This is a genomic window from Corynebacterium ammoniagenes DSM 20306, assembly GCF_001941425.1.
Lineage (GTDB): Bacteria > Actinomycetota > Actinomycetes > Mycobacteriales > Mycobacteriaceae > Corynebacterium > Corynebacterium ammoniagenes.
Map to the genome: position 1 here is coordinate 857013 of NZ_CP009244.1, position 230686 is coordinate 1087698.

The following is a 230686-nucleotide window of genomic DNA, read 5'->3' on the forward strand; positions in this document are numbered from 1 at the left end:
CATTAATTGTTAGGGTAAACGCCACCAGCAGCATGACCAAGGATTGGACGGTGGTGACATCGCGGACGGAGACGGCATCGAGAAGCATGGTGCCGAGGCCAGGAATGACAAAGACTGCTTCGATGACCACGGCGCCGACAATGAGCGTGGTAAATTGCACGCCCGCTACCGTCAACACCGGCAGGGCAGCGTTGCGCAGTCCGTGCCGCCACAGCGCCTGGCCGGGAGATTGGCCCAGGGCACGGGCGGTGCGCATGAAGTCTTGGTTAAGAACATCCAAAATCGCCGAGCGCACATAGCGGCTTAAAATTGCACCTTGAACCAAGGCTAGAGCAATCACGGGCAGGATCAAGTGCGAGAGGAAAGCGCCGAACCCCTGATTCGGCGGCGACCAGCCATTGGCCGGCAACCAGCCCAAACTAAGCGCGAAGAACGCGGTTAAACCAATGCCGACGAGGAAGCTGGGAATAGCAATGCCCAGCTGGGTGATAGCGGCAACGATGGAAGCATCGATATGCCGCGAGCGACGCGCGGTCCACATGCCAATGGGAATGGCGATGACCAACGCCAAAAGCAACGCCGCCACCACGAGGATGAGCGAGACCTGCGCGCGGTCGAGCACCTGCGCCGTGATGTCTTGTTGCGAAGACAGCGAGGTCCCGAAATCACCGGTGAGCAACCCTCCCATCCAATCGCCGTATTGCACCAGCAGCGGGCGGTCGAGTCCCATCGCGGTGGTTAGCTCCGCCACGGACTCATCGGTGGCGTTGACACCCAAAGCCACGCGCGCCGGGTTGCCGGGCACTGCGCGCATGAGCAAAAAGATCAGAATAGATGCGGTAAAAAGCGTAAGCACATAGCGAAGAAGTACCTTTAGGATTGTCATGAGGCATCCTCCGCGTTGAGACTGCGCAATACCACGGCGTCAGTAACCGCATTGACCTGTAGGCCAGAAATGCCAGGGTCAGAGATGACGATATTGGGCATGTTCATCAAGGTCAGCGCCGCAGCATCATCCATGATGACGTCCACGGCCTCTTTCATCAGCTCGTGGTAACGCTCCGGGGAATCCGCGGCATCCGCAGCGGCTAATAGCTCTTGGGTCTGCGCGGAATCATAGCCCAAGTAATACTCGGGGTTTCCAAAAAGCACCGGGATATCGTGTGGTTCCACGTGCGAGATCAAAGACATCTGATAATCCTGCGCGCCCATGACCTGGCCCAGCCACACCGCGGGGAATTCTGCCGATTCCAAGGTGACATCAAAGCCAATCTCCGTCAGCTGGGAATACAAAAGCTCCGAAGCAATTTGGGCATAGGGCACCGTGGGCAGCGTCAAGGTCAGGTCAGTTCCGACAGCACCCGCTTCTTCCATCAGCTGCTGTGCCTTGGCGGGATCGAACTCGTAGAAGTTCTTCTCACTAAACCACGGGTCAGTCGGCGGCACAGGTTGCCCCCCGGTATCTTCGGAGAGGCCTTCCCAGACCACGTCATTAATCGCCTCGCGGTCAACGCCATAAGAGACTGCTTGGCGGACCTTAGGGTCATCGAAAGGCGCTGCGTTATTGTTCATCGACAGCAAAATTTCGCCGTTGGTGGTGCCCACCTCGACGTCGAAATCTTCCGGCAGGGTGTTCAGCAGCTCCGGAGTTTGCATGCCCCAGACCACATCAACTTGGCCGGCCTGCAAGGCATTAATCGAGCTTAAAGCATCCGGATAATAAGAAATGGTCACGGGCGAGTCGGCATGCTCGCCCCAGTAATTGGTATTGGGCTCGAGCGCGATAAATTCACCCGTGGCAAATCGCCCAAGTTCATAGGGACCCGTGCCTACGGGTTCTGTTGCTAGCTTGTCGATGCCCCCAGGCGTCATCATCGCCCCAATCGCCGTAGACATATTCCACAACCAAGACTGCGATGGTTGGCTAAGCGTTACTTCTAAGGTGTAGTCATCGATGACTTCGGCCGATTCGACCGGTTCCATCTGTGCAGCGATGCCATTCGACCACTCATTTTGGACGTAGTCGATGGAAAATTTCGCGGTCTCGGCGGTGAATTTATCTCCGTTGGAAAATTCCACATCATCGCGCAGGTGGAAAGTATAGGTCGTGGCATCCTCGGAGGTATCCCACGAACTAGCTAAGCGGGGGATGATATCGCCGGACTCTGGGTCGATGGTCACCAGCGTTTCATAGACATTGTCCATGAGTGCCGCCGGAATTGCGGCACCACCGGTGGTTGTGAAATCCAACGAGGTGGCAGCCGAGGTCATCGCAATGGTAATTGCTGCGGCATCTGAGTCTTGTGGATTGACAACAGCAGTATGCCCCGCTGCGCATCCAGTCAAAACAGTGGCTGTTATCAGCGCGCAGGCGGGGAGATGTAGAAGCCGTCGCAGACTTCTAGTGGGCGATCTCATATAGGCAGAGTAACGAATGCCTGAGAAAAAGTGGAATCTACCTAGCTCGTAAAGCGCTGGGAATGACGCATGGAAAGATTCAGCGGTGATGGCGTGCCCGCGATGTAGTTATAAGTAATGGTCAAGCCTTCAAAAATGTGCAGCATTTCCGTGTACTCAATCGGGGTGCCATTATGATCTGAAAGCAACAACTTGGACATCATCGCCAAGGCGCCTGGCTCAATGTCTAAAAGCTGAGCCTCTTCTTCGCTGACTGCTTGACCGAACATTTCGCGGCGGCCGTGATCTAGGCCGATCCCGACATCGCGAAGCTTCGCGTGCAAGGAGCCCTGATCGGGATCCATATACAACACGTGCTTGCCCACTGGGAGAGTGAAGTAGCTGCGCTCAATAGCAATCGGGCTGCCATTGGCGTAACGAACACGGTGTAGGTAGACAACCGGGTCTTCTTCGTTAATAGTCAGCATTTTGGCGACTTCCGCCGGAGCGGGGCAGCGCGCCATCCACAAGGTCTTGGAACTAGGTTCCCAACCGTTGGATTCAATCCAATCGTGGTTGGAAATAAAAGTTTCAAAAGTTTCGGTCTTCTCGTGCGGCAGGACTACCGAACGCCGTCCGCGACCCGAGGAAATGACGCCTTCTGTGCGCAAGGACGCTAATGCTTGCCGGACGGGTCCGCGCGAGGTATCGAACTCCTCGCAGAGTTCGGCTTCCGATGGCAACAGGCTACCCGCTGGTATCTCACCCGACAGAATTTTATTTCGTAGGTGTTCGGCAATTTTGATGTGCTGCTGAGGCGCACGGCGGGCGGACATCGAAAGTGGCTCCTCTAATAGTTTTCGGGGCCTGACCTAATTAGGCAGGGTTTAGGATTTCGCAAATAGGTAAATCGACTTTCCGCAGAAAGTCGTCACCAATAGCTTATGTGGCAGTGTGTAATAAAAAATGCGTTTGCTATAGAAACAGTGCAAAGCTACTCCCGTGACACGGCAGTTATCACGAGAAAACTGTTTAGCTAAAAACGCTGATAAGTAAGTTTTTCGGCTGTATAGATAGTACTTCTCCAGATGGCAGTTTAGAGTTGTGAAGATATATACATAGAAGTCGACGATGCTGAGATCGTCACCTCACTACCTTATCGGAACTCCAACACAACTTTGGAAGCAGGGTGTAGATTCCCACAGCCTTTGACAACTGGGTACACCCACCGGCGCTGACTACAATCTATTTTATTTATTTCAATGTCTGGAACATGCCTGTTCGCTGGCAATTTCTTAACGATTGAAATTCCTGCTGGGTAGAAAACTTACGCCCCATCCCACTTCGTTTTCCTTGCCCCCATTAAACGAAGTGGGGTGGGGCGATAAGTGTTGACTTTTCGCGTGGAAAGTTTCTAGTTGCTGCCTGGACGGCCAGCAGTACGAGCTGGATCCAGCTCCCATGCGCGCGCCAAAATATCGAGACCCTCCAAGGTGGTCTCACGGGATGTGGCCTGAACAGAAATCATGAGCTCGTCGGCGCTGGCGAGCTCCTGGAAGTGCGTGAGGTATTCACGGATGTGCTCTTCGGTACCAATAGCGGAGTAGCTGAGCATATCCAGAATCTGCTGTCCCTGTGGGGATGCGACGATTTGTTCTACCTGCTCATCGGTGAGGTAGCGGCCGCGGCCGACCATGCTGCGCACGCGGTTGAAGCAGACCTGTTCAAAGAGCTCATCGGCTGCTTCCTTTGTCTTGGCGCCGGTGACGTTGACGCCAGCGATGACATAAGGCTCGGCGAGTACCTCAGAGGGCTGGAAATTCTCGCGGTAGTAGCGGGTTGCCTGCTCCAAGTGCGTCGGCGCGAAGTGGGAGGCAAAGGCATAAGGCAGGCCGTACTTTGCGGCTAAGGAGGCGCCAAACATCGAGGAGCCTAGAATGTACAGCGGGACATTGGTGCCAGCACCTGGAACCGCCTGCACGCCAGGGATAGGAGACTTATCCGCCAAATACGCCTGCAACTCACGAACATCGTCGGGGAATTGCTCCGCGGCGTTGAAGTCGCGCCGCAGTGCACGACCGAGGGTTTGTGCGTCTGTACCTGGCGCGCGGCCTAGGCCCAGATCAATGCGGTCTGGGTACATCTCTTCCAAGGTGCCGAACTGTTCAGCGATGACATATGGCGCGTGGTTGGGCAGCATGACTCCGCCGGCACCCAAGCGAATGGAGTTGGTCTTAGCGCCGATGTGCGCAATCAGCACGGCAGGGCTAGAGGAGCTGATCGATGGCATATTGTGGTGCTCGGTGTACCAGATGCGGGAATAACCTAATTCCTCTGCGCGTTGCGCGAGATCCACCGAGTGCTCGATGGATGCTTGTGGAGTTTCACCCTCGTAGATGGTGCAAAAATCCAGGACAGATAGGTGTGCGCGCGACGTGCTAGTCGGTTCGGTCATTTAAAATCTTCTCCAACAAATATTTTCGAGGGGACAAAAACAAATTCTCCTGCCCACGCTATCTGGAAATACCTTTCCAGGCTGCGGGGCAGGAGAATAAAGCCTTGTAAGCGTTTAAGTTCTAGTCAGAATACGGGGCCTTGTGCTCCTCGCGTCGTGAGCTTTTCGTGACGATGTCAATGATGACACCGATAAGCAGCACGATAAACGTGGGAGCAATCCAGCCTAGGTCCAAATCCTGACCCGGCGATAGGTTCAACACTGGCTCGAGGATATTTGTTCCCCAGCCCTGGGCTGCAATGGTTGTCAGGGCGGACCAGACAACGGATGCCCACAGAGCGAGACGGTAAGTCCAGTAGAATCCGACGACTTTGCGCACCAGAGGTTGTACCAAGGTGAGCACAATCAAGGTGATTGCGGGTGGGTACAAGAAGGTAATGAACGGTACTGCCACGGCCATAACCGCATCGAGGCCACGGAATGCGATCGCGATGGACAAGACCGTGAAGATGATCGCCCAGGTGTGGTAGTTCAGTTTCGGAACCAAAGTGTTGAAAAACGCCGAGGTGGCAGAAATCAGACCGACCGCGGTGGTCAAGCACGCCAAGATGACGATCAAGGAAAAGATGGTCTGACCTGGGGTGCCCATGGTGAGGTTGGCGGAGTCCGCCAGCAGCTGCGCGCCGGAGTCATATGACTGACCATTCGGAACGGTCTGCGCCATGTAGCCCAGGCCTAGGTAGATGGCAGCCAGCAGGATGCCGGCGATAATCCCGGTGATAATGGTCGAGCGGATCAAGGTACCGCCGCTGCCAAAACCTTTGGCACGCAGGGAACCAATGATGACGATACCGAAGGCCAAACCGGCGATGGCGTCCATGGTGTTGTAGCCCTCAAAGAGGCCAGTGACCGTGGGGCTAGAGGCGTATTCTTCCGTCGGTACGCCAGGGATGCGCTCATAGTTGAAGATTGCCAGTGAGATCAACGCGATCAGCAGGATGACCAGCGCTGGGGTTAAAAAGCGTCCCAGGATGTCAATGACGGAGTTTTGCTTCCAGGACAGCAGGAGGGCAATGCCGAAGAAGATGACATTGAAAATGCCATTGGCCGCTGTGCCTTCCCAACCAACTAACGGGGTCACCGCAGTTTCCATGGCAACGGCACCAGTACGCGGTAGCGCGTAGAAAGCACCGATGGACAGGTATGCCATGACGGAAAAAATGACACCGAATAAGGCGCCGCCGCGAGAAGCCAAGTCACGCACGCTATAACCCGAGATGGCAATTGCCACAATGGCTGCTACTGGTAGCAGCACACCGGCGATGAGGAAGCCGATGATTGCAGGCCAGAAGTTGGTACCGGAGCTTACGCCCACCATCGGTGGGAAAATAAGGTTACCGGCACCAAAGAACATCGAAAACAGGGTTAACGAGGCAATGCCGATGGTAAGCAACGGCGAAGGCATCTTAGACTTCGCGGCTGGAGACGCGACGGTATCAGACATTAAAGTGCCCGTCCTTTGGGTTGATAGCGAACAGATGAAATTAAATAAGCGCGAATAAATTCACGCTTAGTCAGTGGGTGGGATATTACATTCCGTAGTATGAGATAGCAATATTTTCTAGGCGTCAGCCTTGGCAATAGCCTGTGCTACGCGGTCAATTGCTTCTTCGAGAATCTCCGGTGAGGTCGCAAAATTCAAGCGTGCTTGGCCAGTAAAGCCTTCGCCGAACGTCACGCCTTCGTTAAATGCCACGCGCGCATGTTGCACGAGCCAGGCTGCGGGGTATTCCTTTTCCCCGATTGCGGTATTGCGGAAATCCAGCCACATTAAATAGGTCGAGTCGGGCTTGGAGGTAATAAGGCCCGGAATGCGCTTTGGCAGTTCTTCGACCAACCAGTCGCGGGTGGTGCGAAGATACTCGACTTCTTCATCCAAGTGGGAGATGCCATCGCGGTAGGCGGCCTCGGCGGCGATGATGCCTAAGGTGCCCACGCCATCTTGTGCCACGTGGGGAAGAGAATTCCAGGTTTCGACATCTTTGTCATTGGAGAAGATGATCTGCGCACACTTGAGTCCGGCGAAGTTCCATGCCTTAGAGGTGGCGGTTATCGTCATGGTCACGCGCGCTGCGGTGTCAGACAAACCGGCAATCGAGATGTGTTGGCCGTTAAGAACTAGCGGTGCGTGAATTTCATCGGAGAGAATGCGCGCATCATATTTATCTGCCAGGGCAACGAGTTCGCGCAGGTGGTCTTCATCAAAGACATAGCCCAGCGGGTTAAAAGGATTGGCCAGCAAAATAGATCCGGCGCCATCGGCAAAGGCGTGCTCAATGGCTTCGAGGTCTAGCCGTGGCTTCTCACCGGGCTGCACATCACCATTCGATGGTGTTACGCCGACATCGATGCGCTCACGGCCTGCGGTCTCCGGCAATTCCAGAAATGGTGGGTAGGCCGGAAGCGGGACAACCACGGGGGAATCCGGGCGCGTGAAGTATTGGATGCCGAGTAAGAGTCCGCGGACGACGTCACCAATCCAGAAAACCTTCTTGGGATCGGGGCGCCAGTCATAGCGGGATTCGTGGAAATCCGCGACGGCATCACCAAGGCCGACTGCGCCTGGGGCAGGGCTGTAGCCAAAGCACTCGCGCTCGGTGTAGTCGAGCAGGACCTTTTTTACAGCTGGCGCGGTGGGAAAGTCGGACTCAGCAATAAACAGGGGCAAAACATCCGGTTCAAACTGAGTCCATTTGCGGGTAAAGCGGGCACGTAATTCATCTTGAGTAGGAAACTTCATAGTTTCCACCCTAGTCCTCAGTAACCTCTTCTTCGGTTCTGGATTCAGTCTCGTGAGAAAAGCCGAATTTCTTCAACCGCTCCCGGTCAGCCTCGGACGTTGACGCAGTCAATTGGAGCAGCTGTGCGTAGATACCACCGGTGGTGGAAAGATGCGCCGGCGAGCCCTTCTCATCCACCGCGCCCTTATCCAGGGTGATAATCGTGTCGACATTCGCGATGGTGGACAGGCGGTGAGCAATGATCAACGTCGTGCGATCTTTCATCAGCTCTTCTAAACCAGCCTGCACAGCGCGCTCCGACTTGGTGTCCAACGCCGAGGTTGCTTCATCGAGTACCAAAATGGGCGCGTCTTTGAGCATGGCGCGAGCGACGGCGACGCGCTGTTTCTGACCACCGGATAGGCGCAGGCCGCGCTCACCGATGATGGTGTCATAGCCCTGCGGGAAGGCCTGGATGAACTCGTGGGCATTAGCGCGTTTGGCGACTTCGAGGATTTCCTCCTCGGTGGCATCGGGTTTGCCGTAAGCAATATTTTCTCGAATCGAGCCGGAGAATAAGAAGGCCTCCTGAAAGACCACGCCGACGGATGCGCGCAACCGCGCGGTGGTTAAGTCATTGGCATTATGTCCTAGGACATTGAGCGTGCCATGGCTGGGCTGATACAGGCCCAACATCAAGTTGACCAGGGTGGACTTGCCGCCGCCGGATTCACCGACGAGTGCGACCTTTTCGCCCCGGTGCGCTGTAAAGCTCACGCTTTGGATGACCGGCTTGTCTTCTTCGTACGCGAAGGTCACATCGTCGAATTCGAAGATGGGCTCGGAAACGTCATCGGGAAGCGGTAGTGGCTGCACCTGCGAGGTATCGAGCTCTGGTTCATTAATCGCGCGGGTGGCATCGATAAGTGTTTGATCGACGGTAGGTTCCACGTCGTGTTCCATGACCTGGAAGTACTCGCGCGAGCCGCCGATAGCGCGCTGGGCGGAATCGACCATCCAGCTCATCATGAACACCGGCTGCTTGGCCATGGTGACCATTTGAATGAGCATGACCATGTCACCGATGGAGAAATGGCCCTCGAGGGTGCGCCAGAAAATAACGGCGTAGATGCCGAAGAAAACCACGGCCATCGCCAAGCTGCGGAAGGTATCCATCGTGTGCCACCAGCGCGACTGCGGGCGTGTGGTGGAGACATATTCGCGGTAATGCTTGGAGAAGACATCAAGCTCACGGACCTCGGCGACGAAAGACTTTGCAACCTTCATCTGGCCGACGACCTCGGCAAAGCGGCCATTGGCTACGTCGATGTGCTCATTTTTCGTCTTTTCATACTTCAACCAGCGCCTGGAAGTCAGCGCCGTCAGCCACATATAGATGGGGAAGAGGATCGCCAACAAGATAGCCAGTGGCCAATAGTAAAAGGCCGTGATGGCCAAAATCGCGATGACCTGGATGAGCATCGTGAAGAAGTTATTGGCAAAAGACTGTAAGAACTGGGTGATGAACATGATTGAGCGATCAAGTCGCGCAATGATGGTGCCCGTGACCTGGTTATCGTAATATCCCTGCGGCAAGCTCAGCAGCTTGGCGTAATAGCGCGTGGACAAAATCTGTCGCAAGCGCGAGATCATCACGTCACCGATATATCCGCCGACGTTTCTAACAACGCCGTTTAAGGCATCGGCAAGCAACAGCAATAACGCAAAGCCCAAGACCGTGGTCAGAGCCGTGCGAATGATCTCATCACCGCGCAAGGCGGAGACGATGGTGTCTGTTGCTTCACGGACGATGAACGGGGAGGCGAGCGCTAAAGCAGCACCAATTGCTGAGGTGATGATGACGCCGATATAAAAGGGCCATAATGCTTGCGCATTTTTTAAAATTTTGGCCAGAGAATTCACGAACTAATACTCCAGAGATTTGATTTCAGACATGGGGATATCCAGACAGGAAAGTATGCCATCTTTGTACAAACGATGCCCTGATTTGTGAGTAGGTAGACTAAGCTGCGGTCTAAGAAGTTTGAGTCATGTCAGAAGGGAACAGATCCTCAAGTGCCATCATCCCGCGCCATTGTATCCGCCATTGCCAGCGTAAGTATCGCGGGCGTAGCCCTCGCCGGCTGCTCATTATTTGATCCCAACCCGAGTGGATTGGGCTCGGATGAGGACTTAGTTGTCAGCACTTCAGAGGTACCTAAATACCAACCAGAAGACACTGATGAGCAGCGGATCACCGGTGATCTGAGTGAACCGGTCAAAGACGAGGGCTATGGCGTGACCTGGTGGAACCAGGGAGCGTACCAGGACAATACTTCGGGTTCGGTTGTGACCATCAGGGTGCGCAATGACACTGACTTACCTTTGCCTGCGGATTCCATTAAAGACCCTACCTTGGAAGTAGCCGATGGCAATGGGGGCTGGACCAGCGTGGATCTGCTGCCTTATGACCCGGATGTCAACACCAATATCGTCGCACCCGGTCTGGATCGACCATTAGGTGCTGGCGCTTCCACCAATTTGCAGTATCGCTTTGATGTCGCGCCGGGTAATTTGTGGAATGCTCGTTTGAAAATCGGCAATGTCGTCTGGGAAGGATCACTGACTCTCTAATGCAAGAACAAATTACTCCAGAAGGTTCCGAAGACGTCGTCGTTCTCGCCGACGAGAATGGCCAGCCCGCCGGAACAGAAAACAAAGTGGTTGTACACACCGCTGATACGCCGTTGCACTTCGCCTTTTCCGCATGGCTCGTCCGTGATGGCCAGCTGCTGCTGACGCGCCGGGCTTTGACCAAGCAGACTTGGCCGGGAGTGTGGACCAACTCGTTTTGTGGCCACCCCGCTCCAGGCGAAAGCAATGTGGATGCGGTGTACCGCCGCGCCACCTTCGAATTGGGCATCAACGCCGATGATCTGTCGGAGCCGGTAGAAGTCCTGCCAGATTTCGCCTACCGCGCTGTGGATTCTTCGGGCATTGTAGAAAATGAAATCTGCCCGGTCTTTATCACCGAGCTTGCTGCCGATGCCGAGTTTGAACCCAACCCGGCCGAAGTAGATTCCATGGTGTGGGTCGATATCGACAAAGTGATCTCTGCCGTTGATGCTGTCCCCGGCGTATTTTCTCCGTGGATGGTGGAAGAACTAGCCTTCGACCGGCTGCGGGCAGCGCTTTTAGAAAGCTAGAACCCCATCTCGTCTAAGTCCATGGGATAAGCCGGGTAGAGATAGTCCAGCGTGCCTGGCTCGAGTGTGCATTCACCCGTTTGCAGGTTGAAGCACATCACCGTGCGCGAGTCATCTTCTGACTGCGCGCGGTACTGAGGAAGGCCCTTGGGCTCACCGGTTTTAATAAATGACTGCACCCAGTCATTGAGAATGCGCGAGGTCTCGGCCTTTTTCTCATCGCGAATATCTACGGTGTGCACGCCGAAGATATAGCGCAGCTCATCACAGTGCAGTGCCGGTTTGGTGGACTTGGTAAATTCCAACATCCAGGTATCACCCGGTGCGCTATCGCCAGCCCACGCGACCCAGCGGCGAATTTGGGTATCACCAATGCTGCGGCCCATGGTGTGCTCTGGATCGATTTTATCGGCGGCATACTTCCACAGGTCATAGGATTCTTTGCGCAGGCCCATCAAGATGGACGTCTTTTTAATAATCCATCGCTTAAACGCGCTATCGCGCAGATTATCTGCCCATTTACCACCAATGTCGTGGTAGAACTCATCGCGCGTGGAGGCTAAGAGCACGGGGACATCGGCAAGCTCATCAGGATCAAACGGTGCTGGGCCTAAAGCCATGTCCAAAATATAGCGGGTGCGAAACATCTTAAAAGTCCGGCGCAAGCGCTTGTCGGAGGCCTTTTCAAAGGACCTGCGCGTAATCGGTTTGCCGAAGAAGGTGCGCAAGGTGCCTTTGCGTTGCTGGAAAGAATGCCGCGGGTAGCACGGTGACATGGCGACTACGCGGCGAAAGCTGCCGCGGTAGTGGTCTTTGCGCATTAACCACAGCGCGGTGGTGGCACCGGCTGATTGGCCCATGATGGTGACATTGGTGGGATCCCCGCCGAAGGCTTCAATGTTTTTCTGCACCCACTCCAGCCCGATTTGGCAATCATCGATACCGCGGTAAGCGTGCGGTTCATCGCCGGGAAACTGAACAAAACCTTCAAATCCCACGCGATAGCCCAGTTGGACTTGGACTACTCCTTGCAAGGCATTGGCGGTGCCTTCGGCGCGTGGATCTTCATGCGTGCCGGATTCAAAGCGGCCGCCGTGGATATAGACCACCACGGGATGATCCGAACCTGGCCGGGAATCTTCCGGCGTGGTGATGCTCAATGCGACTTCGTCTGGGCGCATCACGGTGGCATCGAACTCGCGCTGTGGCTCAAATGCTGCTGGGTGAGCAGGGGCGAAGCGAGATTCTAAATCCAGAAAATCAATGGAATGAAAGTAGTTGACGCCATCGCGACTTAGACCTTGATAGATTCCCGCTGGAGCATGAACGAGCACAGTAGACATGGTCACTCAGTTTAGCGGTTTTGGCGCATATGTCAGCTAAAGTCATCCGGGATGGAATGGTTTAGGAATTTTAGCGACGCGCTCACGCAGCCTTTTGTCGCAGCGGCCGTGTGGCAGCAGATGGGCACGATCATCTTGGTGGGCATTCCCGCGCTGGTGGTGCTGGCCTGGGTGTTGATGCTCGTAATAGACCTGCTGGGCAAAGTGATCCGCCGCGTAGTTTCGTCTGATTCGACGGTCACGGGCTAGAATGAAAGACGTGTCAACGTCAGAACCGAACCCGGATTCCAACCCTGAGAATTCCTCCGCCCGCCCCTCGCGCGAGCAAGCTCACGAACCTGCTGAGGACAAGAATGCGGAACGGGTTGGCTTCGATGATATTTTGCCTTTTAACCTAGACCCTAGCTACGACCCCCGCGAAGGCCTGTGGGATCCAGAACGCGATACGCAGGAAGAACCGGTTAAAGAGGAAACCGCCGTTCCGGAGCCTGCGCCACCTGTTCCCGTGGTCAAGCGCAAGCGCGCGCTGCCAAAATCCTGGGTCAAAGTCACCCTGCGGGCAATGTTCGTGCTCATTATCATCGCCGCGCTGTGGGGGCTTATCTTCTAAACTGTGCGCTTGCTCGTTGCCGTGATGGCTTGAAATAGCGCATTGTTTGCTAGCTGCTCAATGAGCACGGGATGTCCTTCGGAATCACACAGCGGAATGCACCAGTTGGGGTAGAGATCACTGGTGGTTCCGGGCTGGTTTTGTGCGCGGATATCACCGACCATATCCACCAAGTTGGTGCACGTCAGCGCCGACGGGGTACCGGCAATAAACGCGTGCAGGGCACCCATCAGCTGCGTGGGATTGCCGCGTTCCTTGCGCGAGAGATGCGCAAAGTCGCGCTCTGGCAGCAGCCCGGTATCTGACATGCGGTGAAGAACCTGTGCTTGAAATGCCATATCTTCGGCCACTTCATCCTCAACGGGGCGGGTAAATAGTCCCAGGCGATCGCGCAGCGTAATGTGCTCACCGCCGAGATAGGCCAAGGTCGGCGGAAGATCATGGGTGCCCACCGAGGACAGCGCCAAGGGGCGGTATTTATCCTGCGGCAGGGGAGAGCCATCGTGGTCGCGTTCAAACCACACAATCGAGGTGCCCAAAAAGCCCTTCTCGCGCAAGGTGTCTTGAATCCACGGTTCCATGGTTCCTAAGTCTTCGCCGATGACCACAGCACCGGCGCGTTCAGCTTCCAGCGCTAGGATGCCCAACATGGCCTCAAAGTCATAGGCGACATAGGTGCCAGAGGTCGGCGGGGACATGCGCGGAATCCAGTACAGGCGAAATAGCCCTAAGATATGGTCCACGCGAACACCACCGGCGTTGCGCAGCACCGTGGCCAGCATCTCCCGCCATGGTTTATAGCCAGATTCAGCCAGGCGCACCGGATGCCACGGCGGTTGTGACCAGTCTTGGCCTTGCTGGTTGTAATCATCTGGCGGGGCACCAACCGATGCTTGCGGCGCCAAGTATTCGCTTAAGATTTCCGCATCCGCGCCACCGGGGTGCACTCCGACGGCCAAATCGGTGATGATGCCGATTTTCATTCCTGCCTTACGGGCGCGAAGCTGCGCGGTACGCAGTTGCTCATCGCATAAAAACTGCAGCCAAGAATAAAACGCGATGGAATGTTCGTGGTCTTCTTCATCGTCCATCGCATGCCGGCCCGAGACGGCTTCATTGCGCGCGCACCACTGTGCAAAATAGACCAGACCTTCACCTTCAGCGCGAGTGAACTCGTGAAATTGCTCCGTGCGCTCCGGGGCATGTTCCAAGGCGAACAGCTCACGCAAGACGGCAAGCTTGGCTTCAAAAATCGGGTTGCGCTCGATGGGTTCGGCGCTGTGATTGCGTTCGCGAAACTCTTCGGCGATTTCGGCGACGTCGGCGCGCAAGGGGGCATCGAGAAGCTCTAGCTCCGGGATATCTTCAATGCGCAAGTAGATGGGATTGATAAACCGGCGCGTGGAGGGAAGATACGGGGAATCTTCTACCGGTGGCTCCGGCTGTGCCGCATGCAAGGGGTTAATGAGCAGAAAATCTGCCCCGGCCTTCTTCGCCGCGATTTCTGCCAGATCGCCTAAGTCGCCAAAATCTCCCATGCCCCAGGATTTCTCCGAGCGCACGGAATATAGCTGTGCCATCATCCCGGAGACAGGAGAGTCGACGTACTTATCCGCGGTGGTCAACCGCTGCGGGGTGATAATCAGCGGGCAGGAGTAGACGCGCTCAAAGCCATCGGAGCGCAGCTGCAGCTGGTGAAAGCCCAGCGGCAAATCCCCAGGGATGTGGAAGGTGGCCTCGCCCCACAACGTGCCATCGACGTCCACGGGCGCGGTGTCATTGGCGTCTTGAAAAACCTCACGCTGCCCGCCGTGCTCCAGGACGATATGAACTTTCGCGGACGAGCCATCATGCACGTGGACATCAAAGGACTTCTCCGTACCCGCCGGAGCAACCACAGCAGGCGGAAGGGGGCGAGAAGCACGCGCCAAGTAGTCCAAATACAGCCGGGTGGTTAGCTCAGACTCATCAGGTTCGGGAGATAAATCAACATCAAGGGCACGTAGGGTGTACTCCAGCGTGGCATCCGAAACATCAATCCATGGGCCACCTTGGGAAAAGTAGCCAGTGGAGATGCCGTGGTTGCTCGCGAGCTCTTCCAACAATTGGCGGTATGTCACACCACGCTATTCTGCCACACCTTTGGCATTGATAAGCTGGGACGAGTTATTTTCGCCTCGAAGCCATATGGAAGGGCTCAGCTGTGACTTTGCAAGAAACCCATACCCCGGCAGAATTTGAAATCCTGCCCAATGAGACCTGCCTGACCGCTTTGATGGACACCGCCAAGGCACGTCCGCACGGCGTGATGTTTACCCGCCCAGCTAATTATGAGTGGGTTAATGTCACCGCGAAAGAGTTTATCCGCGAAGTATATGACGTGGCCAAAGGCATTATTGCCGCGGGCGTGGAGCAAGGCGATCGCGTCATGATTATCTCAGAGACCCGGTACGAGTGGTCGCTGCTAGATTTCGCGGTCTGGGCTGCCGGTGCGGCGTCCGTGCCGGTATATCCTTCTTCCTCGCTGTCGCAGGTGCGCTGGATGGCAGAAGATTCCGGGGCAGTATTAGCAATTACAGAAAGCACAGACCACACGGAGTTAGTGCAGCATTTGCTTGTCGATGCCTCGGGCAACCCCTCTTTAGCCGGCTCCACTTCCAAGCTGCGCCGCATTTTAGAAATTAACTCCTCGGCTATCGATACCTTGAAATTTGAAGGCCGCACCCTGTCAGACGAAGAAGTAGAAAAGCGCATCGCGGCGACCTCTTCTGATGATTTAGCGTCTTTGGTTTATACCTCCGGCACCACCGGCAAGCCCAAGGGCTGCATTTTGACCCACACCAACTGGTTGGCGGAAGTACGTGGGCTATTGACCAACCCCATTGGTGCCATCGCGGTTCCAGGCTCACGCGTGCTGACATTTTTGCCCATGGCGCACGTCTTCTCCCGCGCGGTGTCGTTGGCAGTGGCCATCGGTGGCGCTACCCAGAACCACTGGTCTGATTTCTCCTCACTGTCGGTAGAGTTCCAGCGTTCCCGCCCGAACCTGATTTTGGGCGTGCCTCGTGTATTTGAAAAGGTCCGCAACTCGGCGGCGCAAAAGGCGGCGGATGGCTCTGCCATTAAGCGCGGCATTTTTGAACAAGCAGAGCAGTCAGCCATTGAATATTCCAAGGCGCTCGATACCGAAGAGGGCCCAACCAAGGTGCAAAAGGCCAAGCAGCGCGTGTTTGACCGTCTGGTCTACTCCAAGATTCGCGAAGGCGTGGGCGGCTCGGTGCGCTATTGCATCACCGGTGGTTCTGCCATGAGCCAGGACCTGCTGCACTGGTTCCGTGGCATCGGCGTGCCGGTTTATGAAGGCTATGGCCTGACCGAGGTCGCCGCCGCTGCCACCGTGGATTTTGACGACCAGCAGATTGGCACCGTCGGCCCACCGATTGGCGGAATGTCACTGCGGACCAATGAGGCCGGTGAAATCCTGGTTAAAGGTCCCACCGTCTTTGCTGGCTACTGGAATAGCGAGGAAGCTACCGCGGAAGCCATGGAAGGCGAGTGGTACAACACCGGCGACCTGGGCGAGATTTTAGATAACGGCAAGCTGATGATCACCGGCCGCAAGAAGGATCTCATCGTGACCGCGGGCGGCAAGAATGTCTCACCCGGACCGATGGAAGATATCTTGCGTGCGCACCCACTGGTTTCCCAAGCCATGGTGGTCGGCGACGGCAAGCCTTTCGTGGGCGTATTGGTGACCTTGGATTCGGATGCTTTAACGCGCTGGAAGCTCACGCACAATATTCCAGAAAATCGCAATATCAAGGACTTAGCGACGGAACCTCAGCTGCGCGCGGAGATTCAAGACGCAGTCAATGATGTCAACGCGACGGTCTCCCATGCCGAGGGAATCAAGAAATTCTATATCTTGGAAGCGGATCTCACCGAGGAAGAAGATGAGCTGACCCCAACGTTGAAGGTCAAGCGCAATGTCGTGGCGCAACGCTATGCCGATGCGATTGATCACCTCTATACTCGTTAGGGCTTTGGCTCCTAGTGCTTTTACCCCCGGAAAATATCGGTTGGTTTATTGGCTGTGAAATTACGGAGTGTCTAACAGATATTTTCCAAGATCTGCAATAAAGTCAGTCGCGTTAACCATTACTCTCAAGTTTAAGTTGAGGGTAAGTCTTTGAGGCTTGACTAATTACTGGGCTAGCAATTGCGGAAAGGAGGGGCCGAGTCTATGCACAAGATTGCCGCCGAGCTCCGGCACCGCGAACTAACCCAGGAGATTTATAATATCGGGGATGAAGTCGCTCAATACATCGAAAACCTCATTGAGGCTATCGAGGACTGGGACAATGACTTAGCCTTTGATTGTTTGGCGGAACTCGGGGACATCATTGAAGATGCCCGCGTGGACTCCGGCCGGTGCGTGGGAGAGCTCATCGGCCTGCGCCAGGCGTTGGTCTCTGGTCTGCGCTCCGGCACCATTTCCGCTGCGGCCTCCGGCAACCACGATGTGGAACCACCACATGCCTTTAATGCGCATACGTTGGAAGCGGACTATCCTATCGACGGCCCACCGGTTGCGGTGCATCAGCTAGCGGAAGCGCTGCAAGACCGCACCGCGGCGACCGTGGATTATCTGCGCGATGTTGTGGAATACGTGCTGGACCAAACCGATGCGGTCGCGCGCAACCTCGATATGGTCTCGCTGCCGCAGTTGTACAACTGCACGGGCAAGCAAGTCGCCGCTGCCTGCCACGGCTGGTATCGCACTGTAGTGGACAATCATCCGGCGTATGTGCGCACCATGCGCGGGTTTAATCCGCCGGCGTTTTTGGAAGAACGCGAGCGTATCGACCGTATCGTGGCCAAAGTTGCTGCTAAGCGCGCCGCTGCGAAACGCGCAGCAACCACCGCCTAATACTTTTTGCGCAAAGGTATCTTTCGACCAGACGCACAAACTAGTGCTACGGTTAGTTTCGTGAGTTACCCACTGGGGACTTGCATTTGGCATCAGCGAGGAAGCTGGTGCCCTTACTCATGTGCAGTGAGTATCTCTCCCTACTACCGAAAGAGTAAAACCATGCGTGCTATTCGTACTTCCCTGGTTGCTGCCGCTACCGCTGTTGCCGTAGCCCTGTCTGCCACCCCAGCTATTGCCGCCGAAAACGACGGCAGCTCCGCTGGTTCTTCCAATGACTCGAAGACCGCTACCACGACCGACAACGGTCTGTCCTCGAACTTCAGCGGTTCGTCCCAGCTCGGTAATCTGCTCGATGCTTCCGATTCTCAGAAAAACGTCTGGGGTATCAAGAAGGATTGGGGCAATGATGGCACCCTTGCATTCGATAAGCTGACCTACGTTTACGTCATTAGCTCCCTGACCGCACTGGTCGGCGGCGCTGCGGCATTTGCGTCCCAGGTGCCAGAGGTACGTGAGATTGCAGAGCAGTTCAATATCGATCTGCCACGCTTTTTCTAGTCTGAAGCCTTTCTAAAGCTCCGGCCCGCGCTATAAAATCTTAGCGCCGGTCGGAGTTTTGAATTTTTTGGGAACTATCCCTGGGGGATAAAAGGGGGCAGGCACCGCCGTCACCAGGGAACTAATAGCTAATCCCGAGCGACTCAATAGGCGTGACCAATTCTGCACCTTCTCAGATTTCTGCGCGACCACGAACTCGGAAAAGTGGTGGCGCCTATGGCGTAATCCACCGTCTGCATTCCGTGGCAGGCGTCTTCGTGGCGCCGTTGCTGGTGATCTCCGCACTGTCGGGATTTCTCTACGCATTTGCTCCGAGCCTGGAAAATATTGTTTACCGCGATGTGATTACGGCCAGCTCTGAGATGCCAGTGCAGCCACTGGCCGATCAAGTAAAGACTGCGCAAGCAGTCCACCCAGACTTAGAACTTTCAGCAGTGCAGAGCTTTGAGGACCCAGCCAAGACCACGCGGGTGCTTTTCGATGACCCCTCGCTCGAAAGCTCCAGCTACCGTCAGGCAGTCTTTGTCGACCCCGGTTCTTTAGAAGTCACCGGTGCTCTGGTTCAGTACGGCTCGTCGCGCGCTTTGCCGCTGCGCACCTGGATTTCTGAAGGCCACCGCCACCTGTGGTTGGGAGAGCCGGGACGTATCTACTCCGAGGTCGCCGCCTCATGGCTGGGTATTTTGGCACTCGCCGGTGCGTGGCTGTGGTTGGTGCGAATTCGCACCAACAAGACCAAAACAGCGGCGCGAAACGCCGCCCCGAGCGCGCACGTACAACGCCAACAGGCACGCAGTATTCACAGCGTGCTGGGACTCTGGCTGCTGCCCGGGTTCTTATTCTTAACCGTCACCGGGCTGACGTGGTCATCTATGGCCGGTGGCAATATCGCTAACCTGCGCGCGGAGCTGGACTGGGTTCAACCCAGCCCCGACACCGCCATCGCCGGAACAACGACCGACCATTCAGAACATGCCGGCCACGACTCACGCGCATCACCACGGTGGCAGCAGCGAATCAGAAACAGGGGAGGTCTCCTCCCAAGGTGACCTGACGCAGACTTATCTCAGCCAGATCGATACCGTCGCCGCCACCTCGCGTGAGGCGGGCATGGACGGAATCATTGAAATTGCCTTCCCAGCAGAAGAAGGCGCGGCCTGGACGGTGACAGAAATGCGCGAGTCCTGGAAACTCGCTAATGATGCCATCTCCGTCAATGACGAGACCGGCGAGGTTGTCGACCGCGTCGACCACGCCGATTGGCCATTGGCAGCCAAGCTTTCGGCCTGGCTTATTCAACTGCACATGGGCACATTGTTCGGGTGGATTAACCAGCTCGTTCTCGGTGCCATCGCGCTCGGCCTGCTTATCATCATCTTGGGCTACCGCATGTGGTGGCTGCGGGGACGCAATGGCCGCCCAGGTCGTCTGCAAGCAGCAGGGCAGTGGCGCCGCACCCGTCCCGGCGTACTCACCGGCATCATCGTGTTCTTGTTGGCCTATATGGTCATGGCGCCAATGTTTGGAATCAGCCTGGTGGCATTCCTCATTATTGATGCGGTGATTCAAGCGCTGCGGCGGCGGTAAAACCACAATGCGGCTACCTGGATTGTTATCCAAGCAGCCACATGTGTGGTTGTCGTTCCTCTAGGCCTCATCACCCGGCGTTTGCGGGCGGCGGAAGGCTGCACGCTCTTCCGGTGGCAAGGTAGGAACCTTGTCCAGCTCTTCGGTAATCTGTGGCCACAATTGGCCCATGATGTTATTCCAGGTCAAAATCAACACGGCTTGGGCGCCAGGTTTGTTGCTGGCCTTGCCCACGATGATCATCTGTTCATTGCGGGCACGCATGTGATCTAAGGTGTGCTGCACGGTGGTGGAACCGGCAACCGTCAATGCGGGGCGGGAGAACTGCAATGCTGGCGCATCCGACTCAGCCATGAGCGTGTCACGCACGTGCACAATCTGTGGCATCCGTGAATTCTTCGGATAGATCAGCGCGCGCATAATGTTTTTGGACAAGCACAGCTGCTGCAATTCGTCGACGGTGGCATCGGAAGGCAACGGCACAATCTCCGAGCCGTGCAGGCGAGCAAATTCGCCAACGGTGGAGGTTTCCAGTTCAATCACGCCAGTGATCTGGGTGGCGGAATCCTTATCAAGTGCACCGGTTTCTTGTGAGTGCTCCACCAAGGAGCGCAACGTATCCACGTCATAGCCGGCAGCGCCTGCGCGATCGACAGGGGTTTCACCAGTCTTGCGCACCAACAGGTTTGCCATGTGGTTAATCCACACCAGCAGCGGGCGAAAGAGCCAGATGAATCCGCGTGCGGGGATAGCAATCATTTGCAGCGCGGTTTCCGGGTGCGTAATTGCCCAAGACTTCGGGGCCATCTCACCAAGCACAAGGTGCAGGAAGGTCACGATGAACAACGCGATGATAAATGCCACCACGTCGGCGATGGAAGTCGGAAGGTTCAAGGCTTCCAACGGGGTCATCAGCAAGTGATGAACCCACGGCTTGGTCACCGCACCAAGAATGAAGGTAGCTGCGGTAATGCCCAATTGGGCACCGGCCAGCATGATGGTCAGCTCGTTAAGCGAGCGCAGACCAGCACGGGAGGCGCGAGAGGTTTCCGCGGTCTCTTCCAAGCGGTTGCGGCGAGCGCTCATGAGTGAGAACTCAATGATGACGAAGAAGGCAGAGGCCACAATGACCAGCAGGGTGGCCACAAGGTTTAATACCCAGTTATCCATTAGCGCACCTGTCCTTCCTCAGTAGCGTCGGCATCTGATGCAGCATCATCCGCCTTATCATCAGCGTCCTTGTTGTCTTCGGCGTCGCTTTCGGTTTCCTCGATCAGCTCGAGGGCCAAAATGGACGGCACGTGGCGGTCGACTTCTTCCACGTGGACTTTCAGGTGGCGCTGTGGTGCGTCATCTTCAACCCAGTCTTCGGGTTCTGCTTCCAAATCAATGGTGTGGGTTTCGCCTTCGACCACCAAAGAACCGGTGTGTGCGATCAGCAGACCGGCGATGGTTTCAAAATCACCTTCGGGCAGATCGTGGCCAATGGCACGTTCGATTTCATCAAGCGGCGTATCGCCATCGACAAGCCAATGCGTCTCGTCTTGTTCGGTGATCTCTTCGGTTTCCTCTACGTCGTGCTCATCGGTGATATCGCCCAAGATTTCCTCAGCGAGGTCTTCCAAGGTGACAATGCCGACGAAGCCGCCGTATTCATCGATCACGCACGCCAGCTTTTCATCGGCGTGGCGCAGCTCATCCACCAAGTTGGGCAGGGGCATAAGCTCCGGGACGACGATGGAATCTTTCATGACCTCGGTTACCGAGGCATTCGGGTCGCCTTTCCACGTGAGAACATCGAAAAGATGCACGACGCCAACTGGGTTGTGGTCATCATCGATCACCGGGTAGCGCGTGTGGTTCGCTGACATCAGCTCACGCACTTCCTGAACTGTGGTGGACGGTTCTACCACATCGGCGCGAGAGCGCGGCACCATCGCGTGGTCGACGTCTTCATGCGGAAATTGCAATAGGCGGTCGAGAACCAGATAGGTGTCATCGTCGAGGTCGCCGGATTCGCGCGAGTTATCCATAATCGACTCCAAATCGCCAGAGGTGGCGGAGGAGTCCACATCTTCCAAGGGCTCAATCTTGAAAGCTTTCAAGATGGCGTTGGAGGAGTATTCAAAGAAGTGAACCAGGGGTCCAAAAATCTTCAAGAAGATAATGGACGGGGTAGCCAACCCAAGTGCAGACTTCATCGGTGCTGCAATGGTGTAGTTTTTCGGGAAAAGCTCCGCGAACAACATCGTGGCAATCGTGGAGACCGCCAGGGCTAAAACGGTGCCGACGGCCACGGAGACTGCGGCTGGGATTCCCACACCGCCGAGTAGCACGCCGAGGCCTTGACCGACGAGTGGCTCTGCGACATAACCAATCAGCAGGCCGGTGACGGTAATGCCCAGCTGTGCGCCGGAGAGCATAAAGTTGGTTTTCTTCGTAATGGACAGCGCTCGCTGTGCGCGGACGTCACCGCCGGCAGCCAGCGTGCGAAGCTGGGCGCGGTCGACGGACATGTAGGCAAATTCTTGCGCTACGAAGAAGGCGTTTGCAACGATGATCAGGCCAATAACTACGATGCCGGCTAAAATCATCAAAATTGCGGTCATCATAGTGCTCCCCACCACCTAATAGTTTGGTAGCGGGGACATCGACTCGGAGGTTCCACCAGCGGGTGCCTTTCTTTGCTTGAGTACAGGTTCATATCATTAAAGAAATGATGGGACAAGATTACACGGAATTCGCGTTAAGCGTTAGTGTAATGGCCATGACAGACTCGTTTGGGCTTTATATCCACGTACCGTTTTGCGCAACGCGCTGCGGCTACTGCGATTTCAACACCTATACCCCGGGTGAGCTGGGAAGCCCGCATGATCTCACCGGCCCATATTTGAACGCTTTAGAACGCGAATTAGAAAAAGCCGCGGAAAAAGTAAATCGTCCGGCAGATACCATTTTCGTCGGCGGCGGTACCCCCTCGCTTTTGGGTGGGGAAGGGCTCACCCGCGTATTAAATGCCGCGCGTAATTCCTTCGGTATTTCTCCTGATGCGGAAATTACAACGGAATCCAACCCGGAATCCACCTCGCCGGAATTTTTTGAGCAAATCAAAGAAGCCGGCTTCACGCGCGTGAGCTTAGGCATGCAGTCGGCAGCCTCACACGTGCTGCAAATCCTTGAGCGCGCCCACACGCCAGGTCGGCCTTTTGCCGCCGCACGCGAAGCCAAGGCCGCAGGCTTCGAGCACGTTAACCTGGACATGATTTATGCAACGCCTACCGAAACTGATGATGATGTGCGCCGCACTCTGGACCTGGCTTTGGAAACGGGAGTGGATCACATCAGTGCCTATTCGCTGATTGTGGAAGATGGCACGCGCATGGCGCGCAAGGTAAAAAAGGGCGAGTTGCCAGCACCTGATCAAGACACCATGGCTAAGCGCTATGAAATCATCGCCAGCAGGCTCGATGACGCAGGCTTTGGTTGGTATGAAGTCTCCAACTGGGCCAAAGAAGGCGGGGAGTGCCGCCACAATATGATCTATTGGCGCGACCAGGAATGGTGGGGTGCAGGCCCTGGCGCGCACTCGCATATCGGCAATGAGCGTTTTTATAACGTGAAATTGCCGGGGCGCTATATCAAGATGCTGGGCGATGATGAATTGCCGATTGCAGATTCGGAAACGTTGACGGAATCTGAGAACCACATGGAAAAAATCATGTTGGGCTTGCGCCTGCGCGAAGGCATCGATCGCAGCTTGTTATTAGATGCCGCACAGCCGATGGTGGATAGCTTTATTGATCGCGGATTGCTTGTCGATGACGGCAGGTTGCGCGTGACCAAGGCCGGCCGTTTGCTTGCCGATGGAATCATCACTGACCTCTTGCTGGCCGAGGAGTCCTAGACTTAACAACCTGCATGGTGCTGGGGTAGGATTTAGCAATCGAAGGAGGCGAGTGCTAAATGTCGAGTATCACTGACGCAAGACGGAAAGAGGTCCTGCGCGCAATCGTTGCAGGCTTTATCTCCTCGCAAGAACCCGTCGGGTCAAAAGCACTTCTAGAGCGTTATCAATTAGGGGTCTCTTCTGCCACCATCCGCAATGATATGACGGTGCTGGAATCAGAAGGGCTCATTACCCAACCCCATGCATCCTCAGGGCGTGTGCCCACGGAAAAGGGCTACCGCGTCTTCGTGGATTCCCTGCATGATCTCAAACCGTTGTCCAAGCCAGAGCGCAAGGCCATGCTGACTTTCCTCGAAGGTGGCGTGGACTTACAAGACGTGTTGCATCGAGCAGCGCGGATGCTCGCGCAAATCACCAACTCGGCAGCGGTGGTGCAGATGCCAAACCTTCAGGTGTCTACCGTCAAACACTGCGAAGTCGTAGCACTCTCACCCGTGCGGCTACTTCTTGTAGTCATTACGGACAATGGGCGCGTGGAACAACGCAATGTGGAACTAGATACCGTCATTGAGCCGGAAGAAGTTCTGCGCCTGCGCGATGTTCTCAACAACGCCTTGGCGGGTAAGACCTTGGCGGAGGCCACCGCACACCTGAACGTGTTAGAAGAGCATGTGCCGCTTGATATTCGCCCGCACCTTCGCAAAGCCGCCACCGTATTAGTAGAAACCCTCGTGGAATATCCCGCCGAGCGTTATCTACTGGCAGGTACCCCGAACCTAACGCGCAATTCCATCACCTCGCGCGGCATTGACCTTTCCGGGCTTCTAGAGGCCCTGGAAGAACAAGTGGTGGTGCTCAACTTGCTCACGCGTGTGCCAGAGGTAGGAAATATCTCCGTGGTCATTGGCGAGGAACATGATGATGATCAACTCCGCCAAGCCTCGGTGGTGACTACCGCCTATGGCACCGACGGTGATGTTCTGGGTGGTCTGGGCGTGGTAGGTCCCACATTCATGGACTATTCCGGAACAATGTCTCGGGTCTCAGCCGTTGCACATTATGTCAGCGATATTCTCGGACATGAATAATTGGCACTCACCTGTAGAGTGTCTTAGGCACAAATTTAAGTTTTAATTAAAAGATAGCAACGAAAAGGAATTACATCTCCCCATGGCTCGTGACTACTACGGCATCTTAGGCGTGGAATCCAACGCTTCCGATCAGGAAATTAAAAAGGCCTACCGCAAGCTGGCGCGTAAATACCACCCCGATGTCAATCCCGGTGATGAAGAAGCCGCGGAGAAGTTCCGCGAAGCTTCCTTAGCGCAGGAGGTCTTGCTGGATCCTCAAAAGCGCCGGGTCGTGGATATGGGCTCTGACCCGATGGAGCAGCAGGGCGGCCAAGGTGGCTTTGGTGGCGGCGGCTTCGGCAGCGGCGGCTTGGGAGATATCTTCGCTGAGTTCTTCGGTGGTGCCGGCGGACAAAGCCGCGGCCCACGCTCGCGTGTCCAACCCGGCAATGATGCGTTGCTGCGCACGGGCATTACTTTGGAAGAAGCCTATGCCGGCATGCGCAAGACCGTCACGGTCGATACTGCAGTCTTGTGTGACCGCTGTGAAGGCTCCGGCTCGGCCACCAAGTCCAAGCCAGTGACCTGTACCGGCTGTGGCGGCGCTGGTGAAATCCAAGAAGTACAGCGTTCTTTCCTAGGCAACGTTATGACTTCTCGTCCGTGTCCACAGTGCCAGGGCTTTGGTGAAGTTATCACCGATCCGTGCAACCACTGTGGTGGCGATGGCCGCGTGAAGAAGCGTCGCGATATCACCGTGAATATCCCCGCGGGCATTGGCGATGGCATGCGCATTCGCATGGCCGATCAAGGCGAAGTCGGCCACGGCGGTGGACCAGCTGGTGACTTGTACGTGGAAGTCCATACCCAAAAGCACCCCATCTTTGAACGCGATGCCGATGACTTGCACGTTTCCGTACGTGTGCCAATGGTCGATGCCGCTCTCGGCACCACCTTCCCGGTCGAGCACCTCGATGGCGAAACCCTCGATATCGATATCGAGCCCGGCACCCAGCCAGGTGAGGCCATCTCGATCGATGACAAGGGCATGCCACGACTGCGCACCGATGGCCACGGCAAGCTTTATGCACACGTCGATGTCGTCGTGCCCACCAACCTGGATAAAAAGACCAAGGAGATGCTGGAGCAAATCCGCGACAAGCGCGAGGAAGCCACGAAGGTGCACTCCGCCGATGACAACGATGGCGAAGGCTTCTTCGACCGTCTCCGCGACCGCTTCCGCCGCTAAAATCTAGCTCACCATGTCTTTACCGACTTTCTTACACCCCGACCTCACCGGCGCGAAACAGGGCGACGTCCTTACGCTCACCGGTGCGGAAGGGCGTCATGCTGTGACCGTCAAAAGGCTCGCGCCGGGCGAGCAGGTGCTTTTAGTACATGCCCCAGATACGCCTTCGCTTGTCGATGACGGCTTGTTCGTCGAGGCCACAGTGCACGAAACCCACGGTAAAGACGAGCTTGTGGTCCGCGTGGATGTCGTCGGCGCAACCCCCGCGCCAAACCCACGCGTGACCGTGGTGCAAGCGATTCCGAAATCCGAACGCTCGGAACTTGCAATTGACCTGGCCACCCAGGCCGGGGCAGATGAATTCATCGCGTGGCAATCAGATCGCTGCATTGCGAAGTGGGATGCGAAAAAAGCTCCGAAGGCACTGCAGAAGTGGCAGGCGCAGGCACAATCTGCGGCAAAACAATCCCGGCGCACCCGCGTGCCTTTCGCCCACGGCCCGTTGACGACTGCCCAGCTCGTGCAGCACTTAGCCGAGCGCGAGGATTGTCTCATTTATGTCTTGCACGAAGATGCCACGGACTCCATCAAGGACGTCCCGCTGACAACAGATGCTGCTACGTCAACGGATCTGATCCTGCTCATTGGCCCCGAAGGCGGGATCGGCCCTGAAGAGCTTGCGACCTTGCAGAAAGCAGGCGCACACCCAATCAAACTCGGCCCCGAAGTCTTGCGCACGGCATCGGCAGCGATGGTGGCATTAGCTGCCATCGGGGTTCGCACAAATAGATGGTAAGGACGCTGGTAGATTGAACAAGGTGGCTATCATTACCAAGAAGTTTAACGTGGACTCCGCTTATACCAGCGCGGTGCTGGGACCGGCGGATGACAACCTGCGGGTGCTTAACAACCTGCTGGATGTAGACCTTTTTGCCCGCGGCAATGTGGTGACCGTAACCGGTCCCGATTATGAAGTAGCGCGCGCTAAAAAGGCCTTGGATGAGCTCGAAGCCATCGCGCGCCGGGGCCATGCGTTGACCCCAGATACGGTCAAGCACACCGTGGACATGATTGCCGTCGATGCCCCCGAGTCGGTCTCGCAGGCACTCTCCGCCGATATTGTCTCCCGTCGTGGCAAGCGCGTGCGCCCAAAGACCGTAGGCCAAAGCCAATACGTACAGGCCATTGATGACAACACCATTGTCTTCGGCATTGGTCCTGCTGGTACCGGTAAGACCTACCTGGCGGTCGCGAAAGCCGTGCAGGCGCTTCAAAATAAGCAGGTCAGCCGGATTATCTTGACGCGTCCCGCCGTGGAGGCAGGGGAGAAGCTGGGCTTTTTGCCCGGTACCTTGAATGACAAGATTGATCCATATCTGCGCCCGCTTTACGATGCCCTGCGCGACATGATGGATGCCGAGATGATTCCCAAGCTCATGGAAGCCGGCATCATTGAAGTAGCCCCCTTGGCGTATATGCGCGGCCGCACGCTCAACGATGCCTTCGTCATCCTCGACGAAGCCCAAAACACCACTGCGGCGCAGATGAAGATGTTTTTGACGCGCCTGGGCTTTGGCTCCAAAATCGTTGTCACCGGCGATATTTCCCAGGTGGACCTGCCCAAGGGTCAGATCTCCGGGCTGCGCTTGGTGCGCAAGATCCTCAATAACATCGACGACGTGCACTTTTCCGATCTTGGCGCAGGCGACGTCGTCCGCCACCAGCTGGTTGGGCGCATCGTCAGCGCGTACGACGAATATGATGCAGCCACCGGCAATCTGGGCTATCCGGTAAAAAAGCAAGATTCGACGACGGATGATTCCACCGCGGAATTATCCGCTGGCCTGGCTGCCGCCAAATACTCCGAGCAAGTTGATGACTCCACAGGGCAGAAGAAATAACAGGTAAAGGACGAGCAATAATGAGCATCGAATTTTTCAATGAGTCCGGCTTCGATGGTGTCAATGAGGAAATGCTCATTGATGTCGCCTCCTTTGCCCTAGGCGCCATGGATGTCAACCCCGATGTGGAGCTGACCATGACATGCGTGGACTTAGAAACCATCGAAGAGCTGCACGTGCGGTGGATGGATTTGGAAGGCCCAACTGATGTGATGAGCTTTCCGATCGATGAGATCACCCCAGGTGCGATGACTCCACGCCCGGATGCCCCGGATATGGGTCCTGCCATGTTGGGCGATATCGTGCTGTGCCCAGCATTTGCTGAGCGCCAAGCCGATGCCGCCGGGCACTCGCTATCGCATGAACTGGCGCTATTGACCACACACGGTTGCCTGCACCTGTTGGGCTATGACCACGGGACCCCGTCAGAAGAACAAGAAATGTTCGCGCTGCAAAATGAGCTCCTGGCGGATTGGTATGATTCGCTGGCCAAGCGCGGGCTGACCTTCCATCCCAAGCCGTCTGGTGCCAAGGCATTTCCTTCGGCGGCGGACCGTGAAACTTTAGATGATGAGATTGACACGGACTTTGAGTAAAACCTGCCGCGAATTATAGTCGCAGCCGGTTAAAGGAATAACTGGTGACGGGAGTAATATGTCGAGCATGAATATCCTGTCAATCCAGTCGCACGTTACATTTGGCCATGTCGGTAACTCTGCAGCTGTGTTTCCACTGCAGCGTATCGGCCATGAAGTGTGGCCCGTGCACACCGTTAATTTCTCCAATCACACCGGTTACGGTGATTGGGGCGGACCGCTGGTATCCGCTGATGATGTCACCAGCATTATTGACGGGATTGGCCGCCGCGGCGTATTCGAAGACATTGATGCGATTGTTTCCGGCTACCAGGGTGGCCCGGACATCGCCGGCGCCATCGTGGATGCCGTCGCGCGCATTAAAGAAGTCAACCCCAACGCGCTGTATGCCTGCGACCCAGTCATGGGCAATGAGAAGTCCGGTTGCTTTGTCTCCGATGAAATCCCACCGTTGCTGCGCGATAAGGTCGTGCCTGTCGCCGATATTATCTCGCCCAACCAATTCGAATTGGGCTACCTCACCGGCAAGAAGGTAGGCACGCTGGAAGAAACCCTCGACGCCATTAAGGCTGCACAAGCCATTGGTCCACGCGTGGTGCTGGTGACTTCCGTGCAGCGTCCAGAAACCGAAGAAGGCAGCATCGAAATGATTGCCGCCGACGGCGACGATGCTTATATCGTCAAAACCCCGCACCTGCCGTTTAAGCGCAACGGCTCTGGCGATGTCACCACCGCGCTATTTGCCGGTCACTACACCGAGACCCGCGATGCTTCCGTAGCACTGGGACGCACCGCGTCCTCAGTCTTCGACCTGCTGCAAAAGACCTTCGAAGCTGGCACCGAAGAGCTACAGCTGGTGCAATCACAGGAGTACTTTGCAAACCCACGCCTGCAGTTTGAGGTCACCAAGCTCTAAGCCCACCGCGGTAATAGTTCAGCGAGGCAAGAGGAACAGGCATGCTGCTTATCCCGATTGCTCTTTCTGTCATTCTGCTGTCGCCGTGCGCAGGCATTGGCTCTGCCATAGTGCTTTTTACCGGCGAGGAGAAACCGCGCTGGGCAGAAGTAGTAGCGCTATTATCGCTGCCCACTGCTCTTTTTGCCGTAGCAGCGTTGCTCTTTTACGTCAATGACCCAGCCGCCTGGTAGCTAAAGCGGCATGACGTCAATGACGTGGTCAATACAAGCCTGGATGCGCGGCTTCAATTACGCCCAAACCGCTGGCTTAGTCGTTACGACTTTTTCGTCCATGGGGGAGAAGCGTGTCCTCCCGCCATCGGTTGTCATCGTTGGATATTGGTTTCCTCTTCCGTTCATTCGGCACAGCCCTCGGCGGGAAAGCGAACCCGTCATCACCAGAAAAACCACACCAGAAAAGACTCCGCTGACGCTTCACGCAAGAGGTGTCAGCGGAGTCTTTGTGCGTCCTGTTGTGACTGGGAGAGATCCTCACTTCTATACAAAGCGGTCTATTTCGGATGATTAATATTCACCGTTAATGGTATTACCATTAATTTTTAGTCGAAGCCGCAGTCGGGCGCATTTTGCCCATTCGTGCTCGGCAAGCGCTATGTATCTCAATTGGTTGGGGTTTACCCACTACCTCCGAAAAGTTTTTGCCACGAGCCAGAGCAAAAACGGGGACAAGATTCTTAGATTGCTGTGCTTGAATATCGATGAGCATCTGAGCAGCACAATCTGTGTTGCCCAGAGCCTTTCTATATTCAGACGCAGGCTAGTAATTGGAGAACCTCATGGCCGCTAATACCCGGGCGAAGGATCGTCGCGTAGCTTTTGCGACGATTGCCGGAACCACAATCGAGTACTACGACTTCTTTATCTACGCTCAGGCAGCGGGCATGGTCTTTTCCACGCTGATGTTTGAGCCACTCGGTTCGGAATTCGGCATGATGTTGTCCCTGGCGACGATTGGTATTAGCTTCCTCTTCCGCCCACTCGGTGCATTCTTGGCCGGGCACTGGGGTGACCGCTTTGGTCGCCGTGCAGTGCTCGTAGCAACCCTAATTGGCATGGGTGTGTGCACCACGTTGATTGGTTTGCTGCCTACCTACGCACAAATTGGCATTGCAGCACCGATCGCGTTGCTGGTGCTTCGTCTTATCCAGGGTCTGTGTGCCGGTGGTGAGTGGGGCGGTGCCGCACTCATGGCTGTTGAGCACGCCGCACCAAACAAGCGTGGTCTGGCCGGGACTTACCCGCAGATGGGCGTTTCCTTAGGCATGCTGCTGGCCACCGGTGTCTTCGCCCTGATGACCGGTGTGATTTCACCTGGTGATGCCTTCTTGGAGTGGGGCTGGCGCGTACCGTTTATCCTAAGCTTCGTTCTTGTTCTGCTCGGTCACTTCATTCGCCGTTCAGTGGATGAAACCCCGATTTACCAGGACATCGCACAACGCAAGCAGCAGACCAAGGCACCAGTGGCAGTCTTGTTTAAGAAGCACTGGGCACTCATTGCGGCCGCAGCAGTCCTTTTTGCCGGCACCAACGCTTCGGGTTACATCGCAACCGGCGGCTTTGTCACCGCGTACACAACGAACCCAGAAGGCCCCATTGCTTTTGACCGCACCACAGCAATGCTGTGCATCAGTTCCGCAGCCAGCGTGTGGTTCCTGACCACGCTCATCAGCGGCATCGTCTCTGACTACTTCGGACGTCGCAGAACCTACCTGTTCGGCTATATCTGGTTGATCGTCTTTGCCTTTCCCATGTTCGCCTTGGTCAATACCGCACAACCGCTATTAGTCAGCGCGGGCCTGAGCCTTTTCGCAGTCGGATTGGGTTTCTCCTTCGGCCCGCAGGCCGCGTGGTACACCGAGCTTTTCCCCGCAAATATTCGCTTCTCTGGCGTTTCCATTTCATATGGCATCGGCACGGTTATCGGTGGCGCATTCGCCCCAACCATCGGACAGGGTCTGCTAGAAGCGACTGGTTCGACCAATGGAATTGCGGTGTACATCATCGTCATGTCGGCATTGTCGTGTATCGCTGCGCTGCTGCTTCAGGATGTTCCACGTCGCGCACTCGGCATCGACCATCAGGAAGAACAAGAGCACTATGCACGCCTGCGCCTAGGCAAAGTTGAGCCATATTCCGGTACGCATCAGCTTAACGATGCATCCCTCAGCCCTGATGACCTACAGTCCATTAAAAGTTAAACCCAAGGCATAAGCCTTAACCTTAAAGCTCCACGTAGACCCACCATAAAAAGGGACTGCGTAGAGTCATTTTTGTATGTGCCAACCCTGGTGAGCATTTCCAGCCACACCTTGATTCCTATGGAAGAATCGACCACAACACAACGGGGGAGAGACACATGAAAATACAACAAACACTGCCTGAAGATACGGACGTGGCTTATATCGAGCTCAATGACAATGAGATTGAGTACCAAGTTGTCATCAATGAAGACGTGATTGCGGATCTCGACGAAGACGACTGCTTAGTTGGCTTAGAACTACTGTCGCTCAAAGAGATCCCCTCACTCGAGGACATTGAGTTACACGTAGATATAAATTGGGGTGACGAGGAAGAACTGGAGTCAGCCCTGTGGGACCTTGGTGCCTACGCCAGAATCCAACGAGCTTTTGGAAATGGCCACAGCGACTAGCATTATGAATTTCTAATGCCCTGACGAATCTGAGATGAGGTGGAGACCATGCCTACAAACAGGGAACAAGCGCGTGAGGAACTCCGCGCGTACCTGAAAGAATTGCAGGTCGATGCTGAGGGGTTAAGCGACCAGGAGCTAGCGTTAGCGGCTTTTCGCTCTGCATCGGGTTCCGTTCGAGCCCGGAATGTTGAAGAAATGGATGATGAATCCATCGTCCAAGAAGCAGCGGCAGAAGTTGCACGCATGCGTGAAGAACGCCGCAATCATACGGATACTCCGCATAATTGCTAGGAAGATTTACCCCAGGGGTGTAAAAATTCGGGAAAGGCTCGTATCATCAAGGAATAGACAATTTAGGGTCTACTTACTTTAGTGCTACTAGTGGCGTTCAGGAAGGTTTACTCATGGCGAAGAACACGATGGAGTACCGGATTGAAGCACGCCTGCGCCTGATGACCGCCAGCGAGTTCCACGCCCGCATTCACGAAGAGGACTTCCGGCACGTATTTTTAGGTGACCGTGAGTGGACCCCGAAGGTGCCGGTGCTGCCAGCGCTGTGGAATACCACGGTAGAAGAACTCAGCGAGCATATCGAATGGCACTGTACGGAAGATCACGAATATCTCGCCGTGCCGGTGCTTATTAAAGACCCGCTCAAGCTGGCCTGCATTTTGGTTACCGAACCTTTTGACGTCTTTGAACCAGAGATGACCATGGATGAGGTCAGCGAGGCATTGGGGCAAACCTCAGACTGGGCTTTTGCCAAAGAAATTGATGTGCGGGTACAAAATGAACCCGAAATCAGACGATTGTTACAGCTGGTCTAAATTTTCCATCAGGCTGATCGCGCCAAAAGTAGGGGATTAGCTCATCGCGGACTAAGATGCAGGTCAATGAATAACTCACCAGAAGATCCATTTGAGGCGGCTATCGGTGGCGCAAACGCCGAGGCCATCGCCGACGTTAGCCACTATACAAATACCCCTGCCGGTTTCCGGTCCGGTTTCGTTAGCTTCGTAGGACGTCCGAATACCGGCAAGTCCACGCTGACTAATGCGCTGGTGGGTGAAAAGATTGCGATTACCGCAGACCAGCCGGAGACCACGCGTCACCCCATTCGTGGCTTGGTCCACCGCGAAGATGCCCAAATCATTGTCGTGGATACCCCGGGTCTGCACCGCCCGCGCACCCTTTTGGGTGAGCGGCTCAATGAGATCGTCAAAGAAACCTACCAAGACGTTGATGTCATTGGGCTGACCATCCCGGCCGATGAAAAAATTGGCCCCGGCGATCGCTGGATCTTGGACAATGTGCGTGAGATTGCGCCGAAGACTCCGATCATTGGCATCGTGACCAAGCTAGATCGCGCATCCAAAGACCAGGTGGGCGCGCAGCTGCTCGCCCTGCATGAGCTGCTCTCAGCTGAAGACCCTGATGCCGTGGTCATTCCGGTCTCCGCCGCGGAGAATGTGCAGATCGATGAACTCATCGGCGTCTTTATTGAAGCCCTGCCGGAAGGGCCGAAATTCTACCCGGATGATCACCTCACCGATGATGACAATAATAAGCGCATCTCCGAGCTGATCCGCGAAGCAGCACTGTCCGGACTCAAGGATGAATTGCCGCACTCTGTGGCAGTCGAGGTCGATGAGATCTTCCCATCGGCAGAGCGTGAGGGAGTACTCGATGTCCATGCGATCATCTATGTAGAGCGCCCCGGACAAAAGAAGATCCTGGAAGGCAAAGACGGGCGTCGTCTACGGCGCATCGTCAGCAATGCCCGCAAGGAAATCATTCAGCTGCTCGGCCAGAACGTCTTTTTGGATCTGCGCATCAAGGTCTTAAAGAACTGGCAATCTGACCCGAAGTCATTGGGGCGCCTTGGCTTCTAGACCCACTTTTCGCGACCGCGCGGTGGTCATCCGCAGCTATGACTTTGGTGAGGCTGACCGCGTCATCGTGCTGCTGACCAAAAACCATGGCTTAGTCCGTGCGGTGGCAAAAGGCGTGCGTCGCGCGAAATCGCGCTTCGGCTCGCGGCTACAGCTGTTCGTCAACCTCGACGTGCAGTTATATTCCGGTCGCAACCTGGCCACCATCACCCAGGCAGATACCGTGGACTACTTCGGTGCGCAGATCATTGATGACTATGACAAATACACCGCCGCTTGCGTGATGTTGGAAGCCGCAGAACGGCTGAGCTTGGACCATGATCCATTCTTGTACGAATTAGTCGTGGCAACCTTGAGCACCTTGCAAGGCAGCGAACAACCCATGCTGGAGCTAGATGCCTTTTTGCTCAAAGCCATGGCGCATGCCGGGTGGGCACCAAGCCTTTTCAATTGCGCACAATGCGGCGCACCTGGACCCCACCATGCTTTCCACCCAGCCATCGGCGGAGCAGCGTGCGGCAAATGCCGCCCGCCAGGCGCAGCGGAAGTAGATACCGAAACCCTGCACATCATGTGGCTGATTGCCCACGGACACAAAGCTGAGGCCACGGTGGCACAAGCCGGCGAAGCACACCAACTAATCCGCGCGCTCTTGCAGTGGCATTTGGAGCGAAAAGTCAACGCCTTGTCCGTGATGGATCAGCAATTGAAGTAAGGTAATAAATCGTGATTACCCCAGATCCCAACCGCGTTCTTACTCCACCACAGATCCCGGCAGAGTTCTTGCCAGGCCATATCGCAGTGGTCATGGATGGCAATGGCCGGTGGGCCAAAGAACGAGGCATGAAGCGCACCGAAGGCCACAAGCGCGGCGAAGCAGTGCTTCTCGATGTCGTCGAGGCCTGCCTAGCACTAGGGGTTCCATACCTATCCGCCTATGCCTTTTCCACGGAAAATTGGCGGCGCTCGCCAGATGAGGTTCGCTTCCTCATGGGCTTTAACCGCGATGTGCTTCGCCGCCAACGCGAATGGCTTAATGAGCGCGGAGTGCGCGTGGTGTGGGCGGGGCGCCGTCCACGCCTGTGGCGCTCGGTAATTAGAGAATTAGAAGCAGCCGAAAAGCTGACGGAAAATAACACCAAGATGACCTTGGTCATGTGTGTCAACTACGGCGGTCGTGCCGAATTAGCTGATGCCTTCCGCAAGATGGGCGAAGACGTCAAGGCCGGCACCTTAAATCCATCGACCGTGACTGAAAAGACAATTGCGAACTATCTCTATGACCCCGGTATGCCTGACGTAGATTTATTCCTGCGTCCCTCGGGGGAAAAGCGCACGTCGAACTTCTTGTTGTGGCAATCGGCCTATGCAGAATTGGTTTATCAAGATAAGCTATTTCCTGATTTCACTCCGGAAGATCTCTTCGCCGCGGTAGAAGAATACGCGCGCCGAGATCGTCGCTTCGGAGGAGCTAAGTAGCTCGTACTCACCAGTACACAAGCCCCCGGGATGCACCTGCCAAGGTTGCGATCGCGGGGGTTGAGTAGACACTTGGCAGCCTAATAATTTCCGGATACTACAGGAAAGCGCGTTATAGATGAACACGATGGAACAGCCCACCCGCCAGCAGATTGCTCGGTGGCGGAAGTATTTGGCGAATGAGCGCGCCGAGGCTGCCGTCTATCGCGAACTGGCCCGTAAGAAGAAGGGCGAAGAGCGCGAGATTTTGCTTAAGCTTGCCGATGCCGAGTCACGCCACGAACAGTACTGGCAAGAAAAGCTCGGTGAGTACGTCGGCATGCCGCAAAAACCCGATCTCAATACGCAATTTTTGGGCTGGATGGCGAAAAGCTTCGGCTCGGTGTTCACGCTCGCATTGATGCAGTCGGCGGAAAGCCGCACGCCGTATATGGATGATGAGGATGCCAGTGAGCAATTAGCTGCCGATGAACGCGTGCACGCCGAAGTCGTTCGCGGGCTTGCAATTCAAGGCCGGGAGAAAATCTCCGGCAACTTCCGCGCTGCCGTATTCGGCGCCAACGATGGCTTGGTCTCTAACCTCGCGCTGGTTATCGGTGTGATGGGCTCTGGTGCTCCGTCATCGACGTTGCTATTAACAGGTGTCTCTGGCCTTTTAGCCGGTGCGCTGTCGATGGCCGCCGGTGAATACGTCTCGGTGAAATCTCAAAATGAGTTGCTGGAAGCATCGCGTCCTGCCGCACCAGCCACGCAGTTAGCGGGGGAGCTGGATGTCGATGCGAATGAGCTCGCGCTGATTTATCGGGCCCGCGGCATGAACCATGAAGAAGCCGAAGACAAAGCCCAGACCGTATTCCAAGCGCTGCAACATCGCGCGGGGCCAGCAGAACCCCAGCCGGTCAACCACAAAGAAATACTGGCCGCGGAAGAAGATAACTCCCACGGAGTCATCGGCGAAGCCTGGTCCGCGGCGCTATCGAGCTTCTGCTTCTTCGCCACCGGCGCGCTGATTCCGATTATTCCGTTCATTTTCGCCATGGATGTAGGACCAGGTGCGGTCGTGGCCATCGTGCTGGTATCGCTCGCGCTGATGGTCACCGGTGGAATCACCGGTTTGATTTCGGGCAAGCCACCACTATTCCGTGCGCTGCGCCAGCTGGCCATCGGCTTAGGCGCTGCCGGTATTACCTACCTGCTCGGGTTGTTATTTGCCTAGCTTTTAGCTTGGCATTTTTCGCACACGCCAAAGATTTCGGCGTCGTGGCCAGTGAGTTGGAAACCATAGGTATCGGCAACTTGCTGGGCCCACTTTTCAATAGGTCCGCCATCGATTTCTTCGGTGCGGCCGCAATTGGTGCACAGCAAGTGGTGGTGGTGAGATTCGGTCTCGCAGTGGCGGTATAGCACCTCGCCGGTCGGGGAGTGCAGGGCATCGACGGCGTCGATATCAACTAGAGATTGCAGGGTGCGGTAGACGGTGGTCAGCCCTACCTTGGCATTGCGTTCTTGAAGTGCAGTATGGATTTCTTTGGCGGAGAGAAAGCGGTCAATTTCCTGCATGACTTCAACAACCGCGGTGCGCTGTTTGGTAGTGCGCATGCCAAGCTTAGGGGTGTGTGAGCTTGTGGAATGAACGGTCATGCTGTGAGTCTATCAATTTTGTTGTTGTGACATACAGGTGCGAGATCCACGGCCGGATCTACCCGATGGCGCAGGAATTTCTTTCGCAAGATAGAATGGCAACGCTAGAACCATTGGCTGTCCCCTACCAGAGGAGTCTTATTTATTATGGCGTCAGTGATCGATTCCGTCGTAAATCTTTGTAAGCGTCGTGGCCTTGTCTACCAAGCCGGCGAAATCTACGGCGGTTCCCGCTCAGCCTGGGACTACGGTCCACTTGGCGTAGAGCTCAAGGAAAACATCAAGCGCCAGTGGTGGCGTCACATGGTCCAGTCCCGTGATGACGTCGTTGGTATTGATACTTCCATCATTCAGCCAACCCAGACCTGGATTTCTTCCGGTCACGTTGAAGTCTTCACCGACCCATTGGTGGAGTCGCTGCACACCCACAAGCGGTACCGCGCAGACCACTTGCTGGAGGCCTATGAAGAAAAGCATGGCCATCCACCAGCAAATGGCCTGGCAGATATTAATGATCCGGAAACCGGCCAGCCAGGTAAGTGGTCGGAGCCTAAGGCGTTTTCTGGTTTGTTGAAGACCTTCTTGGGCCCAGTCGATGATGAAGAAGGTTTGCACTACCTGCGTCCGGAAACGGCACAGGGTATCTTCGTAAACTTCAAAAACGTGATGACCTCGGCGCGCATGAAGCCCCCATTTGGCATTGCCAATATTGGTAAGTCTTTCCGCAATGAGATCACCCCGGGTAACTTCATCTTCCGTACTCGTGAGTTTGAGCAGATGGAGATGGAATTCTTCGTCAAGCCAGGCGAGGATGAGCAGTGGCACCAGTACTGGATTGATAACCGCTTGCAGTGGTACGTCGATCTGGGTGTGAACCCAGACAACCTGCGTCTGTACGAGCACCCACAGGAAAAGCTCTCGCACTACTCCAAGCGCACCGTAGATGTGGAATACGCCTTCGGTTTCGCAGGTTCCAAGTGGGGCGAGCTCGAAGGTGTGGCCAACCGTACGGACTATGACTTGCGCGTGCACTCTGAGCACTCCGGTGAGGATCTGTCCTACTTTGACCAGACCACCGATGAGCGTTGGACTCCGTACACCATTGAGCCAGCTGCCGGCTTGGGCCGTTCGATGATGGCGTTTTTGGTTGATGCCTACACCGAGGAAGAGGTTCCTAACTCCAAGGGTGGAACCGATACCCGCGTAGTGCTCAAGCTGGACCGTCGTCTGTCCCCAGTCAAGGTTGCCGTTCTTCCACTGTCGAAGAAGGAAGAGCTGTCGACTCCGGCGAAGGAAGTAGCAGATAAGCTGCGTGGCCTGTGGAATATCGACTTCGATGTTTCCGGTGCTATTGGCCGTCGCTACCGCCGCCAGGATGAGATTGGTACGCCCTTCTGCGTGACCTATGACTTCGATTCTCTCGAGGACAACGCAGTAACCGTGCGTGAGCGCGATTCCATGGAGCAGGAGCGCGTCAAGATTGATGAGCTCGAAACCTACTTGGCTGCACGCCTCGCAGGCTGCTAAAAATAGCCCCAAGGCTATGACTTAGCTCAATATTGAGCTGGTTTTCATGCGGTGACTACCCATTATGGTAGTCACCGCATTAGACTCTATAACCATGAAATACACCAGCTGGGATAGAAGTGACCGCGACAATCTGAAACTGTTAGAAGAAGATGGTCCGGAAACTCTCGGTACATTTACCTCCGGCTCGGCAGATATCGATGGTGACTTTTGGCGCTTGAGCGTGGATATGAAGCTGGGGGCTTCCGCCACGACCTCCGATGATCGCGTCTTTCGCATCTCCGGTGATCTCAACAAAGATAAAAAGCTCGATGTCTCTTTAGATGGGCGCACGTTTACCATCATCAATGAGCAATCCAATGACTGGATCATCGATGATGTGCATGAGAATTTCATTGCGCAATTTAGCGGTCGCAACAACGGCGTGCGCACCACCAACCTGGAATTTATGCACGGCGAGGACATCGAGCTGTCCACCGAGGAAATCGCAGCTTTGTCCTGGTTCGCGCGGTTAATCTTGGAAAATCGACTCAAGAAATCATCCGTCGCCATGATTGCGACCTTGGTGCTTGCCTCTGCGGTCGCGGTCGTGGCATTCCTGCTTTAAGCTATGCAGTTGTGGCCGATAAAGCAGGAATTTTTAACACTCCCATCGATCTCAGTGGGGAAGTCTGGCGTTGGAAAGACAACATTCTTAAAGACTCCAGTGACCAAGTTTTAGCGCACGTTCGCGCGGATGTAATTTCTGTGGCACGCCACAATCTGCTCATTGAGCACAATATTGGGGCGCCGCGTTTTCGTCTGCGTGCAACCTCGTCCAAGGGCTCGCTGTACACCATGGGGCAGACGTCTTTTACCGTCAATAGCCTCACCGCAGTATGCGATCACGAGGATTATAAATTGCAGCGGGTTAATCCCTTTCGCCGCGAGCGCGTCATTTCTAATAACCGTGGGGCAGTGCTGCGCACCCGCCCGCGCGGTGATGGCAGCGTGACCGTGACGGGAGCGTCAGAAGGCGCCGAAGAAGTACCTTTCTTCGACGCCATCTTCTTATCTTATGGCTGCGTCTTATTAGACGGGCCGGGGCTGCAGGCTAATATCCGCATCTAGCACAGCCGCTAGAAAGAACCACCGCGGAAGCCACCGCCACCGCCGCCACCAAAGCCGCCGCCTCCTCCGAAGCCCCCGCCAAAGCCGCCTCCGCCGCGGTGTCCGCCACCACCGAGGACTTGGCCGATGACCATGCCGGTAATCAGGTTGCCGGCCATGTTGCCGGTTTGTCGGCGCTGTTGCTGACGGCGGTGGTTGTTGTAATCATCGCGCGCACGGTCTGCGGCAATCTTGGCGGCATTGGTGGCTTGGCGGGCATAATCAATCGCCGCGCGGATATTGCGGTCGCGGGAGTTCAGCGCCTGGGCGTGCAGATGCTTGGCATCAGCAAGCGCAGTACGCGCACCAGAGCCGACGATGCGGCCACGGGAAGAGATGACATCCTCGGCTGCTTGAATCTGGGTGGAGGCCGCCTGAATCTGCTTAGCAAACTGCTCCAGCTGACGCGCATGCGTGGAGGTTTGCTCACGCACGGTATCGAGCTGTTCATCTAATTCCGTATCAATGGTAATCAGCGCGGTGTGCTGACCCAGCGGGTCTTGGGAACCTTCAGCCTTGGCGACTTCCACGGCTTGCTGCGCGCGGGTGACCACGGAATCAAGGGCCTGCCAATCGGCATCGGTGCCCTGGGAGCGGCCCTGGTTTTTCAGCTGGCCGGCTTCTTGGATTTCGCCTTCGACCTCATCGATAAGCGCGGGCAGGGTCGCCTGGGCATCGGAGATATTGCTACGCGCATTTTCCACGCCGGTCAGGTTGCGGTCGGAGACTTCAATCGCATGCTCGGCATCGCGGATATAGCCAACCACAGGACCTTGTTCACCGGCGGGACGGGCTGCGACCTCACGCGCGGCCTCGAGGGATTTCTCTGCCTCATCGAGCGCTGCCGCGGCTAAGTCGGCGTTATCGGAGATAGACTGCAGCATCTCCTCATTAAATTCCGCATGCAATTGCTCTAAGGTCTGCTCGGCCTTGGGCAAGCGCGCACGGACGTCAATGGTGCGCTGGGTCAGCTCATCCAGCTTGGTGGAGGCATTGATCAACAAGTTGCGCATCTCGGCAAACTCGGCAGCTTGCGCATCCAAGGCATCATCGGCTTGGCCACAGGAGGAGACAATCTCTACCAGCATCTCGCGGCGCTGCTCTGGAGTCTCGGGAATGGAATCATCCAAACGCTGACGGATATTAAACGCTTTTTGCAACGTGGAGGTGGAATGATTCATCGCGCGGGTAAACGCACGCGTGCGCTCCGGGCCAAATTCCGCGGTGGCAATATCTAATTCTTCCTTGCCGCGGCGAATAGATTCATCGGTGCTGACTAGCTCTTCATTCGCCAGGGAATCCAAGGTATCCAAATCCAAGGAGTTGAGGCGACGAATATCAGTCGGCTCAATCTCGCGGGCATCTTCTAGTACTGCAGCAGACTCCTTCTTGGAACGGCTGCGGGTATAAGCCCAAATGCCGCCGCCGGCAACCACGGCAACACCACCAGCCCCTGCCAACCAAGCGCCGCTGTTGCCACCGGTGCCCAAGGCGGCATCGACAAGCGCATTAGCAGAGCCCGCCCAATCATCTTCGGCCAAGTGTGGATAGGCGGCGTCATACATCTCATCGAGCTTGCCCTGCGGCCATTGCTCACCGGTTTGCACGCCCATCTGCCGGCCTTGGACATCTACAACATAGGCTGCAGAGTTCGGCCCTTTTTCCGCCACGATGGACTGGGCATAACCTTCCGCGTCCATGCCCGCTAAATCATCCGTAAAGACAATGTGCACCATTAGCTGCTCCTCTTGCTGCAGCTGGGCAATCTTGTCATTTAACTCAGATTCTTCCGCTGAGCTCAGCACATCCGCGGTATCGGTCACCCGCTCCGAAATAGCCGTCGGTGCTTGCGCTACCCATGCCGTATCCGCCGCCAAGGCCGGAGCGGCCATGACACCACCTAGGGCCGTGGCAAATAAACCGGTACACAGGACATGGCCAATACGCGCTCGCTTATTCATATCCGCCAATCCTACCGTGCGAAATCTAGATACGCGTGGGCAAATACACGTAGGCTACATACCCATGGACATGGCAATTGTGGTCTTAGGCGCCAGCCAATACGATGGGCGCCCGTCACGCGTGCTCACCGCGCGGCTCAATGAGACCTTGGCCACCGCGAAAAAGCACCCGGGCGCAGACATCCACTTTGTCACTTTAGGCGCCAATATGCCCGGCGATAGGTTTACCGAAGCCGGCGTCGCGCGCACCTACCTTCTAGACCGCGGGGTAGAAAGCCACCAGGTGCATGCCGTGCCAGAAGGCAATGACACCCAAGGCTCCTTAGAGGCAGCAATAAAGACGCATCAAGAGCTTGTCGATGCCCCCTCGACCATCATCACCGACCCCCTGCACACCCTGCGCGTTAAACTCATTGCCCGGCAGTTGGGCTGGAAAGCACAAGTCAAAGGCGCACGTGATTGCCCGTATTCTTTCCCTCAGCGCGAGTGGTGGGGCGGGATGCTGCATGAAGCCGGCGGGCTGGTCATCGTGGTTTTACAAGGCATTTTCGGCAAAGCATTCGCGCAAAAGATCCGCTGGCAGCTGTATAAAGTCGAAGGACTTATCCGGCCCCGGTTTAAAACCCGCCACGGGCTATTGCAAAATAACCCCACGAGCAGGAATAACGGCCTAGAATAAAGACCAATGTATTCCTACGACGCTGCTGATACCGACCGGATGTTTAATGAGTCTGCCAAAGGCTCTACTTTTACCACCTCCGAAGCCGATCAGCGCGGTGCTTTTTCCCGCGACCGCGCCCGCGTGCTGCACTCGGCAGCCCTGCGCCGGCTCGCGGATAAAACCCAGGTGGTGGGCCCACACGACGGTGATACCCCGCGTACACGCCTGACACACTCTTTGGAAGTAGCCCAAATTGCCCGCGGCATTGGCGCCGGCTTAGGCCTTGATGCCGACCTGTGTGAGATGGCCGGACTGACCCACGATATCGGCCACCCTCCCTATGGCCACAACGGTGAAAACGCGCTTAATGAAGTAGCCACCGACTGCGGCGGTTTTGAAGGCAATGCGCAGACCCTGCGCATTCTAACCCGGCTCGAGCCCAAAGTCATCGATAATGAGGGCAACTCCGTTGGCCTGAACCTCACGCGTGCTGCACTCGATGCCGCCTGTAAATACCCGCAGGCCAAAACCAACGCCGATGGCTCCACCAACCGCAAATACGGCGCCTATGACGAAGACGCGCACATTTTATCCTGGCTGCGCGAAGGACACGTGGATGACCGTCCCTCCATGGAAGCCCAAGCCATGGACTGGTCCGATGACATTGCCTATTCCGTCCACGATGTTGAAGACGGCATTGTCTCCGGGCGCATTTCCTTAAACGTGCTGTGGGACCTGGTGGAATTAGCCAACCTGGCAGAAAAAGGCGCGCACGCCTTTGGCGGCACGGCAGAAGAGCTTCTCGATGCCGCCGATTCCCTTCGCCAACTACCCATCGTCCCGCACCACCGCTTTGATTACACACTCGGCAGCTACGTGCACTTAAAGAAGATGACCTCGGAGCTAGTCGGCCGCTACGTGGGCGCAACCATTGCCGCCACCAAAGAAACGGGGGAGACCCTTGGCCGCCAACACGGGCAACTGGTCATTCCACCGGCCGCCGAGGCCGAAGTCCGATTACTTAAGACCATCGCCGTGTTATACGTGATGGATACCCCCGTGCATGTGCGCCGCCAGGACCGCCAGCGCGAACGCGTCTTCCGCGTCTTTGACTATCTCACCGCCGGCGCGCCGGGCACCTTGGACCCGATGTTTCGCATGTGGTGGGAACAAGCCAACACCCCCGCCGAGCGTCAGCGCGTGATCATCGACCAAATCGCGTCCATGACCGAATCCCGCCTCGAGCGCATCGCGCGCGCCTCTGCCGAATTTTCTGGGTTCCTGGGATAAACGATTAACAGTTGAATGCTAGCTATTCGGTTATTGATCTGAGTTTTCTGATTCTTTAAGTCCCCAGGCGACGTTCGTAAAATCTTCGGATCCTCGATAGCGTATTTCTGCGCGCGAATCAATTTTGGAAATAGAATCGTCATGGAGAATATATGATGCACTTCCAGTGACCCACTGATAGTCATGTGGGTAGAAACCATTACGCTCGAATTGATCGTGGCCAACGAGCACAGTCCAAAACAGGCTGTATCCGGTAGCATACAGTTCCTTGACTAGACGCCGATTGAGAAGCAGAGTTTTCGGGCCTCCTTGGTTTACCGAAGGATCGAAGACTGCCACTCCAGAATCGTCATACCAGACAAAATCTTTTCCATGGTTAATGCCAAGTTTCTCGAAAAGAAAATGACTGGGGACAAATCCCCACACCTTACGATTGGATGATTGGTCAGTCTCTGTGCCAAGTCCCGAATACTGTGCCCCGCATTGAATAAGCCCGAGTTCTCTTAGCATTGGTATGTTTCGTTCGTTAGGTTCACTCTTTGGAGGATCTTGGGTGCGGGCAATGTCAAATAGCGGGTACCCGAATTGCTTATTAAGCGATTCAAAATATGCCCTCGGTGGCATCTCAGACTGGTCTGGCAAGCTTGGGTAATCATCATCATCAATTGTTCCGCTTGCTCCGGACCACTCAGGATCATTCGGATGGCTTCCGAGGAGAAGATTGGAGGGCTCGGCAAAACTTGGCATCCATTTTTCAAACCAATCTTGGGACTGTGCCCATTCACGAAGCTTACTCGCTGATTTATTTGGAACGAGGTAAGCATGAATATGCATCCACGCATCTCTCTGTGGTTGTTCAGGTTTGAAAGGTTGCTCTTCCTCATTCCAACTTGGATAGCTAAGCAGCGCTACCCATTCTTGTCCGTCGGGACTTTTCGTAGCCAGCAGTTCCAATGGATCCGGCACACAATCTAGATTGTGTGGCCAACGTGATGCATCGTTGGATGGAAAGTTTGCTGTTTGTGGTGAAAACCAGTCTGACCCGGTTCCAGGCTCGGATGTTTGAGCTAGCACAGTCATATCAATGTCACGCCAAACTATTTGCTTTGCATGACTATATGGCTCAATTACACCGTTGAAATCCTTAATCTTAAAGTGATCACTCAGGATCCCAAGAACTTCATAAAAACCAATCCATTGATACTTTTTTCCAATTCGCTCCACCGGACTTTGACTCCGACCATGCCGCAAGTACTTGTCAATCTTGTCAAATGTTTCTGGGAGCCAACCTAGTTCACGAACACGGTCGAAGATTATCCGCTGGCAAAGAGACAGTGTGTCCTTTGGATCTTCTAGGTCAAAACTTCGGATTGCAGTATCTAAGATCTTATTTCCAAAATCTCCCATTCCGGATAGCGAGTACCAGATTGAAGAATATGGACTTTCCAGATTCTTCGCCAATTTCTCAATGGACTCAAAACTCGTAGCTTGAATTGGCCATTGAGTCGGAGCCCACGAGATATTCTTGTGGGCTTGCCAGCCGCTTTCTTCCGCCATTTGGAAAATTCTTTTTAGGTAGTCGCGTGTGAGCAGATGAGTAGGCGATACTTCAGTTACATAATCAGCAACGATCGAGGCAATTGAGTGAGTTACCTCGGTCGTACTGTTCCGAAGTATGATGCCGCAAGAAGCGGAAACTAGTCTTTCTACTATGTAGGGATCATTTGAATTCAATGTTTGCTTCAGCATTGCCTGAAAGGCATTAGGTGTGAACTCACCTAATGCAACTAAGGCTTTTGTTGCATTGTCGCGCACCCGTCTATCAGACGTGGTCAAAAACCAACTCAGTGCTATACAAGCAAGTTCATTGCTCTCACGAGAGCTTCTAGCAATCCGATTAAAGTCGGACGGCCACGCCCAGTCGATGAGAGTCGAGACTGGAGTTGATTCCTCACCGCTGGCCTTATAATGAAGCCAAACAGACCAAGTGCTGTCTCGTTCGGCCAGATCCATCTGGGACAGATAAGAATGAAGCCAATGAGCATTTAGCGGATGACGGGGAACACAAGAAATTCGAACTAGTTGCCCCCACGCCTCCTCTGCTAGAAGCTCTTCCAGTAAGCATTCCTCGAGGACTTGGATGGTTCGGGTACTTATCGATGCAATATCACGCAAAGCCAAGCTTTCGACGAAGTCTTTTCGGAGCTCGAAGCCTAGTGTTTTCGTAATTTCGAAATCGCAAAATTCCACTTGGTGTAATTCTGGAACTAATATAGCCAGCGACGCCATCATGCCACGTAATTGCCAAAAATTATCCTTGTTCAGGCTCAACCAGTCTTCAATTTCTGGTATAGATTTTGAAGCGATAGATCTTGCAAGGGCAATGTCGCCCAGGCGCTGAAAACCAAATGCCAGGTGGTTAGGGCCGGCCGAAATCAAAATTCCTTCGTCGATTAGGCCCCGCATGAGATGCTCATTCCAGTTTCTATTGGGCAGAATATTTGAAATGACGGATTTCGCCGCTTGATATTCGAATCTGTCATGGCTCAATCTGACGAGCTGATTGATTGAATCTTGAACTAAATTTTCCTTCGGATCGTAATTACAACGTGTGCTGTGTGAGAGTTTTTCGTTTATGGATTCGACGAAGGCCTCGTAAATCGTTGCTAATCCAGCAGTTCCAAGATTAAAACGTGAAGTTCCTAGGGTGCTCAAGGCTTCGCAAGCCAGATATAAGAACAACGGATTTGCGAGTTCCGGATTCATCGGAGGAAAAGACGTGAGATCGAGTTCAAATTTTTTTGCGTATCTCCGAATTGCTTTCTCTGTCGAGTCTTCAAGTCCAAAGTGCTCAATCGTTGGCAGATCATGCTCACCGATAACGTATTCGAGGTATTCGGACCGGCAGGAAAGCACTAGTCCTATGTTTTTGAAGCGGCGAGCTTTGGTGCGTAATGCTGCAATCTCCGAACGCCATTTGCTAGGATTTTCGCTTTCGTTAACGGCATCAATTATCAAAAGTGCCTTTGAATTACTTGCTTCTCCGGCGGCGTTCAACAGTGAAAGTAGATTATCAATGGTGCCGCTCATTTCAGCATTTTTTGGAATTTGTGCGAGCAAATTCTGGTTGCTGAAGTCTTGTCCGAGTAAAAGCAGTGTCGGAAGGCTATCAGAGACTCGCTGCTTCGATATCTCACACAGCAAGTGAGTCTTTCCTACACCCGCGCTACCGACTATTAATAGCTCATTGGTATAAGCAGCTTGGGAAGCAGGTGACTCCACAAATTGCTCAACTGATTGAATCAACTGGATAGCAGAATTGAGTCTGTCACGTAGTTTGTGCTCGGGGGTTTCTATCTCGTGATGAGACACATGCGGTAAGTCAGAGAGAATATCTACTGCAGTATTTGTGTCTGGAAGTGACGCTTGGATTTTGTGTCGATCCTCAAAATGCGGAGCTTTTTCGAGGGCGTGGAGTATCACAGAGCTCAACCTCGTGATTGAAGAAGTCAATTGAGAAAGTTGAGCCTTATGCTTTGCTGCTAGATGGAGAGGTAATACCCAATCATTGACGTGGAGGTTTTGGATTTCAAGCAGAATATTGCGCCATCGTTCAAAGTACGCAGGAGCTCCGCTCACTGCATCCAATTCACTCTCAATCCGTACATCAACGTGGACCTCCGGTTGGTACCGGTTTAATACTTTGGCGATTGTGTCATCGAGTTTTTGCCTTTGGCTCTCCAGCGTTAGAGTATCGCGGTTGAACCAATAAGCTAGGCGTCCCGAGTTTTCATGGCGGGTTAGTAGCTTTTCCATTTTGCTTGAATTTACTAAATCAAACTCAACTTCTAAGCCATTCTCGCGGGCTAGTTCTTGCCACCTTTCAACATATCCTCTCCATTTACTATTGGCTGATTTTGTCCCTTCGCTATCTGATGCAGGAAGATCGATTGGGAGCATTACCGAGTATTTTTTGAGTTTGGGCTCGTGGTCGATAGCACGTAGAAATGACTCTTTTATCTTATTAGCTAATTTGCTATCAAAATTGAAAACAAATTTTGCCTGCCAAGCCCATACATCCCCATTGGGAAACGTGGCTTTTCCTTCTCGGCCCCCGTCAGGGTTTCCGAAGCGCTCGATTAACACGTCCTCGGGGTTATCGATCATTTGCTCGAAAAGTATTGCCGCAAGTGCCTCAAAACCATCTGCTTGAGAACCGGGATTGCCGTGAGCACGGATTTGTTTGAAATCGATTTTGGGAAGAGATTCAGACATGCACTAACCTTCAAAAGGGCTGGAGAATATGGAGGCGTTGGAAGAGCATCTGTCGTGCATGGACTACCGTACTAAGCCAAGCAAAGTCAAAGCTTTCCTAGGTGTTGGCGCCCCGATATGGGACTAGTCTACCTTGATTTGGTCAATTTGGGAGCAGATTGGTTGCACGTTTGCAGTGCTAGAAGTACAAATGAACCGTATTTGGCAAAGAGAATAATTCTCACAGAAGCCTCGATTGCTGACAGCCTCAAAGAGGCTAACGGAAAAAGTGAACCCCTATATCGCCCAAAACCCGCTGAATAGCACCTGTATCCTCGTCATTCATCGCCCAATTCGCGCAGGTAATGCGGTCAATGTGGGCATCAACTAAGAAATCCGCCAGGGCATCCAAGTTCTTTGGCGCCGGCGCATCGTGATCACAACGCACGCTGTCCAAAGCGTGGAAGAGATCTTCCCGGGATTGGATGCAATCAGTAATTAAAACGCGGCGCTTATTCGGCATCAGGGATCTCGCAGAATGATTCATAATGGTCATCGGTGTAGTACCACACTTCCGGATCTGTTTCGGACCCGCCGCCGGTAATGATGCGGCGCTCACCACGGTGGTCTAAACTGGGGGTTTCAACGGTGTATTCGCGGTAAAAGTCAGAAGACTGACTGGGCAAAATACCCTCGTAATTTCCAAAATGGCGATTGTCATTGTCTGGATACTCATAAGGACCGCCGGCCAGGATATCGTCGCGGGTCTCTTCTGCCTCATCCGGCAGCGACGCCAGCGCGCAGGTCTCAGAATCCGCAGAGTCTGCAGAGACCGCGGAACTCTGCGTCTCAGTGTCGCTCGAAGCTTCTTTAGAATTATCGGAGCTGAGATCGATGCCAAAGTATCCGGCGACTAAAACCACCACGGCGCCACCGATAATGGCGGGCAGTGACTTTTTGCCTCGGGCGGATTGTCCTGATGAGGAATCCTTGGATGCGGGTGCCATGCGCACCATTGTTGCAGCCAAAGCCCACCGCAACGAAATTAGGTCTGCTTAAGTGATCAGCTTTCGGTTCGATTTGGTGCGACACGGTAATGTTTAGAGTATGGCACGAGGCAGAATTCCGGAGAGCGATATTCAAGCGATCCGTGAACGCGCCCCGATTGAGGAAATCGTGGGCGAATATGTCCAGCTCAAGCCAGCTGGCTACGACAGTTTAAAAGGACTGTCCCCATTTAAGGAAGAAAAGACCCCGTCTTTTCACGTTCGCCCCCAACGTGGTTACTATCACTGCTTTTCCACCGGCAACGGCGGCGACGTTTTCAAGTTCCTCATGGAAATGGAACAAGTATCCTTTCCGGAGGCCGTGGAATCAGTCGCGCAAAAAATCGGTTACCACATCAACTACCAGGGCGGTACGACTGGCGCCCGGGATGAAAAGCCCGGCACCCGCCAGCGCCTTGTTGCGGCCAATAAAGCGGCGCACGAGTTCTACCGCCACCAGCTGGAGACCCCCGAAGCCGCCACCGCACGCAATTTCTTGTTAGATCGCGGGTTTAGCCAAGACATCATCTACACCTTCGAATGCGGCTACGCCCCGGCAGGCTGGGATACCACCACGAAGTATTTACTGCGCAAGGGCTTTAGCTTCGAAGAGTTAGAAGCCGCCGGTATTTCCAAGATGGGCAAGCGCGGTCCCATTGATCGTTTTCACCGCCGCCTGTTGTGGCCGATTAAAGACTTAGCCGGCAATGTCATTGGCTTTGGCGCCCGCAAGCTTTTCGATGACGACAAGCTCGGCAAGTACATGAACACCCCTGAGACCATGCTGTACAACAAATCCAAGGTACTTTTTGGTCTCGACCTTGCCAAGCGCGAAATCGCCTCGCAGCGCCAAGCCGTTGTGGTCGAAGGCTATACCGATGTCATGGCGATGTACGCCGCCGGTGTGACCACCGCAGTGGCGTCTTGCGGTACCGCTTTTGGCGGCCCACACCTACAAGTACTACGTCGGCTCATGTTGGATGACTCCTATTTCAACGGCGAGCTCATCTACACCTTCGACGGCGATGAAGCCGGACAAAAAGCCGCCATGCGCGCCTTTGAAGGCGAACAGAAATTCACCGGCCAATCATTTGTCGCCGTTGCCCCCGAAGGCATGGACCCCTGCGATCTGCGCTTAGAACGCGGCGATGCCGCCGTACGCGACCTAGTTGCCGACCGCATCCCCATGTTTGAGTTTGTCATCCAGTCCGTGCTGTCGGAATACCGCGTGGACACTGCCGAAGGTCGCCTGCAAGCGCTTCGCCGTGCCGTACCAGTCGTGGCACAAATCCGCGATGAACCACTGCAGCGCGAATACGCGCGCCGCCTTGCCGGCTGGGTGGGCTGGCCTGACCCGGATGAAGTCCTACAACAAGTCCGCGCCGAAGTACGCAAGCCGAAAAAGCCCGAACCACGCCGTACGATTTTATCTGACTCCCGCAGCACCGAAGTGCCCTCTACACCTGCGCCCATGATCCGACCGCCGTCCCCGCGGGAGACGCACCTGTGGCCACAACGCGAAGCACTCAAAGTCGCCCTGCAGTTCCCGAACGTCGCCGGCGCTTACTTCGATGGCGTGGATGAAGAAGCCTTTACCAATGAGGCCTACCGCATTGTCCGCAATGCCATTATCACCGCCGGCGGCGCCACCCAAGGCGCGCAGCAGCCCACCGTGGAATGGATCGCCAATGTTGCCGGTGAAATGCTCGATCTCACCGGCCGCAATTTCGTCTCTGAGCTCGCCGTCGAAGAAATCCTGCCGACTGGACTATCCATGGAAGAATACGCCGACATGGTCTTATCCCGCCTGCAGGAATCTCAAGTAGGCAACCACATCGCGGAGCTTAAAGCCCGTCTGGGCCGCATGCGCCCCTCTGAGGATGAAGAAGCCTACAACTCGCTGTTTGCGGACTTGGTCGCATTAGAACAAGCCCGCCGCGAGTTAAATAACCGCGCCTTCCGCTAATTCGCCAACCTTCTAATCCTCATCTACTTCATAGATGCGATCCGGCTCATTTGCCTGATCGTTTTTCTTTTTCTTCCCGCGGTTGAGATCTTTAATTTCACGCATGCGCGGATCTGGGTCTAGACGGTTAGCAATCGTCTTACGCGTTGCCTTGACGGCGTTTTTTGCCATAGGGGAGTTGATGGTCTTTTCGTAGGCATTTTTAATTTGGTGGAAACGCTTGCGGCCTGCCTTGGTTCCAAGGACATAACCTGCAGCGGCACCGACTACGAATTGAAACATTATTTGGTCCACTCCCTGTACTGTGTTCGATATTTATGCGTACTATCCGGTACTAGCCTACCGGTTCATGCAGTACGACGACGATACTGGACAGTACTCAGTACGTTCCCAAAGCGCAGTTTTCTCGCTACAGCGGGGCAGTAATAGGGGATGTAAGTATTCAAATACGCTAAACACTTCCCAGGCCGGAGTTAATCGGATAGTTTTAGCAGTGTGGAGTTTGAATCTCTGTTGCCCCAGGCAACCTCAGCTGCGCTTGCTACAGCCGCCTTGTTCGTGGCCAGTCACGCCCAGGATCAAACTCATCGCGGCCCAAAACCACACGAATCCGTCGAAATCTTCTCCGGATTAGAACCTAAATAGGCCACGGGTAGGTCGCTCGAACTGCACAACATTAGACCCCTGTGATGCATGCAGATCACTACCGACCGGTGAAATCGAGCTTTTCATTGTAAGGTAAAAGCGTTCCCTGCCAATTTGATTAGAAAGTTTGGAAACCCCTGCCACCCCACTGCCGGAGTTGTAAGGTCAATTATTTTTGGTTTCCAAATGATTTAGTGAGGAGAAAAATGAGCAAGCCAAAAATTATGACCGTTTATGGCACCCGCCCAGAAGCGATCAAGGTAGCTCCAGTAATTAAAGCTTTGGAAGCAGATGACCGATTTGAGTCCATCGCAGTTTCTACTGGCCAGCACAAGGAAATGCTCGAGCAGGTCAATTCCATGTTTGGGATTACCCCGGCGTATGACCTTGGGCTGATGAAGCCTGGGCAAAAGCTCAATGAAATTGTCTCCCGCGCGTTGGCCGGACTTGATGAAATCATCGCTGAAGTTGAACCCGATGTCATCATCTCGCAGGGGGATACTTCCACCGCGATGACTGCCGCGATGGCTGGATTTCACCGCGGGGTAAAGATCGTTCACCTGGAAGCTGGACTTCGAACTGGTGATATTTATTCACCATTCCCGGAAGAAGCCAACCGCAAGATCATCGGCCAAGTCGCGTCCTTGCACTTGGCACCGACGGAAGGTTCGCTTGAGAACCTCCGGATGGAAAACTTCCGTTCCAAAGACATCGTTGTTACCGGCAATACCGTAATTGATGCCTTGCTGGAAGCTGCTAGCTGGGATACCACCTTTACCGATCCGAAGTTGGAAGCTGCCGCTGCTACGGATAAGCAGATGGTGGTTGTAACGACTCACCGCCGAGAGAACCTCGACGCCATGAAGGAGATCGGTGGTGCCGTACAGGACCTGGCAACTGCCTACCCTGATATCTATTTTGCACTGCCTCTGCACCTAAACCCAGCGGTACGCCTAGCAGTCCTTCCAGAAGTTGAAGATCTCGACAACGTCATCATTACTGACCCACTTCCATATGATCAGTTCACCAAGCTTCAGGGCCGCGCCACCATCATCCTCACCGATTCCGGCGGAGTCCAAGAAGAAGCACCATCGTTGGGCAAGCCAGTGCTAGTCATGCGTCAGAACACCGAGCGCCCCGAAGCGGTAGTCTCCAGCACCGTTAAGCTGGTCGGTACTAACCGCGATCTCATCGTGGCAGAAGCCAAGCTTCTCCTAGACGATGAAGCAGCCTTTGAAGCCATGGCTAATGCCGTTAATCCTTACGGTGACGGTAAAGCCGCAGAACGCTCCGTAGCAGCAATCGCTGCGCTTTTGGGACTGGGCGAGCGAGCTGAGAACTTCAGCCCCGAAACTGAAGTTGAAGAAGAGCGAATTCCGCGGTTTGAGGAAGTAGTCACCAGCGACGTATAGAGCCGACTTCTTCCAGTGGCCCGATTCTAGTTATTACTATTCGCCGGCAGGGAGCTCGGTATTTCGTGCTCGCTGCTGGTCGAGTCGTAATCTTATAGCGATTTTGCTGCAATGATTAAATAGCTAGGCCGGGCGGACCCATTGCTCACTAGTCCTTGCTGGTTCAGGCCACAACCTATGAATACGCAAAAGAGGCTGCCGAATGCCGACAACCTCTCTGACTGCTCCTCCAACTGGGCTCGAACCAGTGACCCTTCGATTAACAGTCGAATGCTCTGCCAACTGAGCTATGGAGGAATAGGTTGCAAATCTAACCGCGGTGCGGCTCGCTGCAACGAGACTTAACTATATAAGAGCTCGTTCAAATTTGGCAAATCGCCAGTTCAGAGCCGGCTTTAAGTTTCGATAAGAAGACGCGCTAGGTGAATGCGATGGGGATGAAGTTATGAATATCAAGGAAATCCAGATAGGTGCCCGATAATCCACTAGACTTTTCGGGTGGTATCTTTAAGGCATATTGTCGTGATTGAACGAAGGTCGGGGGAGGAGCCTCTGAGTTGAAAATTCTAGTAATTTCTCAGTACTGGGCTCCAGAGAATGGAGTCCCACAGAGGCGCTGGACATGGCTGACTAGCATCTTGGAGGCCGATGGCCATTCCGTGACGGTGATTGCTCCGCCTCCTCACTATGATCGCAGCCCAAGTTTGTCTGAGTGGTGGAGATCTGGTGGATTTCGAACCCGAATTGAGCATCCGGAAGGTGGGCGGACGGAGACTATTGTACGAACTGGATTTTTTCCTGCCGGACGTTCTCTGACACAAAGGATCCTTAACCAAGCGGTGGTAGCAGTTGCTGCGTTGTGGGTGGTTGTAAAAAGGCCAGGGGTTCTTAAAGACTACAGGCCAGAATTGATTATCGGTTCAGTTCCCGCTCTACCAACTGCAGTAGTAACTTACCTTGCATCAAAAAGATTTCATGCACCCTACGTGGTTGATCTTCGAGATGCTTGGCCGGAACTGATAAATGAGCGGGAGAGTTGGAATTCTGGACTGGGGAACCCTTCGTTGCGAGAAACACTTTTGTCGAAAGGTCCAGTGCAGTTTCTAGGAGCTGTAACAAAGCACGCCATCAACTTTAGTCTCCAAAGAGCGAGTGCATTGATCGTTACCTCGACGCGTTTGGGCAACTCTTTAAGGCAAAAATTCCCTGAGTCTGATTCCTCAAATGCCAAGCCCATTGCGGTTGTCAGAAATGTCTTTCCCGTCGAAAGTCGATACGAAAGACGGCCGAAAGTTACAGAATCTTTAGGGCAACTTAATGTCTTATACGCCGGGACGTTAGGTCGTGCGCAGAACCTTTCAAATGCAGTATATGCAGTTGCGATAGCCCAAGAGAACGGGTACGAAGTTAACCTTCGTTTTGTGGGAGCTGGGGCTGCTCGCCAAGAGCTAGTGAGGATTGCAAAGGCGCTTGCGGTTAATGTTGAGTTCAGCTCTCGTGCTGCAGCCGAAGAACTATCCGAACATTACACCTGGGCAGACTCAGCTCTCGTGCATTTGACTGATTGGGATGCTCTTAATCGAGCCGTACCGTCGAAAACTTACGAGCTTATGAGTTGTGGGCTTCATATCAGTGCTGTGGCTGACGGAGAAACAAAGGCGTTGGTTGAGAAACTTGGAGCCGGACATGTTGTTTCTCCTGAGAAACCACATGAACTTGCATTGCTTTGGAAGAAGCTGATTGATGAGCCCCAAAAATTAGAGGTTTCTTCCGAAGGAGCCAGCTGGGTCGAGGAGCAGCGTACAACAGTCGCTCCTAACGAGTTATTGCGGGTTGTAAAGTGTTTCCAGTGACTTTATTGAACCCTATTCGACTAAAAACTGCGTACCGGCGTCTCACTCTTGTGGTTAGTCTGTTTAGCGTGCATTTGTTGGAGGACCCAAATGATCTTTTTGCGAAGATTGGCCAGAAGATTCGTCGGCGAGGGCTGGGGGTACCTACGTTTAAGTTGCCAACGCCGAGTAAGTCCGCTGAGGAGCTGTGGGTTTTAGGAGAACTCTCAAAAAGTGTTGAAGAGTTTGCGAAAAGCGGTGTCCGAGGGAAGTTGCGGGCTCGCAAAATCCGGCGTCAATTAGTGGAACTTGCTATGCCTGTTAAAGCGAGCGCTAAATTAGAACATACCTCTGGTCAGATTAAGGTTCTTTTCTATTTTACAAACTCTAAGCCGTTTACTCAGTCTGGCTATACCGAACGCTCACATCAACTTTTAAAGGCCCTAAAGAACCATGGTGTTAGCGTACGAGGGGTTACTCGCTTAGGCTATCCAGCGGTAATTGGGTCTTTCCCAACCCGAGGATGTTCAGTGGTAGACGGTATAAAATATGTCCACCTGTTGCCTAAGATATTTCCAATCGAAAAGAAAGCTCAGATTGACCTGGCAGTCCGTATGCTTGTGAAAGAAGCACGGGACTTTGACGCGACAGTTTTACATACGACTACGGATTTTAAGAACGCCATCGTAGTATCGCGGGCTGCCGAAATCCTTGGAATACCTTGGGTCTATGAGACCCGAGGAGAATTGCATAAAACCTGGCTATCGAAAAGACCTGAAAATGTCCAAACCGACGCGATTTCGTCCGAGTTTTATTTAACTGCATCGAGGAAAGAACTCGAGTCAATGAGAAACGCAGCGGCTGTCGTCCAATTGAGCGAAATTTCAAAAGCTAGCGCAGTTGGAGCAGGAATCTCAGGTGACAAGATATCCATTGTCCCAAATGCAGTGTCTGCCATTGAAATTGGGCGAAATTACGATAAAGACGTGGTCCGGGAAGAACTTGGTCTTCAAAAAGGCAAGAAGACTGTAGGTGCCATTACTTCGGTCGTTCAATATGAGGGCTTGGACGATCTATTGGCAGCGGTGAAGCTACTTCCTGAAATCCATTGCATAATTGTAGGAGACGGAGAATCGGCATCATCTCTTGAGCGATTGGTTCGAGAACTCGGCATTGAAGACCAAGTGAAATTCATCGGCAAACAACCTAGCGAATCGATTTGGAAATGGTATGCCGCACTTGATCTTTTTGTAATCCCAAGAAAGAACCAAGAAGTCTGTCGGACAGTCACACCGATTAAGACTTTGCTCGCTCAAGCGAATGGTATCACGGTTGTTGCTTCTGATTTGCCTGCTCTTAGGGAAGTTACGGGCAACAATGCTGTTTTTGTGTCTCCTGAGAATCCACGAATACTAGCAAAAACCATTGAATTGATCTTTTCCCGAGATATGAAAGGTATGTATGACTTGCGACGGTCGTCGAGAAAATGGATTGAGACCCGAACATGGGAAGCAAATGCACTCCGGCTAACCGCTCTATATCGCCAGAGCAGAGAGACTCAATAATTGGAGGGAATTATGTTCCTGAACTAGCTCATGACGCTATAGTCGTGATAGCGCATGGAGCGATAGTCCCTTGATGGCGTGCGTAGCACCTTATTGAATAGTTTGAGAGATGTGTTTGGCCTGAAAGATCGAAAGCCATTGATTCACTACGTGAATATGCTACACGCTGAACAGCTTTTCCATCCTTTAGAAGATAGAATGCGAATTCTAGCGAAGCTGGTCGCGAAACCTCTGGGTGTGCCTCCACGAAAATCCTATTTTCTGCAACTCGAACTTGGGGGTTCAAGACTACAGGTGGTTTGCTGAAAAGCGATGGTGTTTTTAAGTGGGGGAGAGCATCAGAGGCATGGAGCCCTGCAATAGAACTATTGACATTCTTACCCCTATTGCAGGTATGGATAATCCTAATTCCAGGTAATGAAGACGGACTATATATGTCCCTAGCTGACATCATCCGAGCCAACGTCAAATTGGGATTTAAAGTCTTTTGTACAAGCGCATCAAGTACGCTCCTGTGTACCGCTCTTAACTCATCGTGGTATTCAGGAAAAGCATCTTCGAGTTCGATTGCAACCGTTCGGCACAGGCTGATTAACGCAGAATTTTTATCTGAAGGGAATTTCTCTTGAAAAGCTCCTCGGAATTTGATGTCTTTAATTGTCGGTTTGTGCTCGGCTAGAGATCGAAAGTGCGAATCGAGAATATCAAGTTGTCTGGGAATGACGGTGTGATTGTCGTTAGACAGGAGATCTGTTGCTTCGGGGTCTTCAAAAGGAAAACTAAGTAGTGATGGTTCGGTAGTTGCAAAGATTTGGCGTGCGATCTTATAGTTTCGCAGCTCAGAGGGGGCATGTTTTGCTGCTGCAGCATAGAAGTAGGAGTTGGAGAGTGGTTGGAAAGTTAACAGGTTGGTAGTTGCAGAAAATTTGGCGTGGCCAAAATGAGTGCGATTTCTGGAATGTTGATAGTAACTTGGCATTAGAGTGTCAAATGATTCCGATTTAAGCCAAGGCTGAATTTTTTCAAGGGCAGAATCCACATATTGGCCAAAGGACTTGTCGACGACCGCATTATGGATGAACCAATCTTGGAACTGAGCATACGGGGCTTTATCGTCAGTTCCCGTTTTGGAACAATAGTTTTGGACTTGTTTTACGAGACTTAGAAAGCCCGCCCCCTTGAGTGGTTCACCTCCACCACCGCGTAAAGAGACTTCTGGAGACGAAAAAATCGTGTGGTGAGACGCGGCTGGAAAAGCGTATGAAAAATTGGAGGATAGGGGCTGTGAAATTCGAAGGCCCTCTTCAAGGCTTGTCTTCAAATTGGATGCTGAGCGTGGCGGAAGCCAATTCAGACCAAAGCGTTTTCCCAAGGCATAGCTAATAAAAAAATCTTCTTCAAACACCTTGTAACTGTATTTACTTTTGTAGTTTCTAGGGTCATTGGAACGGATAGAAAATATGTCTCCAGCTCCCGCAGCTAGAACGAGCCCCAAAACCGCGCGAGAATCAACGCCGCCGGACAAAAGTAGCGAATGGGAACATCTAGTATTAGAGGCGAGTCGATGAAGGGTTCTGGTTACGAATTCAATTCCTTTGTCTAAAAGAGCGGTCGAATCGGTAGAGTCAGAACCGAGTAATGAATCTCGCTCAATAATATTTACTTCAGATTCTTTAACGTGAATTGCTAGGTGAGGAGGGAGTAGCTTAATTTCGACGGCGGATGTCTGCCAGGCGAGTGGATTGGAGAAGCGAGTATCTTTGGTAATAATCGTAGTGATGTAAGCTTCCAAATCTAGTGTCGGCTGGACTCCATTTCTCATCAATTCGTAGGCAACTCCATGGAAAGAATCTGAAACAATAAGGCTCTTGCCCGGGATATGAGAATAGAAAATTGGAGAGTAACCGTACTCATCATTGCAGACGACATATTCAGCACTCTTTAATTCTTTCGTTGAAGTTCGTTCCGCGACTGCAGTCCATTCACCAATAGCTGGAGCAAATTCTGACAGACTTACTTGTGGCGATACGGGGTGAGAGAAATCTAAGTCGATGTCGAACTCGGGGGCGACGGCTTTGCCAGATAGGTTACATACGACAAATTGGTTCGCTGCAAGAGAGCTATTGCTATCGTACTCAATGCGGTGTGCAAGAGTTTCAATATTGATTGAGTGTGCGGAGAGGCCGATTTGAGACATTGGTTGATTCCTTAGTGTTTAAAAGCTCGCGCACTACCTCAGGTCATGATTGTCGCGATATTCGTAAACCTAGTTTTCTAATTAACTCGTCGAATTCTTGTAGGCTTGATACTCTGATTCGAGAAAAATCTGAGGTTCGGAGTACCGCCGCAAAGCTGTATTAATAACGTGTTGTGCACCGGCTTCATTGCCTACTGACAACCTCTTTGTCCATAGGTTATAACTTCGCAAGATCTTTTTTGGATTCCCATCTGCGATGACGCGTCCCTCGTGCAGCCAGATAACACGTGTGCAGTGTTTTTGAATAGTGCTAGCGGAATGAGAGACTATAAAAACGGTACCTGCATCGTCTAAGAAGGTTTTCATTCGTTTGCGAGCCTTTTCTGCAAAAGTAGCGTCACCAGTTGAAAGAGCTTCGTCGACCATTAGAATTTCTCGTTTGACCGCGGTGGCGATTGAGAACTTTAACCGAGATTTCATACCCGAAGAATAAGTTTCCATAGGACGATTTGCTGCGTCAGAGAGCTCCGCCCATTCGAGAACAGGATCGATCAATTGGGCAACCTCATCTTTCTGCAGTCCCATTGCGAGAAGCCCAATCTTTGCGTTTTCACGTCCAGTAAGTTTAGGTTGGAGCGCTGCTGATACCCCAAGCAGAGTGGGTTCGGTCGATACTCGAACTAAGCCACTCGATGCTGTCTCATTTCCAGCGATTATATTGAGAAGTGTACTTTTGCCAGAACCATTCTTGCCCAAAATTCCGACGCATTCGCCTGAATAAGCAACGAATGAAACGTCCTTGAGTGCCTCGACTGACTTTGGTCGACGGGAGAAGATGGACTTATTTTTTCCAAATACTGTGTAAGTCTTCGATATACCTCGGGCTACGACGACAACGTTATCGGACCGCAACGTATCTCTCCTCAGCATGCCAGAAGTAGACGAACCCAATGACTGCGACGGCAAGTGACCAAGTCGATATGTAGACCCAGACACTTAGACTCGGAAGAACTCCATCCATAACGCAGGTGCGCGCGGCCATGAGAAATTGGTAGATGGGATTTAGCTCAACCAAGGTGGTGAGAAGTGGGTGAGTTTCAAAACGTTCAATGGTAAAAAATATGCCTGAGGTAAAGAAAAGAGCACGGTTCACGAGGCTGAGAATCTTAGTTATATCCGGGAAGAAAGCGCTTGCTCGGGCTGCGAAACAGATGCAACCGAATGCGAACAGATGCGTTAGAAAATAGATAGGTAAAATTCCGACTACTGAAAAACTAACTCCCTTTTCCCATTGAAAGGCGATAGCTCCGACTATAGCGACGGCTGCAGGGACTATGTGGTCTAAAAATTGCCGAAGAATTAGCGATACTGCAAGAGAAACTTTTGGAAAATTGAAAGAGTTAATTAGATTTCGCGAGCGTTGAATGAGATTACCGCCGGTTGTAATACCATCGGTGAAGAACCCGAAGAAAATGACGCCGATCATCAAAAAACCGAGGAAGTTGTCCATGCCTCGGCTAACTTTCAGAATCAAACCAAAGACTAAGGCATAAACCGCGATCCGAAACAAGGGATCAAATAATACCCACGCCCTACCTAGATAGGTGCCATGCCCAGAAGATAGAGACTTGGACTTGGCTTCGGCCCAGATAAAGTGACGCCGTTCCCAAAGCCTTCTTAGATAGTTGGCGATGTTCTCCCTGGCGTGTAATCGTTGGAGCTGTGTATCGTCAACTATGACGATATCGACCGCGGAATCTGGGGGAGTATTTGTTGATTGCGGTTGCTGACTAGCACGCCAGCCCTCAGGGACTTTTGGTTGTTGGTTTATATCGCTCATTTATGGCAACTTTCCTTCACCGCTAGATTCGCACCAAATCTGGCTACTTGCCAGGTCAGTTTAGCGATTGTACTCTCACTTTAGTCAATCAGAATTTCATTTGTCTTAAGGCCATGACTCGTGCGGTGAGAGTCGTTTGGTCGATAGAAAACTTGAGCAAAGTAGCTTCCAGGCCCATCTAGTGAGAAGGTGAATTCGGTTTCTTTGGAATACCAGGCCTTGTCGATTCGACGATTATTTTTGTAAAAGTAAACTGCGAACTCGCCAAGAGGGGAGGGCCTTTGGGAAAGATCGAGGGTAACAGTAGCAATACCATTTAGAGCTGACATGGTCGGGATAAACTCGGGGATTGGCTGATTATGCCAGCCGTCTTGAACTCGAACTGGGAACTCAATTCTCACCTTTGAGATTGTCGTGCCAAAATCGCTTTCCGGATCCGAAGTAAATAATTCGATGTGATTACCTGGGGGCAAACTAGGCATAAACACATCGAGTGCGGACGCGACCTTAGTGCTCAGAGACAGTGCTTTTGAGACATTTCCGCGAGCTTGCTCAAAGGCACGAGAGTTGATGCGTCTAACTGCCTTCTGCTGTTCGAAACCAGTGAAGTCCTCGAGGAGCTTCATGCTTTGAGCGGTAAATAATGTGGCTGCTTCGATTTTGTTGAATGGGGCAGTGACTAGGCGCTCGTCGGCACTCCAGCCTTGGCGTGGAGTAGAGCTGCTGCGAGTACTTTTGAGCTTATCCATTTGCGCTTTCCAAGAGCTGTCGGACAGTTGCACATCCCGAGCTGTGTCATTGGCGATGATACGGGTTGAATCATCGTTCTCGAACGGAAATGCGAGGAGCGTAGGATCATTTAAATTGTAGAGGTCACGAACGATTTTCCCATCTTTTCTCTTTTCGAGCCCAAGCAGTTCGCTAGCTTGAGTGAAGTAATGGTTCGACAACGGATGGAAAGCATAATTATTTGTGCTTCCAGACTGTCTTACATGACCAAAGTGCGTTCGGTTCCTGGTGCGCCGATAGAGCTCATTCAATTTTTCTAACATTGACTTTCCCGGGGCAGACTTAAAAGTGTCTGTCATGTATTCCTGGATGAGCGGATGTTCGTGCTTTAGTATCGGGAGCTTAGATATATACCAATCGACAAAGCGTAGTTCCTCTGACAAGGTACACGGGCGTCCGTCGATTTGCGAAGCAATTTTCTCACCAGTAAGGGTAGTGCGAAGTAGCTCTCCACCGCCACCTCTAAACGTGATTTTAAGGTCAGAATGCACGGTGTGGCCCGGTGGGGCAGAAAAGGAGTGCGAAAAGTTTGATTTATAGGATTGGTGGAAGTTGAGAGAATCGCGGAAATCGAACTGAAGAAACTCCCGCTCACCGACTGTGGACCACTCTAAGTTGAGACTGTTGCGAATCGCGTCGGCAATCGCAATATCCCGCTCGACTACATCGCGAGTGCTCTGATTTCTCCAGGTCCTTGGGTCGACTGACGAGACACGAAACTCATCTACGAACCCTGAGGAGGTAATCAAAGACAAAACCAGCCGGGAATCTACGCCGCCGGAGAGAGAGATTGACTTCTGAAGCCCTTCGACCTTATTTAATTGTTCGATCGCGCCTCTTACGAGTTGGGAGCCTCTCTCCAAGAGCTCTTTGTAATTGTACTTTTTTGATTGTGAAAGAGCCGAGCGATTAATGATCTCCATTCCAGATTCACAAATATGTAGAGCCTCATCAATACCTAAAATCCGGACGTCAGCCGACATGGTTCTATGAACACTTGGATTGTCGAAATGCGGATGAGCAGGAAAAAGCGTGGCAACGTAATGCGCGAAATCGAGTTCCGGAACAGCGCCAAAATATTTCATTCCGTGAATTGCTCCCATGAAAGTGTCGGCAACAACGATCCGGTCATTAAGCTGCGCATAGAAGACAGGGCAATACCCTGCGGTGTCCCCAAATACCAAGTATTCACTACCGTTCGCCGATTTGCTCTCTCCAATGGCCATCCATTCTCCGAGAGCATCGTGGAAATCGGAGATTAAGAGGGGTTGGTGCAAAATGGTAGGAAGGATTGACTCAATGGCGAAGCTCTCACCGACCGCAAGCCCGGAGATTCGTGAGATGCGATACGATCCTAGAGCTTGGGCAGATGGCCGCTGTGTTATAGATGAGGCTCCTTCGCTGAGCTGGAAGCTTGCAAAGTCGGCTGCCCTAAAGAGCTCCTGCATGTTGTGTGATTCCCTTGGCACAGATGGTTAACTAAATGATTTAATGTATTTTTGCGATCGAGACGAAATGTCTGAGGCAGTACTCGTGACATCTGCGTCTTGCAGGGATGTAATGGAATTCCAATTTCCATTACTTGAGATCACTTGCCGGAAAATTTCTGACAGGATCCTACCTGGTGCAGGTTTATGGCCGAGTCCCCATTTACCAGCGAAAAGAGCCGTTTTTGATCTATTCTCCTGAGTAGCCTCCAAAAACGGCAGTAGATGACGTGGCACATGAGTTCGGTCTCCAAGATTCTGAACGTAAATTATGTGATTGCGAAAATCTTTTCGATAGCTATCTATTATGCTGTGGTGAAATGGAGCCTTTTCAATAGGTAATCCGCGCCAAGCAGCATTAAGGTAAGAGTCGACAGCGCGTGGACTGTACTTTGAGATATCAGTCTGGGGGTTCATTGAAATTGCCCAAGAACCCGGAAATAGTCGTGAGTAGTATAACGCTGCAAATCCGCCACCGGAGGGGCCGAAAAAAACCAAGTGTTCATGGGATCGAAAATTGGTGAGAACTTTGCTTAGCGCTTTCGGTAAATCGTCCTGCAGTCTCCGCAGGGTATCGCCAGCGTACCAGCCTAAATTGGTATTCATTTCGAGAACTGGATCTGAGACAAATATGAGATTGCACTTAAGATTTTGCGTGATTGTAAGACCTTGGAAAACTGGATAAGTATTAACTCGTGGAGGGACAGCAGCATGGAACAAAACTAGCGTTGTCTTAGCATCTTTGTTTTCAACGTAAAAATCGAGATTTCCGGACCCATATTTGATGCTGTGGATACCAGGTTGGCTGGCTTCTATCGTGAGTGCGTTCAGAGACGGATGCGTAAAGTGGTTAATATCGTATCGTGAAAGCGCGCGTTCAAAGGCCATAGGGAATAATCATATCAGTGCTTTGATGTGCCGCAGTGCTTCCTGTGTGGCTATTTCTCCTATTCTCGTCGGTTGATATATTTTATCTGACTTGGGCTAGTATTCTTTCGATATGCCTATTCCAATATCAATCTATGGATCTTGTGTGACGCGTGATATCGTGCGTGTTACTGGGGATAAATTTAAATGCGAAGAGTATGTAGCACGGCAGAGCTGGATAAGCGCCCTCAGTCATCCTCAGAAAGTTCCCGCAGGAATTAATTTGACCGGGTTCCGTCTAAAAAGCCTAATCGGAGACATTGAATCTAACGGGTTTACACGATTAAAGGCAGCTGCGAAATCTAGCGCGGCGCTAGTAATTGATCTGGCTAGTGATAGGCATGGTGTCTGGGACCTCGAGAATGGTTCTTTTTTATCAAATCTAGCGTCGTTAAAAAAGCAGAAAGTTTTAAGGCGATTTCCTAATGCTCGGTTAGTTTCATTTGGTTCTACCGAACACCTGGCACTTTTTAGCCACGCGGTGGAAAGAGGTAAGCAAGAGCTGGAAGAGGCCGGCCTGTTTTCGAGATCCCTGATACTCAAAATACCGTTTACTAGTCTGAGCATTGACGGTGAACGGATTGAGACTAAACGAGGGCCAACCCCTCGACAGATTCGTGCAGCATATGAGCCGTACTACCAAATATTCAAACAGAATGGATTTCGTTTTCTACCTAACCTGCCCGACGAACTCGCGGTTTCAACTCCAGAACACGATTGGGGGCCAGGGATAAACCACTTCGTCGATGAAGCCTACTATTGGTGGGGATCTGAGATAGAGAAGTTTGTGTCTTCCTAGCAAACGTAAGATGAGTCTTAGTACGCTTTAGACTTGTGCAGAAGCTACATTTTAGTAACTGTAGATAAGTGTTCTCAATTTATGCGACTTGGCTGAAACTTGACGGTTTTCGGTTTGCCCAATGGCCGCATCAATATTTCTTTTTCCAGTTTGGTTCCTCTGCTGTGCACTCGGCGTGAGCGTTTAGGTAATATCGGCAGTCTGACCGAGCTAAAAGCTATAGCCTAACAAGGACTTTTACCATGCACGCTGACGAATACAGAGATTTGGATTCAATTCGAAGGTTAAGGCTCGCCGAAGCAATAAAAGATTCGGATTCTATTAGTAATCAATCCGAGCCACGATCTGGGCTCACGCAAGGATCATCCTTAAAGCAACTGAAGGCAGAGCGGGATGAACTTGAGCGTCAAGTCCGTTCAGCTCGTGTTGCTCTTGAAGAGCTGCAGTCTGAGAATAATAGGTTGAACAATCAGCGCGCTCTTGCGGAACAACGACTGAAATCGGTGCGAGAATCGCGAACTTTTCTAGTAGGCAAAGCAGCCACCGCTCCATTTCAGGCAGTTCGGAGGGCGATTAATGACCCACGTTTAAAGAGTATGCGAATTGATGAGAAACTCAAGACAAGTTTACGCAAGTCCCGATACATTCTTCGTGAAAGTCGCGAAAGATTAGAGAAGTCTAGCGTCGGAAGTGGTGATTATTTCAAGTCCCGTACTGAGAATAGTGATCTAGATGGTGTGCCGACGGATATTTCTGTAGATTCGAGAGCGAACCGGGGTGAAGGATCCAGCCCAGTCGATATATATGAAAAGAAGCCTTCAGTGCGAACTTTCGAGCGAGCTATGAAGCACTTATGGTTTACCGAGGGAAAGCTTCTTTCAGCCAAAGCGTTTATAGAAAACAGTCCTCAGTATGTAGAAAAGCTTGGAGATATATCGAAGTCTCTCGCAAATAGGATCCTGGGCGAAGCACGGATTGATCCCTCCCAAATAGTGCCTGAGAGGAGCCCGTACCCGGCCTATGTCGCGGAGCCTGGCCGGATTATGTATTGTGTCCATCAATCACCTGTTTATAACTCCAACGGCTATTCAACTCGGACCCGAGGAGTGGCGAGTGGTCTAAACGCAGGCGCCGGCGATGTCGTTGTAGTTGCACGATCCGGATATCCGTGGGATTCCTCGGTGGATATTGAAAAGCCGAAGTCTGTTCGTTCTGTGTCCATACTTGACGGTGTGCAGTACGTGCATCTGCCTGGCGGAAACCTGAACCGAGACCCAATTGACCAGTACGTACTACAGTGTGCGGATGCCTTTGTTCGGGAAGCTCGAATGATTCGTCCAAGTATCATTCAATCAGCTTCGAATTATAAGACCGCACTGCCTGCGCTTATCGCAGCCCGCCGCTTGGGAATTCCATTTGTGTATGAGGTTCGTGGATTTTGGGAAATTACGGAAGCCTCAGCAAATTCCGGCTTTCAGGAAACTGAGCGTTTTGAGTCGATGCGGTCCCTCGAAACCTTCGTTGCGCAAAATGCCGACAGGCTTCTAGCAATTACGTCTCAAGTCAGAGATGAACTTATTGTCCGCGGTATCGACCCGGAGATTGTCGAGGTTTCCCCAAACTCCGTTGACCCTGAGATATTCTTACCCCTGCCCAAAGATATTGAATATTCTCAGTCCAAAGGAATTCGAATTGATGCACCAGTTATCGGTTTTGCCGGAAGCATTGTTGGGTATGAGGGGCTTGATCTACTCGTTGAAGCTTCTCGATTACTAAGCACTAAAGGGGTTGACCATCAAGTAGTCATTGCAGGTTCGGGTGCCGCAGAGCAAGACTTAAAGGAGCAAGTAACCAAACTAGCACTTGACAGCCAAGTGTTACTTTTAGGGCGACTACCGCAAGATGAAATGCCGCGGCTTCACAGCACATTTGACATCGTGGTGTGTCCCAGAAGAGCGAATCTGGTTACGGAACTAGTTTCTCCATTGAAGCCACTTGAATCTTTTGCAACCGGCAAAGCTACAGTGCTTTCCAATGTTGCACCTAACAGGGATCTCGCTGGAGAAGACGAGGAGCGCGCGCTGCTTTGCGACGCAGATGATGCTGCGTCCCTGGCCAGGCAGCTGGAAAAATTGATTCTCAATGCTGATCTTCGTGCAGACTTTGGTAGAACAGCACGGCTATGGGTAGTTTCAGAGCGGTCCTGGGCTTCTCTTGGTAAAAGTATGCTTGATGCTCATAAACATGCACTTGAAGATGCCGAAAAAAAGATTTTGGGGGCCAAGCCGCTTCATACGTTGAGAGTTGGCGTTATCGGGGATGAGTTCACACGTTCAGCTCTCGAGGATGCTTTCAATGTTGAATGGCTGAGCCGCAAGAATTGGGAGAGCCAGTTGGATAGTGCGCCAAACTTCGACCTGATATTCGTGGAATCAGCATGGGAAGGAAATGGAGGAGAGTGGTGGCGTGGAGTCGGCCACTATTCCGACGAGGAAAGTACCGATCTCCGAAGCCTACTTGCCGTAGCCAGGGAGAAGGATATTCCTTCGGTTTTTTGGAACAAAGAAGATCCCATTCATTTCTCTCGTTTCGCGCCAAACGCAGCGTTTTTTGACCATGTTTTCACAACCGACGCGAACATGATTCCACGCTACATCAACGCACAGGATAGTTATAACAAAACCGTGAGTGCATTACCGTTTTTTGCCCAGCCCAAACTCCATAATCCGATGCCCAGTACTCGCGAATTCAGAGAGACAGTTGCCTATGCGGGATCGTATTACGGAGATAGGTTTAAAGAACGTTCGGAGGCTCTAGAGCGTTTGCTTGCGGCTTCAGTTCAGTATGGATTAGATATCTACGATCGTCAGGCTAATAATCCAGACTCGTCTTATAAGTTTCCGCAGATCTATCGAAGTGCAGTGAGGGGAGGGCTTCAGTATCGGGAAACTGTTGAATCATACAAGTCGCACATCGCACATCTTAACGTAAATTCGGTGTTCGATTCTCCGACGATGTTTTCGCGACGAGTAGTTGAAATTCCAGCCTGTGGTGGCATCGTGATGAGTGCTAAAGGGAGAGGAATCACTGAGACCCTTGGATCCAATATTGCGCATTCTGACGATCCTGAAGATCATCGTGCCTGGCTCCATGGATGGACGACTAACCCGGTAGAAAGGTTGGAGGAAATTTGGCGGCAGATGCGAACCGTGTACAGGTCTCACACAACGGAAACGGCTTTGTCCATTTTGGCGCGAACCGCAGGCATTTCCGTTGAGGGCATTAAGCCAGTGGAATACACTGCGGTTTTAGAAGATTTGGCCATGTTATCACCAGCGGAACGCCTCAAACACATTGAACACGTAGCATCTCAGTCTGTACGTCCTCGCAGCGTTAAAATTTCCGACCTAGGGGAAGAAGAAGCGGCATTTGTTAAAAAGTACGGAATTCAGGTAATGCTTGTCGACGATTTCTCCGCTTCTCATGATATCGAGGTACATTTTCCCAAAAGGTTTTCACGAACTTTTGCTGAAGATGTACTACTGCCATTACGTTTTGGGGAATTCTCAAGCATCTTCGTGCGTAGTAAACAACACTATGAAAATATCAGTCCTGTGCTTGAACCGACTTTCTCAGAAAAACCAAGAGAGCAGCTTCTGGCAGTAAATAATCGACAAAGTACCGCAGTAGCTTCCGTCATAATCGAGTTGCCCGGAGTTTCGGAACAAAGTGAGTCAGCGCCCTCACTAGAAACAGAAATTACTGATATCGAGGGCAAAACCGTACTGGTCGCTGGGCACGATCTAAAATTTGCAGAGCCAATCATTGAAAAGTTGCATGGCTCTGGCTGCAAAGTTCTAATTGACAAGTGGGAGGGTCATAATAGACACGACTCTTATCAATCTAAAGTTTTGCTCGGTCAGGCCGATATTGTCTTTTGTGAGTGGGGACTGGGTAACGCAGTGTGGTATTCGAAGAATCTGCACGCTCACCAGTCGCTAGTGATTAGGGTGCACTCACAGGAGCTTTTCCTACCGTTCCTCAAACAGATCAGACAATCCAGCGTTAGCAAGTTTATATTTGTTGGCGAATTGGTCCGAAAGGCAGCAATTGAATCTCATGGGATTCTTGGCGAGAAGTCGGTTGTCATACCTAACTTTGTAGATACCTCAAAGTTCGCTAAGCCTAAGGATGATACTGCGCGAAAGACTCTCGGCATCGTCGGGATAGTCCCTAGGTCTAAACGGATTGACCGTGCACTCGACGTATTAGAAGGCCTTTTAGAACAGGATCCAACCTATAAGCTGCGGATCAAGGGAAAAGTCCCGGAGGACTACCCTTGGCTTAGAAAGCGCCCCGATGAAATGGACTTCTATTCTAATCAGTATTCACGCATTATTTCCTTAAATGAAAAATGGCCGGGTGCGGTCATTTTCGATAGTTTTGGACATGATATGGAAGAGTGGTATCGCCTGGTAGGGATTGTTCTTTCGACGAGCGATTTTGAGTCGTTTCATTTAACACTTGCAGATGGTGCTTCATCCGGAGCGATGCCAGTCAGCCTCAACTGGCCTGGAGCGGATCTCATTTATCCCCTGTCTTGGTTGTTTGCAACGACGGAGGACATGGTTAATTCAATATTGAATCAAACCTTTAACGTGCAAGATGCCCAGAAATTCGTTGAGATCAATTTCAAGCAGTCCGATTTACTAAATAGATTCGTCAAATTGCTGGTTATCGGCCATCGAGAACGTGGAACGTCGGCCAGAAACCCCTAACTCGTGAATTGTCAATCCTTGGCAGATTGTTTATCAGAGAGATGTAACATAAAAGACGTTATTCTAAACGGTGTGCGCTTCGGTTTGATGAATCTATAATCGCGAGTTTGAAGGTGTGAGCTTGCCAGAATATTACTCCGTCAATTTTCGAATTACTAAACTATCTTAAATAGTCTAGTCTTAAATATGCTGCTGAAGCTGAATACAAAGCTGTAACCTACATTCATCAGGAGAGGTTTGTTTGACCTCGGGATGCTTGAACGGAGATGACGCACGTTCAGCCTGACACGCGGCTCAGGGAGATGGAAAGTTAGGTGGTAGGTTCCACCTACATAGGCCAAGAGAAAGTATGGGAAAGTACAGAATAATGGTGGGACGCTCTTACATCAGGACCTTGATCTGAGTATGTATCTTAATCAGGCGATTACACTTAAGTTCCCAAAGCCGCGGGATGGCGAATATACTGTGAGTGGTTGGATCAAATGTCCTCCCGATAGTCGCGCGATTTTGAGATTTCTAACCGCAGGAACTCCTAGCGATTCAGTGGACGGGCTACACTGGGCAGCCAAAGGTGGGTGGTACAAGTATCTACCGTCGTCAGGTGAGAGCGAACACTTCGAAGTACGAGCCATGTTCGACGAATATGTACACGGCACACCGGAAGTCAGAATTGAACGTTGGTTCGGAAATGGTGAGATAGAAATCTACCTGCAGGGCCATGGTTCCCAACCTCATACCCTGTTTTGGGGCAGCGACGATGCCTACTCGAACTTTGTGGATACCAACTGGGGGCTTATTGAGAGATTTCCCCTATCCTCTTGTCTGGTAACCGCTGGGGAGCCGAAGAGTTGGGATGCTCTTAATCGATTGCAATCTTGCAAAGGAAGCCTTACGAATTCGACGGAACTCGCAGCTGATATCCGGAAAATTGCTTTAGAAAGGCTCCAAGAATATTCGTATGATGTATTAGTTATTGACATAGATTCTTTGAATTCTCCTATCGTGACCCATGATCGAACTTATTTCGAGGCCACTAGGTACGCAAGAGCCTTAGGCATAGTGCCGGTCGACGCACGCATCATCAATCCGGGAAGCAAAGAGTATACGGCCGTCCTGTGGAGATCTTTGATAGCGTTACTCCAAGCGGCGCGCCCGAGGCCAGTCTTCATTACTTGGCAGAATCATAAAACCGAAATCACTGATTCCAAGGCTGCCTCTCCAAACTGGAAAAGTGTTTCGTTGTTGAATCGGAAAGAGCTTGGGAAACTGGGATTCTTGGACTTTCACAGCAGTGTTTCCGGTGGAGAGGTAGCCTCCCAACATCGAAACCTTCGTGAACTGGTTAAACTACACCCGTTTATACTGGATGAACACTTGTCCACAATAGAACGTCCATTTTCTTTGGAAATAGTCTCTATGCCATTAGAAGTGAAAGAGCTTCCAAAGTTTACTTTGCAGGGTATGCCGAGGCACTTCGAAGTCTCGGTTGATGTTCTTGTCGCCAATAACTACCGGGATAAGAACCTTTTGCTGACTTTAGATCTCGAAAGCCAGGATGGGGCTCCAGCTGATGAAAATTTGTCTGCGTATTCAATAGCTCGGTCGAAAATGGAGGGTATTGATTACTACAGGTACTTTCCGTCCATCCAGGGCTCAAAGACAGTGACCTTCAAGGTTGGGCTACCTGACCATATTCGATGCATCGGCATTGGCATTAAACAGGTGCGTGAACTCGATCCGGTATTTATCTCAAGAATAGAAATATTAAGCGATGTCATAATAGATGTTCCGATAGTCTCAAACATCGATCAGCCTAGGAGAGGGTAGAAATGAACAACAACGCTGATGGGCCTTCTAACGTAGGCGTTATCATTATCGGCGATTCTGGGCTGAGCGTCGATCTCGGCTTTGTTCCCGGCGGAAGCGTATTTTTCAATGATTGGGACACTGTGGATCTGCAAAGAGATTCAACAGAGCTGATAGTAGTTGATAAAAATTCCGATCGAACCATCAAACACGTGCGCCGGGCCTTCGTTGAAGGTATCAAATCAGTAACGATTGTTTGGAATGCTGAGTTAAGTAAGCCGTACTCATTTGCCATGGTTTCACTATCTCGAGAAATGAAACCCAATAGTTTTAGAATTGTCGGTTCGACAGCCCACCTTGAAATTGTCTCCGAGCCTGTGCTTATAAGCGGTGTACAAGTTAAACCCGAAGACATGAGAAACCGCTTGATAGAGGAATTCCGAAAACCCTCCAATATTTCGGTTGGTGAGCTCAATTTATTGATGCAGGATCATGCAGATTTACTCACGAATCTAGAAGAACTTGCTTTGAGTGACTCCGGGCTCAAACTCGAGGTTGAAGTTTTAAGGAACAAGGTTAAACAGCTCCCTGCACTCCACGACAAGTTACGAGAGTTACAGTCGGAAAATCTGAGGTTAAGAAAAAGGAATGACGCTTTAGCTCGAAAGACCTTCAACAAATTGACGAAGCGGATACACGGGCAAACAGCTGATAAAAATGCTGCGACAGACGAAAGTAGTAGATAAGAATGGACACATTCAAAGAGCTCAAGCGTGAAATTGATATCAAGCGGGACCGCTTCGAGCGGATCGAGCGACGGGCGGCCAATTCTTCCTTGACTGTGCGTTATCTTCCAGGCGTAAGTGTCATCGTGCCTTGCCATCAAGCAGTGGGAACCCTTGGCCAAACTTTGCAAAGTCTCTACTCGCAATCGGTGGATTTTGAAGAATTTGAAGTTATCATGGTTCTTAACGGGGCTGATGACGGAAGTTCGAAGTTAGTTTCAGACTTTGCTAGTCAACACCCAGAAATGAACCTTCGTGTTTACCATAATTCACGATTGGGTGCTGGAGCTGCACGAAACGTGGGCCTCAATATGGTTCGCCACAAATACACCACGTTTGTTGATGCTGACGACTTCGTAGAGAAACACTTTTTAAAAAATGCCTTGGAAGCGATGCCGTCGCATGCTGCAATAGTAGCCAGTCCGATCCACAACTTGGACACTTTGGGGAGACTGGATAGTGAGAATACCTTGAACTTGCGATACGAGGAATATAGAGGAAAGACCGTTCCGGTTGCTGAGGTGCCTTGGTTACTCGGCTTTAATGCTTGTAAATTGGTACCTAGTGAACTTCTAGTAGAAAGAAGATACCGAGAAGATTTAGTGAGTGGAGAGGATCTTGTCTTCTTTTCTACGCTATTGAGCTTGGAAAATCTAAGTGTCGTTTTTCCTTCTTCGACCGACGGGGCGGCCTATGTTCGGAGACTGTCCCAAAATTCTGTCTCGAGGAAGGCGCCGTCGTTTGATTTCAATGTAAAACAACGCGTTCAGTGTATGGCGGCGCTTAATGCGATTGATGTCACTGGTGAATCTAAAAAAGCTCTTATCATGCTTCAGCGAGCACAGGCCAGCTTTGTTAAAAAGTACCTGGAGCAGAACCCAATCGATGTAGATCGATTAGATGCCCTCTTAGTGGAGATGGCATTCGTCGATTTTCCGTGGAATTGGCTAAACGACGGAAAAGCGAGAGACCTCGTATTTTCATATTACTTTGTTCCTTACGCTGACACTTCTGCAGTTATAGCAGCGAAAGCAATAGCTGAGCGAAGTCGTATTGTGGATGTTATTTCCGCGAGTATGGACAAGAAACGGGAAAAGGATACGAGTCTAAAATTTCTCTGCTCTCGCTGGCTAGATAAGTCAATTGAAGTGTCCGTGGCTCCTTCATTTGCGGATTGGAAGCTCAACATTGAGTTTGCAAAGAAAGCTCTCGAAAGTGCAAGGAATCGCCAAGCAGTTCGCGGGACAAATTATGAAACTCTTTATTCTCGAGCACTTTGGATGGGATCGCATATTGCAGGCGCTCTATTCAAGATCGAATACCCTGAAGTAATTTGGACTGCTGAGTTCTCGGATCCTCTTCGATTTGATGTCGAGGGCCTACCTCGTCAGGGGATGTTGCCAATTGACAGTGATTCGAGCATGTTCCTTGAAATTATAGCTGCACGATTTGAAGAAGAACTTGAAGTCTCGACAGTCTTTGACCTTGTCGAAGCAGTGACAATGCTGCTTGCAGATGAACTGTTGTTTACGAATCAAAACCAGTTAGAGTATATGCTCTCGAAGTACCCTGAGGCTTTTGCCACAAGAGTGAGAAAGAAAGCTCAAGTTAGGGAACACCCATCTCCGAGGCAAGCGGATTATCAAGTTGTCAGAGCAGAGTCTAATTTTAGCCCGGGACGTATCAATATCGCCTACTTTGGTGCTTTCTACGTCAATCGTGGATTGGGGGATGTATTCACCGCAATTCAAAACCTGAGTGTGAGTGAGCAAAACCAGGTATGTCTTCACATTTACTGTACCGATGTAGCTGGCGCAAAAGGACAAGTTTTAGATTTGGGGCTCTCAGGAGTTGTCAAGGTGCACCCTTACCTTCCATACTTGCAGTTTTTAAATGCTACGACGAAAGCAGATGTGCTTCTCGTAAACGATATTCAACGTTCTGCCGACATGGAGATCAATCCCTTTCTTCCCTCTAAGTATTCTGATTACAGGGCATCAGGAACGAAAATTTGGGGGATTCTGGATGTAGGTTCTCCGCTTTCGAGGAAACCCATCGAATATAAGTCGGAGAATGGTAACGTTCCTTCTTCACTAAAGGTGTTACGCGAGATAATCAGCAAAAATCGTTTCAAAGTGGCTGCTCCTGCACTAACGTAGCCGAGAAAGGAAACGTCACATTAGGCCATCTTATTGCTAGATGTGGTGGAGGGATCGGCGTTGAAAAATTGGTAGCGCTCGAGCAGGACCAGTACTTACTCCTGTGATGGCTTGTTCGCGTAAAACAGTGTATTTCACGACGCTACAGATAGAAGATTGCATTGAATTAGATCGTAGCCGCGATGTTCCTATATTCTTGTCAGCCTTTCGGGTGCGGATTGAAGGGGCAACTAAGGTGCTTTGTTTTGCTTTTTGTGTTGTTTTCGGGCATAGGAAGTAAGAACCCAATCGGCTTTGCTGGTGAAGGTGTCTTTAGGCGGCAGTGACCTCCGTCTGGAGATCGCGGTAGAATTCGTGGTTTCTCATCATGGCAAGTAAGACGTTGAGTCGACGGCGCGTTATGTCTTTTGCTGCGTTTTACGGCTAGTTGGTAGGGGGATTCCGCGTTGTTGGTCGGCGTGTTCCGGATAGGTGGTCGGCTGTGTGATTTTAGGTCATTGTTTTAGGTGGCGGTGTCACTGCCTGTGGCGCCGTGTCTTCACCTTCAAGATCTAAGGAGCCTACGTTGGCTAACTTCAAGGAAATCATGGTGATGTGTCTGGATGGCGCGAGCTATACGGCGATGGCGAAGACATTAGGCTGTTCCAATCGTGATATCGCTAAGACCAAGGCAGTCATCGCCGCGCAGTCGGTGACGAAGGAAGCATTTGTTCTTTTGTCACCATCGTTTTTCGAGGAACATTTCGGGGACAATCGCCTCCTGCACAAACAGCAATTTCATCAACCAGACTTTCATAAGCTGGCGAAACGCTTAGCTGCTAATAAGCATCTGACTCGGCATAAACTATGGGTGGATTATCTGGCTACTGCCTGCAGTCCGAAGAATCGAAGTACCAGTACTCCCAGTTTTGCCAACATCTGCGAGAGTATGTCAACGCCGCTGGGCTATCGGCGGTAATTGAACACGAACCAGGCCAAGAACTTTATGTGGATTGGGCTGGCGACAAAATCCCGGTCATAGACCAAGCCACAGGCCTAGTCGGGCTGAAAGCATCACTGTTTGTCGCCGTGTACCCGCACTCAGGACTGTTATTCGCTCATGCTGCGGCGAATGAAAAGATGCCGTCCTGGATTGATTGCCATGTTCAGGCTTTGAACTATCTCGGGAAAGTCCCTGGCATCATCGAGTCTGATAATGCTTCAACTGCAACGTATCGGCCCGTAAGAGCCAAACCGGCACGGCGTATCTACGGTCGGTATGCAGACTTGGCGTCCTACTACGACATCCTCATTGTGCCTGCTCGTCCCAGTAAACCAAAAGATGAAGCCTCCGTGGAACGGGCCCTACAGACTGCGTATAGCCTGATTCTGGGATATTTCGATGGTGTGGTGTTTTACAGCCTCGATGTGCTCAACGAAGCTATCGCTGAGCGTATTGCTGATATCAATGACAATCTCATTCGCCCCGATGGGTTGACACGGCGCGAGTTATTTTCCGCAGATGAAGCACCCTTGATGCGGGAATTGCCACACCTTGCTTTTACAGAAGTGACATGGAAACATGCCAAAGTCGATCGCAACTGGCACATCACCTGCGACTATCAGTACTACTCGGTGCCATTTAAGTTGATTGGGAAAACGCTTCGCGTGCGACTAACCAAAGACCTTGTCAGCATCTTTGATGGTGATCTCTTGGTGGCCGAACACAGTCGACTTACCGGGTTTCGCTACCGGTATAGCACCGACCCAGCGCATAACCCGGATGGGATACTACTGGTATCAAAGTCTTAACCCGGGATGAACTATTAGCCCGGGCATCGTCTTTTGGACCGGCTACCACCACCGTCATCACACAGATCCTGACTCGCAATGCCCAAGCTATCCCGCGTGGGCTGCATAGCGCACGCAATGTACTGGTCAAACTCGGCAACAAGCACAATAAGACCAGCCTGGAACCCGCCTGTCAGCAAATCCTGGACCATAATCTGGCACCAAATATGCAGGTCATCGCACGCATCCAAACCGACATTGCCCGCAACCACCAACAGCTAGAAACCCCACAATCTAGGCCACTGCTAGGTGATAATCGTCAAAGAGTAGTCGATATCGACACTGTCGCTGATGCCGTGTTTATCCGCCCTGCCAGTCACTACGAACCCAGAAAGCAGGGATAGTCGCCATGGATGCTTTACATATTGATGACACTACCAAGGCTCAGCTACGCCAGCTACGGTTATCAACATTTGCTGATGTGTATTTCGAACTTGCAGCAGATGAGACTATGGCCGATGCTTTGCCAGAAGATATTCTCCTCAAAGCAGTAGCCGAAGCCGCCGAACAACGCCGGCAACGCAATATCGCCAAAGCGATAACCTACGCCAAATTCCGCTACCCTGATGCCACACTGGCAGAGCTTATCAACGTTGAAGAACGCGGAATCAACCTGCGCCAACTCAAACGCTTAGCTGCAACGAACTGGCGTGAAACACCCACCAACGTGCATCTTCTCGCCCCAACTGGAACCGGAAAGACCTATATTGCTTGTGCGATTGGAATCGCAGCGTGCCATGCAGGATACTCCGTGGCTTATTTCCGACTCGATCAACTCGTCGATGCTTTAGCGGTCTTCTTACCAGCAGATAAGCGTTATATAGATCTCGTGCGACTGCTACAAAACGTTGACGTTCTCATCCTGGATGACTTCTTAACTATAGGAATCAACCAACGCTGGCAAGAAGACCTCACCAAAATCATATTTGACCGCGACGGACAATCGCCAACCATCGTGACCTCCCAAACATCCGCCGCGTACTGGCTGGAATCCCTACCCGATAGAGTCGGCGCCGACTCCCTAGTCAGCAGGCTCAACAGCGGCCAACGCATCAGCACCGGCGACTACGACATGCGCCAACATCTATCCTACGCCAACACCACCGAATAACAGCCACTAACACCTGGTGCGCCGGTGCTATCCGGTTCACCAGGCCCTACCAACAACCCGGAACCCACCCGGACCACTTCACCGGAGAAGCCCTACCAAAACACCGGCGTCAGCATTTTGCCTTCGTTGCGTTTTCGTTCGTAGAATTGTTGCCGTTTCGGGGTAGTTGGTACTGGTATTCCGCGCAGCTGGTACCCATGTTCCGTATGAGTGGTACCGTTTGTGGGGTTTCCCGACAGAGTCGGCGCCGACTCCCTAATCACCTGCTCTATCTCCGGCAAACGCCTCAACCTAGGCGACTACGACTTGCTCCAACGACGGGTCCGTACCTACAACATCACCGACTAACAAAGCTGACCCCTGATAGCGAGCCCAGCGACGAAACAAGCTGCCAGCAGGACTGAACCCCAGTACCAACAACCCGGAATACTTGAGTACCAGCTCCCCGGAACACCGGTACCATAGCATCGGAGCTAGCAGAATTATCGTGAACGCTCGTGGAATCTGGTCGATGCAAATGACGATTGCCATAGGGTGTTCTTTAATTTCTTATTTCCAGCCCGGTTGAGCGAATTGGACATTATCGAGGTTCCGGATTGATTCGTCCTAGGCGATAGCCCGGCGTAAGAAGCTAAAAGACCCGCGGTAGGAAAATCAGACATATCGCCAACCGTCATCAGGAGATGTGTGGCGGTTCTGGGACCAATGCCGGGCATCGATAGGAGAAGCTGGGTTTGCGGTATTTCCTGGCTAAGCTCGATGACTTGAGCTTCGATCTCTTTACGAGATTCTAGCTTGAGTAGTGCCTCTTTTACCGACATTGCCACGCCGAGTTCTGCGTATTCAGCTCCTGCTATCTGGACTGACTGCTCGGTGATGGTTATAAACATCGTGTCAGTAATAGGCTCGGGATTGCGTGCTCGGTGTTTGCGCGCAAAGGTATTGAAGCGTGTTTTACCCAGGCGTTTTATCTTCGTTGGGCCGCCATACTTGGCTAGTAGGCGCAGTATCCATTTTCGGTTGAGTGCTTTGGGCTGGATAAATGCTTCTTCAATTCGGTCGACGCTACGGAGTGACTTTGGAAGGTTTCTTCCCGCATAACCAATGATGTACGCATGACAGACGTCTGTCTTCGAATTACCGGCATGAATACGCGAAAGTTGACGCATTGCCAGCCCTGGTAGATAGAGGACATTAATTCCGATGTCTTGAGCGACCGCCACGGTCAGTCTGCCGATGTTGTTGGGCTGGTAAACAGCGGCCGACGTATTCGTGCCTTTTCCGGCGTACTGACTGAAGAGTTTACGAAGTGGTTGCTCGTGCTGGTTCACGCGTTTGGATAAGATTTGGTTGCCGTGTGTATCGAGGACGCAGGCGTGGTGGAAGTATTTGCCGACGTCCATACCGATGACATAGTCGTATGTCATCTTGAAACCTCCTAGCGATGCGAAACGAATTGGGTTATTTCATCGCTGGGTATCAGGCATACTTCACGCTGGCATCCACATTACTTTGAGAGCTCACACGTAATTGCGCGGGGTAGGTTCCGATTGAGCTGTTGGGAGTATGTCACTGCCATGGGCTGCATCACCCCACGCATCATTTTCAGACAGGGACGAGATTAAGCCATACCGAAGCCAGCGACTAGTTCCGTCTCCTGAAAAGAAGGAGGGAACGGAACAGACATAACCCAACCTTGAAACAGGGAACAGGCTATGAATCTACGGTTTCCTCAAACGGAACTGCTAACAACGTAATGGGGGAACGGATCGACCTCAACGAGTGTAAAAATGCTAAAATATAGCTTTCCGATTGCACATTTTGACTACATACGTATCAAAATACCGCAAAAACTTATTGAGGAGAATCGGGGGGAACCTCTGTCAAAGCTTCTGTCTAGGCTAAGAACTTCATCGTGCAGAGATGTTCTTGTCTTCGATGAGGAACGTCAATATTTGGAATTGATCAGGAGAACCAATTCTTAAGGAATTCACGTACTTCGTGGATTTCAGCCCAATCAGATTCAGTGTATGGGAGTAGCTCGAGCTCACTCAATTTCTCGAAGAGGGGTGTGCGTATTAATTTAGGTGTCCATTCATAGAAGTCGGTGTTGACCTTATTCATGAAACCCATAGTTAAGCTGCGAGCAAACTCAATAACTGAAGTCGGAATCTCGTCATACAAGGGCTCTATTAGATCAAGTCTGCCGTGCGCAATAAAATACAGGCTCGATAGTGCAGTTGTATACGATCTATTAAACGGAATTTTGCGATCCCATTTTGCTGAGAAATCAGTTACCGGATTATCAAGTCCCAATTCGTCCGCGAGCAACGCAACCATTGCTTGCTTATAGTACTGCTTCCGATCTCCTTTATTTGCAAGGGAGATGAGGGAGTCAGCCACTTCATCGTAGTGCGTTTGCAGCATGATTTTGGTGGTTCCTAGCTCAGTAATCCCAGCAGTAACAGGAACATCGATTAAGCCAATCGATTCTAGGAGCGGAATCCTTCTCTTGCTGGCTGGGAATGAAAAGCGCTCTCCTAGGATAGACCCAAATACATGGTAACTTGCCCCTAAGTGTTTAGCGCAAAGAATGGCACCCGTTGCCATAAAAAGCCAGTTATTCTTAGTTAGGGCGGTTCTTTGGTCAGGCACCTGACGAATGTTGGTTTTGATTGTTATGGGGGAGTATCGTTCAAAGTATGCAGCTTCGCGTTTAAACCATCCTCCTAAGTCTAGGGAAACTAGATGCGTGTCTTTGGTCATTAGAGCTTTTGCGGCGACTGAGTCGAATCCGCCGCTAAAACTGAGAATTGTCGAATTCTGCCGATTCTCCTGCTGTAATGAGGGCTGGCCTTTTGGAGCCACAACTTCTGCTTGGGTAAAAGTTTTAATGCTGTGAAGCACATCCGGTTCAATTTCGAAGTCAAAGGATACGCTTTCGAAAGCACGCCCGCATAACGGGGCTAACGCTACGGCGACAAGAGTTGGAGTAGTTTCAATTTCTCGATCAAATTCATACCAAATCTCATGCTCTTCGGAGTGATAATTCATTAATAGGGATACGCGGGTTTTGGTAATAGATAGGTTTGTGAATGAGATTGAGTTGTGATTGAGAGGAAGGGTCACCGGGCTATGCCTTTCTTGCGAGGAACTGTGAATGAAAATACTCGACGATATCGTGTTCAATAGGTCGGGCGCCTCCACCGTGTGTAGGGTAACGGTGAAGCTCGAGCGCAGCAGCTGTATTGACCTCTAGTACGTGGGCCGAGTTTTCATCGCCTAAATCGGCAACTAAGAGATCAACTCCAGCAATTTCGAGTTCGGGAATTGCGTTCTTGGCTGAGATAGCCATTTGTTTGATGTTGGGATGAACTCCATCTGTCACGTCCAGAACCAATGCTCCTACAGTCGGGGTATTAAAGGGGTTTAGAAAAACTACTTCGTCTTCCCGCGGTACCGAAGTATTTATTTTCCCCTGCCTCTTTATGAAATGCCAGTCAATTTTCACTGGCATTTTCATCGCCCTGTAATGGATTTTACGCTCCTCATGCAACTGCTTAATTAGGGATTCCATGGTTGATGTACCGTCACCGACAATAAATGGCTGGATTCGTGCAACAACACTGACTACTTCGTTTCCGACTACAAAGCCTCGTAGTTCGACTCCAGTCACAAACTCTTCGACCAGAACATTAGAAGACTGGCGGCCATCTGAGAGAGCATGATCCCATGCTTTCGAAAACTCTTCCTGGTTGGTTACTCCAACCGTTACGCCATTAGATCCTCCTGAATCCGTTGCTTTTACAACAACGGGCTTAGGCATCATCTCAAAAAACACTCCTGCCACGGCTTTCTCTTTAGGCGAAAAATCTGCGCCGAGAGGGGTGCGTAGTTGGGCATAATCCAACATGCGTTTCGTGAGATGTTTACGGCGACAAATATATTCTGTTGAGCTAGGGTGGCGGAAAACTTTGCCCCCGATCATAGAAAGTTTTTCGACACCATCAGTCGACGTGATTTCGTAACGTTTGAATCGGCTATTTTCTAAGATTAGCTCTTTCACTTGCCAACCTTTTGATTCGAACCCGCGAGTGATTGCAAGGATTGCGGATCGAGTAATGTCTAGCTGGTTGTATCCGAGTTTCTTTTCAAGAATTTCCGCTCGGATAAATTGCTCCACTGCTCGATAATCGTCCAGCATGCTTCTTCCTGTCATGTTTAGGTATGCGGTTAATGATGTTGTCGATAGCTGTTTCCCGCGTTTACTTGAAAATCGCCTGAGCCATTTTAGGGTAGGGCTATAAAACGACCATTGCTACTCAGTTAAGAATACTATCGCTATACAGAGATCGGATTGTCTACAATGCGCATTGTACGACGAGGTTTTTCTATGATGATACGAGGCAGGAACTAAAATCCTTCGGCGTTATCGACGGGAGTTCTGCGCCGAGTCCTCGAGACGGACATAATCTGGGCTGGACTTGGTTCAGGTTCTAGGTAGCTTGCGGACGAAGGCACTGGTAATTCCAAGAATAGCTAACCCATGTCAATGTTGAAGTGTCTTTAGGGCGATTCCTTGCTCGAAGCGTAGGATAGCTGTCTTTGAACACCTAAATGCATCAACGCCAAAGGCCTTTCATGTCCAAGACCTCTTTGTCTTCAAAATGATCCGAATTGATCAGCTTAAACTCTTTATGATCAACCAGGAGGAGGATTATGTCCGACTCGACTAATGCTGCGTGGTAGTTCTTAAACTCGCAATTCTCGAACCCCTTAAGTCGCTTTGGCAGTTCCTTAACATTGGGCTCAGCGATGAGGAACTGGATATCTTCGAGTTCGTCGGCGAGATCTACGGCAATGTTTAGAGCGGGAGATTCTCGGAGATCGTCGATATCAGCCTTGAATGCGAGGCCAAGAACGGCCACCTTGGAAGCATTTGTTTCGGCGACTGCTTCTTTAACCTTATTAATGACCCACTGCGGCTTGCCATCGTTGACATTACGCGCAGCGCGGATGAGCTTGGAATTTTCAGGGTCGGAGGCGACAATGAACCAAGGATCTACGGCAATGCAGTGGCCGCCAACGCCAGGGCCAGGCTGGAGAATGTTCACGCGGGGGTGGTGGTTCGCTAGTTCGATAAGTTCCCAGACATTGATTCCAAGGTTATCGGCGATGAGGGAAAGCTCATTGGCGAAAGCGATGTTGACATCGCGGAAAGAGTTTTCCGTAAGCTTCGCCATCTCGGCAGTCACATCATTTGTTGGGAGTAATTCGGCTTTGCAGAACGTCGCGTAAATAGCAGTTGCGCGCTTCGTAGCCTCCTCTGTTTGCCCACCGATGATGCGGTCGTTGGTGCGAAGCTCCTCCATCGCCTTGCCTGGGAGGATTCGTTCTGGGCAGTGAGCAAAGTAGACAACTGGCTTGCCATCTGGATTGTCGGCGCCGTCAGCAACGAGGTCAGGGCGAAGTTCCAGAATCTTATCCGCCATCTTCTTGGTAGTAAGCGGTGGCGAAGTTGACTCAAGGATGACTAGTTCGTCGCCTTTGAGCTGAGGGGCAATAGCTTCAGCGGCTGAATAAATGTATTTCATATCGACGTCGTAGCCTTCGGTAAAAGGTGTAGGAACGGCGATAATGTATGTCTGCGCATGAACCTGGGTAGTGGTAGCGCGGAAATTGCCGGAGGCAATTGCTTGTTTGAGCTCTTCTTCTAATCCAGGCTCGACAATTGTGACCTCGCCCCGGTTAATGCGCTCGACGTTCGCTTCGTTCACGTCAACGCCAGTTACGTCTACTCCAGAATTCGCCATTACTACTGCAGTGGGAAGGCCGATGTAGCCGAGGCCGACGAAGGCAACGGTGGGATTAGTCATGTTTATGTCCTCAATTTTGGGCTAACTGGGCAGGTTTAAGGTTTCGTTAGCGGTACTTTTTGTAGCAAACATTGGGGATATTACTATCTATAGGAAAATCTCGCGGGCGAACCCTCCAGCAGGGGTGTAATGGCGATGACGTATCCATTCGACGGCTAAAGCTGAGAATGAGCTATTTTGTTGGTCGATTTATCTGTGAGGCCTGCATGAACTATAGATTCCTGCATCGAAAAGCTCTATTGTTGCTCGACTTTCTTCCGCAAATTCCTGTGAGCACTGTTACAGTCGTGCGATGATGAAAGTAAAGCGCTTGGCTCATAAATAGTTTCAGTTCGAAATTTGTTCAAACCTACAGCACTTACGCGAACCCGACAGAATTCCTCCTAGAATTTTCAAGAGGTGAGGAAATGGATTCACCTACCCAAGAAGCATCGCTGAAGAAGTCCTTTAAACCGTCGTGGGTATTTGCCATGGCGTTGGGGTCAGCCATTGGCTGGGGCGCATTTATTTTGCCCTTCGATTGGATGACGGCCAGTGGACTTGGTGGTGCACTTATTGGCTTAGCAATCGGTGGTGGACTAATTGCCATCATCGGTTTTAGCTATGGCTATGCCATTAAAGCGTTGCCGGTAACGGGAGGCAGTGTTGTCTTCGCCATGGTGTCACTGGGGCGAACCCACTCGTTTATTGCAGGGTGGGCGTTAACGCTTGGGTATGCGGGCATCGTGGCGCTCAATGCGTCTGCGATAACACTCGTCTTTCGAGTCACGCTGCCAAACTTGTTTCAGCGGTTTCCCCTTTATGATGTTGCGGGGTGGACCATCTACGTTCCGGAGATCATCCTTGCCTCTGCATTTATCTTGGCGTTTGCGTGGTTGAACTGGAAAGGGTCGGAGCTTTCAGGCAGGTTCCAGCTGTGGGCGGTCATCTTATTGATTGCAGCTGTCGTCATTATTTTTGTTTCCTTGTTGGTGCACTATTTCACGGTGCAGCCCGAGCTTCCTACAGCAATTCCTACTGGCACATCGGCCACCGCGGCAATCCTGACCATGGTTGCCTTCGCACCCTGGGCCTATGTCGGTTTTGATAGCATTCCGCAGCTAGCAGGGGAGTTTAGCTTCTCCGCGCGCAAGGCACTGGGGTTGTTGTTGTGGGGGATTATCGCTGCAACATTGATTTATATGACGATGATGGTGGCCACCGTAATCGCGGTCGGCACCGATCATGCTGCTTATGAAGAATCCGCCTGGCCACCAGGGGAAGCCATCGCAGAGGTTATGGGGCCGATTGGCCTAGTCCTCATGGTGGTTGCGGTGACGATGGGTGTGCTGACTGGGCTGAATGGATTTTTCGCAGCGTCGAGTCGCGTGGTCTATTCCTTAGGACATGCAGACCTAGTCCCGAAAGCTTTTGGTGTGCTCGACTCACGGTATAAAACCCCGCGCAACGCGATCTTATTCGTTGCCGCCATCTGTCTTATCACCCCGTGGTTTGGACGGGCGGCGTTGACCTGGATTGTCGATATGACGAGTGCAGGCATTACGTTTGCGTACTTCTATACGTGTTTCTGCGCGTGGAAGATTGTTCGTACAGGACAAGTGGCAGGTATGGATAATCCGCTGCCACGATCCAAGGTGCAGGAAGTACTCAGTGCCATCGGTTGTGTTCTTGCTGTCGGCTTCTTAGCGCTGTTGTTAGTGCCCGGTTCTCCAGGAATGCTCGACACCCCGGCCTTGGTGGCGTTGGTTGTGTGGGTGCTGCTTGGAGTGGGCTATTACTTCATCATGATGAAGAGGCTGAAGGACGTGCCAGAAGATGTCACGCAAGAAAAGCTTTTGCAATTGCATGCCTGATTTCTATCGTGGGCGCACGGGGCTTGCCAGTGCAGGCGCGATTAACATCCGCGTAGAGGGATGAGACCTACTTATGCGTTGCCACTCGCCTTGAATTCCGCTGGGGAAAGTGGTTGAATTTCGCAGCCATACTTACGGCGGGGGCGGGCCGTGGGAGGTATTCGCAAATGGCGTGGCTGGAGAAGACGGAACACAAAGTGGTTCTAAGCATAGACTTCTGCTCATGACTTCATCGGAACTCGTGTTCTGAAATGTTTTGGCTGATTAGCTAGCCCGAGGCAAAGCAGTTCTCGATGTGAATTGTTTTCCGGCATAAATCAAGAGCTATTTAGATGCAGATTACTGCGAAGTTCCGCTCTGTCTGCATGATCTGCGCAGAAGGCACAACTGGGAGCGCTGGCTATGTACTCCTCGAGGATCGAGCGTCATCTAAAGATAAGCGGTATTCGTGAAAGTGAATCGCTACGTTTCCGGAACTGGGAGCCTCGCGATAGTATTGCTCTAAACGGCTTAAATGATAAGACAACCATCATCTGTGGCTAACGAAATCATTTGGGCGAAAGGGTGCATGTGGAGGTCGTGCATGGGACATAAGGTTTACATATCTTTCAAAACTGAGGACGCAAGGTTTAAGGAGGAGATTCAATCATGGGAGCACTTAGACTATGTCGACAAATCATTAAATGAACCTATTGATTCTGAGAACGATGATTATGTGCTCAGAACAATTCGTGAAGAGTATCTGCATGATTCCACAGTTACAGTTTTCCTGATCGGCGAGAATAGTAGTGAAGACTTAGGAGCATGGGAGCAGCGATTTATAAAAGGCGAATTGCAAGCATCGCTGTATAACAGAGAAGGGAATACCAAGAGTGGGGTTTTAGGAGTAGTTCTGCCGAGTATGATGAGCACGGTATATAAAGGGAGCCTCAAATGCTCCCAATGCGGTGAAACTCATAGAACTGTAATGATCAATGATTCTACAGTCATAAAAGAATTCAGCTTCAATTTCTATATTCCGAAGGTCGGATGTGCTTGGGCTGAGTCGGAGAGGTTCTGTGTATTAGTTCCTTGGGAATCATTTAAAGACGACCCGAACACTTGGATAGATAAGGCCTACGATAAGCGTTCAGAAGCGATTGCGGCCAAGACCAAAGTTAGGCCATAGTATGATGGATACGCTTGAGTTTCCTAGCCTATTGGCAGCCACGGAGAAAGTTTCGGCCTCGGCACAGAAATCCTTCTTTTTTGCGACAGGCAGTGCCTTTCTATTGCTCGCAGTTGCATCGTTAGCGGCACTAGTTTCGCCAAGCGGGTCGATAGGCTTTGTCGGCTCGATAGTGAGCGTAGCGTCGTTTATTGGCGCACTCGTTATTCAGTTGAGTAGTGCCAAAAAAGAACAGGAACAAAAATGGTACCAAGCGCGGGCAGCCTCTGAGTCCATTAAGACTGCGTCATGGGAGTTTGCCGTTGGAGGTGAAGCATTCAGACTTGATGATGCGACAGCAGAAGACAGATTCAGTGAAACTTTGCGGGAAATTTTGAGCGACTTGAAATCTCTGGATATCGGTACCGCTGTTACTACGGAGTCCTCCGCAACCGAATCAATGGCTGCTCTACGAGAAGCAGATTTAGCAACTCGCGCAGAGACTTATCGTTCCCAGCGAGTTGACGATCAGGTCAAATGGTATTCGGCAAAGGCTGCGCAGAATAAGAATAGGAATCGTCGGTACATAATTCTTGTAGTCTGCGTTGAAGTTATTGCAATTCTTCTAGGGTTATTCAGCATAGCTGGCCACGGCACTATAGATTTGATGTCACCTGCTGCAGCGATTGCTGCAGGATTGATTGGTTGGATGCAAGCTAAGAAGTTTGCAAATCTTTCGGTCGCGTATGCAGTCACGAGTCACGAAGTTTCGCTGATTCCTCCGACACTCTTCTCTGCCGCCACGGAACCGGAATGGGCCCAAGCAGTACATGATGCTGAGGCCGCATTCAGCCGTGAGCACACCATGTGGTTAGCACGTAGGCAGGGGCCCGTTTAGGAGCGGTGGCTACAGGGGCCTCTTATTCCAACTTCCCCCAGTTGACGCTCGCGTGAGGGGCAACTACCTAAGAAATGTATAACAGTTTGAGGTCCTTATGCGTTGGTTTTCAGTGGAGGGTTAGAATTTTGCCGTCGAATTTTCGGCGGGCGTAGACACTGAGCGGTGCTTCGCTGATGATGCTGCTGACAGTGAGGAATTTAGAATCCTTTCGAAAGCATCGAGTGAGTGAGGCATGCGGAGTCAAACTTGACCCCTTCTGGTTCGAATTCGCAGTGGTATTTGGTGGTGGTCGGGAAGCGATGCAGTCGGCAGCTGGCTTTTCCCAGATGCGCCGGGGTGCGGCTTATCTGCTAGACGCGTCGTCCGAAAAATTTCGCCTCAGAAACGTTGGCCAGGCATCGATTGAAATTCAGTGTCGGCGGGGTATGTGTCAGCACTGACGGTGTGCAAATTCGATTTCCTTCCGTGGCGTCGCCCATCATAGAAAAGGCTCTGCGCTTCCACAGATCCTGGTCCGCTTAGTACTTAGGCCATTGTCAATTTCATGTGACGTTATCTTGCCGTTCTCTATCTCGGTGTTCTTATTTGTTCCTTCGTAGAAGATAGCAGGCTACTAGAGGCAAATTGCGTAATGTTTCTGGGTGCTCTGGCTTGAGAAGCTGAGCGCTTATCTGGGCTATCCGAAAATAGCTAGGTTGGTAGCGAAAATACCGAAGTCGATCACATCGTGTGGCAAACCAAGCTGCTTCGCAAGGTCCTTCCGGGATTGGAATTTGGGATTGTGCTTGTCGAATACCTGGTCAAAGATTCGGGACCGCTCGAAGTGCGGCAGTCCGTTAGGTTCACCGTCCTTGTATCCGCGCTGGTTGAGAGCTGCGCAACGTCGTTTGTAGGTGGCGTCACTTAAAATTCCAGCGAGATGAAGGGACACTACGGTGGCCATGGCCGACACTCTATATGTGGCTTTGAACGCAAAGATCTCAGTGAGGTTCGGCAGCTTAGGAAGGTAAGCCTTGAGCGCTGCTTCTGCGATGAGAAACTCTGAAGCAAAGGCATCGGCTTCCTTCTCTTGCTGTGGGTTGTCGCCGCCCACGGAATTGTGGTGGAGGACTAGGTGTCCAAGCTCATGGGCAATGTCGAACCTGCTGCGCTCAGGTGTCTTCTGCCGTGACGAGAAAATTACGGGCTGTGCTCCGGCCCAGGCAGAAAATGCGTCGACATCTTTCGCGACATTAGTTAAGCCATAGACAGAAATTCCTCGTGATTCACAGAGCTGGACCATATTAGGGGCGGGATTGGTACCAAGGCCCCATGCTTGACGGAGTAGCTGGGCAGCAAGCTTTGGAGTCTCATTGGATAGGCCCATCCAGTCGAGTGTTGGAACCGTGTATTTTTTGCGAATCCAGGAATCGATTTGGGTAAGCAGATTGCCGTTTGCAATGGCAGATTCGCGATGTGCTGCTTGTGCCTTCCGGCCTGCGAGAAAATTGATGTTGGAGCGCTCGAGAACCTGTGGATGGGATGCACTGAGAAATTCTGGGGGAACAGTGAGGGCGCGGCTGAGCGTTTCTTGTAAGTCAGAGGGGAAGCCCTCATTTAGGTACCGAGTATATGTATGGGGAGTTACCGAAATTTCGCGGGCAAGTGAGGTTTTCCCAATGGCGCGAAGACACCGCGCTTGCTCGACGCTGGCGGTCTCGAGTCTGGTTTCAAGTGATGAAGAGGTCAAAGTCATCATCCAAAATGTCGGGAACTGGAGTTAACACCCGAAACCACTTCTTCGGGACTGTACGCCCGAGTATAGAAGGCGAGACGAAGGTGGGTGTAACTTCATGCAGCTGGCCATCATTGCCAGCCAAACGCCGCAAATAAGAATAGGACCGCCCGATTCTCGGACAGTCCTAGCCATTGTGTAGACGCGTGGTACGAGCTAGACGTTGTAGTACAGCTCGAATTCCTTCGGGGACGGTCCCTGGCGTAGTGGTTGGATTTCGCGGTCGAATTTGAGGCGGGCATAGGCGTCAAGGAAGTCTTCGCTCATGACGTTGCCGGCGGTGAGGAACTCGTGGTCTTTTTCGAGGGCATCGAGGGATGCTTCCAGCGAGTGAGGCACACGCGGGATGTCTTTGAGCTCTTCTGGTTCCAGCTCGTAGAGGTCTTTATCGACGGGCTCGCCGGGTTCGATGCGGTTGATGATGCCGTCGATGCCTGCCATTAGCTGTGCAGTAAATGCGAGGTAAGGGTTAGCTGATGGGTCCGGGGCGCGGAACTCGATGCGCTTGGCGGCAGGGTTATCGCCGGTTAGTGGGATACGGATTGCGGCTGAGCGGTTGGACTGGGAGTACGCCAGGTTAACTGGTGCTTCGAAACCGGAGTACAGGCGGCGGTAGGAGTTCACCGTCGGGTTGGTCAGTGCCAATACTGCGGGAGCGTGCTTGAGAAGGCCGCCGATGTAGTAGCGGGCCATATCGGAAAGTCCTGCGTATCCGGTCTCATCATAGAAAAGTGGCTTGCCGTCTTTCCACAGGGATTGGTGGGCGTGCATGCCGGAGCCGCCATCGCCAGCTAATGGCTTGGGCATAAAGGTCGCAGTTTGACCGTGTGCTTCAGCAGTATTGCGAACGATGTACTTAAACGCCTGCATGTCATCGCCAGCGTGCAGCAAGTCGGAGTACTTGTAGTTAACTTCCTGGATACCGCCGGTTGCTACCTCGTGGTGGAAGCGTTCAATTTCAAAACCGATTTGCTCCAAGTTGTAGACAATGTCATCGCGGACAGGGATGGTCTTGTCATAAGGAGCGACAGGGAAGTAGCCGTCGTTGATGCGGATCTGGTTGCCGCGGTTGGGGCTGCCATCCATCATGGTTTCCTCGCCGGAGCGCCACCAACCTTCATCCGAGTCCACGTGGTGGAAGGAATGGTTCACGCCAGAGGAATAGCGGACGGAATCAAAGACATAGAACTCTGCTTCCGCACCGATGGAACATGTATCGGCAATACCGGTTTCCTTTAAGTACTCCTGCGCATTTTGCGCGATAGAGCGAGGATCGCGGCTATACGAGGTCTGGGAGAGGGGATCGCGGACAAAGAACTGCATATTAATGGTCTTGTGTTCGCGGAAGGGATCGACATAGGCCGTGAGTGGATCCGGGACTAGGATCATGTCGGATTTATCCACGGTGGCAAAGCCGGGGATGGAGGAGCCATCGAAAGCAAAGCCCTCGATGGCTGTCTCCTCCGACAGCAAGCGAGCTGGCACTGTTAATGCGTGCTCAGCGCCGAAAATATCGCTGAAGCGGATATCCAAATAGCGCACCTCCTCAGCCTGGATAAATTCGATGACATCTTGCACTGAGGAAGCTTTTAAGCTCACTGTAAAAACACGCCTTCGTGTGTGATTGTTGGTTTGTTGATTACGGACAGATTATGAAAGTGCTGGGATATCCCACAAATTCAGTGGGGTACCCAAGTTCTTATCCAATGCCTGGTGGTAGACATCTGTTGCCCATGCTACGTCTTCCACGGGCATGCCACCGATGGAATAGAAGAAGATTTCTTCATCATTGCTACGACCGGGGGTATTGCCATCGGCGATGGAGCCGATATTGGCGATGTCAGATTCTTTCAAGGTTCCTTCTTGGACCATGTCCCACCAGCGGTTGCCGGGGATTCCGAGCAGACGCTCGTAGGTGACATCAGGGCCGTTTTCGTTAAACCACTCGGCGTAAAGCCCCTTGTAATCCACGACCAGGCGGGCGCCGCCGGAGGTGATGAAGTCATCATCGAAACGCGCTGCCGCGGGGGCGAGTACGAGCGCGCCGGGCTTGAGCCAATCCTTGTTGAAGTAAGGAAAGCCCTTGGGGCCATCTTGGGAAGTGGATGTACCAGCGATGAGGATATCGGAATTCTCGATAGCCTCTTGCTCAGTTTCCACAACAGTGAATTCGATACCTGGGTGCGTTTCACGCAGGTAAGTCGCTGTGCGCTCCGTGGATTCCGGGGTGCGGCCTTTAATCTTAACGCGCTTAATCGATGGGCGCTGGGTAATCGAGGAGGCCAAGATGGTGCGCGACATAACGCCTGGACCGATGATGCCGACTTCCTCGGCGTTCTCCACGGCCAAGTGCTTTACACCGACTGCTGGAACTGCGCCGGTGCGGTAGGCGGAGAGCAAGTTAGCGGACATAATTGCCTTGGGCGCGCCCGTGACCGTGTCATTGAGAACAAACACGTGGATGGAGCGTGGCAGGTCATGCTTGCGGTTTTCGGCATTGGAGCCGTACCACTTCACGCCGGTGTTGTTGAAGCGACCGCCGATGTAAGCGGGCATCGCCATGAAGCGACGGTCCGGGCCATTAGCCGGCATGCCGTCATGTTCTGGATTATCAGGGAAGTTGATCTGCGCACCGTGGGAGTTCGCGGATGCGCCTGCCATGCGGTAGTCGCCTTTATCCAAAAGAACCAGGGTTTCTTCCATGGTTTCTACGCACTTCGCGGCGTCGGTAACGCCAGCGTCGATCATGTCCTGCTCAGACAACCAAATCAGGTCAATTTGAGTACTAGCTTGCTCACTTGCGCTCATAGTCTCACTTCCAGGTGTTGGCACATCTGCGAGTCCAAAACGCTGTTTCCAGCAAAACGACCCGCCGATGTGCGATTGCGAAATCTAAGGTCTACGTTGTGCAGCCTATAGAAGTATCGAAAAGAATGTTTCGCTTACCTACAGAAAAAGCAGTGTTTAAAAAGCGCCGATCCCCCGGTTACACTCCGGCTTTGCCTGAACAAGCGTTCAAAAAATCGTATGCTGCGGAAATGCCCTATAACAGGGGTGAAAGCATGGTTAGAGTTGGCTTTGCTTTGGGGTGTTCGCGAAAATCCAGCTACCAAACTTGAATCTTTATGTCGTCCTCTGGCCGGTTGCATTTTGACTGGCAAAAGTATGTGTAGGAGCTGTGTGCATACTATCTTTTACGTATGTATAAAAGAATAATTACTGCACTCGTTGCAGGTACGCTTACCCTGTCCGTGGTTCCCGTTGCACATGCTGACGAACCTGATCTTGGTACCAACCAAGAGGTCACCGAAAATCAAAGTGCTCAGTCCTCGAGCGAGGACACTTCAAGCACCGACACTTCAAGCTCGGATGACGGAGTGCAGGGTGGATCAAGTGTTGAAACATTCGTAGCCGTCGCGGTGATCGCGGGTGTAGCTGCAGCTATTGGCGGCGGAGTCCACTGGGCAGTTCAGCAACGAATCATCCCCAACCCTCTCCCTGGAATTATCCCGACCCCACCTGCACCAAAGAAGCCTCAGGTACAAAAGGCCGTGGCGAAGCCAGCTCCTGTGCCAGCACCTAAGGCGAACCCGGCACCGGTACGTCGCCCCGTGCCCGCCGTCGGTTACCAGAACTGTACGGATGTGTGGAATAAACTCGGGCGCTCGATTTACCCGAGGGACGCTGGTTTCCAGTCCAAATTTGATCGCGATGGCGATGGCGTAGGTTGCGAAAGAGACCCACGTTAAAAAATCTGATTAATAGTCCTAGAAATAAGTAGTGAGCAGTGCTCCGGAGAAAAACCGGACACTGCTCACTTTTGGTTCCTGGTCTTATTCGCAGGCGACACCGTCGCCGTCACGGTCCAATTTAGGGGCGTAACCAGGAGAGCCGATGTATAGGGGAGCTGCACCCGCCGCGCGAACTGCAGAACAGTTCTGGTAGTACACGGACGGAGATTCCTGGATTACCGGAGCAGCGGGTTGTTGGTAGAACTGCTGTTGAACCGGCTCCGGGGTAGGTGTGTAGACAGGCTGACGCTCTTGGTGGATTTCCTCAACATAGGGCTCTTCCACTGGCTCCTCAGTTGTTGGTTCAGCGGTAGGAGTTGATGAAGTCGTAGAGGAAGTGGTCGAAGTCGTGCTGGTCGTTGACGTTGTAGATGTCATCGAACTTGTAGTTGTACTCGACGTTGTTTTCTCTGATGTCGTGGTCGGCGCAACGGAAGAAGTTTCTGGAGCCACAGGTTCGGAGGAAGCAGGATTCTCTGGTGTAAAAATGGAGACAGCTGCAAAAGCGAGGAAACTGATGAAGGCTACCCATCCCCAGCGGCGCTTGACCGGTGTGGGTTCCGGGATCGAATCACCCATGCCCGCAATCACGGTGTGGTCGGTAGCCGGATCAAGATATTCACGCCACTGTTCGTGTGCCTGAGCACTTTGTGCATATTCCTTCTGGGCCTTCTTATCCCTGGATTCGCAGTAGAACCACCAAGCTCCGGGAATAAAGAAACCTAGCGCGCCAAATAGTATTTCCCAGTCCTCCTGAGTTGTGAGGACTGCTAATACGGTAAATGCAGCGAGGAGTATAGACGCTGAGGCTAAAATCCGAGCAGCGAGCTTGAATAATCGACCCATGTGAAGTTTTCCTTTCAGGCATGCTCAACAAACAGTAGGGAGGAGGGGGAGTTGAGCACTAAAGTGAACTAATAATATCCCATTTCTGCAGGTCTTCCTAAAAAATGAGGGCCTAAGAAGGTGAAGTTAGTTACAAAGGAACTCCACTAGTGCGATTTTAAATGGCCGTGCGTAACACTAGAACCCGGATGAGCCACCCGCGCCAGAGAAGCCGGAGCTAAAGCCGGTGTTCGCACCGCCGCCGGAGGAGGCGGATTGGGCGGCGACGTTGCTGGAGTGCCAGGAACTAAGCGCCCAGAAGGGGACGAAGTCGTTGTAGCCATAGCCGGGGCGCCAATTTGGTGAGGTCAGGGCAGGGGCGGTCAGATCGGTGCTCTTGTCCTCGTCGATGTCGGTGAACTCTTGCTTGCGTAGCTGTTCCAGCGCGAGGCGGTAATCACTGAGCAAGACCACGTATTGGTCGAGGAAGTCGGGCTCTTGCGTCGAATTCATCATGGAATCCGCACGATCGCGCAGCGTTTGCAGCTCGCGGTAGAGGCCGGATTCGGAGTCATCGAGAGCAACTTGCGCTTCCACCACGTCTTCGCGCAGCTCATGTAGTTCAGTACGGCGGGCGGTCTCATCGCCGTGCTCTAAGCGATAGAGCTTGTCGATGTTATCCTCCGCATAACTAACCTCCCTCGTCGTCAGCGCGGCTTCGTGGATTTTATCGGCGTTGTCGAGGAATTTCTTATCCGGATCCTGCGAGGTTAAGTTACCCAGCGCATCGACCTGGTTATGGATGTCGAAGAAGCGACGACGCACGGATTCCCACTGCGAGCGCATGGTGTTATCGGCAAATGGTGAGGTCAGCGAGTGCGCGCGGATATCGATTTCATCCAAGCGCGAGGCCAATTCAGCGTATTCTTTGCCCACCAGCGCCATTTCCGCACGCGCTTGGGCGATCCTTTTTGTCTTATAGCGGCGATATGCGCCCACGCTCATGCCGCCGGCAAAGACAACACCGGCGCCACCCACACCGGAGCCAACAAGCATGCCGCCGTAATCGCTATTGGCATCGTCGAAGCGGTCTTGTGCCAGAGTGGAAATATCGGTTGCTTCGTTCGCACCAGCGAATAGTCCTGCGGGAATATTATTATCTTTCACACCAGGTTTGACGGCATCGAGTGATTTATCCAGGTGCGAGCTATCGCGGAGGTCTAATGTTTCAGCCACGTCGTTGCCGGCGAAGACGAAAGCCTGGCGCGGGTCGAGACCGACGCCTACAATCAGGACGCCATCGGTGAAGTAGTCATCGCCGATAAGATCGGGGCGGTTATCGCGCAGGTATTCTTCGACCGTGTCATTGACATTGTCATCATTTTCTTCAAAGACAATATAGTGCAGCTGCTCGACAACGGCGGGAACCTCAAGCCGCTCTACATCGCGTGCCATGCGCGCTTCATCCTCGGCGCTGAGCACACCTTGAGGATTATGAATCTCCGTGCTGAAGCTATTAGTAATTTCCGTGGCTGCGGTATCGGAAATTTCATAGTCTGCACGCTGGGGCGCATCGACAGCCATGCCCACACCTGTCGCTAAAGCACCACCACCCAATGCTGCCGAAGCGATGGAGATGCCGACCATCTTGCCCCAGCCAGGCTTGGACTGCTTATTTACCTGCTCGAGCTCGCGCTCAGTCAATGCCTGCTGTTCATCGGCCGGCGTGGTCTTTTGGGCGTCGTCCTTGGTGGGCTTCTTTTTCTGCGAGCTCATATCAACCACGGTAGTTTATTACGTTTCTTCTCGGCGACAGGATTTCCCGCTTGTCACAAACGGTGTTCGTTAACCGAGCCACATAAGTGGTAGTTGTTTCATCTACCTAACGTTGGCCAGATGTTGTTTTGCAGTTTGTTTTGGCGTAACTCTGTCTCGCTAACCTGCTCCCCGGCAGGTCCTTAAAGGGGACCTGTTTTTGACGGGGGAATTGGGTTTTCTCCATGGGTATTGAACAACGACATAGAGGCGAGAAATCTATATGAAAACTAAATCGACTCGGCTGGCAGCATCATTAGTTGCCGCGAGCGCGGTGACGGTCAGTCAAGTTGCCATGGTCCAAGCGGCTTATGGGCAAGACAACGTACAAGCAGATCTTCTAGATATTGAAATTTCTGAATCCGGAGCAGTTGATACTGCCCGTGATGTTCCCGCACGAGTCCAAGGGGAACCAGAATTTGCTATCGACCCAGCGCTGGAAGCTCCTGTTGCGACTTTCGATGGCCAAGACGACGCTCTTCAGTTTGATATCGGCGATCAAGATGAAGCGCTATCCGATGGTTTCGCTGTGGAATGTACCTTCCGGCTCGATGGAGAGTTCGCCAGTGAAAAGAGCCTGTGCGCCAATAAGGAGGCTGGCGGTTTTGCCCTTGCGTTGTACGACAACCAGCTGTCTTTCATCATCAATGTTGGTTCCGGTTACCAGCAAGCTCGGGTAGAAGTTGATCCCGACCGCTGGTATCACGCCGTAGGTGTATGGAACGGTGAGGAAGCTCAGCTTTATCTCAACGGGGAACTCGCAGCGAGCAAGAAGACTTCCGGGGACTACAACGTGCCTACGGGAAACGCGGATTCCTTTACCGTCGGTGGTGACACTAACGGCCAAGACAAGCCACAGTTGCTAGCCGATGCCTCCTTCCGCAACGCACGCCTGTTCTCGGAGCCAGTGACGCCATCTGAGATTTCGGCGCTCTACAGCGAATCTGGAGTCGACAGCGACAAGAAGCTGGAATTAGCTTCGACCACTCCTGCTAGTGGAGACCACGTCAAAGACGCCGTAAAGCTCGATGTTGAATATGCCGATGACTCGTTGATTAGCGGCGAGCCGGTCTACGAGCTCGATGGCGAGCCAGTAGAAGCAGGCCAGCTCATTGGACCAGGTCTGCTAGAAGGAGAGCATGAACTGCTCATCCAGGCCAAGGATGTATTTGGTGGAAGCATCACGGAGCGGATCAACTTCACCAGCGGAAATATTCCAGAAGGCGGCGGCACGGATACGGGCCAAGGTGACGGCCGTGTAACCCTATCCGCTATCGCGGATAACCCCTCCGGTGGGGACGTGGAAACAACCTTCACCAAGGGTGCAACCTCTACTCCTGAGGGCGGTTTCCAAGGTGTAGTCAGCGATCTTCCGGAGTCACTCGATTTTGAGTACCAGGAAGGTTCTGAGATTTCTGGCGGTCTGAAACCAGGCGATGACGAAAGTGCCCAGACTGCGTCCACTCAGCAGATGCCTTTCCAGCGCTTTGACGTAGCACTTCCAGAAGACGGCTCTGAAGAAAACCAACTCGTGTGGAAGGGGCAGATTGACCCGAACCGCAGTGCGCGACTATTGGCGTGGAATACCGCTACCTCGACTTGGGATGAACTAGCGAGCGGCCGTGGCACCAACAACGGCGAGGCGAGCCTGAACGCAGACATCACCTCCGAGCACGTCGATGGCTCTACTGTCCACGCCATGGTCTTGGGCTATGACGTCTTCGCGGACGATATCCCGAATCGTGTCGAAGACAGCTTTGCAGATCCCAATGATTATGACTTCGCCATCTCGCACCACACTGATACCCAGTACATTGTCGAAGGTGCGGTAGAAAATGCCTCGCCAGAAGAACGCGCAGTGTGGAAGCAGTCCTACCTTGATGCCACACAATGGGTGGCCGATAACGCGGACGAGCGCAAAATTGCCTACCACGCGCACACCGGCGACATCATTGAAAACTGGATTCGGGAAACCAATGATGAAGACAACGCACGCAAAGAATTCGAAGTAGCATCGGAAGCCCAGCAAATCCTTGACGATGCAGAAATCGTCAACGGTGTGCTTCCCGGCAATCACGATAACTGGACCGGACGCGATACCGGCCCAGATAACCTATACAACGAATACTTTGGCCCGGAGCGCTATGAAGCTCTTGAGCAAACCGCCGGCTGGCAAGCACGCGATGCCTCGCACCACCCGTGGAAAGAAGGCGACAACGATAACCACTATGACCTGTTCACGGCTGAGGGCCTTGAATTCGTAGTGGTCAGCCTTGGCTTTGACGTCACGCAAGAAGAAGCCGATTGGGCCGATAGCGTGCTCAAGCAGTACCCAGACCGCAACGCCATCGTTCTTACCCACGCTTACAACAAGCCAAGCAACTCCCCGGATGGCCGAGGAGCGATGCCGTCTCACGATGGAAATATTGTGCTCGAAAGCGTCGTGGAGAAAAACCCCAATGTCTCGTTGGTGCTTTCTGGCCATGAGCACGGTGTATCCATTGTGACCCGCAAAGACGTCGGCGCCGAAGGCAACCACGTGACTGAGTTATTGGCCGATTATCAGTTCTACAAAGTGGGATCTGATGAGCTCGGTCTTACGGAAGTCGGTGGTTATGGCACTGATACTCCGCTGCAGTTTGGTGCGGCATTCCTGCGTCTGTTGCAATTTGATTTGGATGCCGGCGAGATGATCGTCGATACCTATTCACCGTTCCTCGACAACTTCGGGGCTACGGAATATGACGACCGTTCCCGCTATGACGGCACGGAAGACGATACTCGTCTTCCGGTACAGTTTGAAACGCGGAAAACGAGCTTTTCCACGGATGCCGTGACCTTGGTATCTGACACCGGGGAAGAAATCGGTAAAGCACAGGCGCGCTCTGGCTGGCCTGCACAGGTTAATTGGGCAGGCCTCGAATCCGACGAAGTTTATGCCTGGTATGCCACCAGCCGTGATATCGCTACTGGTGAAGAAGTTGAGCCAGGCGAAACCCGCCAGTTCGCGATCTTCACCGCACAGGATGCCGGTATCGATGCCGAAGCGCCGGAGCTAACAGTCCCCAACGAAGAGCTGGTTGTCGAAGCAGGCTCTCAGGCAGATCTTCTTGCTGGCGTTAGCGCCACCGATGGCGTTGATGGCGATCTCACCGACAAGATTGAAGTGATCGGAAACGCTGACTTCGACAAACCAGGCCGCTACGCCATCAGCTATGTCGTCAGCGATGCGAATGGCAATCAAGCGACCGCTAATCGTGTGGTCGTGGTGACTGAAGCAGAAAAGCCTGCGGGCTCTTCGGGTTCCTCTGGGTCGTCAGACTCTACGGGCTCTTCAGGTAGTTCGGACGGTTCTTCTCCGTCTGCTGGTTCCTCGGGATCATCGAAAAGCGGATTTTTCGGCATCTTTGACTCCCTTGGCCGAGCATTCCGGAGCCTTTTTAGCACTATCTCTGGAGTATTTCGCTTCTAAATTCTCGCTGTAGCTTTTATCGCCACCCTCCATTTTGAAGTATCGGAGGGTGGCGATAAATATTTGTGCAAGATTCAACTTTTCATCCGAGTTTTGGGCTTTGAAATGTCGAAAACTGCGCACTTTTGAAAGATAGAGGGCGTACGTCGAAATGAATTGGGAAAAAATAGGGAAAATTTCCCAACTTGGCTAAACTTAGAACTTAAAAGCGGAAATCTGCGCAATGTTTCAACTTTGAACAAGGAGATGAAGGAGTGAGGATGAGCGGGTCGAGCTATAAACAACTTAAAGTTATCTACCACCAATCAGGTAATGATGCCCGAACTCGTCATGAGTCCGAGCGGTTTGCGCGGACTAACTCTCCGTCGTCATTGCATTGGAACTACAGGGTCCATGGCCAGCCCGTCTTTGTAAACCTTGTCAGAGAATTGTCTGAGGTACTAGAAACCATCTGGCGGAAAGAGTTGGACATTCAGCGTCAATGGGCGCTGCTGCCCGGTGCAGCCAAAAACCACTACTTGCATTCCTTGCTGATTAGTGAAATTCGGTCAACGAACGAAATTGAAGGGATTTTCTCAACTCGTCAAGAAGTGCGTGAGGCGATTCAAGCTGCTGAGCACCCAGGGCTTTCAAATGGAACCCTTCGGCCATATCAGGAGATGGCCAAGACCTATTTGCTCTTGTTTGGAGAATTGGATGATTCTCGTGTTCGTTTTCCATCAACCTTGAGTGAACTGAGGGAGCTATATGATCAGCTTTTAGGGCGAGAAATTGCCGAAAAGGATCGGCTTGATGGTGAATTCTTCAGGGCAGGTCCGGTGTCAATTACTGATGGGATAAAAGTGATTCACCGGGGTGCTGAGGGCGAAGAATCGATCAATGCTGGGATCCAGACGATGCTGCAATCGCAACAGGAATCTGCACATCATTTGGTCAACGCGCTAGTTGGGCATTTTATACTGGAGCACGTTCACCCATTTTATGATGGCAATGGTCGGTTCGGACGGTTTTTATTGAGCCTGCGGCTTACCGAACTACTTTCTGCACCTACCGCAATTTCGCTTTCGTCCGCAGTCTTGCAACAGAAGAATGGTTATTACAAAGCATTCAAATTGGCGGAAGAAAAGCTCAACTCTGGCGAATTGACGTTCTTTGTGATGGATTTGGCCAAGATTTTGGTGGATGCCATGGAAGAACTACTGGATTCTTTGGTGAAAAAGAACAGTCAGCTAAGCATTATGCGAGAACAAGTTGCAACACTTATCTCCGAAGATCCGTCCGTCGACGACGCCTTGGATGAGAAAGAGTCAGACATTCTCTTTCTCTTGGGCCAAGTCCACCTATTCGGTCCTCGGTCAGGCATGACCATGGACGAGTTATGCCAAGTGATGGGGCGTACTCGGAGAAGTCTGCGTTCGGTAACCGTGCGGCTCCGCGAGCGCGGGTTGATTCGGGAGCTCAAGAAGAGCCCATTAGTGTTTGCCTTAACCGACGAGGCCATTGAACTTGTGGGCATTGCTGATTAATTGATTCACCTTAATCCTGCACTTCGCGCGGTAACGCAGTACAAATATCGTTTTGGTTTATACAATGAAGCGCATGCAAGAGGTCGATCCGCTCATTGATTCGTTGTACCGCTGGTCAGATGTCAGCGGTGTATTACTGATGGGAATCATTGGCGGAACCATCGCAAGACAACGTGGCTACGACATCATTGGTTTCTTTTTCATCGCGCTCTTTTCCTCCCTGGGTGGCGGCATGATCCGCGACGTGCTGATCAACCGAGGCACCGTTGCGGCGATGTCGCAGCCGGAATATCTAATCCTGGCGTTTACCGGCGCGCTGATTGCGCGCTTTGTGTATTTCAAAGGCCGCACCTGGGATATATTGCAGGCACACGGCGATGCGATTGTCTCCGGACTGTGGGCCGGAACCGGTACGGTCAAAGCGCTGACCTACGGTTTGCCGGTGGTGCCGTGCATCATGATGGGCGTATTTACTGCCACTGGTGGTTCGATGATTCGTGATGTGGTCACCGGCCGCGTACCCGGAGTCTTTGGCGATAATCAACCCACCGTCATCCCGGCGATTGCCGCGTCCGTCATTGTCTTGCTCTCTGACTCCATGGGATATCTGGCTGTCGGCATGGTTGTAGGTCCGGTCGTCAGTATCGTCTTATCTTTGCTCGGCTACTGGGGCGGGTGGCGTCTTAACTCCAACCCTGAGTGGGCGCCAGTGAATGAATCGGCCGCGCAAGTCGCCGAACTTGCCAAGAAGGCTGAGGATAAAAGCCGCGCGGTCGGCAGAAAGTATGAGCCGTCGCGTATTCGGTCGTGGCGGCATCGGCAGATGGAAAAGGCATTGCAGCGCCGCATTGAGCTGGAAGTTAAACGCGGTAAGCGCCGGTCGACTGCGGAATCTGATGCCGAAGAATTCCTGGAGACTTTTACCTCCGAATTCCAACCTGATGACACTGATACAGGGGAGCAGTACTCCGGATATACCTCGAGCCAGCCGGCGCCGATGCTCAAAGAATCTGAGCACAAGGCACCGGAGCCATCACCAGAACTAGCCGAGCGGGTTAAGCCGGTCACCGGCACGCCTTCCGATGCACGCCACGGCGATGACAACGGCGATGACCACGACGACGAGCACGAGAAAGAACCCGGCACGGGCTTCTTCGCGGATATCGGCATGGACTTTTCCGGCGAGGCCTATGAAAATTACGACGAGGAAACCAGCACCGACCACGTCGAGGAATCCAGCGAACGATCCGATGACGCGCACAATGAGATGCTGGACTTGATTCTCTCCGATGACAAACTCACCGATGAGCTGGTTAACCGCTTGATTAAGAAATACAAAGAGCGCGAAGACTAATTATTCGCGCTCTTGGCTGGCTGTATTCTCCGGTAGGTTAGCGAAGCTTAGACAACAAACCTTCTATCTCAGATACCGAGGAGCCCAATAGGGAGGAGAGATCCTCTGGGAGCGAATCTGCCTTCGGAGATTCGCTGGGGTTGGCGGGTTTGCCAGGCTGCTGGGGATCCTTTGGCGTGCCTTCATCCTGGGACTCATCGTCTTGGGAATCGTCCTTCGCATCGTCTTCTGGAGACTCACCTGCGGAGTCTTCAGGCTGGAAGTGTGCATCGAAAAGCGCAAAGCGTGCGTCCTGTGTGGATTCATCGGTGGCCCCACCGGTGGCCTCAGGGGAGGCGACCAAGGCTAAGTGTGGGTAGTCCTGGGCTTGGACGCGGCCATCGACGATGCCTAAGATTCCGTCTTCAGTCCACACGGTGGTGCCATCGAGCAGGCCGGTGCCTTGCTCATTGGTGCCGGTGTACTCGCCGAAGTCGATGAAATAGGTGCCGTTGATCTCCCCGACATAGGTGCCCTGGCCATCCTTGGCAGGTGAATCCGGGTAGGCAGGCTGGTGGAAGAACACCGTATCGCCTGGTTGTGGTGCCGGAGCGAAACCGGTGGTGGAGATGTCATTGGCCTCTACGTTTACCTGCTCATCCCACTGGATATAGGCCAGCTGCGTGCCCAAATCCGTCAAGCCGGAAGCGTGGAAGGTGCCTAAGCCGTCGAGGGCAGCGTTGTCCTCGCCGTACAGGCGCGTGGGATTATCGAAATTCTCGCAGTAATCCGCCAGGTACGAGCGGTTGGTGCTGGGGTCATTAAAGCTAACGATGCAATTGCCCACCAAGTCGCCCTGGGCAACCGAGGCGGTTTTGTCCTCCGCACCGGCGTTCGAGATCAATAGTGCGGCAGCAGTTGCAGAAACCGCCGCGGCGGCCAGTGCCTTTTTCAAAGCCATGAAAACTCCTGAATCAAAGATAGGGATAGGAAAGCCCATGCGGAAGTATGGATTCTCACCAGCGCGGACCTGTATGTATTGTAACGGAAGTGACTGGTGTGGCGCATGTGGTGAACGTTTTAGGGCTGTGGACATAGAACAAGCGTCCCTCCGGCTGCTGTGGGAAAGCCGGAAGGACGCTTGGGCGTGAGGTGTTTTAGTACTGCTCGGTGGGTTCTGGGACCTGGAGGGTATTAGCGCCGGAGGCTGCGCCATCACCCGAGGTCCGGGATTGCTGTCCGCCAGTGCCCTGGGTGCCGGAATTGCCGCTGGAATCTGGCTGGTTTGGTGCCTGGCTTGGGGTTTGGTTAGGGGTCTGGTTATTCGGAGAATTCTGCTGGGTGGGGCCCGTGGAATCATCCTGGTACTGGTCTTGGTAGTTCTGCGTATCGTCCGGGTTTTGCTGATCCGTCGGCGCAGGGTCTACTGATTGCTCAGGCTGTGGCTCGTAGGATGGCTGGTCCACGGTGGTATCTTGTGGCTCTGCCGGCTCGGTTTCTTCCTCGCTGGACTGCGCGGAGCGCTGCTGCCAATAATCCGGAGAAAGCACGCCAGCGCTGCCTTCTTCTGGGTTGGAGGAAGCAAGGGCTAGCCCGCCGGTAAAGACCAGCGCCAGGATAAGGCCGGTGGTGGAAACGCGCACGCGTCCGCCGAAGCTTAAGATCTTCTTCCAGCGCTCGCTGTAGGCATCGGTGCGCCAGAAATCGCGGCGCTTTTTCTTCGAGTCGTCCTCATCGTCGGTGTCAGAATCCTCCAAGTCGTCCGCATCGGTTTCTGCGGTTTGGGAAGGTCGACCAGGGCCATCATCTTTCGCGGTTGGGGCGATGTCCTCGTCTGCTTGCTCGGCTTCTTCCGCAGCTGCGGCAGCGTCTTGGGTGTCTTCGAGGGACGACTCTGCTTCGGAAGAGCCCGGATCCACGGGGATAACTTCCGTAGGAGTATCCGCTGCCGCGGTGGGGGAGGTGGTGGGAAGGTGCTCGGTGGGGGCATCGCTAAGCGATGGCTCCTTTGACCCCTCCACCTGCGCCAATTCCTTATCGGTGGATTCAAAGGGCGTGCGGAAGTGATCCCAAAAGACATTGAGCAACGCGGAGCGAATCCCGCGCTCAACGGCCCACTGGCGCGCCGGGTTGACCACCACGAGCACGCGGAAATTCACCTTCCACGGCTGACCGGCCGCGGTGGGTGCGGTCAGCGAGGTGGCCGGCAGAATTTCGACATCACCTGCGACATCATCGGCAATGGAAGGATCTTGCACTGCTGTCTGCGCGGTCTCGGCAATGGTTTGTTGAATCTCATCGAGGTTTTCACCCGAGCGCACCGGAACATCAAAGTTGACCACCGCGCGGGACCATTCTTGGGAGAAGTTGGTGATAACCCCGGCAGAACCATTCGGAATCATCACCACTTCTCCAGATGGTGTGCGCACCTTGGTCGCGCGCAAGGTCAAGGCCACCACGGTGCCTTCGGTAACGGAATTCGTGCCGTCAAAGCTGACGTAGTCACCCACGCCGAATTGTCGCTCGGAGAGGATAAAGAAACCCGAGAGAAAGTCACCAATGATACTTTGTGCGCCAAAACCGACGGCCGCCGAAACAATCGTGGCGGGCACCGCGGCGCCTAAGGGCGGAACGCCCAGATTAGACAGCGCCAGCAAAATAATGAGGAAGAAGGCGACAATCTGAATGACATAAACCAGCGCGCCCAACAGAGCTAGGCGGGACTTGGTGGATTCTTCTTCCTCATCGAGGCGACCTTCAATAATCCGGATGGTCAAACGCCCCAGGCGGGGGATCAGGATGGCTAGTAAAAGTAAAGCAATCAGTGGGATAGCGTGGTCAACGACTATTTCCCACAGTCGAAAAAGGAAGTACTGAAGGTTCATGCCACCGACTTTAGGCGCGGTGGCTGAAAGCGGGTTGAAAGTTAACTGCCAAATGCTGCGAAAGCTGCGACCACGACAAAGACCGTGACCAGCCCGTCAACCATGCCCACATATTTCGGCGCAATGCGCTTGCTTCGTCGCTGCGCAAAGCGTGGAATGGCGTAGCTGCGCGCAGCCAAGAGCGCACCGACGACCGCGACCGACCACGTGTGCGGCTGGGCGATTGTCAGCGCTGCGGTGCCCACAAAAAGCGCGGCGTGAAAGCCCACCGATTGCAGGAAGCGGCCGCGCTTGCCGAAGTCCCGAATCAGGGTTTTGACGTAGTAGATCGACCCGCCGAAGTAGGCCGCGAACCACGCGGTGGCCCACCAGATATCCGCGCTAATCGCCGCCGGGGTGCCTGTCGATGCCACCGAGACCACCGCCGGCAACATCAACGAGGCCGCCAGCACCGTGGACCACCCTGAGAGCACGGAGCGCTCCCGGCGCTTGATGGTTTCATAAATAGCCACCGCAATCACGGGTAGAAACAGCGGCAGCCAACTAAGCAGCTGCCACTGGGTAATCAGCGCTGCAATACCCGCGACCGCAGTGATGGCGCCATAGGTGAGTACCGGCGGGAGGTGCTTTTGACGCAGGCGTCCTTTGACCCAAATAGTGACTGCGAAATAGGTGAAATAACCCGCCCACCAGGTCAGCAGTAGTGGCACAGCGCTTAACGATGGCTCCAGGATCATTCCCACCACCGGCGGGATAAACAGCATGAACCACGCGCCGTGCTGATTGGGCATCCATCCCTGCGAGCGCCGCGACTTCGGCTTGCTCGCCTTCGTGCGAGACGCCATGCGGGGGGTGGTGCGCGATGTGGAACGCGGTGGGCGAGTGGCGGAAACCTTCGCTTGATTCTCAGTGGTGGAAGTTACCGCGCCCGACATGCCCATTGCTCCTGTACATGAATGCCTTTATTAGTTGTCTCCAACTATCGTATGATACTTGCTCCTACTTCTTCAAGCTCGGTGAGAGCATTCTCACCTCGGGTTTTATCCACCGGCGCACACAGATCCGCAATTATGGAGACTTGAAACCCTTCCTTGAGTGCGTCCTTCGCCGTGGCCAACACACAATGGTCGGTGGCAATGCCTGCCACCACGACCTCCGTAACGCCATTATCTTTGAGCCACTGCGCCAAGAGCGTCGATTCATCCGATGCCGCATGACCCTCAAATCCCGAATACGCCGCGGTGTATTCACCCTTGCGGAAGTACTCCCGGATCTTCGTTAAATCCAGATCGGGGTGCATCCGCGCTCCCTCTGTATCCGCGGTGCAGTGCACCGGCCAGGTATCGACAAAGTTCGGCTCATCCGAAAAATGCGTACCCGGATCAATATGCCAATCTTGGGTCGCGACAATAACGTCATAGGAATGCTCACCGGTAATTAGCTCATTAATCCCGCGCGCTACGTCATGCCCGCGCTCGGTACCCAACGAACCACCAGGGCAGAAATCATTTTGAACATCAACCATAATCAGTGCTTTGGACATACTTAAACCCTAGCCAGCCACTGCGGTCCTGTCCGCGCTTCGCGATTTTTAGCGCTGACTCCGTGACCCTAAACCGGGGCATTTAGGACGCTTGAAGATCTCACCTATATAATGATTCCAGCGTGCATGCCGGCGGGTGTTTAAGCCCAGCTGCGCTGCGTCGCGATGGGGCTATAGCTCAGTCGGTTAGAGCCGCGGACTCATAATCCGCTGGTCACGGGTTCGAGCCCCGTTGGCCCCACAAGAACAATGTCTCGAGATTCGGTATGAGTAACCGGTATCTCGAGACATAATTTTTTATTCGGCTGACTGTCTGACTTGAGCCTGAACGGGAAGCCACGCGTGTATGCACGCGCCTAACGGCGCGACCTTCTTTCGGAACGATTATCCGAAGAAGTCACGAACCCGAAGTTTATGCGACGCTTATTTTCAAAGTATTTTTCAGGATTCGTCTGAAGTAGTTTGATTCGATCGGCGCGGTGAGCGTCGGTCACTTGTTCCTTGTGTCTACTCATTGGTTGCTCGCTCATTTCCTATGGATCTTATTAAAAGAGTATCGGTTGCTGAAACTTGTTGCTCGGTCTCCCGAACTCAGTTTTATTGGAAACCGCAAGAAACTGACAACGTAGTGAACATCTTCGCAAGCTTGGGGATGAAACTGAGCCCCTCGCCCTCTCGGCGGTCCCTGCTCCTTTCTAGCGAACGGTATTGGCATCGGTGAAGCCCCGAATTGCACGTTTCTGTTAGCTGCCAGCTGGTGCGATAATTACTGGTTAAATTCACCCGTCAAAACTGAAATTAGTTTGATGATCGGTTCTATAAATAGGCCGTACTAACCCGTTACCCCTTGCGAGCGCAAGAATCATTTCTCCGAAGCTGAGGTAGATCAGGGAGAAGGCTCTAACTTGTCCTATGAACTGGTACCGCAATTGATGAAAACGCGCGGGTTCACTCTTCAGTAGTTCAAACGTCTCGGTGTGTTTACCTGCATGCACATAACCCCCATAGAACAAAATAGAAATAATTTTTTCCGGGTCAATTTCGTTTTTATCTCGCTCCCGCGGTGGGGGCGACCGCGCTGTCAAACTTGGAAGTACCCGCTCAATGAAAATATCGTCAAAATACTCTGTTTGCAGCTCTTTAGCGGCTGTAAGGAGCGGCTTAAGGAATGTTTGATTCAGTTGTTCAAATTCTTGAGGCTCCAATTGGTTGCGCGAAATCTTTTGGATCAGATTGTTCACGTTCCTGAACGTCATGCCAGGCTCATCATTGGAATAGAGCTGCCTAAAAGTAAGGCATACAGAGCGCATGTCGTGGTCACTGATAATTTTGAAATCTTGACCTTGTGGCCGCTCACGATTTGAGACCCAAGTTGAGCTGTAGCCTGACCAAAGCGGATCGCACTGTGCGACTGCAGAGCATCTATCTACATATTGCTGAAGATTATCCAGTTGCTGTTTTTCGAGTTCAATTCGAAACGGGAATTGATTAGTGTAATTGCCAAGTTTGAATCCGTGGACAAGGGCTACCCACTGAAGCGTCGCGTTCTTAGGTGCTTTCATTACGCGTCTGAACGGAACGAACTTTGTATTTTCTTCTGTATAGTCGATGGGGATCATGGTTTCCAATTTTAATCTCATCTATCGTTTTGCTTTGCTCGTGTAAGTCTGGTGCCGCGTCAGTGGTATTTTGTTAGACACAACAGGGCTAGTAAATCGAGGGATTGAACCGTTTGCTAACCCTAACGGCAATATCTGGCCGAAATAGAAAGCCCACTCGATTCTGATATGGGGCCCGCTTCTGCTCTCTGTCGAGTCTGAATCCGCCGCTGATGCGGGGGTCTATTAATCGGTGCGCGTTGAACGCTGGCGCTGCAAAGCTTTGGGTTAAGACATCTGGCTGCTGATACGACGAGCAGCTTGCAGAACATTTGCTTGATGCTTAAGGATATCCTCGGCGTTTGTAAGGCCATCATGACCAGTGATGTTGATGGATGCAATGACCGTGTCATCTCCATTTCGAATCGGCGCAGTTAAGCTCACGGTTCCGTGGCTGCGCTCTGAAGCACTGACGAAAATTCCAGTGTCCAGAATCTGTTCGATATCAGCGCGAAGAGTCTCAGGAGTCTGTACCTTCTGGTCCGCCAACGGGGTCGAATCGGCGGCTTCGATAATGCGCTCTTGCTCTTCGGCAGGTTTATGTGCGAGCAATACCTTGCCACCGCCGAGGGTGAGCGAGAGGACCTGCCCGATCGGAAACTCATATCCCAATGCGTTCGGGGCTTCGACGCGCGAAATGAGAATTCGCTGGTCTCCAGAGGGGACAAAAACCGACGAGGTCAAAGAGGTGACTGCCGTTAGATCTCGAAGGATTGGCGGGGAAATAAGCGCAAGGCGGTCCTGGAGCAGAAACGCATGTGCATGGGGGAGTACTTGCGGTCCAAGGGTATATCCGTTGGGCGCTTGTTTGAGATAAAGACGGCGTTCCAGGGTTCCCAAAATGCGTTTGGTCGTCGCAATGTGCAAGCCGGTCGCTTTAGAAATCTGCGTAAGCGTCAGCGGATCGCTCGAAGAGGAGACGCATTCAATGACATCGAACGCTCGTTCAAGCGTTCGACCCTGGTTATTTTCAGCCAACTTTTTACCTCTCTTAGCGGCGACGCGTGCTTTAAGTATGTTCCACAACCTTGTGCGAAACAAGTTATCACCCGCTGAAATATTTTTCTTGAATCACGATTGACATTCAGTGCGCGGTAGGTCACAATTTCTTCTATTCACTTCATGGAGTGATAGCAATTATCATCTAGTGATAGAGGGGCTATGAGAGTCGCAATTTTGGGTCTAGGAGAAGCCGGCAAGATGTATGCTGCTGCTTTTGCTGAAAAGGGCCATGAAGTTCAAGGGTTTGATGTTCGTGAAGTCGAACCACTGGCTGGTGTCACGATTGCAGAATCCGTCGGCAGTGCCGTAGCGGATGCAGAGCTGATCATCAGTTTGGTGGCAGCGCGCGCCGCAGTGATCGTCGCCGAGGAAACGCGAGCAAGTGCCTCACCAGGCGCGGTATACATCGACTTGAATTCGGCTGCGCCTAGTCGAAAGCAAGAAGTCGCTGGCGTACTCGGTCCAGAAATCAAGATGGTCGACGGGGCAGTCATCGGTTCCGTGATGCGATATGGAGCAAAGGTTCACTTGCTGCTCGCAGGGGCGCATGCTGATGAAGCTGCTCGCGCAATGCAAGCCATCGATGCAGATACCGAAGCTATTGGTGGTGAAATCGGTGACGCATCACAGCGAAAGTTGCTGCGAAGCGTGTTCATGAAGGGGCTTGGAGCATTGGTGACCGAGTCCATGCGTGCGGGTGAAGAGACTGGTGAAGTCGGCTGGATGCGCAAGCAGATTGCAGACGCGGTCGTGGATGGTGAAGCCGCCCTTGATCGTCTGTATGAAGGTACGAAGATTCATGCCACACGACGTTCTTTCGAACTAAAAGACAGCTTGGCCCAGCTTCAAGAGCACGCGGGTGCGTCGGTGAATTGGCCGGTTACCCGCGGAGCTTTGGACGTTCATTCGTACTGGTCACGCGAAGGCCAGTCTGATCTATCCGCGGAATTGGCAAAAGTGCCTACTGCAGCAATCGGGGACGGCGGTGACCGCTTGGGGTTGGTGGATTCCGCGATCAAACAAACTTGGCCATCTCGACCAATAGCGGGCAAAGCTTTTACTATCCACACCCGCGAAGGCGACAACCAAGCTTTGCACCGAGCCCTAAAAGAAGTAGTCCCTGGCGACATCCTCGTAGTTTCCGGCGGCGGATTCACCGAGCGTGCACTCATGGGCGAATTAATCGCACAACGCGCACAAAACGCGGGCATCATTGGAATGATTATCGATGGCGCAGTACGTGATGTAGATGAGCTAGCAAAGCTTGATTTTCCAGTATGGGCGCGGGCAGTTTCCCCAGCAGGTCCGTACAAGACCGGACCGGGAAGGCTGGGCGTCGACGTCTCAATCGGTGGTGTTGTTTGCCGTCACCGCGACTATGTCGTAGCAGATGCGGATGGCGTTGTAGTCGTGCCAGCTGAAAGCGCCGAGCAGGTCCTTAGCTCTGGACAAGCAGTTGTCAAAGATGAAGCTGAACGCCGCACAAAGATCCAACGAGAAATAGCCAAGAAGACGGCCGACCAGGTCACTTAAGAAAAGAATAGAAAGGAGGGAGGACTGACATGCCTATCGCCCTAATCGCATTGGTGGTCTTTATCGCCGTCATTGTCGTGTGGAACGTGGTGTTCAAGCGAAATATGGCCGAAGCCATGCTCGTTGGATTCTTAGCAACATTGTTGTTTGCTGGTGGCAATGCTCCGGAATACGTTGTCTCAGGAGTATCAAATGCCATTGAGAACGAAGTCCTCTTCGCCGCTGCAGCATTCGTATTCATGACCTACTTTGTGCAGCAAACCGGAGTAATGGACAAACTCATTGCGATCTTAAGTTCTGCACTTGGTCGTCTTCCTGGAGGTCCTGCGCTGGTCGATACCGTGGCATCAGGTGCCATGGGTGCCTTGGCGGGTGGCTCCAACACCGGAAATGCCGCGGCCAGTGGTTCCATCACCGGCCCCTGGATGGTGCGGACCGGATGGACGCCACATCGCGCGGCCACAGTTATTGCTGGAAACGCGGGTCTTGGTGCAGCACTTCCTCCAAGCGCCTCAATGGTCATCATGATTGGCTTCGCGGGCACGTTTGTGACCACGAGCCAGGTCTACCTAGCCTTGTTGATTGCCGGAATGTACCAGGTGATATATCGCGTCTTTCTTACCATTTGGTTTGTTTACCGAGACGGAATCAAAGCTGAAACCGGTGCAGAACACGTCCCACTCAAGGTGACGATGAAGCGCGGCTGGCCATCGACATTAATCTTCTTTGGCGCAGTGATCCCAATTTTCATGACCGTCGGCCCGCTGGCTAACGCGCTGAAAGCATCGCCTGTTGGTGACGCGATGGACGATATCTCCCTGATTATGTGGATCCCTATCCTCATTATTTTCATCAGCGGCGTTGTGGCGTGGAAAGACCTTCCCAAATCACCCAAAGCCTGGTGGAAATTTATGGAAGGTGGAATCTCTCACTTCTATACCATCGGTGCCATCTTGTTCTTCGCTATCCTCGCCAGTGAAATCCTCGCTCAGCTCGGCCTTGATCGCGATGTCAACATGGTGTTGGAGAACCTGAATCTTCCTCAGTGGCTGTTGGTCGTTCTTGTCGGACTGCTAGTTGTGGCTGTAGCTGGCCCGCTGTCATCATCGGCGACGCTCAGTGCCGTGGGACAAGTTTCCCTCTTTGCCATGGTCGGTGCCGGTGTGGAACCAATCCTTGCGTTGATTGCGATTTTGGTATTCGCCTCCACTGAAGGTGCATCGCCGCCTGCATCTGGTTCAATCTTCGTTGCTTGCGGTATTACCGGTGCCAAACCTGAAAAGACCTTCATTCCGCTGGTGATCTATTACGTCGTTCCGTTCTTTATCCTTGGCGTGCTCATCGCCATTGGAGTAATCCCCGTCCCGACTGGAGGATAGCAATGAAACAGTCAATAAATCGAGTAAGCACGATGCTTTTCGCTCTATCGATGATTTTGTTCTTCATCCTAGGATTCATCATCGTATTCGGGCAGGCGTTCGGCATTATTATCCAAAATGGTGGCATCGTATCCGGAGTTTATAGCCAATTTGCACAGCCATCCATTGCTTTGGCTGTGATTGCAAGCCTGTTCGGTTTCATCGCCTACAACACCGTTGAAAAGAAACCTCAGCTTGAAGAAGATGAGGATTAGTCCATCCGTCGAATCTTGCAAGCACCTGGACTCTGAGTCTTCAGCTTGGAAGGCTGAGGTATCACCACGTCTTTTCATGACAAATGGCCGTTGATCCGAATTCTAATCGGGCCAACGGCCATTGTGGTGCCTAGACGCACTGTCTGGAAAGTGCCTTTGCGGCACGCCTAGGCAAGTTCTTAGTTGATCAACCAGTCATTCGGGCTAAACAGCTCAAACTTGACCGATGCCGGCTTCGCGTCATGCTCGAGGCCATCAAGACCGGTGCGGATGGCTTGGAGGAAGGTGTTACCGCCGCAGATGTATACATCGGCGCCGACGAGGTTGTGGGCGGAGACATCGAGAAGCTGGCCTTCGCTGCGAGAAGCTGAAACAAGCTGGCAATTATCGAGCTGACCTGCGAGTGCGCGGATGTGGCCTTCCTGTGCCCAGGACTCGGCGGAGTCATCAGCGTGCAGGTAGAGAACTTCGCGGTTGGCATTGTTTTGTGCCAGGTACGCGAGCATGCCGACCATCGGGGTAGAGCCGATGCCGGAGGAAATCAGCACAGCTGGGCGATCGGAGTCCTGAAGGACGAGCTCGCCTGCTGCGAGGGTGGCTTCGATGGTGTCACCGACATTGACGGCTTCACGCAGGTGATTGGAGACCTCACCGTCAGTTTCCACGGCGATGCGATACTGAGTCGAGTCGCCACCAATGATTGAGTACTGGCGCAGCTGACGTGCACCGTCGGGCAGCTTGACACCCACTGAGGTGTACTGGCCTGGCTGTGGTTCGGTGAAATCGCCCTCGAGGACGTATTCGGTAACGCGCTCGGTCAGTTCGTTCTTCTCGATGACCTTTGCTTCGCGGAAGACGTCTCCTGGTTCAACGCCATCGGATGCGTACAAAATCTTCTCGTGGTCGATGAGGATTCCGGCCATGATCCAGTACACCGCAGACCATGCTTCGGCGACCTCTGGAGTGACGGCCTCGCCAAGGACTTCCGCCACTGCAGCTAGGAGGTGATCGTGGACGATCTGGTACTGATCTTCGGTGATTCCGAGGGATACGTGCTTGTGAGCAATGCGGTTGAGGAGCTCGACTGGATCTGGTGCGTTGGGGTCAACCAACATGGTTGCGAAGGTTGCAACGGATGCAGCCAGTGCCTTTTGCTGTTCGCCAGACTTTTGATTGCCACGGTTAAAGGTATTGCGCAGCAACTCTGGATGAGCCGAGAACATCATGTTGTAGAAGGTGTTCGCGATGGTCTCGATGTTTTCGCCAACTACTGGGAGCGTGGCTTTAACGATTTCTTCGTGCGCAGGTGAGAGTCGCTGAGCCTTAGTAGTAGGCTTAGTCGTGACGAACATGAAACTCCTCCAAAAGTCGGAAACAAATGATTAAGTACGACTTTATCCGTGTTTATTAATTCTTCAATATGGGCTTGGTCATATTTGCCCCCATTGCTAAACATGTGAAGTTTCTCGGAGGGGTAGTCTAGCCAAGAGATTGTGCATGGGCGCAGGGCTTTCGCCGTGGTTTCCTTGGGCATTCAATCTCAGGAATATCGCCGAATAAAATGCCGTCTGCAGGAAAATATTGACCAGGCTTGCCCCCGGGAATGGGGGAGAGCACTAGGAAACTGGGCTCGCAGCGTCGTTGATAAGGGCAGACTGGATTCATGAACTACCTACATCCCGACGCCGAAGCTTTCCTGGATTCCACACGTGATTCGCCACAGCTAGATACCCAAACGCCGGAGAAGAACCGGCACGATCAATTACAGGCAAGTAGCTCGTGGGGGACAAAGACGGAATTGGCCCAAGTCTTTGATTCGACGATTCGCGGAGTCAACGTGCGGGTGTATATCCCAGCAGTTTCCGAGAAAACTGCAGGGGACCAGCCGGCCTTCATCTACTTCCACGGCGGTGGTTGGGTACTTGGTGATGTCGATGTTGCAGATCCGGCAGTCCGCGATATAGCGGCGGCATCAGAAATGATCTGCATTAGTGTCGATTATCGTCGCGCACCGGAGCATCCTTTCCCTGCTGCGTTGGATGATTGCTTGGCGGTAGTCGATGGAGTGCTTGCCGGTGAAACGACGCTGGGAATTGATCCGAAGCGGGTTGCTATTGGTGGGGATAGTGCCGGTGGCAATATCGCGGCGGTAATCGCCCAGGAACGACGAGAGCAGATTGCGCATCAAGTACTTGTTTATCCGGTCATGGATTTATCAAGCTTGGATACCTCGTCGCATCGGAAATACGAGGATGGCTACTACCTGACGCGTCGTCGATTGGAATACTTTTATGACGCTTACGCTGGTGCGGCGGATCGCAGCGATGTTCGCATGTCGCCGGGGCTGAACCCGGATCTCGCAGGGCTGCCGCCGGCCACTGTTATTTCGGCAGAACATGATCCGTTAGTAAGCGAAATAAGCAGCTACGCGCAGCGGATGCTGGCGGCCGGCAACGTTGTCAACGCTATGCAATTTAATGGGCAGGTCCATCCGTTCGTGCAAGTAGGTGGAGTTATTCGAGACGGTAAAATAGCGCGCCGGGTGATTGGGACAGAACTCAAAGCAGCGCTGCGGTAGACCAATTAAAGGCGAAAACTACGAGGTAAAGCCTTGGCCTTTACGCCAGGTCAGGGTGATTTTATCGCTGACGGGAGCTTGCGGGTCACCGATGGCGTTGACGCGTAGCCAGTGCATCTCGGCTTCTTCGCGGCGAATCGTCACATAGGAATAGCCGTGGTGGACGAGGTTGACGTGGCGGCAATGTGGGTTGGCGGCTTGGATGATCTGCTGTGCCGCCGGGGTGAGCGGATTGTTCGGTGGAATGCCGAGAATCTCATCGACATTGGGCGCCGATACCGAAGAGCACACTAATTCTGCTCCCAACGGGCTAGCGCCGGCAGGCTGATTTGGTGCATGGAGGGTGTGCGCCCATTCGGTGTGAATATCGCCGGTGAGAAAAAGCGGATTGGCACCGGTGTTGTGATGGTGCTGTTCTAAAACCTGCAGCAAGTTGGCGCGTTCGGTGGTGTAGCCATCCCATTGATCGCCATTGAGCGGCAGGTTGTTGATATTGGAACTCAGCGCGTTAGAGACGGAAGAAACATCCGGATTATTGTGCAAGGCGACGAGGTTGAGCGGGGCGAACATCACGGAATTGCCTAAGATATTCCAGGCGACATGAGAAGATTCAATCTTATTAATCAGCCAGGTGTACTGTTCACTGCCTAACATTGTGCGTCCGGGGTCGGTAGCAACAGTAGGGGATTTAGTTTCCTCATCGCGGTAGGTACGCAAGTCCATCAGCGTCAGTTCGGCCAGATCCCCGAAGGTAAAGGAGCGGTAGATATGGCCGTTTTGAGAGGGGCTGGTTGCGCGGACCGGCATCCACTCGAAGTAGGCCTGCATGGCGGCATCGCGCCGGGTCATCCACTCACCTTGCGTGGCGGGGTCGTGGTTTTCGGCGCCGTGGGCCCAGGAATTATTGGCGGTTTCGTGGTCATCCCACACGGCAATCCAAGGCAGGGCAGCGTGCGCGGCCTGCAGATTTTCATCGGTGCGGTAGCGCGCGTATCGGCGGCGATAGTCATTGAGCGTGCGTAGCTCATGTGCTGGATCATGTAGACGGACAGGTCCGTTGCCGGCGTATTCACCGGAGCCGTATTCGTAGATGTAGTCGCCGAGGAATAAGGTGGCATCGAAAAGCTCTGCTCTATTGGCCATATCCCGATACGCGCTGAAATACCCAGATTCCCAATTGGCACACGAGGCCACGGCTAGTGTCAGCTGGTCCACCGGGGTGCCCGGAGCGGGAGCCGTCTTGGTGCGACCGGTGGGAGATACCTGTCCGGAATAGCTGCCATTGGTGACAATGAAGCGGTAGAAATACACCGTGGCGGGCTGCAGACTAAACGGGTCCACGTGGATGGTGTTATCACGGCTGGAATCTGTGGTTACCACGCCCGTGGCCACGATGGTGTGGAAATCTGGGGTGGAGGAGATTTCCCAGCGCACGGAGACTTCTGCTTCCGGCGCGGTAATGCGTGTCCACAACACCACCGAGTTGGAGATGGGATCGCCCGAGGCCACGCCGTGGGCAAAAGGCGGCGGGGCCGGCTGCGGCTGTGGTCGGTTGGCCAAAGCGGTGGGGATATTGCTGGCGGTAAGCGTTGCTGCGGCTGCGGTGCCGGCAGCTGTGCCAGCGGCGTAGATAATCTTTCGTCGCGAAATCTTTGGCACACCGATATGATGTGCCACCTGTATAAACCCTGCAACCGGTCAAGCGGAAGTTCTTGTGCCATTAGCGTGGCGTTAACCTACTGGGGGTCTTCGATCCAGTTCGTCAGGTGTGCACCTAGGTAAGGTTTAGGGCATGAGCGCATTAGACAAGATTTCACAATGGCCAGTAGACAATGTTGCCGGTGCCTTAATCGGGCCCAACGGGGTGGACACGATAGGCGATACTGCCCGCGAATATGACATTAAGTCCGTGACCAAACCTGTTGTTGCCCTGGGCGTGATGTTGGCAGTGGAAGAAGGTGCAGTAGAGCTCGACCAGCCGGCCGGACCCGAAGGTTCCACCTTGCGGCACTTGCTCTCGCATGCCTCCGGCGTGGGCTTTGACTCGCGTGAAGCCAAGCGCCCAGTGGAAGACCGCCGTATTTATTCTTCCGCCGGTTACGAGTGGGCCGCCGAGATTGTTGCCGATGCCACGGGCATGGATTTTCCGGATTACCTCAAAGAAGGCCTCTTTGAGCCCTTGGGCATGAACTCCACCCGCTTGGAGGGAAGTGCCGGGCACGGCCTTATCTCCAGTGTGGATGACCTGGTGAAATTTGCCTCTGAGGTGCTCGACCCGCAGATTATTCACCCGGATACCTTGACGGAGATGCGCACGGTGCAATTTCCAGACCTGCGCGGCATTGTTCCAGGCTATGGCATGCACCGCCCGTGCCCTTGGGGCTTGGGCTTTGAAATTCATGGCGAGAAAGACCCGCACTGGATGAGCACGAATATGCCTGCCGATGCCGCCGGGCACTTCGGCATGAGCGGCACATACCTATGGGTCGCCGACGACTACGCCATGGTGGCCCTGGCTGACCGCGACTTTGGCGAATGGGCCAAGCCGCTATGGCAAGAAACCAATGAAGCTATCTGGGCGGAGCTACAAGGCTAGTTCTGCTCGCGGTTCCACACCGCTTCATACTGTTTGGCCCAGGGGCGGGCCTTTTCAAAGGCTGAGATTGCTGCCATGACATCTTCATCGGCAGCTTTCCGGCCGATGACCATCAGTCCGACTGGTAGGCCATCGACAAGCCCCGCGGGAACGGATGCACTTGGGTTGCCGGTGAAATTGGTTAGATAAGTCATGCACCAGCCGATGGATGAGTTGATGGGCTCGCCGTTGATTTCAGTTGGCCCGTAAGTCTCTCCGGACACTTCATTTTTGACCGGCATCGCAGCCAAGGTGGGAGAGACCACTAGGTCGTAGTCAGCAAAGACATCGACAAACCGGTTGAGGACATGCGTGCGCATCTTTTGATCGTGCAACCACTCCGACATCGTCCGGTTCGGCACTTTATCGGCGTATTCGAGCAGCACTGGCGATAGATCTTGCGGTGTCAGCTCGCGCAGATCATTTCCGCTGGCGGCAAATTCCTCCAAAATGTCGTAGGAGGAAATAGCCAGGAGATTGCACCACATCTCCGTTAGCTCATCGTGGGAGTACTCCAGTTTAAAATCGACAGGCTCAACCAGCGCGCCGAGCTCTGTAAACGCGCGTGCTGCTTCTTCGACGGTGGCTTGAATCCGTGGATCGACGGGGAAGATTCCAAAGTCTTGGGTAAAGCCAATCTTCATTCCTTTAACTCCGCGGTCTAAGGCGCCGAGGAAGTCATTGGCTGCAGGGAAAGAATACGGATCTCGTGGGTCGAAGCTAGCCATCGCTTGCATACCTAAGGCGGCATCTTCCACGGTGCGAGTAATAGGCCCTTGGTAGATAAAGGTGGATTCACCAAAAGCATTGGGGCGAATCATTGGAACGCGACCAACGGATGGTTGGAATCCCACGGTCCCTGACCACGCCGAGGGGATGCGAATAGAACCTCCAGCATCTGTTCCACCAGCTAGCGCGACCATGCCGTCTGCGACCGCTGCTGCGGAACCTCCCGATGAGCCACCCGGATTATATTCCGTATTGAAAGGGTTTCTCGTCGGGCCGAAAAGCCTATTATCGGTGACACCACGAAACCCCAGCACCGGGCTGTTAGTTGCCCCAATGACGATGCCCCCTGCACGTTCCATGGAGTGTGGGAAGATACTGCCACTGGCACTGCGGGAATCCTTTAACGCCGAAAGTCCGCCCATGGTTGCTGGCCAGCCCGGTTTCTCACCAAAGAGATCTTTCATCAACGTGGGCACACCAGCGAGTAAACCAACTTCTTCGTCAGCGACGATTTTCTTTTCAAGTTCCCGTGCCTCTTTAAGGGCACCTTCGGGATCAGAAAACACCACCGCATTGATAGCGGGGTTTCGGCGCTCAACCTCGCGCAGAGCATTCTCCACTGTATCTACCGGAGAAAGTTCTTTGGCTTTTACCGCGCGGGCGATCTGTGCTGCGGACATCTGAGATAGCTCTGAAATGGACAAGTATTCCTCCATATATTTAAACCTTGTTGCTTTGAGCCTACGCCGAGCCTATCTCTCTTTTTGGGGGTTTCGATGAGATAGCTAGATCTATGCGGGAGGTGGTTGATGCTGGGGGGAGACGAGGAATAACAAAGCCGCGGCGCGCACTTTCGAAAATCTCGATGAGCGCGCGCCGCGGCTTGTCTATTAATTTATCTGTTTCCCAGAGAATCTCGGGGAAGGGGCAGAGGGACTACTTCGTGGAGTATTCGTCGAAGGTTTCCTCTGGTGCCTCTGGCTCGTCACCGGTGACTTCTTCCACTGGGGCATCGACAGGCGCGGTGCCTTCGACTGGTGGGGTAATCACGGTGTCACTGAGTGCTTCCGCAGAGTAGCTGAGGAAGCCCAAGTGGGACTCGAAGCGGTCCAGAACGTCGTCGATGACCTGCTGCTTGTCCACGCCGTAGAGGTCGTAGCCTTCAGAACCGGTGTGGGTAAAGACTTCCATGCGGAAGTACTTCTTCATCTGCGGAGCCGGACGGGCACCGAAGATTGGCACGGGGGTTTCCACAGGTGCGACTTCATAGAGGAAGCTTCGGTGGTCCGGGATTTCTACCTGGAAGGAGGCTTCGGTTAAACCGGTGCCTTCTTGGTAGCGGGTTTCCACGGTGACTTCGTAGCCTTCCTTGCGGAATTCCTCGGCGGCGGTGCGCAACGCGGGAACCACGGTCTTGGTGCTAAAGCGCTCGGCAGAATCAGTATCCGGGTAGGAGCGCAAGCTGGCCAGACGCTGGCGGATGGTGCGATCCGGGGTGTGACCACCGGTGGATGCTTCGCTGCGGCGGCGTCGGGTATGGCCTTCGCGGTCGGCTCGTTCCATGCGCAGCGCGCGGGTGAACGAGAACATGACTAGGTAGGCAACGATGGTCACCGGCAGGGCGAAGATCAAGGTGGCGTATTCCATGGTGACCACACCACCGGCCATGAGCATGGCGATGGTCAGCACGGCGGTAACAATAGCCCAGAAAATACGCAGCCACTTTGGTCCGTCTTCGCCGGGATCCGGAATGGAGGAGGAGAAGTTGGACATGACCATGGCACCGGAGTTAGCAGAGGTCAGGTAGAACAGCAGACCCGACAAGGTCGCCAGACCAACCAGCAGCATGGCACCAGGGAACATCTCCAGCAGTGCATACCAGCCTTGTTCCGGGCTGTTAAGTGCGAGCTCGCCAAACTCGGTGTTGCCCATAAAGACAGCTTCATAGATGGCGGAGTTGCCGAAGAGAGAGACCATGACCAAGTCGCACAGGACTGGGATGGTAATTGCTGCGACGACGAACTCGCGCAGCGTACGGCCGCGGGAGATACGTGCGAGGAACAGACCGACGAATGGGCCCCAGGCCAACCAGAAGGCCCAGAAGAACAGCGTGTTGCCGGACATCCACTCCGCGCCATCGAGCTCATAGCCCATGGTCTCAGTCATGCGCTCAGGCAGCGTCCAGAAGAAGCGGCCGACGTTTTCTACCAGGGTATTAAGCAAGAATGCGGTCTGGCCAGTGACCAGGATGTACAGCATCATCGCGCCAGCGACCCAGAGGTTGAGCTCGGAAATCAGGCGAATGCCCTTGTCCATACCGGAGGTACAGGCGGCAATGGTCACAACGACGGCAACCAGGACTAGAGCAATCTGCAAGCCCAGTCCCTGCGGAAGACCAAAGAGGATGGAAAAGCCTACGTTGAGCAGTACTACGCCAATGCCCATCGAGGTGGCAACGCCCATGACGGTGCCGACCAGGACGATGATGTCGAGGGCATCGCCGGTGCGACCGCGCACGCGCTTGCCGAGTAGTGGGTATAAAGCAGCACGGATAGAAAGTGGCATGCCCCAGCGGTATGCGAAATAGCCCATGGCCATACCCAGCAGGGAGTACATGGCCCAGCCGCCCATGCCGTAGTGGAACATGGTCCAGATAACGGAGTCCTGCAAAGCTTCGTGGCTTTGTGGCTCAGCATTGGGTGGGTCCACGTAGTGGCTAATGGGTCCGCCGACAGAGTAGAAGAGCATATCGATGCCCACGCCAGCAGCAAAGAGCATGGCTACCCAGGTCAACAGGTTGTACTGCGGACGTGAGTGGTCGGGTCCCATGCGGACCTTGCCTTCGGGGGAGGCGGCGACCCAAATGACGAATCCGATCACCACGGTCACGGTGACGACATATACCCAGCCGACATTGGCACCAACCCAGCCGACGATGGTCTCCATCGTGCCGGCGGCGTTATCGGGAGCAAAAATTGCCCACAGGGAGAAGGCGAGGATAATCAACGAGGAGATAATCAGGACTTGCCAGTTAACCTTGGGCCCGCTGCGATCTGCAATCGTGGGGCCATCTTTGAGCATCTCTGCACTCGTTTTGGGTGGACGCTTGTCTTCGCGTACCACGTCCATATTGCTGCGCTGGCTTCCGCCGAGCTTTTCCCTATTCACTGTCGGTTTGGAACGTTCGTGTCCAGGGAGGCTGTTGTCATGCGACTCAGCCATGCATACACACTCTCTTTCCATGTTCGATTATTTAAGTTTCTCTCGCATGCGAGAAAATCACACTCCCCCGTCCGAAGACGAGGGAGTGAAGCACAGGCATGCGAACGTGGATATGTTAACGCTTTTAGTAATTAATGGCCAAAGATTAATAACATGTTCGTTAAACTCAATCGATTGCATAAACCTGTTAAAGCCCTGTATGCGGGGTGTATACGATCGGTGTGGGCGGCGAAAAATCCGCGCTCGGGATGTGAGAACAATCACCGCTTGTCGATTCGTAGTTGTTCACTTTCGACGTGTAAGGCGCTGATCTATAGGAGCGCCGTTTGGCTCGTTTGTCCGTCGAATCGTCACTCTGGCGGCCGGACTGTTCGAAAATGGGGCAAAGGTTATGCGCTATTGTGGACCGGAATGCGGTGAGGGCTGGGGGCATCGACAAGCGAAAGCGTCGCAGCACTATTTTTAAGGAAATGATGCTGTAGTACTGGCCGCCTGATTTTGGCGGTGCCGAAAAACGGTGCGGCGGGGGAGTAAGGTAATGATCTGGCCGCGACGTGATTGCGTCAATCGGGGATGGCTCGAAGAAAGCCTATGCTCAACCTGTACTTTAGCTTTAATAATCGGGGGCTAAACCGGTTGTTGAGGGTTGCCGGTGGTGCTCAAGTGGGGCGACAATGCGAAAGAGCACGAAGTAATTCCAAGTGACTGATAGTAACTGATGTTGAGCTAGAAATTGGCCAGCGTGGGTTGGTGTCGGACAGTTAAATTTCTTCGTACTGCTGAAGACGAATATGAGCTCGTAGGGGAAGACGAAGCTCGTCTTGCGTCACACTAACGCCATGGCTGTCCAAGGTGTCTGTTTTCTGATCCGCAGGCACAGTTGGGGCTGTGGCGGTGGCGCACTATTGCCGTTAGGAGATTCGGCACGTGTCAACAGCAACAGACTTTGCTCAGGCCAATTACATAACCCAGCATGACATGAATGCTGATAACGCTTTTGCCTTCGCGGCACTATCTCAAGAGCCAGCGCGCTCTGCCGTAGATACTTTGATCGCGGAGGGGAAGCGCGATCAGGACAGTTTTGTTGGGAATGTAGCGCAGCACAACGCTCAGGACGCCGGCGCGCAGGGGGCAGATGCCCAGCGCGTGGAGGTACAAACCGCGGTGCTGCGCGTCAGTGGCATGCCCACACGCCTGCGTCCGGCTATTGAGCGCGCGATGGTGCAGTGTATTTCCACCCCATCGGAATACGTGGTGCCTGGGGATGACCCCTTGACCGCGCAGTGGTGCACGCGCTGGTACCGCGATAGCGGGTTTAATGATGACCTGGCAACGCTTGCGGCATTTCCTGGTGTGGAGCTGCCGGAACCGCGCGCGGAAAAGTGCGTGGGCTGCCGGCAGGTAATCACCGGCACCGCACATGAGCTTCGTGCGCTCGATGCCGTGGTGACTACCTTGGCAGAAGAATTCGGCTTTAGCGCACGGGTGGATGCGGCCTAAAACGTCCGCAATACACCCGCAGTTTAGGCAAAGGGATCCATGATGCGATCGGGCAGGTCCGCCACGGAATCCAGCACGCGCGAGGGGCGGAAGGGAAAGCGTGCGATGAGCTCATCAGTCATAATGCCCGTGCGCACCAAGATGGTGCGCATGCCGGCTTCCAGGCCGGCTTTGACATCGGTGTCCATGCGGTCGCCGATCATGACGGTATTTTCCGAGTGCACGCCAATGTTATTTAACGCTGAGCGCATCATGACGGGATTGGGCTTGCCCACGTAGTAAGGCTCGCGGTTGGTCGCAGCGGTAATCAACGCAGCAACGGAACCGGTGGCGGGCAAAATTCCCTGTGGGGCAGGACCGGTCACATCCGGGTTGGTGGCAATAAACCGTGCACCGCGACGGATCAGATTAATAGCGGTGGTAATGGCCTCAAAAGAATAGGTGCGGGTTTCACCGAGCACCACGAATTCCGGATTGCCATCGGTTAAAATCCACCCGGCATCATGCAGCGCGGTGGTCAACCCAGATTCGCCAATGACATAGGCGGTGCGCTCAGTCGATTGCTGCGAGAGAAACTTCGCCGTAGCCAGCGCCGAGGTCCAGATTTTATCGGCCGGGATATCTAGTCCCTGCGAGCGCAGGCGCGCTGCAAGATCCCGCGGGGTAGCCATGGAGTTATTGGTTAAGACCATGAATTTTATGTCGTTGTCATTTAACGTCTGCAGGAATTTATCTGCGCCCGGAATCATCTCACCTTCTTTGATGAGCACCCCGTCCATGTCAGAAAGATAAGAAATCATTGGTGTGCCTCCACAAATTTGGCTACATCGTCCAGCGTTTTAAGCGCTAGAGCATCGGATTCTTCGAACTTCACGCCCAACTGATCTTCGGCACGCACTGCAAACTCAATCATGTTTAACGAGGTCAGCCCCAGATCGTCCAAGCTGCGCTCGGGGTTTAAATCATCGAGTTCTGCCCCGGTAATCTCTGAAATCAGCCGCAAGTAGTCGGGAGCACCAGATGTAGATGCGGCCGGGCTTTCTTGGCCTTGCAGGTGGGCACGTAGTTGAGCACTGAGGTCATTGGACATGCCCTTAAGTTTAGCTTCTACAATAGATATCCATATGTATAAACGAAAAAGGGTCGCGGCAGCCTACCGCGGACAAGGCCGCACACACCGCGCCACCCAGCGCTTGGTGCATCAGCGCTTACATGATCACGAAACCGCGCCGGGCCTGGGGAATTTAGATGCCAAAGGCGAGGTCGATAATGACGGCGTAGACATCGCCTGGTATGAGGTGGGCAACCCCAATGCCGATGTCACGGTTGTCTTTATCCACGGCTATTGCCTGTCCTCGGAAGGTTGGTGTGACCAGGTAGAGCACCTGCGCGGGCGGTCTGATGTTCGCAGTTTGCTTGTCGATGTCCGCGGCCACGGCCTATCCTCCCGTGTTCCCGCGAGTAACTGCACCATTGATGCCGCGGCAGATGATGTGCTCGCGGTGATTTTAGAGCGCTTGCCGAAAGATAACGGGCGCATCGTGGTCGTCGGGCATTCTTTAGGCGGGATGATTGCGCTAAATCTTATCCGCCGCGCCCCGCAGGATATCTTCGAGCGCATCTCCGGCGCACTGCTAATTTCCACATCCATGCGGCGCTTTTCCGATAAAGGCGTCACCCGCCTGTTGCAATCCAGGGTGGCCAAGGCGTTTTATTCCGCCATCGGTCGCGTGCCGGATAAATTTAACCGCCTGCGCTTTGGCATTGCCCAAGTAGTCGCCCCGACGCTTGCTGCTTTGGTCGCAGGTTTCCCGCAAATGGAACGCCTGCAATTTCACACGGCGATGTTATTGGATACGCCGCTGGCCAGCTTCGTCGGCTATTTTGACGATCTGACCGAGCATGCAGAATTTGATGCCGAAGGGCGATTAAAAACCTTACATGGCCAGGTCATTATCGGCTCGATGGATATTGTCACCCCGATGAGCCAAGCAGAACTGATCTGTGAAAAATGGGGTCAGGGGGAACTTAAAGTGATTGATGGTTCCGGCCACATGGTCATTTTGGAAGAGCCGGAGCAAATCTCTCAAGCTATTGATGAAGTAATTTCTGCTGCTTAAAAGATAAAACCTTAAGGTGTTGTTGACAAAACTTCCTTCCCGCGCTTGACTGGTTTTGATTACCTCAACGGGTGCCCACCGCAGTGGGCTGAGATGAGCGCTATAGCGGCGCCGGACCGTTTGAACCTGTCTGGTTAAGACCGTCGAAGGAAGCGAGGACATTGGTGCCACACCATGCCCAACTTGATCTGCGTTGTTATGTTGTCACCGGTAACGGCTCAATTGATGAGATTGTGGACACTGCCCAGCAGGCTGCTGCGGGCGGCGCGGGAGTAATCCAAGTTCGTTCCAAACCCATTGAAGCAGGCCAGCTACTACAGCTCGCCGAGCAGGTAGCTTTGGCCGTTGCTGACACAAATCCCGCAACAAAAGTGCTTATCGATGACCGCGTGGACATCGCCGCGATCTTGATGCGCCGCGGGCTGCCCGTCCACGGCGTGCACGTGGGCCAAAGCGATATCCCCGTCACAGCAGTGCGTGAGCTTTTAGGCCCCGATGCGATTATCGGTCTAACCACCGGAACCGCCGAGCTCATCCACCAAGCCAACGAGTATGCGGGCATCATCGATTACGTCGGCGCCGGGCCCTTTCGCCCCACGCCCACCAAAGACTCTGGTCGGAGACCCATCGACTTAGAAGGCTATCCGCACCTAGTGGAGCTTTCGAAGCTACCGATTGTCGCCATCGGCGATGTCCAACCTGGAGACGTTGCAGAACTTGCTGCCACCGGTATCGCTGGCGTGGCGATGGTCCGCGCCTTTCGCGACGCCCCCTCCGCCACCGAGCTTGCCCAGAAAGTCATCGCTGACTTTTCCGCCGGCCAGAACAGGGCAGGTGCATAAACATGGCCACGAGTACAACAGGGCACGCCATAGTCATCGGCGGCGGCATCATCGGCCTGGCCACCTGCTTTGAATTCCAAGACGCAGGCTTTGAGGTCACCCTCATCGATCCGGACCCTATCTCCGGTGCCACCCACCATGCCGGGGGCATGCTGGCGCCCACCGCGGAGGTGCAATACCAGCAGCAAGCGCTGGTCCCACTCATGAAAGAATCCGCCAGGCTGTATCCGGATCTCATTCAACGCGTCACACAACACACGGACCTGCCCACCGGCTACCGCACCGACGGCACCGTACTCATTGGCGCAGACCGCGCAGATGCGCAGCACTTAAGCGAGCTCATCGACTACATCAAAGCCGAAGACCTCGACATTGAGACACTGACCACCCGCCAGGCCCGTCAGTTGGAACCAGCTCTTTCACCGCGGATTGCGAAAGCCGCGGCCATCGACGGCGACCACCAGCTTGACCCGCGCCTTTTCGCCCGCGCGCTCTTCGATGCCGTCCTTGCCAGGGGAGCACAGCACGTGCGCGAGACCGTCTCTACTATCACGCAGTCGACCACGCATCAGAGCGTGACTTTGAGCTCCGGTGCGCGTATCGAGGTTGATTCTTCTGACGTCACGGTCCTCGCCGCCGGTTTGGGCGCGGCGAAGATTACCGGGTGGTTTGACGGCGAGCACCCACTGCAACTGCGCCCAGTCTATGGCGATGTCCTGCGCGTTCGCGTGCCCGAGTCTTTGCAGCCACTGACCACCCGAGTTATTCGCGGCTTTGTCGAAGACCGACCCATCTACGTCATCCCACGCGACGACGGCACGGTTACCATCGGGGCGACCAGCAGGGAAGACCAGCCACACCCGCGCACCTCAGCTATCCATGACTTACTGCGTGATGCCATCCGCGTGGTACCTGGTTTAGAAGAAACCGAGTTTCTCGAAGCCACCTGCGGCGCTCGCCCCGGAACCCCGGATGACCTGCCATATCTCGGCCAAGTACGTGACAACCTCATCGTGTCCACGGGATACTTCCGCCATGGCATTTTGCTTGCCGCACTCGGCGCACGCACCGCCGTGCAACTTGCTACCGGCCAACAGACGTCGCAAGCGGTCGCGTCGTGCGATCCTTTCCGCCATGCCACATCCACCCTCAACGTTTAGGAGAATATCGTGATTACTTTTAGTTTCAACGGCGAAAAAGTAGAAGCCCAGCCGCAAAGCATCGAGCAGTTCGTCCATGAGCACATCGGCAGTGATGAAGGCGTCGCCGTGGCCGTTGATGGGGCTGTGGTGCCGCGCTCGCAATGGAACCGCGATATCCAATCCGGCAATGTCCTGGACGTGCTCACCGCCGTGCAGGGAGGCTAAATATGCTGACCATTGCCGATAAAACCTTCACCTCGCATCTGGTCATGGGCACCGGCGGCGCAACCTCCCAGGCGTTACTGGAAGAGTCCCTGCGCGCATCCAAAACTGAGCTGACCACGGTGGCCATGCGCCGACACAGCGCCAATACCGGCGCTGGTGAGTCCGTGTTTGAGATGCTGCGCCGGCTCGGCATTGACTTGCTGCCTAATACCGCAGGCTGCCGCACAGCACGCGATGCTGTGTTGACTGCGCAATTAGCGCGTGAAGCCTTGGGAACCTCCTGGGTGAAAGTCGAAGTCATCGCAGATGAACACACACTATTGCCCGATACTACGGAGCTACTCGAAGCCTGCGAGCAACTAATCAACGACGGCTTTACCGTGCTCGCATACACCTCCGATGACCCGGTGGTCGCCTCCCGCTTAGAAGATGTGGGCGTGGCTGCAGTCATGCCCCTGGGCTCACCGATTGGCACCGGACTGGGAATTTTAAACCCGCACAATATTGAGCTGATTTGCTCGCGCGCATCGGTACCGATTCTTCTCGATGCCGGCGTCGGCACCGCCTCCGATGCCGCACTCGCGATGGAATTAGGATGCGACGGGGTACTGCTGGCCTCAGCCATCAATCGCTCGCAGGACCCAGTTGCCATGGCCACGGCGTTGTATCACGCGGTCGAGGCAGGGCGCTTAGCCGCTGCGGCGGGACGGATTCCGAAAAGGGAGCACGCGGTGGCATCGTCAAGCTTTGACGGCCTGGCCACCTGGTCTGAGCAGGTGCTGTAGATGAGCCTGCCTGAGCACGAACTACGCCGGGTCGCCCGCCACTTAGCCCTGCCCGGATTTGGCATGGACGAACAAACGCGTCTTTTCAATGCCCACGTTTTGGTCATCGGCGCCGGCGGTTTGGGATGTCCCGCGATGCAATCTTTGGCCTCGGCCGGCATTGGCACCATCACGGTTATTGATGATGACACCGTGGATATTACAAACATCCATCGGCAGATTCTTTTCGGCGCCGATGACGTGGGCAAACTCAAAGTCGACGTCGCTGCGCAACGCCTGCAAGAACTTCAACCCGGCATTACCGTCCATACCCTTGCGGAGCGTCTCACGACCGCCAACGCGGTGGACATCGTAGGCTCCGTGGACTTGGTACTCGATGGTTCTGATTCTTTTAGCACCAAATACTTAGTCGCTGATGCCGCCGAAATCACCGGGACTCCTTTGGTCTGGGCGACGGTGCTGCGCTTCCACGGCGATTTGGCGTTATTTCACTCGGGGCCGGGATTTCGCGGCGTCGGGATGCGTGATCTTTTCCCGCAGCAACCGGATGCGAACTCCGTCCCAGATTGCGCCACGGCGGGTGTTCTCGGCGCGACTACCGCCACCGTGGGCGCGCTGATGGCCACCCACGCCATTGGCTATCTCACGGGCATCGGCACCACCGAACCCGGGGAGATGCTCAGCTATGATGCCTTCGAGCCAAGTATGCGCACCTACCGTGTGGCAGCAGATCCAGAACGCCAGCTGACCACGGAGCTACATGATTCCTATGGGGAGGTTTGTGCCGTCGTGTCACAAGCGCAGACCATGCTCGATGCTGCCCGCCGTGGCGACTACGTGGCGGTAGATATTCGCGAACCCCACGAAGCAGTACTCGCAGACCTGCCGGCAGATATTCCCACCCGCAAGCTGCCTTTGAGCACCATTGACTCCGACGATGACGTGGCGGCGCTGTTCAAAGGGCTACAGGGCGACCAGCAGGTGTTGGTCTACTGTGCTGCCGGGCAGCGCAGTGAGAAATTTGTGGAGCGCTATGCCTCGCTCGCTGAGCGCTCCGGGATGACGCTGGCAAGTCTGCCGGGTGGGGTCAACGGGCTCTAGAAGCCTGACTCGTCGTAGCTCCACTGCGGGCGGGGACCGAACTGCATATTGGAGTGCAGTGGCAGTCTTTCACCGTTGACCACCGTTAAGCGGTATTCGCGCCGAGCTGCTGGATACAGGTACTCGGCATATTCCACGGGGTTGCCAGAAGAATCAGCTGCCATAATGCGAGAGCCAATCAGCGGTGTTCCCTCGTCGACTTCTAGCAGTTGTCCCATGGTGTCATCGGCCTGCAAGACCTCGAAGGTGCGCACGCAGCTGTCAATATCGACGCCTTCGCGCACTAATTCCTCGTGAATATCATGTTCCTCGGGGTCCATGGCAAGAACGTGCATGCCCACCTCAAGGGGGAAGTACTGCCGTTCTAAGACTTCGGGCTTGCCTTCGGATAACAAGATCCGGGAGACGAAGATAATCGGGTCATCTTCTTTCTTATTCAGCGCTTCGGCCACGTGTTGTGGTGCTGGGCGCCGAGCCATCCACAACATTTTCACCGTGGGATTGAGATCGTGTTCTTTCATCCAGGAGTAGCTCGACAGCGTGGACTTAAAGCTCTCCGGCCGAGCTGCGCTGAGCACCATGGAGCGTCGACCGCGGCCGCTGGAGACTAGCCCTTCGGAGCGCAAAGTCGCGATAGCTTGGCGCACCGGACCGCGGGATGCTCCGAATTCCTCGCACAAATCACCTTCACTCGGCAGCAATTCTCCTGGTTTTAACTGACCCGAGGTAATGCGCTTGGAAAGTTCTTCCGCGATTTTTTCATAAAGTTGCTTATTGGGCATTGTGGGTCAGTCCTTTGATGATTGTTGCGAGGATAAAAAGTGCGAGCAGCGCTGCAGTTTCTACAAGTATAAAATTCTCGGTTCACCCTCGATGATCCGAAATGCTCCGCCAAGTAACAAGATGTTCCTTCCAACGTAGTCCGGCATTTTCTTTCAGGGGTAGCGGCATCGCTAAGCACTGCAATGCATCGACAAGCACTGCAATGCATCGACAAGCGCTGCAAAGCCTGTGCTTTGTGCAAAGAAAAATTCCTGTGCTCGCTAGTCACTAAAAGTGAAAGCGAGACACAGGAACTAAAATGCGTGCGGCTACGTGTGCAGCTGCACGCTGAGGTCTACCAAACGTGCTGTTTAGACGATGGTAGGAGTTTCGGAGGTGTCAACGGTCGCGGTTGGATCATCGAGCTCGAGATCCTTCGCAGCCTTTTCGACAACCGAGCGCTCAATCTTGCCTTCGCGCGCCAAGCCTTCGAGCACTGCGACAACGACCGATTCAGCATCGGAGTTGAAGTAGCGACGAGCTGCAGCACGGGTATCAGCAAAGCCGAAGCCATCAGTACCCAAGGTGATGTAGGTACCTGGGACGTATGGACGAATCTGCTCGTGCAGGTCAGTCACGAAGTCAGAGACACCAACGAATGGGCCATCAACTGATTCCAGCTGAGTGGTCACGAATGGCTTTTCTGGCTCCACGCCGTTTTGCAACGCTTCCTGGTTCAGGCGCTTGCCATCGCGTGCAAGCTCAACCCACGAGGTCACGGAGAAGAGGTTGGTCTTCACACCGTAGTCCTCATCCAGGATCTTCTGCGCACGCAGCGACTCGTGCACACCGACACCGGAGGCCAAGATATTCGCCTCGAGGTCGGCGTTGCCCACGGTGTTGAACTGGTAGATGCCGCGGTGCAGGCCTTCCACGTCCAAGCCCTCAGGCTCAGCAGGCTGGTGCACTGGCTCGTTGTACACGGTGAGGTAGTACATGACGTTTTCGCCATCTTCACCGTACATACGGTCAATACCGCGGGTCACCAGGTGTGCGATTTCGAAACCGAATGCAGGGTCGTACTGCAAGACAGCTGGGTTCGTAGACGCCAGAACAGGGGAGTGGCCATCCATGTGCTGCAGCCCCTCACCGGTGAGGGTGGTGCGGCCTGCGGTAGCACCGATGATAAAGCCACGTGCCATCTGGTCAGCTGCTGCCCACAGGGCATCGCCCGTGCGCTGGAAACCGAACATCGAGTAGAAGATGTACAGCGGAATCATTGGCTCGCCGTGCGTTGCATAGGACGTTGCAGCAGCGGTAAAGGATGCCACTGCGCCAGCTTCCGAAATACCTTCGTGCATGATCTGACCGTCAGTTGCCTCACGGTAGCTGAGCATCAAGTCATGGTCGACAGGAACGTAGTTCTGTCCACGTGGGTTCCAAATCTTCAACGTTGGGAACCACGAGTCCATACCGAAGGTACGTGCCTCATCCGGAATGATGGGAACTACGCGCTTGCCCAGTTCCTTATCGCGCATAACTTCCTTGAAGGTACGCACCAAGGCCATGGTGGTAGCAACTTCCTGCTTACCAGAGCCCTTGCGCACGCTCTTGAGCTTATCGATGCTCGGTGCCTTCAACGGCGTGTAGTTCACACGACGCTCAGGCAAGAAGCCACCGAGTTCTTTACGACGCTCAAGCATGTACTTGATTTCCGGAGCGTCGTTACCTGGGTGGTAGTACGGCGGCAGAGCTGGATCCTTTTCCAACTCTTCATCCGGGATTGGAATATCTTGCTTATCGCGGAAGCTCTTGAGGTCATCCAAGGTCAACTTCTTCATCTGGTGGGTCGCGTTGCGGCCCTCGAAGTTGTGGCCCAGGCCGTAGCCCTTAATGGTGAACGCCAGGATGACGGTTGGCTTACCGGAACCCTTGTTTTCCATGACGTGGTTGTAGGCGGCGTAAATCTTGCGGTAGTCGTGACCACCACGGCGCAGTGCCCAAATCTCGTCATCGGACATATCTTCAACCAGCTTCAGGGTGCGCTCATCGCGGCCGAAGAAGTTCTCACGCACATAAGCGCCATCGTTGGCCTTGAAGGTCTGGTAGTCACCATCGGAGGTGGTGTTCATGATGTGGACTAGCGCGCCGTCCTTGTCTGCTTCGAGCAGCTTGTCCCATGCCCGGCCCCAAACAATCTTGGTGACATTCCAGCCAGCGCCGCGGAAGAAGGACTCCAGCTCCTGGATGATCTGGGTGTTACCACGGACCGGACCATCAAGACGCTGCAAGTTACAGTTAATGACGAAAGTCAGGTTGTCCAGCTCATACAGCGTTGCCTGGTGGATTGCACCACGTGATTCTGGCTCATCCATCTCACCGTCGCCCAAGAACGCCCACACGTGTTGATCCGAGGTGTCCTTAATGCCGCGCATTTCGAGGTACTTATTAAAGCGGGCCTGGTAAATGGCGTTAATTGGTCCCAGACCCATGGATACGGTCGGGAATTCCCAGAACCAATCCATACCGTGTGGGTGTGGGTAGGAAGGCATACCCTTGCCTGGGCCGCGGGAGACTTCCTGACGGAAGCCGTCGAGGTCATTTTCATCCAGACGGCCTTCCATGTACGCACGTGCGTACATGCCGGGGGAGGCGTGTCCCTGGAAGAAGATCTGGTCGCCGCCGGACGGATCGTCCTTGCCGCGGAAGAAGTGGTTAAAGCCAACTTCATACAGTGGAGCAGCACCGGCATAGGTAGAGATGTGGCCACCGACGCCAATGCCTGGTCGCTGTTGACGGTGCACCATGATTGCCGCGTTCCAACGAATCCAGCGACGATAACGCTTTTCCAATTCCTCATCACCAGGGAACTCAGGCTCCATGGTGGTGGGGATGGTGTTAACGAAGTCAGTAGACGTTAGGGAAGGAAGCGGCACACGCTTGGCCGTTGCGCGCTCCAAGAGGCGCAACATAAGGTATCGAGCTCGCTCGGGCGATGTTTCGTCGAGCAAGCCGTCGAGCGAATCCATCCACTCGGTGGTTTCTTCAGGGTCGCTATCGTGCAGGTACGAGGCAACTCCGTCGCGGATGAGTGGGAAATTGGAATCGCCCTGTAGGGCATCCTTTTCAGCCATTCCATGAACCTCCTGGTTAGGTTAAAGACATATTGTTCTCCACGATACTCCCAAGTCGGTTACATCGTCGAAGAGTGGTGGGCTTTATCACTGATTTGCCCACCTTAGACACTGTGTGTGTGCGCTTATTGCACACCAGGTGCTAGCCAAATTCTCATAATTGCGTTAACTTTTGCACGTGTAAGTGAGAAATCTTGCATCATTAAAGGTAAGGTGCAATGCAATTGCGAATCACTTCGTATTTTGTTTTCAATATTAGAGGAGGAACACCACGGTGGCTGACGCTACTGGCGTAACCAACAACTATGCATCCATGCTCGGCATTACTGAGGGCATGATTGCCCTTGAGGTCGGCTGGGACGAAGATTGTGACCCAGCAATTTCCGAAGCCGTTGAAGCTGTCTTGGGAGACGACTTCTTGGAAGAGGAGACCGATGAACTCATCGACGTGGTTGTGATGTGGTGGCGCGAAGATGACGGCGATCTCGTGGATGGTCTCGTTGACGCCCTCCGTCCACTAGGAGATGGCGGGCGTATCTGGCTGTTGACTCCTGGTGCTGGCAAGCCTGGGACGGTTGCTCCAGGTGAGATTTCCGAATCTGCACAGCCGGCTGGACTCGTCCAGACCACGGCAGAGCGTCTCGGCGATTGGCAGGGCAGCTGCTTGGTCGCGCGCGGCGCGATGAAGAAGTAAGAATTAGCCGAAAACACCTTCCAGCCAGGCGATTTGTTTAAGTTAGAAGGTGTGGCTAGTATTCTAAGAGTGCTCATGAGGAAGCGGAAAGCTTCTAAGAGAGCATGATGCGGCTTTAGCTCAGCTGGAAGAGCAACTGGTTTACACCCAGTAGGTCGGGGGTTCGATCCCCTCAGGCCGCACCAGGTCAGACCCACTTTCTACACTAAGTAGAGGGTGGGTCTTTCTAATTCCACGACAATCCACGACATGCGTAAAAACCTCATCCATCTTGGACGCGGCACTATCCAAATCAGCATCAAAAGGTCTGCATAGGTATCGAGGGTCATAGCGGCCGAAGCATGCCCCAGCTGCCTCTGCACGACTTTCACGTTAGCTCCCGTCGACACCATTAGTCCGGCAGCGACGTGACGCAGACCGTGGGGCGTGAGTCTAGGAAATAGTTCATCACGTTTCCTACACCGCTTTACCGCATGAGCGAAGAAACTAGTATGCCCCAATGGGCGTAACGGGTCGCCGTTACCGGCAGTCCACAAAAGCTCATCCTGCGACTTGCCCCGGGTGCGTTTTTCTAAAAGCTTCACTAGCCATGAAGTGATCGCCACAGTGCGGCGCTCACCAGTTTTGGGCTCGCCCATATAACACCATCTGAGGTAATCCTGACTGTCCGCTCTACTCGGATACGGCGGCGCAGCAAATCGACATCTGACACGTGTAGAGCGGTTGCTTCACCGTATCGCAGACCTGTGGTGCCTAATAGCGCTATGAGGTCACCTTTCTCTCCGCATTCCTTAACAAGCGTATGCAGTTGCTCTGCTGTTAAGTAGGCTTTTACGGCGGCGGATTTAGACAGCAGCTTGACGCCCCTGGCCGGGTTCGTCGAAATCATTCTGTCATCTACTGCTAGATCCAAGATTTGCGCGAGCACCATGTGACAGTTCCGCACTGTCGTTGGTGATGCAGGTTCACTGGTGGGTTCTGGGTTTTCTCCCGAGGTGTAGCGGGTGATTGTACCCAGCCATACTTGGACTTCGGATTTGCGGATGGTACTGATTTGTCTCTCGCCCCATGCGGGTTGGACATGCATTCGCCATGTTGATTCGTTGATTGATTTAGTGGCGGGTTTGAGGTGTGCCCATGATTGTTTCCATGTTTCTGCTAGGTCGGCTATTGTGGCTTTTCCTAGTGCTGGGTCGATCCATGAGCCTTCGCGGGTATTTACCGCGTTTTTGTCTGCCCATGCTTGCGCCTCAGTCTTGGTGCGAAAGCCCTGCTTTGTACGTGATTTGCCATCGGGGCTGCGGTATTGGACGCGCCAGGCGTAACCTTTTGCAGTCTCGTATTTTTTGACTGATGCCATGATAAAGTCACCTTTGTCTAATCAATAGTTCTGGTTGGACAAAATCGCCCCTCATTTCTTTGCTTCCAGGCTGGAATGAGGGGCTTATTTTTAGTTTTCTAGTATTCGTGGTTTTCTACCCACTCCACTGCGCTGCATAGCTCTGGGTCATTTATGTAGCCGTCCTGGCAGCCGTGGAGCGTTTGAATTTCGCCAGAGGATGGGTTCCGTTCCCCTTGACTATTAGTGCCGTACCCACATTTGTATGCAGGGCATGTTCCGCCATCAGCGTAGGGGATACTGGCGAGTCTTTCCTGCTCGGCTAGAGCAGGATTATCGGGGCTAGAGTAATAACCCTCGTTCTGTGATTGAACTACGTTACTGGAAGGCTCTTCTACCGCAGCTTGAGGCTCTTCAATCGGAGACTGGGCAGGCGGAGAATCTTCTGTACCCGGGGTATCTTCTCGAGATGCATCCGTCACGTCGACAAGGGTTAAGTCGTCATAGTTAGTTTCTGGGTTTGCGAAACCAAACTCAGTTGCTTCCATGCTCTCGGGGATCTCGAATGGCCATGACATTTCGATGGAAAACCCGGGGTTGAGCGAATCGTTGCACTCTGGGTTTCCGGGAACTCGATAGAGGTCTTGAACGGGATCGTATCGTTGCCCGTCCTTGTTGAATAAGTGAGCTTGAATTCCGAAACCGCAGGTGAGATCCATAGATCCGCGGCCGGTGTTCGTCACGATTGTATTGACGGTGATGAACTTCGCGCCGTCGGATGGGTTCTGACGTTCCTCTGGTAGATAGCCTGGTTTGACCCCCTCTGCATTGAGCATGAGGTGGTCGGATTCGGTCACAGAGTCAAGTTTAAGGGTCACACCGGGCGCCTCAACCTCTTCGTGCGGGGGGAATACCTCAACTGTGGAGGTTTCCGTAGTTGTCGTTTCGGAAGTGTCGACAGTGGTTTCGGCGGAGCCGCATGCGGCAAGCAACAATGCGGCGGCCGCGATAGGGAACAGTCGTTTAATCATGGTGCAAGCTTTCTAAGGGAAATTGGGGGTCAGCCCGCTACTGTTGGTAGGGGTCGGTTGCGCGGCAATACTCGGCCGTATTAGTTGCCATGCAGTCAGACCACCACTGCTGACCCTCAGCCTGTTGCTGACTTTCCTCAGGAGAGCGCGTCAAATATGCAGGGGCAGAATCTTCGTATTCCGATTCATCAAAGGCGGGGTCTTCATAGGAAGACTCTTGCGCCTGGTCACGAGGAACATTCGCCCTGGTGTTCTCCGGCATATCGCCCCACACATCAGGAAGAATAATTTCGGACTTGTCGTCAGTTTCGGGAAGCTCGATTTTCGCATCGCCCAAGAGCGCATGCGTCGCACCCTCAGGGACCACCCAAACGCCGAAATGTTTCGCCTTCTGTCCAACATCCAGCGTATCAAGCCACATCTGATATTCGCCCTGTTCATGGCAGTTGATAGCCATTCCAACAGATTCGGTGAAGCCGTCCGCGTTAACAATTTGTGGGTCGTCGAGCATTGACCAGCCGCCCGCGTAGGAATGAAGCTCGTAGATACCTTCAATTTGCAGGTAGGTTTCGCCTTGATACAGTTCTGCACCCATGCCGTAGTCGTCGACAAGCTGGACGCATTCGTCGCTCATGGTTACCGATTCGAGGGTGAGGTCACTGTCGCACGGCCTTTCTACGTAGCAGGTGAAGTTGATGGTGTCGCCTTCTGCAACTTCGATTAATTCGGCCGGCGCTTCTACTGTTTCCTGTGGTGCGAAGCCCTGTTCTGCTTCGTTAGTGAAGAGTTCCTCAGGCGTTGGCTCCGACTGGCCGCAAGCAGCGAGCGCCAGGGGGATAGCTAGGACGATAGGGAACAAATATTTCTTCATGATGCAAATGCTTTCTGGTGTAGGGTTTGCCAAGTTTTAAGGACTTTGACCGTCACGCCTAGTTCGTGGGCTAGGCGTGCTGGGTGTGGTCCGTAGGTGTGTTCTATTATGCGGTAGTCATCGGGGTTTATCAGGAGTTTTGCCGCGAACCTATCGGCGCGCAACTCATGCGCTCCATAATGTCCTGGCGGGTCATCGTAGTGAGCATGTCCTAGCTCGTGAGCGAGTGAGCATAGGGTCTGCACATCGTCCATGCCGTGGCGCAAGGTGATTGCCCTGCGGTGGGTGAGGTATCCATGCCGCTTTAGGTCCCTCGATATGCCACCGCACCCGGTATCCGCGCTTTTCTGCGGTGGCTATGAGTTCATCAATCAATCAATCAAATCCTCACCTCGCTCCAGGTGCGCTTCTGTCTCATCTTCGGATAAGTCCGCGGCATACTCGGAATAATCAAACGGCCGCACCGTCCCATCATTCATATCATCGGCATCGGACACGACGGAGAGCTGCGGAGACAGTCCGATGGTGTCTTCGTCTCCTCCAAAGAGGTAGCGTGCCTGGGGGTCGGAGCGCTTCATGATTTCATCAAGTAGTTGTTGGTTTGTGGCCTTACTCAGCGCGATGGCCACGTCGGGGCCTTGAACTTCGTAGTCGTTGATGTATTCGGTTTCGATGAGGCCTTGCACGGGGGAGCGGTCGTAAGCGCGGCAGAGGGCAATAACCATTTCGACAGGAAGCTTGTCCTGCTGTCGAGACAGCGTGGATACCGGAATGTCTGCTTTTGTAGCCGCCGTGCGCAAAGAGTCGGGGTTTACGAGCTCTTCTAGCCATGCTTTTGTTTTCATGAGGCCAGGGTATCCCAATAGTGGAACACTTGAAATATATGCAGGTCGAGGGCAGTAATGGGGGTGGTCTGCGTGGGGTCAGGTATTGCAACTGTGGAACGTTCGAACCATTATTGAAGCGCCGGCGCAGAACGGCACCGGACGAACAACCAAAAAATACATGGAAGGAATTATACGGACATGCTTTACAAGCCCCGCTACGTATTCCGTCCGGGAGCACTCGAAGCAATACAACGGTCACGCAACATCCAAACCGACAAACAGCTTGCACTCTACACCGGAATCGAGCCACAGCACCTAGAAAAGGCACGCGCAGGCTACCCAGTATCCACAGAAGTCGCACTACGAGTAGCAGCACTTCAAGGAGACGAAAGCTACCTCGCGGCCTGGTTCGACCTAGAACAACCAACCGCAGCCTAAGCCACGCAGTGGCACAACTACATAGCCCCCGGCAACTAGCACCTCACATCAGGGAGTACTAGCCCGGTGGGCACGTTATATGAGAACTGAATAGTGAATTGTCGCCCGTCGAAGATATTGGCCGGGGGAGCGTTGGCGTGTAGATACGCGATGATCCCGGCAAGCCGACAGGCAAGAACCCCCGTCATCATGCAGGGAGGGAACCACAAGGGCGACGTTAAAGACTCACGGTATGTAAGTAGCCACTCGCCAGGTGCAAGTCCTGGGCATACCACTCGGGGTCCGAACGGGCGTTAAACGGCGAAGTTTCTACTCTTTCGTTGGTCGCAAGCAACCCACCATGCGGGGCACCAGCACGCTCATCGCGGGACGCTGCGCCCCTCTTCGAACCCCACACCAAAAACAACAACTAGCAAAAGGAGGAAAATCAATGCCGAACAAATACGTGCCCGATGACCTCAGCCTGATGGAATCAACATGCGTCAATTGGGTACTCTCCGCTATAAAATCCGATATCCAACGGGGGATTTCCGCTGAGCAAGCTATAGGACAAGCACTAGTAGAAGCTAATCAGACTTCTCATTCGAAGAACCACACTCAATCTCCTTCGGGGCGACCCAGGTGATCTCTTCATCCTTAGCCCAATCAATTGCATGTTGTATTTCGGGCTTCACTATTTCCCTGTAGAAATCTTCCCCGCCGGCTTCGAGTGCACCGTTAATAGGTACTCCTAGAAGAATTAATGCGGCTGCAGACCCTTGCTTGAAGAAAGACCAAACGCCATCCTTGGCATTCTTAAAAAAATTATCCTCTGTATCGGTTACTTTCTCGAGAGCGAACAGGATGGTTTTCAACTCGCTGAGGGCATTAACGATATTGAACTCTCCGAAAATCTCAATATCGTCGAGACACCCTTTGAGATGTCGAAGAATTTTGAGCGCATGATTCTTCAAGTCGTCATGTTCATCTCCGAGCTGTGACACTTTAAATGCTGCAACTTTGATGAAGCTTTCGAATCCTTCCTGACCTGCCGGTTTAAATTCCGGGATCAGATAATCCATTTGGAGTTTGGCTCCTCTTAACTGATTCATTGACACCTTCGTTATTGAAAACGAATTTCCGTCAAACCATCCATTTGGGAAAGCAAAAATCTGCGCAGTCCACAAAGGTAGGTGCTCTTCGTACACGGATACGTCTTTTCCATCAGCTTTCGCCCATTGGAGCACTTCCTCAATATTTAAAAGATGCTGAATTGCTATTCGATGCTTCTTCCAAGCATCCGAATTTTGACCGTCTTTTTGTAAACCCCGTTTAGTGGCCGCGGCTTCGGTCTTTTTGTCTGACCACTCGGTGAGTTGATTGAAAAGTAGTTCTGCTGGGTTTGCCATGAGCTCTATTTAACCAGGGAAGTGAGGGTGCGCACGCTTTTCGTTACATAAATAAGAAGACCCCCGGTTGCGAGAGTGTCTAATGGTTTGTGTGTGAGGGGTTTCCCTTACATGAAGGAGATAAACCATAATGGATTCTGTGGCGAAACGAGATCCGGAAGATTCCGCGAAGATTAAAGCGATCAAGCAGAAACTGCTCGCGAACCCGGAGATAGCCAAGCTCATTGACGAGCTGGGAACCACAGCAACGGACGCCAACGACCTAGTCCGGGGATTACTGCAAGCTTCGGTCACCCGTGGCTTGGAAGCCGAAATGGATGCCCACCTGGGTTATTCCAAAGGTGATCGTGAGGCCAAAGCGGCCGGTGGTGGCGATAATTATCGCAACGGCTCCTATGTCAAAAAGGTTGATTCGAATTACGGCCCGGTCGATGTCACCGTCCCACGTGATCGGCAGGGCACGTTCTTGCCCACGATGGTGCCGAAAGGCTCACGCAGGTTAACCGATGTCGATGACATGATCATCAGTTTGTATGCCGGTGGCATGACAGTGCGCGATATCCAGCATCATATGGCCACGGCCATGAGGGTTGATATCTCGCATGAAACGATTTCCGCAGTGACTGATGCGGTGCTAGATGAAGTCATGATCTGGCAAAACCGTCAGCTAGACGAGTTCTACCCCGTAATTTTCTTAGATGCCCTGCGTATTAAAGTCCGTGATGGTGGACGTGTGGTTAACAAGTCTGCGTATTTGGCTATCGGGGTGGATATGGACGGTGTTAAACATATCCTGGGGATTTGGCTGGCGAAAGAAGAAGGTGCTTCGTTTTGGGCGCATGTGTGCGCGAATCTAGCTAGTCGCGGTGTCCAGGACGTGTTCATTGTCTGCTGCGACGGTTTGAAGGGCCTACCGGAAGCAGTCGAAGCAACGTGGCCGGATTCGATGGTGCAAACCTGCGTAGTGCATTTGATTCGGGCAGCGAACCGGTGGGTTGCCTACGGCGATCGCAAGGCGGTATCTATGGCGTTGAAGAAGCTCTACACCGCCCCTGACGAGGCAACCGTGCGCGCAGCGTTGGATGAATTCGCCGACTCAGAACTAGGCCACAAATATCCACAGTCGGTGAAAGTCTGGTCCGATGCGTGGGAGCGTTTCGTGCCGTTTCTGCAGTTCCCGCCGATGGCCAGAAAGGTCATCTATACGACTAATTCCATTGATTCGATGAATAACGAGCTGCGTAAAGCTACCCGTAACCGCGTGCAATTTACCAATGATGATTCCGCGATTAAGACGCTGTGGTTGATGATCTGCAATATTGAGGATAAACGCGCGGCGAAACGCGCAAAACAGGGCAAGAAAGCTGCTGCTACCAGCGGAATGCTAATCGAAGGCAGAAAGGTCACCAACTGGAAACAAGCCATCAACCAAATGGCCGTGGCCTATCCGGAACGATTTACCAACTACCTATAAAGCACTAACCCCGAAAGCCCCACACACAAAATACTTGACACGCTCTACTGTTGAGCGCAGTGTCATTTCCATACGTGAAAGATCCCGCTGAAAATGTCCCTTTACCCTAGAATTGGCGATAAATTCTAGGAACCTTCCCCACACGATTGATTGGAGGCGGCTCAATTTTTGCTGGCTGAGTTCTTCACCCAAATCTATGAAAGAGGCTTCCAACAATGGTCGCAACCGATGATTGCGACCATTGTTGGAAATGTAATGTGCTAGCTGGAGTCAAGGAGACGTGATGCGCCCAGAATCAGTTAAGAAGTAAGGCTAAAATCCAATTGGTGTGGGGTTTTAGAGAGATTGGATTTCCTCAGCTAGATCCTCCTGGTTGCGGTGGCGAAGAATAGACACCGTACGGCGCCGTGGAGCATTGGAAGAAAGCCCTAGGAAGTCATTGATAGGAGCCAGCATGTTCTGTTGATTGCTCTCCGGCTGAGCAGGATCCGTCGAGTTTTTGTCCGCAGCAAGTAGCGACTTGATGTTCTCATCCCTGATATCAATGCCCATAATGTTGTAAAGGCGGGCGAAACCTGAGAGGTCGTCACGAAGCGCAGGTGCTGGGAATACGGAGAAGGTATTGTCATCACCAAACTTCAGCCACACGCGGTCACCAACTTGTGAACCGAGCACTTCTAAGAAGCGACGAATGGTGGAGATTGCGACGTTTTTTAATTTATTGACACCGACTTGAACATCGCCGAGAGGACTGTGTAGGTCAATTTTTTCACCTATAAGAATCTCATAGTAGTTGCCAATACCGCGGGGGATACCAAAGCCGCTTCCGCGTAGGTGGTCTGAGCTAACCGTGAGCAAGAGGTGCCATTGGCCATCATGAAAATAAACACTATTGGATTCTTCAATGGAACCGCCGATGACTTCCTTGACATGATTGGCCGACTTTAAGACCTGACCTTCTATGATTTCTAGTCCATCAGCTTGGGCGTAGGCGCGGATCGAATTTTCTGCGATGCGCAGGCGCTCAGCCTGGGACAACAGGTAATCCAAGCTGACGCCCTGAGGATCCTCGCCGGCCGCAGCTGCGGTTGCGGCCTCCTCGTCAACCAGTTCGGTGATCCAGCTTGCGATGGTACGAAACTCAGGTAGATTCCAATCTGCAAGACCCCACTGATCCCCAGAAACCTTAATTATGCGAGGGTCATTTGAATATTGATTCGATGCACTTCGAGCATTGACCGCCCCCAAGTAGTCCTGGATTTCTTCCGCGGTTAGTGGCTCATCCACGATCGATAGCAGCGCAACGGCGCGAGAGTTATGCGAACCGGCATCTACAATGAGCTCATCACCGATCGGGATGACCTTTTGGTTGAGTTCACGCGCCAAATATTCATTAAGGAGGTTTTCTGTGATGCCGACCTTTTCGGCCACAGTCTTTTTCTCAGCGACGCCGTATTCATTCTTGACGCCGTGGAGCACCCGCTGGACATCAGATTCAAAATTCGGGCTAAAGACCCAGCCATCCCGGACAATCCAGGCGCCACCGACGGCCGTAAACATCTGACCGAAAGTAAAATCAAAAGGCTCAGCCTGTGAGGTCAAATCTGGGAAGCGGTCGCGCAGTATATCCAGGCGCGTCGCATGACCGATGAATCTTTCAATTTTCTCAAGAACTGCGTCATAGATTACGCCGTCTTGATTAAAATCATCACGCATTTGCTTTTCTAGCTGGCGGACACGCTCACGGGTAATCCCAAACTGTTCCCCAAGCTCATCTAGCGTCTGGTCGCCAACCCAACGCTTTTCGATGATAGCTAGTTTGCGTGCATCACCGTTCGCAGACTTGAAGAGTTCTTCCCCAGCAGTGGAAAAGACCATCCGGATAGGAGGGTAGTTTTCAAATAGCTGATCCACATCGTCGAGGTAGTGCCCCAGCCCAGAAGGAAGGTCAATAGTGTCCTTGGTAGGGACCATGTCATTTTGCAGTGCAATCCAACCAAATCCTAAGCTGATGGACTTATATTTCTCATGCAAAATAGCATCGATGCGGTCTTGTACCTCTAAGTCCACGCGGGATTCTAGGACTTCATTATGTGATGCCGCATCGTCGTAGACAGCGGAAATTGAATTATCGTCCGTGGCATAGATATCGGCAGCAAGCTCGCCCCATTCATTTGAACCTAGGCGTTGCTTAATCTCCGACTCAACAGTTTCTTGCTCACTGGCATCGATAGCAGCGTAGATGACCGAGACAATGACAGATTGCAGCTTGAGCTTGCCGACGCCCGGAGCATCACCAACCAATTCAGCCGAGGCTTCCAAAATATTGGGGTAACGCTCTTGGATACCGCGGACGACTCGGGAGCCTTCGCTGTCAATATCGACGGTTGAATTTTCATTCAAAAATGGTGATATCTTATGTATCGGCTCTGAAAAATGGTGTTTGACCCAAGCTTGCGCAATTGATCCAGGCATCGGGAGGGAATCGGATACTTCCTCAAACCACGGAAACACCTTGGCGAGTTTCTTAGATCCTTGATCAACATGCCCGAAATCAAAGTCGAAGCTGGAATTAGTATCACTATCTATTAGTGTGTTTAAAAGGGCAGCAAACTTGGTCTCATTAACAATTGGAATATTGAGTTCGCGTGCCCGCTGCGCTTTTGAATTGCGGGAGCCTGGATCTGAGGCGACTAAGACTTTGGTGTTTTTGGCCACTTCGCCAACTACTAAGCCCGCTGCGGTGGCACGCAAGTTCCATTCTTCGCGGCTGACTTCCGTGGTGCCGGTCAGAGCAATACGATCCCCGGGGGAGAGCTGCAGAGGCTCATTGAGTGGGCTCTCAGAGACCTGTTCGAGCATTTCATCAACGACTTTTGCATCAACATTCAGACTTTTTGCGACGCTCTCTAAAGTCTTGATCTCTCGTGCGGTGACCACGCCATCCATGCGTGCTTCAATGGCAAGTTGGCGGATGATTTCGCGGTGCAATGAGCGAATATCGGCGGCATCTATGCCATCGGCAGCTGCGGCAGTGTTGAGTTTATCCAGCTCTTCTGCCGTAATCGTCTTATCCGAGACTACTTCGAGCATTAGCGCGCGGTAATGCTTGAGAGATTCTCCGGTTGCCTCAGGCAGGTTTTTAACCAACTGAGACAGCCACACATTTTCTCGTTGTTTCTGTGTATCAGTGCGATGCAGATTAGCTCGTTGCAATTCAGGTTGCGATGCTGGCAATCCGGAAGGACAAATGCTCAGACCTTTATTATTGAGAATCAGATCTGAATCATTATCCACTAGCCACTTGAGGAGATCAGCAGTTGCCATAGCGCCAGATAGCGCTTGGTGCGGGTTCTTATTGATGATGCCAGCTGCAGCTAGAACTTCCTGGAACTGGGACTTGTTTAAGAATTTCTCACTAAGTACAGCGGTATCAATGATCCAGCTGCCGTAATTAGGCCAGAGAACACCTAAGCGGGAGAATTCCTGACGCATGAAGTGCTCCTCAAATGAAGCATTATGTGCAACTACCGTGCGTCCATCCAAAAGTGATGCGAATTTAGCGGAGATTCCTTCAAAGGTGGGCGCCTTTTCTAAGTCTGCAGTGGTCAGCTTATGAACAAAGGAATTAGGCACCTCGCGGTTAGGCTGGACCAAGGTATCCCACGTTTGTTCCACTTCAAGGTTGTTGTCAAGGAGTACAACACCAATCTCGACGATACGGTCGGCGGCACTGAGGCCAGTGGCTTCAAAATCAACTACGGCGAATTTATTGTGCTGCGACATGATAAAGACCTCGAGGGGTAGAAGCGAACTAAATCATGGGAGATTTAAATCACATTAACAAGGAGGAGATGCAAGAGAAAAGCCGGGAAAGGGCAGTAAAGAGGCACTCTGATGCAATATTGTGCCCTAGCATAGTTATTTCACAGTTCTCATTCAGTCAAAATAACAAATGATTATCCGCACACGTGCTAATCGGGGTGTAAATCACACCAACTGGGTGTACCTGTAGGAATGCTTTCGATCGAAAAGTGCGCTTTACCCTTCTCGGTAAAGGGAGCAAGCGCGCTAGACGTTACAGCGCTATTTTCGAGGGAACATTCACCTTATGCTTCCATGCCGCGCCAAAACACCTCAAAGGCACTCCGGCAGCGGTTAATCGTCTCAGGGCCTGAGAAGCTGCACTACGCGCTACCGTTTGGTAATACAAGGTGCCCAAAATTCCATCCAAGCAGGCCTCGAGGTCTAAGTCGGCGCAAATCGCGCCATTGGCCACGCAAGCCAGGTGTTTTTTCAGCTGGTGTAACAAAATGCCAGCTATCGTCACTATAAGTAGTGGCAATGGCAAGTCCACGCTCACAAATGTCACCAGGACAGCTAGGTTAGAAACCAGCCCAAACCCGCGCAGAATTATCATCGTGCCACAGTTAAAACCACCAGGCAGAAAAAGAATCTTTTAAGAAATTTAAGCCGTAGCGCCATAGCTGCAAGTATCAACTATGACGCTACGGCAGGGGCAAGGCGACGTTGGCGGTGGACCTTAGAGAGCGGAGATAGCATCCGCCAGATCGTCTTGGTTGCGCTGACGCAGCAGCGAGACCGTGCGCCGGCGCGGTGCATCGGGGCTTAATCCTAAAGCCTCGTTGATGGGCGCTAGGAGGTCTGCTGGGCTGATAGCAGTGTCTGCAGCTTCCTGTTGGAGAAGACGGCCAAGCTCTGGGGCGGTGATGTCCAAACCGATGTGGTTATACAGGCTCGCAAAACCAGTTAGCTCCGGTTGGAACTTTGGCGCAAGAGAAACCGCAAAGCTCCGGTCATCACCAAAAGTCAGCCAGACGCGGTCGCCGACGCCTGCGTTTAGGCTCTCAATAAAGCGACGGATAGAGGACAACCTGAGGGTGCGCAGTTTATCCGTACCCATCCGGACCGTGCCGTAGGGACTTGTCAGGTCGATTCCATCACCAAAATTAAGACCATAGTGATTGCCAACGACGCGCGGGACGTGGAAGCCACGTCCGCGCACATGATCTTTGTTTAACGTGAGCAGCAGGTGGCACTGGCCTTGGCGGAAATACACATTCTGCGAATGAGCAATCGAGCTGCCAATTGGGGTGTCGATGTCCGGTTCGCGGCGGCGAACTTGGCCATCGACAAGCTCTAGCCAATCAGATGTCGCATAGGTGCGGATGGAATTCTCATTGAGGCGCAGGCGCCCAGCCTGGGAAAGGAGATAGTCCAGGCTAACACCTTGCGGCTCGCCGCCATTTTGGGCAGCCATCGCAGCCTCTTCATCAACTTTCTCTGAAATCCAGTCGGCAATGGAAGAAAACGCTGGGATACCCCAGCTACGCAATGCCCATTGGTCACCGGAGACCCTAATTAAACGCTGATCCGCAGCGTACTGGCCGCGCGCACTTCGAAGATTCATCGTGCCCAGCCGTGCTTGAATTTCTTCCAGCGTCATCGGTTCGCCATGAATAGACAACAGCGCCACCGCGCGGGAGTTGTGGGAGCCGGCATCAATGATCAGATAATCCTTGATGGAAATAACCTTTTGGCTCAGCTCACGCGTTAGATACTCATTGAGCAAGCGTTCGCTAATGCCAGATTTTGCAAGCACATTGTGCTTGAGCGCAACCCCGTACTCATTCTTTTCTTCCTCCAACAGTTGCGCGATGTCCTCTTCGAAAGTCGGTGAGAATACCCAACCATTGCGAATGACCCAGCCACCATCAATGGCAGTAAACAGCTTGCCGTAGGTGGTATCAAACGGCTGTGCACGGTCCATCAAAAACGGGAAACGTTCTTCTAAGACATACAGCCGGATGGCACGCCCGATGAAGCGTTCAATCTTGGCTAAAACGGCATCGTAGAAGTCACGCGACTTGTTAAAATCCTCGCGTAATTCCACCTCGAGCTGGCGTACGCGCTCGCGCGTTATGCCAAATTGGTTTCCGAGGTCATCAAGGGTGGCGTCGCCGATCCATCGCTTAGCGATGATGGCGAATTTTCTTTCATCGCCCCTAGCCGCATCAATGAGCTCTTGGATGGCTTCTTCAAAAACCACGAGCAGCGGCGGATAGTTTTCAAAAAGATGCGCGACTTCGCTAACCTTGTTACTGACCTCGGGTGGCAGCGAAATGGTGCCTGGGGTGGGAATGAGGTCATTTTTCAGATCAATCCAGCCCATACCAAAGCTGAGCTACCTGTATTTCTCGTCCAAAACGCTTGCTGCATAAGCGTCCAATTCCTGCTGCGGGCTGGCATCGAAGCCATCTGCGGAAAAAGGAGTAGTGGAATAAGTGGCAGAAGCGATGTCGTAGCCGGAAGCATAGATACCCGCGGCAAGTGAATCTGTCGCAGCAGATGCTGCTGCCAGTGAAGCAGTTGCGGGCGACTTTAAAGCAGCATCATCGCGGGCGTTTTCGCTGGCGTCAAGAGCTGAGAAAACCGCAGAAACGACGATCGAGTTAAGTTTGAGCTTTCCTACGTTCGGGCACTGCGCGATCTTTTTGACCGAAAGGTGCAGGAGATCTTCGGAATGGCCATCAATCTCGCGCATGACGTGTGTGCCTTCGCGGTCGATATCGACCGTGGAAGCAGCGTCTAAAAATGGCGAGATGTCCTGCAGTGCTTGTTCAGGGTGATTATCTACCCAAGCTTGAGCAACACACGTTGGGGTGTGCACCTGACCTGCGGGACCATCAAACCATGGAAATACGCGCTGCAGCTGGAGGTGATCGATATCGTTATTTGCAAAATTCGCGTTAAAGTCCAAGCTCGAATCAATGTCGATATGAGTGCCTAAGATTTTCGCAAACTTAGATTCGGTGACCATCGGAATATTTAACCGTCGCGCAGTCTGTGCCTTAGCGCTGTCAGAATCCAAGTTAGACGCGACTAATACCTTGGTCTTGTCTGAGACTTGTTCGACAACCAGACTCGCCGAGGTAGCGCGGTGTACCCATTCTTCGCGGGGGATTTCCAAGGTGCCGGAAAACGCGACGCGGTCGCCAGGATTAAGCTCGAGAGTATGGTGCGCGTATCCCGGTTTAACTAGTTTGTCGATGACTTGCTCATCGACGTTAAGCTGCGCAGCGACCTTTTCCAGCTTGGGCAGATCATCTGCCAAGTTCACGCTGTGCAATAAAGTTTCCAGCGCTAGTTGCCGAACAACTTCACGGTGCAGGGAGCTAATGTCCGCGTCCTGGATTTCTTCATCACGCGCGGCAGCTTGCAGGCGAGCAAATTCAGCATCATCAATTTCGCGATCTGCAATGACCTCGCACAAAATATTGCGGTAGTTCTGCAAGGACGGATTATTAAACCGCGGCAAGGTCTTAACCAAGCGCAAGAGCCAGCGCTGTTCATCAGCATCAATCCCGGAACTGCGCGAGAGCGCGGCATGCGGATTAGGCAGGCCAGAAGGATAGATAAATAACTGGCCAGTGTTAAACGTAATGTCAGAATCTTGCTGCGCGAGCCATTGCAGCAGTTTTACGGTCGACATGGCATCGGAAAGTGCGGAATGCGGACGGAAATTGATGATGCCCGCGGCTTCTAAGGCTTGCTGGAGCTTGCCTGTACCTAGCAGCTGCTTGCTCAACTCTTGGGTATCATCAATCCAGTCGCCATAGGCTGGCCAGACCACCCCGAGGCGTGCGAATTCCTGGCGTAAACAGCGTTGCTCAAAAGAAGCATCGTGCGACCCGCCAACAGCGATGCAACCGTGTTAGCGATATCAGCAAAAGTAGGAGCCTGCGCAACATCTACATCCGTGATCTTGTGGACGAAAGAATTGGCAATATCGCGCTCAGGATTAATCAGGGTGTCCCAGGTCTTTTCCACCTGGAACTTGCCATCTGAAAGCACGATGCCGATTTCAACGACGCGGTCGGAGGAGCTTAAGCCCGTGGTCTCACATTCTAAACCTCCGAGGCAGGACAGTCGGATAGGGGACGGCGATTTACTATCAGCCTAGTCTGATGATGCGTCACCGAAGAGGCAAGATTTATAACGATTGCTTAACCTATCAATCGCAAAGGGGATTAATCACATTACATAGGGCTGCGGAAAGCGTGAGTTTATGCTGAGACTAACCACTTTTAAAAGAAAGGACTGTCAATGTCACAGTTAAATGATCTTCTGGGTGATGAATCGATTGATTTAAACGCCCGCGCGGCTAATTGGCGTGACGCCATCACCATAGCCGGAAAGCTTTTAGAAAGCAGCGGGGCCATTACCTCTGCCTACACTCAGGCCATGATTGAGTCTCTGGAAGTCAACGGCCCATATATCGTGGTGGCTCCCGGCTTTGCTTTTGCGCACGCGCGCCCTTCAGAGGCCGTCAAGCGAACGGCGATCTCCTGGGTCCGATTGGAAACCCCGGTCGCTTTTGGCCACGGCACCAATGACCCAGTCAACCTAGTCGTTGCACTTGCTGCGCAAGACGACAAGGCGCACACGCAGTCCATGAAGGAACTCGCGAAGCTTTTGGGTAAGAAAGATACCCGCGCCCAGCTAGATACCGTCGCTACTGCCGATGAACTCCGTGGGCTCCTAGAAGGACCTGGGGCAGCGTCGAAACAGGTAGCCGCGAATCCCCAAGGGGCACCAACAGCATCGACAAGCGATGCACCGAAGAACGCAACTGTGGAATCTAAAGGCAAAGTATTAACTGTATGCGGCAATGGCTTGGGCACCTCATTGTTTTTGAAAAACTCCCTCGATGAAGTCCTGAGCGACTGGGGCTGGGCGAAACTCATCAACGTAGAAGCCACCGATACCATCTCGGCGAAAGGCCGCGCGAAAGAAGCCGACTTCATTTTGACCTCCGGCGAAATTGCCGCCACCTTGGGCGATGTCGGCGTGCCCGTGTGGGTGATTAAAGACTTCACCTCCTTGAGTGAAATTGATGCCGCGCTACGTGAGCTGTACGCGTTGTAAAAGCCAAAGACGCTTATGACAGCGCCTACGGGTTACAAGTTCGAAAAATTAACAGAAAGACAAGACAATGGATGTAGTACTTTCCATCGCGCAATTTTTGGTCAATGAGATCCTTGCGGTGCCGGCGTACCTTATCGGTATTATTACCGCGATTGGTATGGCCGCACTGGGCAAAGGCATTGGCCAAGTTCTAGGCAGCGCGATCAAAGCCACCTTAGGCTTTTTGCTCATCGGCGCAGGTGCGGGACTGGTGACCGCATCGCTGGAGCCGTTGGGTGTGATGATTGAAGGCGCCACCGGCATGCGCGGTGTGGTGCCGACCAATGAGGCCATCGCGGGTATCGCGCAGGCCGAATACGGCAGCCAAGTAGCCTGGCTGATGATTTTAGGCTTTGCGGTGTCGTTGCTACTCGCGCGCTTTACGCCGTTAAGCTACGTCTTCTTAACTGGCCACCACGTGCTGTTTATGGCCACCATGTTGACCATCATCTTGGCGACCACCGGCTATAGCACCTGGGTCGTCGTTGTAGTGGGTGCTATCTTGCTGGGCATTTTGATGGTGTCTCTGCCTGCTATCGCACACCCTTGGACGCGCCGGATTACCGGCAATGACTCCATTGCCATTGGCCACTTTGGCACCTTAGGCTACGTTGCGGCAGCTGCGACCGGCAAAGCAGTCGGCGGCAAGAAAGCCAAGCAAAGCCCTTCGACAGAAGACTTGAAGCTGCCCGAAGGCCTGCGCTTTCTGCGCGATTCCATGGTGTCTACCGCGCTGTCGATGGCGATTATGTACATCATCTTGGCGCTGCTCTTCCTCGCCCGTGCTGGCAAAGAAGAAGCGTTTACCGCCTTTGCAGATGGTGCCACCGACGTGGGCAACTTCATCATGCAGTCAGTCACCCAAGGTCTGCAATTCGGCGTTGCCGTCGCGGTTATCCTGTTTGGTGTGCGCACCATCCTGGGTGAGCTCGTTCCCGCCTTCCAAGGCATTGCCGCCAAGGTCGTCCCGGGTGCCATTCCTGCATTGGATGCGCCAATTGTCTTCCCGTATGCCCAAAATGCGGTGCTTATCGGATTTATCTCCTCCTTCATTGGTGGTCTGACCGGCCTGGCGCTGCTAGCCGTATGGCTTAACCCCATGTTCGGCGTCGCGCTGATTCTGCCCGGACTGGTGCCACACTTCTTTACCGGCGGTGCCGCCGGTGTCTACGGCAATGCCACAGGTGGTCGCCGCGGTGCGATGCTCGGTGCCTTCGTCAACGGTCTTATCATCACCATCTTGCCCGCGTTCTTGCTCGGCGTGCTGGGCACGTTTGGCGATGCCAATACCACCTTCGGCGACGCCGACTTCGGCTGGTTTGGCATCCTCGTGGGCTGGTCCGCACAGCTAGGCGGCGCACTCGGCATTATCCTGTGCGCGCTCATCGGCATCGCCGTACTCGCCCTAGGCTGGTGGTCACAACGCAAGCTTGTCGATGCCAACTGGGACCCCACCCCTTGGCGCGAATCCCCAGCTGGTGCCGCCGAAGCTGCCGGCGACCCGAACGCTGCCACGGGCGACGGCGCAGCCAAGTCCGTCTCTTCTGGGCTCACCGCAGCGTCTGCGAAATACCCCAAGGTTGCTCCACCGCAGGGAGCGCCGGTTCCTCCGGCTCCGCAGTACTAAAAGGAGCTGCGCGGGAGAATTAGCTAGTAGACAAAGGGCGTGCCGTTGGAAAAATCCACCACGGCACGCCCTTTAGGTTTTTCGATGTGACTTGTTAGGCCCGGTCTTGGGAGCGCTTATTGAACTTCGCGTAGTGGTCGGGGTGCGCATCGCCGTAGCGGGCACGGCGGCGCCGGGAAGCCACGGTGGTGGTGTTAGTAACCACTGGTTCCTCGGATTGCTCGGGCTCAGCAGGGCTGGAAGCAACAGTGGCGGTGGCATTGTCAGCTGAGGCGTCCGTGGACTCCGTGGACTCTGTGACCTCCGTGGCGCCTGCGGCATCGGCGTTGTCGTCCTTGTCGGTGGTGCCGAGTGCTTCGAGTTCGGCTTGTTCTTTTTCGGCGCGGCGGCGCTCGCGGATTTCGGAATAGATAAACCAGCCCAAACCGATGGGAGCTAAGATGCCGAAGGCAATCCACTGATAGCCATAGGACAAGTGATTACCGCGGTCCATTGATGGCAGGGGAATGGTGTTCAGGCCGCCCGGTTGGTCATCCGAAAGCTGCACGAAGCCTGTGCTTAATCCGTCCACGCCGGTGACATCGGTGATGGTCTCAGCGTTGATGGAATACACCTGCGTGTAGCCATCGCGTTCAATCGGGGGATTGGGGTGGACGGCTTCGCCTAGACGGGCAAAGCCGTTGAGATCAACTTGGCCGCTCGGCGCGGATTCGAGGTCTTCCGGTACCGCATTGGCAGGTCCTGCTTCAATCCAGCCGCGGTTGATTAAGATGACATCCCCCTGCGTGGTCTCAAAAGGTACCAGGGATTGATAGGACGGGCCCGACGTGACCGGGCGCATGCGCAACAGAGTTTCGTCCTCATTGAGGTAGTGACCGGATAAGGTCACGCGCTTCCATTCCTCATCGGCATCCAAAGAACCGTTGTCAAAGACGTCTTGGTAGGGAATGGGGTCTTCTTCAAAGGCTGCTTCGAGCTGGTGATTGCGCTCAACAATGTCATCGTCTTTGTTGAGCTGCCAGGGTGAGAGCACCGTGATAGAGACGTATGTAAACGCAATGACAAAAAGAATGAGAAGGATCCAGCTTGGACGCAAGACGCTGGTCCACCGAGATTTTTTCTTTTTCACCTGTTCGCGCATAATGCCCCTAGTCTAGCGCTTGACTAGGTCTTTAACCCATTCCACTAATGCAGGCACGGCGGCTTCAATTTCTTGTCGTGCGCGTTCAAAATCTGCTGGGGAGCCGTAGTACGGATCTTCGACATCTGCGCCTTCGGGAGATTGCTCATCAAAAGAGCGCATCTTGTGAATACGCGTTGGGTCCACGCCTTCGGCGAGTAAGCCATCGACGTGTCCATCATCCATCGCGATAAACACATCAGCATCCATGTGCTCAGGTCCGAGCTTGGCCGCGCGGTGGCTATCGCCATCATGGCCGGCGCGGCGCAGCTCCGCAATGGCGCGCTTATCGGCCTTTTGGCCCACGTGCCAGCCGCCCAACCCGCAGGAAGACGTACGAGTGACACCGTCGAGGCCGGCGTCTTCGAAAGCCTCATGGGCAATAACTTCTGCCATCGGGGAGCGGCAAATATTTCCGGTACAGACAAAGCAAATATGTACCTGCGGCGAGGTCTCGTCCGCAGAGTGGGGAGTAGACGATGATGAGGACACGAAAGTATCGGACATATGGTCTGTGTTACCAGCATCGTGGTCAAAGAAGCAATTGGAAGTGACATATAGGATAGGAGACTATGAGCTTCGAGACATCCACCGTGGCAGATATTCGCCAAGTCCTTGACACCGCCTACCCGCCGTATCTGGCAGAAAAGTGGGATGCCGTGGGATTAATCTGTGGCGATCCCCAAGCACCCGTGCGCAAAGTAGCCTTCGCGCTCGACTGCACCCAGGCTGTGGCAGAACGAGCCGTGGAAATCGGCGCGGACATGTTGGTCATCCACCACCCGCTATTGCTGCGCGGGGTGGAATCAGTCGCGGCTGATACTCCCAAAGGCAAGGTCATCCACACTCTTATTCGCGGAGGCGTTGCACTGTTCGCCGCGCACACCAATGCTGATTCCGCGCGTCCTGGAGTCAATGACAAGCTCGCGGAGCTCGTTGGCATTACTCCAGGTCGACCGATTGTGCCCAAAGCCCCGAAGGTCATTGATAAGTGGGGTGTGCACGTGCCTGTCGATGCGCTTGGAGACGTCAAGGCTGCAGTCTTTGCCGCCGGCGCCGGCGCGATTGGGGACTATGCAGAATGCGCCTTCCAATGGGAAGGCCAGGGGCAATTTACCCCACAAGAAGGCGCCGACCCGCACACCGGAACCGTGGGACAGGCCTTTACGGATCGGGAGATGCGCGTGGAATTTGTGGCGCCATCATCGTTGCGCGGGCACATCATCGACAAGCTGCGTAAAGCGCACCCCTATGAAGAACCTGCCTTTGATGTGGTGGAAATGGCTCCGACTCATGACCTGAATACCGCTTATGGTTTAGGCCGCATTGGGGAATTGGACGAGGAGATGACGCTGCAGGAATTTACTCAACAAGTCGCCAATGCCCTTCCTGAAACCGCATGGGGTGTTCGCGCCGCCGGAGACCCTGAACAAAAGGTCAAGCGCGTCGCGGTATCCTCTGGCGCGGGCGATAGCTTCCTGGACCAGGCACGCGCACTCGGTGTGGATGTATATGTCACCTCTGATCTGCGCCACCACCCAGTTGATGAGCACCTGCGCGCCGGGGGACCAGCCGTGATTGATACGGCCCATTGGGCCAGTGAATTCCCGTGGACGCAGCAGGCTTCAGAAGTAGTTGCCGCGGGGGCTAATGTGGAGTGTGAGATTATTTCCTTGCGAACGGATCCCTGGACCATTTCTGCGCACCCGGTGGAGCGCCCAGAATAAGCCAAGTTTCTACGGCTGCAGTTCCTGCTGTTGCCACTGGCGCATGCTTGGTGGCGCGGCGAGGGTGTAGACCAGACAGAATACTGAATATTGAAGATAAAGACTTTTATAAGGAGACGACATCGATGAAGCTTGAACCGAAAAAACAACAAGTCCTGCTGGAGCTTTCTCGCACCTTGCGGCTGAGCGCCGCGGGAGCACAGGCCCCGGAGCTGCCCGAAAAGACGGAATTAGAAAAGGCAGAACAAGCTCACAAGCGCGCGCTCGATGCCGCGGCGGCTGCACAAATGGCTGTCGATGATGTCGAAAATGACATCCTGCGCATCCAGTCCGATGAGCGCAAGCTGCGCAAGCGCGAGCGCGATGATAAACAGCAGCTGTCGGCAGCCACGGATCCTGATGTGCGTCGTGAATTAGAACATGACCGCTACGCGGCGAAGTCCCGCATTGCGGATCTGATGAGTGAGCTGCAAGAAGCGCACAATGAAATCCATGCGCTGCGCAATAACCGTGACGTACACGGTGCGCGTGTCGATGACGCAGCACGCGCCGTAGAAACCGCGCGCCGGGCCTTTGAGGCAGCACAAGAATCAGAGCCGGTGGGTGCCGAACGCGATATCGATGCAGAAATCGCCGAGCTGCGCGGGCAGCTCGACGATGAAACGTTGGCGGAATTTGAACGCCAGCGCGCCGAAAATGGCGTCGGCGTCGAAGAGTTCAAAGCAGGCAAGACCTGCGGCAGCTGCTCGATGGTGCTGCCACCGGCCGAGCGCTCTGCGATTAGCAATGCGCCGAAAAATGAAATGCCACAGTGTTCTGATTGTGGTTCTTACCTGGTTCGCCCTGTCTAAAATGACACGGGCAGGACACCAGGTTTTATAGACATAGGATGAAATTTTTGAAGGTCATTATCTATGCCGATGGTGGTTCGCGCGGCAATCCCGGCGTGGCTGGCTCCGGCACGGTTATCTATGCCGCCGATGGGTCCACCATCCTGGATGAAATTGTGTACGTGGTGGGCAAAAAGTCCACCAATAACGTCGCCGAGTACCACGGGCTTTTGCGCGGTGTAGAACGCGCCGCCGAGCTAGGGGCGACCGAGGTGGAGTTTTACATGGACTCCAAGCTCGTGGTCGAACAAATCAATGGCCGCTGGAAAATCAAGCATCCCGATATGCAGCGCCTGGCCGTCGAGGCGAAGAAGATCATCAATAAGTTTGAGTCTTTTTCCCTCGACTGGGTCGCGCGTGGCAAAAACTCCGTGGCGGATAAATTATCCAATGACGCTATGGATGCCTGCGCCGCCGGCCACCCAGTAGGCATCGTCCGCAGCGAGCAGGCAGAAGAATCTGCCTCAGCCGAGCCGGCTGCAGCAGAACCGGACTCAGCAGCGGTGGATGAGACCGCAGCGCCGGATCCGCAGGACTGGATGGGTGATCGTGGCGATGTCACGCGCTTTGTGCTGCTGCGCCACGGGCAAACGCAGATGAGCGTGGATAAGAAATATTCCGGTCATACGGATGTGCAGTTAACGCCACATGGGCAAAAGCAAGCTTTGGCGGCAGCACAGGCGCTGGCTAATCGCGGGCTGTCTTTTGATGTGATTGTGTCTTCACCGCTGAAACGTTGCCAGCAAACGGCGCAAGCAGCAGCACAAGCACTGGGCATTGACGAGGTAGAAACCGTCGACGAGCTCATTGAGCTGGACTTCGGCAAGTGGGAAGGTGAATCCTTCGACGCCGTGGGCAAACACGACGGCAAGCGCTTGCAAGAATGGATGGAAGATAGCTCCGTATCCTGCCCCGATGGGGAGTCCCTGCAGCAATTGCACAAACGCGTACGCGCCGCACGCAAGCAATTACAGCAGCGCTACGCTGGGCAAACCGTCTTGGTGGTCTCACACGTCAATCCCATTAAGTCGTTTATCCGCCAAGCACTCGACGGCAACGCAGCGGTGTTTGAGAAAGTGTTTTTGGGATTGGCATCGATTAGCGATGTGGAATTTTGGTCCGATGGATCCCTGCTGCGCTGCGTAAATGATGTTGGACACTTGGGTGCGCTAGAATAAACGCTGGAATGAGTCGGCCGGGTGAACGCGGCGATTGAACTGCTCCGTTTGCCGGGGTAAGCAAAAGCCGAGGAAAGTCCGGACTTTATCGAGCACAGTGATTGCTAACAGCAACCCAGGGCAACCTGCGGGCAAGTGCAACAGAAAGTAGACCGCCGCGTGCAAGCGCGGTAAGGGTGAAACGGTGCGGTAAGAGCGCACCAGCGTCCCAAGTGATTGGGGCGGCTGGGTAAACCCCACTGAAAGCAAGGCATCATGGCCCGTTATTAGCGGGCTTGATCAGGTGTTGGAGAGCTGCTCGCTCGAACCTGAAGGTAGCCGCTTGAGGCGTGTTGGCAACGACACGTCCAGATGGATGTTCACCGCTGCGTGGGTATTGCACCTGCGCAGTACAGAATCCGGCTTATAGGCTGGCTCATTCTTTTTCATTTTCCTTTTTATGCTTTTGCCGCGCGAAAGCAGAGAAATCTGGAACAATGGGGCGGCATGAGGTTATATGCTGCGCACCTGGACTTTGACTCTATTGCCGAAGAGTTCAACATACCCACGGACTTTGATGACGCCGTGACAGAAGCAGCCGCCCAAGCCCGCGATCGGTTTCCTTCCACGCGCACGGATATGCGTGATCTCCCACTGGTAACCATTGATCCGCAAGGGTCGATGGATTTGGATCAGGCGGTATTCATCGATAAGCCTTCTGTCGGCGCTGGCTATATTGTCTACTACGCCATCGCGGATGTCGCAGCCTTTTTAGAACCCGGCGGGGTCATCGAAGAAGAGTCGTTGCGGCGCGGACAAACGATTTATCTTCCCGATGAACCTGCGCGTTTGCACCCAGCCGAGCTATCCCAGGGCGAGGCTTCTTTGCTTCCCGATGTCGACCGGCCAGCCGTGGTGTGGACTTTCCATCTGGACGCTTCCGGTGAGGTAAATAGTTTCCACGTTGAGCGGGCGTTGGTGCGCTCGCGTGCGCGACTAGATTATGACCAGGCGCATCAGGATTTGATCAGCGGTGAGCTACATTCCTCGATTGCCTTGCTGCCGGAGGTGGGCAAATTGCGCCAAGCATCCTCGTTGCGTCGACACGCGATTTCTTTGCGCCTGCCGTCCCAGCGCGTGGTGGAAGGCGACGATGGCCAGTTTGAACTGGTCATTGAACCTCGCCATGAAATCATGGACTATAACTCGGAGATTTCCCTGCTGACGGGCATGTGCGCTGGCCAGCTCATGGCCGAACACGGCGTGGGTTTCCTGCGCACACTGCCGGCTGCGACTGAGGAATCTGAGCAGGCATTCCTCCAAGGCGTTGCCGCGCTGGGCTATGAGGTGGGCGAGCAGAGTATCTCGGAATTTCTCTTGTCCATTAACGCCGATGACCCGCGCGGCATGGCTGCCATGCGCTTGGCACAAAAGCTGCTGCGCGGTGCGGACTATGTCTGGCTGGGCGATGACGACGCCGAGATCCATGCGGGCATTGGCGGCTACTATGCCCATGTCACCGCGCCCTTGCGCCGCTTAGTTGACCGTTTCGCCTCCGAGGTGTGCCTGGCATTATGCGCCGGCGAAGAGATCCCTGCCTGGGTGACAGACAAAGCCGATGAAGTCATTGCGACCATGCGGCGTACCTCGCAGCTAGCCTCCCAAGTGGATAAGGCCGTGCTCAACTGGGTAGAGGCCAAAGTCCTGCAACCCTGGGTGGGGCATAACTTTGAAGCAATCGTGCTCTCCCGCGATGAGGAGAAAGATACCGCCTCCGTCTTTGTCGCGGACCCACCCGTGCTTGCCGATGTCATCGGCGCCCCACCCCAGGGCAAAAGCGTGAAGGTCTCGCTCATTACCGCTGACCCCGATAAACGCGAGGTTAAATTCGCGTGGCCAGCGGATTAGATAATTTAAGCGGGACTATTCGGACGTGGGCTCGATAGCTGCTTCGGTGCCGTGATCAATCGGTACAACGATGAGGCCATCGGCCGCGAAATCGGCTGCGAAGTTTTCTGCGCGCTCGCGGGGGACAAAGGTCAACACGGCATTGGACGTGCCAGCAGAAGCAGCACGGGCTGACAATGCGCGGCGGGCAAGCGCTAGCTCACTGAGTGCTTCGGCGTTGTCGAGGCCATAGTGGGTGACTAGGTCTTGTTGGGATAGCGCTAGGATTCCGCCCAACTCATTCCACGCGCCGGAGCGCAGGGCACGTGCGACCTGATGGGTGCGCTGGGTTTCTGCGTCATAAAATTGCAGCCAGCCAGAAGCCTCTGCCACGGTTGGCTGACCTGCCGAACCGTGTACCTTGTGCACCGCGTTGAGCCAATCAATCACGCGCTCAGGGGCATCGGGAAGCAAGCGCAGCGACTCGGCACCAAAAGCGTGGCTGGCATTATCGATGAAGTGCTTGCGGGATTGAATATGCTCGCTTTGATCTGGTGCTTCCGTGCCGTCAGGAAAGAGAATAAATGCCCGGAAAGTACCAGCCACTGGGGCTGCGGCCTTCGTTACGGAGTTATCTGCGTAGTCAATAATGCTCACCGATCCTGCCTCGGTGCGCAGCGCCGCGGTATGGCGCGCACGCAGCGACGGCAGCGAGGAGAAGGTATCAACTGCTTGGGTGCACACTTCTGCGATGCGCGCACGCAATGGATGGTCCAAATCTGACCCCTCAGGCATCATCGCGAGTGCGACTGCGACATCGGCGGCGGATAGCGCACCCATGCCTGCTTCCAAGGGGATATCGGAGACTAAGGTGACATCGGCGCCGGCAGTTTCCCGGGAGAGCAGCTGGCGGTTAATCATGGTCCAAATAACGCCACCAATGCGCGCAGCCCACGAACCTTGCGGTGACGGGGGAGTAACCGGACGGCCTTGCTCGTCGATGCTTGGTTGCTGCTGCGCGTATCGCTCCGCCAGCTCATCGAGCGTGATGGAATCATCGATCTGCTGCTCGCCATTGGCAGTGGTGGCTAACACGCGTACCTGGATGGTGCCATCGGTGCGCGGGGATACTGCCGCCGCCGTGCGCAGGTCTGAAATACCCATGACGACGATGCCGCCGAAGTGATCCGCGTGCTCGCCAGCGATCGACCACGTGCCGGGGGCGCTGGCAACCGCTTGTGCAGGTACTCCTGCGTGTGCGGTATGAGCTTCCCTGACACGGGTGGAAGCTGAAGTAGTAGGTGCGGGCCACATCGGCATGCTGATCGGGCTCCTTGCATGGGGGTAAATAATGGATTGGGTCGAGCTAACTACCTTAATAGTTTAGCGGGCGCGATAAATTCCGCGGCGGTAGTGTGGGAAAGCATAAGCCATAGCAAGGCTTTTTAACGATCGAGAAACTTATTTAAGGAGATGCTCATGGCCACAGAAGAAAGCCAATGGTACTTTGACCCATCAACCGGTACCGTATCCCAAGGCAAGCAGGCTGGCTGGGAAAACCGCATGGGCCCTTATGACTCGGAAGCCGAAGCTCGTGCGGCACTAGAAATCGCCGCTGCCCGCAATAAAGCAGCCGATAACGAAGACGAAAAAGAAGATGATTGGGGCCAGACTCCGTCGTGGGAGAAATAACCCTTTAATCACTAGACCCACACAAAGTTCCTTTCACTCGCTGCTCATTCTTATGGCAAGTGAAAGGAACTTTGTGCTGTGAAGCGATAGGGAAGTTATTTATCCATCTGCTTTTTCAGCGGCTTAAACGCTTCGTTGATGGCTTTCATCGCGCTTTCATAATCTTTCAAGGCTTCCAGCCCAATGGCACGCTCGCGCTGGTACAACAAGCCGTAGCCAAAGGTGTCTTCTCCGCGCCGGCGCGCTGAGGTAGCCAAGTGCAGCAGCTTGTCACGTGAGGTAACCGAATCTTGGAAATCACCGAGGACTGACTGCATCTTCTTGCACGCTGCATAAAGCCCCTTGGTCTTGAGCTTCGTGGCGGACCCAGCGGCCTCGGCGGCATAGCGCAACTTCTTCGCAGCCTTGCGCATATCGTGATAGTAATCTTCGCGCTCATGCAGCGTGAGCTTGTCATTATCCCAATTTTTCGTGGCCTTCTTATGACGCTTGAGCAACTTCGTATAAGCCTGATGCAGATGCGCTGCTAGCACCTGCTCCATTTCTTTGGAGGCCTTCTTTGCCGCGCGCTTGGCCGCCGCTTTTTCTTCTTTCTTGCTCTTGCGCGCCGGCTCGGCTTCGTCGGCTTCGTCAGGCTGTTCCGACTTATCCGACTCGTCAGTTCCAGCCGCGTCGGCAGCGTCTTCCTCTTCTTCCGAGGCTTCAGCTACCTGGTTTGAGGAGGAATCGATATCAGACGTGGTGATTTCAGTGGCCGCGCTTGCATCCGCTTCGCCCTCGGCAGATTCGTCTGTATCAACTGCCGCTTCGCCCTCGGCAGCTTCGCCTGCGGCGGGAACCGCTTCGGGGAACTCGCCCTCTGGTGAGCTTACGGGTGGGTTGGCTAGTAATTCATCGAGAGAATCCAGCAGTTCTAGGTAGCGGTCAGAATTTAATGCGGCGACGACTTTGCGGTGGGCGCGGGCATATTCTTTGCCCATGTCGTTGGCGATATGGCCACGGGTGGTGTCATCTAAGGTGTCGGAGTCTTCGGCTGCCAATAGAGACTGCCAGCGTTCTTCGACTACTTCGGCATCTCGAGCTACGCCGAGAATGCTAGCGAGCAACTTAAGCTCGGCTTCAATGTGTTTAATTTCGGGGCCGCCAATGATGCCATGGAAGGTTTCCATGTGACTGCGCAACTCACGGGTGGCTACCCGCATCTGGTGGATTGAATCCCATTCATCGGCGCGTACCTTCGGATCATAGGCCACGAGCTTGTCCCGGTTGGCGGCCAAAGCTTTGACCACGGCTGCCGCTGGTGATTTCTTATCCACATCGGCAGTGCGCATCGAGGCCGGCAGGGGAGCGTTTTCAATAGAATCGCCCAGGGCCGAGGCCAGCTTGGAAGGAGACGCAGAAACGCGTGCGCCAGCCGCAATGAATTGTTGCGTGGCGGAGTGGATGAAATCCGTACCTTCGTCGGTACCGGGCAAATCACCTGCTAATTCAATTTCCCATTCGCGCCAGGAGGTCTGTTGACCACCGGGTAGTAAGGACCACGCGGTGACGTTATCGTCGCAAAATTCCGCGCGCGGGTTGCCATCGGCATCGACTAGGACTTGCTCGGTGCGTTGGTTATCCACCTGGGCAATGGGTTGAACTGGGTGGTTACGGATAATGCTGCGTACATTCGCCAGCAAATGCTGCGGGACGGTGTATACACCATCGACCGGGTCTTGTAACTCGGCGTGAAGCTCAGTTCGTCCGAGGTCGCTGGGAAGCTTGATATGCCAGCCATCATCATGACCGCCGGTGCGCCTGCGCAAGGTCACCTTGGCGCGGGTTAGGCGCAGGTCTTTCGTGTCATAGTAAATGGCGGACAGGGATTCGCTGCGCGTTTCCCCGATATCTGCCACGCCCGGTAGTTCAGTAATTTCTGGGGCGGGAAGGGATCGCGAGACAGAAAACTTGGCTTCAACTTCCAAAAATGACTGAGCTTGCTGCGCTGACATTAACCCACCTACTACCTAGTTGCATTGTTTTATAAACCTGATTGTTTCCTGCACCAAGCTTACCTTGTCTTATGCCTTCTGGATTGTCTCCGCAGTGAAAATTGTCACCGCGAGGTCACAGGGATATACGCAGGTAGAAGTCGGCTTCTGCCTGCGCTGGTGTTAAGAGGCGAGCTGGTTACGCCCGGTGTGGATGCCGGATTTATCGCCGCCTAAATGTGAGCGCTCTGCAGCATCGACGCCGTCGATAATGCCGCGCATGTGGTTCATGGATAAATTCATGCTCGATAGGTTGGGAAAAAGATCATGCAAGGCGTCTTCTGCTTGAGTTTGTCGGCGCGCTAGCGCTGGCAAAGCCCGTGAGGTAATCGCATACGAGCGCTGCTCCGAGTCGTCATTATCCTGATTCGCGGCAGCGTTAGCAGTGGCTGCATCGTGGGCCTGTGCTGCTGTGACATTGGCGTCGTGGAGTAGTTCTCTGATCTTGGAGGCATACGCCAGAATGAAGCTGCGGCGATAGGATGCAGTCTCCCCATCCTCGGCAGCTAGCTTGGCGCCGTCGGAATTTTTCATAAACCAGGCGCGTTGGCGGTTCAGCGAGTGGAATAGGTCAACGATGTGCTCGGCATCATCGCGGGTGGCCATGACGGTGCAAATGCCGAAATCAGACAGCAAGACTGCGGTCCCGCCATTTGCATAGGCGACCGAAGATAATAGCGATAATTGGTGCTTGACCCAGGGAGCGGAAATGCGCACGCGCAGCGCGATGACTTCCTCCAATGAATTTTCTAACTCTTCCAGCACAGAGTCGATTCGGTATTGCTGGCGTAATTTTTGTGCCTTGGCAATGAGAGCATCTGCTTCGTCTTCGAATTGGGTGGATTCGGCCTTGGCGAGTAGTCCTTGAATCTTGTCGTGCATCTTCTTTTGCTTCGGGTCTTTAAAATGTGGCTGCACCGTGGAGATCACCTCGGCATCACGTAGAAAAGGCAGCCGGTAAATCTTGGTCATCCACGAGGTCACGGTGCGCTCAGTAATGGTGCTGGCTAAAGAAAGCTCCATGTCGGTAGGGCGAAAGCTGAGCCAGGCTTGGCGGATTTTTACCACATCGGTGCGCGCTGGGACTTGTGGCGCGGCCTTTTCTAACACCGCACAGGAGGCGGGGCCTAGAACATGTTTTAAATCCTCTGGTGTCCAGCCGCGTTGGGCAACGGTGACGATGTCGTGAATTAAGGTGCGGACTAAATACGGGTCGAGGTGATGGAGTCGGTTCACAGCTATATTCCTTGTCTAATTTTTAAAAACCTAGGTGGTTACTAGCTATTTAGACTGCCGGGAAGCCATAAAGGTTCACGGTTGTTGCCGTGGCGTGGTGGCGCTGGCGGTTGGGTCAACACGAGGGTTTCCCACAACTTGGATGGGTAGTTTCTACTAAGGTCAAAACCATGAGTAGCCAACACGAATTCGTCCTGCGCACCGTTGAAGAACGCGATATTCGCTTTATTCGATTGTGGTTTACAGACCTCATGGGCGGATTGAAATCAGTGGTGATGAGCCCCTCGGAGCTGGAATCAGCATTTGATGAAGGCGTGGGCTTTGACGGCTCGTCGATTGAGGGCTTTTCGCGTATTTCGGAATCCGACAATATCGCGATGCCGGATCCCTCCACGTTCCAGGTGTTGCCCTTTGAGCAGGCCGTGCCGGATATGCAGGCTGCACGCATGTTTTGTGATGTCATCATGCCGGATGGTCAGCCCTCATTAATTGACCCGCGCCATATCCTTCGGCGCCAGGTACAAGCAGCGGCTGCCGATGGCTTTACCTGCATGGCCTCACCTGAAATTGAGTTCTTCCTGCTCAAGCAGACGGAAGATTTAGAAAACCTGCAGCCGACAGATAATGGCGGCTACTTCGATCAGGCAACGCACAATGACGTGCCGCTATTTCGTCGGGAAGCAATCCTGGCCTTGGAATCTATGGGCATTGCCACGGAGTTCTCGCATCATGAAACCGCGCCGGGCCAACAAGAAATTGACCTACGCCACGCCGATGTCATGAGCATGGCCGATAACATCATGACCTTCCGCTACATCATCAAACAGGTCGCGGTGCGCCAGGGTGTGAGTGCGACTTTCATGCCGAAGCCTTTTGAGCAGTGGTCGGGCTCCGGCATGCACACGCATTTGTCATTATTTGAAGGCGAATCCAATGCCTTCCATGATCCAGATGATGAATTTTCCTTATCGGATACCGCGAAGCAATTTATCGCCGGCATCTTGGAACACGCGCCGGAATTTACGGCAATTACCAACCAGTGGTCCAATTCCTATAAGCGCCTGCAATTTGGCAATGAGGCTCCCGGCACCGCGACGTGGGGAGTGTCCAATCGCTCCGCCATGGTGCGAGTGCCTACCTATCGCCTCGGCAAAGAAGAATCCCGCCGGGTGGAAATTCGCTCCGTCGACGCCGGCGTGAATCCCTACCTGGGTTATGCGGTGCTATTGGCAGCAGGGCTCAAAGGCATCCGCGAAGGCTACGAACTAGGGGATCCGGCAGAAGACGATGTGCATTCGCTCACCCGTCGCGAGCGCCGGGCCATGGGGTATAAGGACTTGCCAACCTCGCTCGATCACAGCCTGCGCATGTTAGAAGGCTCCGATTTCATGGCGGAGGTCTTAGGCGAGCATGTCTTTGAATTCTTCTTGCGCGCGAAGTGGGATGAGTGGCACAACTACCAAAAGCAGATCACCACGTATGAATTGGCCAATAACCTCAATTTATAAACGCACCATCGATAGGAGGATAAATCTGTGACGCGCATCGATCTGCCCTCACCAGCTACTTTAGGGCTCAGTAGGCCCACGGCAGCAGAAGATCTCAAAGAACTTGGGTGGGATCACGAAGCCGCTGTGCCGCTGGTGTGGTGCATCGCCGCCGCAGGCGATCCAGATGGGGCATTAAACACCATGGTGCGCATCTACTCATCGTTCGACGAGTCAGAAAAAGAGCGGCTGACGCAGGCGCTTATCGATGACGAGGCGCTGCGCGTTCGCCTGATCGCGCTTCTTGGCGGATCCACCGCGCTAGGAGATCACCTCGCTGCGAACCCGCAGCTGTGGGAAGAATTAGTGCTGCCGCTGCCAGAGCCTACCGAGATGATGCAAGAACTGCTCGGGGTCATTGACGCACAACCTGCTAGTTACCTCGAGAGCGAGCAGAACGCAGCTGATTCCGCATCGGCCGATCCCGCATCGGAGGATCTGTCCACCCCGGGGACCTATCGCGCCAGGATAGAAGAAGCTGAAGCCCGGCCTTTGCTGAAATCCACGTATCGGACCTTGATGATGCGTCTGGCCGCCCATGATTTGGCGGGAAGCTTCTACTCCCGCAAGGGCCAAACCCAAGGCCAGCCCACCGTGGAATTTCGCACGGTCACTGCGCTCACCACCGCGCTTGCCGATGCCGCACTCACCGCTGCTTTAGCCCTTGCCGTACGCACGGTCTGCGGGGACGACGATTTGCCCATGCAGTTAGCTGTTATCGCTATGGGCAAATGCGGGGCGAAAGAACTGAACTACATCTCGGATGTGGACGTCATCTTTGTCGGCGAGCCGGTGGCAGCCGGTGATGAAGAAGGCCAAAAGGCCATGCGCAAGGCCACGCGGGTAGCGGCGGAATTTAACCGCATCGGTACTAATTGCTTCTTCGAAGTCGATGCCAACCTGCGCCCGGAAGGTAAATCGGGAGCTTTAGTCCGTACCTTGGATTCCCACGTGAAGTACTACAAGCGCTGGGCGGAGACGTGGGAGTTTCAAGCGCAGCTAAAACAACGTCCCCAGACCGGGTTTATGCCACTGGGGCAGCAGTACGCCGAGACCATCGGGCCGATGGTGTGGGAGGCATCGCAGCGCGAATCCTTCGTTGAAGATGTGCAATCCATGCGCCGGCGCGTATTAGAAAGCGTGCCGGATTCATTGAAAAACCGCGAGTTAAAACTCGGCGTGGGTGGTCTGCGCGATGTGGAATTTGCGGTGCAGTTACTGCAATTAGTCCATGGCCGCTCCGACGAATCTCTGCGCACGCTCGCTACCGTGGATGCGCTCGAGGCGCTGATTTCGGCAGGGTATGTCGGCCGCGAGGACGGCAACCAGCTCATCGAGGCGTATGAATTCTTGCGGTTATTAGAACACCGCTTGCAGCTGGAGCGCTTTCGTCGCACGCACACCATGCCGCCGAATGATGATAAAGACACCTTAGAGTGGCTGGCGAATGTGTCTGGATTTACCGCCCAAGGCGCTAATTCGGCATCGACGATGATGAATAAGTACTTAAAGACGGTGCGCTTGCAAATCTCCGAGCTGCACTCGCGCTTGTTCTACCGTCCACTGCTCAACTCTGTGGTGTCCATGAGCCCCGAAGAGCTCAGGCTCACCCCGCAGGCAGCCAAGCTGCAGTTGGCAGCTTTGGGATATCAAGCGCCCGATCGCGCCTTCGAGCATCTCACCGCCTTGGCCGCAGGTTCATCGCGCAAGGCGCGTATCCAAGCGATCTTGTTGCCGACGTTGATGGAGTGGCTAGCAGAGACCGCCGACCCAGATGCCGGATTGCTCAACTACCGCAAGCTGTCTGATGCCGCCTTTGACCGAACCTGGTTTTTACGCATGTTGCGTGATGAGGGAATAGTCGGCAAGCGCTTAATGCGTATCTTAGGCACCTCGCCCTATACCGCCGACCTCATCATTGCTGCACCAGAAGTGGTTAAGCAGCTTTCCGATGGCTCCGATGGCCCGAAGCTTTTAGATACCACCCCGGAACAGGTATCTTCCGCGCTGCTCAGCGCAGCCAAGCGCCACAGTGATCCGGATAAGGCAGTGAGCGTGGCGCGCTCTTTACGGCGCGTGGAACTAGCACGCATTGCCTCCGGCGATCTGCTGGGCTACCTCGATGTCCAGCAAGTCTGCCGGGAACTATCTACGATTTGGGCAGCGGTGCTGGAAGCAGCCCTGCGCGCCGAGATCCGCGGCTGGCTGCATAGCGAAAGCACCGAGGGATCCTCGCCACGTCCGCTGGCGCGCATCGCCGTGATTGGTATGGGACGCCTCGGTGGCATGGAATTAGGCTTTGGCTCCGATGCCGATGTCATGGTCGTGGCAGAACCTGCGCCCGGTGTGGATGAGACGAGGGCATTGAAATGGGCGATAGGGATCATCGACAAGCTGCGAACCCGCCTTGCCAAACCATCGGGTGATCCGCCCCTGGAAGTGGACCTCGGGCTACGTCCGGAAGGACGCTCCGGGGCTATTGTGCGCACGGTGGAAAGCTTTGACCGCTACTACCAGCAATGGGGTGAGCCATGGGAGATGCAAGCCCTGCTGCGTGCTGCTTTTTTCGCCGGCGATGAAGAAGTAGGGCAGCGGTTTATCGAGGTGATTGATAAATACCGTTATCCCGACGACGGAGTGTCCCAGTCAACGATTCGCGCCATTCGCCGCATGAAAGCCCGCGTGGATAATGAACGTCTGCCTCGTGGTGCCGACCGCAACACGCACACCAAGCTCGGCCGTGGTGGGCTAAGCGATGTGGAATGGACCGTGCAGCTTTTAACGATGATGCATGCGCACAAGCACCCCGAACTGCACAACCCGTCGACGCTGGGCACCTTAGATGCCTTGGAAGAAACCGGAGTGCTGCCAGCAGAGCAGGTCGAAAGCCTGCGGGAAGCATGGCTGATGGCCACCGATGCCCGCAACGCCTTGGTACTCGTGCGCGGCAAACGCGTGGACCAACTGCCCACCCCAGGGCTGCAACTGGCGCAAGTAGCTGGTGCTGCCGGCTGGAAACCGGAAGAAAACCAATACTTCTTGGATGCCTACCTCAAAGCAACACGACATGCGCGCCGGGTTGTCGATGAAGTCTTTTGGGGCGAAGCTGAAACCATGGAACCTGGCTAATCCTGGTGCCGGGTATCCCCTAAGAGATACCCGGATTTAACCCTGATTTTTATTGTGATCCCTTTCTAGTTGGTGGCCAAGTGCATAAGCTGGGCAGTATCAGCCGCGCTACCGGTGCGGCCGGCTCTATCCCAACGGAAGGATCACCGTAACCATGGCTCTCATCATTTCCATAGAGCTCAACAACGCAACCTTTGAAGACCTCGCCACCCTCGTATCGACCGCAGGTGCTGCCGGGGCAGATGATTCCACCACCATTGAAATCGACAATGACGCGCAAGTACTGCGCGTCATCATTGACAACCCCATCGCACCCGATATCGACACCACCGATCCCACAATGTTTACCTTCTTCGGTCACGATGGCGATGACATTGATGACATTGATGACTACGAGGGCTTTGACGACTTCGACCCGAGCTTTGAAGACCCACGCGGCTTCGAAGACTTTGAAGAACCCGACTACAACGGTGGCTCTCGCCGCAGCGCGCCGGGCTCATTTGATATCTCCGGCGCCATCAATGACTTCATAGAAAACATCGCCGATGAATTACCCTTCGGCAACCGTCGCGACCGCAATCGTGATCGAGGCCGTGACCGCAACCGTGACCGAGGCCGTGGATTCGGCCCTCGCGGCCCAGGCTCTGGCTTTGGCGGGTATAACCCCAATGGCTTCCCACCCGCCGATTACCTCTACGGCCTGGCAGAAGACTACTTCCGAGACTTTGGGTACCGCGGCAATACGGGGCGCGATAACCCACCACGGGACAACTTTGACGATGATCCGCTTCAGGATGATTTTTACACCGATGACCCCCGCGACGATGGCACCCGCGATGGCCGCGGTGGCGAGCGTGGTGATGGCCGCGATGGCGGACGCGGTGACGAGCGAGAGCAAGGAAAGCAGCGTCCGAATAATCCTTTCGACAATCCATTTATGCCGCCCTTTGGACAGTCGAATACTCCCGGGTCAAACCCTGGAAATGACTTCGGCGAGCTGCGCCATGCCGGCGAGAGCTTCTTTAAAGGTCTGTCGGATTTCATCAATGACCAAGTCGATCGCCGTAGCGAAGGCGGCGATGGTCAGCGCAAGCGCGGGACACGCCCTGGACGTAATTCCAACAACGGCTATGGCAGCTTTACCGATCCGGCCCAAGATGATGAACATCCTGAAGGCACCTCACGCGATGACCGCGAGACCGAGGAGAAGCTAGGCGCATTCGAAGATTTTCCGGGCTTTAACTACCTCGATGATATTGGGGACCTCGACGACTCCAACTCCACAGATACACCTGGCGGTAATGACTCCTCAGAAGAAGACGGTGAATACAGCCCCGGCGATGAGGACCGCAAAGACGGCCCCAATGGAAAAGACGATGATTCGAAGGATAATAACTAGGTCTTAGCCAGCGTAGAGGCGGCTGAGAGTATCAACACGGCCTAGTAGAAGCCGGCGGCGCGCGAGTATACTTACTTTCGCGTCGCCCACGGCGTTTTATACCGTCACGTCAATAGGACTGCATGTCACTATGACTGAGCTTGAGAAAAGGACAACGGCACTAAGGATGGCCTTTACTTCCGCAGCCCCAACAGGACACCCCGATGACCGGGGTACCTATACCGACCGCAGGAAACGCCAACTGATCACCCGCGCGGTGTGGCTGTGGCTCGGTGGTGTTGTTGTCATAACCGTCGTCGCTGTTGCCTTTATCCTGCATGGCATGTCCAACCGTCCTGCCGAAGGATCGGTCACGGTCGGGGAGGCCATCGCTGGTACTGAATCAGCAACGGGCGCAGAGGCCGCTGAAACTGAGGGCGGTGAAAGTGGTGAAGCGGGTACTCAGCAATACCCGGGCTACCGCTTAGTTGAGCTTGCCTCGGCGCTGGGACTGCCCAATGGTGCGGTTCCTGATGGTGCATTTGAAATGGGCATGAGCCACGACCAGGCGCGGATTTATTTGATGGATTTAGTCAATCAAGCAGTCACCAAGGGCGTATTAACGCCAGCGGAAGCCGATGGTGTGCTCAAGGCTTTTGAAGCTGGACTAGTCAGCGCACCGGTGAATATCACCGAAGATAAAGATGGCGCTTCAGCTGATAACAGCGAAAGCGCTGACACTGAACGAGTAGGCAGCAGCAACTAAACCTGGTCACAGAAAGGCCGACTAATGATCCTGCGCAGCGTTAAATTTCTTTCTCAACCACGTTCCCCGCAGGATGTGGCTGAGGATTCTCACTACTTTGATGGCGCTGCGACCATCCCCGGAATTCGGCGGGCTCTAGAGCGTGAACGCAAGCGCGGTGCCCAGCATGTCGAGCAGAAATTGAACCAAGATGTGCCGGCTGATGCATCAGGAAGCCGCGTGGATTCGCCGTGGGCCTGGAAGTTGCCGCTGGTCAAACACATTAACAGCCGCGGGGGACTGCGCTTTTCGCAACCGGTTACTCTGATTGCGGGCGATAATGGCTCGGGAAAATCAACCTTTTTAGAATCCGTTGCGTTGAATTTGGGCTTTAGCGTGATCGGTGGGCGTTATGGAAATTCCGATGCCCCCAAGGCCACAGGCACGGAAGCAGCATTGAGCTGGTACATGCTCTGCGAACTCAATGAACCAATCCTGCGCGGGTACTATCTGCGCTCTGAAACTCATGCGTTAATGCTGGCCATTGATAGTGACCCGAAAGAAGCCGCTGGCCGCAATCATCTAGATCCTGAGTTGGATTTATCCCGACGTTCCCACGGCGAGTCTATTTTTGATGTGCTGGGCGAACACGTTGATGGCAAAGGCTTATATATCTTCGATGAGCCAGAAGCCGGTTTGTCAGTAGTGCGGCAGATGACATTGCTCGCAGAGATTGAGCAAGCAGTAGCGCGTGGTGCGCAGTTTATTATCGCCACCCATTCACCGATTCTGCTGGCCGCACGCCAATCACAGATTCTGGAAATCGGTGAGGATGAGGTCAGCTTTCCGCGTTGGGAGGACACCGAAGCAGTGCGTGCGACGCGTGAATTTTTCGCTGACCCACGCGCCGCGTTGGACTCAGTCTTCGGTGACGGTCTCCATCCGGATTTTGCGGGGGCGAGTGCCGCCGCGCGTGACCAAGATACCGAGCAGACCGATGCTCCATACAACGAGTACCGCTAGCGCGGCATAACGGAAATCGCCCCACTCGAAGGCTTCGCCGCCCGAGTGCTTATCCAAGAGGATACCGAAGAGCTGCGCGGCAATCATGCCGGCGGTAAAGCCGCCCATATTGGCCAAACCGGTTGCGGTGGCAACAACCTTGCGGTCGAGGGTCTCACGAATCTGGTCAAAGCCGTAGTTAGAGGATGGCGAGCAAATCGCAATCAAAATAGCCATGCCGATGATCATCGCGAGCCCGCGTGGGTTCGGGGTGGCGAAAAACAGGATCCATGCCGCCAAGTGCAATAGCGAAAGGAAGAATGCGGCCAAGTCGCGGTTGCGTCCCGCGCGGGAGGAAATCTTTCCGTGGAAGGGACTGACCACCATCATGGCCAGAGAGTTGACGGTGAGCACAAGGCCAGCCTGCGCAGACGATAGACCCATGGATTCGGTCATCATGGGCACGCCCCACATCATGATGAAGACAAGGTTGGCGTGTAGTCCCGCATAGTGAATAAAAAAGCCTTGCCACGTCGCCCGGGAGCTAGCGGCGAGCTTGATTTGCTTGCCAATCGAGAGGGCAGGCTCGTCTTTCTCCACCGTTTTCTCGGTGTACACGCCGGCGGTTTCCGGAGTATCCGCCACAGCAATGGCAGCCACGATCGCGATGAGGATGACTACAGCACCCAGCGAGACGAAGGCGATGGACCAGCTGGTGGCATTGAGCAGCCACAAAAATGGCACGGCCGAGAGGAACTGACCCAGCTGACCAAAGGCTGCAGTAACGGCCGTAATCATCGGCGTACGGTGCAACGGGAACCAGAAAGGCAAAAGGCGCATTACGGACAGGAAGGCCGTCGCGTCACCGGCACCGATAAGCACACGCGCACCAATTGCCACGCCATATGAGGTGGTCAGACCCAAAACAAGCTGACCGATACCCATGATGACCGCACCAATGACCAACAGCTTGCGCGGGCCGAAACGGTCAATTAAAAGACCTGTGGGAACCTGCGCGAGTGCATAGGTACCAATCTGAATGGAGGCAAAGACCGCGATGCGGGATGCGTCGACATCGAAACGCGCAATAGCTTCCACACCGGCAACACCGAAGGACGTACGGCCAAAAATGGCGCCGACATAAACAATCAGCGCGGCAATCCAGACCGTTAGAGCTTTGGTCGTTACAACTTCACGTGGGTTCGGGCGGGGATCTTTCTCGAATTCAGGGGTAGACACGTGTCGTAAGTGTACTCCGAGGAAGTAAGGTATTGGACGTGGACTACATTTCAACGCGCGATATTGATGCGATTCCAGCGAAGTTTACTGACATTCTACTCGGCGGCTTGGCCCCAGATGGGGGACTGTATTTACCCGTCGAGTACCCACAGCTTGATGCCAAGACCCTGGAGTCTTGGCGGGAGCTGGTATCGGGAGATGATGAAGCCGGCTACGGCAAATTAGCCGCAGAGGTGCTTAAGCTTTTTGTCGATGATATTCCGGCAGAAGACCTCGACGCTATCGCCGCGCGTGCTTATACTCACCCGAAATTTAGCTCCAAGGAAATCGTTCCAGTTACTGATTTAGGTGACTCGCTGCTCATCGGTCACCTGTCCGAAGGACCCACTGCGGCTTTCAAGGATATGGCCATGCAGCTGTTGGGTGAGCTTTTTGAATATGAGCTAGGCCGCCGCGAAGCAACCTTGAATATCTTGGGTGCTACCTCCGGGGATACCGGCTCCTCTGCGGAATATGCCATGCGCGGGCGCCACGGCATCCGCGTGTTCATGCTCACCCCAGCTGGACGCATGACTGCTTTCCAGCAAGCACAGATGTTTGGACTCGATGACCCAAATATCTTCAACATCGCCCTCGATGGTGTCTTTGATGACTGCCAGGACGTGGTCAAGGCGGTCTCTTCCGATGCACAGTTTAAGGCTGACCACCGCATTGGTGCCGTCAACTCCATTAACTGGGCGCGACTGATGGCGCAGATTGTCTACTACATCAACTGCTGGCTCAAGGTCACCGATTCCGCAGATCAAAAGGTGTCTTTTTCGGTGCCGACCGGAAACTTTGGTGATATTTGCGCCGGCCACATCGCGCGTCAGATGGGCCTGCCCATTGATCGTCTCATCGTCGCAACTAATGAGAACAACGTGCTGGATGAATTCTTCCGCACGGGCAACTACCGCCCACGTCCAGCGGCTGAAACCATGGCTACGTCCTCGCCGTCGATGGATATCTCGCGTGCGTCGAACTTTGAGCGTTTTGCCTTTGACCTATTGGATCGTGATGCCGAAAAGATTGCGGATCTCTTTGGCACCAAGGTCAAAGAAGGCGGCTTCGTGCTTGAAGAGGACGTCATGGACAAGGCACGAGAGGTCTTCGGATTCGTCTCGTCGACCTCTGCGCACGCAGACCGCTTGGCCACCATCAAGGATGTGCACGAGAAGTACGACTACGTCGTGGATCCGCACACGGCTGATGGCGTCAAGGCAGCCCAGGAGGCGCAGGCCGAGCACACTATTGAAACGCCAATTATTGTCTTGGAAACTGCGCTGCCGGTGAAGTTTGCAGAAACCATTGAAGAGGCCATCGGCCAAGCACCGGAAACCCCGGAGCGTTTTGCCCACATCATGGATGCAGATCGTTTCGTCACGGACTTGCCCAATGACGTTGGCGCGGTCAAAGACTTTATCACCAGCTCGATTAAAACCACCGAGGTATAGGAGTAGACCATGGGCCAAGAGCAATCGCTGCCCGAGGATTACAACACCGAGTTCGACCCCGCGGCCTTTTTGCAAGAGCTCAAAGAACAAGCAGCGGCGGAAAACGACGAAGGTGACAGTGACGATGAGTCTGATAACTCGGATGACGCTTAGCGTGCTTAGGCGGTAGCGCCCGAGTACTATAAGCGTTGTGATACGGCGTCGAGCATTAAAAGCAGTGCACATGGTGGCAACTGCTCTAGCTGGCCTGCTTCTCGTGGCAGGTCTGGTTTCATGCTCGGCGCCGTCTTTTTCTCCCCAGCCGTCTGAAGCGGCCGCTTCGAGCGCGCCTGATGATGACGACTCGGCCGTCGCCGATGCCGCCAGCGAGGAAGAACTCCAGGTACCAAAAGAACCTGTGGAGCTAGCCGATGCCGTGCTCACGCCGGCGTACTCGCCGCTGGCACCGGGGACTGCCATTGATATCTCCGAAGGCTACCCGCAGCCTGGTGAGTACTTTAATTTCAGCTACTGCACCGTGGCCTATTCTTTCGATACTGAAGACGGCAGCTCTTATGCCGTGACCGCATCGCACTGCGGAAAACCCGGAGATCTGGTGTGGGCGGGAACTCCTGATAATAGTTTCGGATACCCGGCAGAACCCATTGGCCAATTTAGCTATTCCAGCTTGTACTCCGATAACGCTGAACACCTAGATATTGGTCTCATTGAGCTCAACGGCAACCTCAGCAATACTTATGCGCCAGGGGAGATGCAGACGCATATCGCTGGGCGCATGGATGTATTGCCAGAATATGTGTGCAAGATGGGCCGGATGACCTATCAAACCTGTGGTGATCTCACGCATCAGTCAGCATCGTCCATCTTGCGCTACGGAGACGAGGAGATTCGTTCTACCGCAGCCCGCGCGGAAGTATGCGCGCGCAACGGGGACTCCGGCGGACCGGTCTTTGCCATGGTGGAGGGCAAAGACATCATTGTGGGCTTGGTCTCCGGCACCACGGTGCACATGGAAGAGGGCCAAACCTGCGCTGATGTGGGAGAGATGGAGCTGTCATTTGTCTCCATCTTGGATATTCAAAATGTGGTCGACCAGCTGCTGGATTCACCCATGCGGCTCGCTACACTGTAGGACATGTCCACCCCTGAATTCATTGTGAATCTGCGTAAGCATATTGGCCACCAACAACTTTTCCTTCCCGCCTGCACCATAGTGGTTCTTCGCCCCGTCCCGCCAGGATCCTCCATCTGGGAAGTGCCGAAGGTCCTACTTGCCCGCCGCGCCGACAATGGCAACTGGGCGCTGGTATCAGGAATTTGTGAACCGGGGGAGGAAGTAGCCCAGACCGCGGTGCGCGAGGTCAAAGAAGAAGTCGGCCTGGACGCCAAGGTCGAAGCTTTGCTCGGGGTCGGCCTCGTGGGGCCGGTGACCTTTGAAAACCAAGATGAGTGTCTATTTATGGACACCGCGATGCGCCTTTCAGTTGCTGATGATGCTGAGCCGGTGCTTGGCGATGATGAAAATACCGATGTTGAGTGGTTCTCCGTGGCGCACTTGCCAGATACCGTCAATCGCCACCAGCGCCTGCTGATTGCAGATGCCGTGGCGCAGATGAAACACCCCGCCGGTTTCCGTCCGCGCATGGGTTATCGCAAACGCAACGCTTAAAATCCCAGTTCAGAATCGACTTGTTTTCAATAAGGGACTACTGTTGAAAATATGTCTCACGTTGACTCTCACTCTTCGGGCCACAGCCATGACCACAGCTTTGTCAACACCCCGTTCAAAGCTTTGGCCATCGCCTCCACCGTCACGGGCGTCATCTTCTTCGCGGAGCTCATCGGCGGGTTGGTCTCAGGATCGCTTGCATTGCTTTCCGATGCGATGCATATGCTTTCCGATGCCGCCGGGCTCATCATCGCGCTTCTGGCCGCCTTTATTGGCAATCGTGCCGCATCGAGCCGTGCGACCTATGGTTATCGGCGCGTAGAAGTCCTTGCCGCTCTATTTGATGCCATTGCCGTGACCCTTGTGGTCATCTTCATCGTTGTCCAAGCCATCCGCCGTGTGGGCAGCGACTATGAGATCGATACCAACATGATGCTGGTCGTCGCGGTTATTGGGCTGATTGCCAATGCAATCTCCGCGTGGGTGCTATCTAGCCAGCAAGACAATAGCTTGAACGTCAAAGGCGCGTTCTTACACGTCATGGCGGATCTATTAGGCTCTGTCGCCGTGATTATCGCCGGCTTGGTCATTCGCTTTACCGGCTTTACCTTCGCCGATACCATTGCGTCCCTACTCATCGTTGCCTTCGTGCTCCCACGCGCGTTGGGGCTGTTGTGGACGACGATCGAGGTGCTCTTAGAACGCGTTCCGCGGGATCTGGATCTGCACCAGATTGAAGAAGCGCTTGAGGCGCTGCCGCAGGTGATGATGGTCCATGACTTGCATGTATGGACCACCGATGGCGTCGACGTGCTTGCTACCGCGCACTTGGTGGTCGCAGAACACGACTACCGCATTTTAGACCAAGCGCAAGAAGCGCTGCGTGAATTTGGGATTGAGCATTCCACCATCCAATTAGAACACCCCGACCATATTCACCACGAAGACTTTTGTGATTAGACCGTAGCGCTTAGAAAGAATTTAGACGCGCGTGGCTTTCTTCGATTGTGCAAGGTCGAGGAAACCGAAGATTAAGGCGATAACGCAGACGGTCGCAATCATCGCAAAGCCGACCATGATGGCGTGTGGCCATTCGGCGTCCGTGCCGCGCAGAGTGGCAAAGACTGCCGCGGTGACAACCGCTAAGCCAATGGCGGTACCGATGCGCTGTCCTGTTTGCAGCACGGCACCAGACGAGCCGGCGTAGGCCTGCGGCACATTGGCAAGGGAGAGAGTCTGGTTCGGGGAGATGACCGAACCTTGGCCGGCACCGGCGAAGGAGAGGGTAAGCACCAGCCACCATTCGGAAATACCCCAGTGGGTGGTAGCCCAGATGAGGATGATGGAGGAGATGAGACCGAACAGCGCAATCATCATGCCGCCAATGACCACCTTGCGTCCGTGCTTGGATACTAAGCGCCCGGCGACGGTGGAGGACACGGAGTTTAGCAGCGCTGAGGGAATACCGACGCAACCGGCGATAAGCGCCGAGTAGCCCAGCCCGTTTTGAAAGTACAAGGCCACGAGCACCCAGATACTGGTGGCACCCATAAACCACAGCGTGGCAATGATGGTGCCGTTGCGGAAGCTGGAGGCGCGGAAGATATTCAAATCCACCATCGGCTGGTGACCGCGTGCGCGGTGGCGGCGTTCCCACCCGACCCACAGCGCGACGAAGATTAAGCCTAAGGGCAGTAGCGCCCAGCTCCACGCGGTGCCGCCGGACTCTACAAAGGGGAAGAGCACGAAAAAGACCGCGAGGCCAAGTAAGACCGCACCAATGGGGTCGAGGGATTTCAGCGCATTCCAGGTGCCCACCTTGCGCCCGGTGCGCATATCGCGCACGCGCGAGAGCAGTGGGCGAGGAAACCACATAAAGGCCAAGAGGATGGCGATGATACCGATGGGCACGTTGACCAACATGGTCAACCGCCAGCCCAGATCCGGGCCGCCAAGGTTGATAAGCAGGCCACCAAAGACTGGGCCAATCGCTACGGCAACGCCCACGGTGGCACCGAAGTAACCAAAGGCGCGACCGCGCTCCGGGCCGTGGAAGTATTGCTGAATCATGCCCACGGATTGCGGGTTTAATAGACCTGCGCCAATACCTTGAATAAAGCGCGCGATATTGAGCGCTTCCGCCGACGGGGCAAAACCGGCCAACACCGACGACAGCGTGTACACGGTTACACCGAGCATGAACATGCCCCCACGACCAACAAGATCGCCGGCACGTCCCGCGGCGACTAAGACCACGCCGAAGGTCAGCGCGTAGCCGGAGAGCACCCACTGCACATCGGAGTCAGAAGCATCGAGCCCCGCCTGAATGGAAGGCAGGGCAACGTTGACAATCGACACGCTAATCAGCGACATGAAGACCGCGACCAGCAGGATAATCAGAATGCGCCAGCGGGCGGGATCTTGGCCCTCTGGATGTTCAGTCGTATTGGCTTCCGATTTCGCTGTATATGGTGGTCGTGCTTCAGTCATTCTTTACACCATACTCGTTTAGCCCGGGTTTTGTATATCCCGAAAATGGCCACACAATGCACTTTTGCATGACGCAAAAAGCTGCCTGGTGGTAGCAACCTCCGTACTTGGGGGCATCGACAAGCAATGCTTTAAGCGCATGCAAAAACCGCAGTCTCCCAAGAGGAAAGACTACGGGTTTAAAGCACGGGACTAGCTGGAATTAGCAGTCGAAGTACATCTCGAACTCGAGTGGGGTAGGGCGCAAACGAGTTGGCTCAATCTCGTTTTCGTACTTGTACTTGATGTAGGTATCAATCAAGTCCTCGGAGAATACATCGCCTTCGGTGAGGAACTCATTGTCCTCAGCAAGCGCCTGCAACGAAGCCTCCAGGGAGGTTGGTGCCTGCGGGATGGATGCTGCCTCTTCTGGTGGCAACTCGTACAGGTCCTTATCCACTGGTGCGTGTGGCTCAATGCGGTTTTTAATGCCGTCGATACCAGCCATCATCATCGCGGCGAAACCGAAGTACGGGTTGCCGGATGGGTCTGGTGCGCGGAACTCAATGCGCTTTGCCTTTGGGTTGGAACCGGTAATTGGGATGCGGACCGCAGCCGAGCGGTTACGCTGGGAGTAGACCAAGTTAATCGGTGCCTCAAAGCCCTTGACCAGACGGTGGTAGGAATTCAGCGTCGGGTTGGAAAATGCCAGTACCGCACCGGCGTGGTGCAACAGGCCACCGATGTAGTAGCGCGCGATATCGGACAAGCCTGCATAGCCTGCCTCATCGTGGAACAGTGGCTTGCCGTCTTTCCACAGCGACTGGTGCGCGTGCATACCGGAGCCATTATCGCCAGCTAGTGGCTTGGGCATGAAGGTAGCGGTCTTGTTGAAGGCAACCGCGGTGTTTTTGATGACGTACTTGAACGTCTGGATGTCATCGGCCGCGTGCAACATGGTGTTGAAGCGGTAGTTGATCTCCTGCTGTCCACCGGAGCCCACCTCGCGGTGGAAGCGCTCGATGTTAAAGCCGACTTCCTGCAGCGCGCCGACCATGGCGTCGCGTACCTCGACGGTCTGGTCATACGGCGGGGTAGGGAAGTAGCCGCCCTTTTCACGGTTTTTGTAACCGAAGTTCGGGGTGCCATCCAGGTTGAGGTCCTTGCCGCGGTTCCACCACCCCTCATTGGAATCTACGTGGTAGAAAGCCTGGTGTGCATCCGCCTGGTACTTCACGGAGTCAAAGAGGTAGAACTCTGCCTCTGCACCGAACTGGCAGGTATCTGCGATGCCGGTGGATACCAAGTATTCCTCGGCCTTGCGCGCCACGTTGCGTGGGTCGCGGGAGAAAGGCTCGTGAGTAAAAGGGTCATGCACGAAGCACTTGATGTTTAAGGTCTTTTCCGTGCGGAATGGATCAATATGGGCCGTGCTCGCGTCCGGGAACAAGGTCATGTCTGATTCATCAATGGTGGTAAAGCCACGGATGGAGGAGCCATCAAAAGCCATGCCATCTTCAGCGACATCTTCATCAAATTCTGATGCTGGGATGCTGAAGTGGTGCTCCGTGCCCGGGACGTCAGTAAAACGGATGTCGACGAATTTGACGTCTTCATCGGCGATATACTTCACAATCTCCGAGACGCTTGAAAATGCCATGGGTGCTCCTAAATAGATAATTAGTGCGGTAATTTCTACCCCACAAGTGTACGCGCGCTACCTGTTATGCCGTGGTAAATCGTACGCAGTGTGGCTTAACTTTTCTGTCTAATTTTCAAGTTTAACGGATTATCTATCACACGCTAGAATTCTGGTCCGGAAAAGTTTTCTCATCTACCCCGTTTTGCCGCAATGCCCTGGCAAAAGTGGGGTGGATCATGTCTGCGCTGTTGTAACTTTCAACTCGGTGCTAGGCCACGTAGATTAGTGGGCATGGCGAATAAGAAGACGTGGCTGGATGGGCCTGATATCCCAGGTGAGAACGATTTTGGCGAAGCGGGACGCTACCCGGGTGAAAATTTGGGCCTGCCTGAATCCGGCCCCGGCGCATTAGCTTCTGTGATGCGCCGTGCATGCGGTGTATTCATCGACTGGATCTTGTGCCTGTTGGTAGCCAGCGTGCTCACCCAGTTCACCAATATTTTGGGTGGTACCTCCACCGCGACATTTATTTTGTGGATTCTCGTGGGCATCGTGGGCGGCATTTTATTTGCCCGTACCCCCGGGATGGCAATTTTGGGCATGGGCGTTGCCCGCATCGATGTGCCCGGCACCACGGTTGGTATCTGGCGCGGAGTAGTCCGTACGCTTTTGACCGCATGTCTTTTCCCCGCGGCCATGGTTGACGCCGATGGCCGCGGCATCCACGACCGCGCAACGGGAACCGTAGTGATCCGTTCCTAGCACTTTGCTTTGCGGGCTTAGCCTCTGGCTGAGTCAGGCAGAGAAAACGACAGCATCCCGCTGCATACACTGTGGCTTTTACTTCCTTGTGGAAGTTCGGCACAAGGTCTTGAGTGTATGTAGCGGGATGCTTTGCTTGATGCTCTGCGTGATGCTGCAATGAAGTTAAAGTGGGGGCAGTAGGTTTACTTGCCCTTGCGTTCTTGTGCGCGGCGCATGCGGCGGTTCATACCAGCCATATTGCGTGCCTGCTGGGGCAGTGGACCCTTGGGCATGCCTTGCATCTGTCCCTGGGTGGCGTCCATGGCCTCAATTCGGCGAACAACACTGTAGACCTCGTTTTTGTTGTATTGACGAGGCATACGGATCAGGTGGTTGCGCAGCTTGCCTACTGGCACCTCGTCTTCGCCGTCACCGACGTAGACCTCATAGATAGGCACGCCACCGGCGAGCTTATCGACGCGGCGCTTAAGCTGCGTCATCATCGGCTTCAGACGGTTCTTATTGCCTTCTGCAACAAAGACCACGCCGGGGTTGCCGATAACGCGGTGAACGATGTCTTGCTGGCGGGTCATCGCAATGCCTTGCTCGACCTTCCATGCCATACCAACGGAGTTTTTGAGCTGGTTATCTAATGCCCAGCCGGCCACACCAGGTTGGTCTTCCACGCGCTTGTACATATCGCGTTCCAAGCGGCGGGTGAAAATGATCATGGCTATGAGGAAACCAATGCCCAAGCCCAAAATGAGCATGAACCACTGGCCGTTAAATAGCAGGCCAATGAGGAAAAATAGCAAGCCCATACCCAAGATGGACAGCAACATCAGCGGGATAAGTGCCTTATCCTGCTTGCGCTGCATCTGGAAGGCTTCCCACATTTGCCCGCGGGTTTCCTTGCGCTTGGCGCGCTTTGCGGCGCGCTCTTCCTTCTTTGCAGCCTTGATTGCTGCTTTATCTTGACCTTGTGCCATAACTCCTACTTTAGGGTGGTGCGGGGTGGAAAACAAAAAATCTGCGGCGACCAACCACCCATTCTATGGACAGGTGGTGGCCACCGCAGAGATTGCTTCAAGTTCTTAGCGAATAGTCGCAGAAACCTTATCGGGACCAGCTGGAGTCTTACCCATGCGGGAAGTAACTGGAGTTTCTTCCGAAGGGCCGTACTTCTGCAGCAGGGAGGATGCTTCCTGTGCGGTGGCGCCCTCGGTGGTTTCTTCCAAGTGTTTGAGGTTTTCTGGCAGCTCCCAGCCGCGTGCCTTCATCGCCTGGGTGTACAGACGACCTGCGCGGTAGGAAGAACGAACCAGAGGACCGGACATAACGGTAAAGCCCAATTCCTTAGCCAGCTCGGAGTGCGCAATGAACTCCTCTGGGCGTACCCAACGCTCAATTGGGTGGAAACGAGGACCAGGACGCAGGTACTGGGTAATGGTGATGATGTCCGTGCCGACGGAGCGAAGATCACGCAGTGCTTCTTCAATTTCCTCTGCGGTTTCACCCATGCCCAAAATCAGGTTGGACTTGGTAATCAAACCGAAGTCATGCGCCTGCTGGAGCACATCCAAAGAACGCTCGTATCGGAACGCTGGGCGGATGCGCTTGAAAATACGTGGAACGGTTTCCACGTTGTGAGCGAAGACCTCTGGGCGGGCTTCAAAGACTTCCTGCAACAAATCAGGCTTGCCGGAGAAGTCCGGGGTGAGGTTTTCTACGCCAGTGTGTGGGTTGAGCTCGTGAATCTTGCGGACAACCTCGGCGTAGAGCCATGCGCCTTCATCGGGAAGGTCATCACGGGTCACACCGGTGATGGTGGCGTAGTTCAGGTTCATCTCTTGGATGTTTTCTGCTACGCGGCGTGGCTCATCAGTATCTAGTGCATCTGGCTTACCGGTTGCGATATCGCAGAAGTCACAACGTCGGGTGCAGCGGTCACCACCGATGAGGAAGGTAGCTTCTCGGGACTCCCAGCACTCATGGATATTCGGACAACCTGCCTCCTGGCAGACCGTGTGCAGGCCAGCGCCAGCAACACGCTTTTTCATGTCTTCATAACCCGGGCCGGTGCGGACCTGGTTGCGGATCCACCTCGGCTTTTGCTCAATGGGTGACTCCGCATTCTTCTTTTCAATGCGGAGCATCTTGCGTCCTTCAGGCTTAATAGTCACAAATTCCACCCTACGTGTTGTGTGATTTTAAATTCAAGTAATTATGATACTGACCTTGCATTTTTGACCCCATCGCTGGGTGTGCTTAAGGCCTTAGTTCATTCAATCCTACCGGTCGGTGAAATATTCCAGGTCCAAAACAGCTGACCCGGAATGGGGGCACCGCGCGGTGTTACACCCGGTGCTTCTAGTGTGGCGCGTTGACAGGATGTGAAGTATCAGTCAGAGATGATTGCGCGCGTGCCTGGCGTGCTTTCTCATTAGCAACCTTGATGGGATCCGGCGCGGAGGCAAAAGTGTGGTCGGCAACCACCATCTTTCCGGCCAGTGCATCATCGAGTGCAATCAGCAGCGGTTCGACGGCGTCATCGATGGTGACTTCGCGGCCGAGCTCTAAAGCCAAGGTCGTAATATCTGCGTCATCAATGCCGCAGGCAATGATGTGGTCGTAATAGTCCAGAATGTTATTGCAGTTAAGCGCCAAGCCGTGCATGGTCACCCCGCGGGTAATGCGGATGCCCAGCGCGGCAATTTTGCGGTCGCGCTGCGATGCCGATGGATCCGCGGCCGTGGTAGTCGACGGCACCCATACTCCGGAGCGGCCATCGATACGCCCTGCGGTGGTCACGCCCATTTGGCGCACGGTGTGGATGATGGCTTCTTCTAAGCGCCGGACATAATCAACGACGTCTACTGGTTCGGCTAGTTTGATGATGGGGTAGACCACCAGCTGGCCTTCACCGTGCCAGGTGATGCGCCCGCCGCGGTCTACGTCAATGACGGGCAGGCCATTGGTGGGCATATCTTCTGGCTGCGTGCGCTTGCCGGCGGTATATACAGCGGGGTGTTCCACGACCAAAATGGTGTCCGCTATTTCATCGCGCGCTCGTTGCGCTGCGACTTCAGCCTGATAATACCAGGCTTCTTGATAATCCATCAAGCCCAAACGCCTAATCTCCACCGGTTGGGAGGAGGCACGGATGGAACGGTCAGCAGGAAAAAACGGGTCGCGCGGAGCAGTCATGGTGTCCAAGTGTAGTACTTGGCACAAACTACTCCGCGCGGAATGGGGTAAAAGAAAAAGTTAGATGCCGTTTTCTTTCGCGTATTCATCAGCGGTCATCACTTCGCCGAGTTCTTCAACTTCTACTTCAAACAGCCAACCTTCACCGAAAGGATCGTTGTTGATCAGCTCATAGTCATCGTGGACAGCTTCGTTGACGGTCTTAACCGTGCCGGTGACAGGGGAGTACAAGTCAGATACGGACTTGGTGGACTCAACCTCACCACAGGTCTCACCGGCAGTGACGGTGTCGCCCACAGCAGGCAGTTCAGCAAAGACAACCTCACCGAGGCGGTCTGCTGCGACGGAGGTGATACCAATGCGAACGGTATTGCCAACGATGGCGTCCTGAGCGGCGTTAATCCACTCATGGTCTTCGGAGTAAGTAAATTCTGCAGGTAGGTTAGCCATGGGAACTATCCTTTCGGTGAGGTGCCCGTCTGCTGGATCACACAGCACACGGAAGTATGAGTTGAAGTATCGCTTTTACTTTAGCGCAGCGAAGCACTTTTCATCTCACTATCGCTCGTCAATCTTGCCCCTGCAGGGGGTTAATTACGCCCGAGTCTTCTTGTGCGAGCGGATAATGCTGAGGACAGCGTCCCGGCCCGCGCGGTTAGCCCCCACGGTGGATTGGGAAGGGCCATAACCAATAAGATGCAGATTTGGCTTGTCGATGACCTCCGTACCCTTAATGTTGATCCCACCCTTGTCGTTGTACAGGTTGAGCGGTTCCAGGTGCGAAAGACTCGGGCGAAAGCCGATGGCCCAAATGATGGTATCGAGTTCTGCCCGGGTGCCATCTTCTTCAATCACACCGTCTTCGTATAAGCCTTGAAACATAGGCCGGCGATTTAACGCCCCATTGTCATAAGCCTTTTTGGCATCGTGGTTAAAGATTAGACCCGTATACGAGACGATTGAGCGCGGTGCATTGCCCGCCTCGGTGTGCTCAGTGACTTGTTCAATGGTTTGACGCCCGCCTTCTTCGGCGGTAAACGACGCGCGGAAAAAGGGTTTGGTACGGGTGTACCAAAAAGTTTCCTTGGCTACATCGGAGACTTCCGCTAATTGCTGGATGGCGGAGATGCCGCCGCCGACGACGGCGACGCGCTGGCCGGTGAAGTCATTCATGTGGACATAGTCTTTGGAATGCAACTGCCGTCCCTGAAATGTGTCTAACCCTGGATAATCCGGCTTGACGGGGTTATTCCACGTGCCGGTGGCGTTGATAACCGCCTCGACCCGCCAGGTGGTCCCGGCGTAGTCAGAAGGTGTCCCGCCGGTGGGATTGTCCGCGGCAACCTTAATGACGTAGCCACCGTCTTCCTGGCTGACGCTGTCGACGCTGGCAACCGTGACGGGCCGGATGATGGGCAGATCCATCTTGGCCTCATAGGCGGTGAAATAGTCTGGCACCGCCTCGCGCGCAGGCGTGGTCTTTTTAATCTGGGATTGCTCCATGCCCGGCAGGTCAAAGATTCCGTTGACCGTGGCCATGGTTAATGATTCCTGTCGGTGGCGCCACGCGCCGCCGGCGGATTCTTCGGCATCGAAGACGATGAACGTGCCGGAGGTGTCCGAGCCGGAGGAGTCCGAGTCGGCGGCATCGGAGCGGGAATCAGCGGCAGTGGAGGAAGCATCGAGCGCACTGACGAAGCCGCGCCGAGCCAGGTGATATGCGGCTGAAAGGCCGGCCTGACCGGCACCAATAACCGCGACAGTTGCTGTGAAGTCCATAAAGTCTAGCCTACCCGAAAGGTAGGTGACGTGTCACCAACTGTTGATGTGAGTGCTTATTGTGCCGGTGGGGCGGGCTCGATCTCATCCAGGTTGACTACTTCAAACTCCAATAGAGCGGAGCCGGTGGCAACAGGCTGTCGGCCGGTTGACTCATGCGATGGACGACGCTGAGAGAGCCACTGCTGAAAGTCTTCTTCCGTCTCCCACTCAGTGATGATGAAGTAGCGGTCTTCGCCTTTGGTAGGGCGCAGCATCTGAAAGCCCTTAAATCCCGGTGCATCATCGACCGAATGCTTGCGGGCGGCAAATCGCGCCTCGAGCTCTGGGCCTTGGCCTTCGGGAATCTCAATGGCGTTGATCTTGATAACAGACATGGACACACTCCTTAGCGTGACTTCTTCGAAATTCTCAGAATCTAAAACCTATACTTAGGTACGATGTCCAGCCTAGCGAAAGTTTGATAGCCAGGCGCCGCTGCATGGTCGTTTTACGGTGTGAAAACAACCGCACTCCACCAGCGGCGTTTCTTGTCATCGAAAAGCGAGCTAGCGGAGTGCGGGTATTTCGTACTGGCGGTACCTACCGGTGGTAGCTACCTGTTACTCAGCGCGTTTATAAAATGGCGTGCTGGTAACCGTGAAGGGGTAGCGCTTGCCGCGGATATCCACTTCTACGGCGGTGCCTTCTTCCAAGTTGGCATCAGTGTTGACCAACGCCAGTGCAATGGGATGGCCCAAAGTAGGCGAGGGCTGACCGGAGGTCACTGTGCCCACGACCTGGTCACCCAGGTAGATTTCTGCACCGGTGCGCGCGGCGCGACGCTCAGACGAGGTCAAGGCCTTAATAACTTGCTTAGGGCCTTCTTCTAAGCGCTGGCGAAGAACCTCTGCGCCGACGAAGTCAGCGGTCTTTTTGCGAAACGCTACGCCCATGCCTGCTTCAACCGGGGTGATAGCGCGGGAGAGCTCATTGCCATATAGCGGCATGCCGGCTTCCAGGCGCAGGGAATCGCGCGAGGCTAGACCACACGGGGTAACACCTTCGACTGCGGCAAAGGTCTGCCACATCGCGGTTGCATCAGCGTTGTAGATCATCAGCTCAAAGCCGTCTTCACCGGTGTAGCCGGTGCGGGCGACGATGGTGTCAATGCCTGCCACTTTGGCCATGGTCGCAGCGTAGTACGGCAGGTTGTCTACTTCGTCCTTGGACTCGTCTGCGACCTGCTCGACCAAGATCTTCGCTGCGTCTGGACCCTGCAGGGCAATCATTGCAACATCTAGGGATTCGTTGTTGAGCTCAACATCAAAGCCTTCGGTGCGCTGGTTGAAAGCTTCCCACACCGCGTCGGTGTTGCCAGCATTAGGAACAACCAAGAACTTGGTGTCGGAAAAACGGTAGGAGATGAGGTCATCGATGATGCCGCCGTCTTCAGCAACAATCATGGAGTACTTAGCCTTGCCGTTTTTCAAGGTGTCCATGTTGGAGATCAACGCGTAGGACAAAAACGGGGCGGCATCAGGACCGTTGACCCAAATCTCACCCATGTGCGAGAGGTCAAACATGCCAGCGGCATTGCGCACAGCGTGGTGCTCGTCGAGCTCCTTGCCGTATTTCAGTGGCATAGTCCACGGGCCAAAGGCCGTAAAGGATGCGCCGAGCTTTTCATGCTCCGCGTGTAAAGGTGATTGGCGAAGTTCAGACATGGTTTAAGCCTCCTCGGTGGAATCAGAATCAGCATCGAAGTCGAATGCTTCTGGCGGTGGGCACGAGCACACCAGGTTACGGTCGCCATAGGCTTCATCCAGACGACGAACTGGTGGGAAGTACTTATTCAGGCGCAAGGAGGTAACTGGCCATGCGGCCTTTTCACGGCTAAAGGAGTACTCCCAGTCATCGCTGGATACCGACAGCGCGGTATACGGCGCGTGGCGAATGACGGAGTCTTCGTAGGCGACCTTGCCGTCGATGATTTCTTGGATCTCTGCGCGGATAGTGCGCATTGCTTCGATGAAGCGGTCGAGCTCGGCGATATCTTCGGATTCGGTGGGCTCCACCATCAAAGTGCCAGCCACTGGGAAGGCCAGGGTAGGAGCGTGGAAGCCAAAGTCGATCAAACGCTTGGCCACATCAGCGGCGGTCACGCCCGAAGCATCGGTAAGCTCGCGCAAATCCAAAATGCACTCGTGGGCAACCAAGCCCTGGTTACCGGTGTACAAAATTGGGAAGGAGTCATTTAACTGGTTCGCGAGGTAGTTCGCACCCAAAATGGCGTGTGAGGTGGCATCGGTCAGCCCTTCGCCACCGGTCATGGCAATATATGCCCAGGTAATCGGCAATACGCCGGCGGAGCCGAATTGTGAAGCCGTGATCGGGACACCGGTGCCTACTGGGGTGGGGTTTGTTGGATCCAGTTCATCTGCAGCCGCGTCGGTGGGCAGGAATGGAATCAGGTGCTCAGCCACACCGATTGGTCCGACGCCTGGGCCGCCGCCACCGTGAGGAATGGTGAAAGTCTTGTGCAGGTTGAGGTGGGAGACATCGCCGCCGAACTGACCAGGCTGTGCCCAGCCGGTCAACGCGTTCATATTGGCGCCATCGATGTACACCTGGCCACCGGCAGCGTGCACCTTGTCGCAGACCTCGCGAACCTCCGGGTCAAAGACACCGTGGGTCGATGGGTAGGTGATCATGATGCCGGCCATGTTCTCACCGTGCTTGGCAATCTTGGCGTCCAAGTCTTCCAAGTCGATGGATCCGTCTTCTGCCGTCTTGACCACAACAACGCGCAGGTTGGCCAAGGTGGCCGAAGCTGCGTTGGTGCCGTGTGCGGAAGCCGGAATCAAAACAATATCGCGGTTCGTATCGCCATTGGCTACGTGGTAGCGGTGGATAGCCAGGAGGCCAGCTAGCTCACCTTGGGAACCAGCATTGGGCTGAATGGAGACCTTGGCATAACCGGTCAGCTCTGCCAACCAGCCTTCCAACTCGTCAATGAGTGCACGCCAGCCCTCGGTGGTGTTGTCCGGGGAGAAGGGGTGGATATTGGCAAACTCAGGCCAGGTAATCGGCTCCATGGCCGCGGTCGGGTTGAGCTTCATCGTGCATGAGCCCAAAGGAATCATGGTGCGATCAAGCGCCAAGTCCTTATCACTCAACTTGCGCAGGTAGCGCATCATTTGGGTTTCGGAATGAATAGAGTTGAAAATCTCGTGGGTCAGCGCCTCGGTGGTGCGGGCTACTGCCTCAGGCAGAGCGTAGTCAGCATTATCGACGGCCGAGGCGCCAAAGGCATCAGCCAATACGGCGACATCGCCCTGGGTTGCAGACTCACCAAACGATACAGAGACCTTATCCTTACCAATCGTGCGTACCAGGTAGCCTGCAGTTTCCAGGCTGGACTTAATGCCAGCTGCATCGACTCCCGAAACCGTGACGGTGTCGAAGAACTCGGACGAGGAGATTTTCAGGCCCTTGGCTTCTACCGCAGCGGCAAAGGATGCTGCCAACGAGTGCACGCGGTTAGCAATCTCTTTCAGCCCTTCTGGGCCATGGTAGACCGCGTACATGGACGCCACATTGGCCAAAAGAGCCTGTGCGGTACAGATATTGGACGTCGCACGCTCACGACGAATGTGCTGTTCACGGGTCTGTAGCGCCAAACGGTAAGCGGGGCGACCTTCGGCGTCTACGGATACACCGACCAAGCGGCCTGGCATTTGGCGCTTGAGCTTATCGGTGACCGACATAAACGCTGCGTGTGGGCCACCGAAAAATAGTGGGACGCCAAAGCGCTGGGAGGAACCAACCACGATATCTGCGCCGAAGGTTCCTGGGCCTTCGAGAAGCAGCAGCGACAGTAAATCAGCCGCGACGGAAACAAGTCCGCCGCGGCTATGGATTTCTTCAATTACTGCGCGTGGGTCAAAAATATCGCCCTCAGTACCGGTGTAGGCCACTACTGCGCCTACGAGATCCTCACCGACAACACCGTTGGAGAGATCTGCAATTTCAACCTCGAGATCGATCGCGCGCGCACGTTCAGCGGCCACGGTCAGGACCTGTGGGTGCAAGCGGGAGTCAAGAAGAACGCGACGGCCCTTTTTGACTGCACGGGACATCAATCCCACTGCCTCTGCCACCGCGGACGCTTCATCGAGCAAGGACGCGTTAGCGATGGGAAGGCCGGTGAGGTCTTGCACCATGGTCTGGAAGTTCAGCAGCGCCTCTAAGCGGCCCTGGGAAATTTCTGGCTGGTACGGGGTATACGCGGTATACCAACCGGCGTCTTCGACCAAGCCGCGGCGGATAACCGCCGGGGTGATGGTATCTGAGTAGCCCTGGCCGTAAAACGACTTCAGCACCACGTTTTTATCAGCATAAGCACGAAGCTTGGCCTGTGCGTCGGTCTCACTCAATGCCTGCGGCATATCAAGTGCATCATCCATGCGGATGGACTGGGGGATTGCTGCATTGACGAGCGCTTCTACGCTGTCAAAACCCACATGGGCCAACATGTCCTTAGCTTCTTTGGCATCTGGCCCAAGGTGGCGGGCAATGAAATCCATAAGTGTCAAACTCCTTTGGAGGAAACAAACATTTGTCCAGGCTTGCTAAAGCGACCGCATAAGCAGTCAACGCTTCTCATTATATGGCTAGCCCCGTCTATTCATTGCTTTTCCCACCCGAAGGAAAAGCCCGCCTCCGCGCGCGGCCACATGAGCCGACGGCCACCAGCACTAACGCGGAGTTTATAACGCTTGCAAAGCTAGCAACGACAAAATGCTAGGTTTGAACACCCCCGAAAGGTAGAGCTGGGTGTAAGAAAACCACAAAGCCGCTGTGTAGAAATTTCTACACAGCGGCTTTGTGTCATAGCGCCTGGGCGTTATTGGCTACAGCAAATTCTTCAGCTTAAACCTTAAAGGCCAAGGTCGGACTCGAAGTCAGCAGTCTCAAGGCGGTCCTTGATGGTGGTGACGAAGCGACCTGCATCTGCACCATCTACAACCTGGTGGTCGTAAGTAAATGGCAGGTAGCACATCTGGCGGATAGCGATTGCATCCTGACCATCTTCGGTGATGACCACTGGGCGCTTTTCAATTACTGCGGTGCCCAAGATACCGGCCTGTGGTGGAACCAAGACTGGAGTATCCAGCAGGGCGCCTTCCGAGCCAATGTTGGTCACAGTAAAGGTTGCGCCAGTCAGATCGTCTGGCTTCAGCTTGTTGTTGCGAGCACGGTCAGCCAAGTCAGCGATAGCCTGAGCAATCTCCGGCAAGGTCAGATCCTGAGCCTTTTGGATAACAGGGGTGAGCAGACCACGTTCGGTATCAACTGCAATAGCAATGTTGACGTCGGAGTGGTAGGTCATCTCCTTGGTCTCAGGGTTGTAGGACGCATTGACGTTCGGGTGGGAGACCAGTGCCTCAGCGGTTGCCTTGACGATGATTGGCAAGAAGGACAGGTTTGCACCGTACTTATCGACGAACGCTGGCTTCGCCTTCTTACGCAGCGTTGCCACAGCGGTCATATCCACTTCCTGAACGTGGGTTAGCTGCGCAGTAATGTGCAGCGATTCCACCATCTTGGTAGCGGTGATCTCACGGATGCGGTTGACCTTGGCAGTGGTGCCAATCAGTTCCTGCTTAGCAGGGTCAACCGACTTGGTGGACCAGTTGGAACGCTCGCCAGCTGGGGCTGCAGAATCGGAGGAGCTGGAAGCGCCGCCTTCTGCCGCAGCCAGGACGTCCTGCTTGCGGATGCGTCCGCCAACGCCCGTGCCTTCGACGGTGTTGAGGTCGATGCCATGCTTGTCAGCCAGCTTGCGAACCAGTGGCGTGACATAAGGAACGTTGTCGCCGGAGTTGACCTTCGAGGAGGACTTCGGAGCAGACTTCTCGGCCTTTTCCGCAGCTTCCTTCTTCGGAGCTTCCTTCTTTGGCTGCTCCTTCTTAGGTTCAGCCTTGGGCTTTTCCTTCTTCGGAGCTTCCTTCTTGGACTCTTCCTTCTTAGGTTCTTCCTTTGGCTCGTCCTTCTTGTCGTCGGACGCTGGCTTGGCGTTTTCGTCGCCGATGCGTGCGATGACGGAGCCGACGTCGATGGTGTCGTCTTCGTCTGCGAGGATTTCGACCAGGGTGCCTGCTACTGGGGAAGGGATCTCGGTATCGACCTTGTCGGTGGAGACCTCGAGTAGTGGTTCGTCTACTTCGACGGTGTCGCCGACGGACTTGAGCCACTGGGTAATGGTGCCTTCGGTGACGGATTCGCCGAGTTCTGGCATTTCTACATCGGTGGCATCACCGGATGCTGCAGAAGCAGAATCATCAGAATCGGAAGAGGAGGACTCTTCAGCGGACTCGGACTCTTCTTCCTTCTTCGGCTCTTCCTTAGGCTCGTCCTTCTTGTCGTCGGACGCTGGATTGGCGTTTTCGTCGCCGATGCGTGCGATGACGGAGCCGACATCGATGGTGTCGTCTTCGTCCGCGAGGATTTCGACCAGGGTGCCTGCTACTGGGGAAGGGATCTCGGTATCGACCTTGTCGGTGGAGACCTCGAGTAGTGGTTCGTCTACTTCGACGGTGTCGCCGACGGACTTGAGCCACTGGGTAATGGTGCCTTCGGTGACGGATTCGCCGAGTTCTGGCATTTCTACATCGGTGGCATCACCGGATGCTGCAGAAGCAGAATCATCAGAATCGGAAGAGGAAGACTCTTCGGCCGAATCAGACTCTTCCTCCTGGGAAGAAGACTCCTCAGAATCATCAGAGTCGGAAGAATCAGAAGAACCAGCGGATTCATCCTCATCACCGATGATTGCGATGACAGAGCCGACATCAATGGTGTCGTCTTCTTCTGCCTTAATTTCCAGCAAAGTACCAGATACTGGAGAAGGAATCTCAGTATCGACCTTGTCGGTGGAAACTTCGAGCAACGGTTCGTCTGCTTCGACGGTGTCGCCGACGGACTTCAGCCACTGGGTAATAGTGCCCTCTGTTACGGACTCGCCCAGCTCGGGCATCTCAACGGAGTACGCCATGAGTAATAAGACTCCTTGAACATTGTAAGAATTTACGGAAGCTTTTAGCCCAGACTACCGCGTGGCTTATAACGGTGCCCGCAGGATCCCACTTAATCCTTCAATGGGTGTTCCAACTAGCCCCGTTTATAACCCCGCGTGAAGGGAAATGGGTTGCTTTCAACAGTTTATTGTATGCGCTTTTGATTTTATTTGTTTGCATTGGTGATTTTCTTTAGTTGTACAAAAGTTTGATATTGCCCGGCAAACTTCTATCAGGTGATTTCCAGCGTGCTGCCAAATTCGTCTGGGCTGGCGTGGATTGTCTATTCTCCGTGGAACTTGCTGCGCGCTTTAGAAGTTGTATTAGTAAAAAGCAGGCATGACTAGAATGGACGATTGTGTTTAACCCATTTCGCAGAAATAGGTCGAAGTCAACTCTGAGACCACCACGAGCGCCCGGAGAAACCATCCGCAAACATGATGCGCAGGAGTTGAGCGCGTGGGCTAGCCGTCGCGGTTTTATTGAAGCTTTTGTGGAACCGGAGACCGTGGTCAATGAGATGTCGGTGGTGCTCGTTGATGAAACCGGCGCATTTATCCGACGGCCCATTGGTGGGCCTAAGGGGATTGACACCGTGGGCAAGCTTTTAGGATGTCCTGTCTATGACGTAGAAGAAACCGGTTACCCGCAGCGTATGCGTGAGCGTTTGGAACGCGAGAGGATTTTGCGACGTCGGGAGGAACAACGCGAGCGTCGAAAAGCATTTGATGCCCGGCAAGCCCAGCAAGCTCGTCAAGAGGGCAGGGAGGCAGAAGAAAAATAACCAGTGCGCACCACCTACTGTGGCGCGAACTGGCTATAGCAAGCTTCAGCGGCGTTTATTTAGCCGTATTACTTGTCCTTCTTTTCTGCAGCGATATCCTGCAGCGCGGCGATGATGGTGCGTGCCGGAACACCAGTGGCACGCGGAGTGGTGTAGCCACGAGCAGCACCGCCATTCCAAGAGGGGCCAGCTACGTCAATGTGTGCCCACTCGACATCGTCAGTGACAAACTGTGCGAGGTACGTACCAGCGAACTGCATGCCGCCTTCGCGCTTGGCGTTGATATTGCGGATATCGGCAGCCTTCGACTTAATTTCTTCCTCGTGCTCTTCCAGAAGTGGAACAGCCCAGGCGTTTTCGCCGACCGAGCGGCCGAGTTCAGCAACGCGGTCGCGGAACTCATCAGAGCCCATGACACCGGCGGTGCGGGAGCCCAAAGCAACCATCTGTGCGCCGGTAAGCGTTGCGGTTTCGATGAGGTAATCCGGGTTGTCCTCGCAGGCGCGCGCGATGGCATCGGCAAGCACTAGGCGACCTTCGGCGTCGGTGTTGAGCACCTCGGAGGTCAAACCACCGTAGTGAGTGATGACGTCGCCAGGGCGGGTGGCATCACCGGATGGCATGTTTTCTGCCAGCGGCAAGTACGCGGTGACCTTGACAGGAAGGTTGAGCTTGGCAGCGGCGATGGTGGCACCAGCAACCGCGGCGGAGCCACCCATATCGGAGATCATGTCCCACATGCCCGCACCAGGCTTGAGCGAGATACCGCCGGTGTCAAAGGTAATGCCCTTGCCGACCAGGGCCACGGACTTCTTGGCTGATTTTGGATTCCACTCTAAACGCACCAAGCGTGGTGCGCGGGACGAGCCCTGACCGACGGACAAGATGCCGCCGAAGCCTTGCTTTTTCAATTCCTTCTTATCCAAGACCTCGACCTCAAGACCTGCCTTGGTGGCCTCGTTTTTGAGGTACTTGGCATAAGAAGCAGGGTAGAGCTCATTGGATGGGGTATTGGTCAAGGTGCGGGCAAACGCGACGGCTTCGGCGCCGATGACCGCAGCGTTAAAGACATCTTTGTCCTCGTTGGAGACAATGGTGACCTTCACCGGGGCTTCATCGGCGTCAGCCTTGGTGGAACGGATACCGCGGGTGGAATAACCACCCAGGATGAGCCCTTCTACCGTGGCAGCCAGGCCGAAATCACCCAAGGTCGTGGCAACATGTTTTTGTCCCACCAGTGTGCGCGCAACGTTGCCGGCGGCGCGGCGCACCGCTTCATCGTCAAGTGATTCTGGCTTATCCAAGCCAACCGCAACAATCGAGTCCGCCTTGACACCCTGGGGTGCTGGGATGCGGATAATCTCGCCCGACTTACCCTTGGCGCCCACAGCGGTCAACGCGTGCAGAGTCGACTTTAATTCAGAGCTACCCACCAATGCGGTACTAGGAAGCTCCACGCCCTCTTCGCCGCGGAAAGTGGGGATAACCAGGATATTTGCTTTAGATGGAGTTGATTTTTCTAGCTTTACAGTGGGCAAAGATGATGCCACGACAGTCACGTGTGTGTCCTCCTTGAGTGGGGTATTGATAATTATCTAACCTCCAAGCTTAACCAAATTAACGCGGGGAGTAGATTAGAGTGCATGACATCGCTTACATATTCGGTAAATCCGTCCCCTAATCCCACCTCCGAAGAACGTTTGGCAGAAATTATGTCAAACCCTGGTTTTGGCCAGTACTTCACCGATCACATGGTCACCATTGATTGGACTGAGGATCAAGGTTGGCACAACGCGCAGGTACGTCCTTATGAAGCTATCCCGATGGACCCTGCGACCACGGTGCTGCATTATGGTCAAGCGATTTTCGAAGGCATCAAGGCCTACCGTCAAGCAGATGGTTCCATTGCTACCTTCCGCCCCCAGATGAACGGCGAGCGCATGATGCGCTCAGCAGAACGCTTGGCGATGCCCCAGTTGCCTGTCGAGGACTTTATCGCCTCGCTGGAGCAGTTGGTTGCTATCGACAACGCGTGGGTACCGCCAGCAGGTGGGGAAGCATCGCTGTACTTGCGTCCTTTCATGATCTCCACGGAGGTTTCACTGGGGGTCGCACCAGCTAATGCTTACCGTTACTATGTCATTGCTTCACCTGCGGGTGCGTACTTTAAAGGCGGCGTAAAGCCTGTCTCCGTCTGGCTGTCGACCGATTATGTCCGCGCCGCACCAGGTGGCACCGGTGCAGCGAAGTTTGCCGGCAACTATGCCGGATCTTTGCTGGCTCAAGCACAGGCGGAGGAAAAGGGCTGCGACCAGGTGGTCTGGCTCGATGGCATTGAGCGCAAGTACATCGAAGAAATGGGTGGCATGAACCTTTTCTTCGTGTACGGCTCCGGCGACGATGCCACCGTAGTTACCCCTGCGCTGTCAGGGTCCTTGTTGGCTGGAATCACGCGTGATTCTCTGCTGCAGGTCGCCAAGGACATGGGCCTTAAGGTCGAAGAGCGCCGCATCACCGCAAAGGAATGGCGAGATGATGTCGAATCCGGCGCGATGACTGAAGCTTTCGCCGCAGGTACCGCCGCAGTCATTACTCCTGTAGGCAAGGTCTTGGGCAACGACGTCGACTTCGAGGTCAATAACAACGAACCAGGTGAGATCACCATGGCTATGCGGGAGCGCCTGACCGGCATTCAGCGCGGCAGCGTCGAGGACAGCCACGATTGGTTGTACACGCTGGTGTAGTAAAACCAATGCAGAAAGTCCCGTGAAAAGTAGCTCGTACAGTACTTTTCACGGGACTTTTCGTACCTCCGGGCTTTACACCCGGGCCTTACTGCTGGTTTAAAGCCGTGGAAACACTTAAGACTTCATCGCTGACGAGCTCAAGGCTGGAGCGGATCATTGGCAAGACAGTCAATGCTCCCAGCCCTTGCCCGACGGACATATCAAGATTAAGCAGGGGTTCTAGGTCCAAATCCTGCAAAGCCAGAACGTGTGCGGGCTCAGCGGTGATATCAGCGGCGTAGCACCAAGCGTGTGTGCCCGGGGCGAGGCGTTCTGCTAGTACCGCGGCAACGGCAGTAAACATTCCCGAAACCAGCACTGGGGTGCGCCGTGTGGCAGCTTGCGCAATCAGTGCGGCTTCGGCCGCCAAGTCAGCATTACCAATAACTTGCAAAAGCTCCTGTGCGTCCGTGGCAACATGACGAGCTCTAAACATGGCATCGCGAATGACCGTGACCTTGGTCTTCCACATCGCATCCGTGGTGCCTGAACCAGGTCCCACGATGGCCACGGGTTCGGTCCGGGACAACACGCCCATCACGGCAGCTGCCACAGTGGTATTAGCTACAGCCAGATCGGCCGGGATGAGCAAGTCCGCGCCGGCATCAATTTCTCTATCCGCGGTGTCTTTGCCAAGTGTGGTCGCCGCAGCAAATTGTTCCGGGGATAAGCCATTGTCCACATCGATGGCAGCGGAGGTGATGTTGGTTTCTACCAGCTCAACGCTGGCATCGCCAGCAATTGCTAGACGATGAATGGGTCCCACATTTCCTGCTACCTCTGCAACCTGTTCGCCGGTAGCGGCTGGGGCAAAGGCAGATAGACCATGGCCTTGGAAGGTACGTTGCGCGATGGCATTGGTGCTGGCAAAGACAATGACGCGGGCGCGGCGAATCGCCTGCGCAGGTACTTCTGCCTGACAACCTGCCAACCAGATGGCGGGATCTGCAAAACGACCCAAGCTCAGACCGCGCGGGGTGGCGTGCAACGCAGTGGCAACAGCAGCGCGGGCCTGAGCATCGGGTGCGGGGACAGCGGCAAATTCAAGCATGAGTAGATTTTATCGCTTCACGCGTGGACGGGGAGTACGCCACCTATACGGCTGCGTCGCGCGTGAGTAGGCGTAGAAACCAAGTGACCATCCGGCTTCCGTGGTGCCTGGGAAGGCCTTGCGCACAGCCTTGTTCGCGGAACGGCCCAAGTAGACACCTTCAACCAGCAAGACGACGATGAAGACCATCGCGATGATCGAAGAAATATTGGCAAACGACGGTGCCACGGTGCCCAAGAACATAATGAGCAACATGACCAATGCCGCAGGCATAGCCCATTCGTTGATAAACCGGCGGGAATCAATGAAGTCGCGTACGAATGCGCGAACTTCGCCCTTATCTCGCGGCATTAAATAGCGCTCATCACCGGAAGCCATGCGCTCCTGGGTGATGCGGTTTTGCTCACGTCGTTCTTCGCGCTCTTTTTGCTTATATTCCTTCCACTCTTCCTTAGACATGGAAGCCTTCAGCTTCTTGCGGTTTTGCGACAACTGCGCAGAGGATGCACCTCTAGGATCGCGCTTGACACCACGAGCGATTTCTTGCTCGTCGCGCTTAGGAGTGGGGCGGCCTTTAGGCGGGGTATAGCCCTTGGGTACATTGTCCTCTACCTCAGAGGATGAGACTTCGACTCCGTCAGTTTGAGAGTTTTTGCCCTCAAAGACGGAGGAGTCATCTGACTTAGAATCTTTTTGCCACGGTAACTTCACAGTGCTTAGGTTACAAGGCTTTAACTTAAAGGTGGGAATAGCCTCATGGCAAAGTCGGGAATAGTTACGAAGTCGGCGGCGTTGTGCAAAGTAACTGTTGCCATACTTGAATTAAGTCGACGCCCTCCTTTTGCGAAAATTTAATTCGGAGTAGGGTAGGGGCATAACAGACTGGGTAGAAAGTACGGAAGCTCCGTTCTGGCTATGATGGTCACAGACGACGTATTACACAATTCGACACTCTCGTTAAAGTTAGGGGAGAAAACATGACTGCTCCAGCATCTGCAACTGGCGTAATTTTGACTGAGGCCGCGGCTTCGAAGGCAAAGTCTCTGCTCGACCAGGAAGGTCGCGATGACCTCTCCTTGCGTATCGCGGTACAGCCTGGTGGCTGTGCTGGTCTGCGCTACCAGCTGTACTTTGATGACCGCACCTTGGATGGCGACAAGAGCGACGCCGTCGGTGGCATCAACTTGGTCGTTGACAAGATGAGCGTGCCTTACCTGATGGGCGCAAAGATTGACTTTGCAGACACCATCGAACAGCAGGGCTTTACCATCGACAACCCTAATTCCGGTGGCTCCTGCGCATGCGGTGACTCCTTCAACTAAAACACCGCAGCTTTCAGCCTCTCGGTAACTGAAAGCGATAATTAAATACAAAGAAGTCGGCCTTCTCAGTTCTTCGGAATTCTGAGAAGGCCGACTTCTTTTGTCTGTAAGCTTCAGTGGCTTAGAGCTTGACCGGGTAGTCCTGGCGCTCGATATTCGGATCGATACGCTCTTCGACGAAGATGCCGTGCCAGATCATAAAGGACAAGACAGTCCACAGACGTCGTGAGTGATCGGAGATACCATCGCGATGTTCTTTGAGCATTTCGAGTACTGCCGCGCGGTCAAAGATGTCATCAGTTTGTGACTCATTGATGGTGTCTTGTGCCCAGCCAAAGAGCTCATCGCCTGCGAGCCAGTGGCGCATCGGTACAGGGAAGCCCAACTTCTTACGGTGCAAGACGTGCGGAGGAACAATCTGCTCGAGCGCCTTGCGCAGTGCGTACTTGGTGGTGCCGCGAGCAATCTTGTATTCATGCGGAATGGATTCGGCGACCTTGAATACTTCTTTGTCCAAGAATGGGACACGAAGTTCCAAAGAATTGGCCATATTCATCTTGTCAGCCTTGACCAAGATGTCTCCGCGCATCCAGGTAAACAGATCCAAGTGCTGCATTCGTGCTACTGGATCCATGTGCTCCGACTGAGCGTAGATCGGAGCGGTGACCTCTTCGTGGTTCCACTCGGGGCGAGCCCATGGAATAACACGCTTCATTTGCTCGAAATTGAAAGAGCGGGCGTTGCCGTAGTAGCGCTGTTCCATGGACATCGAGCCACGCTCGAGCAAGGACTTACCCTTCATGCCGTCGGGCAGGATTCGGGAAAGCTTACCGAGACCTTGACGCAGTGGGGACGGAATCTTTTCAAAAGGAGCAAGAGACAGTGGCTCCTTATAGATGGTGTAGCCACCAAAGAGCTCGTCAGCACCTTCACCGGAGAGAACAACCTTGACGTGTTTGCGAGCTTCCGCGGCGACGAAGTACAGCGGAACGAGGGAAGGATCGGCAACCGGGTTGTCCAAGTACCACATGATCTTGGGGATGGCGTCGGCATATTCTTCCGGAGAGACCACTTTAACGATGTGTTCTGCACCGATTGCTTGTGCAGACTCTGCCGCAACGTCTACTTCCGAATAGCCTTCGCGCTCGAAGCCAGTGGTAAAGGTCAGCAAGTCTGGGTTGTGACGCTTGGCCAGTGCCGCAATGGCGGTGGAGTCAATGCCGCCAGAGAGGAAGGAGCCGACGGTAACATCCGCGCGCATGTGCTTGGCGACGCTATCTTCCAGGGCATCCGCAATGCGGTCGTACAGCTTTTGCTCGTCGTCAACCTTGACGGTGTGAAATTCCGGCTTGAAATAGCGGTCGGAGATGACCTTCCCGCCAGGGGATAGGGTGACCGTGCATCCAGACTCGACGCGGCGGATATTTGCGTGCAGCGATTCGGGTTCAGGAACGTACTGGAGATCGATGTAGTGCTCAATAGCGCGCTTGTCTAGTCCCAAGTCTAGATTCAGAGCCGGTGCGAGCTCCAGGATGGACTTCATCTCTGAAGCGAATACGGTTCCCGCTTCAGTGGTGGCGTAGTACAAAGGCTTAATACCGAATTGGTCGCGCGCTGCGAACATGACCTTATTTTCGGTATCCCAGATGACGATGCCAAACATGCCGCGAAGATGATTGACTACATCCTTGCCCCAGTGGTGATAGCCCACGGCAATTGGTTCGCCGTCACCTTCAGTATTAAAGGTGTAGCCGTAACCTTTGAGTTCTTCTCGCAACTCGATGTAGTTGTAAATTTCGCCGTTAAACGTCAGCGCATAGCGCTCTGGGTTGTCTTCGGGGCCCCAGCGCAGTGGCTGGTGAGAATGCTCCAGGTCAATAATGGACAAGCGGTTGAAGCCAAAGACCGCATCGTCGTCGTTCCACGTGCCTGCGGCGTCCGGCCCGCGGTGGTACATGCATTCCAGGCTTCCCTCGACTGCATTAACATATTCTGCAGCGGTGCCCTTTGCGGTGAGCATGCTCAAGAGTCCACACATAGGTGACTAGTACTCCTTTATAGTTGCGGTCTTCTACTTGACCAATAACTTTACGGCCATTGACCGCAAAACTATGAACGGGGCGCGGGTTAAAGTAGCTTTCCCCTTAAAGGTGCAAACTTTCGGATGATATCCCACATAAAGTGCTGTGAATTGAGTAACAGCGACGGTTGAGCGGGTGGGGGTGCCAATGAGCCATTTGGCTGGTCGGGCGGTAACATACTTTTTGAATGCCACTCTCAGGTAGTTCTTATGCTTCCTTACACTGATGTGAGAAAGCATAAGAACCTGCCTGAATGCACTATCCTCAATGGATAGGAATGCTCTGTGTGAAAGCAGATGCGTTTGGGAAGTTTGTGTGGACAGAAAGGTAGAACACACGTGGGACAGCGTAAAGAGCGCACCATTACCCGCAAGGTTGGGCTAGCTGGCGCTTTGGCGCTAGGCGGCGCCGCTTTGGCAGGTTGTGAGGTTGCTCCACCACAGGCAATGAGTAACATTCTCGGCTTCGGTTGGCCAGACGGTATTACCCCTGAGGCTCACGCCATGCACAACTACTGGATCTGGGTCTGGGTAGTGGCCTGGATCATCGGTATCATCATGTGGGGCTTTTTCCTCGTGGCGATTTTCCGTTGGTCGGCGAAGCGCGCGAAAAAGAAGGGCCTGGGGGAATTCCCCAAGGCTTTGCAGTACAACGTGCCGTTAGAGCTAGCCTTAACGGTTATTCCAGTCATTATCATTATGGTTCTGTTCTTCTTCAACGTTCAGACCCAGCAAAAGGTTGTTGCCCTTGATAAGGACCCGGAAGTGACCGTAGACGTCACCGCTTTCCAGTGGAACTGGAAGTTCGGTTACGCCAACTTGGCTTCTGAGGTTTCTCCAACTGGTTCCGAATATGACGGTCGCGATGACGAGCGGCAGGCTCAGGCTGAGGCAGCGGCAACCGATCCAGAAGACATGAAGAATGCCAACCCAATTCACGGACAGTCGATGGGTGACCTTTCTTACTTGAACTTCAATGAGATTGAGACCCTGGGTACCACCGACGAGGTTCCAGTCTTGGTACTGCCAACCAATACTCCAATCGAGTTCCGTTTGGCATCCGGCGACGTATCCCACTCGTTCTGGGTACCTGAGTTCCTGTTCAAGCGTGATACCTACGCTCACCCAGAGGCTAACCAGCAGGAGCGTAGCTTCCAGATTTCTGAAATTACTGAAGAAGGCGCATTCGTAGGCCGCTGTGCAGAGATGTGCGGTACTTACCACTCAATGATGAACTTTGAGCTTCGTACCGTAAGTCCAGAAGCGTTCCAGGAATACATGCAGTTCCGCATTGATAATCCTGATGCTCCTAACTCTGAGGCACTGGCTTCCATTGGTGAAGACCCATACGCAACCAGCACCGCTCCGTTCAACAGCACCCGTGAGGGAACTCGCGACGGTGACAACGCGGTGGACGTTAGCGCTAAGGCATAAGGGAAAAGGAGTAACTAGACATGAAAGCTAGTGCAAAAACTTTCTACTCAATCGGCGTCTATCTCTTCATCGCGCTGGTGCTGTACGCATTGGGCACCGCCTACATGGATAATGACGCTTCTCGCGGCGGCGCGGAATCTGTAGGTATCGTTGCCTTCGTTATGGCGGTCCTCTTCTCCTTCATGCTCGGTGGCTACTTTCACATCACCGACCGCGGAGTAGATGTTCTTCCCGAAGACTGGGAAGAGGCTGAAGTTGAAGATGCCTCTGGTATCTACGGTTTCTTCTCCCCAGGCTCCATCTGGCCATTCGTCATGTCTATGTCGATTGCGGTCCTGGGTTACGGACTGGCCTTCTACTTCTTGTGGATGATCGTGCTTGGTTTGGTACTGCTGGCTTGGTCTGCGACCATGCTGTCCCTGCAGTACGGCATGCCAAAGGAAAAGCACTAATCGTTTGCTAAGTACGTAACTTCGCGTCAAACTTCTCAAGCCCTCACTTACTCCTTGTAGGTGGGGGCTTTGACGTGCGTCGGATAGGTTCCCAAATAGTTCCACGAAAACTAGAAATACTTGGAAAATGCAGGATTTGGTGCCGGGGCGGGGGAGGGCAGGCAGCGAAATCACTGCATAAAATGACGTGTAAAACCCTAAACGTGCACGTGAGCGGCTTTTCAGTGCGGGGGTCAACCGAAAGTTGCAAATATGGGCATCCGGACATAAGGGGGATGTGATTTTTCTAACAAGACCCGCTGACTGCTGGTGGTTGCAAACCGGCGCTGGTTCTGTCCAAGGAGCTGATGGGTTTTCGGTCGGTATCTATGGGGGCGTGGAATTGAATCGATGACCAGCGTTAATGATGAAGACTTTGGATATCCAATATAAGTGCCCAGTCCGAAGAGACGGAGAGTTTGCTGAATTCCTCGAAAGAAGCTGAATGCGGGGTGAAAAAGCAATAAGCGGATCGGGGGGAATGAGATGACTTAGGGGTTTAAAACAGCCATACTAGTAGGCGTGACGAGCGCAGTTTCAAACCAAGGTATGGCAGCACCACGTGTTGCTACGTTGAACCGACCCAATTTGGTCAGCGTAGGCACCATCGTGTTCCTGTCTCAGGAATTGATGTTCTTCGCCGGACTGTTCGCGATGTGGTTCACATCGCGCGCTAACGGCCAGGGCGGCGACTGGGCTGAGCAAACTGCTCAGCTCAATGTGCCGATGGGTTTCTTGATCACCACGATCTTGATCCTCTCCTCCGTTACATCTCAGTTGGGCGTCTTCTCAGCAGAAAGGGGTGACGTTTATAAGCTTCGCGTCTGGTACGCAGTAACCATCATGCTGGGTCTTATCTTTATCTGCATTGTTGGTTACGAGTGGTACGAGATGATCCACCACGGTGTGACTATTCAGTCCAGCGTATTTGGCTCAGTCTTCTACATCTTGACTGGCTTCCACGCAATTCACGTGTCTGCGGGCATTGTGGCCTTCATTGTCATTATGATGCGTACCGCGAAATCCAAGTTCACGCCGGCACAGGCAACCGCCGCTATGGCAGTTTCTTACTACTGGCACTTCGTGGACGTTATTTGGATTGGCGTGTTTGTCGTTATCTACCTAGTTCAGTAAGCCCGACATACCGGGTTTCAAAACTTAAGTGACGGCCGAAAGCCATTCACTTTCCGCGAAACGAACATAAATAAGGAAACTGATGGATACGAATTCCACTCCAGTTCCCGAGCAGCCGGGCGTACAGCCCGAAGCTGTCGGGGCAAAGAAGAAGCGGCGCAACCGCAAGGTCAAGCGAACCCTCGCTGGCGCCTTTGCTTTGACCGTTGGACTTACTGGCGCAGGTGTACTGGCAACCGCGTTAACCCCAGACGCGCAAGTTGCGACCGCACAGCGTGACGATCAGGCTCTTATTCAAGAGGGCAATGACATCTACGACGTGGCGTGTATTACTTGCCACGGTGCAAACCTGCAGGGTGTCGAAGATCGCGGCCCTTCGCTGATTGGCGTTGGTGCGGGCTCCGTATACTTCCAGGTTCACTCCGGTCGTATGCCGATGATGTCGAATGACGCTCAGGCTGAGCGCAAGACTCCTCGCTACACCGAGCAGCAGACTCTTGCTCTTGCCGCATATGTAGCAGCCAACGGTGGCGGACCTGACATTGTGTACAACGAAGACGGCTCCATTGCGATGGAAGAACTTCGTGGTTCCAACTACAACGGTCAGATTCAGTCTGAGGACGTTGCCCGTGGTGGCGAACTGTTCCGTATGAACTGTGCATCCTGCCACAACTTCACCGGCAAGGGCGGTTCCTTGTCCTCCGGTAAGTACGCACCACCGCTTGGACCTGCAAACGAGCAGGAAATCTACCAGGCTATGCTCACTGGCCCACAAAACATGCCTAAGTTCTCCGACCGTCAGCTCTCTGCTGATGAGAAGAAGGACCTCATCGCTTACATCAAGTCTGCAAGCGAGACTCCTTCCCCAGCCGGTTGGGGCCTTGGTGGTCTTGGCCCAGTAGCTGAAGGTCTGGCTATGTGGATTATCGGCATCACCGCACTGTGTGCTGCTGCAATGTGGATGGGATCGCGTTCATGAGCAATGTAAATAGAAACTACACCGATGATGAACTCAAGGGAATGAGCAACGAAGAGCTCGCAGCCCTTGGCACTGAATTGGACGACGTGACTGTAGCGTTCCGCAAGGAGCGTTTCCCAGTCGCCGGCGATCCGGCTGAAAAGCGTTCCGCTCGCGGAATCAACATTTGGTTGGTTATTGCGGTCATCAGTGCTCTGGCTTTCCTGGGCATCTACATCTTCTGGCCGTGGGAATTCAAGGTCCACGGTGAAGAAGGCCTGATTTGGCACAACCTTTACACCCCACTGCTTGGTCTGACCGCTGGTGTGTCCATTATCGCTTTGGGCTTTGCCATCGTTCAGTTCGTGAAGAAGATTATGCCGGAAGAGATTTCGGTACAGCGTCGCCACGACGGTCCTTCCGATGAGATTGACCGTCGTACTCTGACCGCTCTTCTGAACGACTCCTGGAAGACTTCCACTCTTGGTCGTCGTAAGACCATGCAGGGTCTTCTTGGCGGAGCAGCAGTGCTCTTCGGCTTGGTTGTCGTTGCTCCTTTGGGCGGCATGATCCGCGACCCATGGCGCAAGCGTCATGAACTCAACTACATGGGCGACGGCACCTTGTGGACCTCTGGCTGGACGCTGCAGGAAAAGGGCGTCAAGCTCTACCTCGCACGTGACACTGGCACTATTGCTGAGTTCCACGAAGGCGAATCCGGTAGCCATTACACCACCCAGGGCGTATCCCGTCTGGTTCGTGTAAAACCTGAGGATCTTGCTGCTGGTGGTATGGAGACTGTATTCCCATTGGCTGCATCTGACGTCAATGACGGTGAGCTATACGATCCACAAAAGGACGTATACGAAAACCACATGCACTCCATTCACGGTAACCGCAACGCCGTTATGTTGATTCGTCTGCGTCACGAAGATGCGCAGAACGCAATTGAGCGTGAAGGTCAGGAAGACTTCCACTACGGCGATTACTATGCGTACTCAAAGATTTGTACTCACATCGGTTGCCCAACCTCGCTGTACGAGGCTCAGACCAACCGAATCCTGTGCCCTTGCCACCAGTCGCAGTTCGACGCTTTGCAGTACGGCAAGCCGGTCTTCGGACCTGCTGCTCGTGCACTGCCACAGCTGCCGATCACCGTGGACGAAGAGGGCTACCTCGTGGCACGGGGCAACTTCATCGAGCCTGTCGGCCCGGCATTCTGGGAGCGTAAGTCATAATGAGCAATAAACTCGGAAATATTGGTAATAATCTCGACACTAGGCTTCCCGCCGCAGGTGTCGTACGAACCCAGATCAACAAGGTCTTCCCAACGCACTGGTCATTCATGCTTGGTGAAGTCGCCCTGTACAGCTTCATTATTTTGTTGCTGACGGGTGTCTACCTTGCACTATTCTTTGACCCTTCCATTACGAAGGTCATCTACGACGGCGCCTACACTCCGCTTAATGGTGTGGAGATGTCTCGTGCATACGCAACCGCGTTGGATATTTCCTTTGAGGTTCGCGGTGGCTTGTTTGTCCGTCAGATGCACCACTGGGCTGCACTGATGTTCATGATGGCCATGGTGGCTCACATGGGTCGCATCTTCTTTACCGGTGCGTTCCGTCGTCCGCGTGAAGCTAACTGGATCATCGGTTGTTCCTTGATCCTGTTGGGCATGGTCGAAGGCTTCATGGGTTACTCCCTTCCAGATGACCTGCTCTCTGGTGTTGGTCTCCGTATTATGTCCGCGATTATCTTGGGTCTGCCGATTATCGGTACCTGGATGCACTGGGCTATTTTCGGTGGCGACTTCCCATCAGACTTGATGCTGGACCGTTTCTACATCCTTCACGTTCTGATTCTGCCGGGCATTATCTTGGGCTTGATCGCAGCTCACGTTCTGCTCGTATGGTTCCAGAAGCACACCCAGTTCCCTGGACCTGGTCGTGCGGAGAACAACGTTGTTGGCGTTCGAATCCTGCCTGTCTTCGCTACGAAGGCAATTGCAATGGGCTTGATTACCGCTGGTGTCCTGGCTCTGATGTCTGGTCTGCTTACGATTAACGCGATTTGGAACCTTGGACCATATAACCCGTCCCAAGTTTCTGCTGGTTCGCAGCCGGATATCTACATGCTGTGGACTGACGGTGTTGCCCGTGTTATGCCGGCTTGGGAGCTCTACCTCGGTAACTACACCATTCCGTCTGCATTCTGGGTCGCACTGCTGTGTGGTCTGATGGTTGTGCTCTTGATTGCATACCCATTCATTGAGAAGAAGATGACCGGCGACGATGCGCACCACAACTTGCTGCAGCGTCCACGCGACGTTCCAGTTCGTTCCGCAATCGGTGCAATGGCCATTACCTTCTTCCTGCTGGTAACCATGTCCGGTGGTAACGACCACGTCGCTCACTTCTTCCAGATTTCGCTGAACGCGATGACCTGGGTTGGACGTATCGGTCTAGTTGTACTGCCTCCACTGGCATACTGGATTACTTACTCTGTCTGTGTTGGTCTGCAACGCTCTGACCGTGAGGTCCTAGAGCACGGCATCGAGACCGGTGTCATCAAGCAGCTGCCAAACGGTGCCTTCATTGAGGTTCACCAGCCACTGGGTCCTGTTGATGAGCACGGCCACGCAGTCCCACTGGAGTACTCGGGTTCCTACGTACCGAAGCAGCTCAACCAATTGGGTCTGGCTGACTCCGAGGTGCAGGGTACCTTCTCCCCAGACGATCCTGACCTGATGCGTCGCGTCCACGAGCACCACTCAGACAATGCAGCTGAAGAAACAGAAATGCTGCGTCGTTTGAACGAAGCCAACCGTCGCGATGACGAAGAAAACGGTTTCATCTAACCTTGTAAGTTTAGAAACCTAAAGCGCTCACAACCCGCTGAGTTACTTCCTAGAAGTAGCCCAGCGGGTTTCGCTATTTCTAGGCAACGAACCGTAGGTCAGCTCAATAGAAGTTGGAGTCAGAGCCAGGGTTGCCCCTCGTTGTTCTTCTTGGGCACGGCTACGTTATCCCGGCTCAATCAGGCAGTGTTAGCGGACCTGTGTGCCGCAGTGAGGTGCCGCAGGAGGCTCAGGCGCATAACCCCGTCCCTTTGCTTGTAAGGGTAACTACTAGGCGATGTGGTGTGCGCCCGTTGTTCTGGATGGCCACCAGGGGGCTCGCGGCACGCTGATGGGGGCAACGGACGGTTTAGTTCATGCAAACGCCTGTAGGGGAATTGTGGGCTGTTTCTGTCTCTCTCGGTGGTTTCGTTCGCCGATTGGTGGTGCACGGGCTTGGCTACGAGATGCGTTGATCGCAGTACTTTCTCCTTATATATAAGGAGAGAATGCCACTGGTCTAATTAGTTGTCGTGGCGTAGCGGAAGCAGTGGCTGGAGTTTATTCGGCACGAAGCACCAAACATTGGGCCGTGTCTGGGGATGACACGCTCTCATTTGCACGTTGCGTTTTGTCTATCTGTGTCTGCCTTTGGTGTTACAAATGCTGTGTTTGGGGCAAATGGTGCAACTATGTGAGTAATGGCACAAATGGGATTTGTTATGAGTGATCGATCGTCTCGTGAAATTTAGATTTGTCATTAAAGGTATATGATCGCCTGCTTTAGTCCAGCAAGTGCTAGGTTTTTCTCAGTTTTGTGTTGGGGCTAAAGATATTGCGTGCGGAAACTAAAACAGGGAAATTTTAGATATCGATAAGGTAACGAGACGATAACGGCGACACGCACACTTCAAAACTCGACAAAGTTTGTGATTGTTTCGTAACCTGTTTGAGACATTGCGTTACCAACCCGGTAGCCAATTTGAATAACAACAACTTAAAGCGTCGTATCTGGTTCCACCTTCATATTGGTGGGGCCGAGCGGAGGTTAGCTTCAAGGTGAAGCTTTCCAAAGAACGTTAGGCCCACACCTTAGGGCCAGAGCTACGAACACAACATAGTGAGTTCACTGTTTGATTGTAAACGGCAATTGCTGCTGTAAATGTTTTCGGGAACGCTCATGAAAATGTGTCGGAGTAGACGCGCAAGATGATTTGGAGTTTATTTCGTGGCACAGCACCGTCGTCAGAACGTTAAGACCGTTCGTCGTATCGCAGGCACCACCGCAATCGCGGCCGTAGCAACTCTTGCCGGCCCAGCAGCTGCTAACGCAGCAGAAGTAGTAGTTCCTAACACTGACTACTCCTTCAATGTAGAAGGTCTGGAGAATGTTCCAAACATCGACCAGATCCCGAACGTTGACCAGTACGTTCCTTCCTTGTCCGCACAGGAAACCACCTCTACCACTAACTACTCGGCAGAGGCACCTGCTCAGCCAGCAACTAGCAGCACCGGTCAGCAGGTGGTTGACGCTGTCTACTCCAAGATTGGTTCCCCATACGGCTGGGGCGCAGCTGGTCCAAGCACCTTCGACTGCTCCGGTCTGACCTCTTGGGCATACGCTCAGGCTGGTAAGGAAATCCCACGTACTTCCCAGGCTCAGGCTTCCGGTGGTACCCCAGTGGCTATCTCCGACCTGCAGCCAGGTGACATCGTTGCTTACTACGGCGGCGCATCCCACGTTGGCATCTACGTCGGCAACGGCACTATCGTGGACTCCCTGAACTCTGGCTCCACTGTTTCCGAGCGTCCGCTCGACTACATGCCAATTCACTCCGCAGTTCGCTTCTAATAGCTAAAGCTGCGCGTGACTTAAAGCCTTCTACCAACTCCGGTGTATTCCGGAAGCGGTGGGAGGCTTTTTCGTTGTCTTATACTTAATTCCTGCTAAGTCGTCGATGAATTTCCCAGCCAAAATCCAGTACTTTACTAGCTTTGTCGCGAATGTATAGACTTCTAGTCGCTGTGGAAATGTTAGTTGTTTTTGCAGGTGATGTTCGTAATTGTGGTGTCTATCAAAGTTGTAACTTAAAGCTGGATTAATCGAAGCTTCGTCATTATAGTTACTTGAGTATTAAAAGCTCTGCAGTCAGAAAGTCTTACCGTGCCACTAGTGTTTGGTTCCTCCCGTGGTCGCTTCGCGGCCACTGTTTCGGCGTTTACCCTTTGTGCAGCGCTAGGTGCGCACACGATTGCCATGCCCTCTGCCGAGGCACAAGAAGTCGACAACGTCCAGACGGAGGATGTCTCCGGTCTTATTGAACAAGTCGGCCAGGTCGCGCGAGAAGTCTCTGCCAAAAATGAAGAGGTCAAGGCCTTAGAAGATGAACTGGCCGCGCAAGAACAAGAGCTGGTAGACCTCGAAGCCGTGGCACAGCAGGCCTCCCAAGCTGCCGGGGATGCAGAAGAAATGCTGAAGGCTCAGCAAATCAACGTCGATAGCATCGCGCAGTCGCGCTACCGCGGGGACACCTTGGATCCTTTCATTGCCACTCTTAACTCCGGGGATCCAACCAGCGCTGTTGAGCGCTTGGGGTACTTGGGAGCCATTTCTCGTGATGCCAAGCGTTCTTTAGATTCGATCGCGGATATCTCGAATGCGGCGCAGGAATCACGCGCGCAGGCGGCTGATGCTGTCGCAGAGGCCGAAAAGATTAAGGCAGATCTGGAAAAGAAGCGTGATGCCGTTGTGGCAGACCGTGATGATCTGAAGAAGCGCCAGCAGGAGATTGAAGAGCGGGTGGATTCTTTAAGCCCGGAATTGCGCGAGGCTTGGGAGAATCAAAATAGCCCGCTGGGCAAGGTGGATCTAGCAGAGCTCGGAGCCAATGCATCAGGTGCAGTAGCCGCAGCGCTATCCAAGCAGGGCTCTCCTTATGACTGGGGTGCAGCTGGCCCCGACTCTTTTGATTGCTCCGGTTTGATGTACTGGGCCTACCAGCAGCACGGTAAGACCATTCCGCGCACCTCCCAGGCACAGATCGCCGGTGGCCAGTCGGTATCCGTTGATGAACTGCAGCCAGGTGATCTCGTGGGCTACTTCCCAGGTGTCACCCACGTCGGAATGTACATCGGTAACGGCCAGATTGTTCATGCGTCGACGTACGGCGTTCCAGTTCAGGTCGTCCCTGTGGACTCCATGCCTATTTCCGGTGCCTCGCGCTACTAACGCGCGCGGTAGTCTACTAATATGCCGCGTACGCTTCTTGTCACCAATGATTTCCCGCCCACAATTGGCGGGATTCAGTCATACCTTCGGGATTTCCTAGGGTGTTTGGATCCCAACGACGTCGTGGTATTCGCGTCGACGCAAGATGCCACGGCGGCACGGGAATTCGATAGTAAGGCCGCGTATACGGTCTTGCGGTGGCCGCGTAAAGTCATGCTTCCTACCGCGGCAACCAGTCGGCGGATGCAGGAGCTTATTCGCGCCCACAACATCGACACTGTCTGGTTTGGAGCAGCGGCACCCCTGGCGTTGATGGGCAAGGCTGCCAAGCAGGCAGGTGCGAAAAAAGTGGTGGCCACCACTCACGGTCATGAAGTGGGGTGGTCCATGCTGCCCGGTGCGCGCCAGGCTTTGCGGTTGATCGGCAATTACGCTGATTGCATCACCTACATCTCGCAGTACACGCTGCAGCGCTTTCACAAAGCTTTTGGTCCACACCCACGCTGGGTGCATATGCCCTCGGCGGTTTCGGTTGGCTCATTTCAGGCAGCAGCAGAAAATAAGAGTCAGGCAAAAGAGCACTTTGGGCTTGTCGATGCCCCCTCGGCTCCCGTTATCCTCTGCGTTTCCCGGTTGGTTCCGCGCAAAGGCCAGGACCAGCTTTTACGCGCCATGCCGATTGTCCGAGGACAAGTACCAGACGCTCAGCTTTTGATTATCGGGCGCGGGCGGTATCGCTCGACCTTAGAAGTACTGGCGAAGATGTACGCACCAGACGCGATCATCCAGGAAGCCAAAGATGATGCGGAATTATCACTAGCTTTTGCGGCCGGAGATGTCTTCGCCATGCCGGTGCGCACGCGCGGTGGTGGGCTTGACGTGGAAGGTTTGGGCATTGTCTATCTGGAAGCCCAAGCGGCGCAGTTGCCGGTTATTGCCGGTAATTCCGGCGGTGCGCCAGAGACCATCACCGCGGAAACGGGCGTTGTTATTGATGGCAATAATGTCCAAGAGATTGCAGACGCGCTGGTCACCATGCTTTCCAACCCGCAGCAGTCGGCTGCGATGGGGCAGGCTGGGCGAGAACACGTCGAAGAAAATTGGACCTGGGACGTAATGGGCAAGCAGCTGCGGATAGCCCTAAACCCTGATATCTAACCCGCATGATGGGGTTTCGATTATCTCAAACGTTCACTGACGTATATCCTATTATCCATGAATAATGCTTCCCAGCAGCTTGCGATTGGTTTTGATATCGGGGGCACCAATGTCCGCGCCGGCGTCGTCGACGCTGCCGGACAGGTCATCGATACCAGGACCGTGCCCACCGCACACAATGCAGCTGATCTGGAAGATAGCATTGAGAAATTGGTGCTGGAGCTGCGCAAAGAGCACAAGGTATCCAGCGTGGGCCTAGCGGTGGCGGGTTTTATTGATCCCACCTGCACCATCGTGCGCTTTGCCCCGCACCTGCCGTGGCGCAATGCGACGGTGCGCCAAAACATCGAAGATCGCATCGGCATGCCCGTGCGCTTAGAACACGACGCCAATTCTGCCGCGTGGGGCGAAGCACGCTTCGGTGCGGGTCAAAAGGCTCGGGACTGGGTCTTCTTTGCAGTCGGAACCGGCATCGGTGCCACGTTGATGAGCGGCGGCGAGATCTACCGCGGCGCATTCGGTATTGCGCCTGAGTTTGGCCACCTTACGGTCGTACCAGATGGTCGGCCGTGTTCGTGTGGCAAAAACGGCTGCTTGGAGCGTTATGCGTCGGGTACTGCACTTCCGGACACCGCGGCGCAATTGCGTGGTCAGTATGAAACGGTGCTGCCAGAAGTAGCAACCAGCGAGGAAATCGTCGCTGCTGCTCGCGCAGGAGACGAGCTGGGCGTTGCCGTCATGCAAGATTTCGGCCAATGGCTTGGTAAAGGACTGGCCATGGTCTGCGATGTTATGGACCCAGAACTGATCGTCTTGGGCGGGGGAGTGTCCCGGGAATCCGATCTATTTTTGGATCTCGCACGCCAAACCATGCGTGAAAGTATTGTTGGTGCTGGTTACCGCGATGTAGCTGATGTAAAAGTTGCTGTTTTAGGATCTCAAGCGGGCATGATTGGCGCGGCTGATTTGGCGCGCGCGGGTGCTTGCGTATCCTAAATAGACAACGTATTTCGCAGTTACACAGTAAACAATTAGGCATTAGCAAGAAAAGGACAACGAACCATGGCTATGAAGAACCGATGGTACTGGGCTTTTAAGCACATCCTTTTCGGCCCCGCGCTGCGAATTTGGAACCGTCCCTGGATTGAAGGGGTAGACAATATCCCGGAATCCGGGCCAGCGATTCTAGCGTCCAGCCACCAGTCAGTCATGGATTCGTTTTACTTTCCTTTGCTGTGCCCACGGCAGATTAAATTTATTGCCAAGTCGGAGTACTTCAATAGCCCAGGGCTAGTGGGACGTCTACAGAAGTGGTTTTTCACCTCGGTAGGCCAGGTGCCTATTGACCGCAGTGCGAAGTCTTCTGCTGCAGGAATGCTCAATTCTGCGCGACAAATCTTAAATGAAGGCGATCTGTTCGGTATCTATCCTGAAGGCACTCGCTCTCCCGATGGCCGCATCTATCGCGGACGCACCGGGATGGCACGGGTAGCAATGGATTCTGGTGCTGATGTTGTTCCCATCGCCATGTTTAACTCACGCAAAGCCAATCCGATTGGCACCTGGATTCCACGCCCCGTACGGGTAGGAACTCGCGTGGGTAAACCCATCAACCCCCACCAGTGGGCACACGAGCAAGGACTCGATGTCGCGGACCATGAAACCGCGCGCAAGTTTACTGACTTTTTCATGTTGAGGCTTGCTGAACTGGCAGAACAACCGTACGTTGATGTCTACGCATCCGAGGTCAAAGAATCGTTGAAACAAGGCCTCGGTTATCCGAAGGGTGCTGAACCAAACAAGTGAGTGCACAAAAGCGTCTAGTGTGGCCGGACGTTGCCAAGGGTATATCCATCCTTGGCGTCGTCTTGCTGCATATTGGCATTGGTGTCCCAGAAGGAGAATCCACCTGGCTCTACCAAATCAACACGTGGCTGGATCCGCTACGCATGCCATTGTTTTTCGTGGTCTCTGGATATTTCTCCACGAAGATTCTTCAGTACACGCTGCGTGATGTGTTGATCAAGCGCGTGTGGTTCTTTCTCGTCCCATACCTGCTCTGGGTCAGCTTCGAGCTGTGGACGAAAAACCTTGAGTGGCAATGGGTCTTTGGCAATGAGCCATTGACTTGGCGGGAGTTGGGACTCAACCTACTTCTGGGCCACAACATGGGTTGGTTCTTGCATGCCCTGATCTTGTTCAACTTGGCTTTGGTGGCAGTGCGCAAGCTGCACCCAGCGCTAGCGATGCTGATTAGCTTCGCTCCAGTCTTGCTGCTGCCTTTAAACGAGCATTTCTACTTCGTCGGCAAGGCCGTGATGTACCTGCCCCTGTTTTTCATGGGCGTATATCTCCGTCAGGCTATTACGACCTTCGTGGCTGCGGTTTGCCGCCTCAACGTGGCAGCACTTTCTTTTGCCGTTATCACTTATGCGGTGGGGTATTTCTCCCGCGGCTGGTGGAACCAATTCACCGGTGAAGTTGCACTACCGTGGTATCTGCCGGGCATGGATTACATGGGGCATGAAGAGGTCTTGTTGATGGTGCGGTTTGTGGAGCAAACCTTCCAGCTGCCAATGGCCTTGGTCCTTGCTGTTGGCATCGCGTATGTCCCATATGTGTCGAATTTCTTCGCGTTTATCGGGCGCAATACCTTGCCGATTTATCTTGGGCACCCGATTGCGTTGACCGTGGGCTATCACTACATCCAAATCGTGGGCAAGTGGGAAATTTCCATGGATGGCGAAACCTTGCTGCAAAGCACCTGGTTCTGGACCATCGTGTGCATGGGACTTTCTGCCGCTGGCGGGCTTATGCTGTGGTCGGTTTCCAAGTTGCCGGTTATCGGTTGGACGGTCTACCCACCGAGCCTGCCGCAGATCCAACAGATGCTTATGCGCGCCCCAGTGCTTCGACCCACATCTGGCAAGGACTAAGCTGTACTATCGTGCGCTATTTCTACGACACTGAATTTATCGAAGACGGCCGAACCATCGAGCTCGTCTCCATCGGCATTGTCGCAGAAGATGGCCGAGAATATTACGCGGTCTCCACCGACTTTGACCCGGCCAAGGCAAATGCCTGGGTCCGGGAGAATGTGCTGGATAAACTGCCCAGCCCGCGTGATGCGGTCTGGAAATCCAAAGATACGATCCGCGCGGAAGTGCTGGATTTTCTCAGCAAAGATAAGACCCCTATTCAACTGTGGGCATGGGTTGGTGCCTACGACCACGTGGTTCTCGCGCAGCTATGGGGAGATATGGCGAGTCTTCCACGCAGCATTCCTCGCTACACCCGAGAGCTGCGCCAGTATTGGGAATTTGCCGGACGCCCACAGCTGCCCGCCATCCCCGATAGTAACCATGACGCTTTAGTTGATGCCCGGCACAACTTGGCGAAGTTTAAAACCTGTGCGGAAGTGCTACCGCTGACATCGGGCAACCGCGCCATCAAATAATTCCACCTGGTGGGATCGGCCCCGATTGGGCCTCAACGCGCTAGGGGATGTTCTATTTAGTGTCTATCCATGATTAAATACTAGTTGTGAGCTGGACAGTAGATATCCCTAAAGAAGTACTCCCTGACCTTCCGCCGTTGCCAGAAGGCATCGAAGAGAAGTTTCAGGATGCCGTCAAGCGAGACGCTAAGCAGCAACCCAATTGGGATCAGGCCCAAGCTGATAACGTTCGCAAGATCTTGGAATCGGTTCCACCCATCGTGGTGGCGCCGGAAGTAGAAGAGCTAAAAAGCAAGCTTGCCGATGTAGCTAATGGCAAAGCCTTCCTATTGCAGGGAGGTGACTGCGCGGAGACTTTTGAGTCCAATACCGAGCCGCACATCCGTGGCAATATCAAGACCCTGCTGCAAATGGCAGTGGTGTTGACTTACGGCGCATCGACCCCAGTGGTGAAGCTTGCGCGCATTGCTGGGCAGTATGCCAAGCCGCGTTCTTCTGATTTTGATGGCAATGGTTTGCTCAACTACCGCGGTGACATCGTCAACGGCGTAGAGCCCACCGAGGAAGCACGCCGCCATGATCCGGCACGCATGATTCGTGCGTATGCGAACTCTTCTGCCGCTATGAACCTGGTGCGCGCGTTGACGAGCTCGGGCACCGCAGACCTTTACAGCCTGCACGAGTGGAATCGTGAGTTCGTGCAGACCTCCCGTGCTGGCGCGCGCTACGAAGCGCTAGCGCGTGAGATTGAAAATGGCTTGAATTTCATGACTGCTTGCGGTGTATCTGATGAAACGCTGCGCGCAGCAACCATTTACTGCTCCCATGAAGCACTGCTCAAGGACTATGAGCGCTCCATGCTGCGTTTGGCGCAGGATAGCCGTGGCGAGACCAATCTTTATGATCTATCTGCACACCAGGTGTGGGTTGGAGAGCGTACCCGCGGGATGGAAGACTTCCACGTCAACTTCGCGGCCTTGATCGGCAACCCGGTTGGTCTGAAGATTGGCCCGGGCGTAACCCCAGACGAAGCTGTAGCTTATGCGGAAAAACTGGATCCGGACCGCGAGCCAGGTCGCTTGACGATGGTCACGCGTATGGGCCACGACCGCATCCGCACAGTGCTTCCGGATATTGTGCGCGCGGTGGAAAACTCGGGCCACAAGGTGGTCTGGCAATCTGACCCGATGCACGGCAATACTTTTACCTCCTCGAATGGCTACAAGACCCGTCACTTCGACAAGGTCTTGGATGAAGTACAAGGCTTCTTCGAGGTCCACCGTGAGCTGGGTACCCACCCAGGCGGTATCCACCTTGAATTTACTGGTGCGGATGTTACCGAGTGCCTCGGCGGCGCTGATGACATCACCGATATCGACCTGCCAGGACGCTACGAGTCTGCGTGTGACCCACGCCTGAACACTCGCCAGTCTTTGGAGCTGTCTTTCTTGGTCGCAGAGATGCTGCGCAACCAAAACCGCTAAGCGCGAACGTTAAAGCGACCGATAGACGCGGACGCTAGACAAAAGGAGGACCACGCAATTGCGTGGTCCTCCTTTACATTGTGCTTTAGCGGATAAAGAGGGGAGTGCCGCCGTAGTATCCTGAGCCAAACCACCAACCTGCTAGCCCAACTCCGGCGACGATGATGCCGATGACCACCAGCCACACGATAAACGCTACCGGCGAGCGATTTGTCAGCGGCTTTATGCTCGGTTCACTTTCTGCAGTCGCGGGTGCCTGCGCCGGCTGTTGTTGTTGAGATGCTGGAACGCTCGCCTGCTGTGGCGTTAGGCGTGTTTCCGGATAGTGGTTGCGTGTCTGGCCCAAACCAGCCGCGCCTACCCCTGCAGCGCCCGCTCCAGCAGCACCCGCTCCGGCTCCAGCAGCGCCCGCAGCTCCTGCAATGCCAGGTGGAGGTGGCATGCCCGGGATATTGCCGTCAAGGCCGCGCGGAGGATCCTGAACGGGAGGAGCAGCGTGCTCCGGGCCGTCGTAGCGCGTTTCAAAGCTCAACGGCTCGCGATGCGGCGCGCTCTGCGGTTCTGGGTATGGATCGCCCTGAGGGGGCTGAGCGGTCGTGGCTTCCTCGGCGATGTCGTCGCCAAAGACTGCGGTCGCAGACTCTGAGGTGTCAATAAAGCCGGTGGGTTCAAAGACATTGCCGGAGTCGATGCCACGCATATTCGTGGGCTCTGCTGCGGTGCGCGCGGCTGCGGAATTGTGCGGAATCGGCACCAGGTAGGAGGGCAGATTGAGTTCCTCGGCGACATCGTCAAGCGCTGCGAGAAACTCCCGTGCATCGGCAAAGCGCTCTGCGACGTCGGAGGAGGTGGCGGTGGCGACGATGGCATCGACAAGCGGAGGCACCCCAGCAATCCTGGAAGACGGGCTGGGTACGGCATTATCTAGCCTGCTCATGGCGTGCCCCAATGGTGTATCACCGGAGAAGGGGACCGTGCCGGTGAGCAGTTCAAATAAGACAATGCCTGCGGAATAAACGTCCGAAGCGGGCGTAATGCTGGCTCCCGTGACCTGCTCCGGGGAGAGATACGATACGGTGCCGACAATCTGATTAGACGTGACCGTCTGCGAGCTGGTAGCACGCACCAGTCCAAAGTCTGCGAGTTTCACCGTGTGGTCGCCATTGACGAGGACGTTATCTGGCTTAATATCGCGGTGAACTAAGCCTTTATCGTGCACGGCCATAAGACCGGTGAGCACAGAGCGCATCACCGCTAAAGCCGCATGCGGAGGCATGGGACCGCGCTCGGCGGTGAGCTCACGCAAGGTACCACCGGTAATTAACTCCATGATGAGATAGACCGGATCGCCCTCGGCGGAGAAGTCATAGACATTGACCAGGTTGGGGTGGGTCAACTGCGCCATGGCGCGGGCTTCGCGCCGGAAGCGGTGAATGAAGACGGCGTCCTGGCTGTATTGCTCGTGCATGACCTTCGCGGCGAGTGCGCGACCGAGGCGCAAATCGACGCAGCGATACACAGTGGACATGCCGCCGCGAGCAATCGGCCGGTCGATTCTATACCGGTGCTCAAGGACATCTCCGACTTCCAACTGTGTCATGGGATCTAGTATGTACGATAAATCAGCCAATTAGCCAACCAACGTGACCGCTGAAACAAGACAGTGATCTAAAGTAAAGGGCGTGATGGATGAAAATACGAACTTGGATACCTTGTTGAGCAAGGATGAACTTTTAACCCTGCCCGAAGTCGCTGATGAACTAGGCATCGCGGTCACCCGGGTGCATGACTTACTAAATGACAAGAAACTCATTGCGCACACCCGCGATGGCCAGCGGTATGTTCCCGCGTTGTTTATTAATGACAAAGGTGCGATCAATAAATTCGCATCCGGTGCCATTACCGTGTTAGCGGACGGCGGATTTAGCGACGAGGAAATCCTGGAATATCTTTTCACCGAAGATGATTCCTTGCCCGGCCGCCCGATTGACGGGCTGCAGGGACACCTTGCGCGCGAAGTTATTCGCCGCGCGCAGGCGATGGGCCTTTAGCTGGCATCCAGCGCTGGCTGGGCGGTATCGGAGGTGAACTGCGGCGTGGGCTTGGCATTGCGATCGAAGATCCAGTGTGCCGCCCACCACGACAGCAGGAGTGAGCCGAGAACCCACCACCAGGTATAAAGCTGGTGGTTGCCGTCGCCGGAAAAGGCCAAGGCGACAAAGACAGAGGCACCGGTAGCTAGCTGGATGAGCCAGCGTGGTGGTCGCGCGACGCCCAATAGCGAAATCACCGAGGCGAAATACCACGGCAAAGTCACGGAGTTGAACATAAACGCCACTTGATACGCCGCGGGAATGCCCAAGAAGGCCGCGCGACGATTCGCTCGAAACAGCCACCACATAAGGGCGAGTCCTAAGAGCATGAAGATGGTGGCCGCTGAACGCATGACATCCAGAATCTGGTTGTAGGTGATGTCTTCATTGAGCGTGGTGATAAGTGGGGCAAGCGTATCTGTTGCCACGGTGGGTCCAGCCAGGGGATTAATAACCTTCGAGTTGCCCGTGATTTCTGTCAGCCAACCTGAGGATGTGCCGGATGCCCACGTAATCGTGGCGACCACGACGACAGTTTCTACCACCGCGATGAGCCCGGATACAACAAAGGCGAGCCACTTATTGATGCGCTGGCCGTAGTGGTGCATCATCAACCACACCACGAAAGGTACGGCGATAAAGGCGGTGGCCTTCATCGAGACCGAGACCGCGATGAGCGCGAGACCTGCAATGTAGCGGTTGTGCAGGCACAGTAAAAGACCGAGTGAGACAAGCGCGACCATGGTGGATTCGTTGTGCATTCCGCCGATCAGGTGCAGAATCATCACCGGGTTGGCCACACCCAGCCACAGCGCCAGGGTGGGATCGGCGCCGAGCTTACGTGCAATGAGCGGAATCGACCACGCAATAGCAGCAAAGCTGAGAACCGAAATCAGCTTGTACACAAAGAGCCCGATGGTGACGTTATCGCCGACCAATCGGGTGACGCCTTCGCCTAACCACAGGTGCAAAGGGCCATAGGGGGTGGTGGTGTTGCGCCAGTCTTGGGAGACCTCGAGCAAAAACGGGCCGGGATTAACCGCTGGTCCTTCGGTATAAGGATCGAAGCCATCACGGACCATTGCACCTTGCATGAGGTAGGAATACACATCGCGTGAAGACAAGGGGGCTGCCAGAAGTAGTGGCAGAATCCACGCCCACATCGTCTTGCGCATCCTGGCAAAGGCCGTTTCGTCAACCACTGCTGGCGGAACTGACCCAGTAGCCAAGGCGAACTTTGGCGGGTTGGCAGATGCGGTGACATTGCCAGTATTGCGCCGCACGCTCGCAGCGACGATGAATTTGCCGGCAAGGATCCACGCGGCAATCAGCAAGAACATGCCCACCCAAAACAGCGTCATGCCGATATTTCTGCCGTGTCCGGCGGAGACAATACTAATGTTGAGGGCTTCGAGAATGCCGCCACGGTTGCGGGTAGCGCCACCAGCAAAAGACGCCAAGGTTAAAACGATGGTGCCCACCACGCCAATGGTTAAGGCGCTGGGCAATTTGATTGTCAGTGCTTGCTTCACCATGTGAAGTCCTTATTTTGCTCGTGCCGTGGATTGAATAGCTAAAGAACGCAGCAGTTCTGTCACTTCCGAATTCACCTGCGCAGCAGCGAGGTATTCCAGCCCGGACTGCGTAAGAGCATCAATGCGCTGTTCAATTTCTTCCGGTGCACCGGAGTCTTCAATCATCTGTGCCATCTTCGATAAAACGCTCGGATCATCAGTAGCGCCGAGATTGTCCCGCAAAAATTGTGCGGCTGAGGGGTCTTGTTCATCTGCGCGCTGTAAGGCAATTGCCATCAGCACGGTACGTTTGCCCTCGCGCAGGTCGTCACCGGCGGGCTTGCCGGTAACTTTCGGATCACCAAAGACTCCCAACTGATCATCGCGCAGCTGGAAGGCGATTCCGATATCACGGCCGTAGCCACGGAAGGCATCGATAAGCTTTTGCGGTGCACCTGCGATGGCTGCACCCAAATGCAACGGGCGTTCGATGGTGTAGGCCGCCGTTTTAAAGCGGTTGACCGAATCCGATAACTCCACTGATTCAATGGCTGCCGCTTCGAGCGAGACATCCAATAATTGCCCGCCAATGACCTCAGTGCGCATGGCCCGCCAAGGCTCGCGGGTGCGTTGGAGCGCAGCCTGGGAAAGCCCGGAATCCAAGAGCATGTCTTCAGCCCACACCAACGACATATCACCAATCAAGATGGCGGCGGAGCGACCGAACGCTTCCGGATCGCCTGTCCAGCCCAATTTACGGTGCTCGGCCTCGACTGCGCGGTGAACCGTTGGGTTGCCCCGGCGGGTATCGGAAGCGTCCACGATGTCATCGTGGATAAGCGCGCACGATTGAATAAACTCCAGCGATGATGCCGCGCGGAGCACGGCTTGTGGGTCTTCATCGCCCAATAGACCATCGGCGGCAACAAATCCTGCCCACACGTATAGAGGTCGAATGCGCTTTCCGCCGCCGAGGATAAAGCGCTCAAGGTGCTCAATCGCGTTGGTGACGGGCCGGCCAATTTGGGCGATCTGAGGTTCGCGTTCTTTCAAAAAGTCGGCGAGTTCAGCACGTACATGCTTAGGAACTTCGGCTATTGGAAGTTGGTGGAAAGCCTCAGAATTATTCATGGCTTTTAGCCTACCTTTAGCATTCCCGTGTTTATGAAAGCGGTAGCGGCAACTTCAAAATCGCGAAAGGGCGGTCATCGCCTGGGTAGCGGTGGTGGCGGACGAGATCCGTAAAGCCCATGGACCGGTACAAGCCAAAGGCACGGTTGGATTCATCGGGGACCTCCGGGGTTGACAGCAACGCCCACTTGCCGGGCGCGTTCCACAGCAGCTCATTAAGCAGCTGCCGGCCCAGACCCTGGCCTTGCATGCGCGGCAAGACGTGAATTTCTGCCACCTCGAAGTAACTGCGTAGTACTTCTGTCTCTTCGGCGCTTAATTCGCCCTTCTTGCGCAGAGCGAGACGCAATTGCCGGTCCCACCAGGAATCGGGGGTGCCCACAAAGCCATAAGCGAGGCCAACGACCCCGGAGGCATCTTCTGCAATTAAGGCTGTAAAGCCAGGTCTAATGACTTCACGTCGCCAAGAAAAGATCCGCCCATCACGAATTGCGGGGTCATAGCCCATGGCACTGATGTAGATATCCACCAACGGGCCGGCGTTGAGCGCGAATTCCTGGGGCGAAAGGCGACGGATTTTTAAAGACACAGCTTCTATCTAACAAAACTTTTGCTCTTTATGGGCGACATTGCCCCTGTTGAATATGAAAGTGCGCGGACTGTCATGAAGATATTGCTGCCATCCTTCGCACAGTGTTCGAAACACCGCAACCTTATGCACTGGAAGAACCTTCCCATATTCGAACAAACGAGCTATAGTGAAGGTGGAATGTACGAACGGGATTCTAAAGTCATAGGCACATCAGCACTAGGGCTACATTGCGCAAGCTAGTAAAAGGAGGCACGGCAATGGGACAGGTAATTTCCGCAACCGCTCGACGAACTCAACGACAGGGTGGTCAGCCTTCGAAGCGTCAGCGTTTTCTGACCCAGGCTGCCCTTTTGCTGGCCGATGCACGTGCGGACGCAGGCAATGGCCGCATGGACCAGGCACTGGAGAAGGCATACCAGGCTGGACTGCGCACTGCTGGAGCTTGCGTTGCGGCATCTGCGACAGTGTCGAAGCGTCGTCGCCTGCCTTCGTCAGCATGGGATCGCTTGGTGCTGGTCGGGGCTGAGGAGAAAGAATGGGCGGAGAAATTCCGCGCATATTCTCGGACTCGGTCCCGCCTTGCGTCAGGCATTGACCGCGAAGTGGCGGACCAGGTGGTTTTCGACTTGATGGATTTGGCCGCCCGCTTTCTGGAGATGACCGAAACTGGCACGCACGATTTTGATGGCCTAGGCGACCAGGCCGCCTAAGACGGCGCCCCAGAAGTGTGAGGACAACGTCGACAAAAGGTGACGCAGGAAACTGCGCTAGTGGGAACTAACTGGCTACTGTGAGCGTTGTATTAGGTAGAACAGGAAATAATGTCACCGAATTGATGATCGGGCACTACGGCGCCTCGGTTATACTGGAAAGAAACCACGGTGACGATTTACTGGCTTAGTTAATACGTAATTAATAGCCCGGACTTATTGGAGGAACAGTGTCTCTTTCAGAGCAAGAGCAGCGCGCACTTCGTGAAATCGAAAAGTCGCTGCTTGCTGAGGATCCCAACTTCGGTGCCTCCGTGTCCAGTGATTCTTCATTCGGTGGCTCCGGCGGCGCAATAACCTTACGCGGCATGGCCCTTGTCGTTGTTGGTTTAGTAATGCTGGTGGGCGGCGTCGCCTTGGCACAAACAAGCTTGTGGTTTGTACTTCTTTCAATCGCAGGATTCCTGGTTATGTTTGGCTCGGGAATTTGGATGCTTTGGGGCTCACGAACTGGTTCCGCTGGTGCTTCCAAAAAGAAAAGGAAGTCCAAGTCAGGTAAAGCAAACTCTGCCGATAGCAATGGCGCTGCGAGCAAGTTAGAAGAAAACTTCCGCCGTCGATTTGAAGAGCGCTAGACACTCACGGTGCCCTAGGTGCCCTAACTTTTACTTTCACATGCCCCGGTCGCTTCTGCGGCCGGGGCATGTGGCGATCTTAGGCCAAGGCGAACCCGACATAGCCCTCTGATGGCCATGCGATTCCAAAACTTCCCACTTTCACCCACCCGCGAACCCCGCTTTGCCCCACCCTGGGCTACTTCGCGTGGCGCAGGGGTGGGGAAGTGCTTTTGTATGGCAAAGTGCCAGCTCGTGCGTGGAATGCGAGAAACAAGTTGATTAAGCAAGAGGATTTGCTATTGGTGCGCGTGTTGCTAAAGGTGTAGAAGTGTCTCCTGGGGCTTGGGAATGAGCGTTTTGGGGAATTCTCCCCACTGAATTTTCATACATCTACCTGCCGCTTTGGTGTCATTGCGGAGATTGCTTGCGTGTAAAACTGTTGAAGGTGGGGGAAAGTGGGGTAGAGTGGGGCGCAGCGGGTTGGAAGTGGTGAGAATCTAGCATTCCCACCGCTTCAAATTTGCAAGAGGAAACCGGCGTTATTTGGCAAGGAAGGTGGACCCGGGATGTTTCTCGGAACCTACACTCCGAAGCTAGATGACAAAGGTCGACTAACACTTCCGGCAAAGTTTCGTGATGAGCTTGCTGGAGGGCTGATGGTGACGAAGGGGCAAGACCACTCTTTGGCTGTGTATCCCCGTGAGGAATTCGCGGAACGAGCACGCAAAGCAGCGGCAGTCTCTCGAACGAATCCGGAAGCGCGTGCGTTTATTCGTAATCTGGCTGCCAGTGCGGATGAGCAAAGGCCTGATGGAAGCGGTCGAATCACACTGTCAGCAGCACACCGTAAGTACGCAAACCTTTCTAAGGAATGTGTAGTTATCGGCTCAGTTGATTTCCTTGAGATTTGGGACGCGGCCGCATGGGCTGAGTACCAGTCGCAAACTGAAGATGCCTACTCGGCAGCTGACGCGGACGATGTCCTCGGCGGCTTGCTCTAAGGCAAATGAAAACTAGAGAGAGTGCGTGTAAGGACTCTGTCTGAGGTTGATGTTCTGGTGTACTTCCCCGATATCAGAGCGTCCCTCGGACAGGGCCCTATACGCACTCGAGTCATCTCAGTGCCCAAATAAGAAGACATATTCGACATGGATACGTGTGCGAATTCAAGCCCAAAGCCAGCAGAAAGGGGGGGACAAGCTCGTGAGCAACACCGACGTCAACTTCGATATCAACGACAACCACGGACATGTCCCCGTCATGCGCGCGCGGATGGCTGAACTGATTGCCCCAGCTGTGGAAGCAGCAGGGGAGAACGCAATCATCATTGATGGCACCCTGGGAGCCGGCGGGCATACCGAGTATTTTCTTCAGAACTTCCCACAAGCACGCGTTATCGGCGTTGACCGAGACGCGGCATCATTAGCTGAAGCTGGCGAAAGGCTTTCGCCCTTTGCCGACCGCTTCGTCGGAGTCAATGAACGCTTCGATGAGATTGGATCAGCCATCGCAGAAGGCGACGGTGAGGTTTTCGAGATTGCACGTCAACACGGCGTTGCCGGCGCACTCTTTGACCTTGGTGTGTCCTCGATGCAACTGGACCAAGCTGACCGCGGCTTCGCCTACAAGGTTGATGCCCCACTAGATATGCGAATGGATCCTTCTGCGGGCATTACCGCCGCAGACGTCCTCAATACCTATTCCCATGGTGAGCTCGCGCATATCTTAAAGATGTACGGCGATGAACGCTTCGCCGGCAAGATTGCCTCCGCAGTTCTGAAAGAACGCGACAAGCAACCCTTTGATACATCGGCTCGACTCGTCGAGCTTTTGTACAACACTATTCCCGCGGCAACCCGCCGCACTGGTGGGCACCCTGCAAAGCGAACCTTCCAGGCGCTACGGGTGGAAGTCAATGGTGAGTTGGAAGCCATTGAACAAGTCATCCCCGTTATTACCTCTGCGCTAAACATCGGTGGCCGGGTCGTATTTATGAGCTATCAGTCGCTTGAAGACAAGCTCGTGAAATCTACGTTTAAGACCCTGACCACGTCATCGACACCGGCAGGCCTTCCAATGGATCTGCCGGGCACCGCTGCTCATTTCAAGACCATCACCCGAGGTTCTGAAAAGGCAACGGAAGCAGAAATTGCAGAAAACCCGCGTGCCGCATCCGTGCGCGTGCGCGCTTTTGAACGATTAGCAGGCGAGCATTCATTTATTCCACCTGGAACTGGGATAGGGGATTAATCAAATGGCAAGATCGACCACAACCAGGACAGAGAGAGCCTCCATGGGAACACGTACCAATCGCACGCAGGCCACATCGACCGATGTTATGGACCGACCTGCTCCTGCCCGAAAGGGTGGCACTGCGACTGCGGCAAGCGGAACCGCGCCGACGCGGGTCCCACGCATGACCCGCAGCACCCGCAGCACCCGTGGAGAACAACGCACCGCAACGCGCACGGTCTCGCCAACGCGTACCACGCGTCGTGAAGTCCCACAGATTACCCCGACGCCGCGCACCTCTCGCTTGGGCTCGCGTCAGGTAGTCACTCAGCGCGGGCGTCGTGTTGCACCCATTAAAAAGGTCACTTTATTCTCGCGCCTGTCCGCTGTGGCAATTGCTTTGCTCATCGGTGGCGTTATCCTAGCGGTTTGGCTTTCGGGTGTTTCTACCTCGCAGACCTTCCGTATTCAGCAACTGACCTTTCAAGAATCCCAGCTTGATAACCAGTTGGAGACTCTCAACCGCGATTTGGAGCAGGTGCGCTCTTCCGCAGATGTTGCGCGCCGTGGTGCAGAAGCCGACATGGGCATTCCTACCCAGCCTGGAATCGTCGAAGTAACTGAAGACGGCTCCGTCGAAGAGCGTCGTCCTGCCACCGAAGGCACCGAAGCCATCATCGATGTCAATGGCGAACCGGTCCGCACCGGCCGAGCTACCAGTGACCCACGCGATACTGAAGGTGTGTCGGATGAACTCAACGCAGTTCCACGCGGCCAGCAGCAGCGCGTAGGTGACGTTAATGCAGATGACGCAATTGAATCCCGTCCAACAACTGAAGAAGAATCAGCAGATGGACCGTTACCAGTTGGTGAAAACCTGGATACTCCCTACCAGTCTGGTGAATAAGGGATATGCCTCCCACAACTAAAGGACTGTTCCGGCTACAGTCATACGGGAAATCAATCCTTAATGGGGCAATCTTTTATCCCGGGGTATTCCTAAATTTTTGAGCATTATGAAGGCAGGTGACACACCACTGTGACTCCACCACATTCGGGTGACCCACGTCGCCGTAGCCGACATGGGGGCGGAGGAAGCTCCCGCAATAATGAGGGGCGCCAGGAAGGTCGCAGTGGACGAGGTCGGCGGCCTTCTTCGCACGCATCCAGGGATTGGTCTACCGATGACCGGGACAATCGCGCTCATTACGGTGCGTCCGCATCCCGCGGCCAAGGCTCTATTGATCGAGAAAACCTCCGTGCTGGCGATATCCGCAGGGAAGACCAGCGTGCCGGAGCTGCTCGCTCTGGTGCTCAGCGAGCTGGCGCTCAGAGAGCAGAAGCTCAACGCGCGCAATCGGCGCGCCCAACGCAACCTGCGCCGCAGGGTGTAAAGAAGAAGATCCTCGCGCAGCACCCAATGATGGCAAAGCGCCTCAACATTGTGATTGCCATTTTGGTCGTTGTGACCATGGCACTGGTGGGCCGCTTGGCTTGGGTGCAAATTGTGTGGGGACCGGAATTATCAGCGCAAGCAGAAGCACAGCGCACGCGCGTGTATGTCGAACCGGCACGCCGTGGTGAGATCGTAGACCGCGACGGGCAGCGTATTGCGTACACCATGGCGGCACGGTCGTTGACTGTTTCGCCGACTCGTTTGCGTGATGAACTTCGTGAGCAAGAAGAGCTGGAAGCGCAAAACGACGATAAGTTGGCTGGGATGAGCGAGAAGGAACAAAATGAGTTCCTCGATGACCGCGTCACCGCTCGCCTGGAAGAAATGGCAGAGGGAATTCCAGATGCCATTGAGGAATCAGGGGTATCAACGTCTGATATCGATGAAGACCAGATCATGGATAAATTGCGTGCCGATACGCAATATGAAGTGCTCGTGCGCAATGTCGATCCAGATATCGCCGTGGAAATCTCCAACAAGTACCACGGTGTCGCAGCTGACCACCAAGATATTCGCCAGTATCCCAACGGGGCGATTGCTGAAAACATCGTCGGTAAGGTCTCCATGGATGGCCAGGGTCAGTTCGGCTTTGAAGCCTCCGGCGACTCGCTTTTGACCGGTATTGATGGCCGCTCGACGGAAGATGTCTCTACCGATGGGCAGCTGATCCCCGGTACGGTGCGCGATGAAGTCGAAGCTATCGATGGCTCCGATGTGCAGCTGACCTTGGACTTGGACTTGCAAACTTATGTCCAGCAGAAGCTGGAACAGGCAGTGGACAACTCCGGCGCAAAGATGGGCGAGGCCGTGGTGCTGGATGCCGTTACCGGCCAAGTGCTGTCGATGGCTAATTCTGGAACCATCGATCCGAATAAGGATATTGAAAAACAACTCGAAGAAGGCAAAGACTTCGAAAACCGTTCTATTTCGCACCCCTATGAACCAGGATCCGTAGCCAAGGTAGTCACAGCCGCGGCGGCGATCGAAGAAGGGCTGACCACTCCAGAAGAAGTACACCAGGTGCCGGGATCGATTGACGTTGCTGGTGTCACTGTGGCGGATGCGTGGCAGCACGGCGTGGAGCCGTATACCACCGCAGGTATTTTCGGTAAGTCTTCTAACGTCGGTACATTGCAGATTGCGCAGCGACTGGGCGAGGAAAAATTTGCCGAGTACTTGGAGAAATTCGGCTTAGGCGAAACCACCGGCATTGAGCTGCCGAATGAGTCTTCTGGTTTGTTGCCACCGCTCGAGCAGTGGTCGGGTGGCACCTTTGCCAACCTACCCATTGGCCAGGGTATGTCATGGACTACCTTGCAGATGGCCAGTGTCTATCAAGCAATGGCTAACGATGGTGAGCTTATTCAGCCGCGGATCATTGACAACATCACCGACGCTGAAGGCAAAGACGTTCCCCAGGAAGAACCAGGGACTACTCAAGTTGTCTCGCCAGAGACGGCACGAACCGTCGTGGATATGTTCCGCTCGACCTTCCAAGATGATCCGTCGTATGTCCAAAACGGTACCGCGATGGGCAATGAAATTGAGGGATACCAGCTTTCGGGCAAGACCGGCACCGCGCAAAAGGTAGACCCAGAAACCGGTGCGTATTCCGAAAGCTCCTACTGGATTACATTTGCCGGTATTGCTCCTGCTGATGACCCACGTTTCGTTGTCGCCATCATGCTCGATGAGCCCAAGTCGGGCACGAATCCAGATGGTTCCGGTGGACAGTCCGCCGCACCGCTATTTAGTGATATTGCAGCTTGGTTGCTCAACCGCGATAACATTCCGACTTCGCCCGAAGGAAAACGATGGGTAATGACGCAGAATTAGCAGCACACTTCATGCCCGTTAAGACACAGACTATAAAGACCGAACAGACAAGGACGCAGCTGACATGACCACGACTTTAAAGAAGTTGGCGGAAATCGCGCGCGGTGAAATCATTGGTGATGGCACAGTGACCGTGGACGCCATTACTTTGGATTCACGATTAGTCGAATCCGAACACCTTTTTGCTGCTGTTCCCGGCACGCGCACCCACGGTGCAGAATTTGCGGCACAGACATCTGCCAAAGCAGTGCTTACCGATGCCGCCGGCGTGGACATCCTCAACGGCTCAGATACGGCGGAAAGCTTCGATCGCCCCATCATTGTTGTCGATGATATTCGCGCAGTGCTCGGTGATATTTCCGCTGAGATTTATGGACACCCTACGCAGAATCTGACAGTTCTGGGAGTAACGGGTACCTCCGGTAAAACCACGACTACTTATTTATTGGAGTCGGGACTTCTCGCTGCGGGCTATTCCACCGGGCTGATTGGCACCACCGGTACACGCATTAACCGCACCCCGGTCGATACACAGTTGACCACTCCAGAAGCACCAACCTTGCAAGAGCTTTTCGCGCGGATGGTGGATGAGGGCGTGACCCATGTGGTCATGGAAGTTTCTTCGCATGCCCTAGACCTCGGCCGAGTCCAAGGCGTGGACTTTGCTGTCGGAGGATTTACCAACCTGTCCCAGGACCACTTGGATTTCCACCCCACTATGGAGGAGTACTTCTCCGCGAAGGCGAAGCTTTTTGTTGGCAACAATGCCGCGCGTCATGCCGTGGTGTGCATTAATGATGATTGGGGAGAGCGTCTAGCCGACCAAGTCGATGCCGAAGACATTCCGCTGACGGTCGTTTCTACCACCGGGGCGATTGTTCATACCGGCGACGAAGGCTCGGTCGCCGAAGCCGATGAAATGTTGCGCGAACGAACTCGTGAATTGTTGGTTCCGGGCACCGTCGTGGCGTGGCAACAGTCCGTGGAGACCACGGGAGAGCAGCAAGTTGCGCTGGAAATCAACCCACCGCGCGAGAGCGAAGTCATCCAGGCAGAGATGGCGCGTTCTTTTGACTTCCGCTTGCCGCTGCCGGGTGATTTCAACATCGCCAATGCAGGGCTTGCCGTCGGCATGGCCAGTGCGGCGGGCATTGATTTGGATACCTTTATTACTGCCTTAACCAAAGTTGCCGTCCCTGGGCGCATGCAGCGTATCGATGAAGGCCAAGACTTCGTCGCCGTCGTAGATTACGCGCACAAGCCGGCAGCTATCGAAGCTGTGCTAGAGACCCTGCGGTCCCAGCTAGAGTCAGCCGGAAACACTGCGCAAGGTCGCCTGGGAGTTGTTGTGGGCGCCGGTGGCGACCGTGACTCCTCCAAGCGCGGATTGATGGGCGCTGCTGCGGCTAAGGCTGCGGATTTCGTTGTGGTCACAGATGATAACCCCCGCACGGAAGATCCCGCGCCAATTCGTGAAGCAGTCATGGCTGGCGCCCGGGAGGCCGCGGAAGAGAGCAACCGGCCGGTTGAGATTGTTGAAATCGCATCGCGTGCCGATGCCATCGACGCCGTGGTCAACTGGGCCCACGACGGTGACGCTGTCATCGTGGTGGGTAAAGGCCATGAAGTCGGACAACTCATCGGAGGGACCATGCACCACTTCGATGACCGAGAAGAACTATCCCGCGCACTACAATCAAAGCGAGCAGCACAGGCACACGCCGCTGACGACTCCACTGGGAGGCATAAGTGATTGACTTAACACTCAAGGAAATCGCCGACATCGTCGGAGGATCCTTAGACAGCGTCGACGACCCTGACGCACGCGTGACGGGGTTCGTCGAGTTTGATTCGCGCAAGGTTGCCCCAGGCGGGCTCTTCCTGTGCTTTCCAGGTGCGAAAGTCGATGGCCACGATTTTGCAGAAAAGGCTATCGAGCAAGGTGCAGTAGCGGTCTTAGCAGCGCGAGAAGTCGGCGTTCCAGCAATCGTTGTTCAGCCCACTGGGCGCATTGAAGGCGACGGCGCGAATGCCGATATCTATGCCAATGATGCAGATGGTTCTGCAGCCGCCGTGGTGCGTGCGTTATCTGATCTCGCGCACTATGTGACGACGAAGCTTACGTCAGAACACGATCTGAGCATCATCGGAGTTACCGGTTCCGCAGGTAAGACCTCGACGAAGGACTTGATTGCCACCATCTTGCGCAATGACGGGGAAACCGTTGCGCCTCCCGGCTCTTTCAACAATGAAATTGGGCACCCTTATACCGCGCTGCGCTGCGATGTGGATACCAAATACCTCGTGGCTGAGCTTTCCGCA

General features: G+C 54.0%; 188 protein-coding genes, 3 tRNA genes, 1 other RNA gene, 1 pseudogene and 1 riboswitch (2 of these 194 only partly in view). Of the genes and pseudogenes, 111 read left to right on the plus strand and 82 right to left on the minus strand.

The genetic code is table 11. From position 1 onward, the window contains the following. The 7 genes from CAMM_RS04030 to CAMM_RS04060 all read right to left on the minus strand — a co-directional run. On the minus strand, positions 1-886 hold the 5' portion of the coding sequence (locus CAMM_RS04030) for an ABC transporter permease (RefSeq protein WP_003849356.1). 62 nt of this gene lie to the left of the window's left edge; only the first 886 of its 948 coding nucleotides appear in the window; the start codon lies at positions 884-886; the stop codon falls past the left edge of the window. Beyond that, positions 883-2271, minus strand: coding sequence for an ABC transporter substrate-binding protein (locus tag CAMM_RS04035; protein ID WP_003849355.1), 1389 nt, complete (start codon positions 2269-2271; stop codon positions 883-885). Before CAMM_RS04035 ends, CAMM_RS04030 begins: the two co-directional genes overlap by 4 nt. Before the next feature lie 188 nt (positions 2272-2459). Further along, a complete protein-coding gene (locus tag CAMM_RS04040; protein WP_003849354.1) occupies positions 2460-3233 on the minus strand; it encodes a GntR family transcriptional regulator in 774 nt (257 codons plus the stop codon). 578 nt (positions 3234-3811) lie between these two features. Continuing rightward, positions 3812-4852 carry an LLM class flavin-dependent oxidoreductase gene (locus tag CAMM_RS04045; protein WP_003849353.1) on the minus strand — a complete coding sequence of 347 codons (1041 nt, stop codon included), beginning with the start codon at positions 4850-4852 and terminating at the stop codon, positions 3812-3814. 121 nt (positions 4853-4973) lie between these two features. Beyond that, positions 4974-6356 (minus strand): branched-chain amino acid transport system II carrier protein, encoded by a 1383-nt coding sequence (brnQ, locus tag CAMM_RS04050; protein WP_040356327.1) that lies wholly within the window; start codon positions 6354-6356, stop codon positions 4974-4976. Between the two features lie 117 nt (positions 6357-6473). After that, on the minus strand, positions 6474-7652 hold the full coding sequence (locus tag CAMM_RS04055) for a MalY/PatB family protein (RefSeq protein WP_003849348.1): 1179 nt from the start codon (positions 7650-7652) through the stop codon (positions 6474-6476). Between the two features lie 10 nt (positions 7653-7662). Next, positions 7663-9555, minus strand: a complete 1893-nt coding sequence (locus tag CAMM_RS04060; protein ID WP_003849346.1) for an ABC transporter ATP-binding protein — start codon at positions 9553-9555, stop codon at positions 7663-7665. 153 nt (positions 9556-9708) lie between these two features. On the opposite strand from CAMM_RS04060, the gene CAMM_RS04065 reads away from it, so the two are divergent. Both CAMM_RS04065 and idi read left to right on the plus strand, forming a co-directional pair. Beyond that, entirely contained in the window at positions 9709-10266 is a 558-nt protein-coding gene (locus tag CAMM_RS04065) for a hypothetical protein (RefSeq protein ID WP_050759901.1), read from the plus strand. Next, positions 10266-10838: an isopentenyl-diphosphate Delta-isomerase gene (gene idi, locus CAMM_RS04070; RefSeq protein WP_003849341.1), complete on the plus strand. Its 573-nt coding sequence runs from the start codon at positions 10266-10268 to the stop codon at positions 10836-10838. The genes CAMM_RS04065 and idi overlap by 1 nt, the downstream gene beginning before the upstream one ends. On the opposite strand, the gene CAMM_RS04075 is transcribed toward idi, so the two are convergent. Then, positions 10835-12181, minus strand: coding sequence for a carboxylesterase family protein (locus CAMM_RS04075; RefSeq protein ID WP_050759900.1), 1347 nt, complete (start codon positions 12179-12181; stop codon positions 10835-10837). The genes idi and CAMM_RS04075 overlap by 4 nt on opposite strands. A 51-nt stretch (positions 12182-12232) precedes the next feature. Between CAMM_RS04075 and CAMM_RS04080 the strand changes: the two genes are divergently transcribed. Together CAMM_RS04080 and CAMM_RS12760 are read left to right on the plus strand one after the other, a co-directional pair. Next, the gene (locus tag CAMM_RS04080; protein WP_003849335.1) at positions 12233-12430 is read left to right on the plus strand and encodes a hypothetical protein; all 198 of its coding nucleotides are present in this window, start codon (positions 12233-12235) and stop codon (positions 12428-12430) included. A 1-nt stretch (position 12431) separates the two neighbouring features. Next, the gene (locus CAMM_RS12760; protein ID WP_003849332.1) at positions 12432-12791 is read left to right on the plus strand and encodes a hypothetical protein; all 360 of its coding nucleotides are present in this window, start codon (positions 12432-12434) and stop codon (positions 12789-12791) included. Here CAMM_RS12760 and CAMM_RS04090 read toward each other — a convergent pair. Then, complete coding sequence (locus CAMM_RS04090; protein WP_003849330.1) at positions 12788-14911, minus strand: 4-alpha-glucanotransferase; 2124 nt, start codon at positions 14909-14911, stop codon at positions 12788-12790. The two genes, CAMM_RS12760 and CAMM_RS04090, sit on opposite strands and share 4 nt — an antisense overlap. 83 nt (positions 14912-14994) lie before the next feature. On the opposite strand from CAMM_RS04090, the gene CAMM_RS04095 reads away from it, so the two are divergent. The 5 genes from CAMM_RS04095 (at position 14995) to CAMM_RS13165 (ending at position 19869) form a co-directional block, all read left to right on the plus strand. Further along, entirely contained in the window at positions 14995-16830 is a 1836-nt protein-coding gene (locus tag CAMM_RS04095; RefSeq protein WP_003849328.1) for an AMP-dependent synthetase/ligase, read from the plus strand. A gap of 204 nt (positions 16831-17034) precedes the next feature. Next, positions 17035-17721: a hypothetical protein gene (locus CAMM_RS04100; RefSeq protein ID WP_003849326.1), complete on the plus strand. Its 687-nt coding sequence runs from the start codon at positions 17035-17037 to the stop codon at positions 17719-17721. A gap of 162 nt (positions 17722-17883) precedes the next feature. After that, positions 17884-18282 (plus strand): hypothetical protein, encoded by a 399-nt coding sequence (locus CAMM_RS04105; protein ID WP_003849325.1) that lies wholly within the window; start codon positions 17884-17886, stop codon positions 18280-18282. Between the two features lie 152 nt (positions 18283-18434). Then, entirely contained in the window at positions 18435-19331 is an 897-nt protein-coding gene (locus CAMM_RS13160; protein WP_169307537.1) for a PepSY-associated TM helix domain-containing protein, read from the plus strand. After that, positions 19255-19869 carry a PepSY domain-containing protein gene (locus CAMM_RS13165; RefSeq protein WP_077715792.1) on the plus strand — a complete coding sequence of 205 codons (615 nt, stop codon included), beginning with the start codon at positions 19255-19257 and terminating at the stop codon, positions 19867-19869. Before CAMM_RS13160 ends, CAMM_RS13165 begins: the two co-directional genes overlap by 77 nt. Before the next feature lie 60 nt (positions 19870-19929). Here the strand turns inward: CAMM_RS13165 and CAMM_RS04115 are convergent, their stop codons facing one another. Further along, a complete protein-coding gene (locus CAMM_RS04115) occupies positions 19930-21039 on the minus strand; it encodes a CNNM domain-containing protein (protein WP_003849319.1) in 1110 nt (369 codons plus the stop codon). Next, positions 21039-22481 carry a hemolysin family protein gene (locus CAMM_RS04120; protein ID WP_003849317.1) on the minus strand — a complete coding sequence of 481 codons (1443 nt, stop codon included), beginning with the start codon at positions 22479-22481 and terminating at the stop codon, positions 21039-21041. The genes CAMM_RS04115 and CAMM_RS04120 overlap by 1 nt, the downstream gene beginning before the upstream one ends. A 155-nt stretch (positions 22482-22636) precedes the next feature. Between CAMM_RS04120 and hemW the strand changes: the two genes are divergently transcribed. The 16 genes from hemW (at position 22637) to CAMM_RS04200 (ending at position 36810) form a co-directional block, all read left to right on the plus strand. Then, the gene (gene hemW / locus CAMM_RS04125) at positions 22637-23773 is read left to right on the plus strand and encodes a radical SAM family heme chaperone HemW (protein WP_040356441.1); all 1137 of its coding nucleotides are present in this window, start codon (positions 22637-22639) and stop codon (positions 23771-23773) included. 59 nt (positions 23774-23832) lie between these two features. Next, positions 23833-24864 (plus strand): heat-inducible transcriptional repressor HrcA, encoded by a 1032-nt coding sequence (hrcA, locus tag CAMM_RS04130; protein WP_003849314.1) that lies wholly within the window; start codon positions 23833-23835, stop codon positions 24862-24864. Positions 24865-24946: 82 nt separating this feature from the next. Beyond that, positions 24947-26095, plus strand: coding sequence for a molecular chaperone DnaJ (gene dnaJ / locus CAMM_RS04135; protein WP_003849312.1), 1149 nt, complete (start codon positions 24947-24949; stop codon positions 26093-26095). Positions 26096-26108: 13 nt separating this feature from the next. After that, positions 26109-26891, plus strand: a complete 783-nt coding sequence (locus CAMM_RS04140; RefSeq protein WP_003849310.1) for a 16S rRNA (uracil(1498)-N(3))-methyltransferase — start codon at positions 26109-26111, stop codon at positions 26889-26891. A 22-nt stretch (positions 26892-26913) separates the two neighbouring features. Further along, complete coding sequence (locus CAMM_RS04145) at positions 26914-27996, plus strand: PhoH family protein (RefSeq protein WP_232051034.1); 1083 nt, start codon at positions 26914-26916, stop codon at positions 27994-27996. Positions 27997-28016: 20 nt separating this feature from the next. After that, entirely contained in the window at positions 28017-28592 is a 576-nt protein-coding gene (ybeY, locus tag CAMM_RS04150) for an rRNA maturation RNase YbeY (protein WP_003849305.1), read from the plus strand. A 67-nt stretch (positions 28593-28659) separates the two neighbouring features. After that, on the plus strand, positions 28660-29508 hold the full coding sequence (gene pdxY / locus CAMM_RS04155; protein WP_040356320.1) for a pyridoxal kinase PdxY: 849 nt from the start codon (positions 28660-28662) through the stop codon (positions 29506-29508). A 41-nt stretch (positions 29509-29549) separates the two neighbouring features. Continuing rightward, the gene (locus tag CAMM_RS04160; protein WP_003849302.1) at positions 29550-29741 is read left to right on the plus strand and encodes a hypothetical protein; all 192 of its coding nucleotides are present in this window, start codon (positions 29550-29552) and stop codon (positions 29739-29741) included. A gap of 605 nt (positions 29742-30346) precedes the next feature. Beyond that, on the plus strand, positions 30347-31768 hold the full coding sequence (locus tag CAMM_RS04165; protein ID WP_003849299.1) for an MFS transporter: 1422 nt from the start codon (positions 30347-30349) through the stop codon (positions 31766-31768). 158 nt (positions 31769-31926) lie between these two features. After that, entirely contained in the window at positions 31927-32220 is a 294-nt protein-coding gene (locus CAMM_RS04170; RefSeq protein WP_003849296.1) for a DUF2283 domain-containing protein, read from the plus strand. Positions 32221-32268: 48 nt separating this feature from the next. Continuing rightward, the gene (locus tag CAMM_RS04175) at positions 32269-32514 is read left to right on the plus strand and encodes a hypothetical protein (RefSeq protein ID WP_003849294.1); all 246 of its coding nucleotides are present in this window, start codon (positions 32269-32271) and stop codon (positions 32512-32514) included. Positions 32515-32627: 113 nt separating this feature from the next. Then, complete coding sequence (locus tag CAMM_RS04180) at positions 32628-33050, plus strand: hypothetical protein (protein WP_003849292.1); 423 nt, start codon at positions 32628-32630, stop codon at positions 33048-33050. A gap of 66 nt (positions 33051-33116) precedes the next feature. Then, on the plus strand, positions 33117-34115 hold the full coding sequence (era, locus tag CAMM_RS04185) for a GTPase Era (RefSeq protein WP_003849289.1): 999 nt from the start codon (positions 33117-33119) through the stop codon (positions 34113-34115). After that, positions 34105-34830, plus strand: a complete 726-nt coding sequence (recO, locus tag CAMM_RS04190) for a DNA repair protein RecO (RefSeq protein WP_040356317.1) — start codon at positions 34105-34107, stop codon at positions 34828-34830. The genes era and recO overlap by 11 nt, the downstream gene beginning before the upstream one ends. 11 nt (positions 34831-34841) lie before the next feature. Continuing rightward, positions 34842-35594, plus strand: a complete 753-nt coding sequence (locus CAMM_RS04195; protein ID WP_075761520.1) for an isoprenyl transferase — start codon at positions 34842-34844, stop codon at positions 35592-35594. A 118-nt stretch (positions 35595-35712) separates the two neighbouring features. Next, complete coding sequence (locus CAMM_RS04200) at positions 35713-36810, plus strand: VIT1/CCC1 transporter family protein (protein WP_003849282.1); 1098 nt, start codon at positions 35713-35715, stop codon at positions 36808-36810. Here the strand turns inward: CAMM_RS04200 and CAMM_RS04205 are convergent. Next, positions 36807-37235 carry a Fur family transcriptional regulator gene (locus tag CAMM_RS04205; RefSeq protein WP_040356313.1) on the minus strand — a complete coding sequence of 143 codons (429 nt, stop codon included), beginning with the start codon at positions 37233-37235 and terminating at the stop codon, positions 36807-36809. The two genes, CAMM_RS04200 and CAMM_RS04205, sit on opposite strands and share 4 nt — an antisense overlap. Positions 37236-37382: 147 nt before the next feature. Here CAMM_RS04205 and CAMM_RS04210 point away from each other — a divergent pair, with 147 nt between their 5' ends. From CAMM_RS04210 to CAMM_RS04220, 3 genes are all read left to right on the plus strand, one after another. Continuing rightward, positions 37383-38762: a glycine--tRNA ligase gene (locus CAMM_RS04210; RefSeq protein WP_003849279.1), complete on the plus strand. Its 1380-nt coding sequence runs from the start codon at positions 37383-37385 to the stop codon at positions 38760-38762. A 94-nt stretch (positions 38763-38856) separates the two neighbouring features. Further along, positions 38857-39369: a hypothetical protein gene (locus tag CAMM_RS04215; RefSeq protein ID WP_040356310.1), complete on the plus strand. Its 513-nt coding sequence runs from the start codon at positions 38857-38859 to the stop codon at positions 39367-39369. A gap of 11 nt (positions 39370-39380) precedes the next feature. Next, positions 39381-39872 (plus strand): hypothetical protein, encoded by a 492-nt coding sequence (locus tag CAMM_RS04220; RefSeq protein ID WP_003849276.1) that lies wholly within the window; start codon positions 39381-39383, stop codon positions 39870-39872. Positions 39873-39880: 8 nt separating this feature from the next. On the opposite strand, the gene CAMM_RS04225 is transcribed toward CAMM_RS04220, so the two are convergent. Beyond that, positions 39881-41872, minus strand: coding sequence for a TPM domain-containing protein (locus CAMM_RS04225; RefSeq protein ID WP_003849274.1), 1992 nt, complete (start codon positions 41870-41872; stop codon positions 39881-39883). Positions 41873-41936: 64 nt separating this feature from the next. Between CAMM_RS04225 and CAMM_RS04230 the strand changes: the two genes are divergently transcribed. Further along, positions 41937-42551 (plus strand): YdcF family protein, encoded by a 615-nt coding sequence (locus CAMM_RS04230; protein ID WP_003849272.1) that lies wholly within the window; start codon positions 41937-41939, stop codon positions 42549-42551. A 6-nt stretch (positions 42552-42557) separates the two neighbouring features. Next, complete coding sequence (locus CAMM_RS04235; RefSeq protein ID WP_003849270.1) at positions 42558-43823, plus strand: deoxyguanosinetriphosphate triphosphohydrolase; 1266 nt, start codon at positions 42558-42560, stop codon at positions 43821-43823. A 30-nt stretch (positions 43824-43853) separates the two neighbouring features. Here CAMM_RS04235 and CAMM_RS04240 read toward each other — a convergent pair whose 3' ends face one another. The 3 genes from CAMM_RS04240 to CAMM_RS04250 form a co-directional block, all read right to left on the minus strand. Continuing rightward, a complete protein-coding gene (locus CAMM_RS04240) occupies positions 43854-48098 on the minus strand; it encodes an NACHT domain-containing protein (RefSeq protein ID WP_003849268.1) in 4245 nt (1414 codons plus the stop codon). 256 nt (positions 48099-48354) lie between these two features. After that, positions 48355-48600, minus strand: coding sequence for a hypothetical protein (locus CAMM_RS04245; protein ID WP_003849266.1), 246 nt, complete (start codon positions 48598-48600; stop codon positions 48355-48357). Continuing rightward, the gene (locus tag CAMM_RS04250; RefSeq protein WP_003849264.1) at positions 48590-49093 is read right to left on the minus strand and encodes a guanyl-specific ribonuclease; all 504 of its coding nucleotides are present in this window, start codon (positions 49091-49093) and stop codon (positions 48590-48592) included. The genes CAMM_RS04245 and CAMM_RS04250 overlap by 11 nt, the downstream gene beginning before the upstream one ends. 91 nt (positions 49094-49184) lie before the next feature. Here CAMM_RS04250 and dnaG point away from each other — a divergent pair, with 91 nt between their 5' ends. Next, positions 49185-51089 (plus strand): DNA primase, encoded by a 1905-nt coding sequence (gene dnaG, locus CAMM_RS04255; protein WP_003849262.1) that lies wholly within the window; start codon positions 49185-49187, stop codon positions 51087-51089. A gap of 12 nt (positions 51090-51101) precedes the next feature. Here dnaG and CAMM_RS04260 read toward each other — a convergent pair whose 3' ends face one another. Further along, complete coding sequence (locus CAMM_RS04260; protein WP_003849261.1) at positions 51102-51371, minus strand: hypothetical protein; 270 nt, start codon at positions 51369-51371, stop codon at positions 51102-51104. Positions 51372-51940: 569 nt separating this feature from the next. On the opposite strand from CAMM_RS04260, the gene wecB reads away from it, so the two are divergent. Then, positions 51941-53146, plus strand: coding sequence for a non-hydrolyzing UDP-N-acetylglucosamine 2-epimerase (gene wecB, locus CAMM_RS04265; RefSeq protein ID WP_003849257.1), 1206 nt, complete (start codon positions 51941-51943; stop codon positions 53144-53146). Positions 53147-53370: 224 nt separating this feature from the next. Here the strand turns inward: wecB and CAMM_RS04270 are convergent. Next, positions 53371-53443: transfer RNA gene (locus tag CAMM_RS04270), tRNA-Asn, on the minus strand. Positions 53444-53703: 260 nt separating this feature from the next. Between CAMM_RS04270 and CAMM_RS04275 the strand changes: the two genes are divergently transcribed. Further along, entirely contained in the window at positions 53704-54999 is a 1296-nt protein-coding gene (locus CAMM_RS04275; protein WP_040356302.1) for a glycosyltransferase family 4 protein, read from the plus strand. Beyond that, a complete protein-coding gene (locus tag CAMM_RS04280) occupies positions 54996-56543 on the plus strand; it encodes a glycosyltransferase (protein ID WP_003849252.1) in 1548 nt (515 codons plus the stop codon). The genes CAMM_RS04275 and CAMM_RS04280 overlap by 4 nt, the downstream gene beginning before the upstream one ends. Before the next feature lie 28 nt (positions 56544-56571). Here the strand turns inward: CAMM_RS04280 and CAMM_RS04285 are convergent, their stop codons facing one another. The 5 genes from CAMM_RS04285 to CAMM_RS04305 all read right to left on the minus strand — a co-directional run bounded on the left by CAMM_RS04285 (position 56572) and on the right by CAMM_RS04305 (position 63744). Beyond that, complete coding sequence (locus CAMM_RS04285) at positions 56572-58740, minus strand: hypothetical protein (protein ID WP_003849251.1); 2169 nt, start codon at positions 58738-58740, stop codon at positions 56572-56574. An 81-nt stretch (positions 58741-58821) separates the two neighbouring features. Beyond that, complete coding sequence (locus tag CAMM_RS04290; protein WP_077715793.1) at positions 58822-59670, minus strand: ABC transporter ATP-binding protein; 849 nt, start codon at positions 59668-59670, stop codon at positions 58822-58824. Further along, positions 59639-60580 carry an ABC transporter permease gene (locus CAMM_RS04295; RefSeq protein WP_003849249.1) on the minus strand — a complete coding sequence of 314 codons (942 nt, stop codon included), beginning with the start codon at positions 60578-60580 and terminating at the stop codon, positions 59639-59641. The genes CAMM_RS04290 and CAMM_RS04295 overlap by 32 nt, the downstream gene beginning before the upstream one ends. A gap of 80 nt (positions 60581-60660) precedes the next feature. Then, complete coding sequence (locus tag CAMM_RS04300) at positions 60661-62817, minus strand: hypothetical protein (RefSeq protein WP_003849248.1); 2157 nt, start codon at positions 62815-62817, stop codon at positions 60661-60663. Positions 62818-62844: 27 nt separating this feature from the next. Further along, entirely contained in the window at positions 62845-63744 is a 900-nt protein-coding gene (locus CAMM_RS04305) for a hypothetical protein (protein ID WP_003849247.1), read from the minus strand. Between the two features lie 112 nt (positions 63745-63856). On the opposite strand from CAMM_RS04305, the gene CAMM_RS04310 reads away from it, so the two are divergent. The 8 genes from CAMM_RS04310 (at position 63857) to CAMM_RS04340 (ending at position 77051) form a co-directional block, all read left to right on the plus strand. Continuing rightward, the gene (locus CAMM_RS04310) at positions 63857-64582 is read left to right on the plus strand and encodes a DUF6270 domain-containing protein (RefSeq protein ID WP_249024783.1); all 726 of its coding nucleotides are present in this window, start codon (positions 63857-63859) and stop codon (positions 64580-64582) included. Between the two features lie 242 nt (positions 64583-64824). Next, on the plus strand, positions 64825-69360 hold the full coding sequence (locus tag CAMM_RS04315) for a glycosyltransferase (protein ID WP_003849245.1): 4536 nt from the start codon (positions 64825-64827) through the stop codon (positions 69358-69360). 630 nt (positions 69361-69990) lie between these two features. Beyond that, a complete protein-coding gene (locus CAMM_RS04320; RefSeq protein WP_147581040.1) occupies positions 69991-71187 on the plus strand; it encodes a hypothetical protein in 1197 nt (398 codons plus the stop codon). A gap of 2 nt (positions 71188-71189) precedes the next feature. Continuing rightward, positions 71190-71912: a hypothetical protein gene (locus CAMM_RS04325; RefSeq protein WP_003849243.1), complete on the plus strand. Its 723-nt coding sequence runs from the start codon at positions 71190-71192 to the stop codon at positions 71910-71912. Between the two features lie 2 nt (positions 71913-71914). After that, the gene (locus CAMM_RS04330) at positions 71915-74110 is read left to right on the plus strand and encodes a glycosyltransferase (RefSeq protein WP_003849242.1); all 2196 of its coding nucleotides are present in this window, start codon (positions 71915-71917) and stop codon (positions 74108-74110) included. 565 nt (positions 74111-74675) lie between these two features. Continuing rightward, complete coding sequence (locus CAMM_RS13070; RefSeq protein ID WP_003849239.1) at positions 74676-75068, plus strand: hypothetical protein; 393 nt, start codon at positions 74676-74678, stop codon at positions 75066-75068. Continuing rightward, positions 74957-75901 carry a Mu transposase domain-containing protein gene (locus tag CAMM_RS13075; RefSeq protein ID WP_003849237.1) on the plus strand — a complete coding sequence of 315 codons (945 nt, stop codon included), beginning with the start codon at positions 74957-74959 and terminating at the stop codon, positions 75899-75901. The genes CAMM_RS13070 and CAMM_RS13075 overlap by 112 nt, the downstream gene beginning before the upstream one ends. Positions 75902-76289: 388 nt before the next feature. Continuing rightward, positions 76290-77051: an ATP-binding protein gene (locus CAMM_RS04340; protein ID WP_003849230.1), complete on the plus strand. Its 762-nt coding sequence runs from the start codon at positions 76290-76292 to the stop codon at positions 77049-77051. Positions 77052-77536: 485 nt separating this feature from the next. Here the strand turns inward: CAMM_RS04340 and CAMM_RS04345 are convergent. From CAMM_RS04345 to wecC, 4 genes and pseudogenes are all read right to left on the minus strand, one after another. Then, a pseudogene (locus tag CAMM_RS04345) lies at positions 77537-78478 on the minus strand (IS110 family transposase); the annotation flags it as partial. 538 nt (positions 78479-79016) lie between these two features. Beyond that, entirely contained in the window at positions 79017-80180 is a 1164-nt protein-coding gene (locus CAMM_RS04350; protein ID WP_040356295.1) for a hypothetical protein, read from the minus strand. 4 nt (positions 80181-80184) lie between these two features. Further along, positions 80185-81255: a phosphoribosylglycinamide synthetase ATP-grasp domain protein gene (locus tag CAMM_RS04355; protein ID WP_003849219.1), complete on the minus strand. Its 1071-nt coding sequence runs from the start codon at positions 81253-81255 to the stop codon at positions 80185-80187. Positions 81256-81673: 418 nt separating this feature from the next. After that, positions 81674-82927: a UDP-N-acetyl-D-mannosamine dehydrogenase gene (gene wecC, locus CAMM_RS04360; RefSeq protein ID WP_003849217.1), complete on the minus strand. Its 1254-nt coding sequence runs from the start codon at positions 82925-82927 to the stop codon at positions 81674-81676. A 407-nt stretch (positions 82928-83334) separates the two neighbouring features. Here wecC and CAMM_RS04365 point away from each other — a divergent pair, with 407 nt between their 5' ends. The 3 genes from CAMM_RS04365 to CAMM_RS04375 all read left to right on the plus strand — a co-directional run bounded on the left by CAMM_RS04365 (position 83335) and on the right by CAMM_RS04375 (position 86825). Then, positions 83335-84780 carry an APC family permease gene (locus tag CAMM_RS04365; protein ID WP_003849213.1) on the plus strand — a complete coding sequence of 482 codons (1446 nt, stop codon included), beginning with the start codon at positions 83335-83337 and terminating at the stop codon, positions 84778-84780. Between the two features lie 583 nt (positions 84781-85363). After that, entirely contained in the window at positions 85364-85948 is a 585-nt protein-coding gene (locus CAMM_RS04370; protein ID WP_003849210.1) for a TIR domain-containing protein, read from the plus strand. A 1-nt stretch (position 85949) separates the two neighbouring features. Beyond that, complete coding sequence (locus tag CAMM_RS04375) at positions 85950-86825, plus strand: DUF4231 domain-containing protein (protein ID WP_003849209.1); 876 nt, start codon at positions 85950-85952, stop codon at positions 86823-86825. A gap of 679 nt (positions 86826-87504) precedes the next feature. On the opposite strand, the gene CAMM_RS04380 is transcribed toward CAMM_RS04375, so the two are convergent. The 3 genes from CAMM_RS04380 to CAMM_RS04390 all read right to left on the minus strand — a co-directional run bounded on the left by CAMM_RS04380 (position 87505) and on the right by CAMM_RS04390 (position 91410). Beyond that, entirely contained in the window at positions 87505-88557 is a 1053-nt protein-coding gene (locus tag CAMM_RS04380; protein ID WP_169307536.1) for an ImmA/IrrE family metallo-endopeptidase, read from the minus strand. A 201-nt stretch (positions 88558-88758) separates the two neighbouring features. Further along, complete coding sequence (gene glnA, locus CAMM_RS04385; RefSeq protein WP_040356291.1) at positions 88759-90201, minus strand: type I glutamate--ammonia ligase; 1443 nt, start codon at positions 90199-90201, stop codon at positions 88759-88761. A 51-nt stretch (positions 90202-90252) separates the two neighbouring features. After that, positions 90253-91410: a tyramine oxidase subunit B gene (locus CAMM_RS04390; protein WP_003849200.1), complete on the minus strand. Its 1158-nt coding sequence runs from the start codon at positions 91408-91410 to the stop codon at positions 90253-90255. Between the two features lie 392 nt (positions 91411-91802). Here CAMM_RS04390 and CAMM_RS04395 point away from each other — a divergent pair, with 392 nt between their 5' ends. Beyond that, the gene (locus CAMM_RS04395) at positions 91803-92351 is read left to right on the plus strand and encodes an excalibur calcium-binding domain-containing protein (RefSeq protein ID WP_003849196.1); all 549 of its coding nucleotides are present in this window, start codon (positions 91803-91805) and stop codon (positions 92349-92351) included. 84 nt (positions 92352-92435) lie between these two features. Here CAMM_RS04395 and CAMM_RS04400 read toward each other — a convergent pair whose 3' ends face one another. Together CAMM_RS04400 and CAMM_RS04405 are read right to left on the minus strand one after the other, a co-directional pair. After that, a complete protein-coding gene (locus CAMM_RS04400; RefSeq protein WP_003849195.1) occupies positions 92436-93239 on the minus strand; it encodes an excalibur calcium-binding domain-containing protein in 804 nt (267 codons plus the stop codon). Positions 93240-93416: 177 nt separating this feature from the next. After that, complete coding sequence (locus tag CAMM_RS04405; RefSeq protein WP_003849193.1) at positions 93417-94994, minus strand: DUF5129 domain-containing protein; 1578 nt, start codon at positions 94992-94994, stop codon at positions 93417-93419. Between the two features lie 262 nt (positions 94995-95256). Here CAMM_RS04405 and CAMM_RS04410 point away from each other — a divergent pair, with 262 nt between their 5' ends. The 3 genes from CAMM_RS04410 (at position 95257) to CAMM_RS04420 (ending at position 101385) form a co-directional block, all read left to right on the plus strand. Further along, a complete protein-coding gene (locus CAMM_RS04410; RefSeq protein WP_003849191.1) occupies positions 95257-98505 on the plus strand; it encodes a LamG-like jellyroll fold domain-containing protein in 3249 nt (1082 codons plus the stop codon). Positions 98506-98765: 260 nt separating this feature from the next. Next, positions 98766-100031 (plus strand): Fic family protein, encoded by a 1266-nt coding sequence (locus tag CAMM_RS04415; protein WP_003849189.1) that lies wholly within the window; start codon positions 98766-98768, stop codon positions 100029-100031. Positions 100032-100095: 64 nt separating this feature from the next. Further along, positions 100096-101385 carry a trimeric intracellular cation channel family protein gene (locus tag CAMM_RS04420; protein WP_003849186.1) on the plus strand — a complete coding sequence of 430 codons (1290 nt, stop codon included), beginning with the start codon at positions 100096-100098 and terminating at the stop codon, positions 101383-101385. A 37-nt stretch (positions 101386-101422) separates the two neighbouring features. On the opposite strand, the gene CAMM_RS04425 is transcribed toward CAMM_RS04420, so the two are convergent. The 4 genes from CAMM_RS04425 to CAMM_RS04440 all read right to left on the minus strand — a co-directional run bounded on the left by CAMM_RS04425 (position 101423) and on the right by CAMM_RS04440 (position 105792). After that, the gene (locus tag CAMM_RS04425; RefSeq protein WP_040356284.1) at positions 101423-102325 is read right to left on the minus strand and encodes a hypothetical protein; all 903 of its coding nucleotides are present in this window, start codon (positions 102323-102325) and stop codon (positions 101423-101425) included. 196 nt (positions 102326-102521) lie between these two features. Further along, positions 102522-104249, minus strand: coding sequence for a mechanosensitive ion channel domain-containing protein (locus tag CAMM_RS04430; protein WP_003849181.1), 1728 nt, complete (start codon positions 104247-104249; stop codon positions 102522-102524). Between the two features lie 41 nt (positions 104250-104290). Then, positions 104291-105184, minus strand: a complete 894-nt coding sequence (locus CAMM_RS04435; protein WP_050759897.1) for a YwiC-like family protein — start codon at positions 105182-105184, stop codon at positions 104291-104293. Positions 105185-105228: 44 nt separating this feature from the next. Continuing rightward, positions 105229-105792: a nicotinamidase gene (locus tag CAMM_RS04440; protein ID WP_003849176.1), complete on the minus strand. Its 564-nt coding sequence runs from the start codon at positions 105790-105792 to the stop codon at positions 105229-105231. 167 nt (positions 105793-105959) lie between these two features. On the opposite strand from CAMM_RS04440, the gene CAMM_RS04445 reads away from it, so the two are divergent. Next, positions 105960-106033 (plus strand) — tRNA-Ile (locus tag CAMM_RS04445). Between the two features lie 538 nt (positions 106034-106571). Here the strand turns inward: CAMM_RS04445 and CAMM_RS04450 are convergent. Both CAMM_RS04450 and CAMM_RS04455 read right to left on the minus strand, forming a co-directional pair. Next, positions 106572-107411, minus strand: a complete 840-nt coding sequence (locus tag CAMM_RS04450; protein WP_147581041.1) for a hypothetical protein — start codon at positions 107409-107411, stop codon at positions 106572-106574. Positions 107412-107678: 267 nt separating this feature from the next. After that, positions 107679-108428: an IclR family transcriptional regulator gene (locus CAMM_RS04455; RefSeq protein WP_040356282.1), complete on the minus strand. Its 750-nt coding sequence runs from the start codon at positions 108426-108428 to the stop codon at positions 107679-107681. A gap of 183 nt (positions 108429-108611) precedes the next feature. Here CAMM_RS04455 and CAMM_RS04460 point away from each other — a divergent pair, with 183 nt between their 5' ends. The 3 genes from CAMM_RS04460 to CAMM_RS04470 are packed head-to-tail and all read left to right on the plus strand — an operon-like array spanning position 108612 to position 111618. Beyond that, the gene (locus tag CAMM_RS04460) at positions 108612-109985 is read left to right on the plus strand and encodes an RraA family protein (protein ID WP_003849168.1); all 1374 of its coding nucleotides are present in this window, start codon (positions 108612-108614) and stop codon (positions 109983-109985) included. A 29-nt stretch (positions 109986-110014) separates the two neighbouring features. Further along, positions 110015-111364 (plus strand): TRAP transporter large permease subunit, encoded by a 1350-nt coding sequence (locus CAMM_RS04465; protein WP_003849165.1) that lies wholly within the window; start codon positions 110015-110017, stop codon positions 111362-111364. Between the two features lie 2 nt (positions 111365-111366). Further along, a complete protein-coding gene (locus CAMM_RS04470) occupies positions 111367-111618 on the plus strand; it encodes a hypothetical protein (protein ID WP_149027155.1) in 252 nt (83 codons plus the stop codon). A gap of 179 nt (positions 111619-111797) precedes the next feature. Here the strand turns inward: CAMM_RS04470 and CAMM_RS04475 are convergent, their stop codons facing one another. Beyond that, positions 111798-112970 carry a globin domain-containing protein gene (locus tag CAMM_RS04475; protein ID WP_003849161.1) on the minus strand — a complete coding sequence of 391 codons (1173 nt, stop codon included), beginning with the start codon at positions 112968-112970 and terminating at the stop codon, positions 111798-111800. A 311-nt stretch (positions 112971-113281) separates the two neighbouring features. On the opposite strand from CAMM_RS04475, the gene CAMM_RS04480 reads away from it, so the two are divergent. Then, on the plus strand, positions 113282-114196 hold the full coding sequence (locus tag CAMM_RS04480) for an alpha/beta hydrolase (RefSeq protein WP_003849157.1): 915 nt from the start codon (positions 113282-113284) through the stop codon (positions 114194-114196). A gap of 18 nt (positions 114197-114214) precedes the next feature. Here CAMM_RS04480 and CAMM_RS04485 read toward each other — a convergent pair whose 3' ends face one another. Then, positions 114215-115855, minus strand: a complete 1641-nt coding sequence (locus tag CAMM_RS04485) for an alkaline phosphatase D family protein (protein WP_003849156.1) — start codon at positions 115853-115855, stop codon at positions 114215-114217. Between the two features lie 133 nt (positions 115856-115988). On the opposite strand from CAMM_RS04485, the gene CAMM_RS04490 reads away from it, so the two are divergent. Then, positions 115989-116792 carry a serine hydrolase domain-containing protein gene (locus CAMM_RS04490; RefSeq protein ID WP_003849154.1) on the plus strand — a complete coding sequence of 268 codons (804 nt, stop codon included), beginning with the start codon at positions 115989-115991 and terminating at the stop codon, positions 116790-116792. Here the strand turns inward: CAMM_RS04490 and CAMM_RS04495 are convergent. Both CAMM_RS04495 and betT read right to left on the minus strand, forming a co-directional pair. Next, positions 116789-118264, minus strand: a complete 1476-nt coding sequence (locus CAMM_RS04495) for an amidase (protein ID WP_211273549.1) — start codon at positions 118262-118264, stop codon at positions 116789-116791. The genes CAMM_RS04490 and CAMM_RS04495 overlap by 4 nt on opposite strands. A 232-nt stretch (positions 118265-118496) precedes the next feature. Beyond that, positions 118497-120782: a choline BCCT transporter BetT gene (betT, locus tag CAMM_RS04500; protein WP_003849151.1), complete on the minus strand. Its 2286-nt coding sequence runs from the start codon at positions 120780-120782 to the stop codon at positions 118497-118499. 927 nt (positions 120783-121709) lie between these two features. Between betT and CAMM_RS04505 the strand changes: the two genes are divergently transcribed. Beyond that, entirely contained in the window at positions 121710-122282 is a 573-nt protein-coding gene (locus tag CAMM_RS04505) for a hypothetical protein (RefSeq protein WP_040356280.1), read from the plus strand. A gap of 23 nt (positions 122283-122305) precedes the next feature. On the opposite strand, the gene CAMM_RS04510 is transcribed toward CAMM_RS04505, so the two are convergent. After that, entirely contained in the window at positions 122306-123082 is a 777-nt protein-coding gene (locus CAMM_RS04510) for an HAD-IIA family hydrolase (protein ID WP_003849146.1), read from the minus strand. Next, positions 123079-123372, minus strand: a complete 294-nt coding sequence (locus tag CAMM_RS04515) for an acyl carrier protein (protein WP_003849144.1) — start codon at positions 123370-123372, stop codon at positions 123079-123081. The genes CAMM_RS04510 and CAMM_RS04515 overlap by 4 nt, the downstream gene beginning before the upstream one ends. Before the next feature lie 34 nt (positions 123373-123406). Here CAMM_RS04515 and CAMM_RS04520 point away from each other — a divergent pair, with 34 nt between their 5' ends. The 6 genes from CAMM_RS04520 to CAMM_RS04545 all read left to right on the plus strand — a co-directional run bounded on the left by CAMM_RS04520 (position 123407) and on the right by CAMM_RS04545 (position 128497). Beyond that, on the plus strand, positions 123407-124402 hold the full coding sequence (locus CAMM_RS04520) for an alpha/beta fold hydrolase (protein ID WP_040356277.1): 996 nt from the start codon (positions 123407-123409) through the stop codon (positions 124400-124402). A gap of 57 nt (positions 124403-124459) precedes the next feature. Next, a riboswitch (TPP riboswitch) is annotated at positions 124460-124572 on the plus strand. Beyond that, complete coding sequence (locus tag CAMM_RS04525) at positions 124567-125244, plus strand: thiamine phosphate synthase (RefSeq protein WP_003849140.1); 678 nt, start codon at positions 124567-124569, stop codon at positions 125242-125244. (Overlaps the previous riboswitch by 6 nt.) A gap of 2 nt (positions 125245-125246) precedes the next feature. Next, complete coding sequence (thiO, locus tag CAMM_RS04530; protein WP_003849138.1) at positions 125247-126404, plus strand: glycine oxidase ThiO; 1158 nt, start codon at positions 125247-125249, stop codon at positions 126402-126404. 9 nt (positions 126405-126413) lie between these two features. After that, on the plus strand, positions 126414-126611 hold the full coding sequence (thiS, locus tag CAMM_RS04535; protein WP_003849137.1) for a sulfur carrier protein ThiS: 198 nt from the start codon (positions 126414-126416) through the stop codon (positions 126609-126611). A gap of 2 nt (positions 126612-126613) precedes the next feature. Further along, positions 126614-127396: a thiazole synthase gene (locus CAMM_RS04540; protein WP_003849134.1), complete on the plus strand. Its 783-nt coding sequence runs from the start codon at positions 126614-126616 to the stop codon at positions 127394-127396. Next, positions 127397-128497, plus strand: coding sequence for a ThiF family adenylyltransferase (locus CAMM_RS04545; RefSeq protein ID WP_003849132.1), 1101 nt, complete (start codon positions 127397-127399; stop codon positions 128495-128497). Here CAMM_RS04545 and CAMM_RS04550 read toward each other — a convergent pair. Both CAMM_RS04550 and aceE read right to left on the minus strand, forming a co-directional pair. Further along, positions 128494-129279 (minus strand): GntR family transcriptional regulator, encoded by a 786-nt coding sequence (locus tag CAMM_RS04550; protein ID WP_003849130.1) that lies wholly within the window; start codon positions 129277-129279, stop codon positions 128494-128496. The two genes, CAMM_RS04545 and CAMM_RS04550, sit on opposite strands and share 4 nt — an antisense overlap. Positions 129280-129630: 351 nt before the next feature. Then, positions 129631-132393, minus strand: coding sequence for a pyruvate dehydrogenase (acetyl-transferring), homodimeric type (gene aceE, locus CAMM_RS04555; protein ID WP_003849127.1), 2763 nt, complete (start codon positions 132391-132393; stop codon positions 129631-129633). 313 nt (positions 132394-132706) lie between these two features. On the opposite strand from aceE, the gene CAMM_RS04560 reads away from it, so the two are divergent. Together CAMM_RS04560 and CAMM_RS04565 are read left to right on the plus strand one after the other, a co-directional pair. After that, entirely contained in the window at positions 132707-133087 is a 381-nt protein-coding gene (locus CAMM_RS04560; protein ID WP_003849126.1) for a DUF3052 domain-containing protein, read from the plus strand. Positions 133088-133196: 109 nt separating this feature from the next. Next, a tRNA-Val gene (locus tag CAMM_RS04565) sits at positions 133197-133272 on the plus strand. 15 nt (positions 133273-133287) lie between these two features. On the opposite strand, the gene CAMM_RS13080 is transcribed toward CAMM_RS04565, so the two are convergent. The 6 genes from CAMM_RS13080 to CAMM_RS04595 all read right to left on the minus strand — a co-directional run bounded on the left by CAMM_RS13080 (position 133288) and on the right by CAMM_RS04595 (position 137173). Then, entirely contained in the window at positions 133288-133725 is a 438-nt protein-coding gene (locus CAMM_RS13080) for a tyrosine-type recombinase/integrase (protein ID WP_075761521.1), read from the minus strand. Further along, positions 133671-134447, minus strand: a complete 777-nt coding sequence (locus tag CAMM_RS13085; RefSeq protein ID WP_003849121.1) for an Arm DNA-binding domain-containing protein — start codon at positions 134445-134447, stop codon at positions 133671-133673. Before CAMM_RS13085 ends, CAMM_RS13080 begins: the two co-directional genes overlap by 55 nt. A 98-nt stretch (positions 134448-134545) precedes the next feature. Beyond that, entirely contained in the window at positions 134546-135457 is a 912-nt protein-coding gene (locus CAMM_RS04580; RefSeq protein WP_003849119.1) for a hypothetical protein, read from the minus strand. Positions 135458-135494: 37 nt separating this feature from the next. After that, entirely contained in the window at positions 135495-136328 is an 834-nt protein-coding gene (locus CAMM_RS04585) for a hypothetical protein (protein ID WP_003849118.1), read from the minus strand. Next, the gene (locus CAMM_RS04590; RefSeq protein ID WP_003849117.1) at positions 136325-136582 is read right to left on the minus strand and encodes an ImmA/IrrE family metallo-endopeptidase; all 258 of its coding nucleotides are present in this window, start codon (positions 136580-136582) and stop codon (positions 136325-136327) included. The genes CAMM_RS04585 and CAMM_RS04590 overlap by 4 nt, the downstream gene beginning before the upstream one ends. A gap of 117 nt (positions 136583-136699) precedes the next feature. Further along, positions 136700-137173, minus strand: coding sequence for a hypothetical protein (locus CAMM_RS04595; RefSeq protein ID WP_003849116.1), 474 nt, complete (start codon positions 137171-137173; stop codon positions 136700-136702). Between the two features lie 180 nt (positions 137174-137353). On the opposite strand from CAMM_RS04595, the gene CAMM_RS04600 reads away from it, so the two are divergent. Next, positions 137354-137593 (plus strand): hypothetical protein, encoded by a 240-nt coding sequence (locus CAMM_RS04600; protein WP_003849115.1) that lies wholly within the window; start codon positions 137354-137356, stop codon positions 137591-137593. Positions 137594-138159: 566 nt separating this feature from the next. Here the strand turns inward: CAMM_RS04600 and CAMM_RS04605 are convergent. Further along, positions 138160-138981 (minus strand): hypothetical protein, encoded by an 822-nt coding sequence (locus CAMM_RS04605; protein WP_003849113.1) that lies wholly within the window; start codon positions 138979-138981, stop codon positions 138160-138162. Between the two features lie 130 nt (positions 138982-139111). Between CAMM_RS04605 and CAMM_RS04610 the strand changes: the two genes are divergently transcribed. Continuing rightward, positions 139112-140455: an IS256 family transposase gene (locus CAMM_RS04610; protein WP_003849112.1), complete on the plus strand. Its 1344-nt coding sequence runs from the start codon at positions 139112-139114 to the stop codon at positions 140453-140455. A 336-nt stretch (positions 140456-140791) separates the two neighbouring features. Here the strand turns inward: CAMM_RS04610 and CAMM_RS04615 are convergent, their stop codons facing one another. From CAMM_RS04615 to CAMM_RS13100, 4 genes are all read right to left on the minus strand, one after another. Then, the gene (locus CAMM_RS04615) at positions 140792-144241 is read right to left on the minus strand and encodes an exonuclease domain-containing protein (protein WP_003849110.1); all 3450 of its coding nucleotides are present in this window, start codon (positions 144239-144241) and stop codon (positions 140792-140794) included. A gap of 757 nt (positions 144242-144998) precedes the next feature. Next, positions 144999-146648 (minus strand): sigma factor-like helix-turn-helix DNA-binding protein, encoded by a 1650-nt coding sequence (locus tag CAMM_RS13090; RefSeq protein ID WP_003849107.1) that lies wholly within the window; start codon positions 146646-146648, stop codon positions 144999-145001. A gap of 12 nt (positions 146649-146660) precedes the next feature. Beyond that, complete coding sequence (locus CAMM_RS13095) at positions 146661-148109, minus strand: hypothetical protein (protein ID WP_040356272.1); 1449 nt, start codon at positions 148107-148109, stop codon at positions 146661-146663. Continuing rightward, positions 148061-148330, minus strand: a complete 270-nt coding sequence (locus CAMM_RS13100; RefSeq protein WP_003849103.1) for a hypothetical protein — start codon at positions 148328-148330, stop codon at positions 148061-148063. Before CAMM_RS13100 ends, CAMM_RS13095 begins: the two co-directional genes overlap by 49 nt. A 252-nt stretch (positions 148331-148582) precedes the next feature. Here CAMM_RS13100 and CAMM_RS04630 point away from each other — a divergent pair, with 252 nt between their 5' ends. Both CAMM_RS04630 and CAMM_RS04635 read left to right on the plus strand, forming a co-directional pair. Then, on the plus strand, positions 148583-149404 hold the full coding sequence (locus CAMM_RS04630) for a PTS sugar transporter subunit IIAB (protein ID WP_003849101.1): 822 nt from the start codon (positions 148583-148585) through the stop codon (positions 149402-149404). Between the two features lie 67 nt (positions 149405-149471). After that, the gene (locus CAMM_RS04635; protein WP_003849100.1) at positions 149472-151070 is read left to right on the plus strand and encodes a PTS ascorbate transporter subunit IIC; all 1599 of its coding nucleotides are present in this window, start codon (positions 149472-149474) and stop codon (positions 151068-151070) included. Positions 151071-151164: 94 nt separating this feature from the next. Here the strand turns inward: CAMM_RS04635 and CAMM_RS04640 are convergent, their stop codons facing one another. Together CAMM_RS04640 and CAMM_RS04645 are read right to left on the minus strand one after the other, a co-directional pair. Then, positions 151165-152211 carry an SURF1 family cytochrome oxidase biogenesis protein gene (locus CAMM_RS04640; protein WP_003849098.1) on the minus strand — a complete coding sequence of 349 codons (1047 nt, stop codon included), beginning with the start codon at positions 152209-152211 and terminating at the stop codon, positions 151165-151167. Positions 152212-152223: 12 nt separating this feature from the next. Then, entirely contained in the window at positions 152224-152757 is a 534-nt protein-coding gene (locus CAMM_RS04645; protein WP_077715796.1) for a low molecular weight protein-tyrosine-phosphatase, read from the minus strand. A gap of 65 nt (positions 152758-152822) precedes the next feature. On the opposite strand from CAMM_RS04645, the gene CAMM_RS04650 reads away from it, so the two are divergent. The 5 genes from CAMM_RS04650 (at position 152823) to CAMM_RS04670 (ending at position 157932) form a co-directional block, all read left to right on the plus strand. Then, a complete protein-coding gene (locus CAMM_RS04650) occupies positions 152823-153977 on the plus strand; it encodes a Nif3-like dinuclear metal center hexameric protein (RefSeq protein ID WP_003849095.1) in 1155 nt (384 codons plus the stop codon). Positions 153978-154102: 125 nt separating this feature from the next. Beyond that, complete coding sequence (locus tag CAMM_RS04655; RefSeq protein WP_003849092.1) at positions 154103-154828, plus strand: zinc ribbon domain-containing protein; 726 nt, start codon at positions 154103-154105, stop codon at positions 154826-154828. Positions 154829-154875: 47 nt separating this feature from the next. Then, complete coding sequence (locus CAMM_RS04660; protein ID WP_040356414.1) at positions 154876-156045, plus strand: bifunctional RNase H/acid phosphatase; 1170 nt, start codon at positions 154876-154878, stop codon at positions 156043-156045. A 9-nt stretch (positions 156046-156054) separates the two neighbouring features. Beyond that, positions 156055-156467: RNase P RNA component class A (gene rnpB, locus CAMM_RS04665), an RNA gene on the plus strand. A gap of 64 nt (positions 156468-156531) precedes the next feature. After that, positions 156532-157932 (plus strand): ribonuclease catalytic domain-containing protein, encoded by a 1401-nt coding sequence (locus CAMM_RS04670; protein ID WP_040356413.1) that lies wholly within the window; start codon positions 156532-156534, stop codon positions 157930-157932. A gap of 15 nt (positions 157933-157947) precedes the next feature. Here CAMM_RS04670 and CAMM_RS04675 read toward each other — a convergent pair whose 3' ends face one another. Continuing rightward, positions 157948-159231 (minus strand): galactokinase family protein, encoded by a 1284-nt coding sequence (locus CAMM_RS04675; RefSeq protein ID WP_003849089.1) that lies wholly within the window; start codon positions 159229-159231, stop codon positions 157948-157950. A 159-nt stretch (positions 159232-159390) separates the two neighbouring features. Here CAMM_RS04675 and CAMM_RS04680 point away from each other — a divergent pair, with 159 nt between their 5' ends. Continuing rightward, the gene (locus CAMM_RS04680) at positions 159391-159603 is read left to right on the plus strand and encodes a hypothetical protein (RefSeq protein WP_040356269.1); all 213 of its coding nucleotides are present in this window, start codon (positions 159391-159393) and stop codon (positions 159601-159603) included. Between the two features lie 95 nt (positions 159604-159698). Here CAMM_RS04680 and CAMM_RS04685 read toward each other — a convergent pair whose 3' ends face one another. Both CAMM_RS04685 and CAMM_RS04690 read right to left on the minus strand, forming a co-directional pair. Further along, positions 159699-161597, minus strand: a complete 1899-nt coding sequence (locus tag CAMM_RS04685) for a CYTH and CHAD domain-containing protein (protein ID WP_003849086.1) — start codon at positions 161595-161597, stop codon at positions 159699-159701. Between the two features lie 162 nt (positions 161598-161759). Then, positions 161760-162872 carry a DUF2786 domain-containing protein gene (locus CAMM_RS04690; RefSeq protein ID WP_003849082.1) on the minus strand — a complete coding sequence of 371 codons (1113 nt, stop codon included), beginning with the start codon at positions 162870-162872 and terminating at the stop codon, positions 161760-161762. Positions 162873-163042: 170 nt separating this feature from the next. Between CAMM_RS04690 and CAMM_RS04695 the strand changes: the two genes are divergently transcribed. The 5 genes from CAMM_RS04695 to CAMM_RS04715 all read left to right on the plus strand — a co-directional run bounded on the left by CAMM_RS04695 (position 163043) and on the right by CAMM_RS04715 (position 170694). After that, entirely contained in the window at positions 163043-164380 is a 1338-nt protein-coding gene (locus tag CAMM_RS04695; RefSeq protein ID WP_003849079.1) for a glutamine synthetase family protein, read from the plus strand. A gap of 27 nt (positions 164381-164407) precedes the next feature. Next, positions 164408-167548 carry a bifunctional [glutamine synthetase] adenylyltransferase/[glutamine synthetase]-adenylyl-L-tyrosine phosphorylase gene (locus tag CAMM_RS04700; RefSeq protein ID WP_003849077.1) on the plus strand — a complete coding sequence of 1047 codons (3141 nt, stop codon included), beginning with the start codon at positions 164408-164410 and terminating at the stop codon, positions 167546-167548. 154 nt (positions 167549-167702) lie between these two features. Beyond that, positions 167703-168947, plus strand: a complete 1245-nt coding sequence (locus CAMM_RS04705) for a hypothetical protein (RefSeq protein WP_003849075.1) — start codon at positions 167703-167705, stop codon at positions 168945-168947. 166 nt (positions 168948-169113) lie between these two features. Next, positions 169114-169692, plus strand: a complete 579-nt coding sequence (locus tag CAMM_RS04710; RefSeq protein ID WP_040356265.1) for a hypothetical protein — start codon at positions 169114-169116, stop codon at positions 169690-169692. A gap of 75 nt (positions 169693-169767) precedes the next feature. Then, the gene (locus tag CAMM_RS04715) at positions 169768-170694 is read left to right on the plus strand and encodes an AAA family ATPase (protein ID WP_232051036.1); all 927 of its coding nucleotides are present in this window, start codon (positions 169768-169770) and stop codon (positions 170692-170694) included. On the opposite strand, the gene CAMM_RS04720 is transcribed toward CAMM_RS04715, so the two are convergent. Next, positions 170590-171912 carry an MFS transporter gene (locus CAMM_RS04720; RefSeq protein WP_003849068.1) on the minus strand — a complete coding sequence of 441 codons (1323 nt, stop codon included), beginning with the start codon at positions 171910-171912 and terminating at the stop codon, positions 170590-170592. The two genes, CAMM_RS04715 and CAMM_RS04720, sit on opposite strands and share 105 nt — an antisense overlap. Before the next feature lie 38 nt (positions 171913-171950). Between CAMM_RS04720 and thrC the strand changes: the two genes are divergently transcribed. From thrC to CAMM_RS04745, 5 genes are all read left to right on the plus strand, one after another. Beyond that, positions 171951-173405 (plus strand): threonine synthase, encoded by a 1455-nt coding sequence (gene thrC, locus CAMM_RS04725; RefSeq protein WP_040356263.1) that lies wholly within the window; start codon positions 171951-171953, stop codon positions 173403-173405. Positions 173406-173414: 9 nt separating this feature from the next. Continuing rightward, positions 173415-173558 carry a hypothetical protein gene (locus CAMM_RS04730; RefSeq protein WP_003849063.1) on the plus strand — a complete coding sequence of 48 codons (144 nt, stop codon included), beginning with the start codon at positions 173415-173417 and terminating at the stop codon, positions 173556-173558. A gap of 70 nt (positions 173559-173628) precedes the next feature. Next, positions 173629-174537: a trypsin-like serine protease gene (locus tag CAMM_RS04735; RefSeq protein ID WP_003849062.1), complete on the plus strand. Its 909-nt coding sequence runs from the start codon at positions 173629-173631 to the stop codon at positions 174535-174537. 3 nt (positions 174538-174540) lie between these two features. Further along, positions 174541-175074: an NUDIX hydrolase gene (locus tag CAMM_RS04740; protein ID WP_003849060.1), complete on the plus strand. Its 534-nt coding sequence runs from the start codon at positions 174541-174543 to the stop codon at positions 175072-175074. Between the two features lie 51 nt (positions 175075-175125). Beyond that, entirely contained in the window at positions 175126-176034 is a 909-nt protein-coding gene (locus CAMM_RS04745) for a cation diffusion facilitator family transporter (RefSeq protein WP_075761523.1), read from the plus strand. A gap of 21 nt (positions 176035-176055) precedes the next feature. On the opposite strand, the gene CAMM_RS04750 is transcribed toward CAMM_RS04745, so the two are convergent. Both CAMM_RS04750 and glnA (CAMM_RS04755) read right to left on the minus strand, forming a co-directional pair. Next, entirely contained in the window at positions 176056-177564 is a 1509-nt protein-coding gene (locus tag CAMM_RS04750) for an MFS transporter (RefSeq protein ID WP_003849057.1), read from the minus strand. A 202-nt stretch (positions 177565-177766) separates the two neighbouring features. After that, complete coding sequence (glnA, locus tag CAMM_RS04755; RefSeq protein WP_003849053.1) at positions 177767-179203, minus strand: type I glutamate--ammonia ligase; 1437 nt, start codon at positions 179201-179203, stop codon at positions 177767-177769. A 273-nt stretch (positions 179204-179476) separates the two neighbouring features. On the opposite strand from glnA (CAMM_RS04755), the gene CAMM_RS04760 reads away from it, so the two are divergent. Next, positions 179477-179947: an RDD family protein gene (locus tag CAMM_RS04760; RefSeq protein ID WP_003849051.1), complete on the plus strand. Its 471-nt coding sequence runs from the start codon at positions 179477-179479 to the stop codon at positions 179945-179947. Positions 179948-180132: 185 nt separating this feature from the next. Here CAMM_RS04760 and CAMM_RS04765 read toward each other — a convergent pair whose 3' ends face one another. The 9 genes from CAMM_RS04765 to sucB all read right to left on the minus strand — a co-directional run bounded on the left by CAMM_RS04765 (position 180133) and on the right by sucB (position 191954). Then, entirely contained in the window at positions 180133-180918 is a 786-nt protein-coding gene (locus CAMM_RS04765) for a DUF4191 domain-containing protein (RefSeq protein ID WP_003849048.1), read from the minus strand. A gap of 105 nt (positions 180919-181023) precedes the next feature. Beyond that, positions 181024-182085 carry a lipoyl synthase gene (gene lipA / locus CAMM_RS04770; RefSeq protein WP_003849046.1) on the minus strand — a complete coding sequence of 354 codons (1062 nt, stop codon included), beginning with the start codon at positions 182083-182085 and terminating at the stop codon, positions 181024-181026. A 214-nt stretch (positions 182086-182299) separates the two neighbouring features. Beyond that, positions 182300-183136, minus strand: a complete 837-nt coding sequence (lipB, locus tag CAMM_RS04775) for a lipoyl(octanoyl) transferase LipB (RefSeq protein ID WP_003849044.1) — start codon at positions 183134-183136, stop codon at positions 182300-182302. 60 nt (positions 183137-183196) lie between these two features. Then, on the minus strand, positions 183197-183586 hold the full coding sequence (gene gcvH, locus CAMM_RS04780; RefSeq protein WP_003849042.1) for a glycine cleavage system protein GcvH: 390 nt from the start codon (positions 183584-183586) through the stop codon (positions 183197-183199). A gap of 144 nt (positions 183587-183730) precedes the next feature. Next, positions 183731-184915 (minus strand): FAD-dependent oxidoreductase, encoded by a 1185-nt coding sequence (locus CAMM_RS04785; protein WP_003849040.1) that lies wholly within the window; start codon positions 184913-184915, stop codon positions 183731-183733. A gap of 56 nt (positions 184916-184971) precedes the next feature. Then, positions 184972-185292, minus strand: a complete 321-nt coding sequence (locus CAMM_RS04790; protein ID WP_003849038.1) for an antibiotic biosynthesis monooxygenase family protein — start codon at positions 185290-185292, stop codon at positions 184972-184974. 225 nt (positions 185293-185517) lie between these two features. After that, positions 185518-186621 carry a glycine cleavage system aminomethyltransferase GcvT gene (gcvT, locus tag CAMM_RS04795; RefSeq protein ID WP_003849036.1) on the minus strand — a complete coding sequence of 368 codons (1104 nt, stop codon included), beginning with the start codon at positions 186619-186621 and terminating at the stop codon, positions 185518-185520. Between the two features lie 3 nt (positions 186622-186624). After that, on the minus strand, positions 186625-189483 hold the full coding sequence (gene gcvP / locus CAMM_RS04800; RefSeq protein WP_003849034.1) for an aminomethyl-transferring glycine dehydrogenase: 2859 nt from the start codon (positions 189481-189483) through the stop codon (positions 186625-186627). Positions 189484-189836: 353 nt separating this feature from the next. Beyond that, entirely contained in the window at positions 189837-191954 is a 2118-nt protein-coding gene (gene sucB, locus CAMM_RS04805; RefSeq protein ID WP_075761524.1) for a 2-oxoglutarate dehydrogenase, E2 component, dihydrolipoamide succinyltransferase, read from the minus strand. 380 nt (positions 191955-192334) lie between these two features. Here sucB and CAMM_RS04810 point away from each other — a divergent pair, with 380 nt between their 5' ends. Continuing rightward, on the plus strand, positions 192335-192760 hold the full coding sequence (locus CAMM_RS04810) for a hypothetical protein (RefSeq protein WP_040354289.1): 426 nt from the start codon (positions 192335-192337) through the stop codon (positions 192758-192760). A 68-nt stretch (positions 192761-192828) separates the two neighbouring features. Here CAMM_RS04810 and CAMM_RS04815 read toward each other — a convergent pair whose 3' ends face one another. Then, positions 192829-194319, minus strand: coding sequence for a leucyl aminopeptidase (locus CAMM_RS04815; RefSeq protein ID WP_040354291.1), 1491 nt, complete (start codon positions 194317-194319; stop codon positions 192829-192831). Positions 194320-194403: 84 nt separating this feature from the next. Here CAMM_RS04815 and CAMM_RS04820 point away from each other — a divergent pair, with 84 nt between their 5' ends. Further along, a complete protein-coding gene (locus tag CAMM_RS04820; protein ID WP_040354295.1) occupies positions 194404-195504 on the plus strand; it encodes a branched-chain amino acid aminotransferase in 1101 nt (366 codons plus the stop codon). Positions 195505-195592: 88 nt separating this feature from the next. Here CAMM_RS04820 and CAMM_RS04825 read toward each other — a convergent pair whose 3' ends face one another. Both CAMM_RS04825 and CAMM_RS04830 read right to left on the minus strand, forming a co-directional pair. Beyond that, entirely contained in the window at positions 195593-196597 is a 1005-nt protein-coding gene (locus tag CAMM_RS04825; protein ID WP_003845175.1) for a nicotinate-nucleotide--dimethylbenzimidazole phosphoribosyltransferase, read from the minus strand. A gap of 9 nt (positions 196598-196606) precedes the next feature. Beyond that, entirely contained in the window at positions 196607-197308 is a 702-nt protein-coding gene (locus CAMM_RS04830; protein WP_003845177.1) for a DUF3043 domain-containing protein, read from the minus strand. A 266-nt stretch (positions 197309-197574) separates the two neighbouring features. On the opposite strand from CAMM_RS04830, the gene CAMM_RS04835 reads away from it, so the two are divergent. Then, a complete protein-coding gene (locus CAMM_RS04835; protein WP_003845178.1) occupies positions 197575-197919 on the plus strand; it encodes a HesB/IscA family protein in 345 nt (114 codons plus the stop codon). 121 nt (positions 197920-198040) lie between these two features. On the opposite strand, the gene asnB is transcribed toward CAMM_RS04835, so the two are convergent. Beyond that, positions 198041-199957: an asparagine synthase (glutamine-hydrolyzing) gene (gene asnB / locus CAMM_RS04840; protein WP_040354297.1), complete on the minus strand. Its 1917-nt coding sequence runs from the start codon at positions 199955-199957 to the stop codon at positions 198041-198043. A 381-nt stretch (positions 199958-200338) separates the two neighbouring features. Between asnB and ctaC the strand changes: the two genes are divergently transcribed. The 14 genes from ctaC to CAMM_RS04910 all read left to right on the plus strand — a co-directional run bounded on the left by ctaC (position 200339) and on the right by CAMM_RS04910 (position 216183). Continuing rightward, complete coding sequence (gene ctaC, locus CAMM_RS04845; protein ID WP_003845183.1) at positions 200339-201433, plus strand: aa3-type cytochrome oxidase subunit II; 1095 nt, start codon at positions 200339-200341, stop codon at positions 201431-201433. Between the two features lie 20 nt (positions 201434-201453). Beyond that, positions 201454-201885, plus strand: coding sequence for an aa3-type cytochrome oxidase subunit IV (gene ctaF / locus CAMM_RS04850; protein ID WP_003845185.1), 432 nt, complete (start codon positions 201454-201456; stop codon positions 201883-201885). A 561-nt stretch (positions 201886-202446) separates the two neighbouring features. Beyond that, complete coding sequence (gene ctaE / locus CAMM_RS04855; RefSeq protein WP_197736768.1) at positions 202447-203058, plus strand: aa3-type cytochrome oxidase subunit III; 612 nt, start codon at positions 202447-202449, stop codon at positions 203056-203058. An 82-nt stretch (positions 203059-203140) separates the two neighbouring features. Further along, complete coding sequence (gene qcrC / locus CAMM_RS04860; RefSeq protein WP_003845188.1) at positions 203141-204037, plus strand: cytochrome bc1 complex diheme cytochrome c subunit; 897 nt, start codon at positions 203141-203143, stop codon at positions 204035-204037. Then, complete coding sequence (gene qcrA, locus CAMM_RS04865; protein ID WP_003845189.1) at positions 204034-205254, plus strand: cytochrome bc1 complex Rieske iron-sulfur subunit; 1221 nt, start codon at positions 204034-204036, stop codon at positions 205252-205254. Before qcrC ends, qcrA begins: the two co-directional genes overlap by 4 nt. After that, a complete protein-coding gene (gene qcrB / locus CAMM_RS04870; protein ID WP_003845191.1) occupies positions 205254-206876 on the plus strand; it encodes a cytochrome bc1 complex cytochrome b subunit in 1623 nt (540 codons plus the stop codon). The genes qcrA and qcrB overlap by 1 nt, the downstream gene beginning before the upstream one ends. A gap of 1207 nt (positions 206877-208083) precedes the next feature. Continuing rightward, positions 208084-208707: a C40 family peptidase gene (locus CAMM_RS04875; protein WP_003845193.1), complete on the plus strand. Its 624-nt coding sequence runs from the start codon at positions 208084-208086 to the stop codon at positions 208705-208707. Positions 208708-209019: 312 nt separating this feature from the next. Further along, positions 209020-210084 (plus strand): C40 family peptidase, encoded by a 1065-nt coding sequence (locus tag CAMM_RS04880; protein ID WP_147581042.1) that lies wholly within the window; start codon positions 209020-209022, stop codon positions 210082-210084. 21 nt (positions 210085-210105) lie between these two features. Further along, the gene (locus tag CAMM_RS04885) at positions 210106-211242 is read left to right on the plus strand and encodes a glycosyltransferase family 4 protein (protein ID WP_003845196.1); all 1137 of its coding nucleotides are present in this window, start codon (positions 210106-210108) and stop codon (positions 211240-211242) included. A gap of 57 nt (positions 211243-211299) precedes the next feature. Beyond that, entirely contained in the window at positions 211300-212238 is a 939-nt protein-coding gene (locus CAMM_RS04890; RefSeq protein WP_003845198.1) for an ROK family protein, read from the plus strand. A gap of 72 nt (positions 212239-212310) precedes the next feature. Next, positions 212311-213048: a lysophospholipid acyltransferase family protein gene (locus CAMM_RS04895; protein ID WP_040354436.1), complete on the plus strand. Its 738-nt coding sequence runs from the start codon at positions 212311-212313 to the stop codon at positions 213046-213048. Next, complete coding sequence (locus CAMM_RS04900; RefSeq protein WP_003845203.1) at positions 213045-214178, plus strand: acyltransferase family protein; 1134 nt, start codon at positions 213045-213047, stop codon at positions 214176-214178. Before CAMM_RS04895 ends, CAMM_RS04900 begins: the two co-directional genes overlap by 4 nt. An 11-nt stretch (positions 214179-214189) precedes the next feature. Further along, on the plus strand, positions 214190-214699 hold the full coding sequence (locus tag CAMM_RS04905; protein WP_003845205.1) for a polyadenylate-specific 3'-exoribonuclease AS: 510 nt from the start codon (positions 214190-214192) through the stop codon (positions 214697-214699). Between the two features lie 86 nt (positions 214700-214785). Next, complete coding sequence (locus tag CAMM_RS04910) at positions 214786-216183, plus strand: class II 3-deoxy-7-phosphoheptulonate synthase (RefSeq protein WP_003845206.1); 1398 nt, start codon at positions 214786-214788, stop codon at positions 216181-216183. Between the two features lie 85 nt (positions 216184-216268). On the opposite strand, the gene CAMM_RS04915 is transcribed toward CAMM_RS04910, so the two are convergent. Next, the gene (locus tag CAMM_RS04915; RefSeq protein ID WP_003845207.1) at positions 216269-217783 is read right to left on the minus strand and encodes a protein kinase domain-containing protein; all 1515 of its coding nucleotides are present in this window, start codon (positions 217781-217783) and stop codon (positions 216269-216271) included. An 85-nt stretch (positions 217784-217868) separates the two neighbouring features. Between CAMM_RS04915 and CAMM_RS04920 the strand changes: the two genes are divergently transcribed. Next, the gene (locus CAMM_RS04920) at positions 217869-218234 is read left to right on the plus strand and encodes an Rv2175c family DNA-binding protein (RefSeq protein WP_003845208.1); all 366 of its coding nucleotides are present in this window, start codon (positions 217869-217871) and stop codon (positions 218232-218234) included. Here the strand turns inward: CAMM_RS04920 and CAMM_RS04925 are convergent. From CAMM_RS04925 to CAMM_RS04935, 3 genes are read right to left on the minus strand one after another with little or no spacing between them, the layout of a single operon-like run. After that, positions 218231-219811, minus strand: coding sequence for an alpha-(1->6)-mannopyranosyltransferase A (locus CAMM_RS04925; protein ID WP_003845209.1), 1581 nt, complete (start codon positions 219809-219811; stop codon positions 218231-218233). The two genes, CAMM_RS04920 and CAMM_RS04925, sit on opposite strands and share 4 nt — an antisense overlap. A gap of 9 nt (positions 219812-219820) precedes the next feature. Further along, positions 219821-220921: a polyprenyl synthetase family protein gene (locus tag CAMM_RS04930; protein ID WP_003845210.1), complete on the minus strand. Its 1101-nt coding sequence runs from the start codon at positions 220919-220921 to the stop codon at positions 219821-219823. Between the two features lie 31 nt (positions 220922-220952). Then, positions 220953-221510: a GNAT family N-acetyltransferase gene (locus CAMM_RS04935; RefSeq protein ID WP_003845211.1), complete on the minus strand. Its 558-nt coding sequence runs from the start codon at positions 221508-221510 to the stop codon at positions 220953-220955. 260 nt (positions 221511-221770) lie between these two features. Here CAMM_RS04935 and CAMM_RS04940 point away from each other — a divergent pair, with 260 nt between their 5' ends. The 8 genes from CAMM_RS04940 to CAMM_RS04980 all read left to right on the plus strand — a co-directional run. After that, positions 221771-222223: an SAV_6107 family HEPN domain-containing protein gene (locus CAMM_RS04940; protein WP_003845212.1), complete on the plus strand. Its 453-nt coding sequence runs from the start codon at positions 221771-221773 to the stop codon at positions 222221-222223. 230 nt (positions 222224-222453) lie between these two features. After that, a complete protein-coding gene (locus tag CAMM_RS04945) occupies positions 222454-222858 on the plus strand; it encodes a DUF3040 domain-containing protein (RefSeq protein ID WP_003845213.1) in 405 nt (134 codons plus the stop codon). A 548-nt stretch (positions 222859-223406) separates the two neighbouring features. After that, positions 223407-223841 carry a division/cell wall cluster transcriptional repressor MraZ gene (gene mraZ, locus CAMM_RS04950; RefSeq protein WP_003845214.1) on the plus strand — a complete coding sequence of 145 codons (435 nt, stop codon included), beginning with the start codon at positions 223407-223409 and terminating at the stop codon, positions 223839-223841. Positions 223842-224043: 202 nt separating this feature from the next. Further along, entirely contained in the window at positions 224044-225090 is a 1047-nt protein-coding gene (gene rsmH / locus CAMM_RS04955) for a 16S rRNA (cytosine(1402)-N(4))-methyltransferase RsmH (RefSeq protein ID WP_040354300.1), read from the plus strand. Between the two features lie 43 nt (positions 225091-225133). Then, positions 225134-225979: a cell division protein FtsL gene (gene ftsL / locus CAMM_RS12865; protein WP_147581044.1), complete on the plus strand. Its 846-nt coding sequence runs from the start codon at positions 225134-225136 to the stop codon at positions 225977-225979. A 513-nt stretch (positions 225980-226492) separates the two neighbouring features. Beyond that, entirely contained in the window at positions 226493-228364 is a 1872-nt protein-coding gene (locus CAMM_RS04970; protein WP_003845218.1) for a peptidoglycan D,D-transpeptidase FtsI family protein, read from the plus strand. 64 nt (positions 228365-228428) lie between these two features. Further along, positions 228429-230117, plus strand: a complete 1689-nt coding sequence (locus CAMM_RS04975; RefSeq protein WP_003845219.1) for a UDP-N-acetylmuramoyl-L-alanyl-D-glutamate--2,6-diaminopimelate ligase — start codon at positions 228429-228431, stop codon at positions 230115-230117. Continuing rightward, positions 230114-230686, plus strand: partial view of a UDP-N-acetylmuramoyl-tripeptide--D-alanyl-D-alanine ligase gene (locus tag CAMM_RS04980; protein WP_003845220.1) — the beginning only. Its footprint extends 963 nt past the window's final position; 573 of the gene's 1536 nt are visible here — the first part of the coding sequence; the start codon lies at positions 230114-230116; its stop codon lies off the right edge, out of view. Before CAMM_RS04975 ends, CAMM_RS04980 begins: the two co-directional genes overlap by 4 nt.

Excerpts from the sequence above, each read along its gene's own strand:
- CAMM_RS04615 (WP_003849110.1), bottom strand. The coding sequence starts at position 144,241 with ATGTCGCAGCACAATAAATTCGCCGTAGTTGATTTTGAAGCCACTGGC.
- CAMM_RS04610 (WP_003849112.1), top strand. The coding sequence starts at position 139,112 with ATGGATTCTGTGGCGAAACGAGATCCGGAAGATTCCGCGAAGATTAAA.
- gcvP (WP_003849034.1), bottom strand. The coding sequence starts at position 189,483 with ATGGATTTCATTGCCCGCCACCTTGGGCCAGATGCCAAAGAAGCTAAG.
- lipA (WP_003849046.1), bottom strand. The coding sequence starts at position 182,085 with ATGCTCCGCATTGAAAAGAAGAATGCGGAGTCACCCATTGAGCAAAAG.
- CAMM_RS13085 (WP_003849121.1), bottom strand. The coding sequence starts at position 134,447 with ATGGCATCAGTCAAAAAATACGAGACTGCAAAAGGTTACGCCTGGCGC.
- CAMM_RS04165 (WP_003849299.1), top strand. The coding sequence starts at position 30,347 with ATGGCCGCTAATACCCGGGCGAAGGATCGTCGCGTAGCTTTTGCGACG.
- CAMM_RS04490 (WP_003849154.1), top strand. The coding sequence starts at position 115,989 with ATGAGCGCATTAGACAAGATTTCACAATGGCCAGTAGACAATGTTGCC.
- CAMM_RS04835 (WP_003845178.1), top strand. The coding sequence starts at position 197,575 with ATGACTGCTCCAGCATCTGCAACTGGCGTAATTTTGACTGAGGCCGCG.
- dnaG (WP_003849262.1), top strand. The coding sequence starts at position 49,185 with ATGGCACGAGGCAGAATTCCGGAGAGCGATATTCAAGCGATCCGTGAA.
- era (WP_003849289.1), top strand. The coding sequence starts at position 33,117 with ATGAATAACTCACCAGAAGATCCATTTGAGGCGGCTATCGGTGGCGCA.
- CAMM_RS04460 (WP_003849168.1), top strand. The coding sequence starts at position 108,612 with ATGAGAGTCGCAATTTTGGGTCTAGGAGAAGCCGGCAAGATGTATGCT.
- CAMM_RS04590 (WP_003849117.1), bottom strand. The coding sequence starts at position 136,582 with ATGGACGATGTGCAGACCCTATGCTCACTCGCTCACGAGCTAGGACAT.
- hemW (WP_040356441.1), top strand. The coding sequence starts at position 22,637 with ATGACAGACTCGTTTGGGCTTTATATCCACGTACCGTTTTGCGCAACG.
- wecC (WP_003849217.1), bottom strand. The coding sequence starts at position 82,927 with ATGACTAATCCCACCGTTGCCTTCGTCGGCCTCGGCTACATCGGCCTT.
- CAMM_RS04760 (WP_003849051.1), top strand. The coding sequence starts at position 179,477 with ATGGCGAATAAGAAGACGTGGCTGGATGGGCCTGATATCCCAGGTGAG.
- CAMM_RS04695 (WP_003849079.1), top strand. The coding sequence starts at position 163,043 with ATGAGTAGCCAACACGAATTCGTCCTGCGCACCGTTGAAGAACGCGAT.
- CAMM_RS04400 (WP_003849195.1), bottom strand. The coding sequence starts at position 93,239 with ATGGGTCGATTATTCAAGCTCGCTGCTCGGATTTTAGCCTCAGCGTCT.
- CAMM_RS04580 (WP_003849119.1), bottom strand. The coding sequence starts at position 135,457 with ATGATTAAACGACTGTTCCCTATCGCGGCCGCCGCATTGTTGCTTGCC.
- lipB (WP_003849044.1), bottom strand. The coding sequence starts at position 183,136 with ATGACTGCTCCGCGCGACCCGTTTTTTCCTGCTGACCGTTCCATCCGT.
- CAMM_RS04140 (WP_003849310.1), top strand. The coding sequence starts at position 26,109 with ATGTCTTTACCGACTTTCTTACACCCCGACCTCACCGGCGCGAAACAG.
- CAMM_RS04635 (WP_003849100.1), top strand. The coding sequence starts at position 149,472 with ATGGATGTAGTACTTTCCATCGCGCAATTTTTGGTCAATGAGATCCTT.
- CAMM_RS04915 (WP_003845207.1), bottom strand. The coding sequence starts at position 217,783 with ATGACACAGTTGGAAGTCGGAGATGTCCTTGAGCACCGGTATAGAATC.
- CAMM_RS04685 (WP_003849086.1), bottom strand. The coding sequence starts at position 161,597 with ATGTCAGCGCAGCAAGCTCAGTCATTTTTGGAAGTTGAAGCCAAGTTT.
- CAMM_RS04750 (WP_003849057.1), bottom strand. The coding sequence starts at position 177,564 with ATGACTGAAGCACGACCACCATATACAGCGAAATCGGAAGCCAATACG.
- qcrB (WP_003845191.1), top strand. The coding sequence starts at position 205,254 with ATGAGCAATAAACTCGGAAATATTGGTAATAATCTCGACACTAGGCTT.
- CAMM_RS13090 (WP_003849107.1), bottom strand. The coding sequence starts at position 146,648 with ATGGGCTGGATTGATCTGAAAAATGACCTCATTCCCACCCCAGGCACC.
- CAMM_RS04040 (WP_003849354.1), bottom strand. The coding sequence starts at position 3,233 with ATGTCCGCCCGCCGTGCGCCTCAGCAGCACATCAAAATTGCCGAACAC.
- CAMM_RS04260 (WP_003849261.1), bottom strand. The coding sequence starts at position 51,371 with ATGTTTCAATTCGTAGTCGGTGCCGCTGCAGGTTATGTCCTTGGAACC.
- CAMM_RS04375 (WP_003849209.1), top strand. The coding sequence starts at position 85,950 with ATGATGGATACGCTTGAGTTTCCTAGCCTATTGGCAGCCACGGAGAAA.
- CAMM_RS04035 (WP_003849355.1), bottom strand. The coding sequence starts at position 2,271 with ATGACCTCGGCTGCCACCTCGTTGGATTTCACAACCACCGGTGGTGCC.
- CAMM_RS04600 (WP_003849115.1), top strand. The coding sequence starts at position 137,354 with ATGCTTTACAAGCCCCGCTACGTATTCCGTCCGGGAGCACTCGAAGCA.
- gcvH (WP_003849042.1), bottom strand. The coding sequence starts at position 183,586 with ATGGCTAACCTACCTGCAGAATTTACTTACTCCGAAGACCATGAGTGG.
- CAMM_RS04465 (WP_003849165.1), top strand. The coding sequence starts at position 110,015 with ATGCCTATCGCCCTAATCGCATTGGTGGTCTTTATCGCCGTCATTGTC.
- CAMM_RS04205 (WP_040356313.1), bottom strand. The coding sequence starts at position 37,235 with ATGACCGTTCATTCCACAAGCTCACACACCCCTAAGCTTGGCATGCGC.
- CAMM_RS04925 (WP_003845209.1), bottom strand. The coding sequence starts at position 219,811 with ATGGTGAAGCAAGCACTGACAATCAAATTGCCCAGCGCCTTAACCATT.
- CAMM_RS04315 (WP_003849245.1), top strand. The coding sequence starts at position 64,825 with ATGCACGCTGACGAATACAGAGATTTGGATTCAATTCGAAGGTTAAGG.
- CAMM_RS04105 (WP_003849325.1), top strand. The coding sequence starts at position 17,884 with ATGCGTGCTATTCGTACTTCCCTGGTTGCTGCCGCTACCGCTGTTGCC.
- CAMM_RS04420 (WP_003849186.1), top strand. The coding sequence starts at position 100,096 with ATGAAGCGCATGCAAGAGGTCGATCCGCTCATTGATTCGTTGTACCGC.
- CAMM_RS04470 (WP_149027155.1), top strand. The coding sequence starts at position 111,367 with ATGAAACAGTCAATAAATCGAGTAAGCACGATGCTTTTCGCTCTATCG.
- thiO (WP_003849138.1), top strand. The coding sequence starts at position 125,247 with ATGGCCACGAGTACAACAGGGCACGCCATAGTCATCGGCGGCGGCATC.
- CAMM_RS04515 (WP_003849144.1), bottom strand. The coding sequence starts at position 123,372 with ATGTCCAATGACCTCAGTGCTCAACTACGTGCCCACCTGCAAGGCCAA.
- CAMM_RS04425 (WP_040356284.1), bottom strand. The coding sequence starts at position 102,325 with ATGGCTTTGAAAAAGGCACTGGCCGCCGCGGCGGTTTCTGCAACTGCT.
- CAMM_RS04440 (WP_003849176.1), bottom strand. The coding sequence starts at position 105,792 with ATGTCCAAAGCACTGATTATGGTTGATGTTCAAAATGATTTCTGCCCT.
- CAMM_RS04510 (WP_003849146.1), bottom strand. The coding sequence starts at position 123,082 with ATGATTTCTTATCTTTCTGACATGGACGGGGTGCTCATCAAAGAAGGT.
- idi (WP_003849341.1), top strand. The coding sequence starts at position 10,266 with ATGCAAGAACAAATTACTCCAGAAGGTTCCGAAGACGTCGTCGTTCTC.
- CAMM_RS04075 (WP_050759900.1), bottom strand. The coding sequence starts at position 12,181 with ATGTCTACTGTGCTCGTTCATGCTCCAGCGGGAATCTATCAAGGTCTA.
- CAMM_RS13165 (WP_077715792.1), top strand. The coding sequence starts at position 19,255 with ATGCCGGCCACGACTCACGCGCATCACCACGGTGGCAGCAGCGAATCA.
- CAMM_RS04405 (WP_003849193.1), bottom strand. The coding sequence starts at position 94,994 with ATGAGCTCGCAGAAAAAGAAGCCCACCAAGGACGACGCCCAAAAGACC.
- CAMM_RS04240 (WP_003849268.1), bottom strand. The coding sequence starts at position 48,098 with ATGTCTGAATCTCTTCCCAAAATCGATTTCAAACAAATCCGTGCTCAC.
- CAMM_RS04300 (WP_003849248.1), bottom strand. The coding sequence starts at position 62,817 with ATGCAGGAGCTCTTTAGGGCAGCCGACTTTGCAAGCTTCCAGCTCAGC.
- CAMM_RS04710 (WP_040356265.1), top strand. The coding sequence starts at position 169,114 with ATGGCCTTTACTTCCGCAGCCCCAACAGGACACCCCGATGACCGGGGT.
- hrcA (WP_003849314.1), top strand. The coding sequence starts at position 23,833 with ATGTCGAGTATCACTGACGCAAGACGGAAAGAGGTCCTGCGCGCAATC.
- CAMM_RS13075 (WP_003849237.1), top strand. The coding sequence starts at position 74,957 with ATGGGTGGATTATCTGGCTACTGCCTGCAGTCCGAAGAATCGAAGTAC.
- CAMM_RS04180 (WP_003849292.1), top strand. The coding sequence starts at position 32,628 with ATGGCGAAGAACACGATGGAGTACCGGATTGAAGCACGCCTGCGCCTG.
- wecB (WP_003849257.1), top strand. The coding sequence starts at position 51,941 with ATGAGCAAGCCAAAAATTATGACCGTTTATGGCACCCGCCCAGAAGCG.
- CAMM_RS04430 (WP_003849181.1), bottom strand. The coding sequence starts at position 104,249 with ATGAACCTTCAGTACTTCCTTTTTCGACTGTGGGAAATAGTCGTTGAC.
- CAMM_RS04215 (WP_040356310.1), top strand. The coding sequence starts at position 38,857 with ATGAAATACACCAGCTGGGATAGAAGTGACCGCGACAATCTGAAACTG.
- CAMM_RS04895 (WP_040354436.1), top strand. The coding sequence starts at position 212,311 with ATGAAGAACCGATGGTACTGGGCTTTTAAGCACATCCTTTTCGGCCCC.
- CAMM_RS04540 (WP_003849134.1), top strand. The coding sequence starts at position 126,614 with ATGCTGACCATTGCCGATAAAACCTTCACCTCGCATCTGGTCATGGGC.
- CAMM_RS04320 (WP_147581040.1), top strand. The coding sequence starts at position 69,991 with ATGTTCGACGAATATGTACACGGCACACCGGAAGTCAGAATTGAACGT.
- CAMM_RS04820 (WP_040354295.1), top strand. The coding sequence starts at position 194,404 with ATGACATCGCTTACATATTCGGTAAATCCGTCCCCTAATCCCACCTCC.
- qcrA (WP_003845189.1), top strand. The coding sequence starts at position 204,034 with ATGAGCAATGTAAATAGAAACTACACCGATGATGAACTCAAGGGAATG.
- glnA (WP_003849053.1), bottom strand. The coding sequence starts at position 179,203 with ATGGCATTTTCAAGCGTCTCGGAGATTGTGAAGTATATCGCCGATGAA.
- CAMM_RS04595 (WP_003849116.1), bottom strand. The coding sequence starts at position 137,173 with ATGAAAACAAAAGCATGGCTAGAAGAGCTCGTAAACCCCGACTCTTTG.
- CAMM_RS04735 (WP_003849062.1), top strand. The coding sequence starts at position 173,629 with ATGGTGGCAACTGCTCTAGCTGGCCTGCTTCTCGTGGCAGGTCTGGTT.
- CAMM_RS04325 (WP_003849243.1), top strand. The coding sequence starts at position 71,190 with ATGAACAACAACGCTGATGGGCCTTCTAACGTAGGCGTTATCATTATC.
- CAMM_RS04630 (WP_003849101.1), top strand. The coding sequence starts at position 148,583 with ATGTCACAGTTAAATGATCTTCTGGGTGATGAATCGATTGATTTAAAC.
- CAMM_RS12760 (WP_003849332.1), top strand. The coding sequence starts at position 12,432 with ATGAAAGACGTGTCAACGTCAGAACCGAACCCGGATTCCAACCCTGAG.
- CAMM_RS04225 (WP_003849274.1), bottom strand. The coding sequence starts at position 41,872 with ATGAATAAGCGAGCGCGTATTGGCCATGTCCTGTGTACCGGTTTATTT.
- qcrC (WP_003845188.1), top strand. The coding sequence starts at position 203,141 with ATGGATACGAATTCCACTCCAGTTCCCGAGCAGCCGGGCGTACAGCCC.
- CAMM_RS04605 (WP_003849113.1), bottom strand. The coding sequence starts at position 138,981 with ATGGCAAACCCAGCAGAACTACTTTTCAATCAACTCACCGAGTGGTCA.
- CAMM_RS04970 (WP_003845218.1), top strand. The coding sequence starts at position 226,493 with ATGATGGCAAAGCGCCTCAACATTGTGATTGCCATTTTGGTCGTTGTG.
- CAMM_RS04390 (WP_003849200.1), bottom strand. The coding sequence starts at position 91,410 with ATGAGCGCAAGTGAGCAAGCTAGTACTCAAATTGACCTGATTTGGTTG.
- CAMM_RS04120 (WP_003849317.1), bottom strand. The coding sequence starts at position 22,481 with ATGATGACCGCAATTTTGATGATTTTAGCCGGCATCGTAGTTATTGGC.
- CAMM_RS04170 (WP_003849296.1), top strand. The coding sequence starts at position 31,927 with ATGAAAATACAACAAACACTGCCTGAAGATACGGACGTGGCTTATATC.
- ctaF (WP_003845185.1), top strand. The coding sequence starts at position 201,454 with ATGAAAGCTAGTGCAAAAACTTTCTACTCAATCGGCGTCTATCTCTTC.
- CAMM_RS04330 (WP_003849242.1), top strand. The coding sequence starts at position 71,915 with ATGGACACATTCAAAGAGCTCAAGCGTGAAATTGATATCAAGCGGGAC.
- CAMM_RS04670 (WP_040356413.1), top strand. The coding sequence starts at position 156,532 with ATGAGGTTATATGCTGCGCACCTGGACTTTGACTCTATTGCCGAAGAG.
- CAMM_RS04655 (WP_003849092.1), top strand. The coding sequence starts at position 154,103 with ATGAAGCTTGAACCGAAAAAACAACAAGTCCTGCTGGAGCTTTCTCGC.
- CAMM_RS04475 (WP_003849161.1), bottom strand. The coding sequence starts at position 112,970 with ATGTTCGTCACGACTAAGCCTACTACTAAGGCTCAGCGACTCTCACCT.
- sucB (WP_075761524.1), bottom strand. The coding sequence starts at position 191,954 with ATGGCGTACTCCGTTGAGATGCCCGAGCTGGGCGAGTCCGTAACAGAG.
- CAMM_RS04745 (WP_075761523.1), top strand. The coding sequence starts at position 175,126 with ATGTCTCACGTTGACTCTCACTCTTCGGGCCACAGCCATGACCACAGC.
- CAMM_RS04305 (WP_003849247.1), bottom strand. The coding sequence starts at position 63,744 with ATGGCCTTTGAACGCGCGCTTTCACGATACGATATTAACCACTTTACG.
- ftsL (WP_147581044.1), top strand. The coding sequence starts at position 225,134 with ATGGGAACACGTACCAATCGCACGCAGGCCACATCGACCGATGTTATG.
- CAMM_RS04055 (WP_003849348.1), bottom strand. The coding sequence starts at position 7,652 with ATGAAGTTTCCTACTCAAGATGAATTACGTGCCCGCTTTACCCGCAAA.
- CAMM_RS04365 (WP_003849213.1), top strand. The coding sequence starts at position 83,335 with ATGGATTCACCTACCCAAGAAGCATCGCTGAAGAAGTCCTTTAAACCG.
- CAMM_RS04175 (WP_003849294.1), top strand. The coding sequence starts at position 32,269 with ATGCCTACAAACAGGGAACAAGCGCGTGAGGAACTCCGCGCGTACCTG.
- CAMM_RS04370 (WP_003849210.1), top strand. The coding sequence starts at position 85,364 with ATGGGACATAAGGTTTACATATCTTTCAAAACTGAGGACGCAAGGTTT.
- CAMM_RS04940 (WP_003845212.1), top strand. The coding sequence starts at position 221,771 with ATGGGACAGGTAATTTCCGCAACCGCTCGACGAACTCAACGACAGGGT.
- betT (WP_003849151.1), bottom strand. The coding sequence starts at position 120,782 with ATGGCTGAGTCGCATGACAACAGCCTCCCTGGACACGAACGTTCCAAA.
- CAMM_RS04310 (WP_249024783.1), top strand. The coding sequence starts at position 63,857 with ATGCCTATTCCAATATCAATCTATGGATCTTGTGTGACGCGTGATATC.
- dnaJ (WP_003849312.1), top strand. The coding sequence starts at position 24,947 with ATGGCTCGTGACTACTACGGCATCTTAGGCGTGGAATCCAACGCTTCC.
- CAMM_RS04730 (WP_003849063.1), top strand. The coding sequence starts at position 173,415 with ATGGGCCAAGAGCAATCGCTGCCCGAGGATTACAACACCGAGTTCGAC.
- CAMM_RS04680 (WP_040356269.1), top strand. The coding sequence starts at position 159,391 with ATGGCCACAGAAGAAAGCCAATGGTACTTTGACCCATCAACCGGTACC.
- CAMM_RS04930 (WP_003845210.1), bottom strand. The coding sequence starts at position 220,921 with ATGAATAATTCTGAGGCTTTCCACCAACTTCCAATAGCCGAAGTTCCT.
- CAMM_RS04250 (WP_003849264.1), bottom strand. The coding sequence starts at position 49,093 with ATGGTGCGCATGGCACCCGCATCCAAGGATTCCTCATCAGGACAATCC.
- CAMM_RS04115 (WP_003849319.1), bottom strand. The coding sequence starts at position 21,039 with ATGGATAACTGGGTATTAAACCTTGTGGCCACCCTGCTGGTCATTGTG.
- CAMM_RS04415 (WP_003849189.1), top strand. The coding sequence starts at position 98,766 with ATGAGCGGGTCGAGCTATAAACAACTTAAAGTTATCTACCACCAATCA.
- CAMM_RS04645 (WP_077715796.1), bottom strand. The coding sequence starts at position 152,757 with ATGTCCGATACTTTCGTGTCCTCATCATCGTCTACTCCCCACTCTGCG.
- CAMM_RS04045 (WP_003849353.1), bottom strand. The coding sequence starts at position 4,852 with ATGACCGAACCGACTAGCACGTCGCGCGCACACCTATCTGTCCTGGAT.
- CAMM_RS04410 (WP_003849191.1), top strand. The coding sequence starts at position 95,257 with ATGAAAACTAAATCGACTCGGCTGGCAGCATCATTAGTTGCCGCGAGC.
- CAMM_RS04450 (WP_147581041.1), bottom strand. The coding sequence starts at position 107,411 with ATGATCCCCATCGACTATACAGAAGAAAATACAAAGTTCGTTCCGTTC.
- CAMM_RS04785 (WP_003849040.1), bottom strand. The coding sequence starts at position 184,915 with ATGGACTTCACAGCAACTGTCGCGGTTATTGGTGCCGGTCAGGCCGGC.
- CAMM_RS04545 (WP_003849132.1), top strand. The coding sequence starts at position 127,397 with ATGAGCCTGCCTGAGCACGAACTACGCCGGGTCGCCCGCCACTTAGCC.
- CAMM_RS04885 (WP_003845196.1), top strand. The coding sequence starts at position 210,106 with ATGCCGCGTACGCTTCTTGTCACCAATGATTTCCCGCCCACAATTGGC.
- CAMM_RS04100 (WP_003849326.1), top strand. The coding sequence starts at position 17,035 with ATGCACAAGATTGCCGCCGAGCTCCGGCACCGCGAACTAACCCAGGAG.
- CAMM_RS04740 (WP_003849060.1), top strand. The coding sequence starts at position 174,541 with ATGTCCACCCCTGAATTCATTGTGAATCTGCGTAAGCATATTGGCCAC.
- CAMM_RS04355 (WP_003849219.1), bottom strand. The coding sequence starts at position 81,255 with ATGCTGGACGATTATCGAGCAGTGGAGCAATTTATCCGAGCGGAAATT.
- CAMM_RS04520 (WP_040356277.1), top strand. The coding sequence starts at position 123,407 with ATGTATAAACGAAAAAGGGTCGCGGCAGCCTACCGCGGACAAGGCCGC.
- CAMM_RS04285 (WP_003849251.1), bottom strand. The coding sequence starts at position 58,740 with ATGTCTCAAATCGGCCTCTCCGCACACTCAATCAATATTGAAACTCTT.
- CAMM_RS04890 (WP_003845198.1), top strand. The coding sequence starts at position 211,300 with ATGAATAATGCTTCCCAGCAGCTTGCGATTGGTTTTGATATCGGGGGC.
- CAMM_RS04825 (WP_003845175.1), bottom strand. The coding sequence starts at position 196,597 with ATGCTTGAATTTGCCGCTGTCCCCGCACCCGATGCTCAGGCCCGCGCT.
- CAMM_RS04765 (WP_003849048.1), bottom strand. The coding sequence starts at position 180,918 with ATGGCACAAGGTCAAGATAAAGCAGCAATCAAGGCTGCAAAGAAGGAA.
- CAMM_RS04640 (WP_003849098.1), bottom strand. The coding sequence starts at position 152,211 with ATGCGCGAACAGGTGAAAAAGAAAAAATCTCGGTGGACCAGCGTCTTG.
- pdxY (WP_040356320.1), top strand. The coding sequence starts at position 28,660 with ATGAATATCCTGTCAATCCAGTCGCACGTTACATTTGGCCATGTCGGT.
- CAMM_RS04340 (WP_003849230.1), top strand. The coding sequence starts at position 76,290 with ATGGATGCTTTACATATTGATGACACTACCAAGGCTCAGCTACGCCAG.
- brnQ (WP_040356327.1), bottom strand. The coding sequence starts at position 6,356 with ATGTCTGATACCGTCGCGTCTCCAGCCGCGAAGTCTAAGATGCCTTCG.
- CAMM_RS04585 (WP_003849118.1), bottom strand. The coding sequence starts at position 136,328 with ATGAAGAAATATTTGTTCCCTATCGTCCTAGCTATCCCCCTGGCGCTC.
- CAMM_RS04210 (WP_003849279.1), top strand. The coding sequence starts at position 37,383 with ATGGCGTCAGTGATCGATTCCGTCGTAAATCTTTGTAAGCGTCGTGGC.
- CAMM_RS04675 (WP_003849089.1), bottom strand. The coding sequence starts at position 159,231 with ATGCCGATGTGGCCCGCACCTACTACTTCAGCTTCCACCCGTGTCAGG.
- CAMM_RS04480 (WP_003849157.1), top strand. The coding sequence starts at position 113,282 with ATGAACTACCTACATCCCGACGCCGAAGCTTTCCTGGATTCCACACGT.
- CAMM_RS04245 (WP_003849266.1), bottom strand. The coding sequence starts at position 48,600 with ATGCCGAATAAGCGCCGCGTTTTAATTACTGATTGCATCCAATCCCGG.
- gcvT (WP_003849036.1), bottom strand. The coding sequence starts at position 186,621 with ATGTCTGAACTTCGCCAATCACCTTTACACGCGGAGCATGAAAAGCTC.
- CAMM_RS04650 (WP_003849095.1), top strand. The coding sequence starts at position 152,823 with ATGAGCTTCGAGACATCCACCGTGGCAGATATTCGCCAAGTCCTTGAC.
- CAMM_RS04975 (WP_003845219.1), top strand. The coding sequence starts at position 228,429 with ATGACCACGACTTTAAAGAAGTTGGCGGAAATCGCGCGCGGTGAAATC.
- CAMM_RS04290 (WP_077715793.1), bottom strand. The coding sequence starts at position 59,670 with ATGCTGAGGAGAGATACGTTGCGGTCCGATAACGTTGTCGTCGTAGCC.
- aceE (WP_003849127.1), bottom strand. The coding sequence starts at position 132,393 with ATGGCTGAAAAGGATGCCCTACAGGGCGATTCCAATTTCCCACTCATC.
- CAMM_RS04790 (WP_003849038.1), bottom strand. The coding sequence starts at position 185,292 with ATGTCTGTTATCAAGATCAACGCCATTGAGATTCCCGAAGGCCAAGGC.
- CAMM_RS13080 (WP_075761521.1), bottom strand. The coding sequence starts at position 133,725 with ATGGGCGAGCCCAAAACTGGTGAGCGCCGCACTGTGGCGATCACTTCA.
- CAMM_RS04705 (WP_003849075.1), top strand. The coding sequence starts at position 167,703 with ATGGCTCTCATCATTTCCATAGAGCTCAACAACGCAACCTTTGAAGAC.
- CAMM_RS04080 (WP_003849335.1), top strand. The coding sequence starts at position 12,233 with ATGGAATGGTTTAGGAATTTTAGCGACGCGCTCACGCAGCCTTTTGTC.
- CAMM_RS04550 (WP_003849130.1), bottom strand. The coding sequence starts at position 129,279 with ATGCCCAATAAGCAACTTTATGAAAAAATCGCGGAAGAACTTTCCAAG.
- CAMM_RS04160 (WP_003849302.1), top strand. The coding sequence starts at position 29,550 with ATGCTGCTTATCCCGATTGCTCTTTCTGTCATTCTGCTGTCGCCGTGC.
- CAMM_RS04395 (WP_003849196.1), top strand. The coding sequence starts at position 91,803 with ATGTATAAAAGAATAATTACTGCACTCGTTGCAGGTACGCTTACCCTG.
- CAMM_RS04560 (WP_003849126.1), top strand. The coding sequence starts at position 132,707 with ATGCTCGGCATTACTGAGGGCATGATTGCCCTTGAGGTCGGCTGGGAC.
- ybeY (WP_003849305.1), top strand. The coding sequence starts at position 28,017 with ATGAGCATCGAATTTTTCAATGAGTCCGGCTTCGATGGTGTCAATGAG.
- CAMM_RS04435 (WP_050759897.1), bottom strand. The coding sequence starts at position 105,184 with ATGTCGGGCGCGGTAACTTCCACCACTGAGAATCAAGCGAAGGTTTCC.
- asnB (WP_040354297.1), bottom strand. The coding sequence starts at position 199,957 with ATGTGTGGACTCTTGAGCATGCTCACCGCAAAGGGCACCGCTGCAGAA.
- CAMM_RS04200 (WP_003849282.1), top strand. The coding sequence starts at position 35,713 with ATGAACACGATGGAACAGCCCACCCGCCAGCAGATTGCTCGGTGGCGG.
- CAMM_RS04230 (WP_003849272.1), top strand. The coding sequence starts at position 41,937 with ATGGACATGGCAATTGTGGTCTTAGGCGCCAGCCAATACGATGGGCGC.
- mraZ (WP_003845214.1), top strand. The coding sequence starts at position 223,407 with ATGTTTCTCGGAACCTACACTCCGAAGCTAGATGACAAAGGTCGACTA.
- CAMM_RS04295 (WP_003849249.1), bottom strand. The coding sequence starts at position 60,580 with ATGAGCGATATAAACCAACAACCAAAAGTCCCTGAGGGCTGGCGTGCT.
- CAMM_RS04235 (WP_003849270.1), top strand. The coding sequence starts at position 42,558 with ATGTATTCCTACGACGCTGCTGATACCGACCGGATGTTTAATGAGTCT.
- CAMM_RS04920 (WP_003845208.1), top strand. The coding sequence starts at position 217,869 with ATGGATGAAAATACGAACTTGGATACCTTGTTGAGCAAGGATGAACTT.